Origin of the sequence: Bradyrhizobium australafricanum (genome assembly GCF_020329495.1) — a bacterium.
Taxonomy (GTDB): domain Bacteria; phylum Pseudomonadota; class Alphaproteobacteria; order Rhizobiales; family Xanthobacteraceae; genus Bradyrhizobium; species Bradyrhizobium australafricanum.
Genome location: NZ_JAGKJL010000007.1, coordinates 54,512 through 222,619 on the forward strand (window position 1 = coordinate 54,512; position 168,108 = coordinate 222,619).

The window sequence follows — 168,108 nt, forward strand, 5'->3', positions numbered from 1 at the left end:
TCAAGAAGCGCGGTGAGCGCGAACAAGCAGCGAAGCAGGCCGAAGCCAATCGTGCGCTATTCGGTCGCACCAAATCCGAACGAGCGCGTGACGAATTCCTCGGCGAGCGCAACGCGCGTGTGCTCGATCAGCACCGCATCGAAAATGGAGACGCATCATGAAGTCTCCCGTCGTCAAGCGCTCGATCGTCGTCGCCGGACACAAGACCAGCGTCAGCCTCGAAGAAGCCTTCTGGAATGGCATGAAGGAGATTTCCGGTCTGCGGAACATGACGCTGTCGGAGTTGGTCGGCGAGATCGACAACAACCGTCAGCAGGGCAATTTGTCCTCCGCGATCCGGCTGTTCGTGCTCGACTACTTCCGCTCGCGCGCCACGCCGGCGGTGCCCACGGATGTCAGGCCGCAACAGGTTGACACGCGTCAGCAGGCCTGACCGCCTCTCCGACCGTCGCCACCAGTAGACGGTCGTTCCGCTGCGCGGGCTCAGCATGAAGGTCAATCGGATCGTCGCGAACGTTGCCGCACCGGACACAGCGGCAGCGAAGTCGTTCTATCGCGACGTGCTTGGCCTCGAGCCACTGATGGATTTCGGTTGGGTTGCGACTTACGGCTCATCCGAAACCATGCAGGCTCAAATCAGCTTCGCTTCCGAAGGTGGCTCCGGCACGCCGGTGCCTGATCTCTCCATTGAGGTTGACGATCTCGACGAGGCCCTGCGCCGAATGAAGGCAGCCTGCATCGCGATCGAATACGGACCGGCGGACGAGCCGTGGGGCGTGCGGCGCTTCTTCGTCCGCGATCCCTTCGGCAAGCTGATCAATATTCTCCAGCACCGATCATGAGCCAGCGCTTCGTTTGACGCGCTTTCTTGACGCGAACCGGTGCCCACTTCGCTTGAAAGCGCGTCTAGTTCTGCACCGCCGGCCGCTGCGGTGGATTGGCGACCTGCGGCGTCAGCGACAGCGGCGGCCGCAGCGGCTTCGGCCTGGCCGCGCCGGGCGCCGGCTTGACCTCGATCGGCGGCGGCAGCGGCGCCAGCTGCGGCTGGCTCGCAAGCGACGCGGGCGGCGCAATGGCGGGTGCGGTGGCGACCGGCGGGACAGTCGGCGGCCGCGGCGCAACGATCTTCGGCTTTGCCGGCACGCGGCGCGGGTCAGGGCCAGGCCCCGGCGAGTTGGCGGAAGGCACTCCTGCCGAATTCGGGTTGGATGCATCCGGCGCCGGCTCGGCCGGATGCGGAAGGGCCGTTTGGGTCGGCGGCGGCACCGGTTCGCCGCGCTCGATGGCGTCAAGCCGCTTGGTCTCCCGATCGATCGCGCGCACCGCAAGCCACGACGACAGCGCCGCAATGTCGATACTGCGCGATAATCCGTCGGGCGTGCCCACGGCAAGCAACTGGATTTCCGGTCGGCTGTTGGCCGTGCCGACCTGCGTCGATGCCAGGGCGGCGCGGATGTCGGCCTGGTCGGCCGGAATGTCGTAGCCGCCGGATACGGTCGCATTGGCACCGTTCGCCGCGAGCGTGGTGGCGCCGACCCGGAGGCGGCCGTCGCGGATGTTGAAGGGGATTTGCGCCGAAGCAATCGACAGCGCGCCGCTCGCGAGCACCGGTTCGACGATCTGCCGCAGCCGCGTGTCGTCGGTCGCCTGCCCGGAATCGCTGGCGCGGATCGCAACCTCGAAGGCGCGCGGATCGAGGCCCGGAAGGCTCAGCCCCTCCAGCGTCACGGTGCCGCTGCCGGACAGCGCGCCGGTCAACGCCGAGGCACTGCGGCCCTGCGTCAACAGCGTCATCTGCATCGAGGCGCGTCCCTTGGGCATCGCGAGACTGCGGTAGCGCAAGGCTGAACTGTCGATGCCGGACAGCCGCACATTGGCGCTGAGCGCAAGTCCGTTGGCGCCCTGTCGCGCATCGATGGTGGCGGTCGCCTCGCCGCCGCCGATCTTGCCCTTGATGCCGTCGAAGGTCAGCGACTGCCCATCCGACCTGATGGTGCCGCTGACCGGCTGCAGCTCGGCGCCACCCGGCAGCAGGCCATGCAGCGCTTCGAACGTGACCTTGCCGCGCCAGGCGCTTGTGAGGCCCTGGCCGAGCGGCTCCGTCGCATCGTGACCGGCCGCGCCGATCGCGGCCGCGAAAATCGGCGCCAGCGTGATCTGATCGAGACCGACTTCGCCGTCGACGCTTTTCTGATCGGCGAGTGTCAGCGCCAGATGACCGCGCAGCCGTGAACCGGCGATGATGCTGTCGAGATCGTCGAAGGTCAGCTTGTCGCCCGCGAGCGTCAGCTTCGACGACAGGCGGATGTTTGCGACCGGATCGGCTGGCTTCAGATTGAGCAGCGGACTGATGTCGGCGCTGCGGACGCGGAGGCTGATGCTCGATTTGCCCGCGTTGGCCCCGTCCTTGGTCCAAGGCTCCGCGGTCCCTTCGGCATCCACGTCGAGCCCTGCGCCCCAGAGCCTTGCCTTCAGCCGCAACGGCGCGCCCCACGCGCCGATCGCCGTGCCCTCGAATTGCGTCGAGCCGGCACCGGCTGCGACCGCATGGTCAAGCCCAAGCAGCGCCAGCAAAGCATTGCCATCGCCTGCCGAGAATTTCGTCTCCGCTGCAACCTCGTTGCGGCGAAGTGCATCGAAATCCAGCGCACGGATTGCAGCCACCTGCGGCGTCGCCGAGATCACCGTGTTGCCTTTGAGCTGCGGCGTATCGAGATCGAGCGTCGCGCGCGCGCTGACGCGATCGGCCGCCTTGCCCTTGCCGAGGTCGAGCGCGAGCCTGGCGCGAACCGGGCCGGCATCCGCGCGGAGCACGCCAAGCCGCGCGGCCAGAGCCGGCGCGAACGGCTGAACCACAGCGGTCAGCCGGCCAAGCGACGCGGCGGTCGCGTCGACCGCGAGCTTGCCGGTCGAATTGGCGCGGTCGAAATTGCCATTGCCGTCCAGCGTGACGTTGTCGGGCTGGCCGATCTTGACGCGCTCGAGCACGATATTCTTCGGGCTATAGGCTATCTTCGCCAGCAGCGGCCGCAATTCCTGCCCGGAAGAGACCGCGCGCCCGACGTCGAGCGACAGCTGCGCCTCGTCGGGCCATTCGCCTTGCGGACCGGCCAGCGAGCGGATCAATGCCGCGGTCGCGTCGAGATCGAGCCGCTCCGCCTTCAACTGCGCCTCGACCTTCGAGCCGCTGGTCGCCTCGCGGTGCGTAACCGCGACGCGGCCCTCGAGCGTGCCGCCCTCAATCTCCGCCTTCATCGCGTCGATCGAGAAGCCTGATGGCGACACCATGACGTCGCCGCGCAAACGCAGCGGCCTCTGGCTGCGATAGGTGGCGTCGCCGCGCCCCTGCAGCCAGGTCATCAGCGCGTCGGGATCGGACGATTCGATGTTGAGCGCGGTCTTGAAGCTGTTCGCTGTTCCAGCTTGCGCGCTGGCACCGCTCATCGAGACACGCGTGGATCCCGGCGCGCGAAATTCCAACCGGCGCACCGTCCAGGATTTCGCATCCGATCGCAGTTCCGCCGAGATGTCCTGCAACGGACGGCCGCCGAGCATGATCTGCTCGGACGCCAGCTCCAACTGCGCCGGTATCGGGCTTTGCGGAAGACCCGACAACACCGCACGCATGGCCGGCAGCACGCGGACCGGCTCGACATTGCCGTTGTTGCCGTCCTTGGCGCTATCCTTGGCGGCGAACTTGTCGCCGTCGAGCTGCCGCGCCGTAAGCGTGGCGCGCAGCAGCGGCGACGCACCGAAACGCAGATCGCCATTGCCGGCGAGCTTCAGCGCACGGTCCTCGGCGCCATAGCTCACGTCGATCTGGTCGAGCCGCGCCGCCGAATAGTCCGATTTCACCTTGGCCGCGATCCGCCATGGCGGCGCATCGCCGCCGCGCTGACCGGGCGCACCCGCCAGCGTCAGCGTGCCCTCGAACCGCGGCGCGCGGGCCTCGAAGGTCAGGATGCCTTCGAGATCGGCCGACACCGGCCGCTGCCCGGGATCGACGCTGAAGTGCAGGCGGGTGCCGCTGCCATCGGCGCTTTGCCCCGAGGAGACCCGAAACGGGTAGCGGTTGCCGTCGAACATGAAGTTGCCGTCACCGCGGATCGCGCCGGCAAGCGAGCGGACGTCGCCGCTGAAGGCAATGTCGTTCAGCTCGAGCGTGCTGCGGCTCGCGGCATCATGCAGCGCGATGCGGCCGGTCAGGTTGAGCCGGTCGATCGCCAGCGAAGCGAGGTTGAAGCTCCCGCTCGACGGCGACCAGTCGATCCGCCCTTTCGGGTCGAGCCCGAGATCGAGCGACGCGCCGTTGATGGTGAGCTCGTTCGCACGCCACTCGCCGCGCATCAGCGAACTCAGACTGAACTCCACGTCGAGATTGGCGGCCCGGACCTTGCCGAGGTCGTTGGCGCCGCCGACGGTGACCGTCTTCAACCGCAGCGAGGGTGCCGGCAGCAGCCGCGCGTCGAGATTGCCGGCGACGCGAATCGGCACGCCGATGATCTTGGACGCCTCCGCCTCGAACTGCGGCCGGAACTGGTTCCAGTCAACGAAATATGGACCGACCAGCGCCGCGACCAGTGCAAGAATGAAGGCAATTGCCAGGCCGAGCAGCGTCGTCTGCACGGTGTCTCCCTTTGAGCCAGCTCCGGGGCAGCCTCCTCATGCTGAACCCTTTGCCAACCTCTGGCCGGAGCAACCCAAATATAGAGACAAGTACGGCGAAGTCACAGCCGGTTTACTGCTGGGACTCTGGACAGATGGTTGATTTCCCGTTCAAGCGTGCGTGTGCCGGCCCCGCCGCGGATCGCTGACCCGCGGGAACGTCACCAGCTCGCCGGCAGCCGCTTCAGCCCGCGCAGCACGAAGGTCGGCCGCCACTCCGGATTTTCCGCGTCATCGAGCCGCAGGTCGGGAATCCGGCGCAGCAGCGTCGAGATCGCGATCTCGGCCTCGATCCGCGCCAGCTGGGCGCCGAGGCAGAAATGGATGCCGCCGCCGAACGACAGCGGCTTGACGTTCGGCCGCCGGATGTCGAGCCTTTCGGGGTGATCGGGGTAGACAGCCTCGTCGTGATTGGCCGAGCCCAGGAGGCACAGCACGCTCTCGCCCTTCGGGATGCGCTTGCCACCGAGGTCGTCGATGTCTTCCAGCGCGACACGGCCGGTCAGCTGCACCGAGGAATCGTAACGCAGGAACTCCTCGATCGCGTTGGTGATCAGGCCGGGATTGGCCTTCAGCAGCGCGAGTTGGTCCGGGTTGCGGAACAGCGCCAGTAGGCCGTTGCCGATCAGGTTCACGGTCGTCTCGTGGCCGGCGCCGAACAGCAGGATGATGTTGCCGGTCAGTTCCTCGTTGGTGAGCTTCTGGCCGTCCTCTTCGGCCTGCACCAGCTGGGTGGTGAGGTCGTCGCCGGGCTGCTTGCGGCGCAGCTCGAACAGCTGATGGAAATACATCGCCGCCATCGCATTGGCGGCGTTGCCCTGCTTGATTTCCTCAGGCGTCAGCGGCACCGGCTCGAGGATGCGGCCGCCATCGCGCGAACCGTTGTAGAAGGCCTCGCGGTGTTCCTCGGGAATGCCGAGCATGTCGCAGATGATGGTGACCGGCAGGCGGAACGCGAAATCCTCGATCAGGTCCATCTTGCCTTGCGGAATGATGCGGTCGAGCGTCTCGTCGACGACGTGCTGGATGCGCGGCCGCATGTCCTCGACCCGCCGCGCGGTGAAGGCCTTGACGACAAGGCCGCGCAGGCGGGTGTGGTCGGGCGGATCCTGCTGCAGCATCCAGTGGCTCATGCTGCGGAAGACCGGCTCGTCCATGATCTTCGGACCGTAGCGGCGGATCGAGCGCTCGGCAAAATCCTTGCCGAACCGCTTGTCGCGCAGCACGAGGCTCGCCTCGGCGTGCCGGCTGGCGACGAAAGCGCCGTGCACATTGACATGCATCGGATCGAGGCGGCGCAGCCGCTCGTAGTACGGATAGGGATTGCGAATGAATTCAGGCGCCAGTGGATTGAAAAGCGGCTCGCCGCTCGCCGGCTGAACTTGCTCGTTCATGGTGACCTCGTTCGCTCGCGACGCCGGTGCCTAAAAAGGCTGGCGTGCCCTGGTGTCATCCTTAAGTCCGCATCATCACGGATGCGGCTGTTCTGGTTCTGTCGAACGCAACTCGATACACTCTTGTATCGAGTTGCATTGTGCCCTAAAATGCGCCGATGTCAAGGGTTCGAACCAGACCGACACGGGACGACACCTGCGAGAAGCTGTTCGAGGCGGCGGCGCGGGTGTTCGAGGAACAGGGCATCGGCGGCGCCAGCATCGAGGCGATCGCGGCCGCGGCGGGCTTCACCCGCGGCGCCTTCTATTCGAACTTCAAGAGCAAGGACGAGCTGATCTTCGCGATGCTCGAGGATCACGTCGAGCAATCGATCCGGCGCAATCTCGATTTGCTCGCCCGGCACAACAACCTGGCCGACTTCCTCGAGGCGCTGCGCACCATGGATCGCAGCCGGCAGGATCCGCTCGGCCGCTCCCCTCTCCTGCACATGGAGATGATCCTGTTCGTGGCGCGCGCCGAGAAGCGCCGGCCCGAGCTCGCCAAGCGTCTGCGCGCGCGGCGCAAGCTGATCGCCGACATCGTCACGACTGCGCAGAAGAATAGCGGCAGGAACGGCAGACTCGATCCGGATTGGACCGGAGCGATCGTGCTGGCGCTGGAAGATGGCTTCCGCCTGCACCGCCTGATCGATCCGGAAACCACCCCCGCCGACAGCTGCCTGCGCGCGATCACCGACCTGCAGCGCGCGATTGGCGTTTCGTCGGCCTGATGCGTCAGGCCGCGCTTGCGGCCTTGTGCATCTGTCCGGCGACGGCGCGGACCTTGCGGGGCGAGGCCTGCCAGATCGCAAATGCCGACAGCAGGCTGACGGCGATCCCGAGCAGGAAGGCGCTGGTGTAGCTGCCCGAGAGATCATAGAGCTGGCCGGTGATCCAGGGGCCCGCAGCGCCGCCGGCAAGCGCAGCCAGCATCACGGTGCCGAAGATGCTGCCGTAATGCTTGCCCTGGAAGATCTCCAGCACGACCGGTCCCATCACGGATGTCAGGCCATAGCCAAGCGCGCCCTGGGTGAAGACCATGAGATAGATCAGCGTCATGTTGGGCCAGTATTTCAAGGCGGCGAGCGCGGCGAAGCAGATCACGAAGCCGAAGCAGGAGATCGCCCACACCCATTCCCGGCCGATCCGATCGGAGAGATGCCCGAGCCAGATCTGGCCGGGAATGCCGAGCAGGCTGACGACCCCAAGCGCCCAGACGCTAACACTGGAGCTGAAGCCGATGTCGAGCAGGAATTTGGTCTGATGCACCTGCACCGCGTACCAGATGTACAGGCCGCAGAAATAACCGGTCGCGATCCACCAGAACCGCGCGGTGCGCAGCGCACGCGACAGCGTCCAGTCGGTGCCGGCCCACACCGGGTCGACGATATTCGATGCCGGCCTGGCTGACGTCGCCGTCGGCGCGGCATCGCCGTCCGGCTGCAGGCCGATGTCCTCCGGCCGCTTGTGCAGCAAGAGATTGATCGGCGCCAGCACGACCAGCACCGCGATCCCCATTGCGGTGCAGGCGGTGCGCCAGCCGGTGTGCTCGATCATGTGCTGCACCCACGGCAGCAGCGTCACCGAGCCGATACCGACGCCGGCGAAGGCGAGCCCGATCGCAAGTCCGCGGCGGCGGAGGAACCAGTTCGGCACGAACAACGATTGTCCGGAATAGCCGAGGCAAACGCTGCCAGCGCCGACCAGCACGCCGATCGTGAGATAGAGGTGCCAGGGCTGCGTGGTCAGCGGCGCCAGCAGCAGGCCCGAGCCCATCAGGAGCACGCCAAGCTCCATCACCGCGCGCGGACCGCCGCGGTCCATCAATCGGCCGATCAGCGGACTTGCGATCGCCGAGGCGACAAAGCCGAACGAGAAGGCGCCCGCCGTGATGCCGCGCTCCCAGCCGAATTCAGAGATGATCGGCGGATAGAACAGCGAGAACGCCGTACGCGCGTTGACGCCGATCGCCATGGTGACGAAGGTCACCGCGACGATGATCCAGCCGTAGAAAAAGGGAAGTCGCATCGGACGCAGCATTCCATCCGCAACGGAACAGGCTGGACCGGCGCCGTGGCGGACACTTGGGCAGCCGGCAGCAGGCGCTGCCACCAGCCAGATTTCAGGACGACCTGGAGACAGAAGGGCCGACGCATCCGTCGACCCTTGCCGCCACAATCAACCGCCGTGATCGCCTCGTCAACGCTTGCGCGGACGCTTGGCCGCCTTTTTGGCTGCCTTCTTCTTGCTGACGGCTTTCTTCTTGCCGGCGGGCTTCCCGCCGCCTGATTTGGTGCGCCTGAACGTCGGCCTGCGGAGCGAAAGCTCGGGCCAGGCGATCGGCTGTTCACCGCTGTCCGGGTCGTTGTCGCCGGGCGGATCTTCGGCGCTGTCATCCATCGGCCCTTGCACGACCAGATGGACAAGATAGGCGGTGCCGGCCCCATTCAGGTAGTTCGCGAGCGGCTCGTTGTTGCTCGGAAACAGATGCGGATAGGTCACCACGCTGTTTTCCTCGACCGAGAACTTCACCGCCTTGATCGCGGTTCGGGTCATCGCGTCGCCCAGGATCTTCTTGATCGCCTCCTGCGTCTCCTGAGGCAGCACATGGTGGAGAAAGAAGAACCATTTCCGCTTGGCATCATCCTTCCCGTAATCCTTGCTCGGATAGGCACCGATGCGGAACGCCACGCGCCGTAACCTGTGGCTCGGATCAAACAGCTTTTCCTTTTTGTTGTGCTTGCGAAGAGTAGCCAGATCCTTGCCGCTGAAGAGCTCATTCAGCCGGTCCACGATTTCAGCATCGGGACCGCTGCCGACGGGAAGTAGCGCACCCATTTGTCGTCTCCCTTTGTGCAATTTGATTCAGTCGTAAAAACTCGGACAGATAGCACCGCGGAATTGCCGGCGCGGCCTCCGGTCGAACCAGTACATGTTTGCGCCTTGGCCAATGATCGGCCCAGCACACGCTTGGACCGCGCTTGCGAATTCCCAGGCCGCAGGCGGCAAGCGCGGTCAATTGCTCGATGCTCGATACCGCGCGCTCAATCGAGAGCGTGCGCCCGGTCCGCTTGCGTAGCCGGGCTGCGCCCGTGGCGAGAATCCAGCGGTCCGCCGCGCACTCGCAACCGAGCTCGGAATTGGTGGCGAGCCGACCGCCTTTAGACAGATGGTGTCCGACCTCGTGAAGCAGGGCGAAAACCAGGCCGTCGGCGTTCATCGCCGCGTGGTAAGCCAGTCCGCCATAGATCCGCACGACGCGGTCGTTGCCACGAATGAAGGCCTGAGCATTGACGGTTGCGCTTCCTTCGTCGAGCTCGAAAAGCAGACCGGGAAACGCACGCCTGAAATCGGCCAGGATGTCGCAAAGGAGCGCGTCCCTGCACGTGCGGGCGCTTCCTTTGCCGACCGGTTCGCCCGTCACATTCGCGAACAACATGAGATCATCCGAATGGGATCAGAACAATTTCACTCGCAACTCAAATATTATTGGCTTCGTTCGAACTTCGACTCGCTTTGACCGTCTTTCCCGCGCTACCGACAAAGGGCGCGAAGATCATCGCGCCGGTCTCGTGAAGCAGCGCGGTCGCGCGGTCCAGTTCCTTCGTGCCTTCCTCGGCCTCACCGCTGCGCCCGGAGCGCAACAGCAGATCGGCGCGAACCGATCGGGCAAGGCATTCCGGAATGCGCGCGTGCCGCTTGACTGCAACCGCAATCGCCTCGTCGACGGCGGACAACGCTGCCGCCGCATCTCCTTTCTGCCGATACGCGTTCGCGAGATCGGCGAGAATCCGTGCTTCGTTTTCGAGGCCGGCCTTGCGGGTTCGCGCGAAGTCGAGCGCGGCCGTCAGATCCTCGATCGATGATGTGAACCGACCTGCCACCATATGGGACAGGCCGCGGCTGGCCTGGGCGTAGACGCGCAAATATGGATTGCCGCTTTTGACCGCGAGCAAGAAGGCGCGATCGGCGTGGTGCTGGGCCAATCCGACGTCGCCTTCGGACCAGGCGAGGTCGACATAGGCGAGGCTCGGAATGACATAGTGAATGGCATCGACCTGGCTGCCATCCAGTTGCAGCACGCGATCGAGCAGCGGCCGGGCCTCGGACCCGCGCCCCAGCATCACGAGCGTCTGCCCGCGCATGGCGGTCAACCAGACCTCGACGTCGAATCCAAGCGTCTCCCGGTCCGACTTCACGATCTCCGAGGCGCGCGCGGCCGCCTCCATGTTCATCTGCAGCGCCTCCGACATCCGTCCCGAGAGCCGGAGAGCGTGGCAGAGAATGGCCTTCAGCGTGACCTGGACACTGGTGTCGGTGCCGGTGTCGGCAAGCGCCTTGGCTTCCAGCACCCGCTCGACATATTCGTCGGCCGAGCCGCCATTCGCCAAAATCCGGCCGTAGGCAGCGTGAATCAGCGTGTTGGCGCGCAGGTCCCCCATCGCGAGCGCGAGGCCGCGGGCTTCCTCGAAATAGACCTGCGCATCGGCGGCGGAAATTCCCTCGCGCCAGCCGAAATTCACGATCTGGCCACAGGCCATCATCTTCAGATAGTCGGTCATTTGCGATGGGGGCTGGTGCGTCAGCAGTTCACGCACCTTCTTCCAGCTTCGCAAGGCCTGACTGGGATCGTTCGCACCGACCCAGACCGCCGCACGCATGTGCTGCTGCGCCGCCTTCATATGTTCGCCGGCATGCTCCCAGTGGTAGGCGAGAAGCGACGCCCGTTCCTCGGCGCGATCCTTGAACAGCTTCTCGATCGCCTGCGCGACGGCCGCGTGAAGCTCGCGGCGCCGTTCGTGCAACAGCGACAGATAAGCGACTTCCTGGATCAGCGGATGACGAAACGCGATCAGCCGCTGCTCAAAGGGAGGCACGTCGTAGAGCAATTCGGCGCGTCGCAAATGTCCCACGGCTTCCAGCAACTCGGCCTTCGCCAGTCCGGCAACGGCATCGAGAACCGACAACGAAATCTCGCGCCCGGCAACCGAAGCGACCTCGAGGGCTCTTTTTGCGTGTTCGTCGAGGCGATCGATGCGCGCCGCGACCACGGCTTGCACGGTCGTCGGAAGCGGAATTGTGTCGATGCCGCCCTTCAGCCGGTACGCGCCCTTCTCGCCCTCGAAGTCGCCGCGCTCGACAAGGGCGCTCATGAGCTCTTCCAGGAAGAACGGATTGCCGTGCGCGCGCTCGACGATGTTCCGGCTCAACAACGCCAGCGACGGGTCGGTACCAAAATGATCGCGCAAGATCGATTGCGCCTCCGCGGGCCCAAGCGGAGCCATGTTGATCTGCCGGTAATGCGATCGCTGCATCAGCGGCGCGCTCAATCCGGCCCTGAAATTGACCAGCAGCATCGTCGTGGTTCCGACCACGGCGTCGGCAAGGGCCTCGACGAACTCCTCACTCGCCGGATCGATCCAGTGCAGATCGTCGATCAGGACGACCGTCACATTGTCACGAGGTGCGGCGCGTACCAGTTCGCCGACGAAATCGAGCAATTGGGCCTTGCGGGCCTTGGGATCCAGCTTCGGCGCAGACTGGTGCGGGTCCGCCAGACCGAGGAATTCCAGCAGCACGGGTGCCAGATGATCGGAGACCGGCATTGCCGCCAACCGGTCGAAGACACGGCGGCGCGAGACGTCCGGCGCTTCCTCCTTGATGCGAAGCCCAAAAATATCCCGAAGCAGCGCCAGCACCGGCTGAAACGGCGTTGCGCGGCCATGCGCGAGCACACGCGCCTCAAAGACGCGGATGCCCTTGCTACGACAACTCTCGGCAAATTCAAAGCAAAGGCGACTCTTTCCAATGCCGGCTTCGCCGACGACACCGACCGCCCGGCCATCTCCCTTGCGGGTGTTCTCGAGTTCAGCCGTCAGCGCCGCAAACTCGTCGGCGCGGCCGGTCAGGGGACTCAACCGTCGTCCGGTCCGGAAGACACCGCTCGACGGCGCATGCTGAAGGCCCCTCAGCCTGAGCACCTCGACGGGAGCCGCGAGCCCCCGAATGGCCTGCTCGCCAAGCGACTCCACCTCCACGAACTGCTTCGCGACAGCGTAGGTTTCCCTCGAGACCAGAATGGTGCCGGGCTCGGCAAGGTGCTCCAGTCGACTGGCGAGGTGCACGTTCGCGCCCGCGGCGTCATAGGTTTGATAGATGCCGTGCTCGATGGCCTGGAAGACGACCTCACCGGTATGGACGCCGACGCGGATGTGCATATCGACGTCATGCAGGCGCTTGACGTCATCCTGCATCGCCAGCGCCGCGAGACAGCCCCGAACGGCGTGATCCTCATGAGGCTGCGGGGCGCCGAACATCGCCATGACGCCGTCGCCCTGGGCCTTGTTGACGACGCCGCCGTAGCGGTGAACGGCCTCGTTCATCAGGTCGAGCACCGGCTGCAAGCGCCGCATGCCCAGTTCGGGATCTCCGAGACTATCGATGATGCCCGTCGAGTTGCTGATATCGGCGAAAAGGATCGTGAGGCGCTTCCGCTCCCCGCCCTTGGCACGCAGGCTCCTCAGGGCATGCTCGTGCGACGGCAGAACCTGGGTCGCGTCAATCGCCGTCGTCAACGCAGCGCCGCACCTTCCGCAAAAGCGGCTGCTTGAACCGTTCAGGTGGCCGCAAGCTTCACACGTAATTCCGAGAGAGGCCCCGCACCCTTCGCAATACTCATTGGTCGCCCTGTTCTGACAACCGCAACGCAAACATTGCATCGTAGGCCTCTTGAAGAGAGCTGCAGACGCAGGCAACCGCAACAAGTCTTAAAAACAACGCGACAAATATCCACAATCGGGTATCGCTGTGAAGCTTAGCAAAGCCGCCTGCACCTGTCGTGCCATTTTATGGCGCACGTGCAGATTGCGCCAAAACGGCAGTCGACGCCGCATCCGATCACAAGTTGCGTCGCCGTTGGCGTCGAGCACACAGGTTGCATTGGCTAAGTCTGCAACGCGTGGCTCTCATGGCCGAAATAGGCGCGCTCGAGCCGACGCGCCAAGTCGCTCTCTCCGGTCGGCGCCTCCAGCGCGATCGCACCCTGCACCAGCGCGTAGACGCGATCGGCGCAGGCGAGCGCCTTCTCCAAGAGCTGCTCGACCAGCAGCACGGAGGTGCCCTGCTCGCGTAGCCGGCCGATGACGTTGAGGACACGATCGACCAGCACCGGCGACAGTCCGGCGGACGGCTCGTCGAGCATCAACAGCCGCGGCCGGCGGACCAGGCCCTGCGCCACCGTCAGCATCTGCTGCTGCCCGCCCGACAGCGCGCCGCCGCGTTCATGCCGCTTCTCGGCGATTTCGGGAAACAACGCCAATGCCTCCTCGATGCGCACGGCGCGCTCGGCGCGCGGCAGGTCATAGCCGGCAAGCAGCAAATTGTCGGTCACCGAGATCTGCGTGAACACGCGATGTCCCTCGATCACATGCACCAGCCCGGCACGCGCGGCATCGCGCGGCGTGGCGTTGGTCATGTCGCGGTCGCCGAACCGGACCTGTCCGGCAGTGACGGGCAACAGTCCGGACATCGCGCGCAGCAACGTGGTCTTGCCGGCACCGTTGGGCCCGAGCAGCGCCACGACCTCGCCGGCAGCAATCGTGATGTCGATGCCGTGCAGCACACGGATCTTGCCGTAGCCGGACTGCAGCCCATTGACCGCGAGCAACGGTTCAGCCGCCGAGATAGGCACTGACGACCTCCTTGTGGACGCGGATCTCCGCCGGGGTTCCCGCCGCCAGCGTCCGGCCCAGATTGAGCACGGTGACCTGGTGGCAGATATCGAAGATCAGATCGGCATGGTGCTCGACCAGCAGCACACCGGTACCGCGGCCGCAGACCGCCTTGATCAGGCCGGCGAGCCGCTCGATTTCGTCATTGGAGAGACCCGCGGCGGGCTCGTCGAGCAGCAGGAAGTCCGGATCGAGCATCAACGCCCGCGCGATCTCGATGAAGCGCAGTTCGCTGTGTTGCAGGCGATCGGCGCGTATGTCGGCGAGCGCCTCGAGGCCGACGACGCCGAGCAGCGCGTGCGCCTTGGCGGCGAGCAGACGTTCGTCGGCCCCGTTGCGCGGCAGTGCGAGCATCGCCTCGACGAAATTGGCCCGGCCCTCGATCGAGCCGCCGATCATGACGTTCTCCAACACCGAAGCTTCACCGATCACCCGCGGCGTCTGAAAGGTGCGCGCGATACCGCACGCGGCCCGCTTGACCGGCTGGCCCGCGGCCAGGACTTCGCCGCCAAGCGTCATGGTGCCGGCTTTGGCGGCATAGTAGCCCGAGATCACGTTGAGCGTCGTGGTCTTGCCGCTGCCGTTCGGTCCGATCAGGCCGTGGATCGCGCCGGGTGCGATATCGAGATCGAGGCCGTCGATCGCCTTCACATTGCCGAAGCTCAGCGCGATGCCACGCAACTGCAGCGTCTTGCCGCCGTCCCTGCGGCGCACGATGTCGGCGAGTGCAGCGGGACGCGGAACGATGGCGCGGTTGCTAGCGAGCGGCCGGCGGTTGCGGAAATCGAGCAACGCCGCGATGCCACCGGGCATCACCAGCACGATCACGAGCAGCAGCACCGCGTAGAGGAAGGTCGACCAAGCCGCGAGCGGTGCCGCGATCTCGGGCAGGATGGTCAGGATGATGGTGCCGAGCATGGGCCCGAGGATCGAGCCGCGGCCGCCGATCAGGATCGCGATGAAGAACAGCACCGAGAGATCGAAGGTGAACGCATCGGGCGTGATGTAGGTCTGCAGGGTCGCGAACAATCCGCCGGCGATCGCCGCCAGCGCGCCGGCGAACAGGAAGATCGCGATCAGCATTTTCGGCTTGGAGATGCCGCTGGCCTCGGCGGCGACCTCGGCGTCGCGCACCGCGATCAGCGCGCGGCCGAACCGGCTGCGCGCGACATTGGCGCTCATCCAGGTGGTCAAGGCGGCGAAGGCGATACAGAGGGCGTAGAAGCCCCACGGCGTATTGAACGGCGGCGGGAATTCCGGACCTGCAATGCCAATGCCGCCGCCGGTCACGCTCTGCCAGGCCAGCGCGATCTGGGTCACGATGGTGGCAAAGCCAAGCGTCGACATGGCGAAGTAGAAGGTGCGCAGGCGCAGGGCCGGCAGGCCGACGACCACGCCGAAGACCGCGCCGATCAGGCCGGCGATCGGCAAGGCGACGAATACCGGAAGCACCGGCATCACGTTGCCGGCAACCAGCACGCTCGTCGTGTAGGCGCCGAGCGTCAGCAGCGCGACATAGCCGATCGCAAGATGACCGGCGAAGCCGACCACCAGATTGAGGCCCGACACCAGCACCCAGTAGATCGCCATGCGGGTACCGATCAGCACCCAGTAATCGTTGCTGACGAACGGCAGCAGCACCGCCGCCACCAGAATGCCGAGAAACGGCAGGACGTGCGGCAGCGCGGCGCGCCACACGCCGCTGTCGGCTCGGGACGGGGTGGACACGACCGACGTCATCACACTCTCCGCGCGGTCGAGGCGCCGAACAGCCCTTGCGGCGCGGCGAGCAGCACCACGATGAACAGCGTGAACACCGCGACCGAGGAGAAGATGCCGCCGACCAGGAAGTTCGCCGCCTGCTGGAACAGGCCGAGCGCCAGCCCGCCGATGATCGCGCCTCTGTTATTGCCGAGCCCGCCCAGCGCCACCGGCACGAAGCCGTAGAAGTTGAGCAGCGCGCCGTTGGCGAAGAAGGCCAGCAGCAACTGCCCGCCGGAAAACCCGGCGATGCCGCCGACCACGCCGGCAAGCGCGTAGCTCGCGACCCGCAGATTGCGCTCCGGCAGGCCGAGCGCCCGCGCCGCAAAATTATCCTCCGCGATGGCCAGGAACGCGCGGCCGACCAGGGTGCGGCGGTAGAGATATTCAAGGCCGACAATGGTGACGGCGCAGGCGAGGACCGGCAGCCAGAATTTCTCATCGAGGACGCCCTCGCCGAACCCTGCGATGCGCGGGAACGGCTGCGGCTCGGTGCCCCATTTGATCGCGGTGATTTGCTGGATCATCAGCGCGACCGCGAGGGTCGAGAGCACGTAGAGATGCTGGTCGAGGCTCTTGAGCACCGGCCGCACCGCGACGAATTCGGTGATGATTCCGATCACCGCGCAGCAGAGCAGCGTCAGCACGAAGCCGACGGCAATGGGCAAGCCGAGCTTCAGCGTGAACATCGAGCCGAACACGCCGCCCAGCATCGCCAGCTGGCCGGCGGTGAAGCTCATCACCCGCGAGGTCGAGAACATCGTGTTGTAGGTGACGCCGACGAGCGCGTAGATCGCGCCCGCAGCGAGACCGGATGCAAGGATCGAGGCCAGCATCGGCTGCGCCCTCGCCCTTCTACGTATATCCTGGCGCCAGCGCGAAGGTGCCGTCCTTGGCGGTAGAGGCTTCCGACATCACGATCTCTTCGGTCAGGTAGCCGTTGTGCTCGGTCGGCGAGAAGCGGTAATTGCCGAAATAGCCGGGATAGGTCGACAGCGTGTTCCAGTACTTGATGATGCCGGCGCTGTCGGTCGAGCCGCTTTCGGCGACCGCCTTGGCGATCAGCTCGATGCAATCGATGCCGCCCGCGACCCACCACAACAGCGTGTCGTTCAGTGCGACGTTGGCCTCGGCCAGGCGCGCGACCAGGTCCGCGCTCTTCGGCGGCAGCTTGCCGGCGGCATCATAGCTGCAGCTCTTGTAGCCGATCGCGTAGACCTTCTTCCAGTTCTCCGGCTTGGCGACCAGGCTCGCAAGCTCGCCCGACGCCATCGAGGGATGCCCGACGAAGGGCACGTCCCAGTTCATCGCGGCGCGGGTGTTGAACATGCGCGCCTCCATGCCGGTCGAGACGCTCCACACCACGATCGCTTCCGCGCCGGCGTTCTTGGCACGCAGCATGTCCGGCGTCATGTCGGGCTGCGTGGCGTCGATATTGGCCTGATAGGCCACCTCGGCGCCGTCCTTCTTGAACGCCGCGACGGAAGCGCCGACCGCGGTGACGCCATAGCCGGTGGTGTCGCCGATCACGGCGACCTTCTTCACCTTGAGGATCTTGAGACAGTAATTGCGCACGGCATCGTCCCATTGGTTGTTCGACGGCGCGATGCGGAACGCGTTGGGGAACTTGATCGGGTCGATCAGGGTCTCGACGACGCAGGGATGCAGGTCGGGCATCTTGGCGCGCGCCATGATCGGCGTTGTCGCCAGCGCCTCGCCCGAGTTCAGCGGACCCCAGATCGCGTGCACCTTGGCCTGGCTGATCAGCTCCTGCGTGGCGTTCACCGCCTTGGTCGGATCGCCCTGGGTATCGCGCATCACGAGCTCGATCTTGCGGCCCTTCACCCCGCCGGCGCCGTTGATGGCGTCGACCGCGAAGTTGACGCCGCGATTGAAGCCGACCGTCGGCGCCGAGCTCGGGCCGGTGATCGCCGCGAGACAGCCGATCTTGATCGGTTCCGACTGTGCGATGGCAGGCGCCGGGAAGGAAAATGATGCGGCGCCCAATGCACCGGCGCTGCCCAACAAAACGTCACGGCGTGAAATAGCCATGTGATGCCTCCCTGTTTCCCTCTCGGCGCCCGTCGTTTGTTGCGGGACGTCCGTTCATTGATAGTCCGCGCGCTCAGGGGCCGCGGTTATGCGGGCCAAGTCTGAGCCGGATGCGAAGCTCTTGTCCAGCCCCGCGGACGACATTGGGCTTCGCCAAACTTTCATGGCCGAGGCCGCCGCGTCCAGTAGCCGGCATTGACCGCGCCGACGGGTATCTCGCCGGCAACGATCTTCGCGACCTGGCGTACCGTCTCCGATGACTGATGCTCGATCGCCTGCGGCGTCAGGCCGCCGACATGCGGCGTTGCGATCACATTGTGCAGCTTCGCAAGCTCGGGCGTCGGCATCTGGTCCGGCGCGCGGCCGACATCCATCGCGGCACCCGCAATGCGGCCATCGCGCAGCGCGGCCGATAGCGCCGCCTCGTCGACAAGGTTTCCGCGCGAAAGGTTGATGAAGAATGCGTGCTTCGGCATCCGCGCCAGTGCGGCTTGCCCGATCAGGTTCTCGGTCTGCGCGTTGGCGATCGCGAGACAGACAACGTAGTCGGCGCGCGCCAGCAGATCGTCGAGCGGCAGATGCGCGATCGCCGCATCATCGATCGTTACGTAGGGATCGGCGACCAGCACACTCATGCCGAGCACTTTTGCGATCCCGGCAAGATAGCGCCCGATGCTGCCATAGCCGATGATGCCGATCGTGCTTCCCGCAAGCTGGCGGCCCATGACGACCTCGGGCGCCCTCCCCGCATGATAATCCGCGGTGGCGCGCGAGACGCCGCGCGACAGATCGACGATGAAGCCGAGCGCGAGCTCGGCGACCGACTGGACGAAACCGGCGCTCGCCTGCGTCACCAGCACGCCGGCGGCGGAGGCCGCAGCCACATCGATATTGCGGATATCGACCGCGCAGCGCACGACGGCGCGCAACTTCGGCAGCTGCGGGAAGATCTCCCCTCGCCCCTGCGTCATGCGGTCGGCGACGATGATGTCGACATCGGCCGCGGCCTTGACCAGCGCCGCCGCGTCGAGCGCCTCCTCGCCTTCGTGCAGCTTGACGTCGGCGACCGCGCGCAGGCCGCTCAGGCTGCGCTCGCCATAATAGCCGCGGCGCATCTGCGGGGTATGGGCGAGCAGCACCTTCACGTTTCGATTCCCCTAATAGCCGAGCGCATGCGGCAAGGCCGTGCTGATGGCGGGCACGAAGGCGATCACCAGCAGGCACAGCAACAGCAGGCCGAGATAGCCCGCGATCGGCTTGATGGTCTGCTCGATCGGCACGTTGCCGATCAGGCAGGCGCCGTAGAGCCCAAGGCCAAGTGGCGGCGCAAAGAGCCCGAGCCCCATCGCGATCACAAGCACGACGCCGAAATGCAGTGGATCGATGCCGAGCTTGACGGCAACCGGCAGCAGCAGCGGGCCGAAAATGATCAGCGCCGCGGCGCCTTCGAGCACCGAGCCCATCACCACCAGCACCAGGATCGACAGCAGCATGAACAGCCAGACGCCGTGGCTGCCCGAGATCGCCAGCATGAGGTCGCCGACGGCATGCGGCACCTGCTGCAGCGTCAGGATGAAGGCCAGTGACTGCGCCGCGGCGACGATGAACAGCACCAGCCCCGAACGAACAGCCGACTGCACGAAGCAGTGCGCCAGACTCCTCGCGCCGAGCTCGCGGAACAGCAGGCTGCCGACGGCGATGGCGTAGACCGCGGCGAAGGCGGAGATTTCGGTCGCGGTGGCAAAGCCGCTCTTGAAGCCGAAGAAGATCATGAAGATCAGCCCGAACGAGGCGATCGCACCGGTCCAGAGCCCCGATACCGCGGCGCGCGGCTCGGCTTCCACGTTCGCCGCGGGGCGCTTGCCGAAGATGATCGACACCGCGATCAGCGCCAGCGCCATCAGCGCGGCCGGCAACATGCCGGCGACGAACAGTCCGCCGATCGACAGGTTGGCGACGAAGCCGAGGATGATGAGGTTGATGCAGGGCGGAATGGTCTCCGCCATGACAGCGGAGGCGGCGAGCAGCGCCACCGCTCCGCCCGGGTTCTGCCGCGAGCGGCGCGCCGCCGGGATCAGCACCGAGCCGACCGCGGCAACGTCGGCCATCTTGGAGCCCGAGATGCCGGAGAACAGCACCATCGACATCACCATGACGACGTTGAGCCCGCCGCGCATCCGTCCAACCGCGCGCTGCAGCAATTCGATCAGCCGGACCGACATGCCGTTGGCTTCCATCAGGTAGCCGACCAGGATGAAGAACGGGATCGCGAGCAGCACGAAATTGTCGATGCCGCGCGCCATCTGCTGGGCGAAGATCACGCCGGGCAGCGTGCCCTCGACCCAGATGAAGATCAGCGCCGCCAGCGCCAGCGCAAAACCGATCGGCAGTCCGCCGAACAGCGTGAGGAGGAAGCCGATCAGCATCAACGTTTGCGATGACGGTACGGACGATGGTGCGAATGCATCCCAAGCGAGATAGAGACCCACGATGACGGCAGTCGCGACGATGGCCACCGTCATGTCGCGCAGCGGCCGGCCACAGAACGTCTCGAACGCGAAGATCGTCATGAACGCCGCGCCGACGCCCATTGGATAGAACGTCCATTCCAGCGGCAGGCCGGAGCCGGAAGTCTGACCGGTGGTCAGCCAGCCCATCTTGACGGCGTTGAACGCGACATAGCCGGCAATGATGGTGACGAGCAGCGCACCGACCGCGTCGACCACCCGCCGCACGCCCGGCGGCAGCATGTTGACGAAGAAGGCGACGCCGAGATTTTCGCTGCGGGCGAGCGCGCTTGCCGCGCCGAAGAAGCTCGACCCGACCATCAGGCCGCGGGCGACGTCGTCGGACCATTCGACCGGCGCATTGAACAGGAAGCGGGCCAGCACCGAGACGCAGACCACCACGAGATCGGCGGCAAGCAGGAGCGCGGCGGTCGCATCACTAACGGCAAGCAGCGGCGCCGTGATCCGATCAGCGCTGCTTCTCGCCTCGACTGCGGCGACTGACATGCGCCGACCTCAGGCCTGGGTGGCGCGGATCAGGTCGACGACGGCCTTGGCCTCGGGCCGCGCCTTGATGAAATTGTCGGTCTGCGGCAGCACGCGCTTGCGGTATGCCTCCTTGTCGCATTCGACGACGGTGACGCCCTTCTCCACCAGCGCCGCCAGCGCCTCCTTCTCCACCGCAAGGCCGTGCGCGCGGGTGTCGATCGCGGCCTTGTTCGCCGCGTCGAGAAAGCCTTCCCGCAGCTTGGGAGCCATGCGGTTGAAGCTGGTGTCGCTGAAATAGACCGCGAGCGGCGAGAAGATGTGCTGGGTCAGCGCATAATGCTTCGCGGTCTCGTAGAACTTGCTCGCCAGGATCGTCGGCGGATCGTGTTCGAGGCCGTCGAGCACGCCGGCCTGCAGCGCCGTATAGATCTCGCCGAACGCCAGCGGCGTCGCGGCGGCACCCATCAGCCGCAGGCATTCGGTGATGATCGGATTGGGCAAGGTGCGGATTTTCAGGCCGGCAAGATCCTCCGGCGTCTTCACCGGCTTCTTCGCCAGCACGCTGCGCGCACCGAAATTATAGGCCCAGCCGATGATGTGAATGCCGGCGCCCTTGAGCAGCGCAGCCTCGATCGGCTTCGCCGCGCCGGCGTCGAACGCCTTGGTCTGCTGCTGGAAGCTGGTGAAGAGATAACCGAGGTCGAAGGTGCCGACCAGCGGCACGAGATTCGCCGAGATCGACGAGCCCGACACCATCAGGTCGATCACCCCGAGCTTCACCGAGTTGATGACGTCGATCTCCTGGCCGAGCTGGTTGTCGGGGAAGAAGGTGACCTCGATCTGCTCACCGAGCCCGTTCGCCTTCAGGCTCTTGACCAGATTGTCGTAGTAGACGCGGCCATTGGCGTATTTGGGATCGTTCGGAAGCGACGACGAGCATCGCACTTTCATCACCGCAGCCTCGGCGCGGCCGATGATGGCGGGCGCGGCGGCAAGCCACGCGGTCGCTGCGACCGACGACTGCAGCACAATGCGGCGGCTCACGCGGTTCGACGTCATGTTGGTGCTCCTCCCCGGGGACGGATCTTTATTGTGTTGGCCACCCGCCTGACGGCGTGAGCTTGGCAGCCGATTTGTCATAATGTATGACAAAACGGATACGGTTGTGCAAGGGCGCGGCTCGGCGGCGGCGCAGGCTGCAACCGCAGCGAGGCCCTCGATGTTCCAGACATCCAACGCGTTGCGTCGGAGCGTGCACAGCCAGGTCACCGACCGCGTCGGCAGCAGCATCGTGCGCGGCGAGGTCGGCGTCGGCGAAACGTTGCCACCGGAAATCCGGATCTGCGAGATGATGGACGTCAGCCGCACCGTGGTGCGCGAGGCGATCCGCACCTTGACCGGCAAGGGCCTGATCGAGTCGCGGCCCAAGAGCGGCACGCGGGTTCGGCCGCCCGAGCAGTGGAATCAGCTCGATCCCGACGTGCTGCGCTGGCACCTCGAGACCGCGGAGATCGACCGTTACCTCGCCAAGCTGTTCCAGCTGCGCGCCGCGGTCGAGCCGGCCGCGGCAGCGCTCGCGGCGACTTATGCCGAGGAGGTCGACGTCGCGCGCATCCGCGCCGGATGCGACGGCATGGACGCGGCAAAGACCAACGAGGAGTTCGTCGCCGCCGACATCGCGTTCCACCAGGCGATCTATTTCGCCACCCGCAACGAATTCTTCTGGCCGATCGCGCAGATGTTCGATATCACGCTGCGCCAGAGTTTTACGATCGCAGCGCCGGGCTCGCACCGTCCGCGGGCGCTGCGCGAGCACCGCGCGGTGCTGGACGCGATCGCCGCCGGAGATGCGGAGACGGCGCGCACAGCCACGGTCGTGCTGCTGACGAATTCCGCCGACGACCTGGTGCGCATTCGCGGCAGGGAGTTCGAGACGCCACGTCCAGCCAAGCGCCGATGATGTTGGTGACTGCGGTCGTGATGCGCTCACTGCTTCCACATGGTCGTCCTGGCGACAGCCAGGATCCATAACCACCGCAAGTGGTTGTGACCGGGATCATGGCCCCAGCGTCGCGCAAGACCTGACATTTGGGGTAATGGGTCCTGGCTTTCGCCAGGACGACATCGAATATGGGGCGCGCCCTACATCCCAATCGTCGTCCCGGCGAAAGCCAGGACCCATACGCCGCGGCCGATGTTGTCGGTGAGACTCGTCGTTCCAGCGTCGCGCAACCTAGCTCAGCGGTGGTTATGGGTCCCGACCCCCGTGTGCAATTGCGCATTAGGCCGGGACGACAGCGAATGTGTGGTGCCGCTTGCAGGTCAAAAATCCGCATCAGTGATTGACGCGTGAGCGAGGCACCGCCGGAAGGGTTCCCTCCCCCTTGCGAGAGTGGGAGCCGCGCGGCGTGCTCGCCTCACCGTCATTCCGCGCCTGCCACGAGAGTCGACCCGCACACGGGCCTGTGACCATAGTTGAAGGCTGCGACGACGAAACTTCTGGATTGTTGGCCTCGTAGACGCCAAGACAGGAGCGCTATTCTGCGAAGGTTTCATTGATGCACGACGTCTCGATCCCGGCGGCCCTGATCGCCGGTCTGGTCAGCTTCCTCTCGCCCTGCGTGCTGCCGCTGGTGCCGCCCTATCTGATCTATTTGACCGGCGCGACCATCGAGCAGGTCAACCAGGACGGCGCCACCGCGGCCTCCAAGCGCGCGGTGATGACGGCGGCGCTGATGTTCGTACTCGGCTTCTCCACCGTGTTCGTCGCGCTCGGCGCCAGCGCGTCCTTTGTCGGCGGGCTGGTGCGCGCCTGGTCGGCCGAGCTCTCGATCCTGGCGGGCATCGTCATCATCATCATGGGCCTGCACTTCCTCGGCGTGACCCGGATCGGCCTGCTGATGCGCGAGGGGCGGCTGACCGCGCCGAAGCCGGTCGGGCTGTGGGGCGCCTACGTCATGGGCCTGGCCTTCGCCTTCGGCTGGACGCCATGCATCGGGCCGATCCTCGCCGCGATCCTCTCGATCGCGGCCGCGGAGGCCACGGTGACGAAGGGCGCCGGCCTGCTCGCGGTCTATTCCGCCGGGCTCGGCATCCCGTTCCTGCTTGCGGCCTTCATGGTCAAGCAGTTCTCCTCGCTGTTCGCGCGGATGAAGCGCCATCTCGACACCGTCGAGCGGGTGATGGGCGTGCTGATGGTGGTCACCGGCATCGGCTTCCTGACCGGCGCAGTCTCGAGCGTCAGCGTCTGGCTGCTGGAAACCTTCCCGGCGCTGCAAAATATCGGCTAGGCCTGCGCGCCGGCGCAGGCTGCCGTCGGCTGGCTTTTGGCCGCGCGATGTCGGACTATCGAGAAATCGTCGCAATCCTCACGGGGCACCGATGGGCCAGGATCGTCAGACACGCGCCAGCTGGCCGGTCTTCCGTTCGCTCAGGTCGTTCCGGCCAAGCGACCTGCCGGGTGACCTGATCGCCGGGCTGACGCTCGCCGCGATTGCGATCCCGGAGCAGATGGCGACCGCGCGGCTCGGCGGCTTCTCGCCGCAGATCGGCTTCTTCGCCTTCATGGCCGGCTCGCTCGGCTTTGCGATGTTCGGTGCCAACCGCTTCCTGTCCTGCGGCGCCGACTCCTCGATCACGCCGATCTTCGCCGGCGGCCTCGCGCTGATGGCGACCGCCGGCTCGCCGGACTATCAGGCGCTGGCGATGGCGCTGGCGCTGATGGTCGGCGCGATCATGATCGCCGGCAGCCTGTTCAAGCTCGGCTGGATCGCCAATTTACTGTCGACGCCGGTGACGGTCGGCTTCCTCGCCGGCATCTCGGTCCACATCCTGGTCTCGCAATTACCCGGCGTGCTCGGCCTGACCACGCCGGACGGGCCGACGCTTTACAAGCTCGGGGTGCTCACCGAGAAGATCGGTCAAACCAATTTCTACACGCTGGCGATCGGCCTCGGCGTGCTGGCGCTGGTCGCCGGATCGGAGAAGATCAGCGCCCGCATTCCGGGCGCGCTGATCGGCCTTGTCGTGGCCACCGTTGCCGTGATCGCCGGCCATCTCGAAAGCAAGGGCGTCAAGGTGGTCGGCACCGTGCCCGGGACGCTGCCGACGCCATCGTTTCCGGACATCGCGCCGGAGCGATGGATCAAGCTGTTGTCGCTGGCGATCCTGATCGCGGTTGTCGTCATGGTGCAGACCGCGGCGACGACGCGCTCGTTCCTGTCCGATCCGGACAAGCCGGCCGACGTCGATCGCGACTTCCTCGGCGCCGGTGCCGGCAGCCTGCTGTCCGGGCTGTTCGGCGCCTTTCCGGTCAACGCCAGCCCGCCGCGGACCGGCATCGTGTCGGAGACCGGCGGACGCACGCAACTCTCGGGGCTGTTTGCCGCGGCCATCGTGCTCGCGCTGCTCGCCTTCGGCGCAACGCTGCTGCGGCACGTGCCCGACGCGGCACTCGGCGGCGTGCTGCTGTTCGTCGCGCTGCGCATCATCCGCGTGAAGCAGATCGTCGCGATCTTCCGCCAGTCGTTCTACGAATTCCTGCTGGTGGTGGCGACGGCGGCCGCGATCATCGTGCTGCCGATCGAGCAAGGCGTCGCGGTCGGCATCGCCTTGTCGCTGCTGCACGGCATCTGGACCACGACGCGCGGCCAACTGGTCGAGTTCGTCCACGTGCCCGGCACCACGATCTGGTGGCCGACGGGCCCGCATGTCACCGGCGAGCACAAGCCCGGCATTGCCGTCGTCGGCCTGCAGGCGCCATTGTCGTTCCTCAACGCGGAAAGCTTCCACAGCGGCGTGCTCAAGGCCATCGGCGGGACGACGCCCAAGCCGCGGCTGCTGGTGATCGAGGCCAGCGGCATGATCGAGGTCGATTTCACGGCGGCGCAAGCGCTGCGCGACCTGTTTCGCGAATGCCGCGATGACGGCGTGACGGTGGCGGTGGCGCGGCTCGAATCCGAGCGCGCGCAGGACGCATTCGAGCGCTTCGGTCTCTACGAGGTGTTGCCGCGGGACCATGTCTTCCACAGCGTCGACGAAGCGGTCCGCACGCTCGGCGGGCAGGCGTAGAGGTTGATGGGATCCGTCCGTAGCCCGGGTGAGCGAAGCGATACCGGGGAAACCGTTCCCGCATATCGCTTCGCTCATGCGGGCTACGCACGATCCTCCGTCATTGCGAGCAAAGCGAAGCAATCCATCGTGTGGCATATGCGGAAGCATGGATTGCTTTGTCGCTATCGCTCCTCGCAATGACGGAGCTACAAATTTAGGGCGATTAAGCTGCGTAGCCCGGATGGAACGAAGCGCAATCCGGGATTTCTCGCGCGTTGATGAACCGTCCCGGATTTCGCTTACGCTCCATCCGGGCTGCCGGACGACCTCAGGCCTGCTCGCCCTCGAGCGTCGGATGCTCCCTCAAAACTTCCGCCTTGATCGAGCCCGCGTGGATGGCGCGCAGCAGCGCCCGCCCCGTCTTGATGTTATTGGCCTTCATGCAGAGACCGACGATCTCGCGCACCGCGGAATCCCGCACCAGCTCGTCGGAGATCCTCATCGCAGTCTCCATCGCGACCTTGGCGGCACGCTCGTAGCGATCACGCTCGATCTGCTGCTTCTTCGCTGAACGCTTGTCGGGCGAGCCGACCGCCTCGGCACAGCCGGCGGCATCGCGGCAGATCGCACGGATCCGCTGCGCAGCTTCGATGTCGCCGAGCGGGTGCGCGACGGGATCGTCCCAGATATCCTTGTGCTCGTCCTTGCTGAACCACCACATCGCCGCACCTTGAAAGCGCGGCAAACATAGCTGGCCTTGGCGCAACCTGTGAACCGCAGAGTCTACTCGGTGCCGAGCAAGAGGTGCACACTATGGCCTGGCGGCCACACCCGCGGCCGGTCCGCGCGCGAATTGATGTCGAACCCATGGAATAAAGCCCGTTTCGGTTCTGATTGCGTCAGAGCCGAGGCTGCGGGGCTTTCGCTTGCCGCGTTTTCACGCGAACCGACGAGGCTCTAGGCCGATCGTTTCGGCCCGATCGCCTCGAACTGCGCCTTTTGCTCATCGCTGAGCGTGGCGTAGAAATTCTCAAGCGCGGCACGGACGTCCTTGACCGACTGCAGCATGACGTCGAGCCGCTTGGCGACGAAGGCAAGACGTGCGGGCGGGGTCATCGCCTCGTTGGTCTGGCACGCGGCCTTCAGCTTCCGCGCGGCGTCGGCGGTGGCGTCCTGCAGCGCCTGAAGCGCACCGCGTTGGGCGTCGCTGAGCTGCAGCCGCGCCTCGATCTCGCCGGTCGGCCATTCCTGCATCGCCGGCTGTGCGGCGCCGCAGCTCTGGGCAACCGTCGCGTTCGGATCGCGGGCTGCGGCTTCCTTGCGCTGGTTCTCGGCGAGCGCGTTGAGCCGCGCCTTCTGCTCGTCATCGAGCAGGCCGTAGAACTTCTCCATGGGAGGCTTCACGATTCCGACTGCGGTGACCATCGCTTCGATCCGCTGCTGCATGGCGGCGAGGCGGTTCGGCGCCGTCAACACCACCTGCGCGGGACATGCCGCGCGAATGACCTGGGCAGCCGCGAGCGACGCGTTGCCGAGCTCGCCGAGCGCCACCGATTGCGCTTCGGTCGGCTGCACCGCATCCGCGATCTGATCTACCGGCAGGCCGGCGACCGAACGGCTGTCATTGCCGCACATCTGCTCGATACGCCCGCCGCCGCGGTAACGGCGGCCCGTCCGGCGCTCCGGCAGATAGCCCCTGAGATCGTCATACCCATAAGGCCCGAAGATGCCGGCATAGATGTCCGGATAGCCGTAGCCCCAGAATCCGATGTCGTCGCCCCAGATCGCGTAGTCGTAGATGTCGTTGTACGCGAACGGCCAGAACAGCGGGCCAACCCAGCCGTAGCCGCCGCCGGGATGCTGCCACCAGCCGTTGGCGACAGTCCCGCCGTGCCAGCCGGCGAGCGCCGCGGCCGCGGCGATCTGCGCGCGCGCTGCCGGGTTGCTCAACAGCCGGCCGTTGCGCAATGCGCCGTTGCGCGACAGCGAGTTGAACGTATTGCGCATATGGCCCGGTGCGATTGCGGCATTGCGCATCCGGCCGAAATTGCCGCCCCCGCGCGACGCGAAGGCGCCATGGCCGGCGAACCCTGATCGCGAGATCGCGTGCGAGCGGCCGAATCCGCCATGATGGCCGCCACCGAAATGCATGTGGCCGAAGCCATGCCCGCCACGTCCATGGCCACCACCGTGCCCATGGCCACCGCCATGTCCATGGCCGCCGCCATGCCCTCCGCCATGGCCGCCACCATGTCCACCGCCGCCTCGGGCGATCGCGTCGCCCGACAGCGCCATCGCAAGCACCACGACCGCAATTCCGATTGCCCGTCCGATCACGGCGTCCTCCCTCCGCGCACCACGCACGTCGCGGCAACACAGCGCAGCACAAGAGAGACGCCGGGCGGGCGGAAAAGTTCCGCGCGTGACACGCGCCGCGCGCGGGCTCGCGAACGCTCCGCGGCGTGACGACGCTCAGGCGGCCGGGACGATCTTCCCGGGATTGAAGATGTTTTGCGGGTCGAGGGCCTGCTTCAGCGCCCGCATCGCGTCGAGCGCCTCCGGGCCGAGCTCGGCCTGCAAGTATTTCTGCTTGCCCTGGCCGATGCCGTGCTCGCCGGTGCAGGTGCCGTCCATGGCCTGGGCGCGCTCGACCAGGCGGTGCATGAACTCCTCGCCGCGCGCCATCTCGCCCTTGTCGTTGACGTCGCAGAGCAGCGAGCAGTGGAAGTTGCCGTCGCCGACATGGCCGACGATCGGCGACAGCAGATTGAGCCGCTGCAGATCCTCCTCGGTCTCGGTGACGCAGTCCGCGAGTCGCGAGATCGGCACGCAGACGTCGGTCGCAACCACGCCGATGCTGTCGCCGGGGCGCAGCGCCTTCACCGACCAGTAGGCGTCGTGCCGGGCCTGCCACAGCTTGGTGCGGTCTTCCGGCTTGGTGGTCCAGGTGAAGTCGCCGCCGCCGCATTCGGCGGCGATGTCGCGGAAATTCTTCGACTGCTCCGCGACCTCGACCTCGCTGCCGTGGAATTCCAGCAGCAGCAGCGGCGTCTCCGGCAGCGACAGCTTCGAATAGCTGTTGCAGGCTTTCACCTGCGCGGCATTGAGCAGCTCGATCCTGGCGACCGGAATGCCGGTCTGGATCGCGAGGATTGTCGCCTGGCAGGCGCCACGCACCGTGTCGAACGAACAGGCCGCCGCCGCGATCGTGTCGGGAATGCCGCGCAGACGGATGGTCAGTTCGGAGATGATGCCGAGCGTGCCTTCGGCGCCGACGAACAGATGCGTCAGGTCGTAACCGGCCGACGACTTCTTGGCGCGCGTGCCTGTCGTGATGATCTCGCCGTCGCCGCGCACCACCTTCAGCGCCAGTACGTTCTCGCGCATCGTGCCGTAGCGCACCGCGTTGGTGCCGGAGGCGCGTGTCGAGGTCATGCCGCCGAGCGAGGCATCGGCGCCGGGATCGATCGGAAAGAACAGGCCCTGGTCGCGCAGATGCTCGTTGAGCGCCTTCCGCGTCACGCCGGGCTGGATCACGCAGTCGAGGTCCTCAGCATGGACCTCGAGCACCTTGTTCATGTCGCGCAGATCGATGCAGATGCCGCCCACGGGCGCGTTGACCTGACCCTCGAGCGAGGTTCCGGTACCGAAGGCGATGACCGGCACGCGATTGGCGGCGCAGATTCGCACCACGTCCTGGATGTCAGCGGTTTCCTGCGCCATCACGACGGCGTCCGGCGGCTGGGTCGGCAGCCATGTGGTGGTATGGGCGTGCTGCTCGCGCACCGCCTGCGACGTGACGAGCCGGTTGCCGAACCGCGCCGCCAGCGCGTCGATCGCGCGCTTCAGGGCCTGCGGATCAGGTCGCGTCACATTGCCCGAAATCGTTGTCGCCACGTCAAATTTCCTCCCACCTTTAGCCGACCGTGGCAAAGCTTGTATAAGGGGTCAAGAGAGCCTGACTTGAAAAAGTGGACGCCGGAGTCACAGAAAAGCTCATGCTCGAACGCCAACGAACCGGGGACGGATCATGACTTCAGCGACTGCCACCAGCGAGATGCCGCTTCCATCGGCTCCGTTCAGATCCTCGGTGATGCAGATCGAGCCGCAATGGATCGACTACAACGGCCATCTCAACATGGCCTACTACAATGTGATGTTCGACCGCGCCATCGACGAGATGTGGCTGCAGCTCGGCATCGGGCCGGACTACATGAAGGCGCGGCACTGCTCGACCTTCACCGCCGAGTGCCACGTCCGCTACCTCAGGGAGATTCATCTCGGCGATCCCGTGCAAGTCCAGGTCTACCTGCTCGGCGCCGACGAGAAGCGGCTGCACACGTTCGAGGAACTGCGCCATGCCACCGAGGGCTGGCTCTCCGCGACCTCGGAAAACCTCACGCTGCACATCGACATGGCGGCGCGCAAGGTGGCGCCGTTTCCGCCCGATATCCGCGCCCGTGCGCAAGCGATCGTGGACAGCTATGCGGGCGTGCCGCGTCCCGAGGGCATCGGCCGCAACGTAGCGATGCCCTCGGCGAAATAACTTGGCGTTTTGAGGCGAAGCGGCCGCCGGTTGGCGGCCTCGCTAGACCCTTGTGCGGCCGCGCACCAATCCGACCACTGCCGACACCAGAAACAGGATGACGGCGATGAAGAAGATCGCCTTGGCGATTTCGACGGAGGCGCCGGCGATGCCGCCAAAGCCCAAAATGCCCGCGATCAGGGCGATGACCAGGAACGTGACGACCCAGCTCAGCATGATCAAAACTCCGCTTCGTTTTCCCTGTTGTTGCTTGGCGCGGATCTCTGCCCAGCGCCGCACCTGTTGAACAATCCGGCGGGGAAATGCTGGTTCCTGAGCATGAAACCGCGAAATTTTCGCCGATTTCCGGAACCGGGATTGAGTGTGGGCTGCTGCCAAAAGCGTTCCCGCCAGCCGCGATAAAACCTGTCAAAACGGCCGATCAGGCCCTATATGGCCTTCAATCCCTGTTAAGAAGGCTCCCCTTCACCATCCTGCGGTGCCATCGTGGGGCCGAGACGATTCGCCAATGACCGAGCCGAGCAAATTGCCCCATCACGGCGTTCCCGAGCACCAGCCGGCGGCTGGCGGCATCGCCGCGCGTGCGCGGGCGGCGGCCGGTCCGCAATATCTGAACGGCCTCAATCCGGAGCAGCGCGAGGCGGTCGAGACGCTCGACGGCCCCGTGCTGGTGCTTGCCGGCGCCGGCACCGGCAAGACACGCGTCCTGACCACGCGCATCGCGCATATCCTGAGCCAGGGCCGCGCGCGGCCGCACGAAATCCTGTCGGTGACTTTCACGAACAAGGCGGCGCGCGAGATGAAGCTGCGGCTCGGCCAGATGCTCGGCCAGGCGGTCGAGGGCATGCCGTGGCTCGGCACCTTCCACTCGATCGGCGGCCGCATCCTGCGCATCCATGCCGAGCTGGTGCAGCTGAAATCCAACTTCACGGTGCTCGACGTCGACGACCAGGTGCGGCTGTTGAAGCAATTGCTGCAGGCCGAGAACATCGACGACAAGCGCTGGCCGGCGCGGATGCTGGCCGGCCTGATCGACGGCTGGAAGAACCGCGGCCTGTCGCCGTCGCAGGTGCCGGCGGGCGAAGCGGCCTCGTTCGGCAACGGCAAGGGCGGCAAGATCTACGCGACCTATCAGGAGCGGCTGAAGATCCTCAACGCGGCCGATTTCGGCGACCTGCTGCTCGAGAACATCCGCCTGTTCCGCGAAAATCCGGATGTGCTGCGGCAGTACCAGAACCGCTTCAGGTTCATCCTGGTCGACGAATATCAGGACACCAACGTCGCGCAGTATCTGTGGCTGCGCCTGCTGTCGCAGGCGCCGTCGCGGCCGGAGCGACGCCTTGCCGACGTCATTCCGGGAGCAACCAACGCGCCAGTCATTCCGGGGCGCCTCGAAGAGGCGAACCCGGAATCCCGAAGCAATGAGGACCCAACTCGAGATTCCGGGTTCGCACCTGGCGGTGCGCCCCGGAATGACGAGGAAAACGTCACCACGCAACAACCCCTCAAGAACATCTGCTGCGTCGGCGACGACGACCAGTCGATCTATGGCTGGCGCGGCGCCGAGGTCGACAACATCCTGCGCTTCGAGCACGATTTTCCCGGCGCCAAGGTCATCCGCCTCGAGCGCAATTATCGCTCCACCGGCCACATCCTGGCAGCGGCCTCGCATCTGATCGCGCATAATGAAGGCCGGCTCGGCAAGACCCTGCGCACCGAGGATGTCGACGGCGAGAAGGTCACCGTCACCGGCTCCTGGGATTCGGAAGAGGAAGCACGCGCGATCGGCGAGGAGCTCGAGGAGCTGCAGCGCGCGGGCGAAAACCTCAACGACGTCGCCATCCTTGTGCGCGCCTCGTTCCAGATGCGCGAGTTCGAAGACCGCTTCGTCACGCTCGGCCTGCCCTACCGCGTGATCGGCGGCCCCCGATTCTACGAGCGCGCCGAAATCCGCGATGCGCTGGCCTATTTGCGCACCATCAATTCGCCGGCCGACGATCTCGCCTTCGAGCGCATCGTCAACGTACCCAAGCGGGGGCTCGGCGACGCCACCGTGCAGCTGCTGCACGACCATGCCCGCAAGCGCCGCATTCCGCTGTTCGAGGCGGCGCGCGCCGTGGTCGAGACCGACGAGCTGAAGCCGAAGGCGCGCGGGTCGTTGCGCGATCTCGTCATGCAGTTCGACCGCTGGCGCGCCCAGCGCGAGGTCACCTCGCATACCGAGCTCGCCGAGATCGTGCTCGACGAGAGCGGCTACACCGAGATGTGGCAGAAGGACCGCTCGGCTGATGCCGCCGGCCGGCTGGAGAACCTCAAGGAGCTGGTGCGTTCGATGGAGGAATTCGAGAACCTGCAAGGGTTTCTCGAACATATCTCGCTGGTGATGGACCGCGACGGCGAGGCCGGCGACGAGGCGGTGTCGCTGATGACGCTGCATTCGGCCAAGGGACTGGAATTCGACAACGTGTTCCTGCCGGGCTGGGAGGAAGGCTTGTTTCCGAGCCAGCGCACGCTGGACGAACAGGGCCGCGCCGGGCTCGAGGAGGAGCGCCGCCTCGCCCATGTCGGGCTGACCCGCGCCCGCCGCCGCGCCAAGATCTATTTCGCCACCAACCGCCGCATCCATGGCACCTGGTCGACCACGATCCCCTCGCGCTTCCTCGACGAGCTGCCGGCGCACAATGTCGAGATCACCGAATCCAAGGGCGGATCGGGCTGGGGCGGCAGCGGCGGCTACGGCGCCTCGCGCTTCGACAACCTCGAATCATTCGGCTCGAGCTATTCGACCCCGGGCTGGCAGCGCGCCCAGGCCAACCGCAACCGCGGCGGCGGGGGCCGAAGCGGCAGCGGCTTCGAGGAGCGGCAATCCTCCTTTTCCTCCGAAAGCTTCAATCGCACCAAGCGCGGCCCGATGGTGATCGAAGGCGAGCTGGTGGCGAAGTCAACCGGCACAACGTCGGAATTTTCGCTGGATGACCGGGTGTTTCACCAGAAATTCGGCTACGGCCATGTGGTGAAGATCGACGGCAACAAGCTGACCATCGCCTTCGAGAAGGCCGGCGAGAAGAAGGTGGTCGACAGCTTTGTGGAACGGGTGTGACATAGCGACCTTCTTTGGCGGCCTTCCCTGTTCGTAGCCCTTGACCCCAGTTGATTTCATGGGTTGAGATGGCCCCATGGTCCGGGGGAGGTTTTTCCTTTTTGTCATCGCGCTCACTGCGCCGTCGCTGGCGGTCGCGGAGACGATGAGCTTTGGCGATTCGGCAGCGCAACTGGCCAAGGCCTGCGGCGCCGACATCACCGCGAACTGCCGCGGCGTCAATCTCGACTCCAACCGCCTCAAGGAATGCCTGTCGCGCAACCGCGACGTGATATCGCCGCAGTGCAAGGAGAGCTACTTCTCCACCCTCGATGCGATCCAGAAGCGGATCGCGGCGCGCGTCACCGTTGCGAACGCCTGCACCCGCGAGATCGTCAAGGTTTGCGGCGGCTCGACCAAGGAGACCAGCAAGTCGGTGCCCTGCCTCGTCAGCGCCAAGGGCCTCAGCCGCAACTGCGCCCAGGCGATCAATGACGCGGGGTATCAATGATGCGGCTGTCGAGGCGAGGCTTGCGCGATCCTGGCCTTTTGGCCCTGCTGGGCACGCTGGCTTTGCTGGCGATGCCGATTTCACTGGGTCGTGCACAGACCGCCATCACGCGCGACGACGTCATCGCCAAGCTCAATCATTTTGAGACAGACGCCGAGATCGATGTCCCCGCGCTGCGCCAGCAGGTGGCCGAACGATCGAAGTCGCGATCGAAGAACGAGCCGCCGCCCTCGAAGCGGCCGCCGATCGCTCCAGATCTGACCAAGCTGCCGACGTTCAACGTCGACATCGCGTTCGACGTCGACACGCCGATCGTGCTGCCGGAATCGTATCAGACGGTCGGGCGGATCGCCGATGCGCTGACGCACTCCTCGCTGCTGCCCTACACCTTCCTGATCGTCGGCCACATCGAATCGACCGGACGACGCGAGAACAATGTGCTGCTGAGCCAACGGCGCGCCGACGCGATCCGCGACATCCTGGTCAACACCTTCAAGATCACACCGAAGCGCCTGCAATCGGTCGGGCTCGGCGAAGAGCAATTGCTCGATCCCGCCAAGCCCAACGCGCCGGTCAACAACCAGGTGCAGATCATGCTGGTCGCGAAGGTCGCCGACAGCGCGCCGCCCGCGCACCCTGCCCCGGCGGCCGCCGCCAAGAAGCCGGCGAAGTCAGCGAAGAAGCACTAGCCTGATCCGCTCACTTTAACGCGGCATGATTCGGACCATTACGTCCGGATCGCTTGGTTCTCGGAATTGCCATGTTGACCAACAGCCGCGATATCATTCGGCGCCTGGAGCGAGAGGGATGGAGTCTCGTCCGCGTTGCCGGTTCTCACCACGTCTTCAAGAACCCCCGATCGGGCGAAACGCTGGTCGTTCCGCACCCCAAGAAGGACTTGGGAAAAGGCTTGGTGCGTGCCATTTATAGGGGAGCGGGCTGGAAACCCGATTGAGGCACACCTTGGCTCACTACGTTGCCATCATTGAGGACGCCGGACCGGACTACGCCGTAGGCGTCTGGTTTCCGGACCTGCCCGGCTGCACGTCCGCGGGCGATGATATCGACGAGGCTTTGCGCAATGCCCCTGAGGCGCTGGAGCTCTATGCCGAGGGCCTAAGGGACGATGGACAGGAACTGCCCCGTCCCCGGACATTGACCGAGCTGAAGGCAGACCCCGAAGTCGCCGACGACCTGAAAACCTACATGGTCGCCTTGGTCGAACTGCCCGTCAGAGCGCACGCCGCGGAATAAATTTCTGCCCTGGCGGGCGATTGCAGAACGGATTGTCCGTCCCTATCTGCGCTTGACCCGCATCTTGCCCGCCCGGGCCCCAATCCGCGCGCGCCCTTCCCTCACGCTTTCGATCCTCCATGTCGCCGATCATTTCCGTATCCAATCTTTCAAAAACCTATGGCTCCGGCTTCAAGGCGCTGAAGGGCATCAATCTCGATATCGTCAAGGGCGAGATCTTCGCGCTGCTCGGGCCGAACGGCGCCGGCAAGACCACGCTGATCAGCATCATTTGCGGCATCGCCAATCCGAGCGAGGGCCGCATCACGATCGGCGGGCACGACATCATCGCCGACTATCGCGCGGCGCGGTCGATGATCGGGCTGGTTCCGCAGGAACTGCACACCGACGCGTTCGAGTCGGTGTGGGCGACCGTCAGCTTCAGCCGCGGCCTGTTCGGCAAGCCGAAGAACCCCGCCCATATCGAGAAGGTGCTGCGCGACCTGTCGCTGTGGGACAAGAAGGACGACAAGATCATCACGCTGTCCGGCGGCATGAAGCGCCGCGTGATGATCGCCAAGGCGCTGTCGCACGAACCGCAGATCCTGTTCCTCGACGAGCCCACCGCCGGGGTCGACGTCGAATTGCGCAAGGGCATGTGGGAGGTGGTCCGCACGCTGCAGGCTTCCGGCGTCACCATTATCCTCACCACGCACTATATCGAGGAAGCCGAGGAGATGGCCGACCGCATCGGCGTCATCAACAAGGGCGAGATCATCCTGATCGAGGACAAGGCGACCTTGATGCAGAAGCTCGGCAAGAAGGAGCTGACCCTGCAGTTGCAGAACAAGCTCGAGGCCATTCCCGATGTTCTGTCTGCCTACAATCTCGAATTGTCCGACGATGGCCGCACCGTGACCTATGACTACGATACCAAGGGCGATCGCACCGGCATCACCAGCCTGCTCAACGATCTGCGCAATGCCGGCATCCGCATCTCGGACCTCGATACCAGGCAGTCGTCGCTCGAGGATATCTTCGTCAGCCTCGTGAGGGCGCCATGAATTACCGCGCAATCCGGGCCATCTATCTGTTCGAAATGGCGCGCACCTGGCGCACGCTGCTGCAGAGCATCGTCTCGCCCGTGGTGTCGACCTCGCTGTATTTCGTGGTGTTCGGCGCCGCGATTGGCTCGCGCATCACCGAGGTCGAGGGCGTCAGCTACGGCACCTTCATCGTGCCGGGACTCGTGATGCTGTCGGTGCTGACCCAGAGCATCTCCAACGCCTCGTTCGGCATCTACTTCCCGAAATTCGTCGGCACGATCTACGAGATCCTGTCGGCGCCGATCTCCTATTTCGAGATCGTCATCGGCTATGTCGGCGCCGCCGCCACCAAGTCGATCATCCTCGGCCTGATCATCCTGGCGACGGCCGGGCTTTTCGTCCCCTTGCATATCCAGCATCCGGTGTGGATGCTGACCTTCCTGGTGCTGACGGCGGTCACCTTCAGCCTGTTCGGCTTCATCATCGGCATCTGGGCCGACGGCTTCGAGAAGCTGCAGATGATCCCGATGCTGGTGGTGACGCCGCTGACCTTTCTCGGCGGCAGCTTCTATTCGGTGAACATGCTGCCGTCGGGCTGGCGCACCATCACCCTGCTCAATCCCGTGGTCTATTTGATCTCCGGCTTCCGCTGGAGCTTCTACGAGATCGCCGATGTCAGCGTGCCGCTGAGCCTCGGCATGACCGTGGGATTCCTCGTGGCCTGCATGGCCATCGTGGCGTGGATCTTCAGGACCGGCTACCGGCTGAAGAACTGACTTGCAAGCAAGTCATTCCGGGGCGCGCCTTAGCGCGAACCTCAGATGCGCAATTGCGCATCGGGGAATCTCGCGCCGTCACTTCGAGATTCCGGGTTCATGCTTCGCATGCCCCGGAATGACGCTCGCCGTAGCCCGGATGGAGCGAAGCGCAATCCGGGACCTTATCGCCAAGCCTGCAGAACCCGGATTTCGCTTCTCTCCATCCGGGCTACAGGTTCTTCAACGATCAATAGCAGTGGAAATGGCCGTGGCGGTAATAGCCGCGGCAGCGGTGGCCACGGCGGTAACCGCGATCGGGGATGCCGAACACGCCCTTGACCGCGCCCATGGCGCCACCGACACCGGCGCCGCCCACCGGGCCTGCGACCCGATTGCCCTCATAGGCGCCCTCATGGGCGCCGCGGACGATGCCCTGGGCATGACCGGCATGGGGGACTGCGACCAGCGTCAAAGCGAGGGCTGCGGCCGCAAGCAGGAGCCGCGCGGAGAGGCCGGCTGGGACGACGGCCGCGGTCTTCACCTTGGTGTTGTTCATCTGGATTCCTTGATGCGCGGCGCGGACGCGCCGCCGGGCGGGGATTTGTTAAACGCCCATGCGGCCAAATGGTTGCGTGTCGGAGACCAGTTGGACCGTGGTCGCGGCCTGCTCGCGAAAAAGTCAGCCCGCCGTGACAGGCAGGCCCGGCTTCGGCCTTGTTTGCGCCGCGCGCGGGATTAACCATGGCAATTGATCACGGCCTTGGCCCGCCACTGGAACCAAGTTCGGATTCCGTGCATATTGATTGCTGGGGACGGAGAGCCGCGGCTTCGCGAGCAGGCCTGGAGGCCAAAGGTAAAATGCGTTCGTTCCTTATTGCGTTCACTTCCGTGATGCTCTTCACCGCCGGCGCCGCACACGCCAAGGTCGATATCACCATCGACAAGGACAACCAGCAGATGACCGTCGCGGTCGACGGCGTCGCGCGCTATCACTGGCCGGTCTCGACCGGCATCCCGTCGCGCGAAACGCCGAACGGCAGCTTCCGCGCCTTCCGCATGGAAGAGGATCACTACTCCAAGGAATTCGACGACGCGCCGATGCCGCACTCGATCTTCTTCACCAAGATCGGGCACGCGATTCACGGCACCGACTCGGTGAGCCGCCTCGGCTCGCCAGCCTCGCATGGCTGCGTGCGGCTGTCGCGCGACAACGCAACCACGCTTTACTCCCTGGTCCAGAAGGAAGGCGTGCTCAACACCACCGTGACGCTGACCGGCTCGTCGCAGGTCGCGCTGGCGCGCAATCCGCGTGGGCGCAATGGCACCGCCGTCGCCCGCCGCGCGCCGCAGCAATATGACGAGCAGTACGGCACCGCCGCCGCCGGCGATCCGGTCGTGCTGACGCCGCAGCCGCGAGACTATCCGGCGCAGGCCCGCACCGATGACGGCTACATCTATCCGGCCGAAGGCAGCTCGACCGATCGCCGCTATCCTGCACCGCCGTCAAGCCGCCGCGTCTACGATGCGCAGGCCTATGGCCAGCAGCAGCAGCAGTACTACGGCAATCAGGGCTACGCACCGGCGCCGCAGGGCTACTACCAGCCGCGCCCCGCCTATCAGCCGCGCGGCTTCTACGGCAACACCTATCAGGATTAGTGTGCTGAATGCGAAGTTCGTGCGATTTCGCGGCAGCCACTTTCACGAACTTCGCATTCATAAAGCACACTAGAATCATAAGTTTGCTAGTGTCCTTATCGAATCCGAAGTTCGCTCCGAAGGTGCGGCAAATGATGCGAACTTCGGATTCGGGACACTAGAGCGTTTTCGAGCGAAGTGGGCGCCGGTTCGCGTCAAGAAAACGCGTCAAAAGAAATCTGCCGCGCGCTCCTCGTCCGCTGACGGCGCCGCAGGCAGCGCCGTCAGTTCACGCTCCCCTCACCCGCTTGTGACCGTCGGAAAGGCCGCCCGTCATCGTGCGCCGTGGCCCGTCGTCGCGTCGTCATCTGATTGTAAAACTAGCCCGATATTCGGCGGCACAAGCGCCCGCCTGGCCCCTGGAGGCCGATTCACGCGGCATGCCCGATGAAATCAGGGCGAGAAGCGCGGGTCACGTAGGCAAGATCAGAGGTCGACATGAAACGGGGCATCATTGTCCTTTGCCTGTGCGTCGTGGCGATGGCCGCTTATTTCACGACGGACAGATGGGCCATCCGTCACACGACGCTGACGTTCCACGACGTTCTGCGCGACGACCGCGACGTCACGGTCGAGGTCGCGGTGCGCCGCGACCGGCAAATGCAGGCAATGGCCGAGATGATCGAGCTGCCGGTCGCGATCTTGAGCCACGGCAACACCGTCAAGAACACCGAGTACTCGTTCCTCACCAATTTGTTCGCGTCGCGCGGCTACCTCGTGGTCAGCATTCAGCATGATCTCGACACCGACGCGCCGATGGTTACCAAGGTCGGCGAGGAATATGTCGGCCGCCGCATGCAGTACAATCGCGGCGTCTTCAACATCATGTATGCGATCGACGAGCTCAAGAAGGTCTATCCGAACGCAAACTATCGCCAGCTGACGTTGATCGGCCATTCCAACGGCGGCGACATCTCGATGTTCTTCGCCAAGCAGCATCCCGACCTGGTGAAGAAGGTCGTCACGCTGGACAATCTGCGCGTCCCCTTCATCACCGACGGCAGGATCAAGATCCTCTCGTTCCGCTCCAGGGATCCGGTGTTCAAGGCCGATCCGGGCGTCGTGCCCGACGACGAGACCTGTGCGAGACTCGGCATCAAGGTGGTCAGAACCGAATTCCAGCACAACGATCTCAGCGATCGCGGCCCGGACAGCGCGAAGTCGTCGATCCAGGCCGGCGTGGAGCAATTCCTCGACGAGGATGCCGGCCAGAGTATGCCGACGATGCCGCTGCTCGCTGCCTCGACGCCCGCCTCCGCGGGTGCGGCGCCGCCAGAGAACAAATAATCGCGTCGCGCTGAAGGCGAGCTGGCGCTCCTCCGGTGCTGCCGGACAGCTCTCCGTTCCGGTTGAATCGGAACGGAGCTCCAGCTTCTTGCTTTGACACTAAGCGCGCGCGTGGCGATAGCCGGTGGCAACGAGCCAGATTGCGGAAAGCAGGAAATAGAACGCGCCGAAGCCCGCATAGGGAGCGACGTCAAGAATGGTCGGCGCAACGGTACCGACGGACTGGCTGATCATGTAGCCGCCGGCGAGTGCCGACTGTGCACCACTCAGGATCATCGCCCATTGCGCACCATAATGACGCCAGCGCCTGACGCCGGTGTACAATTGCAGCACGCCCGCGAGGATCGCCCAAACCCCGAACACGGCCAGGACGGCATAGTTGCTGTGACTGAGCGCCACGATGACGGCGAGCGTCGTGATCGCGCTGACCGCGACATTCAAGGCCTGGGACGGGTTGGCCTTCAGGTCGCCATTGACCCGGGCATCAGCCAGATTGGCGATGCCGTCCCACGCCGGGTAGATCACGAACAGAACCGCGGCGGGGCCGGCTTGACCGCCGAACAGAACGGCGGCGGCGACCCAGGCGACCGAGAAGATGGCGCGCCCGAGATAATAGGATCGCAGCCAGGTGGATTGGGTCGAAAGGTGGCTTTGCATTGACAGGGCTCCTTGTTGTCTTCCTACTAGTAGGTAGCTGCCGGGTTCCAGTCAATCTGGCGCTCGGACGCCCTGTGTGGAGAGGAAGGCCTTGATTTATCTTGGGGATTTACCTACTGGAAGGTAGACATGACGTGAACGTGATGACTTCGACTTCTGAAAAAATTCTCGACGTCGCGCAGCCCCTCATTGTCGCGGGCGGCTATAACGGCTTCAGCTATGCCGATATCTCGGATGCCATCGGCATCCGGAAGGCGAGCATCCACCATCACTTCCCGACCAAGGCCGAGCTGGTCTCGGCGCTGGTGGATCGCTACCGGCAGCAGACCGAGCTGGGCCTGAAGTCGCTTCGGGAGCAATTCGCAAGCCCGGCCGACCAACTGCAGGCTTACGTGAACTTCTGGCAGGCGTGCATCGGCGATGCCTCGCTGCCGTTCTGCGTCTGCGCGATGCTTGCCGGCGAGATGCCGATGCTGCCGGACGAGGTCGCATCGCGCGTGCGCGCCCATTTCCATCATCTTGCGGGATGGCTCAGCTCGGTGCTGCAGGCCGGCGCGGAACAGCATCTGTTCCGGCTGGACCAGCGGCCGCACGAGGAGGCCCAGATGCTGATGGCATCGGTTCATGGGGCAATGCTCTCGGCGAGGGCTTTCGACGATCCCGGAATGTTTGCCGCGATCGTCAAGCCCCAGCTCGCAAAGCTGCTGGTCGCGGATCGCTAGGCTATCGGGCGACAGATCGCTTTACTGCTCGCCGTCGCGCAGTCGGCGGTACACCGCTCCCAGCACGTTCGAATAGTCGTCGGTCCAGACCCGCTGCTTCTCGTCGGCTTCGGTCTCGGTCCAGACATCCGACGATGCGAGCTTGCCGACGTCTTCCTCTTCGCGCGCGGAGACCACGACCGAGGTCGAGAAGATATACTCGTTGTCGCGGCCGGAATCCTCGCTGTAGACCCAGCTCTTCATGTCGTTGGCGTCGGCGATGCCGACCACGACGCTGGCAAGCTCGAGGTGGCGATTGGAGACGTGCATCACGACGGCGCCCTGCGGCGCCAGCTTCTCCTTGTAGATCGCCATCGCCTCCTCGGTCGCGAGATGGATCGGGATCGCGTCCGACGAATAGGCGTCGACGATGATCAGATCGTAGGCGCCGTCCGGCTCCTTGGCGAAGGTCAGCCGCGCGTCGCCGATGACTGGCTTGAGGTTCGGCTCGCAGTTCTGGATGTAGGTGAAGTATTTCGGATCGCGCGCGGTATCGACCATCGACTGGTCGATCTCGAAGAAGCGCCAGTCCTCGCCGGGGGCCGACGCGCAGGTCAGCGTCCCCGAACCGAGCCCGATCACTGCCACTTTCAGCGGCGCGCCCTTGCGCTCGCGGATTGCAGTGATCGCCCGCCCGATGCCGCCGTCCATGTGATAATAGCTGATCGGTTCGGGCTTTCCGGCGACCGGCGTGCCGTCATCGTTCTTGAACTTCTCGGCGCCATGGATCGTGGTGCCGTGCATCAGCACGTGATACTGCCCGTTCGGCGTCACCACGATCTTGTGTACGCCGAAGAAGCTGCGCACGGTTTCGACGCGGCCGTCGTCGGATGGATAGGCACGCAGCACCACCAGCGCGACCACCACGGTGGCGAAGATCTTCCAGCGATTGGCGTTCAGCGCGAGCGCCAGCAGCGCCGAGAGCACGCCGACCGCGCCGATCACCCAGACCCGGTGCACGTCGAACCAGTTGAAGATGTCGCCGGCCGAATAGCTCGGCGCGATCAGCGCCACCGCCAGCACCGCGAGGAACGGCCAGTACCAGGCGCTCCAGCGCGGCAGCCGCTCCGCGCCGCCGGGCGGACGGCATAGCGCCGCGAGCGCCAGCAGGATCGGATATTCGGCGACCCACGAGAAAGTAAAGGGCGCAATAAGCCCGGCGAACAGGCCGCCGACCATGCCGCCGAACGACAGCGCGACGTAGAATCCGGTGAGATATTTCGCCGCCGGGCGGGTGCGCGCGAGCTCGCCGTGACAGGCCATCGCGATGATGAAGAAGCAGAGCTGATGGCCGCCGAGCGTGAGCAGCAGGTTCTGCTCGCCGCCGACCGCAAGCAGGATCACGACCCCGGCAATCGCCAGCGGCTGCGCCAGCAGCATCCATTTGTGCGGCAATAGCGGCCGCGACTGGAACACCAGCACCCAGGTCAAGAGATACAGCGACAGCGGCAGCACCCACAGCAGGGGCGCGGCGGCGACGTCGGTCGAGATATGCGCCGTCACCGCGATCAAGAGGCCGGACGGCACCGCGGCGAGGAAGATCCAGCGCGCCCGCAGCGGCCAGGACGGCGCCGGCGCATTGGCGTCATCGACCTGCATGTCGAGCGCGGCGGCATTGGCCGGCGACCGCAACAGCAGCATGCCGCAACTCGCGATCAGAATGATCAGCAGACCATAACCACCGGTCCAGATCAGGTTCTGGGTGCGCAACGTGAACATCGGCTCGAGCAGCACCGGATAGGACAAGAGCGCGAGGAAGCTGCCGATGTTCGAGGATGCGTAGAGGAAATACGGATCGGGACCATTGGGATGTCCGGTGCGCACGAACCAGGCCTGCAGCAGCGGATTGTTGGCGGCGAGCGCGAAGAACGGCAGGCCGATCGAAACCGCGAACAGGCCGAGCAGCCAGACCGCATAGCCGGACGTCGGCGGCTCGCCCCAGCCGCTCCTGATCGCCAGCGGCAAGGTCAGCAACGCGACGACGAGCAGCACCAGATGCACCGCGACCGGCGCAATACGGCCGTTCAGCTTCATCAAGAGATGCGCATAGGCGTAGCCGCCGAGCAGCAGCGACTGGAAGAACACCATCGCCACCGACCACACCGCCGGCGAGCCGCCGAGCCGCGGCAGCACCATCTTGGTGAACAGCGGCTGCACCGAGAACAGCAACAGGGCGCTGACGAAGATCGCGGCGGTGTAGACAACCAGCACCAGCCGGTTGCGCGAGGCGGTCGGCTCAGACGGCATGAAAGCTCCGGCATGGACCCGGCGGGCGCCGGAGGCGGACGGTCCGGTGGCACCCCACCGGAGGATTTCAGTTGAGCATACGGCACTATCACGGACAATAAACGGCGGTCACGCGGACTTGACGACGCGGCGCTGCGGCGCCACAGCACATGCTCTAATCACTGCTTCTTGAAGCGGACATGAACGAAACAGACGTCGTTATCATCGGTGCGGGGCACAACGGCCTCACCTGCGCGGCCTATCTCGCGATGGCCGGGCTGCGCGTGAAGGTCGTGGAACGCCGCAACGTGGTCGGCGGCGCCGCGGTCACCGAAGAATTTTGCCCGGGCTTCCGCAATTCGGTCGCCGCCTACACGGTGAGCCTGCTCAATCCGCAGATCATGTCTGACCTGAAACTTGCCGATAACGGCCTCAGGATCGTCGAGCGGCGCGCGCAGAACTTCCTCCCCGCGCCCGACGGCAGCTATTTGCTGACGGGCGAAGGCCGGACCCGGGAATCGGTCGAAAAGCTCAGCCACAAGGACGCGGCCGCAATCGGCGTGTTCTCAGGGGAACTCGAAGCCATCGCCGACGTGCTGCGGCAATTCGTGCTGCGCGCGCCGCCGAACCTCGTCGAGGGCTTTGGCATCAGCGCGATCAGCGAGGCCTTCAACGCGCTCGGCACCGCCAACATCCTGCGCCGGCTGTCGCTGGAACAGCAGCGCAATCTGCTCGACCTGTTCACGCGATCGGCCGGCGAGATGCTCGACGAGCGTTTCGAGAACGACCTCGTCAAGGCGCTGTTCGGCTTCGATGCCATCGTCGGCAATTATGCCAGCCCCTACGCGGCCGGCTCCGCCTATGTCATGCTGCATCATGCGTTCGGCGAGGTGAACGGCAAGAAGGGCGTCTGGGGCCACGCGATCGGCGGCATGGGTGCGATCACCCAGGCGATGGCGCGTGCCGCGCGCAGCCATGGCGTCGAGATCGAAACCGATGCGGCCGTCCGCGAGGTGATCGTCGAGAAGCAGCGCGCCGTCGGCGTCATCCTCGACAATGACAAGACCGTGCGCGCCAAATACGTCGTCTCGAACGTCAATCCGAAGCTGCTGTACACACGCCTGGTGCCGGAGGGCGCATTGGCGCCCGAGTTTCGCGCGCGCATCTCACGATGGCGGAACGGGTCCGGCACGTTCAGGATGAATGTGGCGCTAAGCGCCCTGCCCTCGTTCACCGCGCTGCCCGGTCCCGGCGATCACCTCACGGCGGGGATCATCATCGCTCCCAGCCTCGGCTACATGGATCGCGCCTGGCACGATGCGCGCGAATTCGGCTGGAGCCGCGCCCCGGTCGTCGAGGTGCTGATCCCCTCGACGCTCGACGACAGCCTGAGCCCGCCGGGCCAGCATGTCGCGAGCCTGTTCTGCCAGCACGTCGCGCCGCAACTACCCGACGGCAGATCGTGGGACGATCATCGCGAAGAGGTCGCCGATCTGATGATCGCAACCGTCGACCACTACGCGCCCGGGTTCGCAGGCAGCGTGATCGGCCGCCAGATCCTGTCGCCGCTCGACCTCGAGCGGCAATTCGGCCTGCTCGGCGGCGACATCTTTCACGGCGCGCTGACATTGAACCAATTGTTCTCGGCACGGCCGATGCTCGGCCATGCCGACTATCGCGGACCTCTGAAGGGTCTCTACCATTGCGGTTCCGGCGCCCATCCCGGCGGCGGCGTCACCGGCGCCCCCGGCCACAATGCCGCGCGGGCCATCCTGGCCGACCATCGCGCGCTGTTCTCGTAGACGACACACCGCGGGCCGCGGGACAAGCTGTGGACAGGCGTGTTGAGAAGCTGTGGGTCTGCGGTGGACAGCGGCCTTGTCTCAAGACGGGATAACCGGTGGACGTCGCTGTGGACCGGCTGTGCGACGGACGCTGACAATCCCGGGAGAACGCTGTCGACAAGCTGCGTGTGGCTCTGTGGACAAGCTGTCAAAAAAGAAAACACCGGGCGACATGTCGCCCGGTGCCTCCCTGAGAACGCCGTTCGAGAGATTACTTCAGCGAGCCGCTGATCGAGTTGAAGGTCCCGCTCAGTGCCGTGCCGACGCCGTTCACCGCAGCGATGATCGCGATGGCGATGCCGGTCGCGATCAATCCGTATTCGATGGCGGTCGCGCCGGATTCATTCCGCAAAAACTTAACGATAAAAGCCTTCATTGCAGCCCTGCCCTTGGTTGTGATGCCTTGGAACGAAGGGTGTTCCCAGTTCCGCCACCGTAGTAGTACGGCAACATCTAAGGTTGTCTGAACCGGGAACCTCTCAATTCTCGCGATATTCGATTGAATCCGGCTTGAAATTTTAACAAAAACCGCGCTACCGGCCTCCGATGACCCCGTCCACACACCGCGCCAGCGTCACCCTTCCAGATGAATCGACCGCAAAGCGCGTGGTAGACACGCTTTCCGAGCTGTTTTTCGAGGATCAGGCGGCGTTTGCGGCCTTCGAGCGACCGGATGGCCGCTGGGACGTCACCGTCCATTTTGCCGAGCCGCCGGACCAAAATTTACTGCGCGAGCTGGTCGGCCAAGTGGTGCGGCAGGATGTCGCATCTACTTTAGTCTTTGATACCGTGGAGGCCAAGGACTGGGTCAAGGCCAGCCTGGAGGATCTTGTCCCGGTCGCCGCCGGCCGCTTTATCGTCCACGGCCAGCATGACCGGCACCGGATACCCCCCAACAAGCTCGGGATCGAGATCGAGGCGGCGCTGGCCTTCGGCACCGGCCATCACGGCACCACCCGCGGCTGCCTGCTGCTGCTCGACCACGTGCTGAAGGCGTATCAGCCCCGCCGCGTGCTGGATCTCGGCACCGGGACCGGCGTCCTGGCGATCGCCGCCGCCAAGGCGCTGCACGGCAAGGTGCTGGCGAGCGATATCGACCCGCCGTCGGTCCGTGTCGCCGAGGAGAACGCCCGGCTGAACGGCACAGGCGATCTGGTGGACGTGATTCCCGCCACCGGCTTTGCCGCACCGCGCTTTGCCGAGGACGGTCCGTTCGACCTGGTGCTCGCCAACATCCTCGCCAATCCGCTGCGGCAACTGGCTGGCCCGATGGCGCGCCACCTCGCCTCGTCGGCGCAGGTCATTCTCTCGGGCCTGCTGACGCACCAGGCGCCGGCGGTCATCGCCGCCTACCGTGCCCGCGGGCTGGTGCCGCTGCGGCATCTGAAGATCGAGGGCTGGAGCAGCCTGCTGCTGCGTTTCGTGAAGTGACCGCGACCGGCAGACAGTGCGGCGACTGCACGCTCTGCTGCAAGGTGATGGCGATCGAGGAACTAGCAAAGCCCGCCAATACGTGGTGCCCGCATTGCGAGCCGGGGCGCGGCTGCCGGACCTATCCGGGCCGGCCGGCGGAATGCCGCTCGTTCAGCTGCGTCTGGCTGGCGAACGACCTGCTGGAGGAGCACTGGAAGCCTTCCAGGTCGAAGCTCGTCCTGACCACGTCGGAAGATGGTCTTGAGGTCAGATGCGATCCGGGCTTCCCCGACGCCTGGCGCAGGGAGCCGTTTCGCAACGAGCTCAGGGAATGGGCGATCTCCGGCGAGACGCTCGATATGACCGTCGTCGTGATCGCCGGCCAACGCATGACGCTGCTGACGCCCGAGCGCGAATTCGATCTCGGCATCGTCGGCCCCGATGAGCGGATCGTGCGCGAGCTCGAGGACGGCAAGGTCGTCAATGTGACCGTGGCGAAGGCGTCGGATCTGGAACGGTAGCTGCGATCCGTGGATTGGCTATTCGGGTGCTGGAGAATCGTTACGGATGGTCTCGACCTTGTCCTGACCGGCCGCACGCCTGGCCCGCGCCTCGACGAGACGGTCCAGCATCTGGACGATGACGCCGCGCTGCTTCTGTTCGACCGGCGCGATCGGGCCGCGGCGGACCGGCGGCGAGATCTTCTCAAACGTGAATGCAGGCATCGTGCATCTCCTCACCGTTGAGTTGAGACACTCCTGGACACTCCCCGTACGCTTGACCGTTGACGTGCAGTGGACATCGTCCGGCCAATTCCACTATGCCATATTCAAGCATAAGTTATGCCAAAAATATGGTCATGCTTGACCGCGCTCGCGCGAAGGTCATGCTTCATCCGAAGAGAGTGCGACGGCGATGTTCGAAGCCCATTTCCAGACGTTCGAAGAGCCCGAAGGCGGCGTGGCGCTGACTGCCCGCTTGAGCGCGCTGCGCGAGGAGCTGGCGCGGCGCAAGCTGACCGGATTCGTGGTTCCGCGCGCCGACCAGCAGCAGAATGAATATGTCGCGGCCTCCGAGGAGCGGCTCGCCTGGCTGACCGGCTTCACCGGATCGGCCGGGCTTGCGATCGTGCTGAGCAAGGAGGCCGCCCTGTTCGTCGACGGCCGCTACACGCTGCAGGCCGGCAAGCAGGTCGACCGCAAGGCCTGGCAGGTCGAGCCGCTGGTCGATCCGCCGCCGGAGCACTGGCTGACCCGGCATCTGGCGGCCGGCGACCGCCTAGGATTTGACCCCTGGCTGCACACTTCTGCGGCAGCCGAACGACTGGCAGCGGCCTGCGCCAAGGCCGGCGCGGAACTGGTCGCCGTCGACGGCAATCCGCTCGATGCGATCTGGCACGAGCGGCCGGCACCGCCGCTCGGTCCGGTTACGATCCACGGCGCGCAGTTTTCCGGGGAGATCGAAGCCGAGAAGCTCAAGCGCATCCGCCTCGAGATCAACAAGCTCGGCGTCGACGCGCTGGTGCTGTCCGACAGCCACGCGGTCGCCTGGACCTTCAACATCCGCGGCGCCGACGTCTCGCATACGCCGCTGCCGCTGTCCTATGCGCTGGTACCGAAGGAAGGCCGGCCGCTGGTGTTCATCGATCAGCGCAAGCTGTCCAACTCGACACGCGACCATCTCGAGCAATCGGCCGATGTCGAGCAGCCCGCGGCGCTGGCGGCAAAACTCACCGAGCTCGCCAAGCGCGGCGCCTCGATCGCGCTCGACAACGCGACCGCAGCCGACGCCCTGAGCCGCCTGATCGCGGGTGCCGGCGGCAAGCCGATGCGCGGCAGCGATCCGGTCAGCCTCTTGAAGGCGGTCAAGAACGTCACCGAGATCGAGGGCACGCGCACGGCGCATCAGCGCGACGCGGTGGCGCTGGTGCGTTTCCTCGCCTGGATCGATCGCGAGGCGCCCTCCGGCAGCCTCACCGAGATCGACACCGTCGAGGCGCTGGAGACGTTCCGCCGCCAGACCGGCGCGCTGAAGGACGTCTCCTTCCCGACCATCGCCGGCACCGGGCCGAACGGCGCCATCGTGCACTACCGTGTGACGCGCAAGAGCAACCGCCGCATCGAGCCCGGCGATCTCCTGCTGATCGATTCCGGCGCGCAATATGAGGACGGCACCACCGACGTCACCCGCACCATCGCGATCGGCAAGCCGACCGACGAGATGCGCGACCGCTTCACCCGCGTGCTGCGCGGCCATATCGCGATTGCCCGCGCGATCTTCCCCGACGGCACCACCGGCGCGCAGCTCGACACGCTGGCGCGGCAATATCTCTGGCAGGCCGGGATCGATTTCGAGCACGGCACCGGTCACGGCGTCGGCAGCTATCTCAGCGTCCATGAAGGGCCGGCGCGGATTTCCAAGCTCGGCACCACGCCGCTGAAGCGCGGCATGATCCTGTCGAACGAGCCCGGCTACTACAAGACCGACGCCTACGGCATAAGGATCGAGAACCTCGAGCTCGTGATCGGCACCGACATTGCCGGCGCCGAGAAGCCGATCAATGCATTCGAGACGCTGACGCTGGCGCCGATCGATCGCCGCCTGATCGAGGTCAGCATGCTGAGCCCGGACGAGTTAAGCTGGCTCAACGACTACCACGCCCGCGTCGCGCATGTGGTGCGGCCGCATCTCGACGACAACGCCACCAAGCTGTGGCTGGACGAGGCAACGGCGGCGCTGAAGTGACGTTCCGTCATTCCGGGATGGTGCGCAAGCACCAGACCCGGAATCTCGAGATTCCGGGTTCGATGCTGCGCATCGCCCCGGAATGACTCGCAGACGTGTCCCCGCTTTCGCGGAGGACGACAGCGGAATTCGCAGCTGACGACATTGGGTTTATTGCGCGAGACGAAACATCGTCACCGCGTCTCCTGAAATCGCATGGGCGTATGTCGAAACACCCGTATTCCGGGCGGACGGGCACGCTACAGTCTTTCCACAATGCTGGATCGGACCTGAATGCACGGCGTGATGGGCAAGCCGCCCGGCGCGGCCAAAGACAACATCGCGACATCGAAGGTCATGCTGCTGATGCTCGTCGTGATGACGGGCGTGGCGCCGATCTCGCTCTACATGCTGGTGCCGGCGCTGCCGGTGCTGGCGACCACCTTTGGCCGCGACATCTCTATCGCGCAGATGACCGTGTCGCTCTACATGGTCGGCATCGCGCTTTCACAGCTGATCATGGGGCCGCTGTCCGACAGGTTCGGCCGCCGGCCGGTGCTGCTCGCGGGCCTCGGACTGATGGTCGTGGCCGGCGTCGGCTCGGTGTTCGCCGAGACCCTGCCGCAACTGATCGCGGCGCGCTTCTTCCAGGCGCTCGGCGGCGCCAGCGGCATGGTGATCAGCCGTGCCATCATCCGCGATCTCTATCCGCGCGAGCGGGTCGGCGCCATGATCAGCCTTGTCGTCGCCGCGCTGATGATCGCGCAGATGGTGAGCCCGCTGACCGGCGGCCTGCTGGAGACCACATTCGGCTGGCGCGCGATCCTCTATCTCATCACCGCGGCGTCGCTGATCACCACGATCTTCATCGCGCTGGCGCTGCCGGAAACCCGCCGCGACCGCGCCGACAGCTCCAGCTTCCGCGGCGACCTCGGCAAGCTGATGACGAGCCGCGCCTTCGTCGGCTATCTGCTGTGTCAGGTGCTGGCGTCGCAGATCATCTTCGCCTTCGCCGGCGGCGGCCCTTACATCGTGGTGACCCAGATCGGCCGGACCAGTGCCGAGTATGGCGCGTGGTTCGCGATGACGGGGTTCGGCTACTTCGTCGGCAATCTCTTGTGCGTGCGCTTCGCGCCACGGCACTCGCTGGAGAAACTGATCTGGTTCGGCCTCGCCCTGCAGGTCGGCGGCAGCCTGTTGAACCTGGTCTGGAGTTTTACTGGAGTAAACCAGACCCCGCTCTGGCTGTTCGGCACCCAGATGATCGTGATGATCGCCAACGCCTTCGTGATGGCCAATTCCGCCGCCGGCGCGATCAGCATCCGGCCCGAAGCCGCCGGCACCGCCTCGGGCGCCATGGGGTTCCTGCAGCAGGGCATCGGCTCGCTGATCTCGCAATTCGGCGCCTATCTCGGCGGCCACTCCACCACGACGCTGCCGCTGACCGCGGCGATCTTCGCGATCTCGATCGCCTGCGCCTGCACCATGATCTTCGTCGTGCCGCGGCGGCAGGTGGTGGTGAGCGAGGAGCTGATCGCGCAGGCCGAGGAGGATGAGCAGGGGATGATGTGAGCAGTTCGTCATTCCGGGGCGATGCGCAGCATCGAACCCGGAATCTCGAGATTCCGGGTTCGCCTCTTCGAGGCGCCCCGGAATGACGGACAACCCTACTCCCCGATCAGCTTCAGCCACTCGTCCTCGGTGAGCACCTGGACGCCGTGCTTCTGCGCTTCGGCAAGCTTCGAGCCGGCGCCCGGCCCCGCGACGACATAGTCGGTCTTCTTCGACACCGAGCCGGCCGCCTTGGCGCCCAGCCGCTCGGCCGTCGCCTTGGCCTCGTCACGTGTCATCTTTTCGAGCGATCCGGTGAACACCACGGTCTTGCCGGCCACCGCCGAATTGCTCTTCGGCTTCTCGGCGTCGATGATCTCGTCGAGCTCGCCGGTCAGCCGCTCGACGATGCCGCGATTGTGGCTCTCGCCGAAATAGTCGGCGATGCTCCTGATCACGGTGTCGCCGATCTGGTCGAGCGCATCCATCTCCGCCATCGCTTCCTCGTCGCCCTTGGCGACCTTGAGGCAGGCATCGTGGAACGCATCCCACGAGCCATAGCCGCGCGCCAGTGCCAGCGCGGTGGTCTCGCCGACATGGCGCATGCCGAGCGCGTAGATGAAGCGCTCGAGGCCAATCCTGCGGCGGCTGTCGATCGCGGCGAACAGATTGCGCACCGAGGTCTCGCCGTAGCCTTCGATGTCCTCCAGCTTCAGCTTCGCGTTGCGCTTTTGCAGCGTGAAGATATCAGCCGGCTCCTTGACCCATCCCTCGTCGAAGAAATATTGCAACTGCTTCACGCCGAGACCGTCGATGTCGAAGGCGCGGCGCGACACGAACAGAATGAGGTGTTCGACCTTCTGGAACGGACAGGCGAACTCGCCGGTACAGCGGGCGCGCGAGCCCTCCTCGCCGGCCGCGGTCTCCTCGCGCACCACGTCGGTGTGCAGCGGACACGGGCATTTCTTCGGGAAGTGGAATTCCTTCGCATTCTTCGGCCGCTTGTCGATCACGACGTCGACGACCTGCGGGATCACGTCGCCGGCGCGCTGGATCACCACGGTGTCGCCGATCCTGATGTCGCGCCCCTCGCGCAGCACCTCGCCCTTGTTGCCGATGCCCTTGATGTAGTCCTCATTGTGCAGCGTGACGTTCTGCACGATCACGCCGCCGACACCGACCGGCTCGAGCTTGCCGACCGGCGTGAATGAGCCGGTGCGCCCGACCTGGATCTCGATATCGCGCAAAACCGTCATGGCGCGCTCGGCCGGGAATTTGTGCGCGATCGCCCAGCGCGGCGTGCGCGACACGAAGCCGAGCCGCTCCTGCCAGTCGATGCGATCGACCTTGTAGACGACGCCGTCGATGTCGTAGTCGAGCTCGGCGCGCTGCTCCTCGATCTTGCGATGGAAGGCGATCAGCTCCTCGACCGAGTGGCACAGCTTGGTCAGCGGATTGGTCTTGAAGCCGCACCGCTCGAACCAGTGGATCATGCCGGTCTGGGTATCCTCCGGCAGCGCGCTCATCTCGCCCCAGGCATAGGCGAAGAAGCCGAGCGGCCGCGAGGCAGTGATTGTGGGATCCTTCTGCCGCAGCGAGCCGGCCGCCGAATTGCGCGGATTGGCGAAGATGGTGTCGCCGGCCGCCTTCTGCCGCTCGTTGAGCGCGAGGAACGCCTTCTTGGTCATATAGACCTCGCCGCGCACCTCGCAAATGTCGGGCACGTTGCGGCCCTTCAGCTTCTGCGGCACGTCCTCGAGCGTGCGGATGTTGGCGGTGACGTCCTCGCCCTCGGCGCCGTCGCCGCGGGTTGCCGCGGTGACGAGTTCGCCGCCCTCGTAGCGCAGCGACATCGAGAGCCCGTCGATCTTCGGCTCGGCCGAGAAATCGATCTTGTCATCCGGCAGCTTGAGGAAGCGCGTGATGCGCCCGACGAAATCGACCACGTCGGCTTCCGCGAACGCGTTGTCGAGCGACAGCATCGGCAGCGAATGACGAACCTTCCTGAAGCGCCCCGACGGCGCGGCGCCGACCTTCTGCGACGGCGATTCCGCGGTGACGAATTCAGGGAAGCGCTTCTCGATCGCATTGTAGCGCTGCCGCAGCGCGTCGTATTCGGCGTCGCTGACGCTCGGCGTGTCGTCCTGATAGTAGCGCTTGTCGTGACCTTCGAGCTCGAGCGCAAGGCGCATCAACTCGACCTTGGCCTGGGCCTTGGTGAGCTTGTCGACGTCGGAGAGTTCTTTCTTTTTTGCTGCTTTAGCCATGCGACGGGCGCGCTATAGTTTTTCGTCATTCCGGGGCGGTCCGTCAGGACCGAACCTGGAATCTCGAGATTCCGGGTTCGATGCTTCGCATCGCCCCGGAATGACTGTGTGGGAAATGGGGCTCATGTCGTACTACGTGTACATTCTAGCAAGTCGACGAGACGGAGCAATCTATGTTGGGATCACCAACGATCTCGTGCGGCGGGTCTACGAACATCGAATGAAGGCCGTCCCAGGCTTCACGTCCAAATACAACATCACGCAGCTGGTTTGGTTCGAAATCTACGACGACCCGATCTCCGCGATATCACGCGAGAAGGAGCTCAAGAAGTGGAAGCGAGCCTGGAAGGTGCAATTGATCGAAGCGAGCAATCCGCAGTGGAATGACTTGTACGAGTCGATCTGTACCTGAGGTGGTCATTCCGGGGCATCGCGCAGCGATGAACCCGGAATCTCGAGATTCCGGGTTCGATGCTTCGCATCGCCCCGGAATGACGAGGGGGAGAGATTACGCCGTCGCCGCCCTGAGCAGCCGTTCCGCGGCCGCCCTCGCCTCCGCGGTGATCTCGGCGCCGGCCAGCATGCGCGCGATCTCCTCGCGGCGGTGGTCGGCGGCGAGCGCGTTGACGCGGGTGGCGACCCGCTTGCCCTTGTCGAGCGCGTCCTTGGAGATCAGGAGATGCTGGCTGGCGCGGGCCGCGACCTGCGGCGCGTGCGTCACCGCCATCACCTGCACCTTGCCGGCAAGGCGCGCCAGCCGCGAGCCGATCGCATCGGCCACCGCGCCGCCGACGCCGGTGTCGATTTCGTCGAACACCAAGGTCGGCGCCGAGCCGCGATCGGCCAGCACGACCTTCAGCGCCAGCAGGAAGCGCGACAGTTCGCCGCCGGAGGCGACCTTCATCATCGGCCCCGGCTTGGTGCCCGGATTGGTCTGCACCCAGAACTCGACACGGTCGATGCCCTGCGGCCCCGGCGCGGCCGCGTTGCTCTCGACCTGGGTCATGAACTTCGCGCGCTCGAGCTTGAGCGGCGCAAGCTCGGCGTTGACGGCCTTGTTGAGCTTCTCGGCGGCCTTGGTGCGCGCCGCCGACAGTTTGGCGGCAGCCGCCGCATAGCGCTTGTCGGCTTCAGCAGCAGTCGCTTCCAGCTTCTTCAGCTGGTCGGCGCCGGCATCGATCAGCGCGACGTCGCCGGCATATTGCGCCGCCAGCGCAGCCAGCAGATCGACCGGCGTCGAATATTTACGCGAGGCGGCGCGCAGCGCGAACAGCCGCTCCTCGATGCGCTCCAGCTCGGCCGGATCGAAATCGGTCGCCGCCAGCGCGGCGTTGAGGTGCTGGTCGGCCTCTTCCAGCGCGTTGATCGCAATATCGATCGCCTTGACCGCGGGCTCGATCAGCGCAGGCGCATTGGCGGCGCGCCGCTCCAGCCGCCGGACCGCGGCCGACAGCGACGCCACCGGCGAATGCGAGCCGCCGATCGCCTCCTGCGCCTCGCGCAGATCGGTCGCGATCTTCTCGCCCTGCATCATGGTGGTGCGGCGACCCGCGAGCTCGGTCTCCTCGCCTTCCTTCGGCGCCAGCGTCTTCAATTCCTGCGAGGCATGGCGCAGATAGTCGGCCTCGCGCGCGGCGCGCTCCATGCCGGCGCGATGCTCGTCGAGATCCGCATTGGCGGTCCGCCTGATATCCCACAGCGCTTCCAGCGCCGCGACGTCCTTCTCGTGTCCGGCGAAGGCGTCGAGCAGCTGGCGATGGGTGGAGGCGTCGACCAGCGCGCGCTCGTCATGCTGGCCGTGGATCTCGACCAGCGCGGCACCGACCGCCTTCAGGGTCTGCACGCTGATCGCCTGATCGTTGATGAAGGCGCGGGTGCGGCCGTCGGCGAGCTGCACGCGGCGCAGGATCATCTCACCGGTGTCGTCGAGGCCGTTCTCGGCCAGGATCCCGGCCGCCGGATGCCCCTTCGGGACGTCGAACATGGCTGTGACCTGCCCCTGTTCGGCGCCGTGGCGCACCAGTCCGGCATCGCCGCGGCCGCCGAGCGCCAGCGCAAAGGCATCGAGCAGGATGGATTTGCCTGCGCCGGTTTCGCCGGTCAGCACCGCGAGGCCACGGGAAAATTCGATATCGAGCCGTTCGATCAGGACGATGTCACGGATCGACAGACGCGCCAGCATGCGAGGACAATTCCTAGCCGAGACCTATCTTCTTGAAGGTCCTGCTGATCCAGGAACCCTGATTCTCGCTCGGCTCGAGACCGCCGGACTTTACTAGATTATATGCGTCCTTGTACCAGCGGCTGTCTGGAAAATTGTGGCCGAGCACCGCGGCCGCGGTCTGCGCCTCGCCGGCGATGCCGATCGCCATGTAGGCCTCGGTGAGGCGGTACAGCGCCTCCTCGACGTGGCGCGTGGTCTGGTACTGCGTGACCACGGTCTTGAAGCGGTTGATCGCGGCGGTGAAGTCGCGCTTGCCCATGTAATAGCGCCCGACCGCCATTTCCTTGCCGGCGAGCTGGTCTCGCGCAGCCTGGATCTTGGACTTGGCCTGGGTGGCGTATTCCGAGGTCGGATATTTGCGGACCACCTCTTCGAGCGCCGCGATCGCCTTCTCGGTGCGGCTCTGGTCGCGCGAGATGTCCGGGATCTGGTCGAAATGCGAGGCCGCGATCAGGTACTGGGCGTAGGACGCGTCCGGGCTGCCGGGATGCAGCGTGACGTAGCGGGTGGCAGAGCCGATGCAGCTGTCGTAGTCGCCTGCCTGGTAGAACGAATAGGCCGACATCAGGAGCGACTTGCGCGCCCAGTCGGAATAGGGATGCTGACGGTCGACTTCCTCGAACTTCTTCGACGCGGCCTTCAGGTCCTTCTTCTCGTTCATCATGTACAAGCCCTCATTGTAGAGCTTGTCCGCGGGCTCATCGACGAACGTGTCGTCCTTGGCCATGAACTTGTCCCACAGCGCGCCGGTGCCGCAGCCGCTGAGCGGCAGTGCCAGCACGATCAGCCCCGCCGCAAAACGCAGCGTGCGCGCGGCCTTGGTCAGGCCGGAGACGTCAGAAGAATTGCGTGATTCGAGCGCCATACGCATTGCCGACATGAATTTTAAAACCTGACGCCTTTGATGCGGTTAACGGCGACCCCACTCCACCCACGAACCGCGGTCATGGATGCAATATTTCCAGTGCCTTGACTGCCGTTACTCGCAACCGCAGGCCTGCTTAGCCGAAAAATGACCGTGGACCAACCGAATACGGAGCCATTCCGCCGGGAATAAGGCGACCCGACGAAGCTCACAGCCTGCTGTGGTTATTACAGAAATTGGGCTCGACCGGCCAGGCGATCAGGACTTGGGCGATCAGGACACGTCCGGGCCATAGGCCGGGGCGACGAGGCCGCCCACGGTGCCTGCACCGGCTTCGACATGGCCACGGGCCGGCCGCCGAGCCGTCTCCGATTCGACCACCCGCCAGGCGCTGCGGTCGGCGAGCAGCGCCTTCAGCACCGCGTTGTTGAGCTTGTGGCCGCCCCGTACCGAACGGTAGCTGCCGAGCAGCGGCAGGCCGGCCAGCGCCAGATCGCCGATCACGTCGAGCACCTTGTGGCGGGCGCATTCGTCGGCGTAGCGCAGGCCCTCGGCGTTGAGGAGACGAGCCTCGTCGAACACCACGGTGTTGTCGAAAGACGCGCCGAGCGCGAAGCCTGCGCCCCACAGCCGCGCTACGTCGCTCATGCAGCCGAACGTGCGGGCCCGTGCGACCTCGCGACGGAAACCTTCCGGCGACAGATCGAAGGTGAAGGTCTGGCGACCAATCACCTGGTTGGTGAAATCGATCTCGACTTCGGTGCGGAACCCGCCGGCGAACGGACGCAGCTCGCCAACCGATTCGCCGATCTTGACCTGCACCGGCTTCAAAACCTGGATGAAGCGGCGGACGCCGGGCTGGGTCACAATGCCGGCCTGATCGATGGCCGCGACGAACGCTGCAGCGCTGCCGTCCATGATCGGAACTTCGGCGCCATCGACTTCGATGGTGGCGTTGTCGACGCCCATGCCGCGCAGCGCCGCGAGCACGTGCTCGGCGGTGGAAACCAGCGGCCCTTCGCGGTCACCCAGCACCGTCGCGAACTCGGTCGCGATCACCGCATCGGCGGTGGCCACGACTTCACGGTCGGAACCGTCGAGACCGGTGCGGACAAAAATAAAACCCGCATCAACAGGTGCAGGTCCCATGGTGAGACTGACAGGAAGACCGGAATGAACGCCTACGCCAGTCACGGTGGCTTGCGACCGAAGCGTTGTTTGACGGCTGAACTTCATTCGATAATGCCCACTACCCGACTTCACTCAATTCAAGTGGCCAAATTTCCCCAAGGCCGACTCGCTTGAGCTCCCCAAGTCACGGCAGACCATAGTCACGGCCCTAAACCGCGCCAACTCACGCTTCTTTACCGATTGTTACCCCATCTCCGCCGCATTCACGCCCAAGGTAAACCAAACTACGGCAGCGAAAGCGGTCCTCGGCGACGCGCCATCTGACCACCGAAAGAATAATTAATCATTTAAAATCAGTTGCTTGTTCATCCGGCGCGATCGCCTGCCCGCGCCAAGGAAAAGGCCCCGGCGGTTCCCCGCCGAGGCCTTCTTCGTGGCCAAGATTGTAACAAACTTCAGTTTGCCTGCCGGCGCAGGAAGGCCGGGATATCAAGATGGTCGTCACCCTGTGGCGCCGGGGCAACAGGTGCCTGGCGGCCATGAGCGTCCAGACCCTGCGGCGCAGGGCGCTTTGCATATTCGGATACCGGCGATTCGTTCGCCGAGATCTGCTGGGCGACGCTGCGGGCCGGCTTGCGCTCGGGCAGCGGCGGCATCGTCGGCATGGCCGGACCGGAGGTACGGGCCGCGATCGGCGGCTCGGTCTCTTCGTCGCGGCGGCCGAGGCCGACATTGGCTAGCCGCTGCAGCAGCGACAGGCGGGTCTTCTGCGGGTGTTCCGGTTCGCCGTCACCGCTGGCCTGGCGGATTTCGGCCTGCGCCGGCATCGGCAGATCCTCGAACTTCGGCATCCGCGGAGCACGGACCGGCGACCGTTCCGCCGCCTGCGGGATGAAGGTTTCGGGCGGCATCGGCTCATGCTGCTCGGCCCGGGCGGCCTCGTGGTCCGGGAACAGCGAGGGCTTCTGGGCAATCGGCCGCACGGTGACGTCACCGTAGGAGGCCGGCTGCATCGGCGCCTGGGCAGCCGGCGCGCTGTCGGGAGCAACCGCTGCGGCGATCGCCGCGAGCGCGGCGCGCTCCACAGCCGGACGCTGTTGCGGAGCGGCGGTAGCCGCAATCGGGGCGACTGTCACGCCGGTCGGCGGTTCCAGCTTCTGGGCACGTTCGGCCATGCGCTGATTGTCGGCACGCAGGCGGGCGGTCAGATCGGCCAGCCGGCTCTCCGGCGAACCGCCCGACTGCTGCGCGGCGGGAGCCTGGGCGCGGGAGGCGATCGCGGCCTGCTCGATACCGGTTGCGACCACCGAGACGCGAATGACGCCGTCGAGCGATTCGTCGAAGGTGGCGCCGACGATGATGTTGGCGTCTGCGTCGACCTCTTCGCGGATGCGGGTGGCGGCTTCGTCGACCTCGAACAGGGTCAGGTCCTTGCCGCCCGTGATCGAGATCAAGAGGCCGCGGGCGCCCTTCATCGAGCTGTCGTCGATCAGCGGGTTGGCGATCGCGGCTTCCGCGGCGGTCAGCGCGCGCTTCTCGCCGGTGGCTTCGCCGGTGCCCATCATCGCCTTGCCCATTTCACGCATCACGGCGCGGACGTCGGCGAAGTCGAGGTTGATCAGACCTTCCTTGACCATCAGGTCGGTGATGCAGGCGACGCCCGAGTACAGCACCTGGTCGGCCATCGCGAAGGCGTCGGCGAAGGTGGTCTTCTCGTTGGCGACCCGGAACAGGTTCTGGTTCGGAATGATCAGCAGCGTGTCGACCACCTTGTGCAGCTCGGCGATGCCGTGCTCGGCGGTGCGCATGCGGCGCTGACCTTCGAAGTGGAACGGCTTGGTCACCACGCCGACGGTGAGGATTCCCATCTCGCGCGCGGCCTTGGCGATCACGGGTGCAGCACCGGTGCCGGTGCCGCCGCCCATGCCGGCGGTGACGAACACCATGTTGGCGCCGGTGAGGTGATCGCGCAGCTCGTCCATCACCTCCTGCGCGGCCGCAGCGCCGACGTCGGGCTGCGAACCGGCGCCGAGGCCCTGGGTGACCTGGGTGCCCATCTGCACGATGCGCTGCGCCTTCGACATGGTCAGCGCCTGCGCGTCGGTGTTGGCGACGACGAAGTCGACGCCCTGCAACCCGGCGGTGATCATGTTGTTGACGGCATTACCACCCGCGCCGCCGACGCCGAAGACGGTGATCCGCGGTTTCAGCTCGCTGATGTCAGGGGGTGTCAGATTGAGTGCCATGGTTGCCTCTCTCGATTATGCGCGCGTTGGTTCGTCCCGGCCGCTGGCCGCCGGAGCTGGTGAAAATGCAGTGAGCCGGGGTGCGGTCATCAGAAGCCCTCGCGAAGCCATCGTCCGACCTTTCCGAAGTAACCGTCTGTCCCTGTCCTGAGCTGCCGCGTGCGCCGCGGTTCGACATGTTCAAGATGTGCGTATTGCGGATAGACCAGGAGGCCCGTCGGCACCGAGAACGAAGCGCCCTTCGCCTCGTTCGGCAGCCGGCCGAAGCCGAGCGGACGGCCGATGCGGACCTGACGGTTCAGGATGCGGGTGGCAAGCTCGACGGTGCCGGTGAGCTGCGAGGCGCCGCCGCTCAGCACGACGCGCGCCCTCGGCTCTGCCGCAAAGGGGGAATCCGCGAGCCGGTCACGGACCATTTCGAAAATCTCCTCGGCGCGATGCCGGACAATGTTCGCAATCGTGGCGCGGGACACGATTTGCGGTGTCTCCCGATCATCGCCTGCAGTGGGAACGGACATCAGCTCGCGCGAGTCCGAACCGCCGGTCAGCACCGTGCCGTATAAAGTCTTGATTCTCTCGGCATCCGCAATGCACGCGCCGATGCCGCGCGCAAGGTCCATCGTGATGTGTTGTCCGCCCAGCGCAAATCCGGATGCGTGCACGAGACGTCCGCCGGAGTATGTCGCGATCGTGGTCGATCCCGCGCCCATCTCGACGACGGCAGCGCCGAGATCGGCCTCGTCGTCGGTCAGCACCGAGAGGCCCGCGACATAGGGGCTCGACGCCATGGCTTCGACGTTGAGATGGCAGCGCTCGACCACCAGCATCAGGTTCTTGGCGACCGTCGCATCCGACGTCACCACGTTCATGTCGACGCCGAACTGGCGCGCCACCATGCCTCTGGGATCGCGGATGCCCTTGACGCCGTCGAGCGCGTAGCCGACCGGCAGCGCGTGCAGCACGGTGCGGCCCGCGCCTGCGGCGTGGCGCATGCCGGCGGACGTGACGCGGCTGATATCGTCCGAGGTCACCGAGCCGCCGCGGATATCGGCCGCGGCCTCGACCAGCTGGCCGTGCTGCCGGCCGCCGGAGACTGACAGCAGGACGGATTCGACACGGACTTTCGCCATGCGCTCGGCCAGCGCCACCGCGTGGCGCACCGCCTTCTCGCATTCGGCGAGATCGACGACGGAGCCGGCCTTGACGCCGCGCGACTGGATCTGGCTGTAGCCGATCAATTCGACCGCATGGGTGCGTCCGCGCAGCGCCTCGTTCGGCGGCGACGGCCTCAGCCGCGCGATCATGCAGGCGATCTTGCTGGAGCCGACATCGAGCGAAGCCACCATCGCGGTGCGCTTCTGCATCGGGCGCGTCTTCGGGGTCAGGTTGCGATCGAGGCCGGTCATGCGGAGTCACCGGCCTTCTTCTTGGACTTCTTGTCCTTGAACAGCTCGTCGCGCGCCTTGCCGGCGTCCTCTGACAATTGCACGATCAGCCGATCGGGCAGGCGCATGTCGACGGCGACAATGTCGCGCGAGAACAGCTTCTCGTCCTTGTCGAGCCGCGAGAGCGCAGCGAGCGCGTTGCCGACGTCGTTCTCCGGCAGGCGGACGTCGAGACCGTCCTTGAGGCGCAGGTTCCAGCGCCGCTCGCCGACGAAGATCGCGGCCTTGGTCACCGAACGGACCTGCGGATAACGGTCGAGCAGCGCCAGGAAGTCGTGGGCCCTGACGTCGGCGCCCTTGCCGACCACCAGCGGCAGATTGAGGAAGCGGCGCGAGACGTAGGGCTCGAGCACCGCGCCGTCGGAAGCGATCACCGACAGGCGGCCGTTCTGCTGCCACAGCGCGAAGGCGGTGCGCTCGACGATGTCGATCTGCAGCCGGCCCGGATAGAGCTTCAGGATCGTGGCATCCGCGATCCAGGGATTGGCCTTCAGCTTGGCGCGCACGGTGTCGGCGTCGAGGAACAGCAGCGAGGAGCGGCCGTTGACGCCGCCGATCGCGAGCACCTCGTCCTGGCTTAGCTGCTTGCGGCCGTTGATGCCGACGGTGGTGATGCGGAAGCCGGCGGTGTTGGCGAGCGCGTTGCGGGCGTCGCTGAGCGCGGTGGTGAATTCCTCGACATGGCCGCCCTTGACGATGCCGAGGCCCAGGCTGCCGAACAGGATCGCGAGCGTCGCGACCAGCCCGATGCGGCGCGGCAGATAACGTTCGACCATCAGGATGTAGCGGTTCGGCGGCTCGCGATCGATGATGACTTGCGGCCGCTTGGCGGGATGCCGCCTGCGGCGCGCGAGATGGGCGCCGACATACTCGCGCAGCAGCACCGCCGCTCCAATAGCGGCTGCTCTCAGGTCAGCTTGAGGCCCCAGCGATCGCAGCGATCGGGTGAGGCGTCCTGCACCATCCATTGCACGAGCTCGTCACATGTTGCGCCCGCAAACCCGCGGGTCCCGGCACAAATCACGTCTCGGCTAGACCGGTGGGATTAGAGTGGCCCCCTGTTCCCTGGTTGCGATCCTCGAAGCGGTAATCCGCGACAGCTCACGCCCCGGCAGCCAAGCGCTACATGCGCCGCCAGCGTTAACCTTCGGGCTTCCTGGTAAACAAACGGTAAATGACTTCGGCCTGGAGCGTGTTTTGACCAACGCTGTGAGTACTTTGCCGCGAACTCGTTAGCATTTTAGCAACAGCGCCCGGGTTCCCTCCGGCCGACCAGGGCGGGTTCCGCCCGGCAGGGCGTTAACTTCGGACGCGGCGGCGGGCCAGCTCGATCTGGTCGGTGAGGAAGTCGGCAAAGGCGATGCCCTGTGCTTTCAAGGCCTTAGGGTACAGTGATGCCGCGGTGAGCCCCGGCAGGGTGTTGGTCTCGAGGTAGACCGGGCCATTGGCCGAGACGATGAAATCGCTGCGCGAGTAGCCGGTGCAGGACAGCGCGCGGTGCGCCCGCAGCGCATGGTCCATGATCGCGGCGCTGACCTCGGGCGCAAAGCGGCCGGGACAGATCTCCTGGGTCGACTTCAGCAGGTATTTGGCTGTGTAGTCGAAGGTTCCCTCCCCCGGCACGATCTCGATCGGCGGCAGCGCGAACACGGAGCCGTCGGACTGCTCGAGCACGCCACAGGTCGCCTCCACGCCCGACACGAACGGCTCGATCAGATACTCTTCATGCTTCGCGGCATTGCGGACCGCGACGAGATCCTGCTTCGCGTTGACGAAGATCAGCCCGTAGCTCGATCCGTCCTTGGCGGGTTTTGCAATCAGCTTGCCGTGTTTCGCAAAGGCGTCATCGATCTGTTCGACATTGATGCCCTGCGGCGCGTTGAGGCCAGCGATCGCGGCGAAACGCTTTGCCGACGGCTTGTCGAACGCCAGATGCGACGACGCCGAGCCGGAGCCGGTGAACGCGACATTGCGCATCTCGCACATCGCCTGCAATTCGCCATTCTCGGCGCGGCCGCCGTGCAGGCCGAACACCAGCACGCGCTGCTCGGCGCCCGCCTTGTCGAGCGCCTGGTCGAGTGCGATGCCGCGACCGTCGGGTTTGAAGTCGACCTCGAACGGACGCGTGTGGCCGAGCAGTTTTTCCGACGTCACCGCGTGCACGGTGTCGTCGACGTCCCAGAACCAGAGGTCCGCGTCGGGCAGCGCGCGGTGCAGCGCCTGCGTGCTCGCCACCGAGACCAGCCGCTCCTTGTTGGTGCCGCCGAACAGAATGGTCACCTGCATCTTCTTTGCCTGTCTTCGCTACTTCCGTCATTCCGGGATGGTCCGAAGCACCGGACCCGGACTCTCGAGATTCCGGGTTCGATGCTGCGCATCGCCCCGGAATGACGACTACGATGAATTTCCGATCCGCTTGATTTCCCAGTGTAGCTCAATTCCGCTGCTTTGCTTGACCCGTTCACGCACCGTCTCGCCGAGCGTCTCGATGTCGTGCCCGGTGGCGTTGCCGGTGTTGATCAGGAAATTGCAGTGCATCTCCGACACCTGCGCGCCGCCGACCTTGAGGCCGCGGCAGCCGGCGGCGTCGATCAGCTTCCAGGCGCTGTTGCCGGGCGGATTCTTGAAGGTCGAGCCGCCGGTCTTCTCGCGGATCGGCTGCGCGGTCTCGCGATGGGTCTGCACCTCGTTCATGCGGGCGCGGATCGCCTCAGCATCGGTGATCCTGCCGCGGAAGCGCGCCGAGGTGAAGACGATGGACGGATCGACGCCGCTATTGCGATAGACGAACTTCATGTCGGCATTGCCGAACGTATGCTTCACGCCGTCGCGGCCGATGCCGGTGGCCTCGATCAGCACGTCCTTGGTCTCGCCGCCATTGGCGCCGGCATTCATGCGCAGCGCGCCGCCGACGGTGCCGGGAATGCCGAAGAAGAATTCCATGCCGCCGATGTCAGCCGCCGCAGCCGTCTCGGCGACGCGCTTGTCGAGCGCCGCAGCGCCGGCGGTGACGACATCGCCGGCCGCGCTGGTCTCGCCGAACGCGCGCGGCGCGAGCCGGATCACGACGCCAGGCATGCCGCCATCGCGCACGATCAGATTGGAGCCGACGCCGACGACGTAGACCGGCAATTCCTGCGGCAGGCGCTTCAGGAAATAGGCGAGGTCATCTTCATCTGCCGGCGTGAACAGCACCTGCGCCGGGCCGCCGACGCGAAACCAGGTCAGCTCCGCCAGCGACTGGTTCGCCAGCAGCCGCCCGCGCAGCTCCGGCATCGCGGCTTTCAGATCGGGCGTGATGTCGGGGAAGGTCATGGGTGACCTCTCCATCCGTCATGGCCGGGCTTGTCCCGGCCATCCACGTCTTGCAATATCCCCACATGACAGAGGGGTACGTCTATTTTCTGACCAACCGTCCGAACGGCATGCTCTACGTCGGGGTAACGAGTGATCTTGTCCGCCGGATATTCGAGCACCGTTCCGGCTTCGTCGACGGCTTCACCAAGCGAGGACTGAAGCGACTCGTCTACTTTGAGCACTTTGACGAGATCCGTACAGCCATCCAGCGCGAACACACCATCAAGCATTGGCGGCGCGCTTGGAAGATCCGCAAGATCATCGCAGCGAACCCGAACTGGGACTGCCTGTACGACGCGATAGTGCAGTGAAGACGTGGATGGCCGGGACAAGCCCGGCCATGACGTGGATGGATACGAGGCCATCATCACCCCAGCGCCTTCAATTCGCCGGGCAGTGCGTAGGCCCATTGCGTGATGTTGCCGGCGCCGAGGCAGACGACGAGGTCACCGGGCTTGGCAAGACCGTGCACGATCTTTGCGAGCTCGCCCGCGTTCGGCAACGGGACAACGTTGCGATGGCCGTGGGCGCGCAGGCCGGCGGCGAAATGATCACGGTCGATGCCGGCGATCGGCGCCTCGCCGGCCGGATAGACCTCGGCGACCACGACCGCATCGGCATCGTTGAAGCAGGTGCAGAATTCCTCGAACAAGGATTGCAGGCGGGTGTAGCGATGCGGCTGCACCACGGCGACGATCTTGCCGTTGACGGATTCCCGCGCCGCCTTCAGCACGGCTGCGATCTCGACCGGATGATGACCGTAATCGTCGATCACGGTGATGCCGTTGGTTTCGCCGGTCTTGGTGAAGCGCCGCTTGACGCCGCCAAAGCCGGCCATGGCCTGGCGGATGACGTCATCGGACACGCCAAGCTCGTGCGCGACCGCGATCGCCGCCGTCGCATTCGATGCGTTGTGGCGCCCCGGCATCGGCAGCATGATATCGGCGATCTCATGGACCGCGCCGGACTTGCGATCGCGGATCGCGACCGAGAATTTCGAGCCGCCGCCCATCGGCGTCAGCTCCTTGAGCTGCGCATCGGCCTGCGGGTTCTGGCCGTAGGTGATGATGCGGCGGTCTTCGATCTTGCCGACGAGAGTTTGCACCACGGGGTGATCGGTGCACATCACGGCAAAGCCGTAGAACGGGACGTTCTCGACGAAATTGCGGAACGCGTCCTGGATCGCCTCGAAGGTCTTGAAGTGATCGAGATGCTCGGGGTCGATATTGGTGACGATGACGACATCGGACGGCAGCTTCAGGAAGGTGCCGTCGCTCTCGTCGGCTTCGACCACCATCCAGTCGCCGGCACCGAGCCGCGCGTTGGAGCCATAGGCGTTGATGATGCCGCCATTGATCACGGTCGGATCGAGCCCACCGGCATCGAGCAGGGTCGTCACCATCGTGGTCGTGGTGGTCTTGCCATGGGTGCCGGCGATCGCGACGCAGCTCTTCAGCCGCATCAGTTCCGCCAGCATCTCGGCGCGCCGCACCACCGGAATGCGTCGCGCGCGGGCCGCCATCAGTTCGGGATTGTCGCGCTTGATCGCAGTCGAGACCACGACGACATCGGCGCCGTCGACATTCTCGGCGGCGTGGCCGACCGAGACCTTGGCGCCCTTCTTGCGCAAGCGGTCGAGGTTGTAATTGTCCGAAGCATCGGAACCCTGCACGGTGTAGCCGAGATTGATCAGTACCTCGGCGATGCCGCTCATGCCGATGCCGCCGATCCCGACGAAGTGAATGGGTCCGATCTCGCGCGGCAGTCTCATGATGCTAACACCTTCATCGTCTCCGGACTCACCCCGGCAATTCTCCGACTTATGAAAGACTGATATGGCCGGGACAAGCCCGGCCATGGCGTCCCACGGCCGAAATTCCTCGAAAGCGGCCTAAATTCCGGCCACTTTCGCAACCAGATCGGCCAGCCGCTCGGCGGCATCGAGCCGGCCGACGCCGCGCGCCGACGCCGCCATCGTGGTCAGTTTCACGGGCTCGGCGGCGAAGGCCGAAATCTCGGCGGCCAGCCGCTCGGGCGTGAAGTCGCCCTGCGCGATGCGCAGCGCGCCGCTCGCCTGCGACAGCACGCCGGCATTGGCAAACTGGTCCTGATCGATCGCGCCCGGCAGCGGCACCAGGATTGAGGGCCGGCCGATCGCGGCGAGCTCGGCGACCGTGCCGGCGCCCGAGCGCGAGATCACGAGCTGGCTCGAGGCGAGGCGCGCCGGCAGGTCGGCGAAGAACGGCGCGAGCTCGGCGTTAATCTCGAGCCGGTCGTAGACCGCGCGCACCCGATCCATGTCCTCTTCGCGCACCTGCTGGGTGACGATCAGACGGCTCCACAGCGCGGGCGCGAGCTGCTCGATCGCGGGCGGCACGATATCGCTCATCACCCGCGCGCCCTGGCTGCCGCCGACGACGAGCAGGCGCAGCGGCCCGTTCGCCTCGGGCGACGTGTATTTCACCGCAGCGGCCGCAAGGATCGCCGGCCGCATCGGCGTGCCGACCGTGGTGGCCTTGCCGGCCAGCGCGGGATCGCGATCGAGCACGCCGGGCAGCGAGGTCGCGATCGCGTTGACGCGGGCAGAGAGGAAACGATTGGCGCGGCCGAGCACGGCATTGGCGTCGTGGATGATGCCGGGAACGCCGAGCAACCGCGCCGCCATCAGCGGCGGCAAGGTCGGGTAGCCGCCGAAGCCGACCACGGCCGCGGGCTTCAGCCGGCGCACCAGGTTGGCGGCGACCAGCGTGCCATAGCCGAGCATCAGCACGGTGCGCGCCAGCGAGATCGGGTTGCGGCTGCGCACGGTCGCGCTCGGCACGAGGTCGATACTCTCCCTGCCGAACAGGCCGGAATAGCGCAGCGCGCGGCCGTCAGTGGCGAGCCGGACGCGCAGGCCACGCCTGATCAATTCCACGGCGAGCGCTTCGGCCGGGAACAGATGGCCGCCGGTGCCACCGGCCGCCAGCAGAATCAGGGGCGCGTTGTCCATGGCCGCCTTTTACATCGTCGTTGCGAGCGAAGCGAAGCAATCCATCGCCCCGCAGAACGGAGGGATGGATTGCTTCCGCCTTCGCCGAGGCTTCGGCGGACAAGTCGTCGCTTCGCTCCTCGCAATGACAACAAGGGTTCACCTACGCGTAGGCGCGCTGAGCGCTGGCGCCTTCCATCGATTCGATCTCGGTGCGCGGCCGCTGCCGCGTCAGCGCCAGCATCATGCCGACGCCATAGGCAAGCGACACGAACGAGGAGCCGCCATAGGAGATGAACGGCAGCGTCATGCCCTTGGCCGGGATCAGTTGCAGATTGACCGCCATGTTGATCGTCGCCTGCACGCCGAACAGGATCGCAAGCCCCGACGCCGCAAAGCGCGAGAACATATCCTCGGTGGCATAGGCGCGGGTCAGCGTGCGGATCACGATGAAGCCGAACAGCGCGACCAGCATCAGGCAGAGGATGATGCCGAACTCTTCCGCCGCGACCGCGAATACGAAGTCGGTGTGGCTGTCCGGCAGGCTGCGCTTGGCGATGCCCTCGCCCGGCCCCAGGCCGAACCAGCCGCCGTTCCAGAACGCCTCCATCGCGGTGTCGACCTGGAAGGTGTCGCCGGAGGCGGGATTCATGAAGCGCTTGATGCGGCCGGCGACGTGCGGCACCAGGAGATAGGCGCCGAACAGGCCCGCGCCCGCCGCGCCGGCGAGCCCGAACACCCAGATCATCCGCATGCCCGCGATGAAGAACAGCGCGCCCCACACGGTGAGGATCAGCATGGTCTGACCGAAGTCGGGCTCCATCACCAGCAGCGTGACCAGCGTCAGCAGCAGCACCAGCGCCATCGAGGTCGCCGGCATCTCCGGCCGCTTGGTCGATTCCGCAAACAGCCAGGCCGCGACGATGACGAAAGAGGGTTTTGCAGCTTCGGAGGCCTGGATGTTGACGCCGAGCAGCGTGATCCAGCGCCGCGAGCCTTTCACCTCGGGTCCGACCAACAGCGTCAGCACGATCAGCGCTATCGAGACCGCGAACACTATCAGCGCGGTGCGCCGGATCTGCCGCGGCGTCATGAACGAGACGCCGATCAGCACCATCAGCGACGGCACCAGGAACATGACGTGGCGGTTGAAGAAGTGGAACGGATCGAGCCCGATCCGGGTCGCCACCGGCGGGCTCGCCGCCAGCGACAGGATGACGCCGGCCAGCATCAACGCGGCGATCGCGACAAGCAGCAGCTTGTCGACGGTCCACCACCAGTCCGAGAACGGGGTGCGTTGGTCACGGGCGAGCATGGGCGTCCCCAGATGGCAGAGATAACGTCCATTCGTGGCGCAGGATGGTTTCCAAGGGGTTAACGGGATGGGTAACTTTTGAGGGAGGTGAATGAGCCCCCATCCCGACGTCGTCCTGGCGAAAGCCAGGACCCATAACCACCGACTTGATAATGGACGCTACCGCGGCCCCAGCGTCGCGCATTACGCTGTGCCAATCCGCCCTACGTGTCGTCACACCACCGGCTTCACGCCCGGCAGCGCCTGCACGATGTCGCGGAAGGCGGCGCCGCGGATTTCGAAATTGCGGTACTGGTCGAACGAGGCGCAGGCCGGCGACAGCAGCACGACGGCTTCCGCGAGCCCCGATGCCTCGGCATCGCGCGCGGCGCTGGCGATCGCGACGTCGAGCGTGCCCGACATGTCGTGCGGGACGCGCTCGCCGAGCGTGCCGGAGAATTCGGCCGCCGCCTCGCCGATCAGATAGGCCTTGCGGATGCGCGGGAAATATTCGGTCAGGCTGGTGATGCCGCCGGCCTTCGGCTTGCCGCCGGCGATCCAGTAGATGTCGGCGAACGAGGACAGCGCATGCGCGGCCGCATCCGCGTTGGTGCCCTTGGAGTCGTTGACGAACAGCACGTTGCCGCGGCGGCCGACCTGCTCCATGCGATGCGCAAGACCCGGGAAGCTGCGCAGGCCGTTCTGCAGCACGTCGGTCGCGATCCCCATCGCCACCGCGCAGGCCGAGGCGCAGGCGGCGTTCTGCGCATTGTGCAGGCCGCGCAGCGAGCCGATGCCGCCTAGCCGCGCGATCTCGCTGCGCGCCGCGCCAGATGCGCGCACGATGGTTTCGTGCTCGACATAGAGGCCGTCGGGCAGCGGGTTCTTCACCGAGATGCGCACCACATGCTTGCCGGCGCGATCGAGCCGGTCGGCGATGTTGCGGCACCAGATGTCGTCGACGCCTGTGATCGCGGTGCCGCCGGCCTGTACGCCGGCAACCAGCCGCTCCTTCACCGCGGCGTAATGCTCGAGCGTGCCGTGGCGATCGATGTGATCCTCGCTGATGTTGATCAGGATGCCGACCGACGGATCGAGCGACGGTGCGAGGTCGATCTGGTAGGACGACATCTCGATCACGTGGACGCGGCCCATGCGCGGCGGCTCCAGCGACAGGATCGCGGTGCCGATATTGCCGCCCATCTGGGTGTCGTAGCCGGCGACATCAATCAGATGCGCGATCAGCGCCGTGGTGGTCGATTTGCCGTTGGTGCCGGTGATGGCGACGAACGGCGCGTTCGGCGCGTGACGGCGCCGCTCGCGGCAGAACAGTTCGACGTCGCCGATCACCTCGCACCCCGCCTCGCGCGCCTTCAGCACGCTCCAATGCGGCGCCGGATGGGTCAGCGGCGCGCCCGGGGTCAGGATCAATGCGGCGAAATTCGCCCACGACACGGTGCGCAGATCGGCGGTGGTGAAGCCGGCCTGCGCCGCCTTGACGACGTTGTCGGCTTTGTCGTCGGCGGCGATCACCTCGGCGCCGCCGGCCTTCAGCGCGTGGCAGCTCGCGAGCCCGGAGCCGCCGAGCCCGAACACCGCGACCGTCTTGCCGGAGAAGGAGGTGACCGGGATCATGTCTATCTCCCTGTCATTCCGGAAACCGCGCAGCGGTTATCCGGAATCTCGAGATTCCGGGTTCTCGCTGCGCGAGCCCCGGAATGACAGTCAATGGGATGCGAAGCCATCAGCGCAGCTTGAGGGTGGAGAGGCCGGCGAGCGCCAGCATCACCGAGATGATCCAGAACCGGATCACGATCTGCGGCTCGGTCCAGCCCTTCTGCTCGAAGTGATGGTGCAGCGGCGCCATCCGGAACACGCGCTTGCCGGTGAGCTTGAACGAGGTGACCTGGACGATGACCGAGACCGCCTCCAGCACGAACAGGCCGCCGATCACGGCGAGCACGATCTCGTGCTTCACCGCAACCGCCGTCGCACCGAGCATGCCGCCGAGCGCCAGCGAACCGGTGTCGCCCATGAAGATCGAGGCCGGCGGCGCGTTGAACCAGAGGAAGCCGAGGCCCGCGCCAAGCACCGCGCCGCACAGCACCGCCAGTTCGCCGGTGCCGGCGACGTAATTGATTTGCAAATAATCCGAGAACACCGCGTTGCCGGTCAGGTACGAGATCATGCCGAAGCTTGCGGCGGCAATCATCACGGGCACGATGGCAAGACCGTCGAGGCCGTCGGTGAGATTCACCGCGTTGCCGGCGCCGACCATCACGAAGGCGCCGAAGATCACGAAGAACCAGCCGAAATTGATCACGAGGTCCTTGAAGAACGGAATCACGAGCGAGGTCGACGACACGTCGCGCCCGAGCCGGACCAGCGCGTAGGTGGCGGCGAGCCCGATCGCCGCCTCGATCAGGAGCCGCAACTTGCCGGCGAAGCCGCTGTGCGACTGCTTTGTGACCTTCAAATAGTCGTCATAGAAGCCGACGAAGCCGAAGCCGAGCGTCACCGCCAGCACGATCCAGACATAGGGATTGAGCGGATTGGCCCAGAGCAGCGTCGACACCACGAGCCCGGACAGGATCATCAGCCCGCCCATGGTGGGCGTGCCCTTCTTGGAGATCAGATGCGACTGCGGACCATCGGTGCGGATCGGCTGGCCCTTGCCCTGCCGCAGCCGCAGATGATCGATGATCCAGGGCCCGAACAGGAACACGAACAATGCGCCGGTCACCATCGCGCCGCCGGTGCGGAAGGTGATGTAGCGGAACACGTTCAAAGCGCTGCGGAACGCCCCAAACCCCGGAACGGTGTTGGACAGTTCGATCAACCAGTAGAACATTCGAGGAGTCCTATACCGCTTCTTCGTGCGCGGCCTTGTCGGGGAAGCGTTTTTCCAGCGCGCTGACAATGAGCTTCATCTTCGATCCCAGCGAGCCCTTCACCATGATCACGTCACCGGCACGGACCGCGGCGACCGCCTGCGCCTCGAGCGCCGCCGAGCTCTCGGCATAGCCTCCCCGCTTGCCGGTGGAAAGGGCATCCCACAGATTCCGCATCAACGGACCACAACAATATACGAGGTCGATGCGGTTGGCGGTCACGGCCTCGTTGAGGCCGCGGTGCAGTTCGGGCCCGGTCGGCCCGAGCTCGAGCATGTCGCCGAGCACGGCGATGCGCCGGCCATGCGGCCCGGTCTGGGCCTGGCCGAGCACGTTCAGCGCGGCCCCCATCGAGGCCGGGTTGGCGTTGTAGCTCTCGTCGATCAGCATCGCCTCGCCATGGCCGACCTCGAGGGTGCGGCGGAAGCCGCGGCCGGTCGGCGCCTCGAGCTGCGACAGCGACAGCGCCGCGCGCGCGATATCGGCGCCGAGCAGCGAAGCACCGGCGAGCACCGCGAGCGAGTTCATCGCCATGTGCCGGCCGGGCATGCCGATCTTGTAGGTGATGTCGTGATCCAGAATATCCGCATGCACCGCCGAGCAGGTCGCGTGCAGCGACAGGTCGAGCAGCCGCGCCTCGGCGCGCTTGTCGGTGCCGAACGAGACGATGCGCGAGATGCCGGCCTGCTTGGCCCGCTTTTGCAGCCGCGCGAATTGCCCGTTGTCGCGGTTGAGCACGACGGCGCCATCGGGCTCGAGCCCTGCGAAGATCTCCGCCTTGGCGTCGGCGATCGCCTCGATGCCGGCGAAGAATTCCAGATGCACCGGCTCGATCGTGGTGATGATTGTGACGTGCGGGCGCACCATCTTCACCAGCGGCGTGATCTCGCCGGCATGGTTCATGCCGATCTCGAACACCGCAAAGCGCGTGCTGGCCGGACAGCGCGCCAGCGACAGCGGCACGCCCCAGTGATTGTTGAACGACGCCACCGAGGCATGGGTCTCGCCCTGCGCCGACAGCACGCGGCGCAGCGCCTCTTTCGTCGAGGTCTTGCCGACCGAGCCGGTCACCGCGACGATCTGCGCGTTGAGCCGCGCGCGCGAGGCATGCGCGAGCTCGACGAGGCCGGCGAGCACGTCGTCGACCACCAGCAGCGGCGCGTCAGTGGGAAACATTGCCCGTTGCGCGGTCTCGACCACCGCGAGCGCGGCACCGGCCTTCAGTGCCGCCTCGACGAAGGCATGGCCGTCATGGACGTCGCCCTTGATCGCGAAATACGCCTCGCCGGGCGCGATGGTGCGACTGTCGATCGAGAGACCGGTGACGCCGTCCGGCAGCGCGCCTTGCGTGGCGGCGCGCATCGCCGTCGCCATCGCATCCGAGGTCCACAACATCGTGCTCATGCGCCCTCCGCAGCCAGTGCACTGGCGACCGCTTCATGATCGCTGAACGGCAGCGTCGTGTTGCCGACGATCTGCCCGACCTCGTGGCCCTTGCCGGCGACGACCAGCGCATCGCCCGGCGCGAGGCCGGCAATGCCGGCGCGGATCGCCGCGGCGCGGTCGCCGATCTCGCGCGCGCCCTTCGCCGTCGCCAAGATCGCGGCGCGGATCGCCTCCGGCTTCTCGCTGCGCGGATTGTCGTCGGTGACGATGACCTGATCGGCATTCTCTGCCGCGATCGCGCCCATGATCGAACGCTTGCCGGCGTCGCGGTCGCCGCCGGCGCCGAAGATCACGACCAGCTTGCGCCTGGCATAGGGCCGCAGCGCCTGCAGCGCCTTGGCGAGCGCGTCGGGCTTGTGGGCGTAGTCGACGAAGATCGGCGCGCCGTTGTGCTCGCCGACGAATTCCAGCCGGCCCTTGGCGCCTTCGAGATGTTCGAGGCAGCCGAACACGTCGTCGGCGGCGCTGCCGGTGCCGATCGCAAGCCCGGCCGCGACCAGCGCATTCTCGATCTGGAATTCGCCGACCAGCGGCAGCCGGATCGCGTGCTTGCGTCCGCGGTGCTCGATCAGGAGCTTCTGTGCAAAGCCTTCGATGGCGGCATCGAGGAGCTTGATGCCCTCGCCTGCGTCGGCGTTGCGCCCGACCGCGATGATGCGCAGGCCGCGCGAGCGCGCCACATCGATCACCTCGGCGGAACAGTCATGATCGGCCGAGATCACCGCGGCGCCGCCTGGCGCGACCAGATCGCGGAACAGCCGCAGTTTTGCGTTGAGGTAATGCGCGACATCAGGATGATAGTCCATGTGGTCGCGCGACAGATTGGTGAAGCCGCCGGCGGCGATGCGCACACCGTCGAGACGATACTGGTCGAGGCCGTGCGAGGACGCCTCGAACGCCAGATGGGTGACGCCGTCGCTTGCGATCTCGTCGAGCTGGCGATGCAGCGCGATCGGATCCGGCGTGGTCAGCGAGCCGTAGACCGTGCGCTTGTCCGACACGAGGCCGATCGTGCCGATGCTGGCGGAGGAATGTCCGAGCCGCTGCCAGATCTGGCGCGTGAACGCTGCGACCGAGGTCTTGCCGCTGGTGCCCGTCACCGCCGCGATCGTCGCCGGCTGGCGGGAAAAGATTTTGGCCGCGGCGAGCGCCAGCGCGCGGCGCGGATTCGGCGTGATGACGAAGGCGGCGCGCGCGTGACCTTGCGGCAGATGGTCGCTGGCGACCGCGACCGCGCCGGCGGCAATCGCCGCATCGACGAAGCGCGCACCGTCGGTCCTGCTGCCAGCCAGCGCGAAGAACAGGTCGCCCGGCTTCACCGCGCGGCTGTCGACCGCAAGCCCTCCGACAATGAGCGAGGAGGCACTCGGATCGATCGTGGCATCATCGCTGAAGAGGTCGCGAAGTCTCATGATCTTCCAGTCTGGCCGGCGCCGTTCTGGCGCCGCGTGAGTATACGCCTTACTGGGTTGTTCTGGATGCCGCAAGAATAAGGCGGTCGGACGGCGGCAGGTCGAATCGCGGTTCAACGCCCAAAAGCGGCGCAATTCGGGCGATCACATTGCCGCCGGTCGGCACCGCATTCCAGCCCGAGGTGATGAACCCGTAGGTTTCCTTCAGGGGCTGCGGCTCGTCGAGCATGATCAGCAGCTGGTATTTCGGATTGTCGGCGGGCAGGATCGCGGTGAATGCGTTGAGCACGCGCTTCTTGGCGTAGCGGCCGTTGATCACCTTCTCCGCGGTGCCGGTCTTGCCGCCGATATAGTAGCCCTTGACGTCGGCCTTCTTCGCGGTGCCGATCTCGGCATTGAGCCGCATCAGATAGCGCATCTTGTCCGAGGTCTCGGGCTTGATGACGCGCTTGGCGAGCGCCATCGCCTCCTGCTCGGTGCGCTTCAGGAAGGTCGGCGGGATCAGGTAGCCGCCATTGACCAGCGCGTCGATGCCCATCACCGCCTGCAGCGGCGCCACCGCGATGCCGTGACCGAACGAGATGGTGACGGTGTTCAGTTCGCCCCATTTCTTCGGCACGATCGGGGACGCGCTCTCGGGCAATTCGGTGCGCAGCCGCTCGAGCTGGCCCATCTTGCGCAGGAACGCCTTGTGCGCGTCGACGCCCATCGCCAGCGCAATGCGCCCGGCGCCGATGTTGGAGGAATAGTAGAACACCTCCTTCATGTTGATCATGCGGCCCATGTTGTGATCATCATGGATCGCAAACTTGCCGTAGTGCAGCGGGCCACGCGCATCCCACATCGAGTTGAGGTCGAACCGGCCGCTATCCAGCGCCATCGCCAGCGTGAACGCCTTGAAGGTCGAGCCCATCTCGTAGACGCCGGTGGTCAGGCGGTTGATGCGATCGGGATCGTGCGCCTCCTTCGGATTGTTCGGATCGAAATCCGGCAGCGACACCATCGCCACGATCTCGCCGGTGCGGACGTTAGAGACGAGGCCGGAGGCGGCCTTGGCCTTGAACTTCTCTTTCGCCTTGAGCAGCTCGTCACGCAGCGCGTGCTCGACGCGCAGGTCGACCGACAGTTCCACCGGCTTCTGCAGCCGGTCGGTGGCGAAGCCCGCGCGATGCAGATCGGCCAGACCGTTGCTGTCCAGCCACTTCTCCATGCCGGCGATGCCCTGGTTGTCGATGTTGACCAAGCCGATCAGGTGGGCGACCTCGTTGCCGGTCGGATAGACGCGCTTGTTCTCGCGCAGGAAGCCGACGCCGGGAAGGCCGAGGCGATGGATGTCGCTCTGCTGCTTCGGCGTGATCTCGCGCTTCAGCCAGACGAAGCCCTTGCGCGACGACAGGCGGTCGCGCACCTCGCTGGTGTCGAGATCAGGCAGGGCTCCGGTCAAAAGCTCGATCGCCTCGTCCTTGTCGATCAGGCGGCGCGGTTCGGCGAACAGGCTCGGCGCCTTGACGTCGGTGGCGAGGATTTCGCCGTTGCGGTCGGTGATGTCGGGCCGCGCGGTCGCGATGGCGTCTTGCGAGGCGGTGCGGCGCGCGCCATGGCTGTCGGCGCCGACGGCGAACAGCACCAGCCTCCCCGCTAGCACGCAATAGACCGCGGCGAAAGCGAGGATCGCAAGACCGACACGCGCGCGCGCCTTGGCGGCGCGGTCGACATTGCTGCCATACAGCAGCGTGCGGATCAGCCGCTGGTTCCATGGCTCGGCGGGTTTCACGGCCGGTGTGTTGGCGGGTGCCGGATCGGTCATGGCTGGTCCCGTCATTGCTGGTCTCCCCCGCCCAGCCCGGAGTCTTCGGGCGCAGGCTGGTCGGCGGCCGGCTGGTCGGTCGCCGCCTTGTCGATCGATCCGGTCGTGCTGTCGGGCGCCGCGGCGGCCTCGATGGTGTCGATCATCGCGCCGATCGGATCGCGCGAACCGGGCCGCGTGAAGCTCGGCGGCCGCTCCGGCAGGCTCTTCAGGGAATCGTACTGGTTGGCGTTGACCGGCTTCAGCGGCAGATGGCGCTCGGCGAGCCCCTGCAGCCGGAGCGGCGCATCGAGCTTGGCCCATTCGGCGCGCAACGCGGCGATCGCATTGCGCTGCTCGCGGATCTCGGCATTGAGCTGCAGCACGCGTTCGACGCGCGCGGTCGATTCCATCTTGATGCGGTAGACATAGGACGCCGCGAAGATCAGCATGCCGATGACGAGGAGATGGAGAAGGCGCATCGTCACCCTCCCCGCTTCAGGTCGGACAGTCGCGGCCACGACGGCAGGTCGTCGTCGGCGTGCACCGGCGCCGCGGTGCGTTCGGCGGCACGCAGCTTGGCCGATCGCGCGCGCGGATTGGCGGCAAGCTCGGCCTCATCGGGTGTCACCGGACGCTTGGTCAGGATCTGAAAGCTCGGCGCCGCATGCGCCAACTCGGGCAAATGCCGCGAGCCGGCGGAGACCTTGCCGCGCAGGCTGAGGAAATTCTTGACGATGCGGTCTTCCAGCGAATGGAACGAAACCACGACGAGCCGGCCGCCCGGCTTCAGCACGCGCTCGGCCGCTGCGAGCGCCAGATAGAGCTCATCGAGCTCCTCATTGACGAAGATGCGCAGCGCCTGAAAGGTCCGCGTCGCCGGATGGATCTCGTTCGGCTTGGCGCGCACGACCTTCGCGACGATATCGGCAAGCGCATCGGTCGTCGTGATCGGCGCGTCCTTGCGCGCGGCGACGATGGCGCGGGCGACGCCGCGCGAATGGCGCTCCTCGCCGAAGATATAGATGATGTCGGCGAGTTGTTTCTCGGAAGCCGACGCGACCACATCTGCCGCGGTCGGGCCGCTCTGGGTCATCCGCATGTCGAGCGGACCGCCGAGGCGGAACGAGAAGCCGCGTTCGGCCTGGTCGAGCTGCATCGAGGAGACGCCGACATCCATCACGACGCCGTCGACTTTATCCACCCCCTGCGATGCGCAGACCTCGGCGAGGTTGGAGAAGCGGTCCTCGACCAGCGTCAGCCGACCGCCCGCGCCGTCGACCAGATCGAAGCCGCCGCTTATCGCGGTGCGGTCGCGGTCGATGCCGATCACGCGGGTCTCGGCGACATCGAGGATCGCCCGGCTGTAGCCGCCGGCACCGAAGGTGGCGTCGACATAGACGCCGCCGGCGCGCGGCGCGAGATACGCGACCGCCTCGCGGCCCACCACCGAAATGTGACGCGGCGCACGCTCGCTCATGCGCCGCTCCCAGGCGGGGCCGCGTAACTGGCATGCAAGCTGGGTGCGCGCCGACTCATTGCGCCTCGAATCCTCGCGCCCAGAGCCCTCTTCGTTCCGATTGGATCGGAACGGGGCTCTGGATTCCTGTCTTGACGCGTTTTCTTCACGCGAACCGGTATCCACTTCGCTCGAAAACGCGTGAAAAAGCCGCTGCGTGACGCCAGCGCCAACTCCCGTCCTCGGCCGCAAATCCTGATATCCGACCGGAATTGGGAGGGTTTCCATGGGATTTCGCGCAAACAGCGGGGCTCAGCGTCCTTTGGCCGTCCCCCGAAACCGGTTCGGCACTTCACCTCTCAGTAACGGCACTTAACGTTAAGAAAACGTTGATGATCGGTTAGCGGAATCGCGCGGCTTTGATCCGCATTCGAGTGATACCCTCGCGACCCGCTCCTGGCACAATGGGGCGGCGCATCGTGCGGATCATGGAACCCGGCAGGGGTCGATTGCGCGGCCCGCACGGTAAAGGAATAGTAAACGCCTATTTGTTTATCCATATGTCAAAATGCTTTCTCCTGGTTCGGGTTTGAGTGATTCGTATGGCTTCAAGTTCGTCTTCGTCCGGCAACGCTGATTCGAAGCGTCAGCGCGCCCTCCCTGTTCCAAAGGGGGTGGCTGACGCGAAGACGTTCACGCCGGATTCCTCGATCGCCTCCGACGTGATCCCGTCGGCGAACTTCGGCGATCGCGCCAATGGCCGGCAACCCGACATGATCGTGCTGCACTACACCGGCATGCCCGACGTCGAGGGTGCGATCACCCAGCTCTGCACGGCCGGCACCGAGGTCTCGGCGCACTACATCGTGCTCGAGGACGGCCGCATCGTGCAGTGCGTGCCGGAGAGCAAGCGCGCCTGGCACGCCGGCGTGTCCGCGTGGGCCGGCGATGACGACATCAACTCCTGCTCGATCGGCGTCGAGATTGTCAATCGCGGCCACGATTGGGGCTATCCGGATTTTCCGCTGCGCCAGATCGCGGCCGTCATCGCGCTGTGCCGCGGCATCATGCTTCGCCGCAAGGTGGTCCCGCATCGCGTGCTCGGCCATTCCGACGTGGCACCGGCGCGCAAGAAGGATCCCGGCGAGAAATTCCCGTGGCACTCGCTGGCCAATTCCGGCGTCGGGCACTGGGTGCAGCCGGCGCCGATCGTGCGCGGCGACGCGCTGCAGCTCGGTGCGATCAGCGACAGCGTCTCCAACATGCAGGCCGCGTTCCGGCGCTACGGCTACAACATCCCGACCAACGGCAAGTTCGACGGCCCGACCATGGAGGTCGTCACCGCCTTCCAGCGCCACTTCCGCCCGGAGCGCATCGACGGGATCGCCGACCGTTCCACCATGGCCACACTGCACGCGCTGCTCGAGAGCCTGCCGCCGGATGCGGCGACGGTGGTCGCGTCGAGCTAGGCTCGCCTCCGTCCGTCGTCGCGAGGAGCGGTGCATTTATCGGCCAAGTGTGCGTGCACGTTGGAACTTTTCGGCATGAGCGGTCTTTGTAGGTGGGGCGGTCCGAGTGGAGATTCGTCCATGTTCAAAGCACTGATCGCAGGAGCCGCCGCCGTCGGCCTCATTGTCGCTCCGGCAGCCGCTGGCGCTATGTCGACCCAAAGCAAGACCATGTCGTCGACCCATCACAAGACCCAGAAGGTCCATCACGCGCAGAAGAAGATGGCACCCGGCACCACGACCGGCATGTCGAAGGGGACGACGACCGGGCAATCGAGCACCGGCGCCAAGGCAAAGACAGGGTACTGAGCACGCTCAACGCCTCACGGCGCGCTGACCATCGTCAATGAATGGCGCGCCGTCACTGGCCATGCACGAGATGGGGTGCGTCACCCCATCTCGGCGATCCGCCGCGCATAGAGCCGGCGCAGCGGTTCGAGTTGCGTGGCTGCTGTTGCGGCGAGATAGGCCTGGCGCGCTTCGTCCTTGCGGCCGAGGCGGCGCAGCAGGTCGGCGCGCACCGCGGGCAGCTGGTCATATCCCTTCAAAGTGCCGCGCGCGTCCAGCGCATCGATCAGGTCGAGCGCGCGCGCCGGACCATCGACCATCGACACCGCGGCGGCGTGATTGAGCTCGATCACCGGCGACGGGCTGATGCGCAGCAGCACCTCGTAAAGACCGGCGATCTGCGGCCAGTCGGTGTCCTGATAACTCGGCGCCCGCGCGTGCAGCGCGGCGATCGCCGCCTGCACGGCGTAGGACTGCGGCCGGCCCGGCATCCGCAGCGCCTCCTCGACCAGCTCAAGGCCTTCGGCGATCTGCTGGAAATCCCACAGCGAACGGTCCTGCTCCTCGAGCAGCACGATATCGCCGCCGGCGGTCTGGCGGCCGGCGCGGCGCGCATCATGCAGCAGCATCAGCGCCAGCAGCCCCTTGATCTCGCCGCGCGCCGGTATCAGCGCATCGATCAGCCGCGCCAGCCGGATCGCCTCACGCGCAAGATCGGGCCGCATCAGATCCTCGCCGGCGGTCGCCGCATAACCTTCGGTGAAGACGAGGTAGATCACCGCGAGCACGCCGGTGAGGCGCGGCTCCAGCGCCTCACGCTCCGGCACCTCATAGGGAATGCCGGCGAGTTTTATCTTTTGCTTGGCGCGCAAGAGGCGCTGCGCCATGGCATCCTCGCTCACCAGGAAGGCGCGCGCGACCTCGACCGTCGTCAGCCCGCACACCGTGCGCAAGGTCAGCGCGACCTGGACCTCCGCCGCAAACGACGGATGGCAGCAAGTGAAGATCAGCCGCAGCATGTCGTCGTCGAGCGTTGCATCGGCCGGCTCGGGCGAGGACTCCGCATCGAGCAGGATTTGATGCGTCAGCTCCTGCTGCTTGCCGCGAAACGTCGCCGCGCGGCGAACGCGGTCGATCGCCTTGTTGCGGCCGACATTGACCAGCCAGGCACGCGGATTGGAGGGGAATTCGCCGATCGGCCAGCGCTGCAGCGCCACCGCAAAAGCATCCTGAAGCGCATCCTCGGCCAGGTCGAAATCGCCGACGAGACGGATCAGCGTTGCGAGCGCCCGGCCCGCCTCGTCGCGAAACACTTTTTCGATCTGGCTGGGGGTCATGGTCTCACCGTCATTCCGGGGCGATGCGAAGCATCGAACCCGGAATCTCGAGGTTCCGGGTTCGCGCTTCGCGCGCCCCGGAACGACGAAACCATCACTTGTCGTAGATCATCACCGGCCTGACTTCGATCGAGCCGGTCTTGGCGCCGGGAATCCGCGCCGCGAGGCCGAGCGCCGTGTCGAGATCCTTGGCATCGACCAGATAATAACCGCCGAGTTGTTCGCGGGTTTCTGCAAACGGCCCGTCGGTCGTCAGCGTCTTGCCGTCGCGCACCCGAACGGTGGTCGCGGTCGACACCGGCTGCAGCCCGTCACCCGCCTTGAAGTGTCCGCTCTGGATGATGGACTGGGTGTAGACGCCATATTCCGCCGACAGGGCCTTGCGGTCGTCGGCATTCATGCGGCCATATTCCGCGTCGCTCCGGTAGATCAGCAACAGATATTGCATCTTGAGAACTCCTCTTGATCGGCTGGATCGCCGACACCCAGTCGAACGGGCGACACGCAGGACGACATCGTCAGGATAAATTATTTTGGCCGCCCGGCGTGAATGTCTCACCGGCCCGGCGGGCCGCAGAGCCAGCTTATATCGGATAATCCGATAGTAATCGCCAATATTATTCGTTTGTTAAATTCATGGCAGCGCGTAGCCTTCGGATGCCCGGAGGACTTCGCCATGACACCACTGCCGCAGACAGCCACACGCCTTTCCCGGCTCCTGCTGTCGATGCTGTACCGAATCCTGCGCAACCGGATCGTGGCGAAACCGCGCCATCACGCCAGTCAGGTCGCCTCGAACATCGCCGCGGGCGGCAATCCGCTCGGCGTGTGAGGAGGCAATGCAACGGGGTACCACGCGCCTGAAGGCGCTGCGTCAGCTGATCGCCGACGAAGGGCTGACCATCGCGATCCTTGCGGCGGTCGCCGCAGCGACGGTGATCGCATTTGGTTTCGGTGCGGAAGCCGACATCGTGGCCTCGATGCTGATCATCGGCCTCGTGACCGCGCTCGCGGAAACCCGCCTGCGATCGGGAAAATAGCTCCAGCGGCCGTGACCGGCTCCGGAGGGGATGACCGAGAACCTGGCATTTGCCTGTAGCCTTATCCGCGTCATTGCGAGCGAAGCGAAGCAATCCATCTGTCCGCATGTGCGGAACGATGGATTGCTTCGTCGCTACCGCTCCTCGCAATGACGGCATGGCTTCACAGCCTTTACGACGATGTCCCGGCCTGCTGCGCGGCGCGGCGCCGCAACTCCTTGAGCTCCTCGAAACGCTTGGTCACGTCACGCATCACGGCGACGGTGCCGGCGACCTTGTGCGCCGCATCGTGCAGCATCACGATGGTGAATTCGACGGAGATGCGCGTCCCGTGCCTGGTCAGCGCCGGCACCGACAGCAGATCGCCCTGACCGTAGCGGCTCGTCCCGGTCGCCATCGTGTGCCGGAAGCCGGCCCAGTGACGCGCGCGCAGATTCTCCGGAATGATCAAATCGAGCGATTGCCCGATCGCCTCCTCGGCGCCGAAGCCGAACATCCTGACTGCACCGGGATTCCACAAGGTGATGCGGCCTTCGACATCGGTCGCAACGATCGCGTCGGAGGCGCCCTTGAGCAACGCGTCTCCCACTTCTGCCGCAATATCCATCGTTTGACCTCCTGCTGATCCCGATCCTGCTGTGAACGCGGACGTTTGCGCTGACAAGCGAAGAAAGCCGATGGAATCGATCGGAGATGCCGATAGCAATCGCGGTCAGCGCCGCCGCCGCGCGGCGGGCCTGGCCCGCGGCAGGTCCGCGCTCGCATTAACCTGCGACGCGGCAAGCCGATGCATGGTCTCGACCGCGCGCGCCAGATGATCGTCCTGGCTGTCAGCCGGATAGGCGACATAGGCGGGCATCGCAAAGCCAGGCGCACCGGCAACGGCGTGCAGCCGCCGCGCCTTCAGGAGCGGCTCGACGATACGACGCGCAAAGAATCCGGAGCCGCCATTCTCCAAAAGATGCTGCAATCCGAGCCAGCCGATATTCACCGTCAGCGCGGGGCCCGCGAAATTCGGAAACAGCGTGGCGTGACGCGCGTAGAATTCGGGTCCCCAATCGACATAGACATAGCCCGGCCCCGGCTCCGGCGCGCTCTTCGGATCGGTCGACACCAGGATGAGCTGCTCCTCGAACAGCTGCTCGACCTTGAGCCCGGGGCGGCTCTGCGGCGTGTACATCACGCCGATGTCGATGCGTCCCTCGACCAGCCCCTGCATCAGCTCGGGCTCGAGCGCGCTCTCGGCGCGGATCGAGATGTCGGGATGCGCCCGCGTCATCAGCGGCAGCCAGCGCAACAGATACTCTTCCCAAAGGCCGATGCGGCCGCCGACCACCAGCGCCGCGGAAAACCCTTTGGGGATTCCGACATCATGGCGCGCCTGCTCGACGGTGCGGACCAGCACCGAGGCGTGGCGCTGAAACTGCCGGCCGGCCGGCGTCAACGTGGTGCCGGCCTTGTTGCGCACGAACAGCACGCAGCCGAGCTGCTGCTCGAGCGTATGGATGCGGGTGCTGACGGTCGACTGGCTGACGTGCAGCCGCTCGGCCGCGGTGATGAAGTTGCCGGCGCTCACCACCGTCAGGAACGTCCGGGCCAGTTCGGTATCCATGGCGCGCCTCGACCTTTGGATCGATCAAATCGATATCAAAGGCCCTTCCTCTGCGAATGTCAAAATCGAGGGCCAGCCGGGCGCCAGGCCAAGGTTAACCATCGCAATCGCTTGACGCGGGCGGCCAAAGCCCGCATGCGTACGCGGTCAGTCGGCCGGACGGCCGCTCCCGCAAGCGCCGAAAGGCCGCGGGGGAGGAAAGTCCGGGCTCCATCGACATGCGGTGCCGGATAACATCCGGCGGGGGCGACCCCAGGGAAAGTGCCACAGAGAACGAACCGCTCCCTCCTCGGAGGAAGTAAGGGTGAAAAGGTGCGGTAAGAGCGCACCGCGTTTCCGGCAACGGAGATGGCATGGCAAACCACACCGGGAGCAAAACCGAATAGGGACGGCAACGCGGTTAGTTCGCGCACGCGCGATAACACCGCAGGGCGATGTCAGGCCCGCTGTCCGGGTAGGTTGCCCGAGGCAAGGTGCAAACCTTGTCCCAGAGGAATGGCCGTCGCGTACCATTCGCGAGAATGGTGCCCTACAGAACCCGGCTTACAGGCCGGCTGATATCTTGGAGTATGAGGGGCTCGGCGCGACACGCCGGGCCCCTCGCCATTTTCAGATCAGCATCGTTCCAGCTACGCGCGCCGGCGGAAAGTAGAGCCAACCCGTCGGCTTGCGTCAGAACGACCCGAATGCGGTGCCGATCGCAATCACCGCTGCGAGAGCAATGACAGAACTCACAATGCCGACCATGACAATGTCGAGATAGCTATCGCGATGCTTGAGCCCACAGATCGCAAGCAGGCTAACGACAGCGCCGTTGTGAGGTAGAATGTCCAGCGTTCCCGAACCGATCACCGCGACGCGATGCAACAGGCCGGGGTCAATACCCGCCTCCGCGGCAAGATCCATATAGGTCCGTCCCAGCGCATCGAGCGCGATCGTCAAGCCGCCGGAAGCCGACCCCGTCAGCGCCGCAAGGATGTTCGTCGCGACCGCGAGCGACACCAATGGACCGCCTTCAATTCGCAACACCCAGTCCCGCACCACGCCGAAAGCGGGAAGCGAGGCGATAACGGCGCCGAATCCGACAAGGCTTGCGACGCTCAGCGCCGGCAGGACCGACGCGTTGGCACCGGCATCCATGGTTCGTCGCAGTGCGGGCAGCCGCGTCCAGTTGCAGAGGATGACCGTCACGATCGCTCCCGCCAACGCCACGACAACCGACCAGACACCGGCCACGGCAGCCAGTGATGTATTTCCCCACCGCTGTTCGGCCAGGAACGAGAAATCAAGCCGAGGCAGCACAACCAGCGACATCACCAGATTGACGGCGACGACGACGATCAGGGGAAGCAAGGCGTTGAAAATCGGGACGGCGGCATCGCTGTGATATCCGTGGCGGAGCTCCGCCGGGTCGAATTCCCGCGCCGTCGTAGCCCGCTCGCGCAACAGCTCATCGTCGGCTGCATCCGCCGGCACCGGCGGCTCGTCGCCATATCCCTCTTTCGCGCGATGCGCTGCCTTCTCCGCGCGAAGCAGCCACCACAGCCCGACGCCCAGCATGATGATCGATGCGACAACGCCGAGGCCCGGTGCGGCAAAGGGGGTCGTGCCGAAGAAAGGCATCGGTATCGCATTCTGTATCGACGGCGTGCCCGGCAGCGCCGACATGGTGAAGGTCGAAGTCCCGAGAATGACCGCCGCCGGTACCAGACGACGTGGAATCCCGGCCGCGCGAAACAGCGACTGCGCCATCGGAACGATGACAAAGAAGGCGACGAACAGGCTGACGCCGCCATAGGTGACCAGTGCGCCTGCGAGCACGACCGCAAGGATGATCCGGCGTTCGCCCAGGCACCGGGAGATGAAGCCCGCGACCGCCGCGACGGCGCCGCTGTCATCCATGAGCTTTCCGAACACGGCGCCAAGCAGAAAAATAGGAAAGAACTGCGCGAGAAACTCCGACGCACTACCCATGAAGGTCTGCGTCCAGTTGGCAAGCAGCGGCTCGCCACCGAAGGCTGCGGCCACCAGCGCACAGAGCGGCGCGAGCAGCAGCACGCTCCAACCGCGGAAAGCAAAACAGACCAGCAGTCCAAGCCCGACGAGAATGCCGAGAAGACCCATCGTCTCAGCACTCCGCCAGCAGAATATCGAGATCTGCGGTCGAACGCTCACCGAGATCGGCGCCATGCGCCTCGAGGAATTCGCCGGCGGCTCGCCGCCCTTCCTCGTGCAGCTTCGCCACGAACGCCCATTCGGCATTAAGCTTGGATGACGAACCGAACGTCGCAAGCATGTCGCTCTTGATCCGGTGCGTCTTCATCTGCGCCCAGCGGGCGCCTTCCCCTGTACCGGGATCGGCGACCTGGCGAAGCAACGCGATCATCCGCAGCTCCTTTGCCAACGGCGAGTTGAACGAGATCTCGTTAAGCCGGTTGAGAATGTCAGCGGCCGTGCGCGGCTGCTCCGGACGCTCGGTCGGGTTGATCTGGACGACGACGGTGTCGTGCGCGTCGGTCTCGCGAACGAGCGGCGTGATCGTGGGATTGCCCGCGTAGCCGCCGTCCCAATAGGGCTCGCCATCGATCTCGATCGCGCGAAACATCGTTGGCAGGCAAGCCGACGCGAGCAGGACTTCCGCGGTAATCTCCGCGTTGCGAAAAATCCGTCCGCGGCCCGTACGCACGCGCGTGGCGGTGATGAAGAGCTTGATCGGCGCGCGTGCAAGACGCTCGAAATCGATACTGTCGTTCAATATGTCGCGTAGCGGATTGAAGCCAAGCGGATTGAGGTCATAGGGTGAAAGCATCCGCGACATCAAATCGGTGAAGAGATAGGCCGGGGAGCTGTCAAGCGACCAGCGTCCCATCAGGCGGTCGAGCGGCGACCGTTGCAACGGACTGAATGCGGCGGCGCGCGAGACGCTTCGCCAATATTTTTCAAGCGCTTCGCGTGCGCCGGCAGCGCCGCCCGCGGTCCAACCATCCGCCAGCACGGCTGCGTTCATCGCTCCGGCCGATGTCCCGGATATGCCCGCAATCTGAAACCATGGTTCTTCGAGAAGCCGATCCAGGACACCCCACGTGAACGCACCGTGCGATCCCCCACCTTGAAGCGCCAGGTCTACGAGCACGGGGCTGCGGTTCATGAATCCATGCTCACCAGCACGCGAGACGCTCATTATGTCGCAGTTTAGCCGAACATGCGAGACAAAGTTGCGGTCGCTGCGCAATTCCGACGGCGAACTTCGAACGATATTATCTCAACTCGAAGCGAAGCGAACCGATCGCTTCAGTGCCGCCACAGGCCACGTTTCTTAAAAGGCGACATCCATAGGGTGGCAGGCGTAGAGTGTGCCCCTCGCGGAGGATCGCAGATGGACCTTCAGAAGATCATGGCGAAGGCAAGAGACATCGCCAGGAGAAGCGGCTCGATCACGACCGAGCAGCTGAACGGGATGTGCCCCAACAATATGGAGCCCGAAGATATCGCGGCTCTGTTTGCGGCTCTGCGGACTGAGGGGATTCGTCTCAAGGACGACGACGCAGAAAAGTAGGAGCCCAAAGTAGGAGCCACTGTGCTTTGACGCCACAGCAAGACAATCGATCGCTGCGATCGAAACGCTGGCCGAGTTCGGATAGTGGCGGATTGGCCATCTGGCGGCATTGCAGCTATGATCCGCTGGAGCTTGACGTGTCCTTCTGCCCCGAGATTCAAGAAGATCAGAGGAGGAATAGGAATGTCGGTCGCCTGCAAGTTCGAACGCAGCATCCTCAGCCACGAAGAATATGAAGCAATCCGCCTGACGCATCATCCGGCCATCTACGGCGTCGAGGTGAGCGAGCTCGAGGCCATGCGACCCCGCTTGCGCAAGATGCGCGACAAGGAGCGAACGGTCGGCCGACAAAAGCAGCGAGAGAGCCGCGGAAAGGCCGAGGCTCGCGGCACGAGCTTTCCAGGAACCGCCAAGCATGCGTCAGAGCGTAAGCAGGTGTTCGCGGCGGCGCTGAAACGGGTCAACACGGAGCTGAGGCGTCAGCACAATCTGGCAGCCCGGACCGCGCATGTCGAAGCTGCGCGAAAGGCCCTCGCACTGCACCGGGCCGCGAACTTCACGACGCGTCCCTCGGCTGGAGCCACCGCGGGCGAAGGCATGGCGCCGAAGCCGAGCGAACGCCGACGAAAGATCATTGCAGGCGCAAAGATCGGACGCGTATCGCAAGCGACAAAGGTCGCTCAAGCCGTCCGCGACGCGCGCGGTGCATGATCCCGGGCAAACAAGCGGCTGATTGATTCCGGCGCGGCATCGGCATCCCGCGGCATACGCCAGCCGTCGCGGTTGCGCGCGGCCTGTCGCAGCTGAAGCGGACAGCGCGCGGCGTGTCAGCGGCATTGGTCAATGCCGCTGACCTGGTCGGGATCGCTCCAATCCTCGCCCGCGCTTTCCGGCTTGATGTACATCAATGTTGCGACCGCCATCACAGGTGACGCTGCCCATATTTTTTTGAATCGGGAGCGTCGCCATGCATTGCCCCAAAGCTGTGTCAGCTCTTACGCTTGGATTGCTCATCTCCACGTCGGCGCTAGCCCAGCAAGGCACCGGTACACCGGGCTCGCCCAGCGCCACGACAGCAATCGACGGAAGGCAGCTTCCGCCACCCGATCCCAAGTTCGGCGGCATCATCAAGGACGGCGCCCTGCAGTCGAAGCCGTGGTGGCCGTCGCGCATCGTCCCGCCCAAGGACGCACCGAACGTGCTCCTGATCATCACCGACGACGCCGGCTTCGGCGTGCCCAGCACCTTTGGCGGCGTCATCCCGACGCCGGCGATGGACCGCATCGCCAATGACGGCCTGCGCTACAACCGCGTCTTCTCCACCGCGCTTTGCTCACCGACCCGCGCGGCGCTGATCACCGGACGCAATCACCATTCGGCGGGCTTCGGCGTGGTCTCCGAGCAGTCGACCGGCTTCCCGGGCTACAACAGCATTATCGGCAAGGATAAGGCCACAATCGGTCGGATCCTGCTCGACAACGGCTACGGCACTTCGTGGTTCGGTAAGGAGCACAACACGCCAGCCTTTGCCGCGAGCCAGGTCGGCCCGTTCGACCAGTGGCCGGTCGGTATGGGCTTCGAGTATTTCTATGGCTTCGTCGGCGGCGACGCCAACCAGTGGGAGCCCAACCTCTTCCGCAACACGACGCAGATATATCCGTTCCAGGGCAAGCCGCCCGGCACCTGGAACCTGGTCACCGCGATGGCGGACGACGCCATCGATTGGATGACGCGGATGCACCAGACCGATCCGTCGAAACCGCTCTTCATCAAATACGCGCCCGGCGCCACCCACGCGCCGCATCACCCCACCAAGGAGTGGGTCGACAAGATCAGCGCGATGCATCTGTTCGACGATGGCTACGAGAAGCTGCGCGAGCGCATCCTCGAGAACCAGAAGCGTCTCGGCGTCGTTCCCAGGAACACCAGGCTCGCACCATGGCCCAAGGAGATGCTGAAGCCGTGGGACCAGTTGAGCCCCGTGGAGAAGAAGCTCTTCATCCGCCAGGTCGAGGTCTTTGCCGCCTACGCCGCCTACAGCGACCACGAGATTGGCCGCGTGATCCAGCAATTCCAGGATCTCGGCCGGCTCGACAATACGCTCGTCATCTACATCAACGGCGACAACGGCACCAGCGCCGAAGGCGGACCGCTCGGCACGCCGAACGAGGTTGCGTTCTTCAACGGCCTGAACGAGCTGCCGGCAGACGTGCAGATGAAGTTCTACGATGTTTGGGGCACTGAACAGACCTACAACCACATGTCCGCCGGCTGGTCGTGGGCATTCGACACCCCGTTCGACTGGTTCAAGCAGAACGCGTCCAGGCTCGGCGGCATCAACCAGAACATGGTGGTGTCGTGGCCGGCACGCATCAAGGACAAGGGAGCCTTGCGCGAGCAGTTCGTGCATGTGATCGACGTCGTCCCCACGGTCCTCGAGGCGGCCGGCATCCGCGCGCCCGAAGTTGTCGACGGCATCAAGCAGGCTCCGATCGAAGGCACGAGCTTCGCCTACACGTTCGACGCGGCGAACGCGAAGACCTCCTCGCGCCACAAGACCCAGTACTTCGAGATGTTCGGCCAATGGGCTCTCTATGACGACGGCTGGATGCTCTCCACCAAAGTCAACCGCGCGCCCTGGCAGACGTTCGGTCCGGCGAACCCGGATCCGCTCAACAATCAGGTCTTCCAGCTCTACAATCTGAACAACGACTTCAGCCAGACCGAGGACATCGCGGCGCAGAACCCGCAGAAGGTCAAGGCGATGCGGCAGAAGTTCGTTTCCGAAGCCAGGAAGTACCAAGTCTTCCCGCTTGATGCTTCAGTCGCGGCCCGCATCGTGGCACCGCGCCCGAACATCACCGCCGGCCGCAAGGAGTTCGTGTACACGCGGCCGATGACGGGATTGCCGCAGGGGGATTCGCCCGCGCTGCTCAATACCTCGTACACGATCACCGCGGACATTGATGTGCCGCAGGGCGGCGCCGAAGGCATGATCTTGACTTCGGGAGGCCGCTTCGCCGGCTATGGCTTCTACCTGCTGCAGGGCAAACCGGTCTTCCTCTGGAACATGGTCGATCTCGAACGCATCAGGTGGGAGGGCCCTGATGCGCTGTCGCCGGGCCAACACACGGTTGAGTTCGATTTCAAATACGACGGCATTGGTGCCGGCACGCTCGCGTACAACGATTTCAGCGGCCTCGCTCAGCCCGGCACCGGCACGCTGAAGGTCGACGGCAAGGCGGTTGCCAGCCAGAAGATGGAGAAGACGCTGCCGATGATCCTCCAGTGGGATGAGAGCTTCGACATCGGCTCCGACACGCTCACGGGCGTGAACGATGCAGACTACAAGCCTCCATTCCCGTTGACGGCCAAGCTCAACAAACTCACGATCAAGGTCGACCGGCCGCAACTCACGCCCGCGGACATCAAGAAACTGCAGGCGGCGATGCAGGAAAAGGCCAACGCCGACTGATCGCAGGGCATGCGTGCGGGCCGCGCCACATGGCGAAGAGCCCGCACCTTCTGTCCACGACGCCGCGGCGTTTTCGAGAGCAATGCGCCGCGAAGCTCGGGATGCCGGGTGCGATGTTTGGCATCGCCCCGGCTAGGCGGCAATCTCCATGAGCATCGCCATCAGCGCCTCCGGCGCGGTGACGTTCGGCGAGTGGCTGGCGTCGATCTCGAAATAGCGCCAGCCGGCTTCGTGCCTGATGCGCCGGGCGAACTGGCCGAACGTGTCGGCCTGCGTCGTGCGGGTGGCGTAGATGTAGCTGCGCGGCAGGCTGGTCTCGCCGTGCTTCAACCGCAATTTCTGCTCGAAGCATTTGATCGGCATGTCGACGCGCCGCGCGCTCAGCCATGCGACGTCAGCGGGCGACGTGTCCGGCGGCACCGGCATCGGCGGAATACGCCAGCCGTCGCCGTCGCTCGCGAACTCACGCATGGTCTCGATCGCCGATTCGTTGAGATCGAACAGCGACTGGCCGTCGCGCGGCACGAAGGCGTCGATATAGATCATCTGCGCGATGCGCTCGCGCACCCGGTCGGCGACGCCGGTCGCGACCATGCCGCCATAGGAGTGCCCGATCAGCACGATGTCGTGCAGGTCCTCGTAACTGATGACGCTGAGCACATCCTGGATATGCGCCTCGAGGTCGAGTCCTTGATGCGCAAGATGCGCGCGCTCGCCAAGCCCGGTGTAGCTCGGCGTGACCAGCCGATGTCCGGCGGCTTGCATCAGGGGATGCATCTTCTTCCATGCCCAGCCTGCCGACCAGGCGCCGTGACAGACCAGAAAGGTTTTTTGCGAGTTCGCCGTCATGGGATGCTTCCGTTCCGATTATCGTTGATGAGCCGGGATTTTGAAGTGTACCGACAGCTGGCGTCGTGTAAACGTCCCGGCAACGATCATAAGAACGAGATGAGGATGACCCCGGCAAGCTATGCGATCCTGTTCTTCGGCGCGCTTGCCGGCGGTTTCGTCTCCGGCCTTGCCGGCTTCGGCACGGCGCTGATGGCGCTCGGCATCTGGCTCTATGTGCTGCCGCCGACACTCGCGGTGCCGCTGGTGCTGGTCTGCTCGGTCATCGCGCAGCTCTCGACGCTGCCGTCGATCTGGAAGAGCATCGATTTCCGCCTGGTCTGGCCGTTCGTCATCGCAGGCCTCGCGGGCGTGCCGATCGGCATCCTGCTGATCGCGCGGGCCGACCCCGAGGTCTTCAAGCTGACGATCGGCGTCTTCCTGCTGGTGTTTCCGACCGCGTTGTTCCTGCAACGCAAGCCGATGTCGATCGCCTTCGGCGGCAAATGGGCCGACGGCGCGATCGGATTTGCCGGCGGCATCCTCGGCGGCCTCGCCGGACTGTCCGGCCCGCTGCCGATTCTGTGGGCCAGCGTGCGCGGCTGGGGCAAGCAGCAGCGCCGCGGCGTGTTCCAGATCTTCAACTTCACAATCCTGGCGGCCGCGCTTTGCGTGCAGATCGCAAGCGGCCTGGTGAAGCCCGAGCTGATCTGGCTGGTGGCGTGCGCGTTTCCGGGGACGCTGCTCGGCGCCTGGCTCGGCGCGCGGCTCTATCACGCGCTCAGCGACCGCAATTTCTCCGACGTCGTGCTGCTGTTGCTGTTCCTGTCCGGCGTCGCGCTGGTGTGGAACGGGCTGGCGCCGAAATAGCGCGGGCGCTGCGAGAGCGTCGGTTCTGATCCAATCAGAACCGACGCTCCAGCCATGCGCCATCTCACTCCGCCGCGGCTTGGCCGAACTCGGTCGCCTGGCGCTCGAACAGACCGCGATAGATGCCGCCGGGACGCGCGGCCAGCACCTCATGCGTGCCCTGCTCGACGATCTCGCCGCGGTCGAACACCAGGATGCGATCCATGCTGCGCACGGTCGACAGCCGGTGCGCGATCACGATCGAGGTGCGGCCCTTCATCAGCCGTTCCATCGCCTGCTGGATCAGCGCCTCGGATTCCGAATCGAGGCTCGAGGTCGCCTCGTCCAGGATCAGGATCGGCGCGTCCGCCAGGAAGGCGCGTGCCAGCGCCACGCGCTGCCGCTCGCCGCCCGACAGCTTGACGCCGCGCTCGCCCACCAGCGTGCCGTAACCCTTCGGCAGCCGCATGATGAAGTCGTGCGCATTGGCAAGCCGCGCCGCCTGCTCGATCGCCTCCATGCCGGCGCCCGGCCGGCCATAGGCGATGTTCTCCGCCAGCGTGCGGTGGAACAGGATCGGCTCCTGCTGCACGATCGCGATCTGGCTGCGCAGCGATTGCTGCGTCGCCCTGGCGATGTCCTGACCGTCGATCAGGATCCGGCCGCCGGAGACGTCGTAGAGCCGCTGCACCAGCTTGACGAAGGTCGTCTTGCCGGAGCCGGAGCGCCCGACCAGGCCGACGCGCTCGCCGGCGTCGATGTCGACCGACAGCCCGTCATAGAGCGGCCGGCGATGTCCGCCATAGTGGAACGTGACGTCGTCGAACACGATGCGGCCGCCCTGGATGTCGATCGTCCCAGCATCATCCGCATCGACAATGCCGAGCGGCTCGCCATGGATCTGCACCAGTTCCTCCATGTCGTTCACCGAACGCTGCAGGTTGTTGATGTGCATGCCGACATCGCGCAGATAGGCGTGGATGATGTAGTAGCTGGTCAGCACATAGGTGACGTCGCCCGGCGTGGCACGGCCCTGCGCCCACAGCAGGATCGCACCGCCGATCACCGAGGCGCGGAAGCACAGCAGCACCACGAGCTGCGCCGTCGAGGTATGGTTGTAACGGAACCAGGTCCGCCGCACCCGCCGGCGCCAGCGGCTGATGACGCCGTCGAGCCGCATGTCCTCGCGCGTCTCCGCACCGAACGACTTCACCACCGCGTTGCAGGTCAAGGCGTCGGCCAGCGTGCCGCCGACCTTGGTGTCCCACGCATTGGAAACGCGCGCGGCAGGCGCCACGTAGCGCACCTGGAACACCATGGTCATCGCGACATAGATCACCGAGCCGACCGCGATCACCGCGCCGAGCTGCGGCCAATGCACGCCGAGCAGGATCATCGAGCCGACCAGCACCACGACCGACGGCAGCAGCGCCATCAGGATGGTGTCGTTCAGCAAATCGAGCGCCCACATGCCGCGCGTGATCTTGCGCACGGTGGAGCCGGCGAACGAATTGGCGTGCCAGTCGGTCGAGAAGCGCTGCACCCGCATGAAGGCCTGCTGCCCGACATCGGACATCGTCTTCAGCGTGAACGGCACGATGGTCTGGATGCCGACCAGCCGCAGCACCAGCGACAGCGCGCCGAGGCCGACGATGGCGCCGAACGCCAGCATCGCCGCATGGCGCGCGGCCGCATCGGTGGCGCCCGCGGTCAGCGCGTCGACCAGATGGCCGGAAAACACCGGCATGAACAGGTCGGCGGCGGTTGCGCCGAGGAATCCGGCCGTCACCGCGGAGGCACGCAGCGGCTGTTCCAGCCAATGGCGGAAGACAAAGGGAAGCACGATCCGGATCGCGGCCGGCCGCTTGGTCGTCAGAGAGGTCATGGCACATTCCGGCCACGCTTTTGCAGCGCGTGCCGGCTCCATCTGAGGCGACGTGCGGGCAGAATCCGGCCGCGAGCGCCGCTGGAAATTGTCGATAAATTGTTGGGACGTTTTGATGATCGGGGATCAGGCCCGATCAGCGCCGGGAGCTAACGCGTAAAGGCGTCCAGCACCGTCGAACGCGGGCGCGCGATCTGCGAAATAAGCGACTTCATGCGCATCTCCCCGGTTCGAGTAAGGAAGCGCTGCTTATAAATGCATCACGCGTGATTGGCAAGGTAACATCGGCGTGAGTGCGTCAATGTGTCGGCGATATCAGCTATTCACGCGACCGGGCGCAGCCCGCGCGCCGATGCGATGCACTCAGCCCGGCGACAACGGCACACGTTCGTAGCCCGGATGAGCGAAGCGATATCCGGGGCCGCGTCACGCTCAGTGATGAACTGCTGAGATCGGTCCCGCATGTCGCTTCGCTCATGCGGGCTACGAAGAACAAATGACACCACCTAATGCGCGTCGCCGCCGCTCGCGGTCATCGACGGCGGCTTGTTGACGAACAGCACCAGAAGGCTGAGCGCGACATAGAACAGCGACAGCATGAAGAAGGCATCGCCATAGCCCATCACCGCTGCCTGACGGTGCACGATCTGCGAGAGCTGCTTCATCGCCATGACGGCGGAATCGCCCATGCCCTGCATGCGCTGGGTGAACATGTTGAGGGTCTCGACCGCGGTGGTGTTGCCCCAGGTCACGCGGTCATGCAGCCGCGAGATGTGCAGATCGGTGCGGTCGTTGAGCACCTCGTTGATGACGGCGAGCCCCACCGCGCCGCCGAGGTTGCGCATCAGATTGAACAGGCCGGAAGCGTTCTTGACGCGATCCTGCGGCAACGTCGCGAGCGCGATGTTGTTGGTCGGCACCATCGCGCACATCATGCCGATGCCGCGCAGGATCTGCGGCAGCAGCAGCTCGTAGAAATCATAGTCGCGGGTGATCCAGGTCATCTGCCAGGAGCCGAGCGCGAAGGTCACGAGGCCGACGGCGATGATGTAGCGCAAATCGACCTTCTGCATCAGCCGCCCGACCACCGGCGCCATGAAGAACATGGTGACGCCGGAGACGAACATGGTCTCTCCGATCATCAGCGCGCTGTAGCCGCGAACCTCCGCGAGATAGCGCGGATAGACATAAGTCAGGCCATAGAGCCCGATGCCGATGCAGAACTGCAGCACGCAGCCGACCGCGAAGTTGCGGTTACTGAAGGCGTAGAGATCGACGATCGGCTCCTCCGCGGTCAAGACGCGCCAGAAGAACGCGACCGCCGAGACGAAGCCGATCGCGGCGCAGACCGCGACCGAGGTGTCCTGCAGCCACTCATATTGCGGACCCTCCTCCAGCACATATTCGAGCGAGCCGAGGAAGCCGGCCATGAAGATCAGGCCCCACCAGTCGAAGCGCTCGAGCAGCGCGAAGTTCGGCTGGTCGAAATCGACCAGCGCCAGCACGCCTGCCGTGATGATGACGCCGGGGACGATGTTGATGAAGAACAGCCAGTGCCACGACATCAGGTCGGTGATGTAGCCACCGACGGTTGGGCCAACGGTCGGCGCCAGCGTCGCGACGAGGCCGATGATCGGCGCCACGATGTGGAACTTGGTGCGCGGGAAGATCGTGTAGGCCGAGGCGAACACCGTCGGGATCATGCCGGCGCCGAGAAAGCCCTGCAGCGCGCGCCACAGGATCATCTGCTCGATCGAGGAGGCGAAGCCGCACAGCAGGCTCGAGGCGGTGAAGCCGAACGCCGAGATCGCAAACAACAGCCGCGTGCCGAGCGCGCGCGACAGGAATCCGGACAAGGGAATCGCGATCACTTCGGCGATCAGATAGGCGGTCTGCACCCACGACACTTCGGTCGAAGATGCCGACAGGCCGGCCTGGATCTCGGACAGCGAGGCCGAGACGATCTGGATGTCGAGGATCGACATGAACATGCCGAACACCATGATGATGAAGGCAACCAGCCGCTTCGGCTGGATGCGCTCGGACTCCGAGGCGCCGGTCATCATCGAGGGCGAAGCAGTGGTCGTATCAGCCATGGGCTCATCGGCTCCGAGCCTCGGACTCTGTCCGAAGCTTCAAGACATCACTGCGGATGGATCATCAGCGGTGCGTCGAGATCGGTTTCGGCGTCGGCATCGGCCGCGCCCTCGCGGGTGTCGACGGTGGTGTAGACCGACATGCCGGCGCGCAAGAGGCCCTGCCTGGCGACGCTGGCAGGCACGCGGATGCGGACCGGCAGGCGCTGCACGATCTTGGTGAAGTTGCCGGTGGCGTTGTCGGGCGGCAGCAGCGTGAACACCGAGCCCGCCGCCGGCGAAATGCTGTCGACGAGGCCGGTGAACTTGCGGAAGCCGTAGGCGTCGACCTTGATCGTCACCCGCTGTCCGGTGCGGATGCGCTTGAGCTGGGTCTCTTTATAGTTGGCGTCGATGTAGACGCCGTCGAGCGGCACCACATTGCCGAGCCGCTGGCCGACATTGATGTAGTCGCCGGTGTTGACCAGGCGGTTGGAGAAGGTGCCGTCGACCGGCGCGCGGACGTTCGTGAATTCGAGATCGCGCTCGGCCTTGGCGAGCTGGGTCTGCAATTCGGCGAGCTGGGCGCGGGCCTCGGCCTGCTGCGCCTTGGTCACCTCGACATTGTCCTTGGCCGCATCATAGGCCGCCTGCGCGGATCGCACGCTGGCCGCGCCCTGATCGCGGCCGGCCTCCGAGACCTCAAAGGTGGCACGCGAAGCAAAACCCTTGGTGCTGAGCGCCTGCTGGCGGTCGAAATCGAGATCGGCGCGCTTCAGACCGGCCTGGGCGGACACGAGCTGGGCCTGCGCCTGCTCGACCGAGCTCGCCGCCGCGGCAACCTGGCGGCCGATGCGCTCGATCGTCGCCTGCTGGGTCGCGATCCGGGTGCGCGCGGCGTCAACCGCGATACGGTAGTCGCCGTCATCGATCCGGAAGATCACGTCGCCTGCGCGCACCAGCGCGTTGTCGCCGGGCAGGATCGCCGCGATATGGCCCGCGACGCGCGCGCCGAGCATGGAGTTGTTGGCGCGGACATAGGCATCGTCGGTCGAGACGTAGAAGCGCCCGACCATCAGGTAATAGGCGGCATAGCCCGCGGCAGCGAGCGCGAGCAGGCCGACCACGCCCATCATCACGAATTTGCGCTTGCCGGATTTCGGCGCCGGCGCCGCAGCGGGCGAAGCCGCGGGCTGCTCGGGCGCAGACGCGGGCGGCGCCTCCGCGGGACGCTTGGCTTCTTCAGCCCGGCCCTGCTCGCCGAGATCGGCGGATGCATCGCGCGCGATCGCGTCCTCGGCCATCTCAGGCTCGGAACGAACAATGCGTGCAGCCTGATCCCGTGTTGCGGCCATGGCCGAGGCTCCCCACAAAAATCTTGACGCGCGCGATGGCGGAATAAGGGCCGTGCGGCGCATCGTCACTCCCAAGATACCATTGACCGAACGGTTCGGTCAATCTATATTCCCGCCCGCTAGATTATAAAGCTTCGATTCTTCCCTTTCCTACTTTGGGTTGAGTTCTTTCCCGAGAAGCTAAATCAATGGTTGCAGCGCCCCGAACCTCCCTCCAGTCCGTCGGCGAGGAGGAATCGTCGAAACGCCGCCAGATCCTGGACGGCGCCCGTAAGGTATTCCTGGAGCTCGGCTTTGACGGCGCGAGCATGGGCGAGATCGCGCGCGCTGCCGGCGTCTCCAAGGGCACGCTCTACGTCTATTTCCCCGACAAGGCCGGGCTGTTCGCGGCGATCGTCGAGGAGGAAAAGCTCGAGCAGGGCAAGGTCGCCTTCAATTTCGATCCGGCGCGCGACGTCGACACCACCCTCCCCGAATTCGGCCGCGCCTATGTCGCGGTGTTGTGCCGGCCCGGCGGCGGCTCGGCGATCCGCACCGTGATGGCGATCGCCGAGCGGATGCCCGAGCTCGGCAGCCGGTTCTACACCCACGTCATCGCCCACACCGTCGACCGCTTCGCCGCCTATCTCGAGGCGCGCGCCGCGCTCGGCGAGCTGGTGATCGACGACTACCAGCTCGCGGCCTGGCAATTCATGCAGATGTGCCAGGCGACGCTGTTCCAGGCATTCATCTTCCAGGCCAGGCCGTCGCCCTCGCCGGAGCGGATCGCAACCGTCGTCGACAGCGCGACGCGCGTGTTCTTCGCGGCGTACCGGCCGAAGGCCGGGTGAGATCGACGTCTCATCGCGGACCAGCGCGCTCTTCATCCCGTCATGCTGAGGTGCTCGCGTAGCGAGCCTCGAAGCATGCGCGGCCCGGCTGGTGGCCGTCGTACTTGGAGACGGCCGAAGAGTTTATCATCGGGCCGCGCTTTGCGCGGACCCGTTGGCAGCCTCATCAACATGACGGACGTAGGTTCTTTAGATTGTCACGGGGGGTATTGTTCTCCAGCCGTCGATGTGCACGATCAATAACTCCAGCACGACGAGGCGATCGACCATGAACGACCTCACCATCCGACAGATGCAGCCGGACGAGATCGCGCTCGCGGTGGACTGGGCCGCCGGGGAGGGATGGAATCCCGGTCTCGCCGATGCGCCCTGCTTTGCCGCCGAGGACCCGCAGGGCTTCTTCATCGGCGAGCTCGATGGCGCGCCTGCCGCGGTGATCTCCTGCGTCAATTACGGCGCGCAATTTTCCTTTCTGGGCTTCTACATCGTGCGTCCGGATCTGCGCGGCCGCGGCCATGGCCTGAATATCTGGAATGCGGCCATCGCGCATGCGCGCCCGCGCGTGATCGGGCTCGATGGCGTGGTGGCGCAACAGGCGAACTACCAGAAGTCCGGCTTCGCGCTCGCCTACGCCAATGTGCGCTATGGCGGCACTGTCGCCGCACCATCCGCGCCGAGCGACGGCACCGTCGCGCTGACCGATCTGCCGATGGCGCTGATCGAGGCCGATGACGCCACGGTGTTTCCCGCACCGCGGCCGGCCTTCCTGCGCGCCTGGATCAACACGTCAGGACATGTCGGGCGCGCGCTGATGCGCGACGGCAGGCTGGCCGGCTGGGGCGTGATCCGCCCCTGCCGGACCGGCCGCAAGATCGGTCCGCTGGTTGCCGATGACCGTGCCGGTGCCGAGGCCGTTGTCGCGGCATTGCTCGCGAGCGCGGGCAGCGGCGAGGTCTTCCTCGATGTCCCCGCGGTCAACCGCGACGCCGTCGCGCTGGCGCAAGACCTCGGGCTGTCACCGGTGTTCGAGACCGCGCGGATGTATACCGGCACGATCCCGCCACTCCGGATCGATCGCGTGTTCGGCGTCACGACGTTCGAGCTCGGTTAGCGCGAGATATTTCGGGATATTAGAAATATATCCGTGAGTTGCCCGACGTGTCAAGTGGCTAGGTCGAACGCCTGCCACCGCCGGCTCCTTTGCATGGGGTTGTTTTCGATATTTTCGCAACGCGCCTCCCCCGCAAGTGCCCGCAAGCGGGAGAGGGAGCGCGGCTGCAATTCAAACCCGAGCTAGTTCGCCGCCGCGTTGACCTCCGGCGTAGCGACGTTGTCCTGCTCGACCTCCTCGGGCAGGCCGGCGAAGCGCCGCAGCGCCTTCGCCATCTTCACGCGGCCGGCAACGCCGGTGATGATGACGTCGACCATCACGAACGACGAGTGGAAGTGGCCCTGCGCCTTGAGCTGCTCGACCTTGACGCCGGCCTTGGCGAGTGCGTCGCCATAGGCGATGCCCTCGTCGCGCAGCGGATCGAACTCGCTGGTCGCGATGAACGCCGGCGGAAGGCCTTCGAGCTTGCCGCGCAGCGGCGCGACGCGCGGGTCGGTGCGGTCGGCCGGCGAGCAGTACAGGTCCCAGAACCAGTACATCAGCCCGCGGGTCAGGAAATAGCCGGTCGCGTTGTCGACATAGGACGGCCGGTCGAACGTGGAATCGGTGACCGGACAGATCAGGAGCTGGCCCGCGATCTCGGGCCCGCCGCGATCGCGCGCCAGCTGGCAGGTGACGGCCGCGATGTTGCCGCCGGCGCTCCAGCCCGCGACCAGCAGCGGCCCTGCCCTGCCGCCGAGCTCGGCGCTATGGGCCGCGATCCAGCGCGTCGCGGCAAAACCGTCCTCGGCCGCGGCCGGGAAGCGATGCTCGGGCGCGTGGCGATAGCCGACGCTGACGACGACCATGCCGGCGCGCCGGCACAGGTCGCGGCAGAACGGATCGTCCGACATCTCGTCGCCGAGCACCCAGCCGCCGCCGTGGAAATACACCACGATCGGATGCGGCCCCGGCGTCGCCGGCCGGTACAGCTTGTACGGCAACGGACCGTCCGCGCCCTGCAGCATGCCGCCGCCGACCTCGCCGACCGGACGGCCAAAGGGGCGGCCCTTGTTGAATTCGGTGAGGAAGTCGCGCGCGCCCTGCGCCCCCATCGTCTCGAGCGGCGGCAGGTTCATCTCGCCGAGCAGGTTCAGCACCAGCCGCACATCCGGCTGCAGGCGCACGATCTCGCCGTCATTGCACTGCTCGGCAACGCCGGGACCCGAGAGCTTGAAGCCGAGCATGCCGCGGCCGACCACCTCGTTGCAGATGCTGCGATACGGGCCGACGCCGCCCGTATAAGGCATCACGCCTTGCGGCTTGCCGGGCACGTTGGCGCCCGTGTACCAGGTGTTGGCGAGCCGGTGCAGCGTCAGCGTCGCGCAGTCGGCCATGTGCCGTTCCCAGCCGGCCTGCGCGGTCTCGGTCGCTTCCATCGTGGTGAAGCCGGCGTCGCGCAGCGCGGCGATCCGCTCGACCACCCAATCGACATGCTGCTCGATCGAGACAGCCATGTTCGACAGCACCGACGGGCTGCCGGGGCCGGTGATCATGAACAGATTGGGGAAGCCCGCGACGGTGACGCCGAGATAGGTCTGCGGTCCGTGCGCCCAGACATCCGACAGCGACTTGCCGCCACGGCCGGAGATCGGATGCACCGCCATGATCGCCCCGGTCATCGCGTCGAAGCCGGTGGCGAACACGATGACGTCGACGTCGAACTTGCGTCCGTTGGTGAAGATGCCGCTGGTGGTGATCCCCTTGATCGGCTCCTGCCGCAGATTCACCAGCGTCACGTTGGGACGGTTGTAGGTCGCGTAGTAATTGGTATCGAGGCAGGGACGCTTGGCGCCGAACGGATGATCGTGCGGGGCCAGCGCCGCCGCCGTCTCCGGATCCTTGACCACGGCGCCGATCTTCTCGCGGATCAGGTCGGCGACCAGTCTGTTGCCGTCGACATCGACCGCCTGGTCGGCCCAGAGCTGGGTCAGGATGTGGACGAGGTCGCCCGCTGCCCACGCCTTCTCGAACCGCTCGCGGCGCTCGGCGTCGCTCAATTGCCAGCTCACCACGGTCTGCTGCGGATAGGGCACGCCGGCCATCGACCAGCGCGCCTGGTCGCGATAGGCGGCGCGGTCGCTCTCGAAATAGGTCTTGCGATCCTCCGGCGCCGGGCCGTTGCCCGCAGGCAGCGCGAAGTTCGGCGTGCGCTGGAACACGGTGAGCTGCGCGGCCTGCTCGGCGATCAAGGGAATCGACTGAATGCCCGACGATCCGGTGCCGATCACGGCAACGCGCTTGCCCTTGAGATCGACGCCCTGATGCGGCCAGCGGCCGGTGAAATAGATCTCGCCCTTGAAGTCCTTGACGCCGTCGATCTCCGGCGGCTTCGGCGACGACAGGCAGCCGGTCGCCATGATGTAGTAGCGGCACGAGACGTTGGCGCCGTTGTTGGTCGAGATCTGCCAGCGCGAGGTCGCATCATTCCAGGTCGCCTGCGTGACCTTGGTGCCGAACCTGATGTCGCGACGCAGATCGTAGCGGTCGGCGACGAAGCCGAGATAGCGCAGGATTTCCGGCTGGGTCGCGTATTTCTCCGACCAGGTCCAGGCCTGATCGAGCTCGGGATCGAAGGTGTAGCTGTAGTCGATGGTCTGGATGTCGCAGCGCGCGCCGGGATAACGATTCCAGTACCAGGTGCCGCCGACGTCGGCGCCCTCTTCGAGCGCGATCGCCGAGAAGCCCGCCTTGCGCAACCGATGCAGCAGGTAAAGTCCGGCGAAGCCGGCGCCAACCACCGCAACGTCGACCTGCTGCGTGGTTCCGCTCTGCGTGGAGTCTGAAGCGCGTGCTGCAACTGCTGCGTCTGGCATGCCATTCCTCCGTATGTTTTGATTTGACGGAAGGCTAGCCCTGCGCCTTCAGTTTGTCATCACGACAAACGCAATCAGAGGTCGCCGCAATTGTGACGCCCGCGGCCTGGAGCGCGCCGCGCAGCGCGTAGACGCAACTGGTGACGACGCAACGCGGTACGAACGGCGCCGCACACTTTGATGTCGTCCCGGCGAAAGCCGGGACCCATACTCCGCGGCGGATGTTGTGGACGGGACTCGTCATTTCACCGACCCGCAACGATAACCGTCGGTGGTTATGGGTCCCGGCTTTCGCCGGGACGACACCGAATATTTGGTGCCGCTTGTGAATCACAAGCTCACTTGCTCCTCAGAGTCTGACTATGAGTCAGACCCTGAGGATGACGGGTTAGCAGTTGCCTCAAATCGATCGCATCAGACCGCCGTCGACGCGGATGTTCTGGCCGGTGATGTAGCCCGCGCCGTCGGAGACGAGGAAACTGATGGTGGCGGCGATCTCTTCCGCCTTGCCGTAGCGCTTCATCGGAACGCTGTCGCGGCGCTCGTCGGTTGCCGGGAGGCTGTCGATCCAGCCCGGCAGCACGTTGTTCATGCGCACATTGCTGGCGGCGTAACTGTCGGTGAACAGTTTGGTGAACGCGGCGAGCCCGGCGCGGAACACCGCCGAGGTCGGAAACATCGCGCTCGGCTCGAACGCCCAGGCGGTGGAGATGTTGACGATCGCGCCCGACTTCTGCGCCTGCATGTGAGGCGCGACGAGACGCGTCGGGCGGATCACGTTCATCAGGTAGACGTCGAGACCGGTGTGCCACTGCTCGTCGGTCAGTTCGAGCACACCCGCGCGCGGGCCGTGGCCGGCGCTGTTGACCAGCGCATCGATGCGGCCCCAACGCTCCACCACGCCGTCGACGGCGCGTTTCAGATCATCGTTGGAACGGTTCGAGCCGGTGAAGCCGAGGCCGCCGAGCTCCTTTGCCAGCGCCTCGCCCTTGCCCGACGACGACAGGATCGCAACGCGGAAACCATCGGCCGCGAGGCGCCGCGCCGCCGCCGCTCCCATGCCGCTGCCGCCTGCGGTAACGAGCGCGACCTTCTCCAAAGCCATGACCTGATATCACTTCTTATTGCTTCGTTCGAGGCGACCCTATCACCGCCGATCGCAGCGCGCGACATCGCGCCTGCTTTGCGTCACCGGACGAAATGCGGCATGGTGACCGACATCGTTCTCCGGTACGCAGTATTCACATGACATCCCTCCTTCGACACCTTGTCATCGCCGCCGTGATGCTGTTCGCCGGTCCCGCGCTCGCGCAGACCCGGTCCATCACCGTCGCCTCGACGACATCGACCGAACAGTCCGGCCTGTTCGGCTATCTGCTGCCGCGGTTCTCGGAGACCTCGGGCATTGCCGTGAAGGTGGTCGCGGTCGGCACCGGACAGGCGCTCGACATCGGACGGCGCGGCGATGCCGATGTCGTGTTCGTGCATGATCGCGTGGCCGAAGAGAAATTCCTGGCCGAGGGCTTTGCGACCAAACGATATGACGTGATGTACAACGATTTCGTCATCGTCGGCCCGAAGGCCGATCCGGCGCATATCGCCGGCGACAAGGATGTCGCGGATGCCCTGCGCAAGATCGCTGCGACCAGTTCGGTCTTCATCTCGCGCGGCGACCACTCCGGCACGCACGAGGCCGAGCTGCGACTCTGGAAAGCGGCCGGCGTCGATCTCGGCTCAGCGAAGGGCCAGTGGTATCGCGAGATCGGCCAGGGCATGGGTCCGGCGCTCAACATGGCATCCGCGTCGAATGCCTATGTACTGTCCGACCGCGGCACCTGGCTGTCGTTCAAGAACCGCGGCGAGCTCGCCGTGCTGACCGAAGGCGACCGGCGGCTGTTCAACCAGTACGGCGTGATGCTGGTCAATCCGGCGAAGCATCCGACGGTGAAGGTGGCGGACGGCCAGGCCTTCATCGACTGGCTGATCTCGCAGGCCGGGCAGTCGGCCATCGCCGGCTACAAGGTCGGCGGCGAGCAGCTATTTTTCCCCAACGCCGCGCACTAGCAGAAACGCGATCGTGCTGACGCTGACGCTCAGCGCAAGCAGGATGACGCCGAGCCCGAGGCCGAGCGCCAGCTCGCCCTTGCTGGTCTCGAGCGCGATCGCGGTCGTCATCGTTCGCGTATAGCCGCTGATATTGCCGCCCACGATGATGATGGCGCCGACCTCCGCGATGGCGCGGCCGAAGGCGGCAAGGAACGCGGTGAGCAGCGAGGCGCGGCCGAGCGAGAACACCAGCGCAAGGCTGCGCAGGCGCGACAGACCGTCGGCGCGGATCAAATCGGCATATTCCGCCCACAGCAGCGCGACCGGACGATGCACCAGCGCAACCACGATCGGCGTCGCCAGGATCACCTGCGCCACCACCATCGCCGTCGGCGTGAACAACAGCCCGGCGAAGCCCAGCGGTCCGGATCGCGACAGCAGCAGATAAAGCCCGAGGCCGACCACGACCGGCGGCAGGCCGAGACAGGCATTGGCGAGCACGATCACCACCTGCCGTCCGCGAAACCTCGATATCGCAAGCCAACCGCCGATCGGCGCACCGATCAGAAGCGCGAGCAGGCTCGCCAGCAGGCTGACGCGCAACGACAATGCGACGATCCCAAGCAGGACCGGATCGCGACCGGCTATCAGCGATGCCGCCGCCGTGATCGACTGTGCGAAATCATTCATGCCGGCACGTTTTGCCCGCACAACGTGCGCATCGTCAAATCGCAGGAACGATCCGTCGCTCAGGCCGGCGCGCCGTTCTTGAGCAGCTTGGCCACGGCCGCGACCAGTTCGTCGGGCGAGAACGGCTTGTTCAGCAGCACGCTGTCCGGGACGCCCCGGGTCGGCCACTCGTCGCCGCCGCCGCCGGTGATGTAGAGCACCGGGAATGACGGGTCGATCTCGCGGGCGCCGCGCGCCACGCGCCAGCCGTCGAGCCGGCCGAGCAGGCGGATGTCGGTGACCAGTGCTGAGTATTTGGTGCGGAACGCCTTCAGCAGCGTCAACGCTTCCTCGCCCGAGCCCGCGATCGCCGGCTCATAGCCGCCGTCCCTCAGGGCGTCCTCTACCATCATCTGAAGATCACGATCGTCTTCGATGACGAGAATGATCGGCGCGTCTTGCAAAGCTATCCCCCAGAAATCAGCCGGGTGCGCCCGGCTCCGAAGCATATGCAGCATAAAAGTGGCTACCGTTTGCACGGTGTCACCCAGTAAAAATACGGGTATCAGACGCGTCCCTATTCGTCGGCGAATTCGTCTTCTTCGTTGACCCCCGCCTTACCTCGCGGGGCCGGCTTTCTGCCGCCGAGCGATCCTGTGACATAAGGTTCGCGCGTTGCATAGGGGTTACGGCCGCCGGCACGCGCCGCGACCTCCTCGCCCGAGACGGCGGCGGGCTGGCAGATCAGACGCCGGCTGGCCCGGCGCATCAGATCCACATGGATGTGGTCGTAGTGATAGACGTTGGACCCCGGCGCCAGCACCGTGGTGAATTGCTGGCAGGCGGCGGCCTGGACATCGCGCAGAAAGCCCTGCTCCTCCGGCAGGCCCCTCCAGCCATCCTTCACGGTGATGCGGCGACCGTCAGCCAGCGTGAAGGCTGCGATGTCGAGCGCATTGCCGAAGGCGTGCTCGGAAATATGCGCGTGCGAATTGCCGTTCATGCCGCGGCAGGAATAGGCCGAAATCTGCTTGATCTCGACGACGCGCGCGCCGAACCAGCGCTGCGCCGCCGGCTGCACGGAATCGGCGAGCCAGCGCTCGAGCACCGAGACGATCGGGCACGCCAGCGTTGCCGCCGGCTTCACTGCGACCGGGCCGACCGTCACCACCGGATTGCCGCCCGAGGGACCGAGCCGCGGCGGCGGTGGCGCGCCGGGCGGCTGCTGGGAATACGGTGCCGGTGAATAGGGCGCGGCCGCACTGTCGCGCTGCGGATTGGATGGCAGGCCGGGATAATAAGGTCGCTCGCCCCTGGCGTCGGGCGAGCCTTCCGGCGGCAAATCGATCTCGTCCTGCTGCGGCGGAACGCCGGGCGCCGACAGCGAGACCGGCCCATTCTGACGGCTGCCATAGCCCGGCTCGTTGCCATAGCTCGGCTGGCCGACGGCCTGATTGGAATACGGCGCCTGCGCGGGCGGCGGAGGCAGCTGGCGGTTGATCGGCCAGCGCGGCTGGTTGCCGACTGATGCCGGCGGGCGCAGGCTGTCGTCGGCAAATCCGTAAGCCGAACTGGCTTCACCGAGTGCGGCGACCTTGAGCGGGAACTCGGCGCCGCAGACGCCGGGACCGGAGATCGGATCGATGCGGACGAGGTCGGCGCTCTCCTTGACCGCGCCCGACTTCAGGCATGCGGCCTCGGCCTCGGCCCGCCACGGTTCGCGCTCGGCGGTCTGAAACAGACCGCGACCGCAACCAGCAAGCGACACAAGGACAAGGGAGCCGACGAGATACAAACGAACTCCACGCGTCATGGCGCGGAGGTTCTGCGAATTTGATTAAAGACTCTTCAACGCATTTCGATGCGTTGTTTTCAGCTGTCCTTAACCATGCAGCGGAACCCGGCAGGGCAACACGCGCCCTGCCGAGATGATGTCATCACCACGTGTAGCGAACGACACCCTTGCCGCCATAGGACGACGTGACGTCGGAGAACTCGCCCTCGAAGGTAAGCGCCGCCGACCAGCCGCTGGTCCAGTTCATCGCCGCGCTCGCGGTGGTGAGCACCGCATCGCTCGCCGGCGCCGCACCGTTGACCACGAAGGACGCGCCCGGCAGCGTCTGGAATGTCGCGGCAACGCTGCGATCGGTGTTGTAGTCGTGCGCCCAGGCAAGGCGGCCGCGCAGGCTGAGAACGCCATCCTGCAACGCGATCGAGCGATCGCTGCGGAGGCCGAGTTCGCTGCGCGTGGCGGTGACGGTCTTGGCGCCATAGGCCACCGCGAACGCGCTCGATCCCGACAGCACCTGCTCGGCATAGGACGACAGATCGTAGGTCGTGAACTGTCCGGCGGCATAGGGCGTCAGCGCCAGCGACCACGGCGTGATGAAGCGATAGCCGCCTTCGATCCGGCCCGACAGCGCATTGGCGTTGAACTGCGCGCGCAGCCGGTCGATGCCGGCGATCGTCACGGTGCGATCAGTGGTGACGTCCTGCCAGCCATAGGCCAGCGCGCCCAGCAGATAGGCCGGCCCGAATCCATGGCGGATGAAGGCGCCGGCCTGGAACAGGTCGGAGCGTCCGCCGCCGAGTGCGTTGGCCACGGTGAAATTGGTGCCGCCGCCGGCGAGCGCAAAGCCCGCAATCGTGTCGGGCGAGATCCGGTAATCGGCGCCGACAGCCACACCGAAAATGCTGCTCGTGGTCGAATTCGATCCGACGGCGGTGCCGCCATCGGTGCTCTGTCCGCCACCGAAGCCCGCCGCCCAGACGCTCCAGCGCTGCTCGAACGTCTGCGGCGGCGGCGCCTTGCGATAGATGGCGGCATAGGCGTCGCGCGCGGCGTTCGCACGCGACATGCCGGTCGACGCGTAGCTCATGGTGTCATCAGCGAATTGCGACGCGCCGCCATTTGCAGGCACGCTGCCGCGCCCTTCGGTGAAGGGGTCCGTCATAACGCCGAGGAACATGTTCATGGCGTCGAACGTGGTCTGCTGCGAGCCGGTACCGAGTTCGCCCGACGCCTGCGTCAGCCCGGCCGGCGTCAGCGCGCCGAACGCGGCGGAAATGCCGCCGCTGCTGTTGAACGAGTTGGCGATCGCATTACCGACCGCGGCCTGATTGCCGCTGAGCCTGGCGGTTGCGGCAAAATTCAGCGCCAAATTGAGATAGACGTTGTTGGCGTCATAGCTCAGGCTGGAGATGAAGTTCGATGGCAAATTGCTGCTGACCGGCCCGGCAAAACTGCCGCTGACACCGCCGGCCGCGTTGAGGATGGTGTACTGCTTCTGGAACGTGGTGCCGGTGAAGGACGCGTTGACCGTGGCGCCGCCGAGCGTTGCCGCACCTGTCACGTTGGTGCGATCGGACGCCGCGGCCGACACCTCGACCAGATAGGTCGATGCGGCGGTGAAGGTAAGGCTGCCCCGCACTGTGAGCGTGCCGATCGAATTGCCCGGCGACAGCGTGCCGCCATTGACCAGGACATTACCGACGCTGCCATTGCCGCCGAGCGTGCCGCCGGCATTGACGATCACGGCATTGCCAAGGGAGCCATTGACCAGCAGCGTCGCGCCGGAGCCGATGTTGGCGCCGTTCTGGTAGCTCTGCGCGTCGGTCACGGTCCAGACGCCGCCCTGCACGTTGAGCACCTCGAAATTGATCACGTTCGAGAGCGTGCCCGCGCCCGGCCCGAACAGATTGAGCGTGTCGGTGCCGACGCCGCCATCGATCCGGCCGGTGATGGTCGAGCCGCCATAGAGATTGAGCGTGTCGTCGCCGCCTTCCATGCTGATCGCGCGGCCGGTATTGCCGATGATGGTGCCGTAGTTGGAGAGCACGTCGGCGCCCTCGCCGGTCTGGATTGCCGCGCCGTCGCCGCGGATGAACCGGGTCGAGCCGGTGCCGGTATAGGTCACGCCGTTGAGCGTACCGACCGAGCCGGTATCGGGCGTGCCGTTCTGCAGCAGCGTGACGCCGTTGGGATCGGGAATCGTGCCGTTGCCGATGATGGTGCCGTAGTTGACGATCCTGTCGTTGTCGGCAGCCGTGCCGGTCTTGTTCTCGGAGCGGATCGCGTAGCTGTTGTTGCCGACGATCGTGGCGCCGGCATAGTTGATCAGGTCGAGCGCCGCCGATCCGCTGCGCGAATGGTCCGGATTTGAATCGTTGTTGACGACGATGCCCGCCGCGGCACCGCTGATGGTGCCGTAGTTGCGGATGGTGCCGCCGCCGATCGCAAGGCCTTCGCTGTTGTTGAAGCGGCCGCCGTCATCGGCGCCGGTTGCGCCGGTGCCCTGGACGATGCCGTAATTGGTCAGCGTCAGGACATTGTCGATATCGATGCCGTCGCCATCGCTGCGCGTCGAGACGCCATCGATCGCCCCGGTGATAGTGCCGTAGTTGGTGACGATGGCGTTGCCGCCGCCGACGCCCGCACCGTTGCGGCCGATGATGGTTGCGCCGGCAAAATTGTTGACCGTGATGGTGCCGGCGTCGCCGGCGGTGCCGTTCTTGGCACCCGAGATCAGGCCGCCGGCATAGTTGTTGACGGTGCCGTTGTGGCCGCCCTGAAGATCGATCGCATCGGCGCTGGGCCGGCCGGTTGCGGGATCGATCGTGCCATTGGCGATGATCTGGCCGTAATTGTCGATGGTGAAGTTTTCGCCGGGACGGATCGCATCCGCTTGGCCGCGGTGATCAGGCCGGTCGCGCGGTTGGTGATGTGAACGCTCGCGGCGGTCGAGGTGAGATTGTCGAAGTCGATCGCCTGCCCGGTCGCCGATTTGATGGTGCCGGCATTGTCGACCGAGAACCTGGCCGCGGTCGTGCTGTTGCTGCCCGACGCGCCGTTGATCTGGATGGCGTCGTCCGCCGACTGGATCGTCGCGCCCGCATTGTTGACGACCGACAGCGAGATCACGTTGTTGAGATTGGTGGTGGCGCGGATCGCGCGAGACCCGGCCGTATTGGTCGCGTCGATCATGCCGGAATTGGTGATCGTGGTGGTTCCGCCGCCGATCCGCATTACGTCGCTGCCTGATGACCTGATGGTGCCGCCGCTCTGGTTGGTGATCGAGAACACGGTGGTGTTCGACGTCGCGTTGACGAAGTCGAAGACGCGGCCGTTGCCCGTCGACTGGATGGTGCCGGCATTGTCGACGGTGACCGACCCGCTGCTCAGGCCGCCATTGATCCGGAATGCATCGTTGGACGCGGTGAAGAGCGCGCCGGCATTGTTGATCAGCGTGAGATTGCCGCTGATGGCGCTGCTCGAGGTGTCGATGCCGCGTGAGGTCGCCGAGATGGTGCCGTTGTTGGTGATGACGACGCCGGGCGACGACAGGCCGGTGATCCAGGTGATCGCGGTGCCCGTCACCGACAGGCTGCTGCCGGCGCCGACCGAGCCGGTGTCATTGTTGGAGACGGTCTGCGCCGTCGTGCTGTTCGGAGGAGTGCTGAAGCTTGCGGCCAGTGCCGGACAGGAGAACCCCAACGAAGTCGCAGAAATAGCCAGCGCAAGCCGGCTTGCGCGGCTCAGAAACTCAGATTTCACGTAACGCCCCCAAGTACTTATTACCGGGGTAGAGCCCCGGTCATTGCGGGCGGCAATCTGGGTATGGTTTGTGACAGGCGCACAACAAATGACGATGCTGCCTTGCGGCGCAACGACACAGGGGCGAGAGCAACCGACGGACATCCAAGCGGGTACTGCTATCGGCGCCTGGAACCGGCGCCGCCGCTGAATATATTTGCGGCGCGTCAACGCCTTGATTTGGCGGCCATTTGAGCCGCGCATCGCAATGCGGCATCGCCGCGAATTGCGAGCCTGACAACAAGACTGCCTTTTTCGGCCTGGAACCCCTTGCTAGCTTTGACGTTAATGCGGGCAGCGTTGTGTGAACCGAGGGAGTTTCCCCAATGGATTTCGCGAGTCCTCTGCTGAGCAAGCTGAGCATTGTGGCCGCGTACATCGCGTTAGCCTTCGTCGGCGCCATTATTCTCGGCGTGTTCTAGGACATTCGACAGGCATGAGTTCAGCGCCCGGCGGCCGCCCCCGCCGGCGCTTTGCTGTTTTGCATTCACTCCGCCACAACTACGACTCGACGATCGCAACGAAGGGCCCGAATGCGATGCGGGAGCAGGGCTGCGCCGTGCAACGGCGGGCGAGTTTTGCGAGTCGCCCTTCAGGTAATGGCTTGTATCTGCCCGGCGGTCGCTTCATGTGCGTCGCCGGACCCGCTATAAGAGCCGCATTGTCGAAAATGAATTGAACCTGCGGGCGACCGGCAACCAATGAAGCATTTTCTCACCGCGGCCAGGCTGCTGGCCCTCGATCTCGCCTCGACGCTTGTGTTTCTGGTTCTGTTCCTGCTGACGCACAACACCGCGCTTGCGGTCGGCCTCGGCATCGCATTCGGCGTCGTGCAGATCGGCGTCCAGATGGTGCGCGGCAAACGGATCGACACCATGGAATGGCTCAGCCTGTTCCTGGTTGTCGCCGCCGGCTCCGCCACGCTGCTGACCCACGACCCGCGCTTCGTGCTGTTCAAGCCGAGCGTGATCTACGCCATCGTCGGCGTCGTGATGCTGAAGCCCGGCTGGCTCAACCGCTACCTGCCCGAGATCGCACAGAAGGTCGTGCCCGATGTCGCCGTCAAGGTCGGCTATGCCTGGGCCGCCCTGATGTTCATCTCCGCCGCGGTGAACGCCATCGTCGCGCTGACCTGCGAGATCACGACATGGGCCGTCGTGATGCCGATCTTCGGCATCGTGAGCAAGATCGTGGTGTTCCTCGGCGGCTTTGCCGCGCTCCGCCTGATCGCGAGACGGCGCATCCGCGCCATGCCGGAGACGCAGCGCGAGGCCGTGCTCGCGCTCGAAGGGGCACCGGCGCCAGCTGCGCCGTAACCCCCGACAGGGGTGTGGTCGACGAAACAAACGGCCCGCGCGACGAAACCATTTAGCCATGACGACGAAGAATTGCCGAAACCAAGCCTGCCTAGTGTGCTGAATGCGAAGTTCGTGCGATTTCGCGGCTTCTTTCACGAACTTCGCATTCATAAAGCACACTAGAATCATAAGTTTGCTAGTGTCCTTATCGAATCCGAAGTTCGCTCCGAAGGTGCGGCAAATGATGCGAACTTCGAATTCGGGACACTAGTGATGGCTTCGACAACGCGCTGCTTCGGCGCGATCACAAGGGGGACATGATGGCTTTCACCGCTTCCGCGCTTCGTCACGGCAAACTGCTGGCGGCAACCACGTTCACGCTCGGTCTGCTGACCTCGGCGTCCTATGCGTACACCGACGAGCAGCAGCAGATGTGCACCAGCGACGCCATGCGGCTGTGCAGCTCGGAAATTCCCGACGTCGATCGCGTCAGCGCCTGCATGATCCGTCAGCGCGCGCTGCTCAGCGACGGCTGCAAGGCGGTGTTCCACTACGTGCCGCCGGCGGCTGCTCAACCCGCGAATTATGCGCCCGCGGCCAAGCCGGCGAAACCGCTCAATATCACTCCTCACAAGCGCGGCTAAGCAAAACCCCAACAGCGACCAGGCACCGCGCTTCCGGCAACGGAGCGCGGTGCTTGATCGTTTCGGTCCGCCATGACAACAAGGCACGACCGTTCATCCGGCATTCAGCCTGACGCGGCTCAATTGCCGTCCCCACTGCCTCCCCCGGGAATCGATGGCGATGCGCCGCAGCTTTCTCTTTGCGCTTCTGCTTGGCGCCGGCGTCACGATCGGTTGGCAATCAACGGCCAATGCCGCGCCGGACTTGACGCGGCTCGCACAGGCGCAGCCTGCACAGGCGCCCGCCCCGGCGCCGAGTGCGACGCCGGCTACGCCCGCTCCCGCAACACCCGCGCCTGCAACGCCGGCGCCGGCCGCGAGCACGCAGCCCGCGGCGCCCGAGCCGATCGGCAACGTGGCAACACTGACAGGAACCGCGACCGTCACGCGCAACAACACCGCGACGCCGCTGCAGATCCGCGACGACATCTTTGCCAATGACGAGGTCGCGACATCAGCGACCTCCTCGCTCGGCATCACCTTCAACGACGGCACCACCTTCAACCTGCGCGCCAATGCCAGGATCACGATCGACAATTACGTCTATGAGGACGGCGGCCAGCAGAACAGCGCGCTGTTCAACGTCACCAAGGGAACGGCGGCCTTCGTCGCCGCCGCGGTCGCCAAGACCGGCGACATGAAGATCTCGACCCCGACCGCGACGCTCGGCATCCGCGGCACCACCGGCCTCGTCGAGGTGCCCGAAGGCGCCACCGCGACCAGCAGAAATGTCGGCATCAAGCTCTATCCCGACGCCGACGGACATGTCGGCCGCATCGAGGTCAACGACCGCAGCGGTGCCTCGCTCGGCGTGCTGACGCGCGGCGCCAGCGGCTTTGCGATTCGTCCGGGCACCGGCGGTGCCCGCTTCGCCGCGGTGCCGCTGACGATCTCGCCGCAACAGATCACGCGCGACCAGGGCTTTGTGCGCCAGGTCCATAGCGCGCAGACGCTGGGCCGCCAGGTCGTGACCGAGCAGCGCGACTTCCGCCGCGCCAATCCCGATTTCCGCAGGGCCAATCCGGCCGCGCCCTATCCGAACCGCGGCCAGCCCGTGCAGCCGAACCCGCAGCGGCAGAACGGCCTGCCGGGCCAGAACCGCAACGCCCCGCAGCAGCCGGGTCAGCAGAACCGTCCGGGCCAGATGCAGCAGCCCGGCCGGCCGAACCGTCCCGGCCAGCAACCGGGCACGCCTGGTCGGCAAGGTTCGCAGCAGCGGCCCGGCATGCAGCAGCAAGGTGGCGCACAGCATGCGCTGCCCGGCCAACCCGGCGGTGCGACGCTGCCGCACGCGCCCGGCGTCCAGACGCCAGCCGGACAACAGCCGGCGGGACAACAGCCAACGCGCCAAGCCCCCACGCAAGAGCCCACGCGCCAAGGCGGCGCGACGCAACCCGGCGGACAACAATCGCCGGCACGTCAAGGCGGTCTGCAGCCCGGCCGCACCCAGGCGCCGGGCGGCGCGCGCCAGCCAGGACCACCAGCGGCCCAGCCGGGTCAACCGGGCGCGCCGCGACATGGCACCGCGCAGCCTGTGCCGCAGGCGCCCGGCCAGATCCGACCCGGCATCCAGCAGGCCGCACCGGGCGTGCGTCCGGGCATGCAACGGCCCGCCGTGCAGGCGCGTCCAGGCTTCCAGCAACGGCGCGCGCCGCCTCCGCCGCGCGGCGCGAAGCCTCCGCCCAAGGACAAGCGCCAGTAACCGAGCGATCGCAGCAATGTCGATCAAACGAGCGAATGGCGCCGGCGAGTTACGCCGGCGCCACGTACAGATCGACCAATGGCGAGCGGCAGGTCAGCCGCGCCTGGTGATCACGGCCTCCAGATATTCGCTCGGGATCACCAGCGTGCCGTCCCTGGCGACATTGAACTGGTCCATCAGGCCGAACATGTCGGCGGCGAGCAATTGCTGCTTGACCGGATCGATCGCCCCGAACGCCTTCAGCACCGGCCCGTAATAGGTGCGGAAGATCTCGAGGAAATGCTCGCGCGACCTGTAACGGAAATTGAAGTGCCTGCGCCTGGCATCGAGCGTCGCCTGCGGGCCGAACAAGGCGCCGAGATGCGCTTCGGTGCCCCACAGCGCGGGAGACTTCACGCCCGGCGCCGGCGGCACATACTTCCCGATGGTCTTGAACAGCTGGCCGATGAAGCCTTCCGGCGTCCAGCTTGCGAGGCCGATCTTGCCGCCGATGCGGCAGACGCGGCGCAGTTCATTCGCCGCCTGCTGCTGGTCGGCGGTGAACATGACCCCGAAGGTCGACAGCACGACGTCGAAGCTGGCATCGGCGAACGGCAGCTTCTCCGCGTCCGCTTCCTGGAACGTGACGGGCAGATGCTCCGCCGCCGCCCGCTCGCGGCCGCGCTCGAGCAACGCCGCGACGTAGTCAGTCGAGACCACGTCGGCAAAGCGCCGCGCCGCGGCCAACGTCGCATTGCCGTTGCCGGCGGCGACGTCGAGCACCATTTGATTGCTGCGCAGGTCGACTGCCTCGCAGAGCATCTCGCCGACGATCTGGAGCGTGGTGCCGACGATCGCGTAGTCGCCCGAGCTCCAGGTGGCCTGCTGGCGCGCCTTGACGGCGGCAAGATCGATGGTCGGCATTTCGGTCTGAACGTTCATGTGCATCTCCTTTGAAAATGTGGTGCGGCTCGCGGCGAGGCCGCCGGCTTCGCCGAGAGTCCGCGAGTTGCGCCAAAAAACGGCGTCGAGCAGTGCAATGACTTCAAATGTGCTGCGCGCTATGTGCGGCGGTCGAGCAGGACCGGGATGGTCGATGCGGCGACTATGCTCCAGTCGGAGCGATGCCTGCAGCCGTGGCTGCTACGCTGAGTCGAGGCGGCCTGCTGCGCCGGAGCTGCACGATGCTCCCGAACGACAGGTTCCTCCGCTCGGGTGAACACGGGCGAGGACAAACCCGCGATCACCAGCCCGAGCAGTGCGCTTCGCCCGATCGGCCGTGAACAGCGGTTCCCGGCGCCCTTCGACTGGCCGCCGGCGTCGCGCGGCATCAGGCGACTGGCCTGCCGCTCGCGATGGGCGAGCATGCCTGCGACCGATTGATTGACGATCCGGCGGATCCGCAAAAGCAGAAAGGAAAAATGCCTTCGTACCGGACTTGAAATGGATTCCATGAATGAAATCGACATAATTGTTTCCTTGATCGAAGTGTGATGGCGCTCCGGATCAGGTTTGGTCGGGATACGCCATGCGACGCCGCACAGGCGTCATTCGGCTGCAATGGGCGGTTGGACCGGATCACCACGCACCACCACGGTTGCCGCGACCTTGTAGAATTCCTCGCCCGGCATGCCGACGCAGCGCGCATGCTCCCGGATCGAGTCACCGTCACGCGCCTCGTATATGCAGAATGTGCCGATGCGACCATCCGCCTCGTGCACCACATAGCTGCGGATCCAGCGGACACGGTCCGGCATCTGCTCGTCGCCGACCCTTGCGGACGTTGCGCCGGCGAGTTCCAGCTCGCTCATGTTCGCCCAGGCGCTCGGACGGCGAATGACATAGAGTTCCATCGAAATCTCCTCGGTTGCGACTGTTGAACAGCAGGCTGCGCTCATGGCGAGCCATGATCAGCTATAGGCGCCGTCGATGCCGACTGTCCTTACCGCGGACTGATCATTGCCTGATCTTTGTCTGATCCTTGCCTGAACCTTTTCCGCCGAGCCCGCACTCATACACATGGCATTCTCATTTGGACTGTTCGAGCTTGATGAAGCTGGACGCGTGTTGCTGTGCGCGCGCCAAGAGATCCCATTGCAGCCGCGTGTGTTCGATCTGCTGATCTATCTGGTTCGACACCGCGACCGGGTCATCCCCAAGGAAGAACTCCTCGAAGCCGTCTGGCCGGATGTGACGGTCACAGACAACTCGCTGCAGCGGGCGGTGAGTGCGTTGCGCGCCGCGCTGCGCAACGGCGGCATGGACGGCGCGATCCGAAATCTGCCGGGCAAGGGCTATCGCTTCTTCCTCGAGTCCGAGATCAGGCAGCTGGAACGCATCGACCCCAAGCAAGTCGATGGCACCGTCGGTGCAATCGGTCTCGCCCGACGCGCAGCGGCCGGACAATTGTGGTTGCAGGCAGCGACCCTGTTCGCGAGCGCGGATGAAAGCGGCCAGCTCAACGCTGACGATCTGCACGATTGGGCGCTCGCCCTGCAGTGCCTCGGCAGGGCCACGGCAGCGATTCCGATTCTGGTTCGCGCGGTCGCCGCACGCAGCCAGGCCGGTGACGCTGCTGGCGCCACGGTCGACGCAATAGCGCTCTCGGCTTTGCATTTCGAAAGCGGCCAGGCCGCGATCGGAAAGGGCTGGCTCGCGCGGGCGGAAGATTGGGCTTCAACGCTCGACGATCCTCCGACGACGGCCCTGGTGTTATGGATGAAGTCGAAACTGGCTGCTTTCGATGGCGAGCCGGAACAGGCACTCGCGTTGGCCGACGCTGCCTACACCGCCGTCAGATACAAGGATGCGATCAATATCGAAGCGCTGAGCCTGGCCTATCGCGGCTTCTATCGGCTGTGCCTCGGCGACACACACGGAGGACTGTCCGATCAGGACCATGCCGCCGCAGTTGCCCTGTCCAGCAACAATCTGGACCCGATCATGGGCGGCAACCTCTATTGCAACATCCTCTGGGCGGCCCGGATGTTCGGAGATTGGGCACGCGCCGACCAGTGGACGCGGAGCTACCAGAACTTCTGCTCGGGCAGCGGCATGGAATTGACGGGCTCGTGCCAGTTGCATCGCTCCGAGGTGCTCGGCATCAGGGGCTCGCTCGACGAAGCGCTGGCGCGCATTCAGGACGCGCTCGCGCGCCTGACCAGCGATGCGCCCTGGTCACTTGGCGATGCCAACCGGGTGCTGGGCGATATTCAGGCGGCGATCGGCAATGACGACGCAGCGCTCGAAGCCTATGACCGGGCTTACACGCTGGGCTGGTGCCCGGAGCCGGGCCGCGCCATGCTGCTGCTCGCAAGAGGGGAAGCGGAGGCCGCCTATGCAAGCCTCGAGCGGAGCCTGATCGGCAAGACCTGGTGGACGCTGCAGCGACGCGGAATCCTGCTCGCGCATCTGGCGCTGGTTGCCGCGCACACGCATCGGACCGTTCGAGCGAAGGCATTGATCTGCGAGCTTTCGGGAAGTCCGGATCGCTGGCCGATGCCCTCGATCCGCGCGCTTACCAACGAAGCGCAGGCGATCCTCGCGCTTTCCCGGCAGGATCATGAAACAGCCATGCGGCATCTTCATCTCGCCCGCCAGCTGTGGTCCAGCATCGAAGGGCGGGTTCAGATCGTGCGGCTGAGGCTTCAGATCTCCAGCCTCCAGCTGGAGCATGGAGACGTTCGCGGCGCCATGGCCGAAGTTCATGCGGCACAGCTTCTGGCGCGTGACCTGGGCTCGCCCAAGCGTCTTGCCGAGTGTCTTGCCTTGCAGCGTGACATTGACGCCTGGCAGCCAACGGCACGACGTCAGATGTGCGGGTGATCACGCCGCGCGGCGCAGCCAGTCGCGCACGCGCTCGATCAGATTCTTGCGCGGCGTGGGCTGAGGTGCCGCGCCGGCCGGCACGACCTCGTGCGCGAATGGCGGCGCTTTTTCAGGGATGACCGTCTCGGCGCCCCGCTCGGTCTCTGCAATTGCGTCGGGTGCGGCGGCCGGAACGTCCTGCGGCGCCATGGCCGGCGGATCGGGTTCGCTTTGCACCAGCGGCGGCTGATCGATGGCCGGCGTCTCCGCCGGCGCAGCCGCATCGGCAACATCAGGCGCGTCGGCGACCTCCTGCTCGTCGATGACCTGTGGCACTGCGGCTTCGCGAATCCGCCGGCGCTCTGCGGCCACGGCTCTCGCCCGCGCGCGCCGCTCGCGCTCGGCGAGCGCCGCGGCCTGCAACGCGATCGGTCCGACATTTTCCAGGAACGCGCGCTCATAGCCGCGTGACAGACGCTCGAGTGCCTCATCGAGCGGCAGCCAGTCCACCTCGCGGATGTCGCTCATCAGCGCCCGCACCGGCTTGCCGCCGGCATCCATGCGCCAGTAATGCACCACCTTGGATCGGCCGCCTGAATCATAGACCAGCGTGCCGAGGAATTCGTGCACGTCGACGTCGTGGCCGGTTTCCTCGAGCACCTCGCGCTCGGCAGCGGCGCGCGGCGTCTCGCCGTCGTCGAGCTTGCCTTTCGGCAACACCCATTCATTGCGCTTGCGCAGCCGCACCACGGCGAAGCGCTGCGGTGCGTCCCGCCGCAGCACAATGCCGCCCGCCGCCAGAACAGGCGTCCGCGCCATCTCGTGTCCCAAAGGTTTGCGATTTAGGATCGTCGCACGACGATCCCGACCATTCTATGCATGATCTCGAAAAGTGGAAGCCGGTTTTCATGCTCAAACGATGAGCGCGATGGAAACAAGGCTATAAAGGCTTCCGCAGCAACGGCTCGCCGCATTTGATCCGCGTTCCCTCCGCGACGTTATCGCAGAATTCGAAATTGCCGGGCGCCAGCACGATGATCGTCGAGCCGTGTTCGAACCAGCCGAGTTCATCGCCCTTCTTCACATGCGCGTTACAGGAAAAATCCACCGGGCCCCGCGACTGCGCGTTCAGCGTGATATCAAGGAAATGCAGGCGGAGGCTCGCGACAAGGATCGCCGCGACCGGAACCAGCGTCAGTGCCTCGCCGGTTGGAAGCTTGGCGCGCAGCACCGCGCGCTCGTTCTTGCAGAACAACCGCTCGATCCGCTTCAGCGCGATCGGATTGACGTTCCAGACGTCGCCATGAATGAACGTCACCTTGTCGATGGCAAGATCATAGGGCGCGTGGAAACGGTGATACATGCTCGAGGTCAGCCGCAGCGTGACGAAGCGGCCGTTCCGGTGCTGCTCCACCAGCGCCGGATCGCCGACCAGATCGAGCAGCGAATAGGGCGCGCCCTTGACCTGGAACAATTGCCCGTCCTCGATCCGCCCATGCGCGCCAATGATCGCGTCCGACGGGCACGCGATAATGGCGGGATCGGCCGCTGCGGGGCGCAGGCCGGGCTTCAGCTCGCGGGTGAAGCAGTCATGCAGGCTCCTGAACTCGGTCTTCTTGGCCTCCGACAGATCGAGGTCGGAGAACAGCTTCCAGCAGGCGATCGAGGCGTCGCGCACCAGGGGGTTCTCGACCTTGGAGAACCAGCCCATGAAACGGGTCAGCGCCGCCCGCGGAATCCGGTTGGTGAGCAGGAAATTGAGGTCTTCCTGCTGGGTGAATGCCGAGATCAGGCCCTTGACTGTCATGAATCTGTTAGGTGCTGAGGCTAGCGCTTCTGTCATGGAAACATCCCTTCCGATTCTCTCGCTGTCCGCCGCCGCGCTTGCCGGCGCCGCCGCAGCTTTCCCCAAAATTCAGGCCCGCATCGCGCTCTCGCGTGCCAAGCACCGCTCGCTGACCGGACATTCCAAGATGTCCAAGATGGTCGCGCGCATGGTCCCGCACTACGAATTCGACATCGACGACTTCTTCCGCTCCGACGGCGCGCCGAAGGACGTCGCGATGCAGCGCCAGGACGGCTTCTTCCGCCTCGCCGGCCTCTACGGGGATCGCTACCCCAAGGGCCGCGCGTTGACCGCCGAGGTGACGGAGCGCATCTCCGACCTGCAGTTCACCGAAACCTACCGCGTGCCGTTCCAGTACAGCCGCCTGGTGCGCGAGCATCTCGGCACCTCGGCCTTCGTCGAGGCCTCCAGCGGCGTCACCGTCACCGACGTCGACGGCAATGTGTTCTACGACCTGACCGGCTCCTACGGCGTCAACATCTTCGGCAACGACTTCTACAAGGAGTGCATCGCCGAGGGTGAGAAGCGCGCCCACGCGCTCGGCCCCGTGCTGGGCCCCTATCACCCGGTCATTGCCGACAACGTCAAGCGGCTGTGCGAGCTGTCCGGCCTCGACGAGGTCTCGTTCCACATGTCCGGCACCGAGGCCGTGATGCAGGCGGTGCGGCTCGCGCGCTACCACACCAAGCGGAAGCGCCTCGTGCGCTTCGCCGGCGCCTATCACGGCTGGTGGGGCGACGTGCAGCCCGGCGTCGGCAACCCGGTGTCGCCGCACGAGACCTTCACGCTCGCCGACATATCGGAGAAGACACTGCAGGTGCTGCGGACGCGCAGCGACATCGCCTGTGTGCTGGTCAACCCGCTGCAGGCGCTGCATCCCAATTCCAACGCGCCCGGCGATTCCGCGCTGGTCGACTCCTCGCGTTCCTCCAAATACGACCGCGCCGCCTACACCGAATGGCTGAAGAAGCTGCGCGAGGTGTGCACCGAACGCGGCATCGTCCTGATCTTCGACGAGGTGTTCGTCGGCTTCCGCCTCGCCGCCGGCGGCGCCCAGGAATATTTCGGCGTCAAGGCCGACATGGCGACCTACGGCAAGAGCCTGGCCGGCGGGCTTCCGGTCGGCGTGGTGTGCGGCCGCAAGGATTTGATGCGGCGCTTCCGCGACGACCGCCCGGCCGACATCTGCTTTGCCCGCGGCACCTTCAACTCGCATCCCTATGTGATGACCGCGATGGACGAGTTCCTGAGCCGGCTCGCGAGCCCGAACTTCCGCTCGATCTACAACGGGCTGGACGAGACCTGGAACGGCCGTGCCAAGGCGCTCAACGACCGCCTCGCCGCGCAAGGCTTGCCGGTTCGCGTCGGCAACATCTCGTCGATCTGGACCGTCTATTACACCGAGCCGTCGCGCTACAACTGGATGCTGCAATACTATCTGCGGGCCGAGGGACTGGCGCTGAGCTGGGTCGGCACCGGCCGCCTGATCTTCACCCTCAACTACACCGATGCCGACTTCGCCGAGGTCAGCGACCGCTTCGTTGCGGCAGCCGAGAAGATGAAGCGCGACGGCTGGTGGTGGCACAAGGCCGGCCTCACCAACAAGAACATCAAGCGGCAGATCCTGAAGGAGATGGTCGCCGTGAGGTTCGGCCGCTGAGCACACCGTCATTCCGGGGCGATGCGCAGCATCGAACCCGGAATCTCGAGATTCCGGGTTCGCTCGCTGGCGCGATCGCCCCGGAATGACGGCATTTAAGTCGTCACGGTGAAGTTCAGGCGCTAAGGCAACGCGCGGCCCCCCTGCTCCCTCGCCCCGCTCTTGCGGGGAGAGGGCTGGGGTGAGGGGCTGCATCCACAAAATCGGTGACAGACGGACTCGTGGTGAGCCCCCCTCACCCGGATCGCTGACGCGATCCGACCTCTCCCCGCAAGCGGGGCGAGGTGACGTGTGCGCGCGGTCGAAGGCGCTCAAGTGATGATCCGCCGTAATCCTAAGACGTAGATGCCCGGGACAAGCCCGGGCATGACGCAGTTTGAAGACGCTGGGAGCAACGATCAGGCGTGCTTGACGTGCTTCTCGAGACCCGGATCGATCAGTTCGCCCTTCATCAGGAACAGCGGCGCCTTGTGATAGAGCTTCAGATCGTTGAACGGGTCGGTGACGATCTTGGTCATCCAGACGAGGCCGGTCTCGACGTCGCGGATGAAGAACAAATGGATCGTGCGGAACAAGAGGCCACCGATGCCGACCACGAGCCAGATCTTGGCCACCTGGCGCGTGAAGTCGCCCATCGTGACCCAGGGCTTGAACAGGCCGAACAGCGTCGGATCGAAGTACAGCACCATCGGCGACAGCGCCCAGATCGCCATCAGCACGACCTTGCGCTGCAGATTGTAGCCGACCTTGATGTCTTCCTTGTGCTCATGGGTCGCCTGGTTGACGTGGTCGTAGCCCTTCGGCTCGAAGAAGAAGTGACCGGCCTGGCGCGAGGTCATCGAAACCAGCCAGCCGACCAGCGCCGATACGACCGGATCGAAGAACAGCATCACATAGGCGAACAGGAAGCTCAGCGCGCTGACGAAGTGCAGGCTCTGGTTGATCCGGCTGTGATGGTAGAAGCGATGGTCATCCCAACGCTGGGTACGCAGCTCTTGCAGGAAATTCTTGATCATTGGTTCCCCCAACATCTTTCGGAACAGGATTTACAGGGATTCGATGTATCGCGTGTGACATCATCATAATGACATATGACAATGCGGAGCGACGCCTTGACGCAACCGGAGCAGGGTCTCGCCTCATCCCGACAAGATCTGCGGAGATCAGGCGAAGGAGATCGTAGCCTCCCGGCCTGGGGTGCGCTGTGCGCTACCTCACCCGGGAGGAGCGGCGGGCTGGGCCGCCTGGCCGGGCCGCCTCAGGCGGCTTTGGCGACATCCGCCTTGCGGAAGCGGACCAGCGAGAAGTGGCCGAGCGGCGGAATCAGGCGCCGCTCCGCGAGCTCCATGCCGCGCGCGCCGGCGAGCCATTTGGTGTAGCGCGACCAGGCGAATTCGGCCGTCCGGAACCCGAGCGGGCGCACCACCGGCTGCAGCTTCTGCTCGATGAAGCGGCGCACGCCGGCGTCGGCGCTGACGCGGGTCAGGATGATCAGTTCGCCGCCCGGACGCACCACGCGGGCGAACTCATCGAGCGCGGCTTCCGGGTTCGGCACCGCCGACAGCACGTACTGCGCCATCACCACGTCGAACGAATTGTCAGGGAATTCCAGCTTCTCGGCGTCCATCACCGCGAGGCCCTCGACATTCTTCAGGCCCCGCTCCGCGACCCGCTTCTTGGCCTTCTCCAGCATCGCTTCCGAGATGTCGGTGCCGAAGATGCGGACGTTCTGGCTATAGAGCGGCAGCGAGATGCCGGTGCCGACGCCGACCTCGAGCACCCGGCCGCCGATCTTGTTGGTGGCCTGGATCGCGGCCTGCCGGCCCTTGCTGAACACACCGCCAAACACGAGGTCGTAGATCGGCGCCCAGCGGTCATAGGCCTGCTCGACCGTCTCGCGGTCGAAGTCCATGGAACGGTCGGCACCCAGCTTGATGATTTCAGCCATAGATCGTCTCTCGTCTCTCGTTCGATTGAGGTGTTAATTCGGAACCGCGCTGCGGCCGGCAACGCGGCGGGCAGGCCGCGGCGCGCGGCTCGGCTGCAGCGTGGCCAGATTGCCGATGAACTGACGCGCACTGTTTTCCCAGGAACGCTCCAACGCAAAATTGCGGCAGTCGGCGCGCGACATCGTCAGCGCGCGCAGGCAGGCGCTGCGCAGATCGTTGTCGATCGCGCCGATCGGATGGTTGGCGATGACGTCCTTCGGGCCGGTGACCGGGAATGCCGCGACCGGCGTGCCGCAGGCCAGCGCCTCGAGCTGTACGACGCCGAAGGTGTCGGTCAGGCTCGGGAACACGAAGACGTCGGCGGCAGCGAGGTGCGAGGTCAAATCCTGCCCCTTCTTCTCGCCGAGGAAAATCGCGTCGGGATATTTCTGTTCCAATGCCGCCCTTTGCGGGCCGTCGCCGACCACGACCTTGGAGCCCGGCAGGTCGAGTGACAGGAAGGCGTCGAGGTTCTTCTCCACCGCGACGCGGCCCATGGTCATGAAGATCGGCCGCGGCAGATCGAGCACAGCCGGCTGGTCCGGATTGAAGATCCTGGTGTCGACGCCGCGGGTCCAGAAGCCGAGCCTGCGGAAGCCGCGCTCGGCGAGCTCGCTGCGCAGCGAGTCGGTCGCGACCATCGTCATCGACCCGGCGGCGTGGAAGTGGCGCAGCACCGCATAGCCGACGCTGTCGGGAATGCCGGTACGAACCGAAACATATTCCGGGAAGCGCGTTGTATAGGATGTGGTGAAGGCGAGCTTGTTGCGCTGGCAATAGCCGCGCACCGCCCAGCCGATCGGTCCTTCGGTCGCGATGTGGATCGCCTCGGGCGCGGCCTCCTCGATCCGGCGCGCGATCTCGCGGCGGTTCGGCAGCGCCACGCGCAGGCCAGGATAGGTCGGCACGCCGACCGAGCGGAAACCGTCGGGAGTGAGGAACTCGATCTCGGCGCCGAGCCCGGCTGCGCTGCGCGCAAGCGACGTCAGCGTCCGGACCACGCCGTTGACTTGCGGATGCCAGGCATCGGTCGCAACGAGTATGCGCATTGCAGGAGATCCAAATCGTTAATCTTGATTCTGCTCGCACGACGTTCTGACATGGATGTTTCAAACGTATGACGTCATCGAAATGTTAGTTTGTTTTTCACGGCAAACCGCCGGTTTTTCGTGTAACGTGACAGCCAGATGTCAGAGCAGAGTGAAAATCCCGGCACCAAGCGCCGCAGGCTCAGGAGACGAAACTCGTCGCTGCTGATCCTTGCGGCCGGCATCCTTGTGTTCGGCCTCGCCGCCGGCGCGCTGTATTACGCGCTGCGTCCGGTGACGCTCGCGATCGCGGTCGGCCCGACCGGCAGCGAGGACGTCAAGCTGATCCAGGGCTTCGCCCAGGTCTTTACGCACGACGGCAGTTCGGTGCGGCTGAAGCCGGTCACGACGCAGGGCTCCGCCGAGAGCATCGCACTGTTCACGGCGAACAAGGCCGACCTCGCAGTGGTGCGCGGCGACCTCGATCTGCCCGCGAGCGCCGAGTCGGTTGCGATCCTGCGCAAGAATGTCGTCGTGCTGTGGGCGCCCTCGGGCGCCAAAGGCAAGCGGCGGTCCGCGAAGATCAAGAGCATCGACGATCTCGCCGGCCACAAGGTCGGCGTGGTCGGCAGCACCCAGGCCAATGTCACGCTGCTGCGCGTGATCCTGACCGAATCCGGCGTCAACCCCGACAAGGTCGCGGTCAGCCAGTTCGCCGTCAACAAGATCGCCGACCTCGCGCGCGATCCCTCGCTCGATGCCTACATGACCGTCGGCCCGCTCGACAGCAAGGTGACGGCGGAAGCGATTACAGCGACGGCGGCCGCGCGCGGCGAGCCGGTCTTCCTCCCGGTCGATGTCTCGGAGGCAATCGCGCAGAAGCATCCGCGCTATGAGTCCGAGGAGATCGCCGGCAGCATCTTCTCCTCGTCGCCGGCGCGGCCCGAGGACAAGGTTGAGACCGTCAGCGTCAATCACCTCATCATCGCGCAGCATGCGCTGAGCGAGGCGACCGTCGGCGCGCTCGACCGGCAGCTGTTCACGCTGCGCCTCCAGGTCGCGCGCGATCTGCCGGCGGCGGCAAAGATCGAGAAGCCCGACACCGACAAGGACGCCGCGCTGCCGGCGCATCAGGGCGCGGCCGCCTATATCGACGGCACCGAGCGCACCTTCCTCGAAAAATACTCCGACTACATCTGGGGCGGCATCCTGCTGCTCTCCGGCCTCGGCTCGGCCGGCGCCTGGCTGCGCCACTACGTGAAGCGCGACGAGCGCGAGCACTACATCACCCATCGCGACAATCTGCTGACCCTGATCTCGCAGGTGCGCGGCGCCGAGACGCCGGAACAGCTCGCCGCCATGCAGGGCGAAGCGGATGCCCTGTTGCGCGAGGCGCTCGACTGCTACGACGACGGCGCGATCGAGGAAGGCGATCTCTCGGTGATCGGGCTGACGCTCGAGCAATTCCATCACGCCGTCTCCGACCGCCGCGCCGTAATCAACGGCGACAAGCCGGGCCTGCCGCGGATGCGCGCCGGCTAGGCCGCGTGCACGCCGAATTGCACCGAGAGCAATGTGCACCGAGAGCAATGTTTGGATTGCGCATGCAGGCGCGCGTGGCCATGTTGAGTACTGACCACAACGCTTCGCACGACACCATGATCACGTCCATCGTCGCTGACCTGCCCGGGCCTTTCGTGCTCGCGGTTGCCTTCGCCGGTGTCTTCCTGATCGCCTTCATGAAGGGCGCGTTCGGCGGCGGTTTTGCCATCGTCGGCATCCCGCTGCTGTCGCTGGCGATGGACCCGATCGCGGCGGGCGCGCTGCTGGCACCATTGTTCGTCGTCATGGACGTCACCGCGCTGCGGTTCTGGCGCCCGAGCACGTGGTCGCGCATCGACCTCGCGATGCTGCTGCCGGCGCTCGTCGTCGGCATCGGCCTCGGCTATTTCGTGCTGCGCGATCTCGACCGGCATGCCGTCGAGATCGTGATGGGCGTGGTGACGCTGGTGTTCGCCGCGCTGTGGTTTCTCGGCGGCGGCGAGATCAAGCCGCGTCCGCGCTCGACGTTCAAGGCGACGTTCGCCGGCCTGTCCTCCGGCGTCACCACGATGGTGGCCCATTCGGGCGGGCCGCCGCTTGCGATCTATCTGCTGCCGCTCGGCATGCCGAAGGCGCTCCACGCCGGCACCACCAGCCTGTTCTTTACGGTCGGCAACCTCTTGAAGGCCGGCCCGTGGCTCGTGCTGGCCACGCCGTCGCGCAGCCTGTGGATGCTGATGGCGCTTTGCGTGCCGGCGGTGCCGGTCGGCGTCTGGGCCGGATGGCGGCTGCACGAACGTCTCGACCAGCGCGCGCTGTACCGCGCCTGCTACGCCATTCTGGTCATCACCGCGGCCAAGTTGCTGTGGGACGGATCGGCCGGATATCTCAGCTCCTGAACGGCGAAGGTGCTGGCTCCTCGTCAGGAGGAGTGTCTGCTGCGGACGACGTTCGCGGCAACGGCAAGAGGCGCAATGTCCTGGCGCGGCGCGGACGCGTCGTCCGGCGCAAGGCGCTCGCGCGCCACGAAGGAGAAGCGGCTGCGCAGTTTCAGGATCGGCTTCTCGATCCAGTGCCAGGAGAACGCGGCGAACAGCGTGATCAGCAGCAGCGCAATCGCGAACTGAACGATCACGGGCGCGTGCGGCAGCCATACCCGCACCACCTGCTGCACCGGAAAGCCGTAGAGATAGATGCCGTAGGAATAGTCGCCGCGCGAGACCAGCGGCAGCCGCGGCAGCTTCGAGACGCCGAGATAGGCGGTGATATAGACCAGCGCCGGGGCGATCAGCAGATTGAGCACCGGCTGGCTCATCCAGTCCGCCGGACCGAGCAGCGCGGCGCCCGCGCAGAGCGCGCAGCACGCGGCGAGAAGCCATCCGTTGTAGGGAATGCGGTCACGATAGAGATAGATCGCGATGCCGAGCATGAACGCGACCGGCAGCTTCGCGCCGCGTCCGAGGAACGGCGCCGTGCTGAAGATCCTGTCATGCAGCATACCGGCGACCCCGGCGGGCAGTTGCGAGGGTTGCGCGCCATGCCCGGTGAGTACGAGCGCAAGGCCGATGCCGACCAGCACGAGCGCACCGAGCACGATGAGCGGCGGCTTGCGCAACAGGCCGAACAGGATGAACACCGTCATCAGCGCGTAGCAGCCATATTCGAACGGCACCGTCCACAGCGAGCTGTTGACCTCCGGCGCGGGATTGCCGCTGAACACGCCGGGCAGGACGTAGTTCACGAGGCCGATGATGTTGGTGAAGTATTTGTAGGTGCCGAAATTGGTGAAATAGTCCGACAGCGGCAGCGCGGTGAAGATCGGTCCGAGGATCAGCGCCGAAAGCACGATCTCGACCGCAAGCGCCGGAATGATCCGCATGCCGCGATTGGTGAGAAACTCCCTCAGCGAGAGCCGCAGCCCGCTGGCCGCGATGAGAAACCCGCTCAGCGCGAAGAACATCACGAGAATGGCGTAGTGCGGAAACCAGGCGATCCACGCCTGCTCGCCGTCGCCACTGCCGCCCGCCACATAGGGCGCGTGGGCGGCGACGACGGAAATCGCAAGTGCAATGCGGAGAAAATCGAACCCGGGGCCGAAGCCCTTCTGCCGATCCAGCATGCTGCCGATCGTGTGCCCCAGCATCATTTCCACTCCATTCCGAAACAATGCGCTGGGACAGCAAGCGCCGTGCCAGGAAGACTGTCTTGCGGCGGGACACCCCCTTCCCGGCAACCCGGCCTTAACCGTGCGACGAAACACGCACGAAACAATTCCCTAACGGCACGAAACCATTTTGGCGATTTCGTGCAAACGTCCTGAAACGCCTCACCTGTACTGCTTTGACCCAACGACGCGCCGGAACTGGCGCGCAGGGCGCAAACAACAGGGGTCGACAATGTTCAATTCCATCAAGCTGAACTCACGTCTCGCTGCCGCCGCCTTCGGTGCGCTGGCGATTGGCACCGTTGCTTTTTCGAATTCCGCCGCGGCCGCTCCGCTGCCGATGTTCCCCTTCATCCTGACGCCGCCGACCGAGGCCGTGCAGCCGCCGGTGCAGTCGATGCCGCAGGCGCAGGAGGAAGACCGTTCGGTCGAATTGCCCGCCCGCCTGCGCCGCCAGGTCGTCGCCTATCCGACGCGTGAGGCCCCGGGCACCATCATCATCGACACCCCGCACACCTATCTCTATCTCGTGCTCGGCAACGGCCAGGCCATGCGCTACGGCATCGGCATCGGCCGCGACGGCTTCACCTGGTCGGGCACCCAGACCATCACCAAGAAGGCAGAGTGGCCGGATTGGACGCCCCCGCCGGAAATGATCGCCCGCCAGCCCTATCTGCCGCGCCACATGGCCGGCGGCCCCGGCAATCCGCTCGGCGCTCGCGCCATGTATCTCGGCGGCACCATCTACCGCATCCATGGCACCAACGCGCCGGAGACGATCGGCACCCGCGTGTCCTCCGGTTGCCTGCGCCTGACCAATGCAGACGTCTCCGACCTCTATTCGCGGGTCAGCGTCGGCACCAAGGTGATCGTGCTGCCGATGACCGACCGCCGCGCCGATCTCGGCTCGGCCGTCCGCTAAGCCCCTCCCCTCCAAGGCGTCCTTAATTAAAGGCGTCCTCGACCACGGCTCCGGTATTCTCGTGCCGGGGCCGTTGTCGCGTTCATCAACCTTAACGCCTTCCGCCCCTGAAGCAGCTTGATCCCGCCACACTGGCGCCCTCGTCGGGGGGCCTGTACAAGCCGTCAAGTTGATTTTCATCCGGGGGAATGATGCGTCTACCGATGCATCCAAGGACGATAGCGCTCGGGACCGCGGTGGTGCTGGTCTCGTTCGTGATCAGCCTCAAGGCAATGGACTGGCTCGCGCCGAGCGTCACCGTGCAGAAGCCGAAGCTCGCAGAGCTGCCGCCGCTGCCGCAGGCGCCGCGTTCCTCGACGATCGTGGCGCAGGTCTCGGTCGCGCTGTCGGCGATCCGCGACGCCGCCGAACGCGGCGCGCCGAAGACCTTCGGCGGCAAGGCCGACAACCCGGTCCAGCAAATCCTGCAAAATGCCGACATCGGCTGGACCGCATCGCGCGGGCCGATCGCGGCCACCGGCGCGCAGGACGTGCTGACGCTGACCACCCCGATCAACGGCACGCTCAAGGTCACCGGCGCGCTGTCCGCCAAGGCAACCGGCGCGGTCAACGACGCGCTCGGCAGCCTGCTCGGCGGCAATGTCGCCAAGCAGATCGGCGCCGTGAACATCAAGAACATCAACGCCAACGCCGAGATCAAGGGCAACGTCACCCTCACCGCGCGCCCGAAGCTCGGCGCATCCTGGCGGATCGAGCCGAACCTGCAGGCACAGGTCAATCTCGGCGACACCAGCCTTTCGACGGCCGGCGTCCGAATCAGCGTGCCGGCCCAGGTCAAGCCTGTCATCGACAAGGCGGTCGCCGACCAGATTTCCGTGGTCGAGGCCCGATTGCACAACGACCCAGTGTTCCAGAACAACGCCCGCACGCAATGGGCCAAGGCCTGCCGCTCGATCCCGCTGCAAGGCACCGGCGGCACCACCTCGATGCCGCCGATGTGGCTCGAGCTGCGACCGACCCGCGCGATCGCCGCGCAGCCGAAGGTCGATGCGTCCTCGCTGATCCTGACGATGGGGATCGAGGCCGAAACGCGGATCACGGAGGCGCAGACCACCCCCAACTGCCCATTCCCCGAAAAACTCTCGATCGTGCCGCCGATGCCGAGCCAAGTCGCAATAGGCCTGCCGGTCGACTTGTCCTTCACCACGCTGAGCCAGCTGGTCGAGGCGCAGCTCAAGGGCAAAACCTTCCCCGAGGACGGCTCCGGTCCGGTCGACGTGACGGTCAAGAGCGCGAGCATCGCCGCCTCCGGCGACCGGCTTCTTATCTCGCTCCTGGTGCACGCCAAGGAGAAGGCCAGCTGGTTCGGGCTGGGCGCCGAGGCGACCGTGCACATCTGGGGCCGGCCGCGGCTCGACCAGCCGTCGCAGACGCTGCGGCTGACCGACGTCGAGCTGGCGGTGGAATCCGAGGCCGCGTTCGGCCTGCTCGGCGCCGCCGCGCGCGCGGCGATCCCGCACATGCAGCAGACCCTCAACGACCGGCTGGTGGTCGACCTGAAGCCATTCGCGACCAACGCGCAGCGCAAGGTCGCCGCCGCCATCGCCGACCTGCAGAAGAACGAGGAAGGCATTCGCGTCGACGCCGAGGTCAACAGCATCCGGCTTGCCGGGATCGACTTCGATTCCAAGACGTTGCGGGTGATCGTGGAAACCGACGGCAGCATCAAGGCCGCCGTCACCGCGTTACCGGCGCTGTAGGACACTGCCCGAGCGGATTGCTCTCTTACCTCGCCCCGCTTGCGGGGAGAGGTCGGATTGCGAAGCAATCCGGGTGAGGGGGTACAGGTCTCACGACAGTCGCCACCCGTGGCTAAGGCCCCTCACCCCAACCCTCTCCCCGCGAAGAGCGGGGAGAGGGGAACACTCGCCGCGCGCATGCCCAAAAAGTCGTCTTTGCGACAGCTTGTCGCAGCGGCTAGAACGCCCCGGTGGAAGCAACCCTCAACGAAAAAGTCAGGGAGAAAAACACGATGAAAACACTCTTGGCCGCAGCGGCGGCCGGCCTCGCGCTCGCGGTCTCAGCGACCGCGGCGAACGCCCAGATCTCCGACGATGTCGTCAAGATCGGCGTGCTCACCGACATGTCGAGCCTCTATGCGGACGCCACCGGCAAGGGTTCGGTCGCCGCCGTCGAGATGGCGGTCGCCGATTACGGCGGCAAGGTGAAAGGCAAGCCGGTGCAGGTGATCGCAGCCGATCACCAGAACAAGCCCGACGTCGGCGTCAACATCGCACGCAACTGGTACGACAACGACAAGGTCGACGCGATCCTCGACGTGCCGACCTCGTCGGTCGCATTGCCGATCTCGGCGCTGACGCGCGAGAAGAACAAGATCCACATCAATTCCGGCGGCGGCTCCTCCGATATCACCGGCACCGCCTGCTCGCCCAACACGGTGCACTGGACCTACGACACCTATGCGCTGTCGAACGTCGCCGGCAAGGCGATGGTCAAGCGCGGCGAGGACACCTGGTTCTTCGTCACCGCCGACTACGCCTTCGGCATGGCGCTGGAACGCGATGCCGCCAATGTCGTCAAGGAGAGCGGGGGCAAGGTGCTGGGCGACGTGCGTCATCCGCTCAACTCGTCGGACTTCTCGTCCTTCCTGCTGCAGGCGCAGGCCTCCAAGGCCAAGGTCGTGGCACTGGCGAACGCCGGCGGCGACACCACCAACGCGCTGAAGCAGGCTTCCGAGTTCGGCCTGACCCAAGGCGGCCAGAAGATGATCGCGCTGCTGCAGGAGATCACCGACACGCATTCGCTCGGCATCAAGGCGACCCAGGGCCTGATCGTCACCGACGCCTTCTATTGGGACATGAACGATGAGACGCGCGCCTTCTCGAAGCGCTTCAACGAGAAGGTCGGCCATATGCCGACCATGATCCAGGCCGGCCTCTATTCGGCAACCATGCATTACCTGAAGGCGATCGAGGCTATCGGCACCGACGAGGCGCCGAAGGTGATGGCCCAGATGCGCGCCACGCCGGTCAACGACTTCTTCGCCAAGAACGGCCATATCCGGATCGACGGCCGCATGGTGCACGACATGTATCTGTTCGAGGTCAAGAAGCCCGAGGAATCCAAGGGCGAGTGGGACCTCTACAAGCTGATCGCCACCGTGCCCGGCGACGAGGCGTTCCGCCCGCTCGACAAGGGCGGCTGCCCGCTAGTGAAGTCGAACTGACGGTTACTCCACACAGGATCGCATCTGGCGATGCGATCCGGCCTCTCCGCGCAAGCCGAGCTATCGCAGACGGAATTCCACAGCTGCCAATGCCGTGCCCCGCAAGCCGGGGCGAAAGTCACTGCAAGCATTAGGCCTGGAAGACCCGCAGCGTTGCGATTTGGAATGGACGCAGCGCCAGGCGGCACCCCCGATCTCCGGTCGGCAGGGCCTCGATGCGGTCTTCCAGGGTGTTGCTCATCCACACCGACGCGATGTCGACGCCGAAATCGAGCGCCGCGGCGGTGCGAATGCCGGCGCTCTCGTAAAGCCGCACCACCCAGCCGTCTCCATCCTCGGCGGGCTTGATCGTATCGACGATCACGTTGGCCGGGGACGCGGTCAGGAGCGATCGTTGCAACGGCGCGTGCGGTTCTCCCTTCATCCAGAGCACCGGGCGCTCGAACCGCAAGGCGCGCCCGACCGTGTCCGCGCTGCGCCAGTCGCCGTGATGGGGATAGATCGCATAGCGCATCCGGTGCCGCCCGATATCGGCCTGGGGATCAGGCAATTCGGAGCCGCGCAGCAGCGTCAACGCGAGCTGGTTGCCGAACGCCGAATAGCCGTGACGGCAGTCGCTGAACAGCGACACGCCGAAATCCGGCTCGGCGAGATCGGCCCAGCGATGCCCGGGCACCTCGTACTTGGCCGCATCGGCATCCGTGTTGGCATGCGTCGGCCGCTCGGTTGCGCCGAACATGGTTTCATAGGTTGCGTTCGATGCACGGCAGGCGACGGGGAACATGACCTTCAGCGCCGTCTTGCGCTCCTGCCAATCGACCGTGGTTTCGAATTCGAGATGATCGGCGCCGGCATCGAGGCGGATCACCTGCGTGAGCCGGCTTGCGCGTCCGAGCCCGCGCTCGAAACGGACCTCGCCGCGCAGTCCGCCATCCGACAGCACGGCGCAGCTCACCTCCCCCGTCACCTCGCGCGCGGTCTCCAGCGCGAACGGATCGATATCCCATGCCTCGAAATCGAGCGGCCGGTCATCGAGCAGCAGCAGCCGGGCTGCCGGTGATGCGAAGGTCTCGCGGCCGGTCGCAACATGCAGCAGCGACCGAACGAGCCCGCTGCGATCAATGCGCGCCTCGAGCCGCGCGTTGGACAGCACAAAGCCGTCCGGATCGGCAGCGACCACAACGCGATCGTCGGTCGTCGTCGTTTCGCCCGCCGCAAACGGCGCGGCGACGATGTGACGAAGCTCGCCGTCGGGGTCGGACGCGACCTCGGCGCGCGCGCAGCCCAGCGTGTTGACGGGTATCCAATTGCCGTCTTCGGGATCGCACAGTGTCGCCAGCACGGCTTGCGTGCGACGCCCGGCCTCCTCCGCCACGCCGGCGAGTTCGACCTCCGCACGTTCATAGACCTCGCGGATGCTGCTGCCGGGAATGATGTCGTGGAACTGGTTGACCAGCAGCGTGCGCCACAGCGCTTCGATCTCCTGTGCTGACGGTGCCGGTTGCCGGCAGGCAGCCGCGACAGTGGTCACGAATTCGAGTGCCTGAAGGCCGGCCTCGCAAGCGCGGTTGAGGCGCTTGGTCTCGGCCTGCGTGGTGTAGGTGCCGCGATGATATTCGAGATAGAGCTCGCCTTCGATCGTCGCCAGATCCGGCGCCGATATCGCCAGGCGGTCGAAGAACTCGTCGACGGAACGAATCTGGATCCGCGGCAGCCCCTGCAAGTCCCTTGCGCGCTGCAACGTCTCGAGCATCGTCTCGTCGGCACCGCCGCCGCCGTCGCCATAGCCGAACAGATAGAGTGCGTCGGACGAACGGTCGGCGTCCTTGTAATTGGCGGCGTGATAGCGGAGCTCCGCGACCTGCGCCGATCCATTGTAGGTGTCCGCCGGGGGGAAATGTGCCAGCACCGTGCTGCCGTCCAGTCCGCGCCAATGGAAGCTGTGATGCGGCGGTGAGGTGAACTTGTTCCACGACAGCTTCTGGGTCAGGAAGCGCGACATCCCCGCCGACTGCATCAGCTGCGGCAGCTGGGCGTCGTAGCCGAACACGTCGGGATTCCAGAACACGCTGGAGCGCGCGCCGAACGTTCGCTCGAAATAGCGCTGACCGTAGAGGAACTGACGGCAGATCGACTCGCCCCACGGCAGATTGCAGTCCGGCTCGATCCAGCTGCCGCCGACCGGAATCCATTGGCCGGCGGCGGCCTTGGCGCGAATTCGGGCGAACAGGTCAGGGTCATTCTGCTCGATGACGGCATACTGATAGGCCTGCGAGCAGGCGAACTTGAAATCGGGATAGCGCTCCATCAGCGCCACCGCCGTGGAAAAGCTGCGTTGCGCCTTGCGCCGGGTTTCCGCCAGCGGCCACAGCCATGCCGTGTCGAGATGGGCGTGGCCGATCGCCGACATCTCGTGGGTGATGCTGCCATTTCGTGCCGCGAGCAGGCCATCGAGGATCGCCCGCGCCGCCGGCCAGGTCGCGCGATCGTCGGGATCGGCGATGTTGCAGATGCGGTTGAGATCGTGCAGCAGGCGCCCCGCCCAGGTCCGATCCAGCGCCGGCTGCGCCGTCTCTCCGACAGCTCCGTATGACCTCGACTTTGTCGTGGGGTCGCGGTCAGCCTCGAGCTGGCGCAGCACCTCGTAGTCGAAATAGAATGCCGTAGCTTCGGGATCGAAGCAGCGCAGCTCGCAGGCGACCAGCGCGTAGGCCTGCGGATCGCTCCAGAACGCACCGAACAGGCCGTTGCAGGCCACCTCCACATGGAAGCTGATCGTCTCCCCGCCGCTCGCCGACTGAACGAGCGGCGCTATGTGGCGGCCGGGATTGAGACCCTGCGAGGAACGTCCGTTGAGCCAAAGCAGCGCTTCCGAGCGGCTGTCCCAATACAGATCCACGCGCGAGCCGGCCCAGGCCTGCGGCACCTCGGCCACGACCTGCACCCAATAAGTCGCCCATAGCGGTCCCAGCGTCTCGCCCAATGGGACCGGCCGATAATCGAGCTTGAGCGCGTCCTCGAGGCTGATCCGCTCGGTGGGACCGGCAAGCGCGAGCGAGGTGACCGGCACGCGGCCGGCATGAACCTTCTGTTGCAGCCGCTCCGCAAAGCCTGCCAACCGGCGCCGCGTGTATTGCGGGTAGCGGCCGCGAATCCGGGCTACCGCGGGATTGCCGCCATCGCGCTCCTTGTCATTCATCAGGTTCTTCAGCCATTTGACGAATGATCACGTAAGGGTTGATGATGATTGCAACGCGCTGTCCGAATTGGATCGCCTGACCTACTCCCTACACTCTTCCCAAATTTTATCCATCCGGCCAGCAAAAAAGCGCGCCCGGCAGCAACCGGACGCGCTCTTCTCATGCAGGTGACGCGATGCGTTAGTCGATCGAATACTTGAATTCCGGCATCGCCTTCAGCTCATCCTTGCTCGCATTGAACACGGCATGATCCGGATACCAGGGATTCGGCTTCGACGTCGCCGCCGCAGGCGCCGCGCCCGTGGTGGTGGTCGTCGACTTGCTTGTGCTGCCGGTGTTCGAGGCGCCGGTATAGGCGATCGGCTCGTTCACGAACTTCACCTTGTCGATCGGGACCGCGACCAGGTGCTCGCCGACGCCAAGGAAGCCGCCGACGCCGATCACGACCGCCTTCATGGCGCCGCCCTTCTCCATCAGCAGATCATTGATCGAGCCGACGCTTTCATTGGCGTCGTTGTACACGCTGAGGCCGACGACCTTCGATGCGCGCCAGTTGCCCTTGAACGAATCCGGCGACGTGGATGACGTGGATGACGTCGACGCCGCAGGAGACATCTTGTCGCCCTTATCGGTTGGCGTCTGCGCAACGGCGACGGTTGCAAGCAGCGCGGTGCCGGCGAGGCCGGCGATGATGGATTTGACCAACATTGATGGCTCTCCTCTCGCAAAATCGATGCTGGGAAAACCCGTCATCTTCGCAACCGTTCCTAACGGACCTGCGCTCAAAAGCCGCTTAAATGCCGAGGAACAGGGTGAGGACCTTTCAGCGCATGGAACGCTGCGCCGCTTGACGGAAGCGATCGTGATCTCTCAAGTGAGCTTGCGGTTGAGCCTCACGACTGCGCCGGACGCGCAGTCCATGATGTGACGATGTTTGGCTCACTAAGTCGTCCCGGCGAACCGCGCTGCACAAGCCGCGCGTCCGCCCCGGCGACCGCATCATCGATCGACGAGCGTCGTCATGCGCGCATGTTGCCGCGCGATCAGAAGCCGCCCCAATAGGGCGGCACGCCGTAGAAGCGATGCAGCTCGACTTCCTGCGAGCGATCGCCCCAATCGAAATCCTTGTCGGCACGGAACGACGGCGCGCGCTTCAGCTCCTCGTCCTCGATGTCGAGCTCATAGGCCTCGAACTTCGGGTTGTAGTGCAGCCGGCCCCAGGGCAGCGGGATCAAATTGGTTCCAATGCCCAGGAAGCCACCGAAGCTCAACACCGCGTACGATACCTTGCCGGAGATCTTGTCGATCATCAGCCGCTCGATATGGCCGATCATGTCGCCATTGGCCCGGCGCACCGCCGTCCCCTCGACCCGGTCGCTTGCAATGAGCTGATGCGGCCTGGTCTCGACCTCGACAGCCATCTCACCCTCCTTGACCCGAAAGAGAAATAACGCGTCGCCGGGGTAACGGGTTCCGCCCCCGGATATGACAGCCGCCCTTCCCCTTCTCCGGCCGCCATAACGACCAGGGGCCGATGCGCTGTCCCGAGAGGGTTCTGCCCGCATTTCAGGGCATCAGGATTGATGACAGAACGATAACTTTTCTCCCTGTCGCCGACCTGTTAACCCGGATAGCCGGGCAAGATTTCAGACACATACTGAAACAAAATTCCTGAGCCGCTTTCCCCGAATCACGGACAAAAGATCGGTATGACCCAGGCTGCGCCCAATATCCTTGTCGTCGAGGACGACCGCGAGACGCGGTCCCTTATCGCAAAATATCTCCGCACCAATTCCTGTCATGTCACGACCGCCTCCGACGGCCGCGAGATGGCCAAGGCGATGACCGACCACCGCGTGGATCTCTTGGTGCTCGACGTCATGCTGCCCGGCGAGGACGGCCTCAGCCTGTGCCGCAAGGTGCGGGCGGAATCGCAGACGCCGATCATCATGCTGACCGCGCGCGGCGAGGACGTCGACCGCATCCTCGGCCTCGAGATGGGCGCCGACGATTACCTGGCAAAGCCGTTCAACCCGCGCGAGCTGCTGGCGCGGATCAATGCGGTGCTGCGCCGGCAGGCCGCCGCGCGCAACGCCAGCGCGATCGAGGGCGCGACCACGCTGACCTTCCTCGGCTGGCGTATCGACATCCGCCTGCGCGAGCTGCGCAACCCCGAAGGCGCACGCGTCGCCATGACCAGCGCCGAGTTCGACCTGCTGCGCACCTTCTGCGAGCGGCCCGGCCGCGTGCTGTCGCGCGACAGCCTGCTCGACCTGACCCAGGGCCGCAGCGCCGGCTCGTTCGAACGTTCGATCGACGTGCTGGTCAGCCGCATCCGCCGCAAGATCGAGCCCGATCCGCAGGAAGCCACCATGATCAAGACGGTGCGTTCCGGCGGCTATGTGTTCACGCCGAGGGTGGAGGCGGTTGCCGCCACGAACAACTGATCATGAAGCTGCTGCGCGTGCTGAGTCTGCGGGGGATCGGCGCCCAGATGGCGGCGTTGGTCGTCGTTTCGATCGTCGCGCTGCATTTGATCATCACCGCCACCTTCCTGATCCATCGCCCTGATCGGGTGGAGCCTTCGGACCGCTGGCACACCCAGCTCGCCGCCGCCGCGCAGCTGCTCGGGCATGCCCCGGCGTCGGAGCGGCCGCGGCTCCTGGCCGACGTCGCCCGTGCCTTCCCGCAACTCGCGATCGGCGATCTGCCGGCCGATGCCGGCGCGCTTACCGAAACCGACACGCCGAGCCTGCACGCGTTGCGCCGGCTCGGCGCCGGCTATCGCATCTTCCTGCTGCCGCGCGAGGCTGGCGGCACGCCGCATGACGGCGAAATTCGCCGCGTCGCGATCCGCCTGCCCGACGGCGCCATGTTCGCCGCCAACCTGACGCCGGATCAGCACATGCGGCCGTTCTGGGGTGGACCGTGGATGATGACGGTGCTGTTCGCCGTCATCAGCGTCACCCTGCTCGGCCTGTGGGCGGCATGGGCGCTGACCGCGCCGCTGTCGTCCTTCGTCAAGGCCGCCGAGACCTTCAGCCTGAACGGCGCCGCCGCGCCGCTGCCCGAGCGCGGTCCGGAGGAGATCCGCTCGCTGGCCCGGGCGCTGAACCGGATGCGCGAGCGCATCACCGCATTGATCGACGATCGCACCAAGATGCTGGCCGCGATCAGCCATGACCTGCGCACGCCGATCACGCGGATGCGGCTGCGCGCCGAATTCATCGAGGACGAGACCCACCGCCACCGCATGCTGCGCGACCTCGACCAGATGCGCTCGATGCTGGAATCGGTGCTGTCGTTCCTGCGCAACGACCGCAAGCTCGAGGAGATGACGCTGGTCGACATCGCGAGCACGCTGCACCTCGTCACCGATCAGTTCGCCGACATGGGACACAAGGTCAGTTACACGGGCCCGCAGCACGCGATGGCGACCGCGCGGCCGGCCGACCTGCATCGCTGCATCACCAATCTGGTGGAGAATGCCGTGCGGTTCGGCGGCGAAGTTGCCGTCCGCCTCGACGTCAAGCCCGACCGCCTCGTCGTCGATATCGAGGATGACGGGCCCGGCATCTCGGATGCGCACAAGGCGAGCGTGCTGGAGCCGTTCGTGCGCGGCGACCAGGCGCGCAACATGGATGAGGCCGAAGGCTTCGGCCTTGGTCTGTCGATCGCCAACGCCATCGTGCTCGCGCATGCCGGCACGCTGTCGCTGCACGATCGCAAGCCGCACGGGCTCGTGGTCCGGATCGAATTGCCGGCGCGGCAACAGCAATTGCAGCCGCGGCAGAGATCCGCGGCCTGATCAGCTGAAGCTGATGCGATGAAAAGACGTCAAGCGGCGAGCGGCGTAATGAGCTCCGCTTCCTCGTAGATCGCGATGGCCTCGAAGCGGTAATTGCAGGCGCGGCAATTCCACAAGAACGACGAGCGGCCTTCGCTGTGCTCCACCCAATCAGGGCGGGCGATCGGCTTGCCGCATTGCGCGCAGGGATTTTCGCGAGGCATATAGCCGGTGTCCTGACGGACCATGGCGCATCTCCCGAATGTTGTTTCTTGCGTGCTTGGACAGAGCTGCTGACTGAACGATCGCGCACTCTGCCGTAGATGAAGTCTAGACCTTCATTGATTCGTTTGCACGACAAACTGCTGTGGATAGCGTGCGGCAAAATTAGTCAGAAAAATTAGAAGGAAATTGTAGGCCAAGACAATTTTTGGCTGAGACGATTGAAGCAAACAATTTGAAGCATCCGTCTTGCGATCGCGTCGTCCCTTCGCCCCATGACCGGAAAATCACGGATGCATAACGTTCGCTGATGCGAAGGTTTTGCCACATTCCTGCCCGCTCGCCGTACCAATGAGACCGCAGAACCGACGCGCATCTGAAAGCCCGAGCGATTGAGATGAAGACCGTACAAGCCCTTGGCTGCCTTGCCGCAATCGCGGTGCTGGCGTCCTGCGCGAGCGCGCAGGCGCAATCGCGCGCGCAATATGAGGCGATGGTGGCGGCCGAGGCCCAGGCCAACCTCGTACCGGAAGAGCTGGTGCATCGCGTCATCGTACGCGAGAGCAAGTACCATCCGCAGCTGATCGGACGCGGCGGCACCATCGGGCTGATGCAAATCAAGCTCGGCACTGCACGCGGCCTCGGCTACACCGGTACCGCCGAGGGTCTGCGCGATCCCCAGACCAACCTCAAATACGGCATCAAATACCTCGCCGGCGCCTATCGCGCCGCCGATGGCAATCACGATCGAGCCGTGCGTTATTTCGCGGGCGGGTATTACTACGTCGCAAAGCGCCAGCGCGGGGATCACCTGAAGGAAGCGAAGCATGGCGGCGCGGGTGCACTGCCGAAGGAATTCGCCAAGTCGGAGCAAATGACGGCAGATACCGCCGAGCCGAAGCCGGAACAGGCCGAAAAATAGCACCGATCGCGTCCGCGCAGCCCCACGGCGCGTGCCGGCCATCCTCGACACCGCCTGTCAACGCGTCTGGCATACAAGTTGACACACGAGCCCATCCGCCTACATTAGGGGCGTTCCGAGGGGTGCTCCGAAGGAGGAGCTGAGATACCGCAAGCTTGGGCTAGCCAGTAGGCGAATAGTCCGGGACCGCGGTGACCCTTTGAACCTGATCCGGGTCATGCCGGCGAAGGGACAGGGATGTATCAGACGTCAAGACCGCGGGGGGATTCCCCCGTCTCCATCATCGGCGCAGGCATAGCCGGCGCCTGGCATGCGCTCTTGCTCGCAGAGGCCGGACGTGCCGTCACCCTGCATGAGCGCAGTGACGCCGCGATGACGGAATCCACAAGCCACTGGGCCGGCGGGATGCTGGCGCCCTGGTGCGAGGCGGAGGCCTCCGAGCCGGTGATCTCCCGGCTCGGCATCCGCTCGCTCGCGCTGTGGCGGCAGCATGTTCCGGAAACCCCGTTCAACGGCTCGCTGGTGGTGGCGCATCCGCGCGACCGCGCCGATTTCGAGCGCTTTGCCCGCCTCACCACCAGCCATCGCCGGATCGACGCCGAGGGCGTTCGCGCGCTCGAGCCGTCGCTCGAGGGCCGTTTCCGAGACGCCCTGTTCTATCCCGACGAGGGCCATGTCGAGCCGCGCCGCGTGCTGCCGCGGCTGCATGCCGCGATCGCCAAGGCCGGCGGCGCCATCAAGTTCGGCAGCGACGCCAAGGCAACCGATCTCAACGGCGTCGTGATCGACTGCCGCGGCCTTGCCGCGCGCGACCGCGAGCCGAGCTTGCGCGGCGTCAAGGGCGAGATGATCATCATCGAGACCTCCGAGGTCGAATTGGCGCGCCCGGTGCGGCTGATCCATCCGCGCTGGCCGCTTTACGTGATCCCGCGCGGCGACGGCCGCTTCATGCTGGGCGCGACCTCGATCGAGGCCGAGGACAACGGCGTCAGCGTGCGCTCGGCGCTGGAGCTGTTAGGGGCCGCCTATGTCGTGCATCCGGCCTTTGGCGAAGCGCGCATCGTCGAATTCGGTGCCGGTCTGCGCCCGGCATTTCCGGACAATCTGCCGAAAATCAGGATCGAGCAGGAACGCATCACGGTGAACGGACTCTACCGTCATGGCTTCCTGCTGGCGCCGGCGCTGGCCGAGCTGACGCTCGCCTATCTCGCGCGCGGCGAAATCGACAATGAGGTGATGCAATGCGCGTGATCGTCCAATGCGTGTAATCGTAAACGGCGAGCAGCGGGAGATCACGGCTTCCAGCGTCGATGCGCTGCTGGCCGAGCTCGACTATGAGGGCACGCATTTCGCGATCGCGCTGAACTACGACGTGGTGCCGAAGAGCCGCTGGGCCGACACCGCGCTGAAAGCCGGCGACGAGATCGAGATCATCACGCCGCGGCAGGGAGGGTGATGTGAGTTTGTTCGCAAAGTCCCTCCCGACGTCGTCCCGGTCGAGTGCGCGCTTGCGCACGGAGCCGGGACCCATAACCACGACCGGCTATTGGCGGAAAGAACGTCGCCCCGCGTGCCTCACTGAAGGGCCGCGGCGTATGGGTCCCGGCCTTCGCCGGGACGACGAGTTGAGTGCGGGGCTGAGAGCGGAGAGACACTGACACATGGTCACCTTCTACGGCAAATCCTTCCCGTCCCGCCTGCTGATCGGCACGGCGCTGTATCCCTCGCCTGCGATCATGCAGAACGCGATCCGCGCCTCCGGCGCCAGCATCGTCACGGTATCGCTGCGCCGCGAGGCGGCGGGTGGCAAGACCGGCGATGCGTTCTGGTCGCTGATCCGCGAGCTCGGCGTCACCGTGCTGCCGAACACCGCGGGCTGCCGCAGCGTCAAGGAGGCGGTGACCACCGCCAAGCTCGCGCGCGAATTGTTCGGCACGCCCTGGGTCAAGCTGGAAGTGATCGCGGACAACGACACGCTGCAGCCCGACGTGGTCGGCCTGGTCGAGGCGGCCGGCATCCTGATCAAGGACGGTTTCGAGGTCTTCCCCTATTGCACCGAGGATTTCTCGGTCGCCTCGCGGCTGGTCGACGCCGGCTGCAAGGTGGTGATGCCGTGGGCAGCACCGATCGGCAGCGCCAAGGGCATCACCAACCGCGACGCGCTGAAGCTGCTGCGCGACCGCCTACCCGACATCACGCTGGTGGTCGACGCCGGCTTAGGGGCGCCATCGCATGCCGCCGAGGCGCTCGAGCTCGGCTATGACGCCGTGCTGCTCAACACTGCGGTCGCCAAAGCCGCCGATCCCGTTGCGATGGCCAATGCCTTCCGCCTCGGCGTCGAGGCCGGCCGCACTGCTTACGAAGCCGGGCTGATGGAAGCCCGCGACTTCGCCTCCCCCTCCACCCCTGTCGTTGGGACCCCGTTCTGGCATGCCGTATCCTGATCCGTTCTATCCCGTCGTCGACAGCATCAAGTGGGTCGAGCGACTGACCAAACTCGGCGTCGGCACCATCCAGCTGCGCGCCAAGGAGCTCGACGATGCCGGGGCGCTGCAGCTCGTCAGCGATGCGCTCGCGGTGACCAAGGGCACGCCGACCAAGCTCGTGGTTAATGACTATTGGCGCGCGGCGATCGTCGCCGGCGCCGAGCATCTGCATCTCGGCCAGGAGGACCTCTCTGAGGCCGACCTCGCCGAGATCCGCAAGGCGAAATTGACGCTCGGCATCTCCACCCATGACGACGCCGAGCTCGCCACCGCGCTCGCGGCCAAGCCGGACTATGTCGCGCTCGGCCCGATCTTCTTCACCACGCTCAAATCGATGCGGTTCGAGCCGCAGGGCATTCCGAAGATCACCGAGTGGAAGAAGCGGATTGGCTCCATCCCCCTTGTCGCGATCGGCGGCATCAAGTTCGAGCACGCGGCCGAGATCTTCGCCGCCGGCGCCGATTCGATCGCCGTCGTCAGTGACGTCACCCAGAACCCCGACCCCGACGCGCGGGTCAGACAATGGCTCGGCCTCAGCGCGGAGGCCGCGTGATGCACACCAATCTCACCACCGTCATTGCGAGGAGCGCAAGCGACGAAGCAATCCATTCCTCCGCTTGCGGGACCATGGATTGCTTCGCTGCGCTCGCAATGACGAATTCAACTGACACGAATTAAAACGGAGGATCCCTCATGAACATCCGCTCCAATCCCGACACCACACGTCCCGCCGTCACGACCGGCGCGCTGCCCGCCTCGCGCAAGATCTTTGCGACGCCGGAGGCCGCGCCTGATGTTCGCGTGCCGCTGCGCGAGATCATGCTGTCGGAGGGCGCCGGCGAGCCGAATTTGCCAGTCTACGACACGTCGGGCCCCTACACCGACCCGAACGTGACGATCGACGTCAATGCCGGCCTGCCGCGCAATCGGCTGGCCTGGGTCAAGGAGCGCGGCGGCGTCGAGGAATATGAGGGCCGCACCATCAAGCCGGAGGACAACGGCAATGTCGGCGCCACGCACGCCGCCAAGGCGTTCACCGCGCACCACAGGCCGCTGCGCGGCCTCGACGGCCACAAGATCACGCAGCTCGAGTTCGCCCGCGCCGGCACCATCACCAAGGAGATGATCTACGTCGCCGAGCGCGAGAATCTCGGCCGCAAGCAACAGCTCGAGCGCGCCGAGGCCGCGCTCGCCGACGGCGAGAGCTTCGGCGCTGCGGTGCCCGCCTTCATCACGCCGGAGTTCGTCCGCGACGAGATCGCGCGCGGCCGCGCTATCATTCCCTCCAACATCAACCATGCCGAGCTCGAGCCGATGATCATCGGCCGCAACTTCCTGACCAAGATCAACGCCAATATCGGCAACTCGGCGGTGACCTCGTCGGTCGAGGAAGAGGTCGACAAGATGGTGTGGGCGATCCGCTGGGGCGCCGACACCGTGATGGACCTCTCCACGGGCCGCAACATCCACACCACCCGCGAATGGATTTTGCGCAACTCGCCGGTGCCGATCGGCACCGTGCCGATCTACCAGGCGCTGGAGAAGTGCGACGGCGATCCGGTCAAGCTGACCTGGGAGCTCTACAAGGACACCCTGATCGAGCAGTGCGAACAGGGCGTCGACTATTTCACGATCCACGCCGGCGTCCGGTTGCCCTACATCCACCTCACCGCCAACCGCGTCACCGGCATCGTGTCGCGCGGCGGCTCGATCATGGCCAAGTGGTGCCTCGCGCATCACAAGGAGAGCTTCCTCTACACCCATTTCGACGAGATCTGCGACCTCATGCGCAAGTATGACGTCTCGTTCTCGCTCGGCGACGGCCTACGTCCCGGCTCGATCGCCGACGCCAACGACCGCGCGCAGTTCGCGGAGCTCGAGACCCTCGGCGAGTTGACGAAGATCGCGTGGGACAAGGGCTGCCAGGTCATGATCGAGGGCCCCGGCCACGTGCCGATGCACAAGATCAAGATCAACATGGACAAGCAGCTCAAGGAATGCGGCGAGGCGCCGTTCTACACCCTCGGGCCGCTGACGACCGACATCGCGCCGGGCTACGACCACATCACCTCGGGCATTGGCGCTGCGATGATCGGCTGGTTCGGCTGCGCGATGCTGTGCTACGTCACGCCGAAGGAGCATCTCGGCCTGCCCGACCGCAACGACGTCAAGACCGGCGTCATCACCTACAAGATCGCGGCCCACGCCTCTGATCTGGCCAAGGGCCACCCCGCCGCGCAGCTGCGCGACGATGCGCTCAGCCGTGCCCGGTTCGACTTCCGCTGGGAGGACCAGTTCAACCTCGGCCTCGATCCGGACACCGCGAAGAACTTCCACGACGAGACCCTGCCGAAGGAAGCCCACAAGGTCGCGCATTTCTGCTCGATGTGCGGCCCGAAATTCTGCTCGATGAAGATCACCCAGGACGTCCGCGACTACGCCGCGACGCTTAACGACAAGGAGCAGGGCATGGCGCAGATGAGCGCCAAGTTCAAGGAGATGGGAAGCGACGTGTATCTGGACGCGGACAAGGTGAAGGAGAGCAACAGGGTGTTTTGACCCTCACCGCTCGTCATGCCCGGGCAAAACCTGGGCATCCATCGAAAACGAAAGGCCGGGTGAAAAGCCCGGCCTTTTTGCTTCTGGAGCACTCACTAAATCCATCGCGCGTGTCCGGATGGCCCGGTCACGACAGCGACCGACCAAGAGCCCCGCAGAACCATTGACCTGGATCAACGAAAACCCTTCATCTCATCGCATACTACGATGCTCAAAAAGCGATGAAAGCCGCGTCGGGCATGTTATCATGGGTCCCCTCAAATAGACGATTGAGCGACATTCCACGTTCGTTTCGCAGAGAGTCCAGCAGCCCAATGACCCTTTGATTGGAGAGTTTCATGAGGACCTTCAACGCCGTGCTATTCGTACTTCTCGTTGCGCAAGCGGCCTCGACACAGGCTGCGGATTTGAGCGGAGCCTGGACGATCGACGCCTCGGCTTGCAACCAGGTCTTCACCAAGGAGAACAACAAGCTCGCGTTCAAGAAAGATGCCGATCTCAACGCGGGGGGCTTGATCGTGCAGGGCAAGCAAATCACCGGCACGTTTCAAAAATGCACCGTCAAATCGCTGCATGATGACGGGCAGAATGTCCGCGTGATTGCGGCGTGCTCGGACGGCGTCGCGATTTCGGACGTGTCATTCGACATAACACTCTCCGGAGAGAACAAGATCATACTCAGCTCCAAGGAGCCGGTGCCGGTGTCGACGCCGTATGTTCGCTGCTCGATGTGATAGCGGTGGCGGTGGCCTGAAAACAAAGCTTGTAGCCCGGATGAGCGACGCGATATCCGGGGCTTCTATCTGACCCGCATATCGCTGCGCTCATGCGGGCTACGCTATGCCGACGCGCCAGTGGCCGCCTCCCGCACGGCGCCACCGGCGCTCGCACCAAACTCGATCTCCCGATACCCCTCCGCCGCCACCCCGTTGATGATCCCCAAAAACTTCGGCGTGCCGCCGTTGTAGACGAAGTAGCGGACCGTGCCCTCCTCGTGGCCAGCGACGTTGGAGTTGTAGCCGGTGAACCACGACTTGGCTTTGCGCATCAGCATGATCTCGTACATCTTGACGACATGCGCGGTCCAGCGCTGCTGCGCCTCCAGCGTGGCGTCGGCGCGGGTCAGGCCGCGGTCCCACATGTATTGCAGCAGATTGGTGCACCAGTTGACGCCGTTCTCGATGCCGCGCGGGAAGTTCGTCGACGCGGAGGCGCTTTGCGGGCCGGTCGGCATCAACAGGTTCGGGAAGCCGTGCACGAGCATGCCGAGGAAGGTCGACGGCGCGTGCTTCCATTTGTCGGCGAGGCGCTCGCCGCCGATGCCCCTGATATCGATCAGGTCGTAGGCACCGGTGATGGCGTCGAAACCGGTGGCGTAGACGATGATGTCGAAATCGTAGTCGCGCGCCGTAGTGCGCAGGCCGGTCTCGGTGACGCGGATCAGCGGGGTCTCGGAGAGATCGACGAGCTGCACATTGTCGCGATTGTACGCTTCGAAATATCGGGTCTCCAGCGGCAGGCGCTGCACGCCAAAGCCGTGATCCCGCGGGATCAGCTTCTCGGCGACATCAGGATCGTTCACGCGCCGGCGGATGCGGCTCGCGATATATTCGGACAGCTCCGCATTGGCGGCTTCGTCCATGAATATCTCGCGGAAGTTCGCGAGCCAGATGCCGAAGCCGGGCTCGTCGTAGAGCTTGTCCCACAGCTTGAGCCGCTCCTCGCGGCTCACCTCGTAGAAGCCGCGCTTGTCGGGGCCGTGCACAAAGCTGCCCGGCGTCAACGCGCAGGCAGCAAAGATCTCGTCATAGCGGGCGCGGATGTCGGCCATCTCGTCAACGGAGATCGCGGAGTTGTTGAGCGGCGCGCTCCAGTTCGGCCGGCGCTGGAACACCGTAAGCTCGCCGACCTTGTCGGCGATCTCGCCGATCAGCTGGATGCCGGTCGCACCGGTGCCGATCACCGCGACCTTCTTGCCCGCGAGATCGACCGGCTCGTGCGGCCAGTAATAGGTGTGGAACGAGGAGCCCTTGAAATCCTCGATGCCCGGCACGCGCGGCATGGTCGGCGCGGACAGCAGCCCGATCGCGAGCACCACGAAGCGGCAGGTCAGTTCGCGGCCGTCACTGATCCTCAATTGCCAGAGATCGCGCGTCTCGTCGAACTGCATGATATCGACCTTGCAATTGAACTGCATGTGCTTGCGCAGGTCGAACTTGTCGGCGACGTAGTTGAGGTAACGCAGATTCTCGGGCTGGCCGGAGAAGCGCTCCGTCCAGTGCCACTCGTCGAGCAGTTCGCGCGAGAACGAGAAGCCGTAGGTGTAGCTCTCGGAATCGAAGCGGCAGCCCGGATAGCGGTTCCAGTACCAGGTGCCCCCGAGATCGGGCGCGGCTTCGAGCACGGTGGCGTCGATGCCGAGATCCGCCAGCCGCTTGATCTGGTAGATGCCGGCGACGCCGGCGCCGACCACGACCACCTCGTAATGGGTTTTCGCCTCTCCCGTCATGGCTTGCTCCAAAATTCTTCTTGATCTGTTGGGCTGGATTACAGACCGTTTTGTCCGGTCAGGCAACCGCGCGCGAGCGGGCACGACTTGCGTTGAGGCGCTGCGTGCACCACATCGATCACTGCAATTTCACCGAGCGCAATCGGGGCAAGCGACATGACCGACAATCTCACCGGCGTCTGGGACGGCAGCTATGTTCAGCCGAGCGGCATGGTCACGTTCCTGGCGACGCTGATCGACGCCGGCGGCGCGCTCGGCGGCAGCGTGACCGAACCCTGCGTGATGCCGGGCTGTCCGATCAGCACGCACAATGCATCGCTTGCGGGCCAGCGCTCCGGCAGCGCTGTTACGTTCGTCAAACGTTACGAGCCGCCTGGCTACGGCTACAACACCGTGCACTATGAAGGCGCGGTCAATGCCGACGCGACCGAGATCGACGGCCGCTGGAGCATCCGCGGCACGGCGTTCTCGGGGACGTTCCTGATGGTGCGTTCGACCGGACCGTCGCAAGCGGTCACGACGGAAGACGAGATCAAGGAGCCGGTGCGCTAGCGCGTGACGGGACTAGCTTGAATGACGACAGCGACGGCACTGCCCCCCGCAAGCGCAGGGCTATCGCATATGGCTGGCGGCCACGACGACATGGAAACGTCGCTTACAGAAGCGCACGAATGCCATATGCTCCGGGGGGCGAGCGTGCGTCTGCGTTATTTCGGAATATTGGAAAATATCCGTGAGTTGCCCGACGTGTCAAGTAGCCTGGTCGAACGCCGGCCACCGCCGGCTACTTTGTACTTTGCATGGGGTTGTTTTCGATATTTTGGGAACGCCCCTCCCCTGCGAGTGCTGGCAATCGCATATGGACTCGATAGCGCCACAAACTCGTCATGCCCGGCCTTGTGCCGGCCATGACGGCGCGGAAACACCGGTGCTAGAGCCATATGCGATTGCCCTGCCCGCAATCGGGAGAGGTGAGGCGCAGTTCGCCGCTCGATTCCAGGTGAAGTCATGTGCTAACGCGTGAATACTTTATTCAGCCCCCAGATGCCCGCGAATAATTCCCACCGCCTCCCCGACCAGCTCCGCGCCAATCTGCGCCTGGTGTTCGTCGGCACCGCAGCGAGCACGCGCTCAGCCGCCGTCGGGCATTACTACGCGCATCCCGGCAACCGGTTCTGGCGTGCGCTGCATGAGGCCGGCATCACACCGCGGCGCTATCGGCCGGACGAGTTCGCGGCGCTTCTCGCGCTCGGCCTCGGCTTCACCGATCTCTCCAAGACCGGCGCCGGGATGGATCACGAGATCAACAGGCAGTCGTTCGACGTGGTGGGCTTCCGGGCGAAGATCGAGACCTATCGGCCGAGTACCGTCGCCTTCACCAGCAGGAAGGCGGCGAGTTTGTTTTACAACAGGCCGACCAGCGCGCTCGTGCTCGGTCGGCAGCCGTCAGTGAACGGCTTTCCCGAAATGTTCGTGCTGCCGTCGCCATCCGGCGCGGCCTCGGGGCATTGGAGTTTGCAGCCGTGGCGCGAGCTCGCCGAGTGGATCACGGAACCGTAGGATCGTACGAGACCGCCTCCCTACTCCTTCAACGTGATCGCAAGCCCGCTGAGATCGACATTGGCCATCAGGCCGACCTGCTTGCCGCTCAGTTCGAGCACCGCGCCGTTCTGGTTGGTCAAGAGGATGCCGCGCACGCCGGCGCCGAGCGCAACGCCCATGCCTGCCGCGGCATAGACGCCGTTGATATCCTGCGGACGGCGGATATTGCGCACCCGCCCCTGCAACGTGGTCTGCGAGCCGCCGAACACGAGGCCATAGTCCAGCCCGCCGGCCGTGAGCCCATAGGTCTGGCCGTGGAAGGTCATGACGCCCTTGCCCGCGGAGCCGCCGAACACCCAGCCGCCCTTGAAGATCACGAGCGTCACCGCGCCCTCGTCAGCCAGGGCGGCGGACGTTCCGGTGAGCATCGCCAGCGCGAGCAGCGCGGCGCGGGCGACGGATGGCAATTTCATGGGGGATTCTCCGGACGAAGTGAGAGCGAATCGCGGCAATCCAGCCGACCGGCGGCATCGCTGAAATGCCGCGAAACATGCGGGATTGCGCTTGTTCCTGATGGTGCGGAGTCTATCATCGCCTCCGCAGCCGCGCGACCACTGGCGCATGCGCGCCCACCGCTTTGCCGGATCGCTGAGGAGTTTGCGCAACAGGGATCTGCATCGATGCACGATTTCACCCCACTTTCCGGCCTTGCCGGCGGCGCGCTGATCGGGCTTGCCGCCGCGCTCTTGATGCTGCTGACCGGGCGAATCGCCGGGGTCACCGGCATCGTCGGCGGCGCGCTGCAGGCCGATACCGCCGACCGTAGCGCCGATCGTTCCTGGCGCATCGCGTTCATCGCGGGACTGATCGGAGCGCCCCTGATTGCGGTGCTGTTCGGCGCGCCGCTGCCACGGCCGGCGATGAACGCGAGCCTTGTAGTGGTCGCGATCGCGGGACTGCTGGTCGGGTTCGGCACAAGGATGGGCAATGGCTGCACCTCGGGCCACGGCGTCTGCGGCTTCGCGCGGCTGTCCGGCCGCTCGATCGTGGCAACATGCATCTTCATGCTGACGGCGATCGCGACGGTCGCGATCGTCAGGCACGGGATCGGAGGCTAGCGATGGCACCTCTCGCAAGCTTTGTCTGCGGCCTGATCTTCGGCGCGGGGCTTCTGATCTCCGGCATGACCGATCCGCAGAAGGTGCTCGGCTTCCTCGATCTGTTCGGCGCGTGGGACGCGACGCTCGCCTTCGTGATGGCGGGCGCAGTTGCGGTCGCAGCAACCGGCTTTGCGATCGCCCGGCGGCGCACGGCCCCCGCCTTCTCGGCGCGCTTCCTCTGGCCCGACCGCAACGACATCGATGCGCCGCTGATTGCCGGCGCAGTGCTGTTCGGCATCGGCTGGGGCCTCGTCGGCATCTGCCCCGGGCCGGCACTGGTCAATCTCGCCGGCCTCTCGCTGCCGATCGTGGTCTTCGTCGTCGCGATGCTCGCAGGCATGATCGGCCAGAATCTCTTCGGCAGGAATCTTTGGCGCCGGCGTGCCGCGGCGCCGCGCGCCATCGAAACTTCTCCCCTTCCATCTCGCGCAGACGGGTGACCCAATGACTGAAAAGACGACAATCAAGCACTTCCCCCCTCCGCCCGGCGTCCAGGCGCCGCCGCTCTCGTTCGGCGCCCGCGTCGGCGATCTGTTGTTCATCTCCGGCATTCCCGGCTTTGACGCCAATCGCGAGCTGCCCGACGGCTTCGAGGCGCAGTTCGCCAATGTCGTGACCAATATCAAGCGCGTGCTGAGCGAGGCGGGCTCGACGATGCGCGATCTCGTCAAGGTCAACGTGCTCCTGACGCGCGCGAGCGACGTCGCGACGATGAACGCGCTGTATGCCGGCGCGTTCGGCCCCGCCCCCTACCCCGCACGCACCACCTGCGTGGTGGTGGCGCTGCCCAATCCGAAGATGCTGATCGAGATCGAGGGCGTGGCACACGTGAAGGGGTGATCTCTGGCTCTGTCATGCCGGAGCGCACCACTTGGCGCGAGCCCTCAGGTGCGCAATTGCGCACCGGTTGAATCGAGGTCCATCTTCATCGTCGTCCTGGCGAAGGCCAGGACCCATTACCCCAAATCTCAATTGTCGCGCGACGCTGGGGCCGCGTTCCCGTTCACAAGCAAATTCGGTGGTGATGGGTCCTGGCCTTCGCCAGGACGACGATGTGGAGAGAGCTGACGCAAATCCGCGCTGCATCACGCCGGTTCAGTGAGCCCTCAAAACAGCGACCCCTGCCCGTCATCCTGCCGCACCGGCGCCTTGCGCGGCGCGGCCTTCTTCGGCTGCGGCGCGTCCTCCGCGGCGATTTCATCCGCGGTCATCGGCAGCAGCAATTGCGCATCGTCATTGGCGACCGCGTTGACGCGCATCGTGACCTGGTGCCAGGCGAACTCGCCGACCTCGGGGCCCTTCAGCATCGGCATCACGTCGTCGACATCGTTCGGCAGGCAGTCGAGCCAGCGCGCGAATTGCTCGGGCCTGATCGTGACCGGCACGCGGTGATGCAATTGCGCGAGGTCGGGACTGGCCGGCGCAGTGACGATCGCGACCGTATCCTGCTCCTCGCCGTTCGGTCCCATCCAGGTCTCGGCAAGCGCGGCGAAGGCGAGCGGATGGCCGTCGCGGCGATGGATGAAGAACGGCCGCTTGCGGCCGCCGGCATCCTGCCATTCGTAATAGCCGTCGGCCGGGATCAGCGCGCGGCGCCGCTTGATCGCGTTCTTGAAGGCCGGCTTCTCACGCACCGTCTCGGAGCGCGCGTTGATCAGGAGCGAGAAGGTCCTGGGATCCTTGACCCACGACGGGATCAGGCCCCAGCGCATCAATTGAAAATGCCGGCCGCCATTCTGCAGCAGCACCACCGGGATCGGCTGGGTCGGCGCAACATTATACCGTGGCGGAAAATTCGGCTGCTCGATATAGCCGAACATCTCGCGCAAGGCCGCCGGCGGCGAGGTAATGACAAAGCGTCCGCACATTTGCCGTCCAGAGTGGTATCCGTTTATTCTGCCTTAACTTGGAACGTTAAAGACTGCGATCAATGACCTCAACGGCCGCCATAGCGGGCTCTTCCCCGCGACCGACGTACCCCAACGAGGCGCGGGCGGCGCTGTTGCGCGCCGCCAACATCAATCCCCGCACCGGGCTTGCCACCGACTACCTCAATCACTTCAACGAAGCCATCATGCTGCTGGAGATGGTCCCGGACCTGCCGGAATGCGCCAGCGATTTCCTCGAATGGCAGCCGCTGTCCTATGCCGAGCATTTCACCGCGTCCAATTTTCGGGCGCGCGATCTCGCGATCGAGGCCTATGAGACGGCGGACGCCGCAATCCGGGCCGAATTCGACCAGCTCACCGACAGCATGACGAAGATCCTGACCGAGGTCGGGGCGGCGATGCGGCAATTGCAGCAGGACAAGAGCCGGGTCGCGCTCGCCGAGCAGGCGATCGTCTGGGTCAAGCCGCTGGTGATGCAGACCGCCGGCATCATCAACGGCGCCGCAGAGGCCGATGTCGACAGCATCATGGCGGGCGCCTGAGATATCGGGCATGATGGTCTTCACAACCGGCTGCCAATCACCTTGACCTCTCCCGAACCTCCGATCCGCCCGCAGCTCGCCGTATCAGGCGTGATTTTCCGCGACAGCAAGGTGCTGCTGGTGCGCCGCGCCCGCTCGCCCGGCAAGGGCTTCTATTCGCTGCCCGGCGGCCGGGTCGAGTTCGGCGAATCGCTGCATACTGCCCTGCACCGGGAGATCGACGAGGAGACCGGCCTCAAGGTCGAGATCGTCGGCCTTGCCGGCTGGCGCGAGGTGCTGCCGACCGGCCCCGGCAGCGGGCATTACCTGATCATGACCTTTGCGTCGCGCTGGGCGTCCCGCGAGCCTCACCTGAACGACGAGCACGACGATTTCAAATGGCTGGCGCCGGAGGAGATCGGCGACCTCAAGGTCACCGGCGGCCTGCATGAGGTGATTGCGGCCGCCCGGCGGCTGGTTTGAGGCCAGTCGGGGGGCTTTTGGGGGGCTCGGCCGCCTTGCCTCGGGCGCATTGAGGGGGCATACCACGGCCATTCCGGAACCCCGATGATCAAAGCCTTTCTCGCCGTTGTGATCCTGATGTCGGCATGCCTTGCGACGCCCGCCCGGGCGCAGGATGCGGCTGCGCCGTTCGACGGCGATTTGCAGCGGCTGGCCGAGATCCTCGGCGCCCTGCACTATCTGCGCGGCATCTGCGGCTCCAACGAGGGCACCAAATGGCGCAACGAGATGCAGGCGCTGATCGATGCCGAGACCCCCTCCGGCGACCGCCGCGCCCGCATGATCGCGGGCTTCAACCGCGGCTATAACGGCTTCCAGCAGACCTACCGGACCTGCACGCCCGCGGCCACGGTAGCGATCCGCCGCTACATCGAGGAGGGCTCGAAAATCTCCCGCGACCTGACGGCCCGCTATGCCAACTGACCGGGCGATCTTCTTTGACCTCGACGGCACCCTGACCGACCCGAAGCCCGGCATCACCGGCTCGATCCAGTACGCGCTGGAAAAGCTCGGCCGCCCGGTTCCCTCGCAGGATGACCTGACCTGGTGCATCGGGCCGCCCTTGCGGGCGAGCTTTGCGATGCTGCTCGGCGGCGAGGAGCTCGCCGACCGCGCGGTCGCGCTCTACCGCGAAAGATTCGGAGATGTCGGGCTGTTCGAGAACGCGGTCTATCCCGATATCGCGGAGGTTCTGGCCGAGCTGCGCCGGGCACCGGGCCGGATGTTCGTCGCGACCTCGAAGCCGCATGTGTTCGCGACGCGGATCATCGCGCATTTCGGCCTCGGCGGCTATTTCGACCACGTGTTCGGCTCGGAGTTCGACGGAACCCGGGTCAACAAGGTTGACCTGCTCACCTATGCGCTGGCGCAGACCGGGGCCGATCCGGCCAAATCCCTGATGATCGGCGATCGCAGCCACGACGTGATCGGGGCGAATCGAAACGGCATCCGGGCGGTCGGCGTCACCTATGGCTACGGCACGCCCGAGGAGCTGACCGAGGCCGGCGCCAGCCATCTGTGCGCCACGCCGCGCGCGGTGCTGGACCATATCCACAGCTCATTCGGCTGATCGCGGCCCGGATATCCGGAATTCCCCTTTAAATGCCGAGGCCGCCGTTAACCTTTTCGAAAGATGTGGGCTAGGCGGTACCTGCATGCGTGATACATCTCGCACGTCGCAGTGGTTCGCTCCTCGGACCGCGCGCTGTCAATTTGCAGAGTTTCATGCGCCATCCAGCGTCCTTCCCCCATCACCAAGACCCGCGACCCGACCACGAGCAGAAGCAGGCCGCGCTGGGCTACCTGAACGAGGCCTGGGCTGAAGCGCGTCACGACGGCGTCGATGGCGACTGCCTCGCGCAGGCGAGCCTGTTCGCGGCGCTGGCCGAATTGGTCGGCACCTATGGCGAGGACGCGGTGGCGAAATTCGCCGAGGGCCTCGCCGCGCGCGTGCGCAACGGCGAGTTCTCGCTGGCATTGGCCCGACAGTAAAACGATAGCGTTTTCGAGCGAAGTGGGCCGCCGGTTCGCGTCAAGAAAACGCGTCAAACGCGAACCTACGGCTTCAGCGTCTCGAGGAACCGAACCGGCTCGCCGGTCGATGGCGTCGTGACTTCGCCCTGCCACATCACCCGCCGGCCGCGCACGAAGGTGCCGACCGGCCAGCCCTGCACCCGCACGCCGTCATAAGGCGTCCAGGCGGCGCGCGAGGCGATCCATTTGTTGGTGATGGTCTCGCTGCGCTTCAGGTCGACGATTGTGAAGTCGGCATCGTAACCGGCCGCGATGCGGCCCTTGCAGGCGATGTTGAACAGGCGCGCAGGCCCCGCGCTGGTGAGATCGACGAAGCGAGCCAGCGACAGCCGCCCGGCATTGACGTGATCGAGCATCAGCGGCACCAGCGTCTGCACGCCGGTCATGCCCGACGGCGAGGCCGGATAGGTCTTGGCCTTCTCCTCCAGCGTATGCGGCGCGTGATCCGAGCCGAGCACGTCGATGATGCCCTGCTCGATGCCGTACCAGATGCCGGCGCGGTGATCGGCCGAGCGCACCGGCGGGTTCATCTGGGCCAGTGTGCCGAGCCGCTCGTAGCACTCGGGCGCGGCCATGGTGAGGTGGTGCGGCGTCGCCTCGCAGGAGGCGACATCCTTGTGGTCGCGCAGGTACAGAATCTCTTCCTTGGTCGAGATGTGCAGCACGTGGATGCGCTTGCCGGTCTCGCGCGCGAGATTGACCAGGCGCTCGGTCGCCATCAGCGCGGCGGTCTCGTCGCGCCACACCGGATGCGAGCGAGCATCGCCCTCGATCCGCAGCGGCTTGCGCTCGTTGAGGCGATATTCGTCCTCGGCGTGGAACGCGGCGCGGCGCCGGATCACCTGGAAGATCCGCCGCAGGCTTTCGTCGTCCTCGACCAGCAGCGCGCCGGTGGAGGAGCCGATGAACACCTTGACGCCGGCGCAGCCCGGGGCGCGCTCGAGCTCCGGCAGATCCTGCACGTTCTCGCGGGTGCCGCCGATGAAGAACGCGAAATCGCAATGCATGCGATGGCGGCCGCGCTTGATCTTGTCGGTGAAGGCCGCTTCGGTGACCGTCAGCGGATTGGTGTTCGGCATCTCGAACACGGCGGTGACCCCGCCCATCACCGCGCTGCGCGAGCCGGTCTCGAGGTCTTCCTTCTGGGTTAACCCGGGCTCGCGGAAATGCACCTGGGTGTCCAACACGCCGGGCAGGATGTGCAGGCCCTTGCAGTCGATCAGCTCGCCGGCCGAGGCCTGATTGAGCGAGCCGATCGCGGCGATACGGCCGCCCGCGATACCGATATCGCGCACGCCCTCGCCGTCCTGATTGACCACGGTGCCGGATTTTAGAATGGTGTCAAAATGCTGATTCATCGATCCTCGACGCCCGCTTTCGGCTGTCGCGCGGGCCTTGTTCGGCGCACTCTAGCGCCTTAGCTTGGCAGGGGATATCGCGGCCTGCGCGTTTCCCAAGGAACTTGGAAAAGAGCCAATTTTGCGAATGAAAGCAGCGTTTCTTCCAGATCGGGGCGTGGTCAAGGTCTCTGGCGAGGACGCCCGCAACTTCCTCAACGGCCTCATCACCGCCGACATCGCCGAGTTGCGCGCGGGACAGGCCCGGTTTGGCGCGCTGCTGACGCCGCAAGGCAAGATCATCGTCGATTTCCTGATCACCGAGATACCCTCAGGTCATGGCGGCGGCTTCCTGATCGACGCGCCGCGCGCGCTCGCCAAGGATCTTGCCGACAAGCTCGGCTTCTACAAGCTGCGCGCCAAGGTCATGGTCGAGAACCTGTCCGATAGCCTCGGTGTGCTGGCGGCTTGGGATGGCGAGCCGGCGGCGACGCCGGATCTCGCGTTCGCCGATCCGCGCAACCCAGCGCTCGGCTGGCGCATTCTGATCCCGGAAGATTTGAAGCAGAAGCTCGCTGAGCTGATCGGTGCCGATCTCGTCGACTCCAGCGCCTACGAGGCGCATCGGATCGCCACCGGAGTGCCGCGCGGCGGGCTCGACTTCATGTATGGCGACGCCTTCCCGCACGAGACCAATATGGATCGCCTCAACGGCGTCGATTTCGACAAGGGCTGCTATGTCGGCCAGGAGGTGGTGTCGCGCATGCAGCACCGCGGCACGGCGCGCACCCGCACGGTGAAGATCGTCCTCGACGGCCCCGCCCCCGAAGCCGGCGCTACCATCCTCGCTGGCGACAAGCAGGTCGGCACCATCGGCTCAACCGCCGGCGAGAAAGGTCTCGCGCTGGTCCGCATCGATCGCGTCGCCGACGCGCTCGACGCTGGGCTGGCGCTGACCGCGGGCGGTCTGTCGCTACACCTCGCCGAACCTGACGCCGTCCGCATCACACCCAAGCAGACCGTCGCATGAGCCGTACCGCGCAACTGCACCCCGACGGCAAGACGCGCTGCCCCTGGCCGGGCGAGGATGCGTTCTACGTCGCCTATCACGACAATGAATGGGGCGTGCCGGAATATGACGACCGCGCGCTCTACGAAAAGCTGATCCTCGACGGCTTCCAGGCCGGCCTGTCCTGGATCACGATCCTGCGCAAGCGCGAGAACTTCCGCAAAGCCTTCGACGATTTCCAGCCCGATAAGATCGCGCGCTACAACGCCAAGAAGGTGCACGCGCTGATGAACGATGCCGGCATCGTCCGCAACCGCGCCAAGATCGAAGGCGCGGTCGCGAGTGCCAAGGGCTATCTGGAGATCATGGAGAAGGGGCCCGGCTTCTCGAATTTCCTGTGGGACTTCGTCGACGGCAAGCCGAAGGTCAATCAGTTCAAGACCACCGCGAGCGTGCCGGCCTCGACGCCGGTCTCGATCAAGGTCTCCAAGGAGCTCGGCGCGCGCGGCTTCAAGTTCGTCGGTCCCACCATCGTCTACGCCTTCATGCAGGCGACCGGCATGGTCAACGATCACCTCGTGACCTGCTTCTGCCACGAGAGCTGCAGCGGCAAGCTCCGCACACCGCGACTCAAGAAGAAATGACGGCGGGCAAATCGACGGAGACAACCCGCGCCTGGCAGCGGATGTTGTCGGGACGCCGGCTGGACCTGCTCGACCCGTCGCCGCTCGATATCGAAATCGTCGACATCGCGCATGGACTGGCGCGGGTCGCGCGCTGGAACGGCCAGACCGGCGGGGCGCACATCTTCTCGGTGGCCCAGCACACGCTGCTGGTCGAAGCCGTGATGCGCCAGCAGATGCCGCGCGTCGACATCCGCCATCGTCTCGCCGCGCTGCTGCACGACGCACCGGAATATGTCATCGGCGACATGATCTCACCGTTCAAGGCGGTGCTGTCAGGCGAATACAAGGCGGTGGAAAAGCGGCTGCTCGGCGCGATCCATATCCGCTTCGGCTTGCCGGCCGTGCTGGCGGACGAGATCACCCAGCAGATCAAGGCCGCCGATCGCGGCGCCGCCTATCTCGAGGCGACGCATCTGGCGGGATTTTCGCAAGCCGAGGCCAAGCGGCTGTTCGGCCGCGATCCGGAACTGCCCGAAGCGACCGAGCGCGACTATCTGACGCCATGGACCGCCGCGCGGGCCGAGAAGCAGTTTCTTGGGCGCTTCAAGGCATTGCACGCCTCGTAGGGCACCGCAAAACGTGCCGCCGGTTGCGCCGCAAAACGACAAATCGGCATGGCACCCCCGCCTTTGCCCGTTCGGGAGCAGCCGTTATAATCCGGCACCCCCGATAGAAGGACCATCATGCTTCACGTCTGCTCGCTTGCCGCACTCTCCGACACGGTTCGCGCCACCGGCGCCAGCCATGTGCTGACCGTGATGGCCAATGTCGACCAGGTGCAGCGGCCGCCTTCCGTGCTGCCGGCCAACCACCTGAAAGTGTCGATGGACGACATCATCGAACAGATGGACGGGTTCGTTGCGCCCAACGAGTCGCATATCGAGAAGGTGCTGAGCTTCGTGCGCGGCTGGGATCGCCAAGCACCGATGGTGGTGCATTGCTACGCCGGCATCAGCCGCTCGACCGCGAGCGCATTCGCCACGGTCTGCGCGCTCAATCCGCACCGCGACGAAATGTCCATCGCCCGGATGATCCGCGAGGCCTCGCCGATCGCGGCCCCCAACCGGCTGATCGTCAGCCTCGCCGACAAGGCGCTGGGACGCGAGGGCCGGATGCTGCGTGCACTCGACGCGATGGGTCCCGGCAGCATGAGCGTCGAAGGCCGGCCCTTCCGCATCGATCTGGACTAAGCGCGGCCGGTCACGCCCGATCGCTTGAACTTCCGGTCCTCCTCACTGCACTACTAGGTTGCGACGGGCCGCTGGCTGGCCAAGTCCGGCGCGTCCTGCCGGAGGCCCAATGTTCGATTCGCCGTTCGACTTCCTGACGCTCGTCCTCGCCATCGTCGCGATCATTTTCGCGCGCAAGGCGCTGGGCCGGATCGACCTGCTCCAGCGCCGCCTGGATGCGATCGAGGCCGCGGGCGGCGCCGCCGTGCGGACGGCCGTGCCGCCGCCGCTGGCCCCGCTGCAGGAGTTCGAGCAGACGTCGCCGACGGCTCCTTCCGTAGCGCCGCCACCGCTCCCGGAGGCGGCTCCCGGCGAACCGGCCGCGCAGACCGAGCCAGCCGCGGACGCGCCAGGTGCCGTACCGCCGCCCCTGCTGGAGCCGCCGACCCCGCCGCAGCCTGCACCCGGCTTCGAGGAGACGCTCGGCACGCGCTGGGTGGTGTGGATCGGCGGCCTGACGCTCGCGCTCGGCGGCTTCTTCATGGTGCGCTATTCGATCGAGGCCGGTTTGCTCGGCCCCGGCGTTCGCACGATGCTCGGCGGATTGTTTGCGCTGGCGCTGCTCGGCGCTGGTGAATGGACCAGGCGCCAGGAAAGCATCTCCAACATCGCGGCGCTGCCGATCGCCAACATCCCGGCGATCCTCACCGCGGCGGGCACCGCGGTGGCATTCGCTACCGTCTACGCCGCCTACGCGCTGTATGACTTCCTCGCCCCGGCAACCGCCTTCATCCTGCTCGGCATGGTCGCGCTCGGCACGCTGGCGGCCGCGCTGCTGCACGGACCCGCGCTGGCCGGGCTCGGCATCGTCGGCGCCTTCGTCACGCCGCTCCTGGTGTCGTCAGACAAGCCCGACTTCTGGTCGCTCTACGTCTACCTCGCCATCGTCACGGCGGCAGCCTTCGCGCTTGCCCGCATCCGGCTGTGGCGCTGGCTCGCGGTCACGACGATCGCCTTCGCGCTGCTGTGGACCTTCCCTTGCCTGCAATGCGGGCCCGAGATGATCGCGCCGCACGTCTTCCATGTCACCGCGGGCTTTGTGCTGGCGGCGCTGCTCGTGGTCTGCGGCTTCATGTTCGGTCCCGACGGCGACGGCGAGGAGATCGAGCCGATTTCATCTAGCTCGCTCGCCGCCTATCTGCTCGGCGCGATGCTGATTGTGCTCAACAGCGCGCACGCCGACGTCGCGATGATCGGCTTTGCCTTGCTGACGGCGGGCAGCCTTTTTGTCGCCTGGCGCGCGCCTGCTGCTACCCGTGCGATCGGCGCCGCGTCGATCTTCGTGTTCATTGTGTTCGGCGAATGGGCCGTCCGCCGCAACGTCGACATGCTGGTGCTGCCTGGCGGTGCGATTCCCGGCATCGGCCCGTCCGCGACCGACGGCTCGGTCTCGCTGCATCTCGTCACCGCGGCGCTGTTCGCAGCCGCCTTCGGCATCGCCGGTTTCCTCGCGCAACTGCGTTTTGCCACCACGAAGGTCACGGTGACCTGGGCCGCGGCGGCGGTGTTCACGCCGGTCGCGCTGCTGGTCGCGCTCTATGCACGCATCGCGCATCTCGACCGTTCGATCCCGTTCGCGATCCTCGCCGTGCTGCTGGCGGCGGCCTACGCAGCCGCGACCGAGGCGCTGACCCGGCGCGGCGAGCGGCCGGAGCTGTCGCCTTCGATTGCGTTGTCCGCCACCGGCGCCCTCGCCTCGTTGGCGCTGGCGCTGACGTTCGCGCTCGACAAGGGCTGGCTCACCATCGCGCTCGCGCTGGTGTCGATGGGCACGGCGTGGCTGTCGGTGCAGCGGCCGATTCCGTTCCTGCGCTGGCTTGCCGCGATCCTGGCCGGCATCGTCGTGCTGCGCATCGGCTATGAGCCGCGGATCGCGGGCGACGCCGTCGGCACCACGCCGATCTTCAACTGGCTGCTGTGGGGCTATGGCGTGCCGGCGCTGTCATTCTGGGCGGCAAGCCATTTCCTGCGCCGCAGCGGCGACGACATCCCGCTGCGCATCGTCGAATCCGCCGCGATCCTGTTCACGGTGCTGCTTGCCTTCATGGAGATCCGCCACGCGGTCAACAGCGGCGATGTCTATTATGCCAGCGCCGGGCTGACCGAGGTCGCGCTGCAGGTCGGCGCGACGCTTGCGATGGCGATCGGACTGGAGCGGCTACGCCTGCGCAGCGGCAGCATCGTGCACAATATCGGCGCGATCCTGCTGACTGCGTTCGCCGGGCTCGCCAGCCTGTTCGGGCTGCTGGCGCTGGAGAATCCGATATTGTGGCCGCAAAGCGTCGGCGGCAGCTTCATCAACCTGCTGCTGCTCGGCTATGCGCTGCCGGCGGTGCTGGCGCTGCTGCTGTCCTATGCGGTGGCGGGCCATCGTCCTGCCGGCTATGCCAACACGATCGCCGCCGGCGCGCTGGTCCTTGCGCTCGCTTACGTGACGTTCGAGATCCGCAGGCTTTACCATGGACCGGTGCTGACACGCGGCGAGACCACGGGCGCGGAGCAATACACCTATTCGATCGCCTGGCTGATGTTCGGCGTCGCGCTGCTCGGCATCGGCATCGTCGTCAACTCGCAGCGGGCGCGGCTCGCGTCGGCTGCGGTGATCGGGCTGACGATTCTGAAAGCCTTCCTGATCGACATGTCGACGCTCACGGGTGTCTACCGGGCGCTGTCGTTCATGTGCCTTGGCATCGTGCTGGTCGCGATCGGCTGGCTGTATCAGCGGATCCTGTTTCGCAGGCGAACCGCTCCGCCGCTCGCGCAAGCTGAGGGTTAGGACTTGCCGTCCTGAAGGACAGCTTCAGTCGACGGACTCGGCGACCAGTCGAATCCTGAACACGGGTTTTCTGCCCTCGTCGAGCAGCTCCATGTGCCATTCGCTGTTCTGTTTCAGATTGCGCGAAATGCTGCCGAGGAAATTTCCGCAGACCTTGGTCATCTCGGCCCAGGCCACGTCGCGGCTTTCAAACTCCGTCGCGTGGTCGGATGCACCAGCGTAATCGCCGTCACTGATTCGAAAAAAATATTGCGCCATATGACTACTCAAAATCAGAGTCCCCAATGTCCCGCCTCACGGCGAACGCCAGGTATTGAGTAGCGAGCAAGGCGTGGCGACCGCCATCCGTATGACTACGGCTTGGCGGCGCTATTCCCGCTAGCGCGCAGATGAAAGGTTAGTCGGTGGAGCGGCGCAATTCCGGCGCGCTCTCGACCTTGGCGGGCTCGGCCTTGACCGGCTCGAGCTTCGCGCTTCCGACCTGCGGCGTCTCAACGCGCGGCACTTCGGTCTGCGAGGCATCCGCGGATCGGGTGCGCGGATGCAGCGAGCGCGGACGCGCCGCCGCGCGCGCCATCAGCATCTGCTGGCCGCCCTGGTGATGGAAATCGCAATAGGCAAAGCCCATGCCGGAGACCGAGCCGCGGAACGAGCGGTCGTCCTGCTTGTCGAGATTAAAGCACGGTTCGAACGGAATGCCCTTCAGCGACGCGCAAACGCTCTGACCGCGGATCTGCAGCGTGTTGCCGGGCAGGCGCAGGTGACGGATCGGCCCCGAGCCGGAGAACTGGACCGAGCCTGCCGCACCCAGATCGTCGAGGATGCGACCGGCGCCGCGGGTGCCATCGAAACAGGTGAACGCGAACACCTTGCCGGCGACGAACCTGCGGGCCTCATCGGCGTTCATCATGCCCGCGAATGCCGGCACGACCATTGCTCCGGCCGTGACGGCCCCCAACACCAAACGCGCAAGCATGAGCTACTCCACTTACGAGCGCGGGCACTCGCTCCTTGTTGCGCATGACCCCCGCACCAACGCTTTTCGACGTCTGCGCGAGGAAACCCGGCCCCCCGGGATCATGCTGCAAGTCTCTTTACCCGCTGCTTACCATACCAACAGTGGCAACATTGGAGCAGCTTGGTTGGTAAAGTCTGAACGTCCTCAGACTATTTTTACCACGATGCGGCCGCGGACTTGGCCACCGAGGATTTTCGCGCCAAAGCCCATGACTTCGTCCAGGACGATTTCGTGAGTGATATCAGCCAGTTTTGCCTTATCCAGATCGCTGGCAAGGCGGCGCCAGGCGGTCCTCCGCAGTTCGATCGGACACATCACCGAATCGATACCGAGAAGGCACACACCCCGCAAAATGAAGGGCGCGACCGACGACGGCAGATCCATACCGGCCGCCAGACCGCAGGCCGCGATGGCTCCGCCATACTTCGTCATCGACAGCAGGTTGGCGAGCGTGGTCGACCCGACGCTGTCGACGCCGCCGGCCCAGCGCTCCTTCGCCAGCGCCTTGGGCGCACCTGACAGTTCTGCGCGGTCGATCACCTCGGTGGCGCCGAGACCCTTGAGATAGTCGGTCTCCGACATCCGCCCGGTCGACGCGATGACGTGGTAGCCGAGCTTCGACAGCACGGCGATCGCCACCGAGCCGACGCCGCCGGCGGCACCCGTGACCACCACCGGGCCGCTCTTCGGGGTGAGACCGTGCTTCTCCAGCGCCAGCACCGAGAGCATCGCGGTATAGCCGGCGGTACCGACCGCCATCGCATCGCGGGCCGAGATGCCGTCGGGCAGCCGCACCAGCCAGTCGCCCTTGACCCGGACCTTTTCCGCATAGGCGCCGAGATGGGTCTCGCCCATGCCCCAGCCGTTGCAGACGACCTTGTCGCCCGCCTTCCAGTCCGGATGGCTGGATTGCTCGACCGTGCCGGCGAAATCGATGCCGGCGATCATCGGGAACCGCCGCACCACCGGCGCCTTGCCGGTCAGTGCGAGGCCGTCCTTGTAGTTCAGCGTCGACCACTCGACGCGGACGGTGACGTCGCCGTCCATCAGCTCGGCTTCGTCGAATTGGGTGAGTGCGGCGGTGGTACCCTTGTCCGCCTTGTCGATCCTGATTGCCTTGAACGTTGCCACGATGTGCACTCCCCGTAATCTTGGTTTCGGGGAAATGGTTTACCCCATCAGGCAGGCTGCGCAACCGGGCGGACGACGGGCTTTTCGACGATCGGCAGGTTGATCAGCGCGGACAGCACGCCAAACAGCACCGACAGCCACCAGATCGGGGTGTAGGAACCGTACTGCTCGAACACGATGCCGCCGAGCCAGACTCCGAGGAAGCCGCCGACCTGATGGCTGACGAAGGCGAAGCCGTACAGCGTCGAAAACCAGCGCGTGCCGAACATCAGCGCCACCAGCGCCGAGGTCGGCGGCACCGTGGAGAGCCAGGTCAGGCCGGAGATCGCGCCGAACGCAATCGCCGAGAAGGTCGTGATCGGGAACGAGATGAAGGCGATGATCGACAGCGCGCGGGTGAAGTAGATCACCGACAGGATGTAGCGCTTCGGGAAGACGTTCTGCAGCCAGCCGACACTGAGCGAGCCCACGATGTTGAACAGGCCGATCGCCGCGATCACCCAGCCGCCGGTCGATGCCGGAATGCCGCGGTCAGCGAGATAGGCCGGCAGATGCACTGTGATGAAGGCGAGCTGGAAGCCGCAGGTGAAGAAGCCGAGCACCAGCAGCACGTAGGAGCGATGGCCGAACGCCTCCGCCAGCGCGGTCTTGAACGACTGCTGATCGGCCGGCGCAGCGTCATTCGTCTCCGCCGGCGGCGTCGAGAGCGCCAGCGACAACGGCAGGATCAGCAGCATCAGTGCGCCGAACACGAGGAGCGCGGTCTGCCAGCCGAAATTGTCGATCATCGCGACGCCGAACGGCGCGAACAGGAATTGGCCGAACGAGCCCGCGGCGGTGCCGGCGCCGAGCGCGATGCCGCGCTGCGCGGGCGGCAGCAGCTTGCTGAACGCCGACAGCACCAGGTTGAACGAGGAGCCCGACAGGCCGAAGCCGATCAAGACGCCGGCGCCAAGGTTGAGCGAGAGCTGCGTCGCCGAGTAACGCATCAGGAGCAGGCCCGCGGCGTAAAGCAGTGCGCCGACGACCATCACACGCAGCAGCCCGAAGCGGTCGGCAATTGCGCCGGCGATCGGCTGGCCGAGCCCCCACAGCAGGTTCTGCAGCGCCAGCGCGAGGCCGAACACGTCGCGGCCCCAGGTGAATTCATGGCTCATCGGCTGCACGAAGAAGCCGAGGCTGGAGCGCGGGCCGAAGCTCAGCAGCGCAATCGCGCAGCCACAGACGATGACGACAAGCGGCGTGCGCCACGTGCCCGACGTCGGTCGAAGATCCCCGGTGGTAACAGCCATCTTGTCTTCCCCCGCAACTGCTGCGCGGGGGGCCGCCCCGCCGAACGTTACGGGGAGTTAATGCAGGTGCATGAAAACCCCAAGAGGGGCTGGAGAAAAATATTCGCCTGCAGGGCTGCTCTGCAGAATCGGAGAGGATGATGACCGTCATTCCGGGGCAGGCCGGCCGCGGAACGGGAGGCAGAGGGCCCTATCGCCGGGCGCTGGCCTGCTCGGCCGAGCTCTGGGCGGCCTCGGCGAGCTGCGCCGAGATCTTGGCGGTCTCGGCCGGGTTGCCCCAGCTCGGCGCGTCGCTGCCGTCGCCCCAGGCGCGCGGGCGATAGAAGGTATGGACGCCGAACTTGTACATCTTCTTCATCTCGCTGACCCAGGACGGCCGCACCCAATAGGCGTGGTAGTGGGTCGAGCGGTCGACTTCCGGCAGCCACAATTCGCCGTCGAGCATCGCCTTCGCGATCTTCTTGGCGCGATCCCACATGTCGGGCTCGCGGACGACGTCGGGGACGTTGTCGCAGGCGAAGGTGAACTGACAGGCGTAATGGCGATTCTTGTTCTGGTAGACCACGCCGCACACCGTCTCCGGATATTTGCCGGAGAAGGCGCGGTTCAGCACCACCTGGGCGACCGCGATCTGGCCACGCACCGCTTCGCCGCGGGCTTCGAAATAGACCGCCTCGGCGAGGCACTTCTCCGACTTGGCGCGCGACTTCTCGTTGAACAGGCCGAGCCGCTCCGCCGGCGTCTTGGTGTGCTGATCGTCGGCATTGACCTCGCCCTTCGGCGCGATGCTCTCGCCCATCTCGCCGGCCTTGACCGGACCGTCGGCATCGACCGGCAATGACGCCATCACCTTCATGTCGGGATCGGGCGTTGCTACCGGCGTCACGACAACCGGCGCCTCGCCGGGCTGCCAGCGCTCGAGGTTCTCCGGCGTGCCGAGCGACGAGCCGAAGAACAGGCTGGCGGTCTGGAGTGCGAACGGGTCGCGCTCGCGCGCCGCATCGGTGGGCGCAGCTACGGACTTCGCGGGCGCGGGCTTCAGATCGTCGAGCGGGCTGGCCTCGAGCGAGAGCGACACGTCGTTCTGCTGCGGCGACGGCTTGGCATATTGCGGCAAGGGCGGCGCGCGCAGCGCCTCCTGCAATTCAGGATCGAGCGGCGCGCTGTCGGCCGGTGCGGTCGCGGTCTTCATGCCCTTGACCGACGAATTCGATGTCGCCGGATCCTCGTTCGCCGGCGCCGTATTTGCAGGCTCCGCAGGTTCGACCTGATCGGGCCGCCGGACGACGAGGCGATCGCCCTTCATGGTGCGATCGACCTTGGGAAAATCGGATGCTTGATAGCGCGGCGGCGGGGCCGTGATCGGATTGCGCGTCACCGTTCCGGTGATATCGAGGTTCGAACTGTCCAGTCTCGCGAGCAGGATTTGCGGCGCTTGCGGCGCGGACGTGCCGATCGGACGGCCGAAACTGTAGGTCGCGACCTGGATGGAGCCGACGGCGGAGGCGAAGACGCGCTTCTGCCAGCGCTCGGCGACGCCGGGCTGCCGGGCCAGGAGCGAGGCAATATCCTGATATCCGATCTCGGTCGGCATCAGTGCGAAGATGCCAAGACCGAGACCGAAGAGCGCAAGACGTGCGCCCTTCGGCTGGTTACGCGACACAAACATCGTACGCTCACGCAACGCTTACTGAGTGCAATCGAACGCGGTACATCCGCGCAATTCGACCTTTCTCGTTGCTAAACCGTTTAGGTTGCCGCGGAGTTAATCGGCGTTGCTCGCGCGCTACACTCAAGTGATCGCGCATGTTTCGCATGTTGCATTGCGCGCCTTGGTAAACGCGCGGCGCATGAAAGTCGTAAACAACAGGTCAACGGAGATGGTGAATAGTCGTTCGTGAAGAACTGGCGCCGGCGCCCGGCTTAAGCGGTGTTTCGAGCCGGGACGGTCTCGAAGAAGGCTCGGATGATGACACGCAAGAGCTCTGCGAGCCATCGCAGCAGCAGGCCGAAGTTATAGCCGGCAGCGGCGAGAACAGCGTTGATGCGGTCGCCGAGGCGTCCCTTGAGATAATTTCTGTCCATGCGGTGCTCGGCCTTGACGTGGCCGATGACGGGCTCGACAGCCGCGCGACGCTTCATCTCGCGACGGATGGAAGCTGTGACGCGGCGGACCTGACCCGAGA

Annotated in this window: 152 protein-coding genes, 1 other RNA gene and 1 riboswitch (1 of these 154 running past the window's edge); of the genes, 72 read left to right on the top strand and 81 right to left on the bottom strand. The window is 65.4% G+C overall.

The genetic code is table 11. The annotated features are described in order from the left end of the window. The 3 genes in view from J6525_RS08675 to J6525_RS08685 are tightly spaced (at most 55 nt apart) and all read left to right on the top strand, a layout consistent with a single transcriptional unit that may run on beyond the window. Positions 1-161 carry the 3' portion of a DUF4169 family protein gene (locus J6525_RS08675; RefSeq protein ID WP_016841076.1) on the top strand. Its footprint begins 28 nt before the window's first position, so only the last 161 of its 189 coding nucleotides appear in the window; its start codon lies off the left edge, out of view; it ends in the stop codon at positions 159-161. Continuing rightward, positions 158-433 carry a ribbon-helix-helix domain-containing protein gene (locus J6525_RS08680; protein WP_024580116.1) on the top strand — a complete coding sequence of 92 codons (276 nt, stop codon included), beginning with the start codon at positions 158-160 and terminating at the stop codon, positions 431-433. The genes J6525_RS08675 and J6525_RS08680 overlap by 4 nt, the downstream gene beginning before the upstream one ends. Before the next feature lie 55 nt (positions 434-488). Further along, entirely contained in the window at positions 489-842 is a 354-nt protein-coding gene (locus J6525_RS08685; protein WP_076824248.1) for a VOC family protein, read from the top strand. 64 nt (positions 843-906) lie between these two features. Here the strand turns inward: J6525_RS08685 and J6525_RS08690 are convergent, their stop codons facing one another. Together J6525_RS08690 and J6525_RS08695 are read right to left on the bottom strand one after the other, a co-directional pair. Further along, complete coding sequence (locus J6525_RS08690; protein WP_225643643.1) at positions 907-4,626, bottom strand: AsmA family protein; 3,720 nt, start codon at positions 4,624-4,626, stop codon at positions 907-909. 200 nt (positions 4,627-4,826) lie between these two features. Beyond that, a complete protein-coding gene (locus J6525_RS08695) occupies positions 4,827-6,059 on the bottom strand; it encodes a cytochrome P450 (RefSeq protein WP_225643645.1) in 1,233 nt (410 codons plus the stop codon). Positions 6,060-6,217: 158 nt separating this feature from the next. Between J6525_RS08695 and J6525_RS08700 the strand changes: the two genes are divergently transcribed. After that, positions 6,218-6,829 (top strand): TetR/AcrR family transcriptional regulator, encoded by a 612-nt coding sequence (locus J6525_RS08700; RefSeq protein WP_092088624.1) that lies wholly within the window; start codon positions 6,218-6,220, stop codon positions 6,827-6,829. A 4-nt stretch (positions 6,830-6,833) separates the two neighbouring features. Here the strand turns inward: J6525_RS08700 and J6525_RS08705 are convergent, their stop codons facing one another. From J6525_RS08705 to J6525_RS08755, 11 genes are all read right to left on the bottom strand, one after another. Then, positions 6,834-8,126: an MFS transporter gene (locus J6525_RS08705; protein ID WP_225643647.1), complete on the bottom strand. Its 1,293-nt coding sequence runs from the start codon at positions 8,124-8,126 to the stop codon at positions 6,834-6,836. A 171-nt stretch (positions 8,127-8,297) separates the two neighbouring features. Then, a complete protein-coding gene (locus J6525_RS08710) occupies positions 8,298-8,936 on the bottom strand; it encodes a hypothetical protein (RefSeq protein ID WP_225643649.1) in 639 nt (212 codons plus the stop codon). After that, positions 8,896-9,537, bottom strand: coding sequence for a type 2 periplasmic-binding domain-containing protein (locus J6525_RS08715; RefSeq protein WP_225643657.1), 642 nt, complete (start codon positions 9,535-9,537; stop codon positions 8,896-8,898). Before J6525_RS08715 ends, J6525_RS08710 begins: the two co-directional genes overlap by 41 nt. A gap of 40 nt (positions 9,538-9,577) precedes the next feature. Further along, positions 9,578-12,817, bottom strand: coding sequence for an AAA family ATPase (locus tag J6525_RS08720; RefSeq protein WP_376708458.1), 3,240 nt, complete (start codon positions 12,815-12,817; stop codon positions 9,578-9,580). A 224-nt stretch (positions 12,818-13,041) separates the two neighbouring features. Continuing rightward, positions 13,042-13,788: an ABC transporter ATP-binding protein gene (locus J6525_RS08725; protein WP_225643660.1), complete on the bottom strand. Its 747-nt coding sequence runs from the start codon at positions 13,786-13,788 to the stop codon at positions 13,042-13,044. Further along, on the bottom strand, positions 13,769-15,568 hold the full coding sequence (locus tag J6525_RS08730) for a branched-chain amino acid ABC transporter ATP-binding protein/permease (RefSeq protein WP_225643662.1): 1,800 nt from the start codon (positions 15,566-15,568) through the stop codon (positions 13,769-13,771). Before J6525_RS08730 ends, J6525_RS08725 begins: the two co-directional genes overlap by 20 nt. After that, positions 15,568-16,425 carry a branched-chain amino acid ABC transporter permease gene (locus J6525_RS08735; protein WP_050385417.1) on the bottom strand — a complete coding sequence of 286 codons (858 nt, stop codon included), beginning with the start codon at positions 16,423-16,425 and terminating at the stop codon, positions 15,568-15,570. The genes J6525_RS08730 and J6525_RS08735 overlap by 1 nt, the downstream gene beginning before the upstream one ends. 19 nt (positions 16,426-16,444) lie before the next feature. After that, positions 16,445-17,641 (bottom strand): ABC transporter substrate-binding protein, encoded by a 1,197-nt coding sequence (locus J6525_RS08740; protein WP_225643664.1) that lies wholly within the window; start codon positions 17,639-17,641, stop codon positions 16,445-16,447. 161 nt (positions 17,642-17,802) lie between these two features. After that, positions 17,803-18,786, bottom strand: coding sequence for an NAD(P)-dependent oxidoreductase (locus tag J6525_RS08745; protein ID WP_225643666.1), 984 nt, complete (start codon positions 18,784-18,786; stop codon positions 17,803-17,805). A 12-nt stretch (positions 18,787-18,798) separates the two neighbouring features. Continuing rightward, positions 18,799-20,655 (bottom strand): TRAP transporter large permease, encoded by a 1,857-nt coding sequence (locus J6525_RS08750; protein WP_225643668.1) that lies wholly within the window; start codon positions 20,653-20,655, stop codon positions 18,799-18,801. A gap of 9 nt (positions 20,656-20,664) precedes the next feature. After that, positions 20,665-21,696: a TRAP transporter substrate-binding protein gene (locus J6525_RS08755; protein ID WP_225643670.1), complete on the bottom strand. Its 1,032-nt coding sequence runs from the start codon at positions 21,694-21,696 to the stop codon at positions 20,665-20,667. A gap of 160 nt (positions 21,697-21,856) precedes the next feature. Between J6525_RS08755 and J6525_RS08760 the strand changes: the two genes are divergently transcribed. The 3 genes from J6525_RS08760 (at position 21,857) to J6525_RS08770 (ending at position 25,707) form a co-directional block, all read left to right on the top strand. Continuing rightward, positions 21,857-22,597 (top strand): FadR/GntR family transcriptional regulator, encoded by a 741-nt coding sequence (locus tag J6525_RS08760; protein ID WP_225643673.1) that lies wholly within the window; start codon positions 21,857-21,859, stop codon positions 22,595-22,597. Between the two features lie 598 nt (positions 22,598-23,195). Further along, on the top strand, positions 23,196-23,927 hold the full coding sequence (locus J6525_RS08765) for a cytochrome c biogenesis CcdA family protein (protein ID WP_016846251.1): 732 nt from the start codon (positions 23,196-23,198) through the stop codon (positions 23,925-23,927). Positions 23,928-24,018: 91 nt separating this feature from the next. Further along, positions 24,019-25,707 (top strand): SulP family inorganic anion transporter, encoded by a 1,689-nt coding sequence (locus J6525_RS08770; protein WP_225643675.1) that lies wholly within the window; start codon positions 24,019-24,021, stop codon positions 25,705-25,707. Between the two features lie 310 nt (positions 25,708-26,017). On the opposite strand, the gene J6525_RS08775 is transcribed toward J6525_RS08770, so the two are convergent. The 3 genes from J6525_RS08775 to J6525_RS08785 all read right to left on the bottom strand — a co-directional run bounded on the left by J6525_RS08775 (position 26,018) and on the right by J6525_RS08785 (position 29,586). Beyond that, positions 26,018-26,410 carry a hypothetical protein gene (locus tag J6525_RS08775; protein ID WP_092088648.1) on the bottom strand — a complete coding sequence of 131 codons (393 nt, stop codon included), beginning with the start codon at positions 26,408-26,410 and terminating at the stop codon, positions 26,018-26,020. Positions 26,411-26,646: 236 nt separating this feature from the next. After that, on the bottom strand, positions 26,647-28,026 hold the full coding sequence (locus tag J6525_RS08780; RefSeq protein WP_225643677.1) for a Spy/CpxP family protein refolding chaperone: 1,380 nt from the start codon (positions 28,024-28,026) through the stop codon (positions 26,647-26,649). Positions 28,027-28,161: 135 nt separating this feature from the next. Then, positions 28,162-29,586 carry an FAD-binding oxidoreductase gene (locus J6525_RS08785; RefSeq protein WP_225643679.1) on the bottom strand — a complete coding sequence of 475 codons (1,425 nt, stop codon included), beginning with the start codon at positions 29,584-29,586 and terminating at the stop codon, positions 28,162-28,164. Between the two features lie 160 nt (positions 29,587-29,746). Here J6525_RS08785 and J6525_RS08790 point away from each other — a divergent pair, with 160 nt between their 5' ends. Beyond that, positions 29,747-30,235 (top strand): thioesterase family protein, encoded by a 489-nt coding sequence (locus tag J6525_RS08790; RefSeq protein WP_225643837.1) that lies wholly within the window; start codon positions 29,747-29,749, stop codon positions 30,233-30,235. 42 nt (positions 30,236-30,277) lie between these two features. On the opposite strand, the gene J6525_RS08795 is transcribed toward J6525_RS08790, so the two are convergent. Continuing rightward, entirely contained in the window at positions 30,278-30,451 is a 174-nt protein-coding gene (locus J6525_RS08795) for a DUF1328 domain-containing protein (RefSeq protein WP_016846258.1), read from the bottom strand. Positions 30,452-30,743: 292 nt separating this feature from the next. Here J6525_RS08795 and J6525_RS08800 point away from each other — a divergent pair, with 292 nt between their 5' ends. From J6525_RS08800 to J6525_RS08830, 7 genes are all read left to right on the top strand, one after another. Further along, positions 30,744-33,335 (top strand): ATP-dependent helicase, encoded by a 2,592-nt coding sequence (locus J6525_RS08800; protein WP_225643681.1) that lies wholly within the window; start codon positions 30,744-30,746, stop codon positions 33,333-33,335. 76 nt (positions 33,336-33,411) lie between these two features. Continuing rightward, positions 33,412-33,825, top strand: a complete 414-nt coding sequence (locus J6525_RS08805; protein WP_225643683.1) for a hypothetical protein — start codon at positions 33,412-33,414, stop codon at positions 33,823-33,825. Further along, a complete protein-coding gene (locus tag J6525_RS08810; RefSeq protein ID WP_376708459.1) occupies positions 33,822-34,514 on the top strand; it encodes an OmpA family protein in 693 nt (230 codons plus the stop codon). Before J6525_RS08805 ends, J6525_RS08810 begins: the two co-directional genes overlap by 4 nt. Before the next feature lie 71 nt (positions 34,515-34,585). Continuing rightward, the gene (locus J6525_RS08815) at positions 34,586-34,780 is read left to right on the top strand and encodes a type II toxin-antitoxin system HicA family toxin (RefSeq protein ID WP_028342157.1); all 195 of its coding nucleotides are present in this window, start codon (positions 34,586-34,588) and stop codon (positions 34,778-34,780) included. A gap of 8 nt (positions 34,781-34,788) precedes the next feature. Continuing rightward, positions 34,789-35,079, top strand: coding sequence for a type II toxin-antitoxin system HicB family antitoxin (locus J6525_RS08820; protein WP_225643684.1), 291 nt, complete (start codon positions 34,789-34,791; stop codon positions 35,077-35,079). 119 nt (positions 35,080-35,198) lie between these two features. Beyond that, positions 35,199-36,122, top strand: coding sequence for an ABC transporter ATP-binding protein (locus J6525_RS08825; protein WP_225643686.1), 924 nt, complete (start codon positions 35,199-35,201; stop codon positions 36,120-36,122). Next, positions 36,119-36,880: an ABC transporter permease gene (locus tag J6525_RS08830; RefSeq protein WP_028342160.1), complete on the top strand. Its 762-nt coding sequence runs from the start codon at positions 36,119-36,121 to the stop codon at positions 36,878-36,880. The genes J6525_RS08825 and J6525_RS08830 overlap by 4 nt, the downstream gene beginning before the upstream one ends. A 229-nt stretch (positions 36,881-37,109) precedes the next feature. Here J6525_RS08830 and J6525_RS08835 read toward each other — a convergent pair whose 3' ends face one another. After that, positions 37,110-37,418 carry a hypothetical protein gene (locus J6525_RS08835; protein WP_225643688.1) on the bottom strand — a complete coding sequence of 103 codons (309 nt, stop codon included), beginning with the start codon at positions 37,416-37,418 and terminating at the stop codon, positions 37,110-37,112. A 302-nt stretch (positions 37,419-37,720) separates the two neighbouring features. On the opposite strand from J6525_RS08835, the gene J6525_RS08840 reads away from it, so the two are divergent. After that, positions 37,721-38,518 carry a L,D-transpeptidase gene (locus J6525_RS08840; RefSeq protein ID WP_225643690.1) on the top strand — a complete coding sequence of 266 codons (798 nt, stop codon included), beginning with the start codon at positions 37,721-37,723 and terminating at the stop codon, positions 38,516-38,518. A gap of 477 nt (positions 38,519-38,995) precedes the next feature. Beyond that, a complete protein-coding gene (locus J6525_RS08845; RefSeq protein WP_225643692.1) occupies positions 38,996-39,844 on the top strand; it encodes an alpha/beta fold hydrolase in 849 nt (282 codons plus the stop codon). Between the two features lie 99 nt (positions 39,845-39,943). On the opposite strand, the gene J6525_RS08850 is transcribed toward J6525_RS08845, so the two are convergent. After that, the gene (locus tag J6525_RS08850; RefSeq protein WP_225643694.1) at positions 39,944-40,501 is read right to left on the bottom strand and encodes a DUF308 domain-containing protein; all 558 of its coding nucleotides are present in this window, start codon (positions 40,499-40,501) and stop codon (positions 39,944-39,946) included. Between the two features lie 134 nt (positions 40,502-40,635). Here J6525_RS08850 and J6525_RS08855 point away from each other — a divergent pair, with 134 nt between their 5' ends. Next, entirely contained in the window at positions 40,636-41,223 is a 588-nt protein-coding gene (locus J6525_RS08855; RefSeq protein WP_225643696.1) for a TetR/AcrR family transcriptional regulator, read from the top strand. A gap of 21 nt (positions 41,224-41,244) precedes the next feature. On the opposite strand, the gene J6525_RS08860 is transcribed toward J6525_RS08855, so the two are convergent. Next, a complete protein-coding gene (locus tag J6525_RS08860) occupies positions 41,245-43,509 on the bottom strand; it encodes a spermidine synthase (RefSeq protein WP_225643698.1) in 2,265 nt (754 codons plus the stop codon). Between the two features lie 179 nt (positions 43,510-43,688). Here J6525_RS08860 and J6525_RS08865 point away from each other — a divergent pair, with 179 nt between their 5' ends. Continuing rightward, positions 43,689-45,290 carry a phytoene desaturase family protein gene (locus J6525_RS08865; RefSeq protein WP_225643700.1) on the top strand — a complete coding sequence of 534 codons (1,602 nt, stop codon included), beginning with the start codon at positions 43,689-43,691 and terminating at the stop codon, positions 45,288-45,290. A 253-nt stretch (positions 45,291-45,543) separates the two neighbouring features. On the opposite strand, the gene J6525_RS08870 is transcribed toward J6525_RS08865, so the two are convergent. After that, positions 45,544-45,708 carry a Flp family type IVb pilin gene (locus J6525_RS08870; protein ID WP_016841571.1) on the bottom strand — a complete coding sequence of 55 codons (165 nt, stop codon included), beginning with the start codon at positions 45,706-45,708 and terminating at the stop codon, positions 45,544-45,546. Between the two features lie 170 nt (positions 45,709-45,878). On the opposite strand from J6525_RS08870, the gene J6525_RS08875 reads away from it, so the two are divergent. Together J6525_RS08875 and J6525_RS08880 are read left to right on the top strand one after the other, a co-directional pair. Then, the gene (locus tag J6525_RS08875; protein WP_225643701.1) at positions 45,879-46,763 is read left to right on the top strand and encodes a 50S ribosomal protein L11 methyltransferase; all 885 of its coding nucleotides are present in this window, start codon (positions 45,879-45,881) and stop codon (positions 46,761-46,763) included. Further along, complete coding sequence (locus tag J6525_RS08880; RefSeq protein ID WP_225643703.1) at positions 46,760-47,266, top strand: hypothetical protein; 507 nt, start codon at positions 46,760-46,762, stop codon at positions 47,264-47,266. The genes J6525_RS08875 and J6525_RS08880 overlap by 4 nt, the downstream gene beginning before the upstream one ends. Before the next feature lie 18 nt (positions 47,267-47,284). Here the strand turns inward: J6525_RS08880 and J6525_RS08885 are convergent, their stop codons facing one another. Beyond that, on the bottom strand, positions 47,285-47,470 hold the full coding sequence (locus J6525_RS08885; protein WP_092088676.1) for a hypothetical protein: 186 nt from the start codon (positions 47,468-47,470) through the stop codon (positions 47,285-47,287). Positions 47,471-47,660: 190 nt separating this feature from the next. Here J6525_RS08885 and J6525_RS08890 point away from each other — a divergent pair, with 190 nt between their 5' ends. Continuing rightward, positions 47,661-49,490, top strand: a complete 1,830-nt coding sequence (locus J6525_RS08890; RefSeq protein WP_225643705.1) for an aminopeptidase P family protein — start codon at positions 47,661-47,663, stop codon at positions 49,488-49,490. Positions 49,491-49,763: 273 nt separating this feature from the next. After that, a complete protein-coding gene (locus tag J6525_RS08895; RefSeq protein ID WP_225643707.1) occupies positions 49,764-51,041 on the top strand; it encodes a multidrug effflux MFS transporter in 1,278 nt (425 codons plus the stop codon). Between the two features lie 95 nt (positions 51,042-51,136). Here the strand turns inward: J6525_RS08895 and ligA are convergent, their stop codons facing one another. Continuing rightward, positions 51,137-53,287: an NAD-dependent DNA ligase LigA gene (ligA, locus tag J6525_RS08900; protein ID WP_225643709.1), complete on the bottom strand. Its 2,151-nt coding sequence runs from the start codon at positions 53,285-53,287 to the stop codon at positions 51,137-51,139. Between the two features lie 124 nt (positions 53,288-53,411). On the opposite strand from ligA, the gene J6525_RS08905 reads away from it, so the two are divergent. Beyond that, positions 53,412-53,699, top strand: coding sequence for a GIY-YIG nuclease family protein (locus J6525_RS08905; protein WP_225643711.1), 288 nt, complete (start codon positions 53,412-53,414; stop codon positions 53,697-53,699). A 96-nt stretch (positions 53,700-53,795) separates the two neighbouring features. On the opposite strand, the gene recN is transcribed toward J6525_RS08905, so the two are convergent. The 8 genes from recN to murB all read right to left on the bottom strand — a co-directional run bounded on the left by recN (position 53,796) and on the right by murB (position 64,513). Further along, complete coding sequence (recN, locus tag J6525_RS08910) at positions 53,796-55,469, bottom strand: DNA repair protein RecN (protein ID WP_225643713.1); 1,674 nt, start codon at positions 55,467-55,469, stop codon at positions 53,796-53,798. Between the two features lie 13 nt (positions 55,470-55,482). Then, a complete protein-coding gene (locus J6525_RS08915; protein WP_376708461.1) occupies positions 55,483-56,391 on the bottom strand; it encodes an outer membrane protein assembly factor BamD in 909 nt (302 codons plus the stop codon). A gap of 258 nt (positions 56,392-56,649) precedes the next feature. Next, the gene (gene lpxC, locus J6525_RS08920) at positions 56,650-57,612 is read right to left on the bottom strand and encodes a UDP-3-O-acyl-N-acetylglucosamine deacetylase (RefSeq protein ID WP_168858441.1); all 963 of its coding nucleotides are present in this window, start codon (positions 57,610-57,612) and stop codon (positions 56,650-56,652) included. A gap of 350 nt (positions 57,613-57,962) precedes the next feature. Next, positions 57,963-59,753 (bottom strand): cell division protein FtsZ, encoded by a 1,791-nt coding sequence (ftsZ, locus tag J6525_RS08925; protein ID WP_225643717.1) that lies wholly within the window; start codon positions 59,751-59,753, stop codon positions 57,963-57,965. An 89-nt stretch (positions 59,754-59,842) separates the two neighbouring features. After that, on the bottom strand, positions 59,843-61,159 hold the full coding sequence (ftsA, locus tag J6525_RS08930; protein ID WP_028332543.1) for a cell division protein FtsA: 1,317 nt from the start codon (positions 61,157-61,159) through the stop codon (positions 59,843-59,845). After that, on the bottom strand, positions 61,156-62,166 hold the full coding sequence (locus tag J6525_RS08935) for a cell division protein FtsQ/DivIB (protein WP_225162853.1): 1,011 nt from the start codon (positions 62,164-62,166) through the stop codon (positions 61,156-61,158). The genes ftsA and J6525_RS08935 overlap by 4 nt, the downstream gene beginning before the upstream one ends. Positions 62,167-62,497: 331 nt before the next feature. Then, entirely contained in the window at positions 62,498-63,484 is a 987-nt protein-coding gene (locus tag J6525_RS08945) for a D-alanine--D-alanine ligase family protein (RefSeq protein WP_092088695.1), read from the bottom strand. Between the two features lie 108 nt (positions 63,485-63,592). Next, a complete protein-coding gene (gene murB / locus J6525_RS08950; protein WP_092088697.1) occupies positions 63,593-64,513 on the bottom strand; it encodes a UDP-N-acetylmuramate dehydrogenase in 921 nt (306 codons plus the stop codon). 20 nt (positions 64,514-64,533) lie between these two features. Between murB and J6525_RS08955 the strand changes: the two genes are divergently transcribed. Then, entirely contained in the window at positions 64,534-64,866 is a 333-nt protein-coding gene (locus J6525_RS08955; RefSeq protein WP_092088699.1) for a GIY-YIG nuclease family protein, read from the top strand. Between the two features lie 56 nt (positions 64,867-64,922). On the opposite strand, the gene murC is transcribed toward J6525_RS08955, so the two are convergent. The 10 genes from murC to rsmH form a co-directional block, all read right to left on the bottom strand. Continuing rightward, on the bottom strand, positions 64,923-66,326 hold the full coding sequence (gene murC / locus J6525_RS08960; RefSeq protein ID WP_092088700.1) for a UDP-N-acetylmuramate--L-alanine ligase: 1,404 nt from the start codon (positions 66,324-66,326) through the stop codon (positions 64,923-64,925). Between the two features lie 120 nt (positions 66,327-66,446). After that, a complete protein-coding gene (murG, locus tag J6525_RS08965; RefSeq protein ID WP_092088702.1) occupies positions 66,447-67,547 on the bottom strand; it encodes an undecaprenyldiphospho-muramoylpentapeptide beta-N-acetylglucosaminyltransferase in 1,101 nt (366 codons plus the stop codon). 142 nt (positions 67,548-67,689) lie between these two features. After that, a complete protein-coding gene (gene ftsW / locus J6525_RS08970) occupies positions 67,690-68,841 on the bottom strand; it encodes a putative lipid II flippase FtsW (RefSeq protein ID WP_016846580.1) in 1,152 nt (383 codons plus the stop codon). Positions 68,842-69,054: 213 nt separating this feature from the next. Next, positions 69,055-70,455 (bottom strand): UDP-N-acetylmuramoyl-L-alanine--D-glutamate ligase, encoded by a 1,401-nt coding sequence (gene murD / locus J6525_RS08975; protein WP_225643719.1) that lies wholly within the window; start codon positions 70,453-70,455, stop codon positions 69,055-69,057. Between the two features lie 109 nt (positions 70,456-70,564). After that, positions 70,565-71,671 (bottom strand): phospho-N-acetylmuramoyl-pentapeptide-transferase, encoded by a 1,107-nt coding sequence (mraY, locus tag J6525_RS08980; RefSeq protein ID WP_016846578.1) that lies wholly within the window; start codon positions 71,669-71,671, stop codon positions 70,565-70,567. Between the two features lie 10 nt (positions 71,672-71,681). Next, positions 71,682-73,115 carry a UDP-N-acetylmuramoylalanyl-D-glutamyl-2,6-diaminopimelate--D-alanyl-D-alanine ligase gene (locus J6525_RS08985; RefSeq protein ID WP_225643721.1) on the bottom strand — a complete coding sequence of 478 codons (1,434 nt, stop codon included), beginning with the start codon at positions 73,113-73,115 and terminating at the stop codon, positions 71,682-71,684. After that, complete coding sequence (locus J6525_RS08990; RefSeq protein WP_225643724.1) at positions 73,112-74,569, bottom strand: UDP-N-acetylmuramoyl-L-alanyl-D-glutamate--2,6-diaminopimelate ligase; 1,458 nt, start codon at positions 74,567-74,569, stop codon at positions 73,112-73,114. The genes J6525_RS08985 and J6525_RS08990 overlap by 4 nt, the downstream gene beginning before the upstream one ends. Before the next feature lie 49 nt (positions 74,570-74,618). Next, positions 74,619-76,376: a peptidoglycan D,D-transpeptidase FtsI family protein gene (locus tag J6525_RS08995; RefSeq protein ID WP_050385389.1), complete on the bottom strand. Its 1,758-nt coding sequence runs from the start codon at positions 76,374-76,376 to the stop codon at positions 74,619-74,621. An 11-nt stretch (positions 76,377-76,387) separates the two neighbouring features. After that, complete coding sequence (ftsL, locus tag J6525_RS09000) at positions 76,388-76,837, bottom strand: cell division protein FtsL (RefSeq protein ID WP_092087644.1); 450 nt, start codon at positions 76,835-76,837, stop codon at positions 76,388-76,390. A gap of 2 nt (positions 76,838-76,839) precedes the next feature. After that, a complete protein-coding gene (gene rsmH, locus J6525_RS09005) occupies positions 76,840-77,835 on the bottom strand; it encodes a 16S rRNA (cytosine(1402)-N(4))-methyltransferase RsmH (protein WP_225643726.1) in 996 nt (331 codons plus the stop codon). A 581-nt stretch (positions 77,836-78,416) separates the two neighbouring features. Between rsmH and J6525_RS09010 the strand changes: the two genes are divergently transcribed. Together J6525_RS09010 and J6525_RS09015 are read left to right on the top strand one after the other, a co-directional pair. Next, positions 78,417-79,283 carry an N-acetylmuramoyl-L-alanine amidase gene (locus tag J6525_RS09010; RefSeq protein ID WP_076824121.1) on the top strand — a complete coding sequence of 289 codons (867 nt, stop codon included), beginning with the start codon at positions 78,417-78,419 and terminating at the stop codon, positions 79,281-79,283. 120 nt (positions 79,284-79,403) lie between these two features. Continuing rightward, positions 79,404-79,631, top strand: coding sequence for a hypothetical protein (locus J6525_RS09015; protein ID WP_016840052.1), 228 nt, complete (start codon positions 79,404-79,406; stop codon positions 79,629-79,631). 80 nt (positions 79,632-79,711) lie between these two features. Here the strand turns inward: J6525_RS09015 and J6525_RS09020 are convergent, their stop codons facing one another. Both J6525_RS09020 and J6525_RS09025 read right to left on the bottom strand, forming a co-directional pair. After that, positions 79,712-80,947, bottom strand: coding sequence for an RNA polymerase sigma factor (locus J6525_RS09020; RefSeq protein WP_225643728.1), 1,236 nt, complete (start codon positions 80,945-80,947; stop codon positions 79,712-79,714). Positions 80,948-81,041: 94 nt separating this feature from the next. Continuing rightward, positions 81,042-81,395: a YciI family protein gene (locus J6525_RS09025; RefSeq protein WP_057014988.1), complete on the bottom strand. Its 354-nt coding sequence runs from the start codon at positions 81,393-81,395 to the stop codon at positions 81,042-81,044. Between the two features lie 228 nt (positions 81,396-81,623). Between J6525_RS09025 and J6525_RS09030 the strand changes: the two genes are divergently transcribed. Next, on the top strand, positions 81,624-81,779 hold the full coding sequence (locus tag J6525_RS09030) for a hypothetical protein (RefSeq protein ID WP_225162843.1): 156 nt from the start codon (positions 81,624-81,626) through the stop codon (positions 81,777-81,779). A gap of 7 nt (positions 81,780-81,786) precedes the next feature. After that, positions 81,787-81,987 (top strand): hypothetical protein, encoded by a 201-nt coding sequence (locus tag J6525_RS09035; protein ID WP_028332559.1) that lies wholly within the window; start codon positions 81,787-81,789, stop codon positions 81,985-81,987. 172 nt (positions 81,988-82,159) lie between these two features. On the opposite strand, the gene J6525_RS09040 is transcribed toward J6525_RS09035, so the two are convergent. Together J6525_RS09040 and J6525_RS09045 are read right to left on the bottom strand one after the other, a co-directional pair. Further along, a complete protein-coding gene (locus tag J6525_RS09040) occupies positions 82,160-82,594 on the bottom strand; it encodes a PAS domain-containing protein (protein WP_225162841.1) in 435 nt (144 codons plus the stop codon). Positions 82,595-82,699: 105 nt separating this feature from the next. Continuing rightward, positions 82,700-83,599, bottom strand: coding sequence for a LysR family transcriptional regulator (locus J6525_RS09045; RefSeq protein WP_092087653.1), 900 nt, complete (start codon positions 83,597-83,599; stop codon positions 82,700-82,702). Between the two features lie 147 nt (positions 83,600-83,746). Here J6525_RS09045 and rnpB point away from each other — a divergent pair. Further along, positions 83,747-84,161, top strand: an RNA gene (gene rnpB, locus J6525_RS09050) — RNase P RNA component class A. A 110-nt stretch (positions 84,162-84,271) separates the two neighbouring features. On the opposite strand, the gene J6525_RS09055 is transcribed toward rnpB, so the two are convergent. Both J6525_RS09055 and J6525_RS09060 read right to left on the bottom strand, forming a co-directional pair. Then, complete coding sequence (locus J6525_RS09055) at positions 84,272-85,723, bottom strand: GntP family permease (RefSeq protein WP_225643841.1); 1,452 nt, start codon at positions 85,721-85,723, stop codon at positions 84,272-84,274. Between the two features lie 4 nt (positions 85,724-85,727). Beyond that, positions 85,728-86,747, bottom strand: coding sequence for a patatin-like phospholipase family protein (locus tag J6525_RS09060; RefSeq protein WP_225643843.1), 1,020 nt, complete (start codon positions 86,745-86,747; stop codon positions 85,728-85,730). Between the two features lie 228 nt (positions 86,748-86,975). On the opposite strand from J6525_RS09060, the gene J6525_RS09065 reads away from it, so the two are divergent. From J6525_RS09065 to J6525_RS09075, 3 genes are all read left to right on the top strand, one after another. Further along, positions 86,976-87,155, top strand: coding sequence for a hypothetical protein (locus J6525_RS09065; RefSeq protein WP_225643729.1), 180 nt, complete (start codon positions 86,976-86,978; stop codon positions 87,153-87,155). A 183-nt stretch (positions 87,156-87,338) separates the two neighbouring features. After that, positions 87,339-87,866, top strand: a complete 528-nt coding sequence (locus J6525_RS09070) for a hypothetical protein (protein ID WP_225643731.1) — start codon at positions 87,339-87,341, stop codon at positions 87,864-87,866. Positions 87,867-88,122: 256 nt separating this feature from the next. After that, positions 88,123-90,630, top strand: coding sequence for an arylsulfatase (locus J6525_RS09075; protein ID WP_225643733.1), 2,508 nt, complete (start codon positions 88,123-88,125; stop codon positions 90,628-90,630). Positions 90,631-90,762: 132 nt separating this feature from the next. Here the strand turns inward: J6525_RS09075 and J6525_RS09080 are convergent, their stop codons facing one another. Next, a complete protein-coding gene (locus tag J6525_RS09080; RefSeq protein ID WP_225643735.1) occupies positions 90,763-91,479 on the bottom strand; it encodes an alpha/beta fold hydrolase in 717 nt (238 codons plus the stop codon). A gap of 105 nt (positions 91,480-91,584) precedes the next feature. Between J6525_RS09080 and J6525_RS09085 the strand changes: the two genes are divergently transcribed. Beyond that, the gene (locus J6525_RS09085; protein WP_018273026.1) at positions 91,585-92,328 is read left to right on the top strand and encodes a sulfite exporter TauE/SafE family protein; all 744 of its coding nucleotides are present in this window, start codon (positions 91,585-91,587) and stop codon (positions 92,326-92,328) included. Positions 92,329-92,392: 64 nt separating this feature from the next. On the opposite strand, the gene J6525_RS09090 is transcribed toward J6525_RS09085, so the two are convergent. The 3 genes from J6525_RS09090 to J6525_RS09100 form a co-directional block, all read right to left on the bottom strand. Further along, positions 92,393-94,192 (bottom strand): ABC transporter ATP-binding protein, encoded by a 1,800-nt coding sequence (locus J6525_RS09090; protein ID WP_225643737.1) that lies wholly within the window; start codon positions 94,190-94,192, stop codon positions 92,393-92,395. Between the two features lie 506 nt (positions 94,193-94,698). Continuing rightward, positions 94,699-96,288: a DHA2 family efflux MFS transporter permease subunit gene (locus tag J6525_RS09095; protein ID WP_225643739.1), complete on the bottom strand. Its 1,590-nt coding sequence runs from the start codon at positions 96,286-96,288 to the stop codon at positions 94,699-94,701. Positions 96,289-96,335: 47 nt separating this feature from the next. Further along, on the bottom strand, positions 96,336-97,622 hold the full coding sequence (locus J6525_RS09100; protein WP_225643741.1) for an HlyD family secretion protein: 1,287 nt from the start codon (positions 97,620-97,622) through the stop codon (positions 96,336-96,338). Positions 97,623-97,810: 188 nt separating this feature from the next. On the opposite strand from J6525_RS09100, the gene J6525_RS09105 reads away from it, so the two are divergent. Next, entirely contained in the window at positions 97,811-98,452 is a 642-nt protein-coding gene (locus J6525_RS09105) for a TetR/AcrR family transcriptional regulator (RefSeq protein WP_038383067.1), read from the top strand. A 268-nt stretch (positions 98,453-98,720) separates the two neighbouring features. Next, positions 98,721-99,563 carry a GNAT family N-acetyltransferase gene (locus J6525_RS09110; protein WP_225643743.1) on the top strand — a complete coding sequence of 281 codons (843 nt, stop codon included), beginning with the start codon at positions 98,721-98,723 and terminating at the stop codon, positions 99,561-99,563. Between the two features lie 182 nt (positions 99,564-99,745). Here the strand turns inward: J6525_RS09110 and J6525_RS09115 are convergent, their stop codons facing one another. Beyond that, complete coding sequence (locus tag J6525_RS09115; protein ID WP_225643746.1) at positions 99,746-102,418, bottom strand: flavin-containing monooxygenase; 2,673 nt, start codon at positions 102,416-102,418, stop codon at positions 99,746-99,748. Positions 102,419-102,818: 400 nt separating this feature from the next. Next, the gene (locus J6525_RS09120) at positions 102,819-103,523 is read right to left on the bottom strand and encodes an SDR family oxidoreductase (protein ID WP_057014974.1); all 705 of its coding nucleotides are present in this window, start codon (positions 103,521-103,523) and stop codon (positions 102,819-102,821) included. Positions 103,524-103,663: 140 nt separating this feature from the next. Between J6525_RS09120 and J6525_RS09125 the strand changes: the two genes are divergently transcribed. Then, positions 103,664-104,482: an ABC transporter substrate-binding protein gene (locus tag J6525_RS09125; protein WP_092087676.1), complete on the top strand. Its 819-nt coding sequence runs from the start codon at positions 103,664-103,666 to the stop codon at positions 104,480-104,482. On the opposite strand, the gene J6525_RS09130 is transcribed toward J6525_RS09125, so the two are convergent. The 5 genes from J6525_RS09130 to J6525_RS09150 form a co-directional block, all read right to left on the bottom strand. Continuing rightward, positions 104,456-105,154 carry an ABC transporter permease gene (locus tag J6525_RS09130; RefSeq protein WP_092087678.1) on the bottom strand — a complete coding sequence of 233 codons (699 nt, stop codon included), beginning with the start codon at positions 105,152-105,154 and terminating at the stop codon, positions 104,456-104,458. The two genes, J6525_RS09125 and J6525_RS09130, sit on opposite strands and share 27 nt — an antisense overlap. Positions 105,155-105,213: 59 nt before the next feature. Further along, on the bottom strand, positions 105,214-105,597 hold the full coding sequence (locus J6525_RS09135) for a response regulator (RefSeq protein ID WP_050425581.1): 384 nt from the start codon (positions 105,595-105,597) through the stop codon (positions 105,214-105,216). A gap of 113 nt (positions 105,598-105,710) precedes the next feature. Continuing rightward, complete coding sequence (locus tag J6525_RS09140) at positions 105,711-106,946, bottom strand: extensin-like domain-containing protein (RefSeq protein ID WP_225643748.1); 1,236 nt, start codon at positions 106,944-106,946, stop codon at positions 105,711-105,713. 124 nt (positions 106,947-107,070) lie between these two features. Continuing rightward, positions 107,071-109,050, bottom strand: coding sequence for an autotransporter family protein (locus J6525_RS47240; protein ID WP_225643751.1), 1,980 nt, complete (start codon positions 109,048-109,050; stop codon positions 107,071-107,073). 608 nt (positions 109,051-109,658) lie between these two features. Beyond that, a complete protein-coding gene (locus J6525_RS09150; RefSeq protein WP_225643753.1) occupies positions 109,659-110,687 on the bottom strand; it encodes a hypothetical protein in 1,029 nt (342 codons plus the stop codon). 740 nt (positions 110,688-111,427) lie between these two features. Between J6525_RS09150 and J6525_RS09155 the strand changes: the two genes are divergently transcribed. From J6525_RS09155 to J6525_RS09165, 3 genes are all read left to right on the top strand, one after another. Beyond that, complete coding sequence (locus J6525_RS09155) at positions 111,428-112,042, top strand: inner membrane-spanning protein YciB (protein ID WP_225643755.1); 615 nt, start codon at positions 111,428-111,430, stop codon at positions 112,040-112,042. 302 nt (positions 112,043-112,344) lie between these two features. Further along, positions 112,345-112,668: a hypothetical protein gene (locus J6525_RS09160; protein WP_225643757.1), complete on the top strand. Its 324-nt coding sequence runs from the start codon at positions 112,345-112,347 to the stop codon at positions 112,666-112,668. A 154-nt stretch (positions 112,669-112,822) separates the two neighbouring features. Beyond that, positions 112,823-114,409 carry a FecR domain-containing protein gene (locus J6525_RS09165; protein WP_225643759.1) on the top strand — a complete coding sequence of 529 codons (1,587 nt, stop codon included), beginning with the start codon at positions 112,823-112,825 and terminating at the stop codon, positions 114,407-114,409. Positions 114,410-114,502: 93 nt separating this feature from the next. On the opposite strand, the gene J6525_RS09170 is transcribed toward J6525_RS09165, so the two are convergent. The 3 genes from J6525_RS09170 to J6525_RS09180 form a co-directional block, all read right to left on the bottom strand. Further along, complete coding sequence (locus tag J6525_RS09170) at positions 114,503-115,330, bottom strand: class I SAM-dependent methyltransferase (protein WP_225643761.1); 828 nt, start codon at positions 115,328-115,330, stop codon at positions 114,503-114,505. Positions 115,331-115,449: 119 nt separating this feature from the next. Further along, positions 115,450-115,857 carry a hypothetical protein gene (locus tag J6525_RS09175; protein ID WP_143029694.1) on the bottom strand — a complete coding sequence of 136 codons (408 nt, stop codon included), beginning with the start codon at positions 115,855-115,857 and terminating at the stop codon, positions 115,450-115,452. 78 nt (positions 115,858-115,935) lie between these two features. After that, the gene (locus J6525_RS09180; RefSeq protein WP_057014965.1) at positions 115,936-116,241 is read right to left on the bottom strand and encodes a nickel-binding protein; all 306 of its coding nucleotides are present in this window, start codon (positions 116,239-116,241) and stop codon (positions 115,936-115,938) included. Between the two features lie 166 nt (positions 116,242-116,407). Here J6525_RS09180 and J6525_RS09185 point away from each other — a divergent pair, with 166 nt between their 5' ends. Next, a complete protein-coding gene (locus tag J6525_RS09185) occupies positions 116,408-118,213 on the top strand; it encodes a winged helix-turn-helix domain-containing protein (RefSeq protein ID WP_225643763.1) in 1,806 nt (601 codons plus the stop codon). Here the strand turns inward: J6525_RS09185 and J6525_RS09190 are convergent, their stop codons facing one another. Both J6525_RS09190 and asd read right to left on the bottom strand, forming a co-directional pair. Further along, positions 118,214-119,014, bottom strand: a complete 801-nt coding sequence (locus J6525_RS09190; protein ID WP_225643765.1) for an NUDIX hydrolase — start codon at positions 119,012-119,014, stop codon at positions 118,214-118,216. Positions 119,015-119,135: 121 nt separating this feature from the next. After that, positions 119,136-120,002 carry an archaetidylserine decarboxylase gene (gene asd / locus J6525_RS09195; protein ID WP_092087696.1) on the bottom strand — a complete coding sequence of 289 codons (867 nt, stop codon included), beginning with the start codon at positions 120,000-120,002 and terminating at the stop codon, positions 119,136-119,138. Between the two features lie 34 nt (positions 120,003-120,036). On the opposite strand from asd, the gene J6525_RS09200 reads away from it, so the two are divergent. Then, positions 120,037-121,701 (top strand): aminotransferase class III-fold pyridoxal phosphate-dependent enzyme, encoded by a 1,665-nt coding sequence (locus tag J6525_RS09200; RefSeq protein ID WP_225643767.1) that lies wholly within the window; start codon positions 120,037-120,039, stop codon positions 121,699-121,701. Between the two features lie 398 nt (positions 121,702-122,099). On the opposite strand, the gene J6525_RS09205 is transcribed toward J6525_RS09200, so the two are convergent. The 3 genes from J6525_RS09205 to J6525_RS09215 all read right to left on the bottom strand — a co-directional run bounded on the left by J6525_RS09205 (position 122,100) and on the right by J6525_RS09215 (position 124,738). Further along, entirely contained in the window at positions 122,100-122,717 is a 618-nt protein-coding gene (locus tag J6525_RS09205; protein WP_057014961.1) for a hypothetical protein, read from the bottom strand. A 242-nt stretch (positions 122,718-122,959) separates the two neighbouring features. Continuing rightward, positions 122,960-123,649, bottom strand: a complete 690-nt coding sequence (locus J6525_RS09210) for a class I SAM-dependent methyltransferase (RefSeq protein ID WP_028332588.1) — start codon at positions 123,647-123,649, stop codon at positions 122,960-122,962. Positions 123,650-123,682: 33 nt separating this feature from the next. Then, complete coding sequence (locus J6525_RS09215; RefSeq protein ID WP_028332589.1) at positions 123,683-124,738, bottom strand: glycosyltransferase family 4 protein; 1,056 nt, start codon at positions 124,736-124,738, stop codon at positions 123,683-123,685. Positions 124,739-124,876: 138 nt separating this feature from the next. On the opposite strand from J6525_RS09215, the gene J6525_RS09220 reads away from it, so the two are divergent. Continuing rightward, positions 124,877-126,259, top strand: a complete 1,383-nt coding sequence (locus tag J6525_RS09220) for a TAXI family TRAP transporter solute-binding subunit (RefSeq protein WP_225643769.1) — start codon at positions 124,877-124,879, stop codon at positions 126,257-126,259. Positions 126,260-126,375: 116 nt separating this feature from the next. After that, complete coding sequence (locus J6525_RS09225) at positions 126,376-127,158, top strand: sulfite exporter TauE/SafE family protein (RefSeq protein WP_225643845.1); 783 nt, start codon at positions 126,376-126,378, stop codon at positions 127,156-127,158. Positions 127,159-127,181: 23 nt separating this feature from the next. Here the strand turns inward: J6525_RS09225 and J6525_RS09230 are convergent, their stop codons facing one another. Next, on the bottom strand, positions 127,182-128,402 hold the full coding sequence (locus J6525_RS09230; protein ID WP_225643770.1) for an acyltransferase family protein: 1,221 nt from the start codon (positions 128,400-128,402) through the stop codon (positions 127,182-127,184). 253 nt (positions 128,403-128,655) lie between these two features. On the opposite strand from J6525_RS09230, the gene J6525_RS09235 reads away from it, so the two are divergent. The 3 genes from J6525_RS09235 (at position 128,656) to J6525_RS09245 (ending at position 132,592) form a co-directional block, all read left to right on the top strand. After that, entirely contained in the window at positions 128,656-129,345 is a 690-nt protein-coding gene (locus J6525_RS09235; RefSeq protein ID WP_168857511.1) for a L,D-transpeptidase, read from the top strand. Between the two features lie 191 nt (positions 129,346-129,536). Next, positions 129,537-131,105 (top strand): DUF4403 family protein, encoded by a 1,569-nt coding sequence (locus tag J6525_RS09240; RefSeq protein ID WP_225643772.1) that lies wholly within the window; start codon positions 129,537-129,539, stop codon positions 131,103-131,105. Positions 131,106-131,377: 272 nt separating this feature from the next. Then, complete coding sequence (locus J6525_RS09245) at positions 131,378-132,592, top strand: ABC transporter substrate-binding protein (RefSeq protein WP_028342234.1); 1,215 nt, start codon at positions 131,378-131,380, stop codon at positions 132,590-132,592. Positions 132,593-132,722: 130 nt separating this feature from the next. Here J6525_RS09245 and J6525_RS09250 read toward each other — a convergent pair whose 3' ends face one another. Together J6525_RS09250 and J6525_RS09255 are read right to left on the bottom strand one after the other, a co-directional pair. Further along, the gene (locus tag J6525_RS09250) at positions 132,723-135,791 is read right to left on the bottom strand and encodes an alpha-mannosidase (RefSeq protein WP_225643774.1); all 3,069 of its coding nucleotides are present in this window, start codon (positions 135,789-135,791) and stop codon (positions 132,723-132,725) included. A gap of 181 nt (positions 135,792-135,972) precedes the next feature. Next, the gene (locus tag J6525_RS09255; protein WP_225643776.1) at positions 135,973-136,500 is read right to left on the bottom strand and encodes a PRC-barrel domain-containing protein; all 528 of its coding nucleotides are present in this window, start codon (positions 136,498-136,500) and stop codon (positions 135,973-135,975) included. Between J6525_RS09255 and J6525_RS09260 the strand changes: the two genes are divergently transcribed. Then, complete coding sequence (locus tag J6525_RS09260) at positions 136,481-136,720, top strand: hypothetical protein (protein WP_225643777.1); 240 nt, start codon at positions 136,481-136,483, stop codon at positions 136,718-136,720. The genes J6525_RS09255 and J6525_RS09260 overlap by 20 nt on opposite strands. A 115-nt stretch (positions 136,721-136,835) precedes the next feature. Here the strand turns inward: J6525_RS09260 and J6525_RS09265 are convergent, their stop codons facing one another. Beyond that, positions 136,836-137,213 (bottom strand): PRC-barrel domain-containing protein, encoded by a 378-nt coding sequence (locus tag J6525_RS09265; protein WP_028344225.1) that lies wholly within the window; start codon positions 137,211-137,213, stop codon positions 136,836-136,838. 288 nt (positions 137,214-137,501) lie between these two features. Here J6525_RS09265 and J6525_RS09270 point away from each other — a divergent pair, with 288 nt between their 5' ends. Then, positions 137,502-138,239, top strand: a complete 738-nt coding sequence (locus tag J6525_RS09270) for a response regulator (RefSeq protein WP_018273044.1) — start codon at positions 137,502-137,504, stop codon at positions 138,237-138,239. Between the two features lie 2 nt (positions 138,240-138,241). Continuing rightward, on the top strand, positions 138,242-139,600 hold the full coding sequence (locus J6525_RS09275; protein WP_225643779.1) for an ATP-binding protein: 1,359 nt from the start codon (positions 138,242-138,244) through the stop codon (positions 139,598-139,600). Positions 139,601-139,629: 29 nt separating this feature from the next. Here the strand turns inward: J6525_RS09275 and J6525_RS09280 are convergent, their stop codons facing one another. Next, positions 139,630-139,827: a hypothetical protein gene (locus J6525_RS09280; protein WP_028332600.1), complete on the bottom strand. Its 198-nt coding sequence runs from the start codon at positions 139,825-139,827 to the stop codon at positions 139,630-139,632. A gap of 371 nt (positions 139,828-140,198) precedes the next feature. Here J6525_RS09280 and J6525_RS09285 point away from each other — a divergent pair, with 371 nt between their 5' ends. From J6525_RS09285 to J6525_RS09315, 7 genes are all read left to right on the top strand, one after another. Further along, positions 140,199-140,723 (top strand): lytic transglycosylase domain-containing protein, encoded by a 525-nt coding sequence (locus J6525_RS09285; RefSeq protein ID WP_225643781.1) that lies wholly within the window; start codon positions 140,199-140,201, stop codon positions 140,721-140,723. A 108-nt stretch (positions 140,724-140,831) separates the two neighbouring features. Beyond that, positions 140,832-140,973, top strand: a riboswitch (TPP riboswitch). Beyond that, positions 140,961-141,974, top strand: a complete 1,014-nt coding sequence (locus tag J6525_RS09290) for an FAD-dependent oxidoreductase (RefSeq protein ID WP_225643783.1) — start codon at positions 140,961-140,963, stop codon at positions 141,972-141,974. It overlaps the preceding riboswitch by 13 nt. A gap of 7 nt (positions 141,975-141,981) precedes the next feature. Then, positions 141,982-142,179 (top strand): sulfur carrier protein ThiS, encoded by a 198-nt coding sequence (gene thiS, locus J6525_RS09295; RefSeq protein WP_225643785.1) that lies wholly within the window; start codon positions 141,982-141,984, stop codon positions 142,177-142,179. A 205-nt stretch (positions 142,180-142,384) separates the two neighbouring features. After that, positions 142,385-143,167 carry a thiazole synthase gene (locus tag J6525_RS09300; RefSeq protein ID WP_225643787.1) on the top strand — a complete coding sequence of 261 codons (783 nt, stop codon included), beginning with the start codon at positions 142,385-142,387 and terminating at the stop codon, positions 143,165-143,167. After that, positions 143,154-143,762 carry a thiamine phosphate synthase gene (locus J6525_RS09305; protein WP_225643789.1) on the top strand — a complete coding sequence of 203 codons (609 nt, stop codon included), beginning with the start codon at positions 143,154-143,156 and terminating at the stop codon, positions 143,760-143,762. Before J6525_RS09300 ends, J6525_RS09305 begins: the two co-directional genes overlap by 14 nt. Before the next feature lie 140 nt (positions 143,763-143,902). Continuing rightward, positions 143,903-145,768 (top strand): phosphomethylpyrimidine synthase ThiC, encoded by a 1,866-nt coding sequence (thiC, locus tag J6525_RS09310; RefSeq protein WP_225643791.1) that lies wholly within the window; start codon positions 143,903-143,905, stop codon positions 145,766-145,768. Between the two features lie 338 nt (positions 145,769-146,106). Beyond that, positions 146,107-146,502 carry a hypothetical protein gene (locus J6525_RS09315; RefSeq protein ID WP_225643793.1) on the top strand — a complete coding sequence of 132 codons (396 nt, stop codon included), beginning with the start codon at positions 146,107-146,109 and terminating at the stop codon, positions 146,500-146,502. Between the two features lie 104 nt (positions 146,503-146,606). Here J6525_RS09315 and J6525_RS09320 read toward each other — a convergent pair whose 3' ends face one another. Then, the gene (locus J6525_RS09320) at positions 146,607-148,277 is read right to left on the bottom strand and encodes a flavin-containing monooxygenase (RefSeq protein WP_225643795.1); all 1,671 of its coding nucleotides are present in this window, start codon (positions 148,275-148,277) and stop codon (positions 146,607-146,609) included. A gap of 156 nt (positions 148,278-148,433) precedes the next feature. Here J6525_RS09320 and J6525_RS09325 point away from each other — a divergent pair, with 156 nt between their 5' ends. Both J6525_RS09325 and J6525_RS09330 read left to right on the top strand, forming a co-directional pair. Then, complete coding sequence (locus J6525_RS09325) at positions 148,434-148,829, top strand: hypothetical protein (RefSeq protein ID WP_225643797.1); 396 nt, start codon at positions 148,434-148,436, stop codon at positions 148,827-148,829. 492 nt (positions 148,830-149,321) lie between these two features. Continuing rightward, positions 149,322-149,837: a mismatch-specific DNA-glycosylase gene (locus J6525_RS09330; RefSeq protein ID WP_225643799.1), complete on the top strand. Its 516-nt coding sequence runs from the start codon at positions 149,322-149,324 to the stop codon at positions 149,835-149,837. Between the two features lie 20 nt (positions 149,838-149,857). Here J6525_RS09330 and J6525_RS09335 read toward each other — a convergent pair whose 3' ends face one another. After that, on the bottom strand, positions 149,858-150,292 hold the full coding sequence (locus J6525_RS09335; protein WP_028332611.1) for a hypothetical protein: 435 nt from the start codon (positions 150,290-150,292) through the stop codon (positions 149,858-149,860). Positions 150,293-150,499: 207 nt separating this feature from the next. Between J6525_RS09335 and J6525_RS09340 the strand changes: the two genes are divergently transcribed. The 3 genes from J6525_RS09340 to J6525_RS09350 are packed head-to-tail and all read left to right on the top strand — an operon-like array spanning position 150,500 to position 151,819. Next, entirely contained in the window at positions 150,500-150,937 is a 438-nt protein-coding gene (locus tag J6525_RS09340) for a YeeE/YedE family protein (protein ID WP_225643801.1), read from the top strand. A 2-nt stretch (positions 150,938-150,939) separates the two neighbouring features. Further along, positions 150,940-151,419, top strand: coding sequence for a DUF6691 family protein (locus J6525_RS09345; protein WP_225643803.1), 480 nt, complete (start codon positions 150,940-150,942; stop codon positions 151,417-151,419). 4 nt (positions 151,420-151,423) lie between these two features. Next, the gene (locus J6525_RS09350; protein ID WP_225643805.1) at positions 151,424-151,819 is read left to right on the top strand and encodes a RidA family protein; all 396 of its coding nucleotides are present in this window, start codon (positions 151,424-151,426) and stop codon (positions 151,817-151,819) included. Positions 151,820-152,085: 266 nt separating this feature from the next. Here J6525_RS09350 and J6525_RS09355 read toward each other — a convergent pair whose 3' ends face one another. Then, the gene (locus J6525_RS09355; RefSeq protein ID WP_225643807.1) at positions 152,086-152,847 is read right to left on the bottom strand and encodes an SOS response-associated peptidase; all 762 of its coding nucleotides are present in this window, start codon (positions 152,845-152,847) and stop codon (positions 152,086-152,088) included. A gap of 62 nt (positions 152,848-152,909) precedes the next feature. On the opposite strand from J6525_RS09355, the gene J6525_RS09360 reads away from it, so the two are divergent. The 5 genes from J6525_RS09360 to J6525_RS09380 all read left to right on the top strand — a co-directional run bounded on the left by J6525_RS09360 (position 152,910) and on the right by J6525_RS09380 (position 155,402). After that, complete coding sequence (locus J6525_RS09360) at positions 152,910-153,410, top strand: hypothetical protein (protein WP_225643809.1); 501 nt, start codon at positions 152,910-152,912, stop codon at positions 153,408-153,410. Between the two features lie 42 nt (positions 153,411-153,452). Then, positions 153,453-153,872: an NUDIX hydrolase gene (locus tag J6525_RS09365; RefSeq protein ID WP_225643811.1), complete on the top strand. Its 420-nt coding sequence runs from the start codon at positions 153,453-153,455 to the stop codon at positions 153,870-153,872. Between the two features lie 84 nt (positions 153,873-153,956). Next, the gene (locus J6525_RS09370) at positions 153,957-154,334 is read left to right on the top strand and encodes a TIGR02301 family protein (RefSeq protein ID WP_225643813.1); all 378 of its coding nucleotides are present in this window, start codon (positions 153,957-153,959) and stop codon (positions 154,332-154,334) included. Then, positions 154,324-154,980: an HAD family hydrolase gene (locus tag J6525_RS09375; RefSeq protein WP_225643816.1), complete on the top strand. Its 657-nt coding sequence runs from the start codon at positions 154,324-154,326 to the stop codon at positions 154,978-154,980. The genes J6525_RS09370 and J6525_RS09375 overlap by 11 nt, the downstream gene beginning before the upstream one ends. 155 nt (positions 154,981-155,135) lie before the next feature. Continuing rightward, positions 155,136-155,402, top strand: coding sequence for a hypothetical protein (locus J6525_RS09380; RefSeq protein WP_028332620.1), 267 nt, complete (start codon positions 155,136-155,138; stop codon positions 155,400-155,402). Positions 155,403-155,467: 65 nt separating this feature from the next. On the opposite strand, the gene J6525_RS09385 is transcribed toward J6525_RS09380, so the two are convergent. Beyond that, entirely contained in the window at positions 155,468-156,802 is a 1,335-nt protein-coding gene (locus J6525_RS09385; protein WP_225643818.1) for a dihydroorotase, read from the bottom strand. Between the two features lie 127 nt (positions 156,803-156,929). Here J6525_RS09385 and ygfZ point away from each other — a divergent pair, with 127 nt between their 5' ends. The 5 genes from ygfZ (at position 156,930) to J6525_RS09410 (ending at position 162,481) form a co-directional block, all read left to right on the top strand. Beyond that, the gene (gene ygfZ / locus J6525_RS09390) at positions 156,930-157,811 is read left to right on the top strand and encodes a CAF17-like 4Fe-4S cluster assembly/insertion protein YgfZ (protein ID WP_225643820.1); all 882 of its coding nucleotides are present in this window, start codon (positions 156,930-156,932) and stop codon (positions 157,809-157,811) included. After that, positions 157,808-158,434: a DNA-3-methyladenine glycosylase I gene (locus tag J6525_RS09395; protein WP_225643822.1), complete on the top strand. Its 627-nt coding sequence runs from the start codon at positions 157,808-157,810 to the stop codon at positions 158,432-158,434. Before ygfZ ends, J6525_RS09395 begins: the two co-directional genes overlap by 4 nt. Further along, entirely contained in the window at positions 158,431-159,042 is a 612-nt protein-coding gene (locus J6525_RS09400; protein ID WP_225643824.1) for a YfbR-like 5'-deoxynucleotidase, read from the top strand. Before J6525_RS09395 ends, J6525_RS09400 begins: the two co-directional genes overlap by 4 nt. Before the next feature lie 117 nt (positions 159,043-159,159). Beyond that, positions 159,160-159,666 carry a tyrosine phosphatase family protein gene (locus tag J6525_RS09405; RefSeq protein WP_028332625.1) on the top strand — a complete coding sequence of 169 codons (507 nt, stop codon included), beginning with the start codon at positions 159,160-159,162 and terminating at the stop codon, positions 159,664-159,666. 109 nt (positions 159,667-159,775) lie between these two features. Further along, complete coding sequence (locus J6525_RS09410; protein WP_225643826.1) at positions 159,776-162,481, top strand: DUF2339 domain-containing protein; 2,706 nt, start codon at positions 159,776-159,778, stop codon at positions 162,479-162,481. A gap of 24 nt (positions 162,482-162,505) precedes the next feature. On the opposite strand, the gene J6525_RS09415 is transcribed toward J6525_RS09410, so the two are convergent. The 6 genes from J6525_RS09415 to J6525_RS09440 all read right to left on the bottom strand — a co-directional run. Further along, positions 162,506-162,739: a DUF6894 family protein gene (locus tag J6525_RS09415; protein WP_016844381.1), complete on the bottom strand. Its 234-nt coding sequence runs from the start codon at positions 162,737-162,739 to the stop codon at positions 162,506-162,508. A gap of 139 nt (positions 162,740-162,878) precedes the next feature. Then, a complete protein-coding gene (locus J6525_RS09420) occupies positions 162,879-163,457 on the bottom strand; it encodes a hypothetical protein (RefSeq protein ID WP_225643828.1) in 579 nt (192 codons plus the stop codon). A 186-nt stretch (positions 163,458-163,643) separates the two neighbouring features. Then, entirely contained in the window at positions 163,644-164,630 is a 987-nt protein-coding gene (acuI, locus tag J6525_RS09425; protein ID WP_225643830.1) for an acrylyl-CoA reductase (NADPH), read from the bottom strand. Between the two features lie 47 nt (positions 164,631-164,677). Continuing rightward, the gene (locus J6525_RS09430; protein WP_225643832.1) at positions 164,678-165,922 is read right to left on the bottom strand and encodes an MFS transporter; all 1,245 of its coding nucleotides are present in this window, start codon (positions 165,920-165,922) and stop codon (positions 164,678-164,680) included. Between the two features lie 190 nt (positions 165,923-166,112). After that, entirely contained in the window at positions 166,113-167,591 is a 1,479-nt protein-coding gene (locus J6525_RS09435; RefSeq protein ID WP_225643833.1) for a cell wall hydrolase, read from the bottom strand. Positions 167,592-167,845: 254 nt separating this feature from the next. Then, the coding region (locus tag J6525_RS09440) for a transposase (protein ID WP_512699755.1) at positions 167,846-168,108 on the bottom strand (263 nt) is incomplete at its 5' end.

Coding starts and splice junctions, on each gene's coding strand:
- J6525_RS08840 (WP_225643690.1), top strand. CDS start 37,721: ATGCGTTCGTTCCTTATTGCGTTCACTTCCGTGATGCTCTTCACCGCC.
- J6525_RS08735 (WP_050385417.1), bottom strand. CDS start 16,425: ATGCTGGCCTCGATCCTTGCATCCGGTCTCGCTGCGGGCGCGATCTAC.
- J6525_RS09220 (WP_225643769.1), top strand. CDS start 124,877: ATGTCAGAGCAGAGTGAAAATCCCGGCACCAAGCGCCGCAGGCTCAGG.
- J6525_RS09200 (WP_225643767.1), top strand. CDS start 120,037: ATGGAAACATCCCTTCCGATTCTCTCGCTGTCCGCCGCCGCGCTTGCC.
- ftsZ (WP_225643717.1), bottom strand. CDS start 59,753: ATGGCACTCAATCTGACACCCCCTGACATCAGCGAGCTGAAACCGCGG.
- J6525_RS09300 (WP_225643787.1), top strand. CDS start 142,385: ATGGTCACCTTCTACGGCAAATCCTTCCCGTCCCGCCTGCTGATCGGC.
- J6525_RS09235 (WP_168857511.1), top strand. CDS start 128,656: ATGTTCAATTCCATCAAGCTGAACTCACGTCTCGCTGCCGCCGCCTTC.
- J6525_RS08790 (WP_225643837.1), top strand. CDS start 29,747: ATGCCGCTTCCATCGGCTCCGTTCAGATCCTCGGTGATGCAGATCGAG.
- J6525_RS08700 (WP_092088624.1), top strand. CDS start 6,218: ATGTCAAGGGTTCGAACCAGACCGACACGGGACGACACCTGCGAGAAG.
- J6525_RS09400 (WP_225643824.1), top strand. CDS start 158,431: ATGACGGCGGGCAAATCGACGGAGACAACCCGCGCCTGGCAGCGGATG.
- J6525_RS08995 (WP_050385389.1), bottom strand. CDS start 76,376: ATGACCGATCCGGCACCCGCCAACACACCGGCCGTGAAACCCGCCGAG.
- J6525_RS08945 (WP_092088695.1), bottom strand. CDS start 63,484: ATGCAGGTGACCATTCTGTTCGGCGGCACCAACAAGGAGCGGCTGGTC.
- J6525_RS09140 (WP_225643748.1), bottom strand. CDS start 106,946: ATGACGCGTGGAGTTCGTTTGTATCTCGTCGGCTCCCTTGTCCTTGTG.
- J6525_RS09035 (WP_028332559.1), top strand. CDS start 81,787: ATGCAACGGGGTACCACGCGCCTGAAGGCGCTGCGTCAGCTGATCGCC.
- J6525_RS09095 (WP_225643739.1), bottom strand. CDS start 96,288: ATGGCTGATACGACCACTGCTTCGCCCTCGATGATGACCGGCGCCTCG.
- J6525_RS08890 (WP_225643705.1), top strand. CDS start 47,661: ATGTTCGAAGCCCATTTCCAGACGTTCGAAGAGCCCGAAGGCGGCGTG.
- J6525_RS08800 (WP_225643681.1), top strand. CDS start 30,744: ATGACCGAGCCGAGCAAATTGCCCCATCACGGCGTTCCCGAGCACCAG.
- ygfZ (WP_225643820.1), top strand. CDS start 156,930: ATGAAAGCAGCGTTTCTTCCAGATCGGGGCGTGGTCAAGGTCTCTGGC.
- J6525_RS09370 (WP_225643813.1), top strand. CDS start 153,957: ATGATCAAAGCCTTTCTCGCCGTTGTGATCCTGATGTCGGCATGCCTT.
- J6525_RS09355 (WP_225643807.1), bottom strand. CDS start 152,847: ATGTGCGGACGCTTTGTCATTACCTCGCCGCCGGCGGCCTTGCGCGAG.
- J6525_RS09350 (WP_225643805.1), top strand. CDS start 151,424: ATGACTGAAAAGACGACAATCAAGCACTTCCCCCCTCCGCCCGGCGTC.
- J6525_RS09380 (WP_028332620.1), top strand. CDS start 155,136: ATGCGCCATCCAGCGTCCTTCCCCCATCACCAAGACCCGCGACCCGAC.
- J6525_RS09165 (WP_225643759.1), top strand. CDS start 112,823: ATGGCGATGCGCCGCAGCTTTCTCTTTGCGCTTCTGCTTGGCGCCGGC.
- J6525_RS09085 (WP_018273026.1), top strand. CDS start 91,585: ATGACCCCGGCAAGCTATGCGATCCTGTTCTTCGGCGCGCTTGCCGGC.
- J6525_RS08895 (WP_225643707.1), top strand. CDS start 49,764: ATGCACGGCGTGATGGGCAAGCCGCCCGGCGCGGCCAAAGACAACATC.
- J6525_RS08875 (WP_225643701.1), top strand. CDS start 45,879: ATGACCCCGTCCACACACCGCGCCAGCGTCACCCTTCCAGATGAATCG.
- J6525_RS08755 (WP_225643670.1), bottom strand. CDS start 21,696: ATGACGTCGAACCGCGTGAGCCGCCGCATTGTGCTGCAGTCGTCGGTC.
- mraY (WP_016846578.1), bottom strand. CDS start 71,671: ATGTTCTACTGGTTGATCGAACTGTCCAACACCGTTCCGGGGTTTGGG.
- ftsW (WP_016846580.1), bottom strand. CDS start 68,841: ATGCTCGCCCGTGACCAACGCACCCCGTTCTCGGACTGGTGGTGGACC.
- J6525_RS09285 (WP_225643781.1), top strand. CDS start 140,199: ATGAAGACCGTACAAGCCCTTGGCTGCCTTGCCGCAATCGCGGTGCTG.
- J6525_RS09180 (WP_057014965.1), bottom strand. CDS start 116,241: ATGGAACTCTATGTCATTCGCCGTCCGAGCGCCTGGGCGAACATGAGC.
- J6525_RS09360 (WP_225643809.1), top strand. CDS start 152,910: ATGACCTCAACGGCCGCCATAGCGGGCTCTTCCCCGCGACCGACGTAC.
- J6525_RS08825 (WP_225643686.1), top strand. CDS start 35,199: ATGTCGCCGATCATTTCCGTATCCAATCTTTCAAAAACCTATGGCTCC.
- J6525_RS09430 (WP_225643832.1), bottom strand. CDS start 165,922: ATGGCTGTTACCACCGGGGATCTTCGACCGACGTCGGGCACGTGGCGC.
- J6525_RS08835 (WP_225643688.1), bottom strand. CDS start 37,418: ATGAACAACACCAAGGTGAAGACCGCGGCCGTCGTCCCAGCCGGCCTC.
- J6525_RS09410 (WP_225643826.1), top strand. CDS start 159,776: ATGTTCGATTCGCCGTTCGACTTCCTGACGCTCGTCCTCGCCATCGTC.
- J6525_RS09320 (WP_225643795.1), bottom strand. CDS start 148,277: ATGACGGGAGAGGCGAAAACCCATTACGAGGTGGTCGTGGTCGGCGCC.
- J6525_RS09395 (WP_225643822.1), top strand. CDS start 157,808: ATGAGCCGTACCGCGCAACTGCACCCCGACGGCAAGACGCGCTGCCCC.
- J6525_RS08715 (WP_225643657.1), bottom strand. CDS start 9,537: ATGTTGTTCGCGAATGTGACGGGCGAACCGGTCGGCAAAGGAAGCGCC.
- J6525_RS08850 (WP_225643694.1), bottom strand. CDS start 40,501: ATGCAAAGCCACCTTTCGACCCAATCCACCTGGCTGCGATCCTATTAT.
- J6525_RS08810 (WP_376708459.1), top strand. CDS start 33,822: ATGATGCGGCTGTCGAGGCGAGGCTTGCGCGATCCTGGCCTTTTGGCC.
- J6525_RS09185 (WP_225643763.1), top strand. CDS start 116,408: ATGGCATTCTCATTTGGACTGTTCGAGCTTGATGAAGCTGGACGCGTG.
- J6525_RS09055 (WP_225643841.1), bottom strand. CDS start 85,723: ATGGGTCTTCTCGGCATTCTCGTCGGGCTTGGACTGCTGGTCTGTTTT.
- J6525_RS09100 (WP_225643741.1), bottom strand. CDS start 97,622: ATGGCCGCAACACGGGATCAGGCTGCACGCATTGTTCGTTCCGAGCCT.
- J6525_RS09345 (WP_225643803.1), top strand. CDS start 150,940: ATGGCACCTCTCGCAAGCTTTGTCTGCGGCCTGATCTTCGGCGCGGGG.
- J6525_RS09225 (WP_225643845.1), top strand. CDS start 126,376: ATGATCACGTCCATCGTCGCTGACCTGCCCGGGCCTTTCGTGCTCGCG.
- J6525_RS09435 (WP_225643833.1), bottom strand. CDS start 167,591: ATGTTTGTGTCGCGTAACCAGCCGAAGGGCGCACGTCTTGCGCTCTTC.
- J6525_RS09240 (WP_225643772.1), top strand. CDS start 129,537: ATGCGTCTACCGATGCATCCAAGGACGATAGCGCTCGGGACCGCGGTG.
- J6525_RS09105 (WP_038383067.1), top strand. CDS start 97,811: ATGGTTGCAGCGCCCCGAACCTCCCTCCAGTCCGTCGGCGAGGAGGAA.
- J6525_RS09110 (WP_225643743.1), top strand. CDS start 98,721: ATGAACGACCTCACCATCCGACAGATGCAGCCGGACGAGATCGCGCTC.
- J6525_RS09415 (WP_016844381.1), bottom strand. CDS start 162,739: ATGGCGCAATATTTTTTTCGAATCAGTGACGGCGATTACGCTGGTGCA.
- J6525_RS08865 (WP_225643700.1), top strand. CDS start 43,689: ATGAACGAAACAGACGTCGTTATCATCGGTGCGGGGCACAACGGCCTC.
- J6525_RS09290 (WP_225643783.1), top strand. CDS start 140,961: ATGTATCAGACGTCAAGACCGCGGGGGGATTCCCCCGTCTCCATCATC.
- J6525_RS09330 (WP_225643799.1), top strand. CDS start 149,322: ATGCCCGCGAATAATTCCCACCGCCTCCCCGACCAGCTCCGCGCCAAT.
- J6525_RS08710 (WP_225643649.1), bottom strand. CDS start 8,936: ATGGGTGCGCTACTTCCCGTCGGCAGCGGTCCCGATGCTGAAATCGTG.
- J6525_RS08815 (WP_028342157.1), top strand. CDS start 34,586: ATGTTGACCAACAGCCGCGATATCATTCGGCGCCTGGAGCGAGAGGGA.
- J6525_RS08795 (WP_016846258.1), bottom strand. CDS start 30,451: ATGCTGAGCTGGGTCGTCACGTTCCTGGTCATCGCCCTGATCGCGGGC.
- murG (WP_092088702.1), bottom strand. CDS start 67,547: ATGGACAACGCGCCCCTGATTCTGCTGGCGGCCGGTGGCACCGGCGGC.
- J6525_RS09340 (WP_225643801.1), top strand. CDS start 150,500: ATGCACGATTTCACCCCACTTTCCGGCCTTGCCGGCGGCGCGCTGATC.
- J6525_RS09325 (WP_225643797.1), top strand. CDS start 148,434: ATGACCGACAATCTCACCGGCGTCTGGGACGGCAGCTATGTTCAGCCG.
- J6525_RS09420 (WP_225643828.1), bottom strand. CDS start 163,457: ATGCTTGCGCGTTTGGTGTTGGGGGCCGTCACGGCCGGAGCAATGGTC.
- J6525_RS08860 (WP_225643698.1), bottom strand. CDS start 43,509: ATGCCGTCTGAGCCGACCGCCTCGCGCAACCGGCTGGTGCTGGTTGTC.
- rsmH (WP_225643726.1), bottom strand. CDS start 77,835: ATGAGCGAGCGTGCGCCGCGTCACATTTCGGTGGTGGGCCGCGAGGCG.
- J6525_RS08845 (WP_225643692.1), top strand. CDS start 38,996: ATGAAACGGGGCATCATTGTCCTTTGCCTGTGCGTCGTGGCGATGGCC.
- J6525_RS08805 (WP_225643683.1), top strand. CDS start 33,412: ATGGTCCGGGGGAGGTTTTTCCTTTTTGTCATCGCGCTCACTGCGCCG.
- J6525_RS09070 (WP_225643731.1), top strand. CDS start 87,339: ATGTCGGTCGCCTGCAAGTTCGAACGCAGCATCCTCAGCCACGAAGAA.
- J6525_RS08955 (WP_092088699.1), top strand. CDS start 64,534: ATGGCCGGGCTTGTCCCGGCCATCCACGTCTTGCAATATCCCCACATG.
- J6525_RS08870 (WP_016841571.1), bottom strand. CDS start 45,708: ATGAAGGCTTTTATCGTTAAGTTTTTGCGGAATGAATCCGGCGCGACC.
- J6525_RS09275 (WP_225643779.1), top strand. CDS start 138,242: ATGAAGCTGCTGCGCGTGCTGAGTCTGCGGGGGATCGGCGCCCAGATG.
- J6525_RS09125 (WP_092087676.1), top strand. CDS start 103,664: ATGACATCCCTCCTTCGACACCTTGTCATCGCCGCCGTGATGCTGTTC.
- J6525_RS09130 (WP_092087678.1), bottom strand. CDS start 105,154: ATGAATGATTTCGCACAGTCGATCACGGCGGCGGCATCGCTGATAGCC.
- J6525_RS09245 (WP_028342234.1), top strand. CDS start 131,378: ATGAAAACACTCTTGGCCGCAGCGGCGGCCGGCCTCGCGCTCGCGGTC.
- J6525_RS09230 (WP_225643770.1), bottom strand. CDS start 128,402: ATGCTGGGGCACACGATCGGCAGCATGCTGGATCGGCAGAAGGGCTTC.
- J6525_RS09335 (WP_028332611.1), bottom strand. CDS start 150,292: ATGAAATTGCCATCCGTCGCCCGCGCCGCGCTGCTCGCGCTGGCGATG.
- J6525_RS09075 (WP_225643733.1), top strand. CDS start 88,123: ATGCATTGCCCCAAAGCTGTGTCAGCTCTTACGCTTGGATTGCTCATC.
- J6525_RS09160 (WP_225643757.1), top strand. CDS start 112,345: ATGGCTTTCACCGCTTCCGCGCTTCGTCACGGCAAACTGCTGGCGGCA.
- J6525_RS08830 (WP_028342160.1), top strand. CDS start 36,119: ATGAATTACCGCGCAATCCGGGCCATCTATCTGTTCGAAATGGCGCGC.
- J6525_RS08765 (WP_016846251.1), top strand. CDS start 23,196: ATGCACGACGTCTCGATCCCGGCGGCCCTGATCGCCGGTCTGGTCAGC.
- J6525_RS08905 (WP_225643711.1), top strand. CDS start 53,412: ATGTCGTACTACGTGTACATTCTAGCAAGTCGACGAGACGGAGCAATC.
- J6525_RS08770 (WP_225643675.1), top strand. CDS start 24,019: ATGGGCCAGGATCGTCAGACACGCGCCAGCTGGCCGGTCTTCCGTTCG.
- J6525_RS09030 (WP_225162843.1), top strand. CDS start 81,624: ATGACACCACTGCCGCAGACAGCCACACGCCTTTCCCGGCTCCTGCTG.
- J6525_RS08685 (WP_076824248.1), top strand. CDS start 489: ATGAAGGTCAATCGGATCGTCGCGAACGTTGCCGCACCGGACACAGCG.
- J6525_RS08915 (WP_376708461.1), bottom strand. CDS start 56,391: ATGTCGGCAATGCGTATGGCGCTCGAATCACGCAATTCTTCTGACGTC.
- J6525_RS09215 (WP_028332589.1), bottom strand. CDS start 124,738: ATGCGCATACTCGTTGCGACCGATGCCTGGCATCCGCAAGTCAACGGC.
- lpxC (WP_168858441.1), bottom strand. CDS start 57,612: ATGAAGTTCAGCCGTCAAACAACGCTTCGGTCGCAAGCCACCGTGACT.
- J6525_RS08775 (WP_092088648.1), bottom strand. CDS start 26,410: ATGTGGTGGTTCAGCAAGGACGAGCACAAGGATATCTGGGACGATCCC.
- J6525_RS09280 (WP_028332600.1), bottom strand. CDS start 139,827: ATGGTCCGTCAGGACACCGGCTATATGCCTCGCGAAAATCCCTGCGCG.
- thiC (WP_225643791.1), top strand. CDS start 143,903: ATGAACATCCGCTCCAATCCCGACACCACACGTCCCGCCGTCACGACC.
- murB (WP_092088697.1), bottom strand. CDS start 64,513: ATGACCTTCCCCGACATCACGCCCGATCTGAAAGCCGCGATGCCGGAG.
- recN (WP_225643713.1), bottom strand. CDS start 55,469: ATGCTGGCGCGTCTGTCGATCCGTGACATCGTCCTGATCGAACGGCTC.
- J6525_RS09205 (WP_057014961.1), bottom strand. CDS start 122,717: ATGATCAAGAATTTCCTGCAAGAGCTGCGTACCCAGCGTTGGGATGAC.
- ftsL (WP_092087644.1), bottom strand. CDS start 76,837: ATGCGCCTTCTCCATCTCCTCGTCATCGGCATGCTGATCTTCGCGGCG.
- murC (WP_092088700.1), bottom strand. CDS start 66,326: ATGAGACTGCCGCGCGAGATCGGACCCATTCACTTCGTCGGGATCGGC.
- J6525_RS08985 (WP_225643721.1), bottom strand. CDS start 73,115: ATGAGCACGATGTTGTGGACCTCGGATGCGATGGCGACGGCGATGCGC.
- J6525_RS08885 (WP_092088676.1), bottom strand. CDS start 47,470: ATGCCTGCATTCACGTTTGAGAAGATCTCGCCGCCGGTCCGCCGCGGC.
- J6525_RS09255 (WP_225643776.1), bottom strand. CDS start 136,500: ATGTTGGTCAAATCCATCATCGCCGGCCTCGCCGGCACCGCGCTGCTT.
- J6525_RS08740 (WP_225643664.1), bottom strand. CDS start 17,641: ATGGCTATTTCACGCCGTGACGTTTTGTTGGGCAGCGCCGGTGCATTG.
- J6525_RS08705 (WP_225643647.1), bottom strand. CDS start 8,126: ATGCGACTTCCCTTTTTCTACGGCTGGATCATCGTCGCGGTGACCTTC.
- J6525_RS09045 (WP_092087653.1), bottom strand. CDS start 83,599: ATGGATACCGAACTGGCCCGGACGTTCCTGACGGTGGTGAGCGCCGGC.
- J6525_RS09265 (WP_028344225.1), bottom strand. CDS start 137,213: ATGGCTGTCGAGGTCGAGACCAGGCCGCATCAGCTCATTGCAAGCGAC.
- J6525_RS08680 (WP_024580116.1), top strand. CDS start 158: ATGAAGTCTCCCGTCGTCAAGCGCTCGATCGTCGTCGCCGGACACAAG.
- J6525_RS09270 (WP_018273044.1), top strand. CDS start 137,502: ATGACCCAGGCTGCGCCCAATATCCTTGTCGTCGAGGACGACCGCGAG.
- J6525_RS09315 (WP_225643793.1), top strand. CDS start 146,107: ATGAGGACCTTCAACGCCGTGCTATTCGTACTTCTCGTTGCGCAAGCG.
- J6525_RS09010 (WP_076824121.1), top strand. CDS start 78,417: ATGGCTTCAAGTTCGTCTTCGTCCGGCAACGCTGATTCGAAGCGTCAG.
- asd (WP_092087696.1), bottom strand. CDS start 120,002: ATGACAGTCAAGGGCCTGATCTCGGCATTCACCCAGCAGGAAGACCTC.
- J6525_RS09080 (WP_225643735.1), bottom strand. CDS start 91,479: ATGACGGCGAACTCGCAAAAAACCTTTCTGGTCTGTCACGGCGCCTGG.
- J6525_RS09020 (WP_225643728.1), bottom strand. CDS start 80,947: ATGACCCCCAGCCAGATCGAAAAAGTGTTTCGCGACGAGGCGGGCCGG.
- J6525_RS09170 (WP_225643761.1), bottom strand. CDS start 115,330: ATGAACGTTCAGACCGAAATGCCGACCATCGATCTTGCCGCCGTCAAG.
- J6525_RS09305 (WP_225643789.1), top strand. CDS start 143,154: ATGCCGTATCCTGATCCGTTCTATCCCGTCGTCGACAGCATCAAGTGG.
- ftsA (WP_028332543.1), bottom strand. CDS start 61,159: ATGACCGGCCTCGATCGCAACCTGACCCCGAAGACGCGCCCGATGCAG.
- J6525_RS09065 (WP_225643729.1), top strand. CDS start 86,976: ATGGACCTTCAGAAGATCATGGCGAAGGCAAGAGACATCGCCAGGAGA.
- J6525_RS08935 (WP_225162853.1), bottom strand. CDS start 62,166: ATGGATGGTGCAGGACGCCTCACCCGATCGCTGCGATCGCTGGGGCCT.
- J6525_RS08750 (WP_225643668.1), bottom strand. CDS start 20,655: ATGTCAGTCGCCGCAGTCGAGGCGAGAAGCAGCGCTGATCGGATCACG.
- J6525_RS09115 (WP_225643746.1), bottom strand. CDS start 102,418: ATGCCAGACGCAGCAGTTGCAGCACGCGCTTCAGACTCCACGCAGAGC.
- J6525_RS08720 (WP_376708458.1), bottom strand. CDS start 12,817: ATGCAATGTTTGCGTTGCGGTTGTCAGAACAGGGCGACCAATGAGTAT.
- J6525_RS09015 (WP_016840052.1), top strand. CDS start 79,404: ATGTTCAAAGCACTGATCGCAGGAGCCGCCGCCGTCGGCCTCATTGTC.
- ligA (WP_225643709.1), bottom strand. CDS start 53,287: ATGGCTAAAGCAGCAAAAAAGAAAGAACTCTCCGACGTCGACAAGCTC.
- J6525_RS09405 (WP_028332625.1), top strand. CDS start 159,160: ATGCTTCACGTCTGCTCGCTTGCCGCACTCTCCGACACGGTTCGCGCC.
- J6525_RS09375 (WP_225643816.1), top strand. CDS start 154,324: ATGCCAACTGACCGGGCGATCTTCTTTGACCTCGACGGCACCCTGACC.
- J6525_RS09250 (WP_225643774.1), bottom strand. CDS start 135,791: ATGAATGACAAGGAGCGCGATGGCGGCAATCCCGCGGTAGCCCGGATT.
- J6525_RS09190 (WP_225643765.1), bottom strand. CDS start 119,014: ATGGCGCGGACGCCTGTTCTGGCGGCGGGCGGCATTGTGCTGCGGCGG.
- J6525_RS09120 (WP_057014974.1), bottom strand. CDS start 103,523: ATGGCTTTGGAGAAGGTCGCGCTCGTTACCGCAGGCGGCAGCGGCATG.
- J6525_RS09025 (WP_057014988.1), bottom strand. CDS start 81,395: ATGCAATATCTGTTGCTGATCTACCGGAGCGACGCGGAATATGGCCGC.
- thiS (WP_225643785.1), top strand. CDS start 141,982: ATGCGTGTAATCGTAAACGGCGAGCAGCGGGAGATCACGGCTTCCAGC.
- J6525_RS09385 (WP_225643818.1), bottom strand. CDS start 156,802: ATGAATCAGCATTTTGACACCATTCTAAAATCCGGCACCGTGGTCAAT.
- J6525_RS08990 (WP_225643724.1), bottom strand. CDS start 74,569: ATGAGACTTCGCGACCTCTTCAGCGATGATGCCACGATCGATCCGAGT.
- J6525_RS09090 (WP_225643737.1), bottom strand. CDS start 94,192: ATGACCTCTCTGACGACCAAGCGGCCGGCCGCGATCCGGATCGTGCTT.
- J6525_RS09175 (WP_143029694.1), bottom strand. CDS start 115,857: ATGTCGATTTCATTCATGGAATCCATTTCAAGTCCGGTACGAAGGCAT.
- J6525_RS08695 (WP_225643645.1), bottom strand. CDS start 6,059: ATGAACGAGCAAGTTCAGCCGGCGAGCGGCGAGCCGCTTTTCAATCCA.
- J6525_RS09260 (WP_225643777.1), top strand. CDS start 136,481: ATGATGGATTTGACCAACATTGATGGCTCTCCTCTCGCAAAATCGATG.
- J6525_RS08730 (WP_225643662.1), bottom strand. CDS start 15,568: ATGACGTCGGTCGTGTCCACCCCGTCCCGAGCCGACAGCGGCGTGTGG.
- murD (WP_225643719.1), bottom strand. CDS start 70,455: ATGATCCCGGTCACCTCCTTCTCCGGCAAGACGGTCGCGGTGTTCGGG.
- J6525_RS09040 (WP_225162841.1), bottom strand. CDS start 82,594: ATGGATATTGCGGCAGAAGTGGGAGACGCGTTGCTCAAGGGCGCCTCC.
- J6525_RS08760 (WP_225643673.1), top strand. CDS start 21,857: ATGTTCCAGACATCCAACGCGTTGCGTCGGAGCGTGCACAGCCAGGTC.
- J6525_RS09155 (WP_225643755.1), top strand. CDS start 111,428: ATGAAGCATTTTCTCACCGCGGCCAGGCTGCTGGCCCTCGATCTCGCC.
- J6525_RS09060 (WP_225643843.1), bottom strand. CDS start 86,747: ATGAACCGCAGCCCCGTGCTCGTAGACCTGGCGCTTCAAGGTGGGGGA.
- J6525_RS09210 (WP_028332588.1), bottom strand. CDS start 123,649: ATGGCTGAAATCATCAAGCTGGGTGCCGACCGTTCCATGGACTTCGAC.